This is a genomic window from Gordonia westfalica, assembly GCF_900105725.1.
GTDB classification, from domain to species: Bacteria; Actinomycetota; Actinomycetes; order Mycobacteriales; family Mycobacteriaceae; genus Gordonia; species Gordonia westfalica.
The window spans coordinates 862,961-1,093,646 of sequence record NZ_FNLM01000036.1; the positions used below are offsets into that span (position 1 = coordinate 862,961).

The window sequence follows — 230,686 nt, forward strand, 5'->3', positions numbered from 1 at the left end:
CATCGAACTCGGCGAGATCGAGTCGGTGATCGCGTCCGCGCCAGGTGTCCGCGAGGTCGTCGTCACGGTCCTCGAGACCCCTACCGGCGCGCAGAGTCTCGTCGCCTACGTCACCGCCGACACCGACGTCGCGGTGACCGCACTGCGCGGCCACGCCGCCGAACATCTGCTCCCGTTCATGCGTCCCGCGGTGTGGACGCTGCTCGACGACATGCCGGTCAATGCGGCGGGCAAGGTCGACCGGGAGCGTTTGCCCGCACCGGATCTCGGCGGTGTCGAGTACGTCGCTCCGGTCGGACCGGAGGAGGAAGCGGTCGCGGCGGTCTTCGCCGACATCCTCGGCGCCGAGAAGGTCAGCGTCACCGAGTCCTTCTTCGACCTCGGCGGTACGTCGCTCAACGCGGCCCGGCTGGCCGCACGTGTCTCGGCCGCACTGGATGCCGAGGTCCGCGTCCGCGACGTGTTCGACGCGCCCTCGGTCCGTGAACTCGTCGAGGCGGTCGCGGGACGGAGTCCGGCGCTACCGCCGATCACCGCCGTCGCGCCGCGCCCCGATCGTGTTCCGCTGTCGTTCGCGCAGCAGCGGATGTGGTTCATCAACCGGTTCGAACCGGACAGCGCCACCTACAACCTGCCGAACGTGCTGCGACTCTCCGGACCCCTGGACGTCGCCGCGCTGCGTGCCGCCTTCGTCGACCTCGCGATGCGACATGAGGTGCTGCGCACCACGTTCCCCGCGGTGGACGGCGTGCCGTACCAGGAGGTGTTCGACGCGGCGGAGGTGGCGGGCCGGCTGGACTGGGATGTCGCCGAGTCGATGGCCGACATCCAGGCCGCGGTCACCACCGAGTTCGACCTGGCCGTCGACTGGCCCATCCGGGTTCGGTTGTGGCCGGTGGGCACCGACGAACACGTCCTCGCAATCGTTATCCATCACATCGCCGCCGACGGTGAGTCGCTGCGTCCGCTGATTGCCGATCTGGTGACCGCCTACAGTGCACGGCACGAGGGCTTCGCGCCCGAATTCGCGCCCCTCGAGGTGCAATTCGCCGACTTCGCGATCTGGCAGCACGAGGTCCTCGGTTCACCCGACGACGCCGGCTCCGTCATCGGCAAGCAGCTCGGATACTGGCGCGAGGCCCTCGCGGGGATGCCCGATCTGCTCGAACTGCCCTACGACCGGCCGCGACCCCGGGTCGCCTCCGGTCGCGGCGGGGTCACCGAGTTCACCATCCCGGAGCACCTGGCCCGACGCATCGGCGACGTCGCCACCCGGACCGGCGCGACGCCGTTCATGGTGCTCGACGCCGCGCTGGCGACGCTGCTCGCACGGATGTCGGCGACCGACGACATCGCCATCGCCACCCCGGTCGCCGGCCGCGGCCGACCCGAGCTCGACCCGCTGATCGGCATGTTCGTCAACACTCTGGTATTACGGTCGAAGATCGATCTCGGTGAGTCCTTCGTCGATGTGGTCTCCCGAACCCGCACCACCGCTTTGGGTGCCTTCGAGAACGCCGACGTGCCGTTCGAGACCGTGGTGGACGCGGTCAACCCGGTGCGCAGCGAGGCGTTCGCGCCGCTGGCCCAGGTGATGCTGACCCTCGACCCGGGCGGCGCGGCACGTTCGGCCGGGTTCCCGGTCGGCGACCTGGTGTTCTCCGGAGTCGAGATCGACGAACCGCCGGCCCAGGTGGATCTGACCTTCATGGTGAACTCGGCCCCCGCCGGCGACTGGCAGGGCGCAGTCACGTTCGCCGCCGATCTGTTCGACGAGTCAACGGTGCACACGCTGGCCACACGGTTCGTCACACTGCTCGATGCCCTGACCGACGACGTGCACATGGCGATCGGCGACGTCTCGATCCTCGGCGCCGACGAAGCGTCGCTGATCACCGAAGCGCAGCAGGGTCTCGTCCGGCCGCTGCCGACCGAAGACCTGGCCTCCGCACTTGCGGCCAGTGTCGACGCGTACCCCGATCGCGAAGCGCTCGTGTTCGGCGACCGGAGCGTCACCTACAGCGAACTCGGCGCGCGGGTCAATACCCTGGCCCGGCGACTGATCGCTGTCGGCGTCGGACCGGATGTCGCGGTGGCCGTGTGCATCCCGCGGTCGGTGGAGCTCCTGGTCGCGATCCATGCGATCGTGGCCGCCGGTGGGCAGTACGTGCCCGTCGACACCGCCGCGCCGGTCGATCGCGCCGAGTACATGGTCGAGACCTCGGGTGCGACCGTGGCCCTCGTGCACGCCGGACTTCCGACCCCGGGGCCGATCGCCGGGCTCGGCGACACGGTCGAGGTGATCGCGGTCGACACGTCGAACTCGATCGAGGGCGCCGTCGCGCCCATCACCGACGACGAGCGCCGTGGCCGACTGCGTCCCCAGCATGCCGCGTACACGATCTTCACCTCCGGTTCGACGGGCCGGCCGAAGGGCGTGACCCTCCCGCACGATGCCGTCGTCAACCGGTTGCGCTGGGGTCTGGACGAACTGCCGATCGGCGCCGACGACATGGTGGTCCTCAAGACGCCCTACACCTTCGACTGTTCGGTCGCGGAGTTGTTCGGTCCGCTCGTGCAGGGTTCGCGGTTGCTCATCGCCGAGCCCGACGGCCACCTCGACCCGCCGTACCTGGCCGACCTGATCGCGGACACCGGCGCGACGATGGTGCACTTCGTGCCGTCGATGCTGTCGGTGTTCCTCGAACTCGCGGGCCCCGAACGGCTCGCCCGACTCGATCGTCTGCGGATCCTCTCCACGACAGGCGAGGCGCTGCCACCCGCGGTGGCCGCCGAGGCCCGCGCGGCCATGCCCGACGCGGTGCTGTACAACCTGTACGGGCCGACCGAGGCCGCCGTCGAGATCACGTATCAGCAGCTCGACGAGATCGGTGACACCGTGCCGATCGGTGTGCCGGTGTGGAATTCGACGGCGTACGTCCTCGACGGGCGTCTGAACCAGGTGCCGTCCGGGGTGCCTGGCGAGTTGTACGTCGGCGGCGTCCAGTTGGCGCGCGGCTACGCGGCCCGGCCCGACCTGACCGCGGACCGGTTCCTCGCGGATCCGTTCGGCGAGCCCGGGTCACGGATGTACCGCACCGGCGACCTGGTGCGGCGCAATGCTTCCGGCGAGCTCGAGTACCTGGGCCGGACGGACTTCCAGGTGAAACTCCGGGGCCAGCGGATCGAGCTCGGTGAGATCGAGGCCGCGATCGCGCAGGCGCCCGGCGTCGTGCACACCGCGGTGACCGTTGCCCAGGCCCCCGACGGCGGCGAACACCTCGTCGCCTACGTGTCCGGAGCACCCGGCGAGACGGTCGACCTGGACGCGATCAAGGCGGCCATCGCGACGCCGCTGCCCGAGTACATGCGGCCCACCGTGTGGATGCCGCTCGACGAGTTCCCGCTCAACACCGCGGGCAAGCTCGACCGAAAGTCGTTGCCCGCGCCCGAATTCACCTCCGGCGAGTACGTCGCACCGGCCACCGACGAGGAGGCCCGGGTCGCCGAGGTCTTCGCCGAGGTACTCGGCGTCGACCGGATCGGTGTCACCGACAGCTTCTTCGACATGGGTGGCAACTCGCTGTCCGCGATGCGTCTGGCCTCCCGCGCGGGTGCCGCTCTGGGCGTCGACGTCTCCGTGCGGGATGTGTTCGGCGCGCCCAGTGTTCGTGAACTGGTCGCGGCGGCCGCGGCGGGAACCCGCGGTCTGCCGCCGATCGTCGCGGTCGAGCCGCGGCCGGATGCCGTTCCGGTGTCGTTCGCGCAGCAGCGGATGTGGTTCATCAACCAGTTCGACTGGGAGTCGCCCACATACAACATCCCGGCGGTCCTGCGACTGACCGGACCGATCGACCTGACGGCGTTGCGTGCCGCCCTGGCCGACGTCGTCGTGCGCCACGAGTCGTTGCGCACCACCTTCCCGGCGGTCGACGGCCTGCCACTCCAACGCATCCACCCGGCCTCAGAGGTCGCGGATCGCCTGGACTGGACGCAGGTCACCGATCGGGCCGCTCTGGAGCGGGACGTGATGACCGGCTTCGACGTCAGCCGGCAGTGGCCGATCCGTGCGCGGGTGCTGCGGATCTCCGACGACGAGCATGTTTTCGCGCTGGTCGTGCACCACATCGCCGCCGACGGTGAGTCGGTTGCCCCGCTGGTCGCCGACCTGGTGGCCGCCTACGTCGCCCGGACCACGGGTGCGGTACCCGAATTCGCGCCGTTGCCGGTGCAATACGCCGACTACGCGCTCTGGCAGCACGAGGTGCTGGGTGCACCCGATGACCCGACCACCGTTCTCGGATCGCAGCTGGCCTACTGGCGGGAAAAGCTCGCCGGTCTGCCGGATGTCATCGACCTGCCCACCGATCGGCCCCGGCCCACGGCGGCGTCGGGCGCAGGCGCGAGGGTCGACGTGCAGATCCCGGCCGGTGTCGCGGACCGGATCGCCGCGGTGGCCCACGACCATGGGGTCACGAACTTCATGGTGGTCCACGCCGCCCTCGCGACGTTGCTCTCGCGGCTGTCCGGAACCGACGACATCGCGATCGGCACGCCGATCGCCGGTCGCGGTCAGGAAGAGCTGGATCGGGTCGTCGGCATGTTCGTCAACACGCTCGTCCTCCGGACGCCGATCTCGCCGGCCGAGTCGTTCGGCGAGGTGCTCTCCCGGGTGAAGTCCGTCGACGTGGAGGCGTTCGCGCACGCCGACGTCCCGTTCGAGACCGTGGTCGACGCGCTCAAGCCGGCGCGGTCGGGAGCCTTCGCGCCCCTCAGCCAGGTCTGGCTCACGTTCGACCAGGCTGCCGGCGGTCTACCCGGCGCCGATGACCTGCCGTCCGGATCGGTCGGCGATCTCGCGATCGCACCGTTGCCGCTCGCGGCCACGCCGGCCAAAGTCGACCTCCTGGTGAGCGTCGCGGCGGCACCGGAACCGGGCGCGCCGTGGCGGACCACGCTGACCTACGCCACCGACCTGTTCGACGAGTCGTCGGCCCGGCGGATCGGTGACTGGCTGGTGGAGTTGCTGGACACGCTGACGTCCCGGGCCGACGCGGCGGTCGGCGACGCACTGTTCCTCGACGACGCGACCAGCGGTCGACTCACCCCGGTCTCGGGCGGACGAGGCGCACAGCCGGAACTGCTCGCGGAGACCTTCGAGCGGGCCGCTCGCTCCTGGCCGCAGGCGGTGGCCGTCGTCGATGCCACCGGCAAGTCCCTCACCTACGAAGAGCTCGACGCCCGGTCGAATCGGTTGGCGCGCTGGCTCATCGGACGCGGTATCGGGCCGGAGTCCCTGGTGGCCCTGGCGATCGGGCGATCGGTGGAATTGCTCACCGCGATCTGGGCCGTCGCCAAGACCGGCGGCGGCTACGTGCCGATCGATCCCGACTATCCGGCCGAGCGGGTCGCGAACATGGTCGAGGATTCCGGTGCCGTGCTGGGGCTCACGACGGACGCCGCCGGACCGCTGCCCGACGAGGGATTCGAGTGGCATCGTCTGGACGGCCTCGATCTCGCGGCCTTCACCACGGCACCGTTGTCGGACTCCGAACGGCTTGCCACGGCTCGCATCGACAACACGGCGTACGTCATCTACACCTCGGGTTCGACCGGCCGGCCGAAGGGCGTGTCCGTCAGCCACTCCGGCCTCGCCAATTTCGCGCGCGAGGAGATGCGGCGCGGGTCGGTGTCCGGTCCGGCTCGTGTGCTGGGCTTCGCATCGCCGAGCTTCGACGCCTCGGTCCTCGAGTACCTGCTCGCCACCGCCAGCGGGGGACTGATCGCCTACCGGCCCGGCGACGCGGTCGGTGGGGAAGCACTGCAGCAGTTCATGGTCGAGCACCGTGTCACGCACACGTTCCTCACGCCGACCGTCCTGTCGACGCTCGATCCGGCAGCACTCGAGTCCCTCGAGCTCGTCTACGTCGGTGGTGAAGCGGTTCCGCAGGCGCTGAAGGACGAGTGGTCGGCGGTCCGCCGGATCCAGAACCTGTACGGGCCGACCGAGACCACGATCGGCATCACCATCAGCGAGCCGATGAAGCCAGGCGAACCGGTCCTGCTCGGTGGGCCTCTCGCGGGCCTCGGGCTGCAGGTCCTCGACAGTCGTCTGCACCCGGTTCCGGTCGGTGTACCCGGCGAGCTCTACGTCACCGGGCTACCGCTGTCGCGCGGATATCTGAACCGGCCCGGCCTGACGGCCGAGCGGTTCGTCGCCGACCCGTTCGGACACAATGGTTCCCGGATGTACCGGACCGGCGACGTGGTGCGCTGGCAACGATCCGCCGACGGTGCACTCGCGCTCGCCTATTCGGGCCGCATCGACGATCAGGTCAAGCTCCGCGGTCTCCGGATCGAACTGGGGGAGATCGAATCGGCGCTCGCGGCGCATCCCGCGGTCGATTCCGCGGTCGTCGTGGGCGTCGGCGGCGCGGTCGCCACGTCGCTCGCGGCCTATCTGGTGACCACCGGCGACGTGACCGACGAGGAGCTCCGCGAGTTCATCGGCCGGCGACTCCCGTCCTTCATGGTCCCGGCGACACTGACGCGTCTCGACGCGTTGCCGATGACACCTGTCGGCAAACTCGACAAGGCGGCGTTGCCCGAACCGGTCGTGGTGGCGGCCGACCATGTCGAACCCGAGACGGACAACGAGCGCGCCATCGCCGAGGTCTTCGCCGAAGTGCTCGGCGTCGAGCGTGTCTCGGTCACCGAGTCGTTCTTCGACCTCGGCGGCAACTCGTTGTCGGCGACGCAGGTCGTCTCGCGGGTCCACGACCGTGGGCTTCCGCTCGAACTGCGTTGGCTCTTCAGCGATCCCACCGTCCGCGAGCTGGCCCGTCGCATCGACGACGAGGGCAGTGCCCGCGGAAACGACGTGCTGATCACCCTGCGCGGCGACGGCACGCGGCCGCCGCTGTTCTGCGTGCACCCGGCCGGTGGTCTCGCCTGGTTCTACGGTGGTTTCGCGCCGTACATCGCCGATCGGCCGATCTACGGGCTACAGGATCCCCATGTCGTCAACGGCGAGGACAGCGCGACCGATGCGCACGATCTCGCCGCACGCTACGTCGAGGAGATCCGTCGGGTGCAGCCGGAGGGGCCGTACCACCTGCTCGGGTGGTCGATCGGCGGAATCATCGCCCATGCGATGGCGACGCGACTACAGGCCGCGGGAGAACAGGTCGCCTATCTCGGCATCATGGACACCGCTCCGCCGGTGGACGGCGAGATCCCGGCCCCGGAGGTGGTCGCCGAGGGAGAGCCGGAGACGGAGCAGGACCACGCCGCCGACATCCTGGGCGGCTGGCGCGATCTGTTCGATCTCGACGACGCCGTGGAAGCGGAGACGCCGGAGGAGGTCGCGGCCATCGTGCGGACACAGATCGCGGGGATGGGGCTTCTCGCCGACGACGTCGTCGACCGGATCATGGACAGTTTCGCCGTGTCCGGCGACATGCTGACGGGCTATCGCCCACAGCGGTTCGCCGGTGCGGTCCAGGTCTTCACCGCGACGAACGACAAGGAGAACCCGGCCGCGATCCCCGAGGGATGGCGGGCGCATGTGTCCGGGACCATCGACAACACCGATGTCCCGACCCACCACCTCGGCATGACCGACGCCGCGTCTCTCGCGGTGATCGGTCCGCGAGTCGACCAGGCACTTTCCGGATCACGCGAGCGGGAAACCGATTCACTCGATCCCTCGTAAAGGGTTGCCGTCACGGTGATCCGGCCCGAGGACAACAACAGGAGGAGACAGGAATGACCAACCCATTCGACGACGAGAACGGCCGCTTCTTCGTGCTGGTCAACGACGAGAACCAGCACTCGCTGTGGCCGACCTTCGCCGACATCCCCGCCGGCTGGACCAAGGTCTTCGGCGAGGACAGTCGGGAGGCATGCCTGAAGTACGTCGAGGAGAACTGGACCGACCTGCGGCCCAAGAGCCTGATCGACGCCATGAACGCCGATACGGCAGGTTCGGACGCGTGATCGTCGCGGCCGACGGCCGTTCCGCCGAGCAGCTTTCGTCGAGCCGAGGAGTGACAGTACGGTGCGGTTGAGTCTGGTAATCCCCGTCTACAACGAAGAGGACACCATCGCGGTGTGCCTGGAGCACGTCGCCGCGCAGATCAGGCCGTTCGATGAGGTCGTCGTCGTCGACAACAACTGCACCGACGCGACCATGGAGATCGTCCGGTCGTTCGCCGGCCGGCTTCCGCTGAAGACACTGACCGAACCGACCCCCGGGGTCGGACCGGCCCGTAGAGCCGGATTCGATGCCGCGACCGGCGACATCCTGGGCCGGATCGATGCGGATACCTGGCTCGATCCGCAGTGGGCCGGACGGTTGGTCCGGTTCTTCGAGGCCGAGCCGACGGCGGATGCCGTGTCCGGCAGTCTCTACTGGTACGACACCCCGGTCGACGACCGTCTTCGCCGCCTCATCCGCAAGGATGCGTGTCGTTCGCTCCGTACCGGAAGCGTCCCCAGCACCGTCCTACAGGGTTCGAACATGGCGATCCGTCGGGAGATGTGGCACAAGGCGAAGGAGCATCTGCTCGACGAACCGGGCACCCACGAGGACCTCGACCTCTACGGCGCGGTGGTCAAGGCGGAGGGCAACGTGCGGAGTTTCGTCGCGCTGACCGCCGCCCAGTCGGCACGGCGGTTCGCCGGACCGATCGGACCCAACATCGCCTACGCGCGTGGTGGGATTCGTACCTACAAGTTGCACGGTGACGCCGCGGTGGCACGTAATCTGCGACTGGCTTTCCCGATGAACGTGACCTTCTGCGTGATCATGCGAATGCTGGTCGGGCCATTCGACCCCACCACCCGGAAGTGGCGTCCGTTCCGCGGGAACCATGTGGTCCGGGTGTCGCCGATGGAGGGGACCCGGACTCACTAGCGGCAATGCGATCCGACGTCCGGGTCGCTCGGTAGAGGCCGCCGCCTGTCGGTCGACCGTGCGCACCTTGGACGTTCGTGGTGGACTCGGCGGCGAAATGCCTACGATGAGGACGACCATGTTCCGGGCCGGCCGCCGGCCGGCTCCCAACGATAGGTACGACGATGACGAATCCATTCGATGACGAGGACGGCCGTTTCTTCGTGCTGGTCAACGACGAGAATCAGCACTCGCTGTGGCCGACGTTCGCCGACATCCCGGCGGGCTGGACCAAGGTGTTCGGTGAGGACAGCCGTGCCGCGTGCCTCGAGTACGTCGAGCAGAACTGGACCGACCTCCGGCCGAAGAGCCTCATCGAGGCCATGGAAGCCGACAAGTCCGCCGGCGCCTGACCCGGTTTGTCCGGTATCGACCTACCGGAATATCGGGACGATCCCGCGCAAATAACAACTTAAAAAAACCAGAGTGGCGCACTGCCGTAACTGGCGTCTCAGCAGTAACATTAAGTCACATTTCGTTCGCAGAACAGCTTGTGGAATGTGCCACAGATGCTGAAGCAAGAGTCCCCATATTCCGTGGGGTAGGGCACACTGTGTTGAAGGGCCGCAACGTACCAACGTCTGGGGAGGCGGGGACGCCGCGGTCACGCCATTCTGGGCGGGGGGGAAGGTAGTCACTCATGGACGATCTATTGCACGACATTCAGGATCGTGGCGCGATCACGCCGAAGCTGACCGCAGTTCGGTTGGGCGACAAGGCACTCACCTATGGTGAGCTCGCACGGCGCATCGACGAATACGATCATGTGTGTTCCGCGCATGGCATGTCTCAGGCTGCTGCCTTCTACGCCGCCCTGATGAACTGCCTGCCGACGCTGGCCGACAGCCAGCCGCTGGAATCGCGGATGCAGGTCATCGGCGAGGTCGAAGCATGGTTGGGCCGCGGCCGCGGAGTCGCCGCGCCGGCGCGTACCCATCTTCGCGCGGTCAGCTAGACCCACACACATCACAACGAGACCCACCTGGTGCATCCGGGTGGGTCTCGTTGTTTGTTTGGGGCTTCACTTCTTGCCGATTCGGCGCGTCGTGGACATTCTGTGCCAACGGTTCTCGGCACGGGTGACGCCGAAGCGTCTGACCTGTACCGGTATTGAGTGAGGCGTCAGAGGCCGAAGATCAATGCCAGGAACAACAGGATCGGACCGCCGACGACGACACTTCCGGTACCGCACACGATCCCGGTGACCGCGCGTCCAGTCCCCTTGCGCGACGCAGGTGTCCGGCTGACCTGCTTGATCGCCACGATGCCGGAGATGATCGCGATCATCCCGAGAATCGCTCCGAGTCCGAGGACCAGGGTCATCGGAATCGCGATCACACCGGTTGTCAGTGCCAGCGATGCAGCGGGCGCAACCGTGCGATGCACCACCGGAGGTGAATACGGCAGTGGTCGGACAACGGGGTCCGGCCGAGGATTCGTGAACGTCACCGGCGGGGGAGCGGAGTTCTCCAGATCCCAGAAGTCGCCCACCGGCGGGAGGGCGGCATGCTCCTCCGGCGCCGGGCGGACTCGCGTCTCGACGCGCGTGACGGGCCGAGCCGGGGAGACCGGCGCCGATTGTTCCGATCGTGGCGCGGACGGGGCGGGAGCGTCTGCCGGATCGGTGGGCAGCGAGTTGTCGTCGAGATCGTTGACCGCAGGCCATCGCTCATGACGCTCGGTGATCGCCGGTGAGAACGGCTGGGTGGGAATGTCGACGCGCACGGCACCTCCTCGCTCGCCGGCTCGCTGTACGGGCCGTACCCGGGCGAGTCTACCGGCGAGGAGGAGGTGGCGGCCGGTGTCAGTGGCTGGTCGCCATTCCGGCGAGCTGGGTGACGGCGTCGGCGCTGAGCTTCCACCCGCCGTCGGCGTCGACGTAGGTGAGCTTGATGTCGACCGGGGCCGGGGCGTGCGGGCTGGCGACCGCGACCGTGGCGACGGCCTTGTTGTCGCCGTCCTTCGCGACGTCCTTCACGGTGTAGATCTCGGGCGTGTATCCGGCGGCAGACGAACCCTTCGCGAAGGCGATGATCGCGGCCTTGGTGGCGGGATCCGTGGTGTCGACGACCGAGTCGATCTCGTCGGCCGGGGTCGCCGGGTCGACGGCCTTGCGCAGGATGTCCTGGGCCTTCGAGTTGCTCAGGCCGGTGACCTCGTCGATTGCGTCGCCGGCGGCGGTGGAGACCTCGGACGCGGCCGACTCGACTGCGGTCGAGACCTTGCTGGTGGCCTCGTCGACGTCCTCGGACGAGCAGGCGGTCGCGACGAACAGCGCGGACCCGGCCAGGGCGATGGCGGCGACGGACTTCCGGATCTTCATGGATTCCCCTTCATGCGACGCCTCCGCGGATCTGTACCCGCAGAGTAGTAAGCCCACACTAACCCAGCCCCCACACGGAATTAATCGGACCGCGGTCCGGTTATGGTGGTCGAGGCTGCCACGGCAGCGAGATCGGGCAACGGAAGGCGCGACATGCAGTTCGGAATCTTCAGCGTCAGCGACATCACGACGGACCCCACCACGGGTAGGACGCCCACCGAGAACGAGCGGATCAAGGCGAGCATCGAGATCGCCAAGAAGGCCGAGGACATCGGCCTCGACGTGTACGCCATCGGTGAGCACCACAACGAACCGTTCTTCTCGTCCTCGCCGACGACGACCCTCGCCTACATCGCGGCGCAGACGGAACGGCTGCAGCTCAGTACTGCGACGACCCTCATCACCACGAACGATCCGGTGAAGATCGCCGAGGACTTCGCGATGCTGCAGCACCTCGCCGACGGGCGCGTCGACCTGATGCTCGGCCGCGGAAACACCGGACCGGTCTATCCGTGGTTCGGTCAGGACATCCGCCAGGGCATCCCGCTCGCAATCGAGAACTACCATCTGCTGCACCGTCTCTGGACCGAGCACGTGGTCGACTGGGAGGGGCAGTTCCGCACGCCGCTCACGTCGTTCACCTCGACCCCGCGTCCGCTCGACGGTGTGGCGCCGTTCGTGTGGCACGGATCGATCCGCAGTCCCGAGATCGCCGAGCAGGCCGCGTACTACGGCGACGGTTTCTTCGCCAACAACATCTTCTGGCCCAAGGAGCACTTCCAGCGGCTCATCGCCTTCTACCGCGAACGGTACGAACACCACGGCCACGGCAAGGCCCACCAGGCCATCGTCGGCCTCGGCGGCCAGTTCTTCATCCGGCCGCGGTCGCAGGACGCGGTGCGCGAGTTCCGGCCGTACTTCGACAACGCGCCGGTGTACGGGCACGGCCCGTCGCTGGAGGACTTCACGTCGCAGACGCCGCTGACGGTCGGCAGTCCGGCCGAATTCGTCGACAAGACACTGTCGTTCCGGGAGAGCTTCGGCGACTACCAGCGTCAGCTGTTCCTCGTCGACCACGCCGGCCTGCCGCTGAAGGTCGTGCTCGAGCAGCTCGACCTGCTCGGCGAGGTCCTGCCGGAGCTGCGCGAGGGGTTTGCTGCGGGCAGGCCCGCCGACGTTCCCGACGCGCCGACCCACGCGTCGCTGGTGGCCGCCGGTCGAGAGGCCGAGAAGATCGAGGTGCGGTCATGAGCGAGGGCGCCGTGCGGTTGGTCGTGGTGAATGCCGGACTGTCGGAACCGTCGTCGACGCGCATGCTGATCGACCGGATGGCGGCGGCGGTGACCGGCGTGCTCGGCGATCGCGGGGTGACCGTGGACGTCGAGGTGATCGACCTGCGGGATCTCGCCGTGGACCTCGGTCGGTCGATGGCGGTCGGCTTCGCGTCGGGCGATGCCCGCGCCGCGCTCGACGCGGTCGAGGCCGCCGACGCGCTGGTCGTCGCCTCACCGGTGTTCAACGCGTCCTACAGCGGCCTGTTCAAGATGTTCTTCGACCTGGTCGACGTGGATTCGATGGCCGGTAAACTGGTGCTCATCGGCGCCACCGGCGGTAGCCCGCGGCACTCGATGGTGCTCGATCATGCGCTGCGCCCGCTGTTCTCGTACCTGCGGACCGTCGTCGTGCCGACCGGGGTGTACGCGGCGGCGGAGGACTGGGCGGGGACCGAGACGGGTTTGAACGGCCGGATCGGCCGTGCCGCAACCGAACTCGCGGACCTGATCCAGCCGCGTGCGTCGAGTTCACACCCGGTGGCCGAGTCCGCGCCCGCCGGCGCACCGATCTCGGCGCCCGGCGTGCGGCAGCAGGCGATCGAAGCGGCGGGGATCGCCAACTTCGCCCGGTTGCTCAGCCCTTCGTGACGGCCCTCCGCAGGCTCCGGGCCTCCTCAGGGGGCGGTGGCGCAGTCAGGCGCGGCCCGGGGTGTTCTTCCGCGGTCGCAGGCGGGAGTGCGGAAGTGCGGGCGCGGGCAGGTGCTGGATGTCTCCTTCGTATCCCTGCACCTGTCCGAACCGTTCGCTGTGGGCCGTCCACTCCTCGCGGAACCGGACGATCTCCTCGTGCGTGCGTCCGATGAAGTTCCACCACATCACGATGTCCTCGCCGAACGGTGTGCCGCCGAGCAGGATCACGCGCGCGGCGTCGTCGGAGACGTTGGTCAACGTCAGTCGTGGCGCGCCCCCCCCGATGTAACCCAGCTCTGTTCGCTCGAGAGGTGCCGCGTCGGTGTCGCCGACCTCGACGGTCCCGGCGTCGACGAGGATGCCGTGCTCGAAGGCGGGATCGACGTCGATGTCCACCGACGCGCCGGGTGCGAAGTCGAGCTGGGCACCGAGCAGCGGGGTGAATGTGTGAACCGGTGAGCGGGTGCCGAGCAGTTCGCCGAGGAACACCTTGGCCGTGACTCCTTCGAGCGCGATGTCAGCCGGCCGATGATGGGCGAAATCCCTTGGCGTGTCGACGGCGTCGGCGGGGAGTGCGGTCCACAGCTGGACGCCGTGGAGGATGGTGGTCGCGGGGGTCGAGACCTCGGTGTGCGCGATGCCGTGCCCCGCGGTCATCAGGTTGATCTCACCGGGCCGGACCATCGCGTGGTTGCCCATCGTGTCCCGATGCTCGACCTCGCCGGTGAACAGCCAGCTTACGGTCTGCAGGCCGGTGTGCGGATGCGGTGGCACATCCATTCCGCCGGTGCTCGCCACGTCGTCGGGTCCGTAGTGGTCGACGAAGCACCACGCGCCGATGAGGGACCTCGAGCGTTGCGGGAGCGTCCGGTGGACGGTCATCGCCCGCGGCCCCCGAGGGGTACGTCGCGTGCGGTGAGAACCTCCATGTGGAGGTGTCCGGCGCGCGTCGCATTCTCGGCGTCGGTACGGCATTCGACCTCGGCCGGATGGGCCTCCAGATTGCTCATGGCGACCATTGTCCTCCCGTCGGCGGCGGGCCGGGTGTGCCCGTCACGAGTGTCCTCAGACGACTGTCGGGTTCTCGAACAGCATGGTGATCTTCTCCACCGAGCTGGTCATCAGCGCGTGCCGGCCGAGGCGGAGCGAGCGGAGTTCGGCGGCGATGGGGTGGTCGCCGAGCGCGAGGCTCGCCCCGCCGATACGGGTGCGGGTACCGCTCACCGATGTCAGCCGCCACGGGGTCATCCTGGTGATGCCGTCGAGCTGGGAGTAGGCGTGCAGGACGGTGTCGGCGGTCGTGTCGGGGACTTTGATGCCGGGCTTGATCCGCAGGTCCGCGATCAGGGCGCCGTCGGCCTCCAGCCGGCCGTGCCGGACCGACGAGGTGTGGTCGACGTCGAACTCGGCCAGAGTCTTCGGGAAACCCCAGATGCCGCGCCCGGCCGCCAGGGTGAAGTCGCCGTCGACCGGCAGCCGGTGGACGAGGGCCCGCGCGTCACCCTTGGCCAGGGAGCGGAGGGCGCGTATCGGCGACGCCGGGGGCCGGGAGGGGTCCTCGACGAGGAAACAGACCCCGAATTCGTTGTACGGGCCGAGGTCGCCGTCGACGTAGTCGACGAACACGAGCATGCACATCGCGCGACCCGGACGGACGCGCAGTGGACGCAGTGTGCCGGGACGTCCGGACTCGCTGTCGATCGCGCGCTGGACCGCGGCCGCGTCGGCGGTGAAGCCGGCGACGAAGCACTGCGCGTGTCGGATCTCGACGGGCATGGTCACCGTGGTGCCGAGGATGTCGTGGGACGAGGGTGCGGTCACCGGTACTCCTTTGTCGGGGCGGGCGCGGGTCTGACGTGAGGAATCATGCAAGACTAGAACGTGTTCTAGTCTTGCATGATCGGTGGCCGCAGCGGCCGTGGAAGCCCGATGTCCCCAAACCCGAGGACACTGGTGGTGACAAAACGGGACGGGTTGTCGCAGGTCGAGGCCGTGTGACGGCCGATGTCCGACTTGTCGTATACGGTTCGCCGGGTGTGTGGTCGCACCGCGCTGTGTAATTGCTGTGAGACGCGGGAAGGCTTCACGGTGAGCCGACGAAAGGGGGCGTCGTCGATGCCCGACGGGAACGTCGCGTCGACACTCCGCAGACGGGCGGCACCGACCCAGGTGCCGACGGCGAGGTGTGCGCGGTGACGGCAGACGAGATTGTGATGGCGGATCGCGCCATCCGGGTCGGGATGGTCGATGACCACCGATCGCCGATCTGGGGGATCGAGCGGGTTCTCGACCCGGTCGACGACATCTCGCTGGTGTGTTCGGCATCCACGGTCGCGGGGGTGCTCGCGGGCATGCCCCTCGACGTCGTCCTGCTGGATCTGCGCCTCGACGACGGCACCACGCCCCGCGAGAACGTCAACTCGCTGTCCGCGGCCGGTGTGGCCACGGTCGTGTACACGTCCGGAGAGCATCCGGCGCTGCTGCGTTCGGCGGCTCGAGCGGGCGCGCTCGGCGTCGTGCTGAAGTCGGCGGAGGAATCGGTCATCATCGACGCGATCCGGGCGGCGGCCGAGGGTCGGGCGGTTCTCACCACCGAGTGGGCCGCGGCGATCGACGGCGATCCCGAACTGGCGGCCGTCGATCTGTCGCCGCAATTGCAGAAGGTTCTGGCCCTGTACGCGTCGGGGGAGACGTCGGGTCGCGTGGGGGCCGCCCTCGGCGTGTCCGCGGAGACCGTGAACGAGTACCTGAAGCGGATTCGGCAGAAGTACGCCGATGCCGGCAGACCGACCCGGACGAAGGTCGACCTGTTCAAGCGTGCGGTCGAGGACGGGTGGCTCCCGGTGCCCCAGCGGCACCGGAGTCGCGGGATATCAGATCGTCGACAATGAGTCGATCCGCCTCGGGTCGCGGGACCGGCCGGGTGCGGAATCAGTAGGCAGAAAAGGGGAACGAGGGGGAATCAGTAGTCGATCGGCGCCCCAGCGGTGGAAGTCCCCAATTCTGGGTCTACCGGGTGATCGACCACAGCACTACTTTCGAAACCATAGGGAATGACGCGTGGAGCGTTCGGCGTCGGGGGACGTGAGCAATGCGCCGAGAACAAGGGGATGGACCAGTGACGGCCACTTCAGAGATCTATCGAACCGCACAGTCCCGGGGGGCCGTGGACCAGCGTCGCGTCGGCTTGCCGGAAGCGATGGTGCACAACGGAATCGCCAGGCTTTCCGACTACCGCCCGGCCGGCGAACGCCCGCCGGTGGCACTGCCGAAACCGAGCCTGTCCGACCGCGAGGTCGAGGTTCTGCTCGCGTGGCTCGCCGCCGAGTCGAAGGAAGAGGCGGCCGCCCGGCTCTTCATCTCGGCGTCGACCGTGAGCACCCACCTCGCACGCATCCGTGCCAAGTACACGGCGGTGGGCCGCCCCGCCCCGACGAAGACGCATCTCTTCGCCCGCGCACTCCAGGACGGGTACACCAGCCTCGATCGCTGGTGATCATCTCCACGCGCGATCTGCGGTGACCCCTCAATCTCAACGGGGTCAGCGCAGGTCGCGCGCCAGCTCGGGCCAGGTCGCGTACAGGTCGTCCTGCCAGTAGCCCCATGAGTGGGTGCCGGCCGGCCGGAGATTCACCTGCACGGGCAGTCCGAGTGACCGCATCCGCTGAACCATCTGGCGGGTGCAGATGTCGATCGCGACCTCGATCCCGCCGCCCACGATCGCCTGGTTGGCCAGGTCGAACGCGTTGCCCTTGATGCTCGGGTCCCCGAGTTGCTCATGTGTACCCGGGGCGCCGGTCCCGCTGGTCATGTACACCTTGGTGCCGCGCAGCTTCTCGGCGTTCAGGTAGGGGTCGTTCGCGCGCCATCCGGGTCCGTCGAGCGGACCCCACATGTTCACCATGTTGCCGCCGCCACGATCCTCGACGACCGTCCGGATGTACGCCTGGCCGACCGGATCGCTCGTCCTGGCGCATCCGCTGAACGCCGCGACGGACCGGTACAGGCCGGGGGCGGCAATGGCCAGGTTGAGCACCGAGGTGCCCGCCATCGAGATTCCCGCGATCGCATTCGCGCCGGTCGTCGAGAACTCGTCGTCGATGATGGGCGGGAGTTCCCGGGTCAGGAACGTCTGCCACTTGTTGCGACCGAGTACAGGGTCGTCGCGCTGCCAGTCGGTGTAGTAGGAGAAGGCGCCGCCGATCGGCGTGACGACATAGGCGTCCTTGTCGGCGAAGTAACGCTTGTAGGTGGTCCGGGCATCCCAGGTCGCCGAGTCCTCGCCGCCGCCCGCGCCGTTGAGCAGGTACAGGACCGGGGCCGGTCGCGAACGGTCGCGCGGGGTCAGCACGGTCACCGCGACCGTACGATCCATCGCCGCCGAGTAGACGAGCAGCGTCGTCTGCTGCGGATCGTCGACGTACCTGTCGACCACCCGCGACTTCGGCGCCGCGTCGGCGGGCGATGCGGGTACGACGCCGAGCGCGGCCAGCAGTGCCGTGGCCGCCACCAGGACCGTCCAGAACCGTCTACCGTTCATGCTCACCGCGCCCCACCTGTCATGTCTTTTCCTCCTGTTCCGGCACAGAACGTGCCGGACCCGCGGAGTGTCCCCGGCCGCCAGTGTAGGCATCGCCAAGGGGCGTGCTCCTGCCACAGGTTCTCAACTCAGAGAGGAACCTGCGCCAGGATCGGCGTCGTCGGCTGCGCGGAGCCGCCCGCGGGTTCGACGGTCACCGCCAGCACCTGCGCGTCGCCGAGTTCGTCGACGACGACCGGTTCGGTGTCGCCGCCGGGGATCAGGCCGGCCGGAACGGGATTCTCGGCTCCGCCCACGAGCCAGAGCTGGAAGGTGCTGTCGGGAGATATCGGGCGGCGCTGGTTGCGCAGCAGCGTCACGGCGCGATCGGCCGTCTTCGACGTGATGACCGTGATCGTGCCGTGGGCGTCGGCCAGTGGTTGGGCTCTGACGGTCGCATCACCGGCCGTGAGGACGTCGAGGACCTCCTGTTGCGTCTCCTCGGCCGCGGTCGAGGAGGGCGAGGGTTCTCCGGCCGTGGTGCGGCCGATCAGCACGCCGGCGCCGAGAGCGACGACGAGGGTCACCGCGGCGGCGGCGAGCACGACGACGGCGCGCCGCGGCCCCTGTCGAATTCGGGTCTGGCGGGTTCGGGTCTGCCGGCCCAGCATCGCGCGATCGCGCCGGATGTCGGCCTCGGGCGTGCCGGACGGGGGAGTCGGTGAGCCGAGCCCTGCGGCCCCGTCGAAGACATGGGACAGCACGCGCCCCTTGAGATCATCGGGCGCCTCGGCCGCGTAGGTGCTGGCGAATCCGGCCATGGCGGCCTGGATCTCGACGATGCGCCTCTCGTAGGCCGACCGCTCCCTCGGAGAGAGTGCGGCGAGCTCGCGCTCCGCGCGGCTGATCTCGTCCTCGGTCAGAGCGGAGACCGCATAGAGTTCGACGTGCTCGTCGAGCCAGGCGGACATGCCGTCGCCGGGGTCCGCATCGGGTTTTGTCATGGTCAGTTCAGGAATCCTCCTGCGTACTCAAGCATGACCTCAGGCGGCGCAGGCCGTCTCTGATGCGGGACTTGATGGTGGGCAAGGGAGTTTCGGTTCGCAGTGCCACCTCCGGATATGTCAGCCCCCCGAAGTACGACATCTCGATGCAGCTCCGTTGCAAGTCCGTGAGCTCGCCGAGACATGCTCGTAGGGTACGCGCCTGGTCGTCGCGGACAACGACCTCGAGTGGAATGTTGCGCGGAATTTCCACGGACGCGGCGCCGTAGGCGGACATCCGGTCCTGCTGAAGCTGTTCGGAGCGCACCCGGTCGACGGCGCGACGGTGGGCGATCGTCATCATCCAGGTGATCACCGAGCCGCGGGCGGGGTGGTACTCGCCGGCCTTCTGCCAATACTGCAGGTAGGCCTCCTGCACGACCTCCTCGGCGTACTCGCGGTCGCGGACCACCCGGACCGCGAGTCCGTAGATCCGCGAGCTGGTCAGGTCGTACAAACGCGTGAATGCAGCCCGGTCTCCGGTGGAAGCCGAGGTGAGCAGATCGCGCAACAGTCGAGATTCGTTTCCACGTCCGTGGTCCGCATCGGGGGTCGCGCCGCCGTCGTCCGATGTCACCGGTCCACGGTAACCAAACTACCGGGAGTTCTCCGGCGATCGCGAATCACCGATTTGCCGAACGCCGGTAAAGGACAAGGGACGCAGGGATACACACGGCCAGGATGACCAGAGAGGAGCCGACCGCATACCCCACGGCATGGTCGGCCACCCAGCCGGTCGCGGCCGGGAAGTTCGGTGGCGCTTCGTTGGCGAAGAGCTGCCGGCATGCGGTCGCGACCGCGGTGACCGGGTTCCACTCCGCGATGGCACGCAACGGCCCGGGGAGGCTCTGCGCGGAGATGAAAGCACTCGACAGGAACGTCACCGGGAACATCCAGAGAAACCCGATGCTCTGTGCCGCTTCGACATTCGGGGCCGCCAGGCCGGTCACCGCGCCCACCCAGGCCATGGCCAGGGCGAAGAGAGCGATGATGCCGAAGGCGATTGCGGCATCTCCCGCGCTGCCCTGGACACGCCAGCCGATCGCGAGACCGCAGGCGACCATCACCGCGAGGCCGATTGCGCCGAGGAGCATGTCGGAGGTGACCCGGCCGCTGATGACACCCAGCCGCGACATCGGCAGCGACCGGAGCCGGTCGACGATTCCGTCGGAGGTGTCGTTCGCCAGACCGACAGTGGTGAAGGCGGCGTTGAACACGACCGTCTGCGTGAAGATCCCGGCCATCAGGAACTCGCGGTACGAGCCACCACCGAAAGTCGCTCCGAAGACGTAGGCGAAGAGGAAGACGAACATCAGCGGCTGGATCGTGGCGCTGATGAGGAGCGTGGGTATGCGCTTGACGGTCAGCAGGTTTCGCTCGACCAGGACGGCGGTGTCAGTGAACATGCTCTCGCTCCGATCGGTTGGTCGGTTTGTCTGATACGTCCGCGTCGTTGTCGTCTGTTCCGACGACCGAGTGGTCGTCCGGCCCGGCAAAAGCGTTGATCGCCTTGCCGTTGCGGCCCGGTCCGGTGTCCGTCATGTCCGAATCTGTTGGCGCGTCGCGGGTCTCGCCGGTGCCCCGGGTGTCCGCGCCGGGGTGTGTCGCGCGCTCGGTGAGGGTGAGGAAGACATCGTCGAGGGTCGGCGTCGACACCACGGCGTCGACGACCTCGACCCCGACCGCGGCGAGCGCCCGGACCGCGGTGACGGCACTACGTGTGCCGTCCTCGACGGGCACCGACCAGCGTCCCGGGGCGGAGCCGTCACCGGGGTCGAGACGTTCGGCGCGTCCGGCACCGATCCCGGTGAGGGTGGCGGCGACCTGTTCGTCCCCGGTGTCGTCCTCGTGTGCGACAGGTGAGGGGCGCGCGAGTTCGACGGTGAGGATCGATCCGCCCGTGGCGGCCTTCAGGTCGGCCGCGCTTCCCTGTGCCCGGATCGTGCCGTGGTCGATGACGGTGATCTCGTCGGCCAGCGCGTCGGCCTCCTCCAGATACTGGGTGGTGAGGAGGACCGTAGCGCCGGAGGCGACCTGCTCGGCGATGACCTCCCACATCTGTCGGCGTCCGCGTGGGTCGAGGCCGGTCGTCGGTTCGTCGAGGATGACGAGCGAGGGTCGGTTGATGAGCGCGCCCGCCAGGTCCAGCCGGCGTCGCATCCCGCCCGAGTAGGTGCGCATCGGCCGGTCGGCGGCGTCTTCGAGGTTGAGATCCGCGATCAGTTCGCGCGCGCGTTCCGAGGCCACCGCGCGGGACTGACCGTAGAGCTGGCCGACCATCCGCAGGTTCTCGAAACCGGTGAGATTTCCGTCGACGGCGGCGTATTGACCGGAGACCCCGATGATCTCGCGGACCGCACCCGGGTCGGCGACGGCGTCGACGCCGTCCACGAGCACCGAACCCTCGTCGGGCGTCATCAGCGTGGCGACGGCGCGCACCGCGGTCGTCTTGCCCGCACCATTGGGTCCGAGCAGTGCGTGCACTGTTCCGGTCGGGACCGTCAGGTCGAGTCCGTCGAGTGCGCGGACGCGGGGTCCGCGTCCGAAGAGTCCGGTCCGGAAGGTCTTGCGCAGCCCGCGGAGTTCCAGTGCGTACGGGGTGGTCGTCTCGGACGGCGTCGTGCCGGTCACCGCAGTCTCGGTCACCGCAGTCTCGGTCACCGCCGTTCCGTTCACCGCGGTGTCAGTCATGCTGTGCCGCCCCATGGGTGACCTCTCTTCCGGCGTCGTCCTGCGAACCCTCCATCGTCCGGATCAGGCTGGCGGGCCGCATGTCCCGCCAGTTCTGTTCGACGTAGTCCAGGCATTCGTCGTGTCCGGACGGGCCGAACACGGTGCGCCAACCGTCGGGCACCGGAGCGAAGTCCGGCCACAGCGAGTGTTGGTTCTCGTGGTTGACGAGTACCCGGAAGGTCCCGTCGGTGTCGTCGAACGGATTGGTCATCGGTTCTCCTCTCGTGTGGCTGCCGGTGGTGTTCCTGCAGGTGCACCGATCGCGTGAATCCATTCGGATACGTGCTCCGGCAGTAGCATTCGGGCATGGCTGCTGGGTGATCCGACCTCGACGACCCGGCCGGTGACCTTCGAGCGCCAGCCGTCGACGGCAGGTGCGCCGGGTTGCGGATCGACGGTCGCGGTCACGAAGACGAGATCGCCGTCGTAGAGGCGGGGCCGCCATCCCCGGGCCAGCGGCGATGCGTGCCGGAAGACATCGTGGACGGTCGCCAGGGTGTCCTCGGTCAGCGCGCCGAGTGCACCGCCGGCCGAGGAGATGATCCGGTGCGCATCGGCAACGGTGAGCTCGTCGGGGTCGGTGGGTTCGCCGGCTCCGGGCGCGCCGCTGTCGGCAGGGTCGAGGCCGAACTCGCGCATCAGTTCCGCGATCGAGGCCTCGGCGTCCAGGTCCGGCCGCTCGGCGATGACATAGGAGTCGAGCAGGACCAGTCGGGCCACGTCGTCACCGGCTTCGCGGAGTTGCACGGCCATCTCCTGGGCGATCAGGCCGCCGAGTGACCAGCCGAGGAGGTGATACGGGCCCTCGGGTGCCACCGTCCGGATCTGCGCGACGTACAGCGCGGCGAGGTCCCCGATGGTGCGCGGACAGGTCCCTCCCGACAGCGCCGGATGCTGTAGTCCGTACAGCCCGCGGCCGTCGGGGAGGTGGGGGAGCAGTGACGTGAAGCTCCACGACAACCCGATCGCGGGATGGACGACGAACAGCGGTGGTTCCTCGGGGTTCTCGTCGGGTCCGGCGGGACGTCGACGACGCAGGGGCAGGAGTGTGTCCAGGCCCGGTGTGCGCGTGACCCCGTCCGGATCTTCCGAACCGGCCGATCCGGAGAGATCCAGGGAAACAGCGAGTTCCGCCGGACTCGGTGCGCCGAAGAGCACCTGGGCGGGTACCTGGTGCCCGGTCAGCTCATGCAGTCTCCTGGTGACGGTGGTGGCCAGGAGCGAGTTGCCGCCGAGGTCGAAGAAGCCGTCGTCGGCGCCGATCGTGTCCGGCGGGACGTCGAGGAGCTCGGCGAAGACCCGGGCGATCGTCGCCTCCAGGCCGGCCGCGGGCGCGCGCCGGGGCGCATCGTCGGCGGGTGCTGGCAGCGCCTTGCGGTCGAGTTTGCCGGTCGGGGTCAGCGGGATCGCGTCGAGCACCGTCACGGAGGTCGGCACCATGTGCCGCGGCAGGCGCTGCTTCACCCGCCTCCGGAGATCCGCGGGCTCGGGTGCTGTGCCCGCCGCCGCGGTGACGTAGCTTCGGAGCGTCGCTCTCGCTCCCGCACCGTCGACCAGGGTGACCGCGAAATCGACATCCGGTTGGTCGGTGAGGGCGTCGTCGATCTCGCCGAGTTCGACCCGGAAGCCGCGCACCTGGACCTGGGTGTCGCCGCGACCGACGTAGGCCAACCGTCCGTCCTCGGTCCACCGGACGAGGTCACCGGTGCGGTACATGCGACGGCCGGCGAAGCGGGGGCCGGTGACCATGGGTGCCGGGACGAATCGGGTCGACGTGAGACCGGGGCGATGATGGTAGCCGCGGGTGACCTGTGGACCGATCAGGTAGAGCTCGCCCACGACGCCGGCCGGCACCGGGTGCAGGCGTTCGTCGAGCACGAGGGCGCCCACGCCGTTGTTCGGACCGCCGATGGTCAATCGACTTGCGGCGGTGAGAGGTTCACTCCCTGTGATGATGATCGTGGTCTCGGTGGGGCCGTACACGTTGATCAGCGTGCGTCCGGGCGCCCAGCGCCGGACCAGATCCGCGCCGTAGTCCTCGCCGCCGACGGCGAGGGCCCGCAGCGAGGGGACCGCGGACGGCGACATGCTGGCGACCGCCGCCGGCGTGATGAACGCGTGGGTGACCCCGGCGTCGTCGATGACGTCGCTGAGTGCCTCGCCGCCGTAGACCCGGGGGCCGACGATCATCAGGGTCGACGACCCCGACAGCGCCATGAGCATCTCCAGTACCGAGGCGTCGAAGCTCGGTGAAGCGAAGTGCAGCACCCGGGACGTGGGTCCCGGTGCCATCCGGTGGGCCAGTTCGTCGTGAACCGGGCGCAGTCCGGAATGCGGCACCAGCACGCCCTTCGGCCGACCGGTCGATCCGGACGTATAGATGATGTACGCGAGTTGTTCCGGGCGGATCGTCGAACCGCGTTCGTCGTCGGTGATCGGTGCGGGCGACGAGTGTTGCATACGGGTGGTCGTCGCCGCGTCGTCGAGGACGAGCATCGGCACCGGGCTCGCGGTCATGCCCGCGGTGATCGATTCGATTGCCGCAGAGGTGGTCACGACGAGTCGAGCGCCGCTGTCGCCGAGCATGTGCGCGATCCGGTCGGCCGGATAGGTCGGGTCCACGGGCAGGTAGGCGGCACCGGTCTTCACGATGGCCCAGATCGCCACCAGGGAGTCGATCGACCGCTCCACCGCCATCGCGACCACGTGCTCGGTATCCGGATTCCCGACGCCTCGGCCGAACAGGACCCGGGCGAGACGGTTGGAGCGGGCGTCGAGTTCGGCGTACGTGATGGTCTCGGGATCCGTGGCGGGGCCCGAGATCGCGGCGAGGCCGTCGGGATTCCGTGTCACGGCCTGCGCGAACAACCTGTCCATCGTGGTGGGCGCCTGGGCGCGTCGCCCGAGTGCCGGTGTGCGTTCGGCGATCTCGAGGGGATCGGTGATCCGGATGTCGCCGACCGGGCGTCCCGGGTCACCCAGCATCGCGCGGACCACCCGCATCAGGCGGATGGCCAGGAGTTCGGCATCCCGATGGCGATAGCGGGCCGTGTCGTAGGTGACCTGGAGGCCCGCCTGGCCGTCGTGCAATCCGGTGACGGTGAACTGCAGGTCGAATTTCGCCGCGGGGGAGTCGAACTCGACGACCGAGGCGGACAGTCCGCGATCCATCTGCAGAGTGGTCGAGGACAGTCCGCCGACCGCCTGATCGGCTGCTCCGGCCGCGTAGTCGTGGACGGACAGCGCCACCTGGAAGAACGGATGCCGCCCGCTGGTGCGGGGCGGGTTCAGCGCGCTGACGACGTCGTCGAACGGCAGCCCGCGGTGGTCGAGTGCGTCGATGTCGGCGTCGCGCACCCGGCGCACGAGCGAGGCGACCGTGTCGGCCGCCCGCAACCTCGTCCGCAGCGGCAGGACGTTGACGAACATGCCGACCACGCCGCTGTAGTCGTTGCCGGCGGCGTCGCCGGTGCGATTCGCGACGGGGCTGCCGATGACCAGATCATCGCCGACGCCCATCCGGTGCAACAGGATTGCGAGCGCGGTGTGCAGAACCGAGAACGGGGTCGACGAGTGCTCGCGGGCGAAGGCGACGAGCCCCGCCCTGGTGTGTGCGGGGAACTCGAGACCCACCGAACGTGCGCCGGTCGCCGGCGTCCGGAGGGCGCCCGACGCCGGGGCGACGGTCGTCTCAGCGGGCGCGTCGTCGAGGGTCTCCTCCCAGTGGCGGAGGTCGTCGGCGAGACGGTCGGCGTCGGCGGCCTCGAGGGCGTGATCGCGGTGGTCGACGGCGGCCGGGGCCCAGTTCTCCGTCCGGCCGCGCCGTCGTTCGCCGTAGGCACATGCGAGGTCGGCGACCAGGATCGGCAGCGACGCGCCGTCGGCGGCGATGTGATGCAACACCAGAACCAGGTGGTGCTCGTGGTCCGCGGCCGGATCGTCGTCGGCGACGAGAGTCGCGGCGATCGGCGCCTGGCGGGCCGGATCGATGGGGCGGGTTGCGTGCCGGGCGATCTCGGCGGAGACGTCCGCGGTCCGGTGGATGGACAGCTCTCCGATCACGGCATCCGGATCGTCGAGGACGCGGCCCACCGGCCCGTCCTCGCCGGGTTCGAACACCGTTCGCAGACTCGTGTGGCGGGACACCACGTCGACGAGCGCGCCCCCAAGCGCCGGCACATCGAGATCGCCCCGGAGTCGCAGCACGAAGGGCATCAGGTACTCGATGGACCCCGGGTCGGCGGTGGCCAGCGAGTGGAGGCGACGCTGAATCGGTGCAATGGGGAAACGCTCCGGTCGACCCGGGACATGTTCGGCCCCCGAGGGTTCGGCTGCACCGCCGGGCTCCCATCCCTCGGGCAGCGTGAGGAGCGGCGCGAGGGACTCGGGGGTCGGATGGTCGAAGACGTCGCGGACCCGGAGTCGTTCCCCGACCTGGATCCGATTGATCCGGCTGATGAGCGTGGTGGCCTGCAGAGACGTGCCCCCGAGGAGGAAGAAGTCGTCGGTGGCGCCGACATCTCCGGGCCGGAGGTCGAGCACGTCGGCGAGGACATGTGTAAGCGCGGTCTCGGCGTCGGTACGGGGCGTGCGTCCTGTCGACGGCCGGGCCGTCGTCGCGGGCTCGGGAAGGGCGCGCCGATCGAGTTTGCCGTTGCGGGTCAACGGAATCGCATCGAGGACGACGACCGCGGACGGGACCATGTGGCGTGGAAGCCGGTGGCGGGCCTCGTCGAGGATGTGTGCGGGGTCCGGTGCGTCCTCGGCGTGTGTCGCCCCGGTGAGCGTGACATATCCGACGAGCACCGCGGTGGGGCCCTCGCCGCGGACGACGGTCGTCGCGAAGTCGACCCCGTCGACGGCGGTCAGGGCGGCGGTCACCTCGTCGAGTTCGATGCGGAAACCGCGGACCTTGACCTGGTTGTCGCTGCGGCCGTGGTAGATCAGCGCGCCGTCGGCGTCGCGACGGACGATGTCGCCGGTGCGGTACATGACGTCGCCGGAGCCACCGGGTCGAGCGACGAACCTGGTGGCGGTCGGTCCGCGGCGGTCGAGGTAGCCGCGCGCGACACCCGGGCCGCTGATGTACAGCTCCCCGGGGACGTGGTCGGGGACGGGGCGGAGTCGATGGTCGAGGACCAGGGCGGTGCAGTCGGTGACCGGCGTGCCGATCGTGATCGGCGCGCCCGGCCGGAGCGGCTCCGACATCACGGCGACGATCGTGGTCTCGGTGGGGCCGTAGCTGTTGATGTAGCGACGTCCGGTTCCCCAGCGCGCCACCAGTTCCGGCGTGGATGCCTCGCCGCCGACGCCGAGGGTCCGCAGGCGGTTCAGCGGATGCGGTGCCGCCGCGGCCAGCGCGGCGGGGGTGATGAACGCGTGGGTGACTGCGTGCTCGTCGAGGAAGTCGACGAGTTCGTCACCGCCGTAGATCGTCGGTGGTACGACCACCATGGTCGCGCCCACCTCGACCGCCAGCAGGAACTCGAGCATCGCGGCGTCGAATGCCGGGGAGGCGAAGTGCAGGGTGCGGTCACCGGGGGACACCAGGTACCGATCGCGCTGCGTCGTGCTGAAAGCCGCGAGCCCGCGATGGGTCACGCTGACGCCCTTGGGCTTTCCGGTCGAACCCGACGTGTACACGACATAGGCGAGCGAATCGGTGTGGCGCCCGACCCTGCTGATCTCGTCATGTGGGTCGACGTCGGGCCGTGGGACGCCCAGGGTCTCCGGGGTGGCCCAGGTGATCTCGCCGGGGATCTCGGAGTCCCGAGGTGTGGTCGTGATGCCCAGTGATGCACCGGAATCGGAGATCATGTGCGCGACACGGTCAGCGGGATAGCGAGTGTCGACGGGCAGGATCGCGGCGCCGCTCTTCGTGATCGCCCACGTCGCGATGACCGACTCGAGACCGCGGTCGAGTGCGACGGCGACGACATCGTCGGTGCCCACGCCGTGCGCCCGCAGGTTCTGCGCCCAGACGGTCGAGAGATCGTCGAGTTCGGCGTAGGTGAGGCTGCGATCGCCGTCCTCCACGGCCACCCGCGTGCCGTGCAGCCTCGCTGTCGTATCGATGATGTCGGCGAGGTGGCGCGGTGTGACCGAGGGATCGGCCGGCGCCGGGTCGGCCGGCATCTCACCGGCCAGCGGGAGGTCGTCGACCGGGGTGTCGGGGTGGAGGGTCACCGTGTGTGCGAGGTCGGCGAACATCCGGGCAAGGGCCTCGACCCGGCCGCGGGTGTACACGTCGGTCGCGTAGGTGAATCGGGCCCGCCCGTCCCGGATACGGAGCTCGAGATCGAAACGGGCGGTGCCGGTGTCGACCTCGCCGGCCTCGATGTGCAGACCCGGCAGATCCACCCGCTCGTCGAGCGGACCGGTCCCGGCGCCGGGCGCCCGGGTGTCGCTCGTCTGGGCATCGAAGGCGAGGGCGATCTGGAACAGCGGATGCCGGCCCGTGCGTGGCGGGTTGATCATCGAGACGATCTGCTCGAACGGCATCTCGGACCGGGAGAGCGCTTCGAGATCGCGATGGCGGACGGAGTCCAGCAGGGCGGCGAAGCTCGCGCCGCCGTCGACCGGGGTCCTCAGGACCACCGAGTTCACGAACATCCCGACCACGTCGGCGAGCCGCGGGTCGTTGCGTCCGGCGACCGGGGTGCCGACGACGATGTCCGAGTTCGCGCCGGCGACATGGGTCTCGGGGTCGGCGTGCAGGCGGTGGAGAAGCGCGGCGAAGAGCGCGTGCACGCTCATGAACTCCGTGGCCCGCCCGTGGGCGAGGCCCATCAGTCGGCGTCGGGTGTCGGCGCCGAAGTCCACCTCGACGGAATCCGCGCGTCGCGGCTGCTCGGCAGGTGCGTCCGGCAGCAGGACGGGACCGGCGTCGACACCGTCGAGTTCGTGTCGCCACCACTGCGCGAGTTCGCCGTGCCCGCCGAGGTTCTCGGCCTGCCACCGGAGATAGTCGAGGTAGTCGATCGCGGTGACGGACCCGGACGCGACGACTTCGCCGCCGCGGAGCTGTTCGTAGGCGGTGGTGATGTCGCGGTGCAGCGGGATCATCGACCATCCGTCGGCGGCGATGTGATGGATGATCACCGTGAGCTTGTGATGCGTCGGGTCGCCGTCGATCCGGTGCACGGCGACTCGCAGCGGGAGGTCGGTGGTGAGATCGAAGGCGCGGCGGGCGAGGCCCCGGGCCGCCACCGGCCACTGGGCCTCCGTGACATCGGTGATCTCGAGGTCGAGGTAGATCTCGTCAGCGGGCCGGACATCGAGCACGGGCTTTCCGTCCCGGTCCGGATAGACCGTTCGCAGCATCACGTGGCGGTCGGCGGCGCGCCGGATCGCGGTGCCGAGTGCGTCGATGTCGAGGTCGCCGCGGAGGTCGAGGGCGAAGGCGATCGCGTAACCGGCGGTCGCCGAGTCATCGTCCCCGCTGTCCGTCGCGGCGTCGTCGCCGATGGCGAGCTGATTGAGGAACCAGAGCTGCTGCTGCGCGGGCCCGGGTTCGACCGGTGACTCGGGATGGTGTTCGAGCCGGGGAATCCCGGGTGCGGCACCGTCCCGGTCGGCGGAAGCCGAACCGTCTGCGAGCCGGGCGATCTCGGCCACGGTCGAATGGTCGAAGACCTCGCGCACCGGTATGCGAAGCCCGGTGAGGTGTTCGAGGGCACCGACGATCTGGGTGGCCAGCAGGGAGTTCCCGCCGAGATCGAAGAAGTCGTGGTGGCGGCCGACGGTACCGGGTGCCCGGTCGAGGCGATCGGCGATGAGATCGGCCACCGCCTGTTCGGTCGGGGTGATCGGTGCGACGTACACGGGACCGGTGTCGGCCGGCAGGGCCTCGGGGGCCGGAAGCGCGCGCAGATCGACCTTGCCGATGGGTGTCGTCGGGATCTCGTCCAGTTCGATGATCGTCGTCGGGACCATGTGTCGCGGAAGACGATCCGACAACCGATCCCGGAGATCGGCCACCGGCACGGAACCCCCGGGCCGCATCGTCACGTACGAGATGAGATGGGCGCGATCGCCCTCGCCGTGGGTGGTCGTGACCGCGGCACGAACCGCGTCATCGGCGACCAGCGCGGCGTCGATCTCGCCCAGTTCGATGCGGTGACCACGGATCTTGGTCTGGTTGTCGGCGCGTCCGCGGAACTCGAGCTCGTGGCCGGTGGTCCAGCGCACCAGGTCGCCGGTGCGGTACATCCGTTCGCCCGGGTCGCCGAAGGGGTTGGCGACGAACCGTTTCGACGTCAGCGGACGTACCCCGTGATAGCCACGCGCGAGATGTTCACCGGCGATGTACAGTTCGCCGACCGCGCCGGGGGCGACCGGCTGCAGGCGTTCGTCGAGGACGACCGCGGAGACACCGCGGATCGGTCGGCCGATGGTCAGGGTCGTGTACCCGGGGTCGATCGGCGCCGACACGGCCGCGACGACCGTGGTCTCGGTGGGGCCGTAGGCGTTGAACAACCGCGGTCCACTCGACCACGTACGAACGACTTCCGCGTTCGGGTGTTCGCCGCCGATGACGAGGGCCTCGAGTTCCGGGACGTCGTCGGGAGACATGGTGGTCAGCACCGACGGGGTGAGGAAGGCGTGGGTGATGTGGCCGTCCCGCATCAGTTCGGCCAGCTCGGCGCCGCCGACGATGCCGGGCGGCACGATGTGCATGGTCGAACCCGACGCCACTGCCATCAGGATCTCGAGCACGGTGGCGTCGAAGCTGGGCGACGCCATGTGCATGGTCTGGCTCTCGGGGGTGATCCCGTACTGGGTGACCTGCTGCGCACCGAAGTCCGCGAGTCCGCGGTGGCCGACCACCACACCCTTGGGTGTGCCGGTGGTTCCAGAGGTGTAGATCACGTAGGCGGGCTGATCGACGTCGAGCGGAGCGCGGCGCTCGGAATCCGACACCGGCGCAGCGGACTTCGGGTCGACCAGGTCGACGACGGCGGGATCGTCGAGCGCGAGGGTCTGCGGGAACGGCGTCGGGGAGTCATCGGCCGACGCGCCGCGCGGATCGGAGGACCGGTCGGTGAGGAGCAGGCACGCCTGGGAGTCGGTCAGCATGTGTGCGATGCGCGCAGCCGGATAGGCCGGGTCGACGGGCACCCACGCGGCACCTGTCCGGGCGACCGCCCACATGGTGACCATCCAGTCCACCCCGCGTGGAAGGCACACCGCCACATGGCGTTCGGGTCCGGCGCCATGATCGATCAGTACCCGGGCGAGACGATTGGACGCGGTGTCGAGTTCGCGATACGTCATCGACCGGACACCGTCGGTGATCGCGACCCGGTGTGGGGAGGACTCGGTCGCGGTCGACAGCAGAGCCGTCAGGTGTTCGACCGGGCGGCGGCCCTCGCCGACCGCCGGTACGAGATCGATTCGTTCGTGCAGATCGAGGACCGGCAGATCTCCGACGGCCGAGCCCGGCCGGGCGGTGGCCGCCCCGAGGAGGCGGTCGAGCCGGGAGGCCAGGGAGGTCACCGTCGGCCGGTCGAAGAGAGCTGTGGCATAACCGATCTCGAGTCCGAGTCCGGCGGGCCGTCCCTCGGTGTCGTGGGCCTCGGTGAAAGTGAACTGGAGGTCGAAGGTGGTGTGTCCGGTGTCGATGCGCGACGCGGTGGCGGCCAGGCCGGCGAAGTCGAGTCGGATGGCCGAGCGATCCTCGAGTGCCAGCGAGACCTGGAAGAACGGGTGGACATCCGACGAACGATTCGGGCTGAGTTCGGTGACGAGCCGGTCGAACGGCAGGTCGGCGTTGTCGAAGGCGTCGAGGTCGCCCTCGCGAACCTGTGCGAGCAGGGCGTCGAACGCGGTGTCCTTGTCGACGGTGGTGCGCAGCACCAGCGTGTTGACGAACATGCCCACGAGGCCGTCGAGGTCGGCATCGCCGCGGCCGGAGACCGGTGTCCCGACGAGTACGTCGGAGGACCGGGACAGGGAGCGCAACAGGACCGCGACGGCGGCGTGCAGCACCATGAAGACGGTGGAGTCGTTGGCGCCGGCCAGTTCTCGGACAGCCCGATGGGTGTCTGCGGAGAGGGTGACGGCGACCGACGATCCCGACGCCGCGCCGCGGCCGGTACGCGGCCGGTCCAGCGGCAGCTCGGTCTCGCCGGGAGCTCCCGCGAGTGTCTCGCGCCAGAAGTCGAGTTCGGCACGCGCGTCGGCGCTCTCGGACAACCAGGCATGACGCCGGAAGCTCATCTGCGAGTAGGTCACGGGGAGCCCCGGCCACTCGGGTTCGGCGCCTCGGCGTCGAGCACGATACGCGGTGGCGAGGTCGTCGGCGAGCGGTGCCAGCGACCATCCGTCGGCGGCGATGTGGTGGACCACCACGGTGAGTCGGTGATCGTCGTCCGCGGTGCGGACGAGTCGCGCACGAATCGGCAGCTCGGTGCCCAGATCAAAGGTCTGAGAGGCGTACCGGCGGTCGGGGACATCGCGCACATCGTCTGCGCCTAGGACCGGCAGGTCGATGGTGACGGTGTCCGCGGGCCGCGGCGACATGCACGCGACGCCGTCCTGCTCGACGACGACACTGCGCAGCGGTTCGTGCCGCCCGATGACATCGGTGAGGGCACGCTTCAGGGCGTCGGTGTCGAGTTCGCCGACCAGCCTGACCGTGAACGGCATGTTGTAGGTGGCCGCGGCGGCCGGATCGAGCCGGGTGGCGAGCCACAGCCGATGCTGCGCCGGTGAGAGGGGCACCGGTGAGTCGGGGAGGGCGGGTGCCCCGGCGACGTCGGACGTGTTCTCGATGGAGTCGTCGGGTTCGATGCCGAGTTCGGCCAGCGCATCAGCGATCCCGCCGATGTCCTCGGCGTCGAAGATGGGGCGGATCCCGATTCGCCTGCCGGTCGCCTTCGACAGTCGTGATGCGACACGCGTCGCCGACAGCGACGTGCCACCGAGCTCGAAGAAATTGTCGCGCAGCGAGATCGGGGAGTCATCGGCCTGCGCGGTGTCGAGGCCCAGGACCTCGGCGACGGTTCGCACGACGAATCGCTCCGCTGCGGTGACCGGTGCGACGAGGTCACGGTCGGTCCGGAACTCGGGCCGGGGGAGTGCGCGGCGGTCGAGTTTGCCGTTCGGGGTGGTGGGCAACTCGTCGAGCGCCATGATCACTGCCGGGATCATGTGCTCCGGCAGGGCCGAGCGCAGTTCGGCGCGCAGGTCGCGGGTGTGCAGGTCGCCGGTTCCGCTGACGTAGCCCACGAGGGCGGGGCCGTCGGCGACGAGGTCGTCCCGGACCACGATGCCCGCGACGGCGACACCTCCGACGGCGCCCAGTGCCGATTCGATCTCCCCGATCTCGACGCGCTGGCCGCGGATCTTGACCTGGGAGTCGGTGCGCCCCAGGTATTCCAGTTCGCCGCCGTCGTTCATCCGGACCAGATCGCCGGTGCGGTAGAGACGTTCACCGGTGCCGTCGGTGGCGGCGACGAAACGTGCTGCGGTGAGGTCGGGGCGTGCGCGGTAACCGCGGGCGAGCTGGACGCCGCCGAGATAGAGCTCGCCGACCGCGCCCGGTGGCTGCGGCCGCAGCCGGTGGTCGAGGACGTGCACACTGGTGTTCCACACGGGTCTGCCGATGGGCACGACCGAGGCGTCGGCGCGGCAGGCGTCGTGGTGGGTCACGTCGATGGCCGCCTCGGTGGGGCCGTACAGATTGTGGATCGGTGCGGGGGTGAGTGCGGCCGTCGCACCGACCGTGGCCGGTGTCAGTGCCTCGCCGCTGGTGAAGATCTGACGCAGCGAATCCAGGGCCCCGGGTTCCGCGGGGCGGCGCCGTCGGGTCCGGTCGTGTCGTCCGACAGGGCCGCGCTGAACGCGGTGAGCATCGACGGCACGAAATGGACTGTGGTGATGCGCTGTTCGTCGATCACGTCCCGCAGATACCAGGGGTCGCGATGGCCGTCGACCGACGGCACGACGAGAGTGGCGCCGGCGACGAGAGGCCAGAAGAACTCCCAGACCGACACGTCGAAGGTGGCCGGCGTCTTCTGCAGAACGCGGTCCGACGCCGAGAGGGGATATCGGTCCTGCATCCAGGCCAGCCGGTTCACGATGGCGCGGTGGGTGATCTCCACGCCCTTCGGCGTTCCGGTCGATCCCGACGTGAACAGGAGGTAGGCGGTGTTGTCCGGGCCGACGACCGGTTCCGGGTCCCGCCGGCCGGTGTGCCCGCGCAGCTCGGCCAGGCTCTCCCCGGTGATGATCAGGTCCGGTGTCGCCACCGCCAGGATGTGGTCGAGACGATCGGCCGGCTCGTCGGGATCGACCGGGAGGAACGCCGCCCCGGCGCGGATGACCGCATGCAGGGCGAGCACCTGATCGACGCTGCGGGGGAGTTTCACGGCGACGACGCTCTCGGTGCCGATGCCGTGATCCTGCAGCGCGGCGGCCAGCGATCGGGCCTGCCGGGTGAACTCGGCGTGGGACAACTCCCGGGACCCGTGGGGATGCGCGGGGACGACGGCGGGCATGTCGGAGTGCGACGCGGACGCCGCGTCGAGCAGGTCCACGAGCGTGAGGTCGCCGATCTCCACCCGGTCGCCGGTCGTCCGCTGTTGCAGCTCGGCGCGCTCGCTCGACCGCAGGACGCTGAGGCGGGACATCGGGGTCTCGGCGGGGGCGGTCACGAGTGCCTCGAGGAACTCGACGAGCCGCCGGTGATGGGTGGTGATCTCGTCGTCGGAGTAGATGGTCGGGTTGGCCTCGAGGTCGAGACTCATGCCGCCGTCGAGGCCGTCGTAGACGTTGACCGACACATCCTCGATCGGGCCGGTCGACAGCACGTTGAACTCGCCGCGCAACGGGCCGAAGTCGATGTGTTCGAAGAACAGCATGACGTTGACCAGGGGGCCGAAGAAGCCGCGGCGGGCGCCCGCGGAGCCGAGGATGTCGGCGACGATGTCCTCGTGCCGGAACTTCTGATGCTTCACGGCGCCCTTGATCTCGGCGTTCACCGTCGCGAGCAGATCCGCCACCGTGGCGTCGTCGTCGAGCCCGATCCGCAGCGGGACGACGTTGGAGATCAGCCCCGCCGACGTGCGCAGGATGTCGCGGTCGCGTGCGGCGACCGGGAGACTGAGGACGGCCTCGTCGCGGTCGGTGAACCGGGCGACGTAGGCGGCGACGGCGGCGGTGATGACCGACGCCGGCCGTACCCGATGTGCACGCGCCAGCTCGCGGACACGCGCGACCAGGTCATCGTCGAGAACTGTCGAGCGGACGGTCGACAAGGGCGCGGCCGGGCCGGAGCGGCGGGTCAGCGATGCGATCTCGGGCATGCCGGCCAGCCGTTGCGCCCAGTACTCGCGGTCGGCGGCGAACTTGTCCGACGACCGGTAGGCGACGTCCATGGCCGCGATCTCGGCCATCGTCGCGGTGTCGGCAACCGGGGGAGGAGTGTCGTCGACGATTGCCGTGTAGTGGGACGAGACACGGAGCATCAGGTACATCGCGGCATAGCCGTCATAGGCGATGTGGTGCCCGCGGCAATACCAGATCGAGTGCCCCGGGCCGACTCTGAGCAGGTGCGTCTCGAGCAGTGGGTCGGAGAACATGTCGGTACCGTGCGAGCGGTGCTCGTCGATCCAGGCGAGCGCGGCCGCACGCGGGTCCGCGGCGTCGCTGAAATCCTTGATACCGAGCACCAATCCGCGTCTCCGGTCGATCGCCAGCGCCGGTTCGGCATCATCCGACGGGATCAGCCGGAGCAGCGAGCCTTCGGTCTCCAGCTCGGTCAGCGTGGTGGCTCGCTGCAGGATGTCGGGATCGATGTCGATGGGCGCCCCGCCGGAATCGTCGGCGGAAGGCGATGAGTCGCCGCGGAATTCGATGAACGCGTCGATCGTCAGCGGTACGTCGGGTTCGAGTTGCTGGGCGTAGAAGATGCCGCGTTGCGCGGCCGTCATCGGGATGACCGGGTCGTGATCGGAAGTGGTGTCGATGTGACTGGTGTGCCGGATCGCGTCGTCTGTGGTCACGCATGCCTCCCCTGCGGACGGGCGCCTGGCAGCGCAGAGCATCGAGCTCATGGAAGGCGCCAGGTCGCGCGTGTCGGACTGGACGTCGGAACCCAAACGCGCGTGAACAGGCTCGCGCTCGGTCGAAGAAAGATCCCCCGGGCACTGGTCACGCTTGTCGGGTGCATTCCGCCTGCGGGCCGCGCGTGGCTGCACGGTCACCGGCCGGCGGGTGTCGTAGTCGCCGGTCTTGGCTGGCCGGTCTCGTACGAGCTGATCTCGTCCCGGGGGTGCTTCGTCCGGGACACCGTGTCAGATGGGTCTGAGTCGAGAGAACTTTTCCCGCGTGGGAAGAGGGCCAAACCATCCCCGGGCGTACGGAGGGTCGGATTTGGCTCCCACCTGGGCGTTCCCCTACACTTGTGGGGTTGCCTGCGGCACTGCTGTGTCGCGAATCGGCTCACGAACCCACTGGGCGATCCGTCCAGGTGTCACAGCCTGGTGGAAAACTCCAGGCAGGCGTGTGTTCGGTGGCAACGGACCGTGTGCGTCGGGTCGGAAATCGGGCGTACATAAGAAGCCAGGTCAAGGAGACTAACGAGTGATTCAGCAGGAATCTCGCCTGCGGGTCGCCGACAACACCGGTGCCAAGGAAATCTTGTGCATCCGCGTGCTCGGCGGTTCCTCGCGGCGCTACGCCGGCATTGGTGACGTGATCGTCGCCACTGTCAAGGACGCCATTCCCGGCGGCAACGTCAAGAAGGGTGAGGTCGTCAAGGCCGTCATCGTGCGCACCACCAAGGAGCGCCGTCGTGCGGACGGAAGCTACATCCGCTTCGACGAGAACGCCGCCGTCATCCTCAAGGGTGAGAGCGATCCCCGCGGTACCCGCATCTTCGGCCCGGTCGGCCGCGAGCTGCGTGAGAAGAAGTTCATGAAGATCGTGTCGCTGGCACCGGAGGTGATCTGACATGAAGGTTCACAAGGGTGACACCGTCATCGTCGTCTCGGGCAAGGACAAGGGCGCCAAGGGCAAGGTCATCCAGGCCTTCCCGAAGACCCAGCGTGTCCTCGTCGAGGGCGTCAACCGAATCAAGAAGCACACCGCCGCGTCGGCCAACGAGCGCGGTGCCTCCTCCGGCGGCATCGTGACCCAGGAAGCCTCGATCCACGTCTCGAACGTGATGGTCGTCGATTCCGATGGCAACCCGACCCGCGTCGGCTACCGCGTCGACGAAGAGACCGGCAAGAAGGTCCGGATCTCGCGCAAGAGCGGGAAGGACATCTGACATGACTTCTACCGAGACCAAGATCCAGCCGCGCCTGAAGACTCGCTACCGCGAGGAGATCAAGGGCCAGCTGAACGAGCAGTTCGAATACCCCAACGTGATGCTGATCCCCGGCGTCGTGAAGGTTGTCGTGAACATGGGCGTCGGCGACGCCGCCCGTGACGCGAAGCTGATCAACGGCGCTGTCGAGGACCTGGCCAAGATCACCGGTCAGCGTCCGGAGATCCGCCGCGCTCGCAAGTCCATCGCGCAGTTCAAGCTGCGTGAGGGTATGCCGATCGGTGCCCGCGCCACCCTGCGCGGCGACCGCATGTGGGAGTTCCTGGACCGCCTCGTGTCCATCGCCCTTCCGCGTATCCGCGACTTCCGCGGTCTGTCGGACCAGCAGTTCGACGGCAACGGAAACTACACGTTCGGTCTGAACGAGCAGTCGATGTTCCACGAGATCAACATCGACAACATCGACCGCCCGCGGGGTATGGACATCACCGTCGTGACGTCTGCCCGTACGGACGAGGAAGGCCGTGCGCTGCTGCGTGCCCTGGGCTTCCCGTTCAAGGACAACAACGTTAAGGACAACTGACATGGCAAAGAAGGCTCTGGTCAACAAGGCCAACAAGAAGCCCAAGTTCGCCGTGCGGGGCTACACCCGGTGCAACAAGTGCGGCCGTCCGCACTCGGTGTTCCGCAAGTTCGGCCTGTGCCGAATCTGCCTGCGCGACATGGCGCATGCGGGCGAGCTCCCGGGCGTGCAGAAGTCCAGCTGGTGACTTTCGCCCAAGGCTGACGCTTTGACGAACGGCCCCATCTCCGTCAGGCGGATTCTAGGGGTCCTCGCAACACCGGTTGGTTAGACGGGTACAAGTAAATCACGCAGACGCTCGGCTGGGGTTGTCCAGTCGAGCGTTTTGCGTGGTCGACTGTTGAGTCGTTGGGCGACGAGTTCGAGGTCTGCGGCAGTGTGCACCGACAGGTCGGTGCCCTTCGGAAAGTATTGGCGCAGTAGCCCATTGGTGTTCTCATTCGAGCCTCGCTGCCAGGGTGAATGCGGGTCGCAGAAGTAGACGGGCACATTGGTAGCGATGCTGAACTGCTTGTGGGCGGCCATCTCGCAGCCCTGGTCCCAGGTCAACGATCCCCGCAGGTGCTCGGGCAGAGAACCGATCAGCGGGATCAGTACGTCACGGACTGCTTCGGCCGTGTGCTCGCCGGGTAGATGACCGAGGAGCACATAGCGAGTCGAGCGTTCGACCAACGTCACGATGGCTGATTCCGACCGGCTGCCGACGATGAGGTCACCCTCCCAGTGACCGGGCACAGCCCGATCCTCGACCTCGGCCGGTCGATCGGAAATCATCACCATCTCGTCGACGAACCGGGTGGTGCGTCGATCTGGGGACCGGTGAGGTTTGCGGTGGGTGCGGCCGGTGCGTAACGCGTCGGCGAGTTCGCGGCGCAACCCCCCCGGGCTTGGACGTAGATCGCCTGATAGATCGTTTCGGTACTCACTCGCATCGCCTCGTCATCGGGGAATTCGATGATCAAAGTGTGACTGATCTGTTCGGGAGACCATTGCTCGGCGAGTTTGTTCGAAACGTAATCCCGCAACGGTCCACCGACCGCCAGCTTGGAGTCTTTTGGTCGTAAACGCGAACTTGCCCAGTCTCTTTGGGCTCGATGAGGGCGATACACCCCAGAAACGGAGTAGGCATCGATTTCTCGTTTGATCGTCGATGCCGGCCGACCCAGCTGGCGCCCGATCTCCCGCAGCGAGTCGCCGGCGCGACGCATGTCGGCGATCTGTTCCCGCTCGGACAAGGTGAGAAACCGAGGATGCAGTGGGGCTTCGATCCGGGCCAGTGACGGTCGCGTGTCAACAGTGGTCACACCGGTCTTGTAGTCGATCCGACGGCCATCGGGGTGGAGGCGCGCGTTGCCGATCTTGCGGATCCCTTTATCCCAGTCCCGGGCGGTGCGGATGTGCACTCCGACTTGCTTGGCAGCCTCACGGCGGCCGACACCGGCAGCGCGCAGCGCGTCATAGCGAGCGCGTCCTGGATGCCCGGAAGTGCCCCGTTTGCCGCGACCACGTAAGCCGGCTCGACGAACCCACCCATATGCCGTGGCACGGTTGACTCCCACACTGCGCGCCGCTGCTGTCACGTTGCCGTATTCACGGTCCAACGCCTCGAAAAACAGCTCCTTCAACTCCGCAGAAACCATGATCCCCGCAACTCCCTGATAGCCAGGGTGTTGCGGGGATCACTAGAACCCAAGTCACGGAGGTGGGGCCGTTCTCGTCGGTCGGTCAACCTTTCCGGGCCAGCCACTCCTCGATCAGATCGGGGATGCTCTCGATCGATGCGGTGAGTGAGCGCTGATAGATGCGCATGACGATCGGGTCGGCCATCTTGCCGAAGACGCCGCCGAAACCGTTGGCGGACTCGACGTGATAGGTCATACGGACGCCATCGGAGGTCTCCTCCAGATTCGAGTGCGTCTTGAACGGGAAGGCTGCCTCGATCGTCTGGAACTCCGTGTCCTTGTGGGTGTCGACGCGGGTGAACTCGCCCCGCCATTCGAAGGTGCGGCCGAGAATGCTGTTCTTGCCCTTCCATTGGGCGCCGACGGACACTGCGTTGTCGGACAGGGGAGTCATCTCGACGACCCCGGCCAGATAGGCGGGGATGTTCTCGGGAGTGGTGGTGTAATCCCAGACGATCTCGATGGGTTGCTTGATGAGGACGGATGCGCTGGCTTCGAGCATGATTGATCCTGAAGTGGATGTGGGGATGACGGGTGACGCCTACGCCGCACAGAAGGGCGGGTAGGTGTGACGTGCTGTACCTGGTTGCATGCATCGACGAGAATACGCCGGTGGATGGCCGTTGACCACCGGATAAAACGGTCAATTGCTTTGTCTAACAAAGGCGTTCGCCGGAACTGTCGAAGTCCTCATCGGGAGTTGTGTTCACCCGTCTGGTGGGCCGAAACTTCTGGCGCGCAACCTATTCGAGTGTCTCGAGAGCATTCTCGGGTACGAGCGGGACGCTCACCGAGATCACCGTGGACGAACCCGACGCGTCGGAAACCAGGACCGCGAAGTCGTGGAGAGCGGATCCGGTGGCCGCGTGGCGCTGAGCCGCTGTCGGCGTGAAAACAAATGTGCCGCTGGCGGAATCGAGTTCCACCTGGGAGTCCGTGGTCAGGTGGCTCAGGGCGTGGGCATTGTCGGACGCAGTTGCCACCGACCCCGACACGGCGCCGGTTTCCGGGTTGATGTCCGAAATGGTCGGGGTGACGTCGAAAACCATAGCTGGAGCGGGGTTCCCGGGTTGCCGTTCGCTGTCGACCGTCATCCGGATCGGACGGATCGTCGTGGAGTCGGCGTCATGGGTGAGCAGGATGACGTCGTTGTCGGGCGTGATGACGGGGCCATGCGTCGAATGGCCGTCGAACTCGGCGGCTTCGACAGCCGAACCGTCCGGGCCGAACACGATGAGAGTCGTTTTCGGCCAGCGGGTTTCGGGGCAGAAACGGGTCAGCGGGAGGTATGTCCTACCGTCGTGGGCGATCGCCGGGGCCCCGGCCGGCTCTCCGGCGACGGGAGCCGACACCACGGTCGAGGCGTCGGGACGGACCATCGCGAGGGAGATGAGCGGGTCCCCGGTTTCCGGGTCGGTGGTCAGCATCGGGAGATGGGCGGCGCCGGTTCGGTCGAAGTGGACAGAGATCGGAGTCCCGTCGACGCGCGCGCCGTCCACCGTGCTGTTGCCGTGGATGGCCGTGATCGTCGTGGTGTCCTCGCCGTCCGGCGTGGTGTTCGTCGTCGTGAGGAGAACCGCACCGCTCTCGTGTGCCCGGACGAACACCTGACCGATGCCCGCGGCGACCACCCGCTGGATGCCGTCCGGTGAGATCTCGATGATGGTGTTTACCCCGGTGGCGGGGTCCATCAGCGCGAGGTAGAGGTGGCCGTCGGGTCCGGCGACCGCCGCAGCGTCGCTGGTGCCGGCGAGGTGCGCTGTCGAGATGCTCCCGTCCGAGCGGACTGCGGAGACGTGGACCGAATCGGGCGATTGCGAGACCACGTGGACGGCGGTGTCGGTGGGCACCACCGACGACACCCGGCCAGGGATCTCCTCGACGCCGGTGATCGAGCCGTCGGGATGCCGGATCGCGAGTGTGGCGACCGGTGTGCCGCTGGGATCGGTGTGGTGACGCACGAAGTACAGCGAGTCTCCGCGTCGGGCCCAGAGGTCGCCGCCGTCGCCGTCGAACACCTGCCCGGCGGGCTCGAGGCCACTGGTGCCGGCCTCGTAGAGAAGGGTTCCGTCGGCATCCGACGTCGAGACGAACACCTTTCCCGAAGCGGACAGGACGAGGCGACCGCCGGCGCCGGGGATGCGCGGGAACGTCGATGCGGTGCCGTCGTGATCCACGGCGGTCAGATACGTGTACGTCCGACCGTCCTCGTCGGGCCACGTTGTCAGCAGGTAGCCCACGCCGGCCTCGTCGAACCGGAGGTGATCTGCGGGAAGGCCGATGATCGGTCCGGTGGTCGACGCGACCCCGGACGAATCGACCCGGGTGATGCGCACCGAGGTCCGGATGGTCTCGCCGGAGATCTCCGAGTGCTCCGTGAGCTGATGGGCGCGGCCGTCGGGACCGAGGACGGCGCCACGCTTCGGTTCGGTCGGCGACCCCGCGATGGGAACCGACGCCACCGTCGTGGTCTTCGGCCAGACCACCGAGAGCTGGGTGCACCCGTCACCGCGCCGGGTGGTCACGAACGCGGCGCCGTCATGGCCGATGACGACCTCGTCGACCTGGCATCCGGGGACGGTCACCTGCCCGAGTGCGTACGGAGTCGTGATCGGCAGGGAGACGGTGACCGGCGTCGTACCGCCCCGTCCGTCGTCCGCGGTGATGACGACGGAGTCGAATCGTGCCGATTCCGGGGCTCCCGGTGCGGCCGCGGCGACACGTGCGGGCAGGGAAGGCGTGTAGGTGTACATGCCGGTCGGCGCGTCGTAGGTGAGCACGCTGCCGCTCGCGGTGAGGAAGGTCTGGTCGCTGGTGGGGGTGACGCCGAGCAGGGTCGTCGGGATCGGGTTTCCGTCCGGCTCGGTGAACGTCATCGAGCCGAGCAGGACGCCGGAGGATTCCGGTGCGGAGGCCGGCTCCGTGTGGGTGGGGCGCGGTGCCGGGATCGTCGCGGGCGGGCCGCCCGCGAGTGTCACCGCCTCCGCCATGTGCCTCCGGGTGAGGAGTGCGGACCCGAGGACAAGACCGCCGACGAAGGCATACTGCGGGACCGGGCTGTCGGTGTTGCTCGTGTCTGGGCCGTCGGCCGCTTCGAGGAACCGGTCCGGCGTGGCCGCATCGACCGTCACCAGGCCGGTTGTGAACGGGTTGACGTGGGGTTCGGCGGTGGCCGCGGGGCCAGTGGTCCCGAATCGTCGGATCCACCACAGGAGCGTCCACGGCGCCGGGCTCACCGCACCGGTGCTTCCGCCCCCCAGGATGTTGATGCCGAGGAACGCCAGGAGTCCGAACGCTCCGGTCTTGTACGGCTGCGGCGCCACGGCGACCGGCGGGGTCGAGGTCTTGAGCATCGGTGACCAGGGCGGTGGGTCTCCGGCCGGCGAGGCGCCAGGGTCGAACTGTGCTCCGATCGCGCCGCCTGCCCGCGCGGCGAGGCGCGCGTCCCCGGGCGGGCCTTCGACGGCAGATGGCAGCGTGGTGTCGGCATCGGCATCGGCACCGGCATCGGCGCCGTGGTGAGCGTCGGGTTTGCCGCGGACCGGGTTCTCGTGAACGTCGACGTCGATGGCCGAGGATTGCGAGGTGGAGTCGGCGTCGGGTTCGGGGGCGGGTTCGGTCGTCTCGGTCGCCGGCGGGGCGGCCGGCTCGCCGGCGGAGGAACCGTCCGTCTGGCTGGGTGGGTCGGGGTTCACCGGGAGGACGTCGTTCTCCGTGATGGCGCCGGAGGGTTGGCCGGCGTCGGAATCCGGGGTCGTCCCGGTATCCGTGCCGGGGTCGGTAGACCCGCTGTCGCCGGAGTCGCTGTCGCCCGAGTCGCCGCCACCGGACCTGGTGCCGCCTCCCGAGTCGCTGCCGCCGGAGTCGCCGCTTCCCGAGCCGCCGGAGTCGCTGCCGCCGGAGTCGTCGCTTCCCGAGCCGCCGGAGTCGCTGCCGCCGGAGTCGCCTCCGGAACTCGGGGCGTCCACGCTGTGCGAGCCGCTTCCGGAGTCGCTCGGCTCGGCCGTCGCGGGCGTCTGCCCGCCGAACCAGAGGGCCAGACCCACCGCGGCCGCAACCGCGAGCGCCCGGACTCGGCGGGGTCGCGCAGTGGTCATGGTCATCTTCGGAGGACCTTCGATACGGATCAGTTCATGTCACCGTGCCCGGCGATGGGTGGAACACATCACCACCGCGAACGCAGTCGATGCCTCCGACGGTAGCCGCTTGCGGCGCAGCTCACGAACACTTCGCCGAAGGGTTCATCCGGTCGGGGTCCCACGTGTTGGGGACACCCCGAAGCGCCCGAGACGGTCCCTGACCGGGCCTCTTCCGGGATGTTCTGTCACGCAGCGTTTCCGGCGCGCGGACGGCTCGAAGGCCGCCGAGACGGCACGTGCGGAGCCGTCTGACGTGCGTTCGGATCGCTCATACGGGCGAGGAGAAAACCGTCCGACCGGACGACAGCCGATCCCCCGGGACTTCGTGGCGAAAGTTGGGATCTGGCGCGCATTGTCGCTACCGATCGCGGGGTTCAGCGCCCGAGGATGCCCCCGAGCATCCCGCCGGCTCCGGAGCCCGCGGCCCCGCCGCCGCCGGTGCCGCCGATGAATCCGCCCGGCGGCAGCTCCGACGGCTGTACGACGACGAAGCCCTGGCCGGAGAAGGCGAGGGTGAAGCGTTCGCCGGTGCTGCGGCCCATCAGGGTGCCGAGGTTGAACGAGTCGTTGGACTTCACCGAGGTGCGCAGGCTCGACGACCACGCGACCGCGGCCTGCGGGTCGGCGTAGGTCGCGGCGTCGACGTCGAGCACGACGGGGGTGCCGTCGGTGGTGATCGCGATGCGGCCACGGCCGGTGAAGACGCAGTTGTAGAGGCCGGCGTTGCTCATCGCGCCCGCACCCTGGACACGCTGGATGTCGTAGCTCAGCGTCGAGTCGAAGGCGAGGACGTTCGCGCCGTTGATGGTCAGGCCGTCGGTGCCGTCGAGGTCGATGAGGTGGACGTCCGACGCGGCGTTGGCGAGGAACAGGTCGCCACGGCCGGTGACCTTCATCAGTGGGACGCCCTCGCCGGTCATCGCCTGGCGCATCATCCGGCCGAGGCCGCCGGAGCCGAGGGCCTCGAAGTTGAGGTCGCCCTGGTAGGCGACCATTGAACCGGTGCGGGCCATCACCTCACCCGAGAGCCCGATTCGGCACATCTTGCTGCCCTGCTTCTGGATGCCCTGGCCGCTGACCTCGGCGTGGGACGGGGCGAACAGATCGCTGTGCATGGGGACTCCCGAGGGTTGGGTCGAAACCGGAGGCTGGGGTGTGGCGAGCGGTGGGGCAGGCGCGGTCGTCGGTGGTGATGGCTGTTGCGGGACAGGCTGATTCGCGGGCGGCCACGGCTGCGGATCGGTCACCCGCGGCGGCTGTCCGGGAGGCGGTGGCGGGGCCGGATCCTCCTCGACGTCGATGCCGAATGCGGCGACGAGACCGGCGAGTCCGGCGTCGTAACCCTGTCCGACGGCTCGGACCTTCCAGGTGTCGTTGCGGCGGTAGATCTCGAGGCAGACGACAGCCGCCTCGCTGGTGAGGCCGGTCGGGGTGAAGGCGAGCTCCTCGCCGCCGCCGCTCAGCGTCGCGGTGAGCGCGCCGGCGGTCGCGAAGGTGGTCGGTCCGGTGCCGTCCAGGCTCGCCGCCACGACGACCGTCGTGATGTCGCGGGGGAGCGCGGCGGTGTCGACGGTGACGATGTCGGCCGCGCCGGACGATCGGTAACCGACTCCCGGGCCGGTGGGCTGGTTGTAGAAGATCAGGTCGGCGTCCGAACGAACGCGACCGGCATCGGTGAGCAGGATCGCCGAGGTGTTGACCGGCGACGCCGAACGCACCGAGACCGTCACGGCCGACGACGGCAGCGGGCGGTTCTCTCCGGCAGACAGCATGAGCACGTGGTCCATTGTGCCAAGGGGTACGAGCGAGGGAGTTGGTCGTATACCGACTGAACTGTTGTCACGACGTCGCGCGGGCCAGCTCGACCACCTCGTCCTCGGTCGGAGGGCTCGACGGGTGGTAGGTCAGGCACAGCGGCGTGGCCGTCTTGACGAACCGGCCGCCCTCGCTGGCGACGTAGAACGTGCCGGTCGGGAGCCTGCCGATGTCGGGGATGGCGCTGCCCTTGTTGGCGGCGAGTTCTTTCGCCCGCTCGATCTGCGTCGGATGGTTGAGCAAGCCGAAGATCTGGGTGGAGGAGTTGGCCGAGATCTTGTTGTCGATGCCGGTCGGCGACTGGGTGGCGAAGATGAGCCCGAGGCCGTACTTGCGCGCCTGCGAAGCCAAGGCGCTCGTGCTCTGCTTGGCTGCCGTCATGCCGACAGCGGGAGCGAAGTTCTGCGCTTCGTCCATGACCAGAAGGCCACCCAGCGGCCGGTCGGTCGCGGGATGCTTCTTGATCCACGCGAAGAGTGCCATCTGCAGTTGGTTGACGAAGTTGGCGCGACGATCATCACTGCCGAGCCCGGCAAGGTTGATGACCGACACCCGCGCGCGATAGCCGGGCGAGGGCGTCAGGAGGTAGCCCGGATCAGCCGGCGAGCCGTCGCCCCCGAAGGCCGAGTCGAGAGCCATCGACGCCTTGAGGTTCTCGGCGAGTTCGATGCCGAGCTTCGCCGCGTCGGCGAGATTGCTGGCGTCGTCGGGCAGCTCGGAGAGCATCCCGATGTAGGACTCCAGCGAGCCGCCGCCCCGGCGACCGAACGCGGCCATCGACTGCTGCAGAACCGCTTGCTGGCGATAGGCTTTGGCGCTGGTGCCGGTGGCTCGTGCGCGCGGGACCAGGGCGCCCACTGCGGAGTCGACCGCGGCGCGGAACTCGTCGGGATTGTCGATGATCTCGGCGAAGTCGGGGAGGGGCTGAAAGCTCAGCGGGCGTCCCGCGGCGCGACCGGGAGTGAAGATCGCGACCTCGGTGTCCTTCAGGTAGCGCTTCGCGAGATCACGATCCTCGGTGGTCCATCCGCGCGAGTCGGTGTCCGGCCACGGTGTACCGAGGCGGGCGAGGTCGTTGTTGACGTCGAGAACTATCGACGAGACACCTTGCAGGGCAGCTTCTTCGACGATTCGTCGGATGAGGACGGTCTTCCCGGAACCCGACCCGGCGAAAAGCGCCACGTGTTTGCGCATGGCCGCCAGTGAGACGCCGATCGGTTCGCCGCGGGCGACGCCGATTCCCAGTGGAATCGATCCCAGGCCAACGGGTTCCGGTTCGGAGTCGACAGTTCGTGGTGTCGGCGCCGGGGTCGGCGCGGTGACGCGCGGTATTGCCGCGGGCGCGGCCGGCACGGGGTCGTCGGTGCGCGAGGGCGTCGGCGGTTCCGCGGGTGTGGCAGGGGTATCGGCCAGTGCGGGTCCGAGGATCTCGGAGAGGAACGCGACCTCGCGCGCCGGGTTGCGTGCGGAGATCCATTCGCGCAGATGGGGAGAGCGCTCCGCGCGTAGCGCGGCGAGGGCTACGAGTCGTTTGACGTCGTGCTCGGTCCAGGCCACCACCTTGCCGCCCCGATCGTGGAACTCCTGGACCATCTGTGCGGTCCTCGGTCCGCTCGGCCACGTGTCCCGGCGCAAGATCACGAGTGTGCGTTCGACGTCGCCGAGTGTGAATCCGGACATCGTCGTGGCATTGGACAGTCGAGTCTGTACCGACCGCGCATGCGTGGCGGAGATCGCGCGGAAGCTCCACGATTGCTCGACGTCGCGCTCGGGGTCCACCAACTGGCGAATCCGGCCGTGAAGAGGGCTCTTCGGTCCTGGCTTTGCGTCGATCTGCCAGCGGTCGGCGTCAGTGGTGAGCGCCTGAATCCAGGTCAACAGTCCCGCGTGCAGCAGCGAGGGAACCACCTTGTCCTCGGTGGCGGGAACCAGTGCGGGCAGCGGATCTGCGCGATGGATGAGCTCCGCATACCGCTGATCGAGTTTCTCGAAGGCGGCCGATTCGGCCGCGGGAGTGGGCCGCTCGGGAGTCGGGGGCTGCGACGGCGGGGGAGGACTGTGATGCGCGGGGGCGGGCGGCGGAGGGGAGGGGGCTGCCGGCCGGGGTGCGGGCGAGGGTGCCGGTACGCCGGTCAGGCTGGTGATCTCGGCGAACTCGTCGCGTCGCAGCATCGAGGCGATCTGCCGGTCGACGGTCACCATGAGCTCGCGGGGCGTGTAGTCGACAGCGGCGGTCAGCGCGCCCTCGGTGACCGGCCAGGTCGGGTACGGCGGTACGAATCCCACGCCGGCGAAACACGGGTCGAAACGCAGGGCCAACAGCATCCGCCCGAACTCGGCGTTCGTGGGTCGAGCCAGTACGGGCGGCAGTCGGAAGCGGTCGACGGCTGACCGCATGACGTGACCGGACAGGTACTCCCATGCGGCGGTGATGGACGAGACGACGCATGCGGTGCGACTCATGGTGTCGCGCACCGACATCAATCCGTGGGCGAGCTTCTCCACCTGGGAGTCCTCGCCCTCCTCGGCGGACTTGCCCGCTTCGATGAGGGTGTCGATCTGATCGAACGCGAGGACTGCGGCATCATCGAAAGCGATGATGCGCGACATGTTCTCGACGATCTCCTGGTAACCGAGGCGAGCGTCGCGAATGCCCCACGCGGCGAGTTCGTCGGCATCGTCGATGTCGAGATGGAGGAACGCCTCACCGAGGTCCTTGGCAGCGAAGTCGTCCGACTCGAGCAGCACGAGCGCCCGCAGGATGTGCTGGGATCGACGGCGGTGGCGGGAGTGGCGGGTGTACACGCCTCGGATGAACTCGTCGAGATCAGACGGGGTGAGCGGTGCGCCACCGGTGACGGCTGCTCGGGTCGCGTCGGACACGCCGGCGTCGATGGCGAGCCGATCCAGCAGCTGGTTCAGCTGGGATCGGTGTCGCGGGGTGGGTCGGCTCAGGTCGTCGAGCATGGCGACGAGGACCGAGCGCCAGAAGTCGGTGCTGTCGAGCAGCTTCACCAGGAAGAAGTAGCCGCCTGCGTCATGGACTCGTCGGCGTACCTGACCCAGGAGGTGGGTCTTGCCCGACCCCGCCGGGCCGCGCACGGTGACCCCGATGGGGCTGCCCGAAGACGAACGCCGTGCGTCGTCGAACGAGCGGAGGATCTCCACGATCGTCCCCTCGTGCAGGCCGCGGACGTGGAACGGGTCGGCAGTGCCCCACACATCGTCGGGAGTGTCGGCCCAGTTGAGCCGGATGGACTCCAGAGCCGAACGGGCAGCGGCGTCCATCAGATCTCCTCGATCGCGAACAGATGACACGGTTGGGTGCCGACCACGACCGCGGCAGCCCGATCGGCCGGGGTCAGCAGGGCCTGGTCTTCCTGCGGGATGAGGCTGACTCCTGGTTCGCGCTGGAACGCGACCATCGTGGCGTCGAACACTTCCGGGCTCAGCGCGGGCAGGTCGGTGCGGAGGTGGGTCACGAGGACGAAACCGCCGGGCGACGGAACCCGGGAGTGATAGGCCGCCGCGACCTGCGCGCGGGGGTCGGCGTCGGGTGTGGTCGCCGGAGTCGGAGAGTCGACCGCGGGGGAGTCTCCGGCAGACTCGTCCGATTCCGTCGAGGGGAGTCGGGGGCGGCCGAACACCTCGTGCAACCGCAGGTCTTCGGCGTCGATGTAGCGTCCGATCCCCTCGAGGACGGTGTACATGGCTCGCAGGAACGAGTTCGCCCGCGCAGGTGGCCCGGCGTGGAGCTCCGCGGCGCACCACGCCCACCCCCTGTCGGTGAGGACGTGGAAGTAGGCGCGGCGCGCGCCCCGGCGGGACTCGATGAGGCCGAGTGAGTTGAGACGGTCGCGGCCGGCCTTGTCGAGTGCCGGACCGAGTTCTCTGATCTCGGAAGTGCTCAGTTCGCGGGACTCGGCCAGCAGGATGAACAACACCGAACTCTGGGTCGGTGTCAGCCGGGGATGATCCACGAACTCTCCTCAGGTGTGGGCGGGGGTGGGGCGGGCCTCGCGGCGCGCGCCCTGGTCGGACGTGAGCGTTCGGCGAGCACGGCGGCCAGTTCCGCGGCGACGAGCGCTGCATCATCCAGAACCTGCTCGTTCGTATAGCGGAGAACGAGGTAGCCGGCGCGCTGAAGCATGTTGTCGCGACGTCGATCTCGCGCGTACTTTACCGGGCCGCGGTGGTCGGCGCCGTCGACCTCGACAACGACCTTCGCCCGGGTCCAGAGGAGGTCGACGACAACTGCGGGGCTCAGCGGATCGAGATCGCGGGGACTGCGGTTCCACTGACGGTCCCTGGCCCAGTGTTGGTGGGTGAGGGCGCGTTCGAGCGCCTGCTCGGCGGCACTGTGCGGTGCCGGCGACCCCGCCGGACGGGACACCATGAGCAGCGGAGGGTCGACTGCACCGACCGCGGTCTCACCGGCGGCCGCGGAGTCCGGGGCGGGAAGACCCGGACGATCTGTACCTTCCACCCCGATCCGTAACTCCGGGACCCACGAAACCGTGGACAGTGCGTCGCATGTCAGCCACACGGTCAGGCGGGCGTGATCGGCGATCCAGCGGCAAGCGGCGGCCGCGGCCTGCTGGGCGCGGGCGGGAAGGTCGGGGTCCGCTCGAACGGCCAGGACGACGGTGTCGCGGTGGTAGGCACGGCGTAGCAGAAAGGTCAGCGCCGCGGCTCTGGCCTCGTTCCCTGGGCCCGATCCGGTCCGGGGAGCCCCGGCTGCCACTCGCGCCACGTGCACGACCGCGATCGAGGTGAACGCGGCGTCGCGGCAGAGTCGGCGGGCGGCGTCCTCGGCCTCGTCGGCGTCGAGCAACTCGCCCGCATGGCGTCCGGGGAGCCAGGTCGGGAACAAGGCGAGGACGATCGATTCCAGTGCATCGAGGACCTCGGTGACGACGTCGCGGGCGCCCCGGTCGGCGGGACCGCGGTAGTCGAGGAACACCGGTAGATCCGCGGCGACCGAATCCACCAGATCGTCCAGTGCGGGCCCGTCGATGTCTGAGATCCGCAGCACGTGGCCCGGACGAAGAGCTGCCGCGAGAGCGGGCGAGGTGGCCGGGTGATCCATCGAGGTGACCATAACCCGGGCCGCCGACATCGGCGCGGGAGCTGTCCGTGGAGAGGCCGAGCGGATGACACCGCCCTGCGCGTATCCGCCGGCGAAGCCGGTCCGCAGTCTTTGTCAGACCCCCGAGGTAGAACTGAAGACACAGAAATTTGATGACTGAGCAGTAGTCCAACGACGGCCCCACCCAACCGCAAGTACACCTCCATGAGAGGGACGGCTGCCGTCATGATCAACACCCATCCGACTCCACTCGACGCGATCCTCGACCAACTCGTCGAGATCACCCCACCCACCGACGACCCCACCGACGACCCCACCGGCGCCACGACGTACTCACAGCTAAGCCGATGGATACTGCTGCGCAACCTCGCCGACCACAAGATCGGCACGCACACAGCCGACCTCGACCGCCCGGGAGTGGCCGAGAGAGCGGGCTCGACCATCAAGAAGCTGTTGATCGAGATGGGACTCCCGCCGGCGGCGGCCGTTCGCGCCGCCCGCATCGCCGACAGCGTCGGGACGTTGGGCAAGGTCGAGGACTGCGCCGCGGACGGACGTCTGTCCGGTGAGGTCGTCGACGCCATCGTGCGGGGAATGGCGGTCATCGAGAAACGCTCGCCCACTGCGCTTTCCGACGACGACCACCGGGTCTACGAGACCGGACTACTCGCCCAGGCGCTCTCCGGTGCTACTCCGACCGAAATCCAGAAACACGCCCAGACCATCGGCAACACCATCGCCGACGACGAGGGCGGCATCCCGGCGAGTGACGACCGATCCCTGGACACGTTGTCACACAATGTAACCGACGACAACCGCGTCGAGATCCGCGGCAACCTCACCCAAACCGTGGGCGAGAAGTTCATCGCCATGATCGACGAACGCTCAGTACCACGCCCCGAACCCGATGGCTCCCCTGATCAACGCTCCGCCACCCAGATCCGCGCCGACGCCCTCGAAGTACTGCTCGACCAAGCCGCCGTCGGTGCCGCGATGGACACCATCGGCGCCCCGCGCACCCAGACCCTGCTGACGATCCCCGCCGACGGGGGCGATCCCGCGTTGCTGCCCTGGACCGGATCGATCACCCAAGCCACCGCGAGACGATTGTCGTGCGATGGGACCTTCACCGAGGTCATCATCGACGGTGAAACGGTGCCCCTGGAGATGGGGCGGGAGCGGCGTCTTTTCCCACCGCACCTACGACGAGCGATCATCATCCGAGACCAGTACTGCATCAAATGTGGTGCGCCACCGTCTCATACGCAGTGCCACCACATTGAGCACTGGTCCGACGACGGTGACACCGAACTCGACAACGGTTGCATGCTTTGCCAACGCTGCCACACCCAGGTCCACCACAACGGGTGGGACATCGTGATGGGCTTCGACCGCCATCCGTGGCTGATCCCGCCGGCCGACATCGACCCCCGCCGCCGACCCCTGCCCGCCTATAACCGCCGCACAATGCGACTCGACGACGCCGCCTGACACGACCGTCGCCTTACAGACTCACGCGCAGCACCTTCCGCACCCGGCACAGCCGGGACCGCATCTGTTCCTTGATAACTCCATAGTGTGAAGCGCCGGGATGGCTTCGATACGGCTCGTCGCAAGCTCCTCACCTACTCAACCAGCAGGTGCTGGCCGCCTGCTGGCCGCGTTCCTTCTGCTGGCCGAGTAGCGACGACCGAGCGCAGCGAGGACGCCGCGTATCGAGGTCACTCCACCGGCACGCCCTCCTCGTCGCAGGCTCCTCCCCCACCCAACGCGCGGTGGGCCGAGCGGTTCGGTCATCTCGGCGCCACGGAAATTCAGTGGCGCCGAGGAGCGGTGACGACGCACCATGTTCAGCAACAGCACGTCCACGGCCGAGTTGCGGCGATTCGATGGTGCCGCAGCGCTATTCGCGATTGTGGCGAACGACGGTGAGGAGGCCGGCATGGCCACGGTACTTCTGGCGATCGTGTGCGGCCTCGTCCTGCTCGCGATCATCGTCCGCACGGTTCTCGTCGTCGCCGGCGACGGCCGACGGCGGGTGCGGGACCGCGAGGCCTACGACACCCGGCGGCCGACGCTCTGACGGTCGGCGATCACTCCGCGCGCTTGAGCACGGCCAGCACCGTCAGCAGCAGGATCTTCACGTCGAGCCATAGGGACCAGTTCTCGATGTAGTAGTTGTCCCATTCGGCGCGGTCGGCGATCGAGGTCTGACCACGGAGGCCGTGGACCTGGGCCCAGCCGGTCACGCCTGCCTTGACACGGTGCCGTTCACCGTAGCGGCGGATCTGGACTTCGAACAGTGACACGTATTCGGGGCGCTCGGGTCGGGGACCGACGAGACTCATCTCGCCGCGGAACACGTTGAGCAGCTGGGGCAGTTCGTCCATCGATGTCGACCGCATTATCTTGCCGATCCAGGTGCGGCGGTCGACCCCTTCGACGCCGCCGGGGGCGCTTCCGGCCACGGGCCGGAACTTCTCCGCGTCGGGGTCCTCGGGGCGCATCGACCGGAACTTGAGGCAGTCGAACACGCGGCCGTCGCGTCCGACGCGGGGCTGGGCGAAGAAGATGGGTCCCGGCGAACTCAACCGGACCAGCAGCATGAGGGTCAGGAACAACGGTGCGATCGCGGTCAGGATGAGTGCGGCGGTCACCCGGTCGCCGATGTGCTTCGCCCGGAACTGCCAACCGCGCGGATTGGTGTGGGGGACGGACATCAGAGGTAGACCGCCGATATGGTCGACACGGCTGCGGCGGCCGACGACGTCGAACATGCGCGGGACGATCCACACCTTGACGCCGTGCCGGTGAGCGATGCGTACCGACGCGGTCAGACGTTCCACGTTGGTGACCGCGAAGGCGACGACGAGGATCTCGGCGTCGGTCGCACGGATCGCGTCGTCGAGGTCGTCGACACCACCGAGATGCGGGATCTCGGACACCCGCTCGTCACGATCGCGTGCGGGTGCGCCGGCGGCGAGGACCCCGACCGGCTTCAGCCCGTGTTCGGGGTTCACGACCATCCGTCCCACCACCTGCTCGGTGACCGGGCCGTCGCCGATGATCAGCGTGGGAGCCATGAGATGACCGTGCCGGCGCAGGCGGCGCTGGGTGAGGTCCCGGATGAGGCGTCCCAGGGGAACCCAGAATATTGCGGATACCCAGAGTTTGGTGACCGCGGCTCCCGGACGGTCGTCGAGTCCCGACAACAGCATCGAACACAGCAGGATCATCGCGGCGACGGTGCAACCGGTCATCACCTTGCCGACCTCGTCGAGGAACCGACGGTTGAGTCCGCGGCGGTAGGTCTTCCGGAGTCCGAAGATCCCCACGAGGATCAACGGATAGAGGCCGATGGTCCACAGCGGAGGATACTCGGGCTGACGATTGACGATCCAGAAGATCGCCACACCGGTTGCCACGATGGCGGACACGAGGTCGATGGAGACGGTGACAATCGTGCTCAGTGGGTCGTCACGGATGAGGTCACCCAGGGAGCGCCGGGATTGCGGGCTGTTCGCCGATCGCGCCCGCACGGGCGCGATCTCGACCTCGGGGGTGCGGGTCGCCAAGTTCACTCCATCCCAATGAACGGCCCCCCGGTCTCGAGAATTGTAAAGGTGGCTAAGGATTACTCGCGAGTCGGCTCGCCGGACGGACTGCGTGCTCGGACGGCGTCAGCCGCGGAACACGGCTTCCTGCACCACGACCGACAGGTCGGTGAGCAGGGCGATGTCGCTGGACGACCAGTGATGCGGTTCGGCGTTCCAGACGCAGAAGGTCCCGATCACGTGTCCGTCGTCGGCGTGCAGCGGAATGCCGAGGTACGAGGAGACCTCGCCGTTGCGCGCGGTGGAGTGCTCGGACAGGACCGGATGGTCGGCGATGTCGTCGACCACGAGCATCGAGTCACTCACGACGGGATAGACACACAGCGAGTCGAGCAGCGGCCTCGTGCCCTTGTGGCCCGGCTTCCCGGCTTGCCAGGCGATCGAGGCGTTGGTCTGCCCATCGGCGGTGATCACGTTGAGCGCCGCGTAGGAGACGCCGAGCGCGTCGATCGTCAGGCCGATCGCGTCGTCGACGGCCGGATGAGGCTCGTCGTCGAGGAGTCTCGATGTTTCGATGGCTCGGACGCGGGCCGGGTCGGACAACAGTTCGCGCAGTGCCGTCGCGGCGCGTGGGTCCGCGCCGCGGATGGCCTCGAGAAGGGCCATGAGCGCCGCGTCGCCGGGTGTGCTCAGGACCGCCGACAACCGTTGCGCTGACATCTCCTCGGCGGGTTCGTTCGGTGCGGGGGCGTCGTGCCCGGTCTCCGGGCCGTCGCTGCCCTCGAACTCGCCGTCAGGGGTAGAACTCATGACACTTCTCCACTTCGCTGTCCGCGCCGTAACTCCCCGACGGCGCGTGGAGGTCATCGACAACTGTCACGGACCGAACGTCCTTCCGACACGGCCTCGACCCAGTCCGCTGTCGAGGACCCGACGTCGAGGATGCCGTGCGACTGTCCGTCGACGACCACGGTCGTGATTAGATCACCTTCCCCGCAGGCCTGCTCGACCGCGCGCTCGGTCCAGGACGGCAGGATCACGGTGTCTGCGGAGCTGTAGACGACCATCATGGGCGCGCTCGCCCGACCCTGCGGCAGACTCGCCTCGCCCAGCCACCCGCGGAGACGATCGGTCGCGGCGTCGTCGACGGGGCGGTAGTCGGCCGGTGTCGTGCGCTTGACGACGTCCTGTTTCTGCATGATCGCGGTGTCGCTGCACTCGAGGAAGGTTCCGAGCGTGTCCCGGATGGGGCCGCGGAGATAGTCGTCGATATGGAGTTCCGGATGCACGGTCCGGAGGCCGGTCAGGATGAGCGGCAGGAAGGCGATCTGGTCCGGGGTGAGCGTTCCGGCCGCCATCGCATCCGCGATCGGACGGATGTCGAGTGCGGGACTCATGCTGATGGTTCCCTGCAGGTCCAGGCCGTCGCCGTAGCCGGCGGCGATCTCGTTGGCCCGGAACACCGCGTGACCGCCTTGGGAGACACCGAAACCCCACCACTCGCCGGCGGCGTCGGGAACCAGCGACCGCACGGCCCGCACCGAATCGATGATGTTGCGGGCGGCGACGGTCGGTTCGAGATACGCATGCGAACCGGGGGTACCAAGACCCTGATAGTCGGTCTGTACCACCACGAATCCCAGCTCGAGGAGGTTGGCGACGAGGTCGACGGTGCCGAGGAGGTTGCCGTAGAACGACGGCGCGCATTCGGTGGAGATACCGGTGGTCGGGTGGCCGACCGCGATGACCGGCCATCCACCGGCCGGGGCGGTTCCACGCGGCACGAAGGCGGCCGCCGACACCGGCACGACTTCGTCTGTCGCGCGATCTTCGGAGAGATAGCGGAACCGCAGCGACCGCTCGGCGAGCTTGTCCAGGGCCAGGTATTCGCCGGTCTCGGTGGCGGTGCCGACCACCTCACCGGGGGCCGGGGCCTGGGCCGAGTCGGCGGGATCCGGTGACGAGCATGCTGCCGCGGTCGCGACGATCACCGCGGTGAGGAGGAGCCGGGTCGAGGTGACCGCGGGGTGTCGGGGGCGTTCCGCCCGCGGTCGCCGGCTCGGGCACCTCATGACGGGGTTCCCGTGGTCGGGTTCATCACCTGCCGGAACAAGGCCACCGGGTCGTCGCAGAGGGCCCGATGGGCGGCCTCGATGACGGCCCGGTCGACGAACGCCTCGTAGAAGGTGGTGGTGAAGGACCGGGTGCCGTCGACTTCGCTGACGAAAGTCGTTGCCGCGTTCGGGCCGTCGGGTTCGAGGGAGGCGTAGAGGTGATGGGACGGCGCCTGCGGGTCCCACTCGACGTCGCCGAACACGCCGATCCGCCCCATGTCGCTGACCGACAGGCGGAGACGATCAGGCACGGTCGCGGTATCGGACGCCGTGGACTCCGGCCCGACTCGACGTGGACGGAGGAGACCGCGGAGTTCACCTGCGCCGAGGACCGCGACCGGCCACCCCGACCGGGTCACCTCCCGGATACGGTCGCCGACCTCGACCGGTGTCGCCCACTCCGGGAAGCGAAGGGGGATACCGACGGCGAGGTTGCCGTGATCGTTCGCGTGCGTGGGTTCGAGGTAGCGGCGGCAGTCGAACAGCACCTGGGTGCGCGGATCCACACGGACCTCCTGGGCGGCAACCGCAGCACGCCACAGGGCGACGGTGACCGCCGCCGCGGATGTCTTCATCCCGTGAGCTGCGACCGCATCACGCAGCGCGGCGACGCGGTCGGCGGACATCGGCGTGGCGACGACGCGCCGCGTCGAACGCCATCCGGCGAGTTCGCGGCTCGGGCCGTCGGACGCGTCGGGGGCGTTGGCCGTCCGCAGGCGTGCGACCTCGCGCAGGCGTGCCGGGTGACGCAACAGCTGACGGTATGCCGCGTGCCAGGCGGAATCCGCGGGCAGAGACCGTTCCAGGTTCGGCGCCATCGCGGAGCCGTCGCGACCGGCCAGGCCGGCGATCTGTTCGAGACTCGACCGGCCGTCGCCGATCCCGTGGCTCTGGTCGAGGACCAGCCAGCGGCCGCCCAGCAGGTACTCGACGGTGCCGGCCGGTTCCGTTCGCGCGCGCAGACCCGTCAGGATCTCGCCGGGGGAGAGGTCGGCGAGATCGGGGCGTTCGACGACGGGTCGTGGCGTCACGTCGTGGACCCAGCGTGCCGACGTCGGGTCGGGGACGACGCTGAGGCGCGAGGTCGGGGTCATGGCGAGAGCCAGACGGGCGCGGACACGATCGGCGTCGAGCGGTGTCAGCGGCCCGGTCACCGAGATCGACCGGGACGTGGCGAGGGCGCGGTCGAGGACGGTCGCGCGAGTTGCGTCAGATCGCCGCACCGACGACCTCCCGCATCTGCTCGCGGAACCGCTCGCGACGGAAACGCTCGGCCCACGCACGGATCTCGGTGCGGTCGTAGTCGTCGACCGTGAAGTCGCGCAGCGCGCCGGCGAGCCGCTCGACGACCTCGTCATCGGTCCCGGGTTCGATGAGCTGTCCGGTCGACCCGGGCACGACGGTGTCGAGAGCACCACCCTCGCCGAGCGCGATGACCGGGGTCCCGGTGGCCATGGCCTCGACCGGCACGATCCCGAAGTCCTCGATCCCCGGCATCAACACGGCGCGTGCACTCCGGTGCAGGTTCAGCAGGGTGTCGTGCGAGACGCGACCGAGGAAGGTGGTCTTGGGTCCGGCCAGTTCGCGGCACTGCTGCATGGCCCGGCCGTCGCCGGCCACCACCAGCCTGGCGTCGGCCCGAGCCGCGGCCGCGATGGCGAGGTCGGGTCGCTTGTACGGCACGAGACGTCCGGCGAGCAGGTAGAAGTCCTCACGCGGCACGGCGGGGTCGGGGGTGAACCCGTCGAGATCGACGGGCGGGTGTACGACGATGGCGTCGCGGTCCCAGTGTTCGCGGATGCGTGCCGCGACGGCCGACGAGTTGGCCAGCACGGTGTGGAGTCGTGGTGCGGCGTCGACCTCGCAACGGCGCGCCACCACCGACAGGGCCGACAGGATCGCGGCGCCGGACGCACCACCTCCCTCTCCTGCGCGGAGAGACGGGTCCCACGCCCATCGGGCGGGGCTGTGCACGTACGCGATGACCGGGGCGTCGGTGGCGAGGACCGCCTGCGTCGCGAACGCGTGATGGCTCACCACCACCGCTGCGGCGTCGCGGAGCGGCATGCGACGAAACGCCCACGGCATCAGCGGTAGGAGCGGTGCGTAGCTGCGTTCGCCCAGGAGGCGGTAGGCCCGGTTGAGCGGTGTCGTGATCGGCGGGTCGGTGAGGCCTGCGGGGATGCCCTCGGCGCGCGCGATCGGTGCGTGCACCTCGACCTTCGGCCAGGTTGCCGCCAGTTGCTCGACGACGTGCTCGGAACCGGCGATCTCGGTGAGTCGCTCGTGCACCACGGCGATGCGGTCACCGGGCATGATGGCGCGCATTTCGTGGAGAGGCGTCGAGCGGCGAGACCCGGAAACGCTCGGGGTCGAACGGCGTCCGGTCGGCGCGATGGTGTGCGGGCGTGCGGTTCAGGTGCGAGGGCCCCTCGGTGGTCGGGACGTCGCCACTCGGGAACGGATCGCGGAGGCCGTCGACCGGGCCGCGGTCACCGATGACACCGAATCGCCCGTCCGGCACGTTGTTCGTCGGGATCCGGGTCGCCGCATGCTGCGTCGCCGGCGCCCGGACGACGAGGTGCCGGGGGACGCCGACCTCGGCGAGCTGCGCCAGTGTCTGCTCGGTGAGGGCGCGGTCGGTGCTGCCGGTGGAGATGGCCACGACGGCGAGGGCGAGGTCGGCGGTGTCGACGCGGTTCCACCAGGCCTCGGTGAGGGGCAGACGCTCGATCTGTGTCGGCCGGCCCGAGCCGTTGTCGGTGGGTGGGGCCAGGCCGTGGAGGAGACGGTCCGGATCGATCTGGTCACCGGTCAGGATCAGTGCGACCTGGGTTCGACGGTGCCGCTCGGCGAGTGCCGGCAGGAGTGTCGCGGGCAGACCCGGCTCGGGCCCCTCGTCGTACGAGAGACGTGCGCCGTACTTGTGGGCGATGCGTCGGGCCCAGATGGGATTCGGTCCGCGACCGAGGCGTCCCCGGACGAGGACGAGGATCTCCGCGGCCAGGATGGCGGCCACGATCGCGGCGACCGCACCCTCCTGCGTCGGGTTCGGGGCCACCGGCGTCTCACCGGCCGACGGCGCGGCCAGGATCGTGAGGTTGTCGGTCGACGAGTTCTGGAGGCGGGTCAGCTGGGAGTTGAGATCCGCGAGCATGGCGTTGGACTCGGCCTTGGAGTCTCCGCGGTCGGGCAGGGCCTGGTTGCGAGCTCGCTCGGCGGTGATCTGGGCGCGCATCTCGTCGACCGCCCGGCTGATGTCGCGGGCGTGGTTGGACACCGCGGCGGACGAGATCGCGGACACCATCGCCCGGGCGACCTCCTCGGCCTGTTCCGACGACGGCGCGGTCGCGGTGAACAGCAACAGCGACGGCGTCGTACCGGGCCCGGTCGTGACGTGCTCGCGGAGTTCGGCGGTGTCCCAATCGGTCTCCACCTGGGTCAGGACCTGCCGGAGGACGTTCTCGTCGGTCGACAGCGCGATGAACGGCGCCCGCATCTGCTCGATGTAGGCGTCGCCGGGGATGATGTCGCTCGCCGGGGTGATCTCGGCGACGACGGTCGCCGAGTACTCCTTCGAGACCAGGACGGTACGCAGGCCGAAGACGCACACCCCGACGAACAGCCCGATGAGGATCGCGGGGACGGCGACACGGGCGAGATCGCGGAAGTGGCCGAAAAGGTCGACCGACGGGGGCGTGTCGCGACGTCTGGAATCCAGACTGGAGGTCACACATCTCTCCTGTGGTGTTGGTGCCCCCCGGCTGTTCGTTCCCCCGGATACTGCTGTGCCCGGTGAAAGTCAGTTCACCTTAGCTAACGATCGGCGGGATCGTGAGATGCCGCCCTACCGGGATTCCAGAAACGTGTACGCCTGCTTCGGAGACCAGTCGCGGCGGACGAGTCCGAAGTTGTGTTCCAGGTTGTTCGGATCGGTACCCGCGTCGCGCAACGAGTACACGAACAGCGGTCCCAGCCATGGCGCGTCGTTCTGGGCGCCGATCGCGATCTGGATGCTCTGCGCCTGAACCGCCTCGGACACCGAGTTCGTCCCGGCCCCGGTGGGTGCGCCGAACTCGGTCATCCAGATCTTCTTGTGGCCGTCGCCCGCCGCGACCATCACGTCGCGCATGTCCCACATCCGTGCCGCGGTGCTCCACGCCGCCGCGGCCGGGTCGTTGGGAAGTACGGGGTAGGTGTACGGGTGCACGCTCAACGCATCCAGCGACCTGTTGAACCCGCCCTGGTAGAGGCTGCGGACGAACGTCAGCGGAGCGATGTCGCGTCCGTTGTCGGTGCCGGGGGCGAGCCCGGCGGAGATCACCGCCGCACCGGGCACCGCACGCTTGATGGCCGTGTACGACGCCGCGAGGAGTCTGCCGTACTCGGTCGCGTTGGCGCGCGGCAGCCAGTAGTGGGCGAGGTTGGGCTCGTTCCAGATCTCCCACACCGAGATCGATTGCGAGTACCGCTGGGCGGCGGCCGCGGCGAACGACGCGAAGACGTTGGGGTCGGCGGGCCGGTAGTGGCTGTTGCGAGGGAAGTCGAGGGGGCGCGCGGCCCAGATGGGCGTGTAGGTGGCCAGCCCCACCGGGCACATGCCGTGGGCGACGATCGCGTTCACGACCCGGTCGATGGGGGCCCAATTGCGCTGACCCCGCACCGGTTCGACGACCGACCAGTCGACGTCGAGGCGCACCGCCCACATGTTCAGGTCCCTGGCGACCGACAGTTCGCGGTTCAGGTCGGCGTCGGAGAGGGCGAGCAGCGATGCCCCGGGTGACGTCGCGACCTTGTGGTCGCCGTTCGACAGCGCGCACGACGCCGGTGCGGAATGCGCGTCACTGCGGACCCAGACGAGGCTCGCGAGGGCGGCGAAGATGATGCACGCGCACGCCAGCAGCGAGCGGGTGGTGTTGCGGCGTCGGGCGAGGGATCGGTTCATGGGCAGCCTATCTAGGGAAGAGCGCAGAGCTCGCCATCGGTGTCCTGCCCCCATCAGAACGACAACTCGTCGAGCATAAGTGGCAATGTGACGGATTTGTCGTGTTCGGCATCTATTCGGCGCCGGGCTTCTCGGGCAAGGGATTCGCGGAGATCCGCGTCGTCGAGCACTCGGGTGATCGCCTCGGCCAGTGCGGCCGGGTCGGACGGCGGGACGAGGACTCCCGCACCGCCGCGCAGGAACTCGGTGGTGCCGCCGTGATCGGTGCCGATCACCGGTTTGCCGTACGCCATCGCCTCGAGCACCGACAGGGGCCCGGCCTCCGGTGTGATGCTCGCCGAGACGACGACGTCCCAGCGGGTGAGTGCGGTCTGCGGATCGGTGTGACCGAGGAACCGTACGCGCCCGGTCAGGTCGGGTTGTGCGGCCCGCTCGTGGAGGGAGGCGACGTGGTCGGCGTCGCCGGGGAAGGAGCCACCGGCGAACTCGAGTTCGACGCCGGACAGTGCGGCGACGGCCTCGAGGAGCACGGCATGGCCTTTCCACGGGGTGAGCAGCGCGAGGATTCCGACGACGGGTGGATCGTGCAGCTCCGTCACCAGTGCGGGCACCGGCCAGACGACCCCGTTGTGGGCGACGACCGTCGGCAGACCGAGATCGCTCAGCGGTCGCGCCGTCGCCTCCGAGACCGCCACCGCACGACGGATCACCGGAGCGCTGATGCGCACGACGGCGCGTTGGCGTCCGGAGGACAGGGTGTCGTGGACCAGCCACGAGACCCCGCCCGGTGCCCGCGCGAATCGTGCTGCGGGAAGCGCGAACAGCGAGTTGACGATGGTCGTGGCATCGCGACGGGTGTGGCGTCGCAGGACACGGCCCGCTCGGAGCCAGTCGAGGACGAGGCGAGCTGCTCCCATCAGGCGGTGGAGGCCGCGTTCACCGCTGAGCCCGAGAGGCGGGATCGACACGTGCTCGACGCCGGCCGGTAGGCGGCCGACCAGCGGGCCGCCGGGACAGACGACCGTCACGCGGCGTCCGCGGTCGAGGGCGACCCCGATCAGGTCGAGCATGACCCGCTCGGCCCCGGACACCTGGCCGGTGTGGGCGACGAACACGAGAATGTCGGTGGTCGAACGTGCCTCGGTCATCGGACCACCTTCGCGTGACGGCCGGGCGGCGATGCGACCCGTTTGAGCAGGGCGACGCCGGGCGCACCGACGATCAGGGCAGCCACCACGGACACCACGGGCCAGGGCGCGTGATCGGCGGCCCACACGCCGACGGCACACACCGCGGCCGTCAGGATCGCCAGGGCGAGGACCGAACCGACCGGGAGCAGTTCGGTGACCGGCAGTGTCCGGGCGACCACCACCCACAGCGCCACGGCGCACACACCGAAGGTGATCACGGTCGCCATCGCCGCACCGGTGTAGGAGTACCGCGGGATCAGCAGCACATTGAGGACCACGTTCAGCGCGAGCCCGGCGACCGCGATCCACGGATACCGCTTCGCGAATCCGGTGGCGGCGAGGAGGAAGATCCCCAGCACGACGAAGGACATGATCGCCGCGCCCAACACCAGGAACCGCGCGGCGTCGGCGCCCTCGACGAAGCGGCGGCCGTAGAGCAGTTCGATGATCGCCTCGGCGCTCGGCCAGAACGCGGCCACCGCGACGGCGCCGGCCGCACCGAAGGCGACCGCGGCGGTTCGGCAGCGCTGGCGGAGTTCGCCGGGGCGATGCGGCCACGCCGCCACCAGCAGGGTGCTGATCGGGCCGACGGCGGCGAGGATCAGCGTGTCCATGATGTCGGAGAACTTGTAGCCGATGCTGTAGATGCCCACCGCGTCGAGTGAATCGAGCAGGCTCAGCAGCAGCACGTCGATCTTCTGCAGCGCGATGGTCAGCGCGAAGCCGATCGCGAGCGGCAGGGCATCGGTGAGCATCGGTTTCCACCGCGACCACTCGACGACCCGGGACGGCCGCAGGCCCGACGATCGGCGTGCGATTCCGACGATCTTGACGATCAGCGCGAAGATCTCGTTGGCGACGGGCGCGAGCACGAACACCAGCAGCCAGGGCGCGGCCAACGCGGCCGCGATGGTGATCGCGAGTTGCAGGACCTGGCCGAGACTTTCGGCGATCGCGGTGAGGAGTAGGCGATGCCGACTCTGGAAGATGACCGTCAATGCCTGTCCGGGCGTGGCGAACACGACGACGAGTCCGGCGATCGCCGTCGCCCGGATGACCTCGCCCGGATATTGCAGCACCACCACGTAGAGGACGGCGAGCGCGTACCCGACGAGTCCGAGGAGTATCCGCAACGCGATGAAGGCGGACGAGGTCCGGGCGACGTCCTCGGCGTCGTCTGAGATGAGCCGGGCCATCACCGCCCGGCCCACGCCGAGGTCGGTGAAGATCGCGGTCAGGCCGAGGAGCGCGAACACGAACGAGTAGCTGCCCCAGTCCTCCGGGGACAGCGTGCGCGCGATGACGACGCTGCCCGCCCAGCCGAGGGCGGCGATCACGATGCGGCTCAGCAGCATCGCGGCGGTGGCACGCGTCGCCGCCCGCGTGTCCGACGCCGGATGGGCGGCGGGTTCGGATGGGGCCAGCGCCAACCGCTCGATCTCGAGATCGGAGGGCAGTGGCCCGGTGACGTCCGGGCTCACGGTGACGCCCCCGGTGGCGGGGTCGGGGCGGGCAGCTCGATGCCGGCCGCGCGATACGCCTCGACCGTGCGACGAGCGGTGGTGTCCCAGCTCAGCGATGCCCCGACCCGGGTGCCTGCCTCCACCAGCCCGCGGCGGGCCTCGGGGTCCCGGACGAGGGGTTCGAGGGCCCGGACCCAGTCGTCCTCATCGTGTCGTTCCACGAGTACGGCCCCGTCGCCGACGACCTGGGGAAGTGCGCCGACGGCGCTCGCGACCACGGCGCCGCCGCATGCCATCGCCTCCACCGGCGGTAGCCCGTAGCCCTCGTAGAACGACGCGTAGGCGGTCACGGTGGCTGCGGCATAGAGGCCGGGGAGGTCTTCGACGTCCACGTATCCGAGACCGATCGCTGACGACGGTGCGTCGGGACCGGTGGACCCGGCACCACCGAGGACACATGCGATGTCGAGCCGGCGGGCGGCGGCCGCGACCAGCGCCACGTTCTTCCGCGGCTCGACGGTGCCGATCTGCAGCACGAAACGGTCGGGCAGTTCGTATTTCGTACGGACCCGCTCGACGTCCGCGGCGACGGGCGGGCGCGCCCAGTCCGCGGGCGCGAGTTCGGTGACATGGGCGTCGCGTCCGCAGACGTCGTGGATGCGTTCGGCGGTGAACTCGGAGACCGCGATCAGAACGTCTGCCCGCCGCAAGGTGGTGCGGACCAGTACGGATTCGCCTGCGGCGCGGAACCTGCTCGACGCCGACGGCATGTCCAGCACTGACAGGTCGTGCACGGTCGCCACGGTCGTCGTCGGCCCCGCGACGGGGAGGTCGACGTCCAATCCGTGGAACACCCCACCGCGTCGGGTGGGCAGCACACCGTGGATCGCGCGCCGGACGCCGTCGGCCACCGGCCGGCGCAACGGCACGATCGACGCGGGCAACTCGCCGGTGGCGTCCTCCTGGACGAGCGCCGCCAGCGGCATGTCACCGAGATGCGCCGGCAGCGCGCTCAGTAATTCGCGGATGTAGGTCTGGACGCCGCTTCCCCCGGGTCGAAGTGCAAGCGCACCGTACGTGATTCGTGTTGTGCAGTCGCGCATCCCACAGCTCCCAACAGCATCCAGAAGTAGAAGTCGAGCGGAAAGATCTCGAAATAGGTGGCCACCAGACTGGCCGCCATCGCCGCGATGATCGAGGCGCTGACACCCAGGACGAATGCCCCGTCCGGGTCGGGGAGTCGGCGTGCGGACTGCACGCACCAGATCACCGCCGTCACGATCATCGCAAGAAAGAGCCACAGCCCGATCGGTCCGAGTTCCAGCAGGACCTTCACGTAGTAGTTGTCGGGCTGGTAGTTCGACGACATCCCCTGGACCGTTCCCCCCGCCCCGGCGGTCACCGTCTGGGTGTCCTCGCCACGGGCCGCCGACATCGCATCCGCCGCAGACCCGCTGGAGCCGAGACCGCGGCCGAGCGGGTGCACGCCGATGCTGGCGAAGATCTCACTCCATCCCGACCCGCGCTGGCTCAGGCTGCTCGACGAGAAGAACACCTTCGTGATCGACGACGGCAGGAACGGCAGGGACACCACAGCGAGCGCGGCGATCGCGAGCATCGGCGCGACGAGACGCCGGAATCGCAACACCGCCAGCCAGATCACACCTATGACGAGACCGAGGATGGCCGCGCGGACCACCGAGGTGGCCATCGTGATCGCCATGACCGGCCAGAGAGCGAGGAACAGCTGATTGCGGCGGCGGCTCGTGTCGGACAACGCCACCGCGCCGCCCACCAGCAGCGCCATCGTGACGAACAGGCCGAACCCGAAGGGCTGGTTGAACGTCGAGAACGTCCGGAACAGCGGTCCGCTCGAGCGGACCTGCTCGCCGTAGGTGTAGCCGAGTTCGACGAGCTTAGCCGGACCGATGATCTGCTGTCCGATGCCCACGATGGTGGTGATCACGCCGAGCGCCATGATGATCGACACGAGCCGATCGCGGTCCTGCGCGTCGAAAGGCGTGAGCCACAGCGCCAGTACGGCGAACAGATAGAAGAAGGTCACCTTGATGCCGTAGACCCCGATGGGCCCGTAGACCCATGCCGCCGAGATCAGTCCGAAGCCCACCAGACCGGCCGCCGCCGGCCACCAGGGCATGTGGAGAGGCGGACCCGTCCGCGCGGACGGGCGGATACGACGGTTCGCCGCGCAGATCAGCGTGACCGCGAGGATGCCCTCCTTCCACGCTCCCGCGATGCCCGGCACGGGCGCGATGTCGAGCAGGCCGTCGAGCGGGGTCAACGCCGCGAGCAGCAGGAGACCACGCTGCGGGCGCTGGTAGATGGCGGTGATGACGACTCCGCCGAAGACGGCGGCGCAAAGAACGGCGAGGACGACGGGCAGGTGCTGCACGCGCTATCCGCCTTCCTCGTGCCCCCGCCGGTCGTTACCCCCGGTGAACAATGTTGACACCTCGGCGCCCGCTTGTCCGTGGCAACCCCGCGTAGAGCGTGTCACCACGGACGAGCGGCGCGCCTCAGTGACCCGAGATCCGGCGGCCCCGACGGGGGCGGGTGCGGTCGGGACCGGACTCGACGGTGACGACGTGTGCGGCGTTCCGTGCGTGGGCCGAGAGATCCGGGATGCCCTTCACCGGCTGATGCATCGGCAGCAGGATGTAACCCTCCTCCCAGGGGAACCGGCCGTATTCGTCGGGCCAGACCACCTGCAGCGTCGGGGTGTCGGGGAACAGCAGGTTGGCGAGGATCAGTTCGTCCTTGTCGACCTGTTCGATCAGCCGTACCGAGACCGCGACCGTCTGCAGACGGATGTCGGCCTGTGTCGCGACCAGATCGCGCCAGTCCTCCCGGTGGAGCAGGTCGCCGAGTTCGTTCAGGACGTGATGAGCGGTGACCGGATCGACGCCGTAGACGGCGAGCTCGGGGATCGAGTGCAGCGCGAGCCCTGCGGTGTAGGAGAACCCGCAGTCGGTCCCGCGGCTGCTCGTCTCCGGAGACCCTTCACCGATGGAGGTCACCTGCCAGCCGCATCGGCGAATGGTCTCGATGGTCGAGCGGATGACGGGATTGGGATGCCACCGGGGCAGACCTCGGATCGCGGCAGCGTGGTCTGACATGGATCGCTCCTTTGTTCGAAGGGTGCGACCATGACACCACGGGGGTCCGACAACGACTACTCCCGCAACGGACCGCCCGCTCCCGGCGGGTCCGGGGGTCGTCGCCGGATCCCGAACAGCGTGAACACCAGGGCGACCCCGGCGGTGATGACGAGCAGCGTCAGTCCCAGCGTGTAGCTGTGGGTCTCCGCGTCGTAGGTGGCGCCCAGCACCAGCGGCGGGAAGAACCCGCCCAGACCACCCGCGGCGCCGACGATGCCGGTGACCGATCCGACCCGCTCGCGCGGTGCCTCCAACGCGACCCAGCTGAACACCGCCCCGGAGCCGAGTCCCATGCAGACGGCCATCAGGACGAAGTCGATGCCGGCGGGGATCTCGACCGGGGGCTTGGTGATCATCCAGAGCGCGAGCACCGCGGCACCGGCGGTCGACACCGCGATGATCAGCCGCGGACCGAAGCGATCGGACAGGACGCCACCGACCGGCCGGGCGATGACCGCGGCGACGGCGAACCCCGCGGTCCGGGTGCCGGCCCCTTCGAGGCCGAAATCGTAGACGTCCTTGAGGTAGGTGGGCAGATAGGTGGAGAACGCGACGAATCCGCCGAAGGTCGCGGCGTACAGGAAGCCCATCTGCCAGGTGATCGGCAATCGGGCCGCGGCGACGAGCTTCGGGACCACCGCGTCGTGGTTCGGCCGCCACACCGGTGAGTCACGCATGAACGTCCAGGTGACGGCGGCGACCACCACGAGGGTCACCGCGATGATCACGTGGGTGGTGACGTAGCCGAACCAGTTGACGAAGCGAGGGGTGAAGAAGGCGGAGAACGCCGTTCCGCCCATCCCCACCCCGAAGACGCCGGTGGCGAAACCGCGGCGCTCGGGCGGGTACCAGGCATTCGCGAACGGGATACCGACGGCGAAGGTGGTGCCCGCGATCCCGAGGAAGAACCCGAAGATCAGCATCAGCGGATACGAACCGAGGTCCCCGGCCACCGCGACGAGGATCACGATGGGGGCCGACGCGAGGAGAAGGACCGGGAACATGATCCGGCCGCCGTAGCGGTCGGTCAGAGCGCCGGTGATGATCCGGCCCAGGGACCCCACGACGATGGGGATCGCCACGACGATCGATTTCTCGGTGGACGAGAGATGGAGGAGTTCGGAGTAGCGCACACCCAACGGAGCGATGATGTTCCAGGCCCAGAAGCTGACCCCGAAGGCCAACGTCGCCAGGAAGAGGTTCCGGCCCTGGCCGACCCGCAGATCGGGTGTGCTCGACGTCTCCGCGCTGGTCATCGTCGCGTCACCGCTGCCGGTCGGCGGTACCGACGGGGGCCCAGCCTCGCCGGGGTGGCCGATTGCCGGGAGCCGTCGCGTCGTCGCGACTCCGATAGACGATGTAGGGCCGGAAAAGATAGTGGACCGGCGCGGTGAAGATGTGCACGAGCCGGGTGAAGGGGACCAGGCAGAACAGCAACATGCCGATCAGGACGTGAACGTGAAACCGCAGGGGAGCGGCGGCCATCGCGTCGATGTCCGGTTGCAGGAAGAAGATCGAGCGGAACCAGGGGGACACGGTCTCGCGGTAGTTCACACCGGGACCGTCGGGGTCGATCGCGCCGACGACGGTGATGTAGCTGCCGGCGACGATGGCCGAGAGCAGCACCAGGTACATCAACTTGTCGTTGCGGGTGGTGGCCATGAACACCGGACCGGTGGTGCGGCGGCGGTAGACGAGCAGACCGATGCCGACCAGCGTGGCCAGCGCGGCGATGAGCCCGAAGACCGCGGCGAACAGGTGATAGTCCTTGTCCGACAAGCCGATCGCATCGGTCCAGGATTCGGGGATCACCAGTCCGACGGCATGACCCACGATGACGACGAGGATGCCGTAGTGGAACATCGGTGAGGCGATGCGCAGCACCCGGGATTCATAGAGTTCCGACGATCGCGTCGTCCAGCCGAACTTGTCGTAGCGGTAGCGCCAGATGGTGCCACCGATCACGAGAGCGAGTGTGAGATAGGGGATCACGCCCCAGAGCACCACATCCACTGGTCATCCTCCGTTGCTTGTGGCCGACAGTGGGAGCAGCCGTGGATCGTAGGGCTCGAGACCTACTGTCTCGACCGGGATCTGGCTGCCGAGGGCCGCCGCCGGATCGCTGGGCGCGTCACCGGGGATCGTCGAGCAGACCGCTTCGAGAGCCGAGGCGTAGTCGCTGTCGACCTTCACCAGCGACCGCCGCAGGAGTTCGAGCGCCGGGCGATACTGCTGCAGCAGCTGTATTCCTCGCTCCGGATCGGCGCATGCGCAGAACTCGAGGACGATCGGGAGGTGGTCGGGTAGTTCCCCGCGCAGGTTCACCAGGAATCCGCTGTCGCGGTACGCCTGCTTGAACGCGCCCAGCGAGGCGCCCCGCCGCCGGGTGTCCCCGTCCGTCCAGTAGGTCAGGTAGAGCGTGTGCCGCCGTGACAGGTCGAACAGGTCGATGTACTCGCGCCGCAGTTCGTCGGCTCCGGTGGTGTCGAGGTGGTCGAGGAGTGGTTGCAGCAGCCGGCTCGCCGGATCGTCGGCCAGGGCGGCACGCAGGATCGGCAGGCGGCCGAGGAGCTCGTCGTCGGGATAGCTCAGGCACCACGACGCGACCTGATGGACGACGCGGTGGTCGGGGCTCCGTGGGCTGCGGCGGGGGAACCTCATGACCGTCGCTCCGGGAACAGTCCGGGAGGCGCCCCGTTGCCGTCCCAGTTGAGCAGATTCGTCCGCCCCGCCATCGCTTCCGGATCGGCCGCACGATCACCGGTCTGGCGGTGTCGCAACGCGTGGAAGGTCTCGACCGACACCGGTGCGGGTCGACCGCTGGCCTCGCCGAAGGCCGACGAGTCGAACATCCCCGGACCGTCTTCGTAGTCGAGGGAGCAGGCCGTCTCCTCGAGCTTCTCGGCCTGCTCGAGGTGTGCCGTCGGGATCACGTAGCGCTCATCGTATTTCGCGATCGCCATCAGCCGGTACATCCGGTAGATCTCTTCCTCGCTCAACCCGACCGACGCCGGGATGTCGGGGTCCGTCTCGCGACCGAGGTTGACATCGCGCATGTAGGCACGCATCGCCGCGAGCCGGCGGAGCACATCTTCGACGACGACTGTGTCACCCGCGGTGAACAATTCGGCCAGATATTCCAGCGGGATCCGGAGCGCATCGATGGCGCCGAAGAGCGTGCTCCGGCTCTCCGCGTCGTGGCCCTGTTCGGTGAGCAGGTCGACGATCGGGGAGAGCGGCGGCACATACCAGACCATGGGCATCGTGCGGTATTCCGGATGCAGCGGCAGCGCCACCCGGTAGGTCTTGGCGAGCGCATAGACCGGTGAACGCCGGGCCGCCTCGAGCCAGTCGTCCGGGATGCCGTTCTCGGCGGCCGCACGCACCACCTCCGGGTCGTGCGGGTCGAGGATCAGATCGAGTTGCGACTGATACAGGTCCTTGTCGTCGGGGACCGAGGCGGCCGCGGTCACGGCGTCGGCGTCGTAGAGGAAGAGTCCGAGATAGCGCAGGCGGCCGACGCAGGTCTCCGAACACACCGTCGGCTGTCCGACCTCGAGTCGCGGATAGCAGAGTGTGCACTTCTCGGCCTTGCCGGACTTGTGGTTGAAATAGATCTTCTTGTACGGGCATCCGGTGATGCACTGGCGCCATCCGCGGCACTTGTCCTGATCGACGAGCACGATCCCGTCCTCGCTGCGCTTGTAGATCGCGCCCGAGGGGCACGACGCCATGCACGACGGGTTGAGGCAGTGCTCGCAGATCCGCGGCAGGTAGAACATGAACGTCTGCTCGTAGTTGAACTTGATCGCGTCTTCGCTCTCGCGGCGCAGCTTCTTGACCACCGGGTCGAGATGCCCGTGTTCGGTTGCGCCGCCGAGGTTGTCGTCCCAGTTCGACGACCACGTGACCTTGGTGTCCTCGCCGGTGAGCAGCGATTTGGGTCGCGCGACCGGGAAGTCGTCCCCCAGAGGCGCGTCGATGAGATTCTGGTAGTCGTAGGTCCACGGCTCGTAGTAGTCGTCGATGGTCGGCTGCACCGGGCTGGCGAAGATCGTCGCCAGGCGCCGTAGCCGGCTGCCCGTGCGCAGACGGAGTTTGCCCCGTCGGTTCAGGTGCCAGCCGCCGCGCCACTTCTCCTGATCCTCGTATCGACGCGGATATCCCTGTCCCGGACGGGTTTCGACGTTGTTGAACCAGACGTACTCGGTGCCGGCGCGATTGGTCCACGCCTGCTTGCACGTCACCGAACACGTGTGGCATCCGATGCATTTGTCGAGATTCATCACCATGCCGACCTGTGCCATGACACGCATCAGTAGGTCACCTCCTGGTTGCGCTTGCGGATGGTCGAGACGTTGTCGCGCTGATTGCCGACCGGGCCGAGATAGTTGAAGGCATAGGACAACTGGGCGTAGCCGCCGATGAGGTGACTGGGTTTGACCAGCAGGCGCGTACCCGAATTGTGGATTCCGCCGCGACGCCCGGTGGCCTCGGATTTCGGGACGTCGATGGTGCGTTCCTGGGCGTGATGGACGTAGACGACGCCCTCGGGCATGCGGTGACTGACGATCGCGCGCCCGACGAAGACCCCGTTGGCGTTGACGCATTCGATCCAGTCGTTGTCGTGGACATCGATGGCCGCCGCATCCTGCGGACTCATCCACACCGTCGGGCCTCCCCGGGACAGCGACAACATGAACAGGTTGTCCTGGTACTCCGAGTGGATCGACCACTTGTTATGCGGCGTCAGGTATCTCACGGTCACCTGGGCGGAGCCGTCCGGTCCCAGCCGGGGTTCGTTGAACAGCCGATGCATGTCCAGCGGCGGACGGAAGATCGGCAACGACTCACCGATGTCGATGATCCAGTCGTGGTCGAGGTAGAAGTGCATCCTCCCGGTGAGGGTGTGGAACGGCTTGAGCCGCTCGATGTTGATGGTGAACGGTGCATACCGGCGATCCTCGGACTCGATACCCGACCACTCCGGTGAGGTCTTCACCGGCACGGGCGCTCGCTGCGTGTCGGCGAAGGTGATGCGGTACTCGGCGTTGCCCTCGGCGAGGTCGGCCAGGCGCTTGCCCACCCGTCGCTCCAGCTTCTCGAACCCGTTGAGTGAGAGCTGCCCGTTGGTCGTGGCCGAAAAGGTGAGGATCGCCTCGCAGAGCTTGGAGTCGGTGTCGATGGCCGGGCGCCCGTCGGCGGCGCCCCCGAGCATGACGTGGTTGGTGGATGCGAGGCGGGCGACCGCCTCGGTCATGTCGAAGTCGACGTTCTTCGTCGTGAAACCCGGCGAGTCGGCGAGTGGCCCGATGGCGCCGAGCTTGTCCGCGATGGCGGTGTAGTCGCGTTCGACCACGGAGAACTGGGGCATGTTGATCCCGGGGAGGGCCGCGACGCCGGGTTCACGCCAGTCGGCGACCCGGCCGTGCGGCGAGGCCACCTCACCCGGGGTGTCGTGTTGCAGGGCGACGCTGACCAGATCCTTGCGGGTGCCCAGATGGGTCTTGGCCTGTTCGGAGAACTCCCGCGCGAGAAGGTGGAACAGGTCGAAGTCGGACTTCGCCTCCCACGGGGGATCGATGGCCGGGGAGAAGGCGTGGACGAACGGGTGCAGGTCGGTCGCCGAGAGGTCGTGCTTCTCGTACCAGGTTGCGGCGGGCAGGACGATGTCGGAGAGCAGCGTCGTCGACGTCATCCGGAAGTCGGCGCAGAGCAGTAGGTCGAGTTTCCCCTCCGGGGCGTTCTCGTGCCACGTCACCTCGGTGGGGCGCGGGGTGTCGGGCGACTCCGTGCCCATGACGTTGTGGTGGGTCCCGAGGAGATGCCTGGAGAAGTACTCGGCTCCCTTGGCCGAGGACCCGAGGAAGTTGGAGCGCCAGAAGATCAAGGTGCGCGGCCAGTTCTGCGGGGCGTCGATGTCCTCGATCGCGGGTCTGAGTTCACCGTCGGCGAGTTTCCGCGCGACGTACGCGGCCGCGTCGGCGGTCTCGCCGCGCGCCACCGCCGCGCTCGCCTCCTCGCCCACATCGAGCGGGTTGCGGTCGAACTGCGGATAGAAGGGCATCCACCCCAGGCGCGCCGACTGCGCGATCGCGTCGGCGGTGTGTTCGTGGGTGAGGTTGCCGCGCGAGAGCGGTGACGCCAGTGATTCCGTCGAGTACCCGTCGTTACGCCACTGGTCGGTGTGCATGTACCAGTACGACGTCCCGGGGGTGGTCCGCGGCGGCCGGTGCCAGTCCAGGGCGCTCGACAGCGACACCCATCCGGTCAGCGGCCGGCACTTCTCCTGGCCGACGTAATGCGCCCATCCGCCGCCGTTGCGGCCCATACAGCCGGTCAGCAGCAACAACGAGAGCATCGCCCGGTAGGTCACGTCGCCGTGGAACCACTGGCACACCCCGGCACCCATGATGATCATCGAGCGGCCGCCGGAGTCGATGGCGTTCTGCGCGAACTCCCGCGCCACCCGGATCGCCGCCTCGGCCGGGACGCTGGTGATCCGGGCCTGCCAGGCGGGCGTGTACGGGGACTCGGCGTCGTCGTATCCGGCGGGCCATTCGCCCGGCAGCCCACTGCGCCCGACGCCGTACTGCGCGAGCATGAGGTCGAAGACGGTCGTCACCAGATGCCCGTCGACGCGGATGGCGGGGACTCCGCGACGGAGCACGGTGCCGCTGCCGTCGGGGGTGTCGAATGCCGGGAACGACACCTCCACGGCTTCCGCGCCGGGACGCCCGTGGACCGTCAGCGCCGGTGTGACCCCTTCCAGGTCGAGGTTCCAGCGGCCCTCTCCGGAACTGGAGTAGCGAAAACCCATGCTGCCGTTGGGAACCACCGGTGATCCGGTCGCGTCGTCGAGCAAGACCTGCTTCCAGGCGTCGTCGGGTTCGTCCGCCGGCCGGCCGGCGAGATCGCTCGCGGTGACGAATTTGCCTGCGACGTGGCCGGTCTCGTGCTCGTCGAGGTGTACGAGGAAGGGCAGATCGGTGTATGTGCGGACGAAGTCGTCGAAGAACGGCGTGTTCCGGTCGACGAAGAACTCCTTCAGGATGACGTGTCCCATCCCCATGGCCAGGGCGCCGTCGGTACCGGCCTGGGCGGGCAGCCACTCGTCGGCGAACTTGCTGTTGTCGGCGTAGTCGGGGCTGACGCTGACCACCTTGGTGCCGCGGTAGCGGACCTCGGTCATCCAGTGCGCGTCGGGAGTCCGGGTCACCGGGACGTTGGAGCCCCACATCATCAGGTAGCCGGCGTTCCACCAGTCGCCGGACTCGGGGACGTCGGTCTGGTCGCCGAAGATCTGCGGACTGGCGACCGGCAGATCGGCGTACCAGTCGTAGAAGGAGGTCATCACGCCACCGATGAGCTCGATGAACCGGGACCCGATGGTGTGCGAGGCGATCGACATCGCCGGGATGGGGGAGAAGCCGGCGCATCGGTCGGGTCCGTAGGTCTTGATGGTGTGGACGTGCGCGGCCGCGGCCATCTCGATGGCCTCCGCCCACCGGATCCGGACCAACCCGCCCTTGCCCCGCGCCTGCTGATAGGAGCGTCGACGCAGCGGGTCACCGACGACGTCGGCCCATGCCAGGACCGGGTCTCCGAGACGTGCGCGCGCCTCCCGGTACATCTCGACCAGGACGCCGCGCGCATACGGATGCCGGACCCGGGTGGGGGAGTAGGTGTACCAGGAGAATGCCGCGCCGCGGGGGCATCCGCGCGGCTCGTATCCCGGGTTGTCGTCGCCGACCGAGGGATAGTCGGTCTCCTGGGTCTCCCAGGTGATGATCCCGTCCTTCACGTACACCTTCCACGAACAGGACCCCGTGCAGTTGACGCCGTGTGTGGACCGGACGATCTTGTCGTGGCTCCAGCGGTCGCGATAGAAGACATCGCCCGCGCGTCCGCCGGACCGGAACACCGCTCTGGCATCGTCGCTCTCGTCCCAGCGGGTGAAGAATCGGCCGACGTTCAGCAGGGCGGTCGCGGCGTCGCCCTGTACTCCGGTGGATGGGGGCATGACGTCACGGTACGAGCGTCAGGCCGGTGTCGGAGCATTATCGAGACGTCGCCAACCATATATTTCCGGGATTCCGTCCAAATGCGACATATGCCCGATTGTGTGCCATTGGCAGTGTCGTCGAAATGTCTGTCGAGAGCCGTTCCCGCTCGCGCCGCACCTCGGACGACGAAGCGGTCAAATACGTGTTGATCAGGCAATATGTGGAACACATTCCAGGTGCCGCGCATCGGTTCGGCGGCGGTGCGGACGCTTCGCGGTGACAAAGCGCGAACAATTTCGACATATATTGAAATCATGCCCGAAACCTCATCCTCCGCTGGAGTCGCACCGGTTCCGGGAAATGTCACAAATCGGCGACGACACTCCCGATTCGCGCTCCCTCACGCGAAACTCTCGCAATTCAATTTCGTTCTCGGTACCGGGATAACCTCCACCGCTCTGCACAATGTCGGGGCCTACGTGCTCTCGGATGTCCTCTTCGTGCTCGCCATCGGGGGCTACTGCGCGCTGACGGCCTGCGTCGCCGTGCGATGGGCCCGCGATCCGCGGGTGGTCCTCCCCGATGTGCGCGAGAGCTGGTTCGGTGGTTTCGCGTTCCCGGCCGGCGCCGGTGTGATCGCGGCCCGGTCCACTCTCCTCGGCGTGGAGTGGCCTGCACTGACCTTCACCGCCGTCGCGGCGGTGACCTGGGTGCTACTGGTGTACTGCGCCATCGCGGCCGGGGTCGGCGACGACGCACGCCGGCACTCCGCGATGACCGACGCCGATGCCGAAACCGGTCCGGCCGACCGTCCGTGGCGACCCGACGGACTGATGCGGGTCGACGGCAGCTGGTTCGTGCTGGTGGTGTCCAGCCAGTCGGTGGCGGTGGCCGCCGGCGCGACGGCGGCCGCCTTTCACCACCCGCGCCTGGCGGAGTTGGCCGCCATCTGTTGGTCGGTCGGCGTGGTTCAACTCGCGGCGATGATCGCGCTGGGCGCGGCCCGGCTGCTCCTCGCCCCGCTCCGGTCGGTCGACGACGTCGCGCCCTTCTGGGTGTTCATGGGGGCGTGCATGATCTCGGTGCTCGGGGGATCGGAGGTGCTGGCCGCCGCGGGGCAGCAGTCCTTCGTCGACGACGCGGTGCTGACGTCGGTCTGCGCGGTGCTGTGGTCGTTCGGGTCCTGGCTCGTGCCACTGCTGATCGTGATGATGCTCTGGGACTGGCGGAGGGAGGACACGTACTCGGGGTTCCGTACGTCGTTGTGGTCGATGGTCTTCCCCCTCGGTATGTGGGGTGAGGCGAGCCGCGAACTCGGCGAGGTCCGGCGGATCGACTGGCTGATCGACCTGGGCACCGCCGAGGCCTGGGTGGTGTTCACCGTGTGGTGTGCGGTGTTCGCCGGGATGCTCGCCTGGTGGTGGCGCTGGTGGACCGGACGCGAGTTGCGTCCGTCACCGGCCGACGTCGACGCACACCGTCAGTAGGACCGCGGAGTCCTGCTGCGCCGACAACTCGTGTCGGGCATTCGGGATGACGAGCACGTCGCCCTCGCGTCCGACGGTCCCGGTACCGTTCTCGACCAGTGTCACGTGACCGCGGAGGACCTGCAGGGTCGCCTCCCCGGGACCCTGGTGTTCGGCGAGTACTCGCCCGGCGACGAGCGCGATCACCGTCTGCCGCAGTGCGTGGTGGGAGTCGCCGTCGATGGTGTGCGCGGCGCGTCCGCTGCCGGCTGCGTGCGCGCTGGTGAGCAGATCGTCGACGAGGCGGGGGAGCGAGACCGGGTCCATACACCCAGTCTCGTGCACACGGTCGGAGCGTGCACCGGAGTTCGCGACAGCGGTGGTTTCCGGGCCGACGAGACCCGATTTGGGTCTGGCCAGCAGATTCTCTACACTAGACCGGTTGCCTGTGCACCTCAGGTGCCCGGGACACAACTGAATAGTCTCCGGTGCCGGCGAAAAGCCAAGGGCACCGGCGGCGAGAACCTTCAGAAAACTATCCACTTCGTGGAAGGCCCACCGCAGGTCAGAGGAGATTTCCTCGGATCGGCGCTGCATGGGAACCGCCACGAGAAAGGTTGACGGTCAACCATGACCATGACTGACCCGATCGCAGACTTCTTGACGCGTCTGCGCAACGCCAATTCGGCGTACCACGACGAGGTGAAACTCCCGTCGTCGAAGATCAAGGTGAACATCGCCGAGATCCTCAAGCGTGAGGGCTACATCACCGACTACCGCATCGAGGATGCGGAGGTCGGCAAGAGCCTCATCGTCTCCCTGAAGTACGGCCCGAGCCGTGAGCGCTCCATCGCAGGACTGCGCCGCGTGTCGAAGCCGGGCCTCCGGATCTATGCAAAGTCCACCAACCTGCCCAAGGTGCTGGGCGGCCTCGGCGTGGCCATCATCTCCACGTCGTCGGGTCTGCTCACCGATCGCCAGGCAGCCAACCAGGGCGTGGGCGGCGAAGTCCTCGCCTACGTCTGGTAGGGGAGGGAACGACATGTCGCGTATCGGAAAGAACCCCATCGAGATCCCCGCGGGCGTCGACGTCACCGTCGACGGACAGCGCGTGGCCGTGAAGGGCCCGAAGGGCGAGCTCTCGCTCACCGTCTCGGAGCCCATCGAGGTCGCCAAGGAAGACAACTCCATCGTTGTCACCCGCCCCAACGACGAGCGTCGCAGCCGCGCGCTGCACGGCCTGAGCCGTTCGCTGATCAACAACCTGGTCATCGGAGTCACGCAGGGCTACACCACGAAGATGGAGATCTTCGGTGTCGGCTACCGCGTCCAGGCGAAGGGCAAGGACCTCGAGTTCGCCCTCGGTTACAGCCATCCCGTGCCGATCGAGGCCCCCGAAGGCATCACCTTCGCAGTGGAGTCCCCGACCAAGTTCTCGGTCACGGGTATCGACAAGCAGCAAGTCGGCCAGATCTCGGCGAACATCCGCCGCCTGCGTCGTCCGGACCCCTACAAGGGCAAGGGCATTCGCTACGAGGGTGAGCAGATCCGTCGCAAGGTCGGAAAGACGGGTAAGTAAGCCATGAGTGACACAGCTACCAAGACCAGCCGTAAGCCCCTCGGCAAGGACGTGTCGACGCGTCGTCGCAAGGCGACCGTCAACCGGCACTTCCGTCTCCGCAAGAAGGTCAGCGGAACCCCCGCTCGCCCGCGTCTCGCGGTCAAGCGCAGCTCGCGCCACATCCACGTGCAGCTCATCGACGACCTGGCCGGCAAGACGCTGGCCGCCGCGTCGTCGATCGAGGCCGACGTGCGTGCGGCCGGCGGCGACAAGTCGGCCCAGGCCCGCAAGGTCGGCGAGCTCATCGCCGCCCGTGCCAAGGCCGCCGGCGTCGAGGCCGTCGTGTTCGACCGCGGTGGCAAGGACTACCACGGCCGTATCGCCGCGCTCGCGGATGCCGCCCGTGAGGGAGGCCTGAGCTTCTGATGACCATCTTCACCAGCTACACCCACAACACCGGAGGGAACCTCTGATGCCCGGACGTCAGCGTGACGGCGGAAACGGACCCGCCGGTAACGACCAGAACCAGAACAACGCAGGTGGCGGCAACGACCGTCGCGGCGGTGGCCGTGGAGACCGTCGCGATCGCGGCGGTCGCGACCAGGACCGCAACCAGCTCGAGCGCGTGGTGACCATCAACCGCGTCTCGAAGGTGGTCAAGGGTGGACGTCGTTTCTCGTTCACCGCTCTCGTGGTCGTCGGCGACGGCCAGGGCATGGTCGGCGTCGGCTACGGCAAGGCCAAGGAAGTTCCGGCCGCGATCCAGAAGGGCGTCGAAGAGGCTCGCAAGAACTTCTTCCGCGTGCCGCTGATCGGTGGCACCGTGACCCACCCGGTTCAGGGTGAGGCCGCTGCCGGTGTCGTCATGCTGCGCCCGGCCAGCCCCGGTACCGGTGTGATCGCCGGTGGCGCGGTGCGTGCCGTGCTCGAGTGCGCGGGCGTCCACGACGTCCTCGCCAAGAGCCTCGGATCGGACAACGCCATCAACGTCGTCCACGCCACCGTCGCCGCTCTCAAGATGCTGCAGCGTCCCGAAGAGGTCGCGGCCCGCCGCGGTCTGCCGATCGAGGACGTCGCTCCGGCCGGTATGCTGCGCGCTCGCGCAGGACAGGGAGTCTGATCATGGCAGAGCTGAAGATCACTCAGGTCAAGGGCACCATCGGTACCAAGAAGAACCAGCGTGACAGCCTGCGGACCCTCGGACTGAAGGGCATCCGCCAGACCGTCACCCGCGAGGACACGCCGATCAACCGCGGCCTCATCAACGCGGTTCGTCACCTCGTGACAGTCGAAGAGGTTTAAGCAATGACCATCAAACTCCATCACCTTCGCCCCGCACCGGGGTCGAAGACCGACAAGACCCGCGTGGGTCGCGGTGAGGGGTCCAAGGGTAAGACCGCCGGTCGCGGCACCAAGGGCACCAAGGCACGCAAGAATGTGCCGGCCGGCTTCGAGGGTGGCCAGATGCCGATCCACATGCGGCTGCCGAAGCTCAAGGGCTTCACCAACCGCAACCGGATCGAGTACCAGGTCGTCAACGTCGGCGACATCGCGCGCCTGTTCCCGCAGGGCGGCACCATCGGCGTCGACGAGCTCGTCGCCGCGGGCGCTGTGCGCAAGAACAAGCTGGTGAAGGTGCTCGGCGACGGAGACCTCTCCGTCAAGGTAGACATCACCGCCGACAAGTTCACCGCCTCCGCCAAGGACAAGATCGCCGCTGCCGGAGGCAGCGTCACCGAGCTCTGACGGACCAAACCCGCGGTCGGGCGGCAGCTACGCTGCCGCCCGACCGGGGCGTTTCGGCGTCACTGTTAGAGTTTCAGACGTTGTCTGCCGCATCCGCACAAGATCAGCCGCATCCCGAACATCGTCGATTGCCGAGCACACGGGGATCGGGTCGTGACCGACCCGGAACACAGCCCTCGCGTGGTCGTTCCTAGGAGGAGTTAGTGCTTTCCCCCCTCTTCGCGGCCATACGGACGCCGGACCTGAGGAAGAAGATCCTCTTCGTTCTCGGCATCATCATCCTGTATCGCCTCGGCGCGACCGTGCCGTCGCCCGGTGTGGACTACCAGGCCGTGCAGGCGTGTCTCGACGAGGTCTCGGCCGGTGAGTCGAGCTCGGTCTACTCCCTGATCAACCTGTTCTCCGGCGGTGCGCTCCTGCAGCTGTCGGTGTTCGCGATCGGCATCATGCCGTACATCACGGCATCGATCATCGTCCAGCTGCTCACCGTGGTCATCCCGCGCTTCGAGCAGTTGCGCAAGGAAGGCCAGGCCGGCCAGGCGAAGATGACGCAGTACACGCGGTATCTGTCCGTGGCCCTGGCGCTCCTGCAGGCCACCGGCATCGTGGCCCTCGCCGACCGCGGCCAGCTCCTCCCACAGTCCTGTGCGACCAGCGGTGAGGTCCTCAACGACTCGAGCATCTTTGGTCTGATGATCATCGTGCTCGTCATGACCGCCGGCGCCTGTGTGGTCATGTGGTTCGGCGAGCTCATCACCGAGCGCGGCATCGGCAACGGCATGTCGCTGCTGATCTTCGCCGGTATCGCCGCCCGTATCCCGGCCGAGGGTCGGACCATCCTGAACACCCGCGGCGGGCTCGTCTTCGCCCTGGTGTGTGTCGCCGCGCTGATCATCGTCGCCGGCGTCGTCTTCATCGAGCAGGGCCAGCGCCGCATCCCGGTGCAGTACGCCAAGCGGATGGTGGGCCGGAAGATGTACGGCGGATCGTCGACGTACCTGCCGCTGAAGGTCAACCAGGCCGGCGTCATCCCGGTGATCTTCGCCTCGTCGCTGCTGTACCTGCCGCAGCTGATCGTCGAACTGACGCGCAGCACCGACGGCACACAGTCGACGTGGCAGGAGTACGTCACCAAGTACCTGACCGATCCCAGCAACGGGGTCTACATCGCGGTCTACTTCCTGATGATCATCTTCTTCACGTACTTCTACGTGGCGGTGACGTTCAATCCGGAGGAGCGCGCCGACGAGATGAAGAAGTACGGTGGCTTCATCCCGGGCATCAGGCCGGGCGCCCCGACTGCGGAGTATCTGGGTTATGTGCTCAGCCGCATCACCCTGCCGGGCTCGATCTACCTCGGTATCATCGCGGTTCTGCCGAACCTGTTCCTCGAGATCGGTAACAGCGGCAACGTCCAGAACCTGCCGTTCGGCGGCACGGCCGTGTTGATCATGGTCGGTGTGGGCCTGGACACGATGAAACAGATCAACAGTCAGTTGATGCAACGCAAGTACGAAGGATTCCTCAAGTGAGACTCGTTATTCTCGGCCCGCCCGGAGCAGGCAAGGGCACCCAGGCGGAACTGTTGAGCGAAGCCCTCGGCATCCCGCACATCTCCACCGGTGACCTGTTCCGCGCCAACATCTCCCAGGGCACCCCGGTCGGTATCGAAGCCAAGAAGTACCTCGACGCCGGAAACCTGGTCCCGTCCGAGATCACCGTCGACATGGTCCGTGCACGCGTCGGCGAGCCGGACGCGGCGAAGGGTTTCATCCTCGACGGTTTCCCGCGTTCGACCGAGCAGGCCGACGCCCTCAAGGAGATCCTCGCGAATCTCGACGCCTCGCTGGACGGCGTGCTGTCCTTCGTCGTCGACACCGACGTCGTCGTGGAGCGCATGTTGGCCCGTGGCCGCGCCGATGACACCGAAGAGGTCATCCGCAACCGGATGGACGTCTACATCAAGGAGACCTCGCCGCTGCTCGCCTACTACGGCGACCAGGTCAAGACGATCGACGCGGTGGGCGACATCCAGGATGTCCACCAGCGGGTGCTCAGCGCCCTCGGCGCCGGCGTCGCCTGACTTCCCCGACGACTGCGTCTGCTGATGGGTTTTCGTAAACGCAAGCGTGTCCCGTTCCGCTCTGCGGGTGAACTGGATGCGATGGCGGCAGCGGGCGCGGTCGTCGGTGCGGCCCTGGTGGCCGTCCGCGCCGCGTCGAAGCCGGGGGTCAGCACCCTCGACCTCGACGAGGTCGCCGAGACCGTGATCCGCGAAGCCGGAGCGGTTCCGTCGTTCAAGGGCTACCACGGCTTCCCGGGCTCGATCTGTAGCTCGGTCAACGAGGTCGTCGTCCACGGCATCCCGTCCGCCGATGTCGTTCTCGCCGAGGGTGATCTGGTGTCGATCGACTGCGGTGCGGTCCTCGACGGCTGGCACGGTGACTCGGCCTGGACCTTCGGCGTCGGTGAGCTGTCGCAGGCGGACGCCGAACTGTCCGAGGCGACCCGACTGTCGATGGAGGCGGGCATCGCCGCCATGGTCGACGGCGCGCGTCTCACCGACATCTCCCATGCGATCGAACTAGGCACCCGCGCCGCCGAGAAGAAGTTCGACCGGCCCTTCGGCATCGTCGACGGCTACGGCGGTCACGGCATCGGTCGCGAGATGCACATGGACCCGTTCCTCGCGAACGAGGGCGAGCCGGGCAAGGGCCCGCTGCTGGTGATCGGGTCGACGCTCGCCATCGAGCCGATGCTGACCCTGGGCACCGTGGACACCACCGTCCTCGGCGACGACTGGACCGTCGTCACCGACGACGGTTCGCGCGCCGCGCACTGGGAACACACCGTCGCGGTCACCGCCGACGGTCCCAGAATTCTCACCCCGCGACCCCACTAGTCGTCGCTCGGCTCGATTCTGCGACAGCCCGGCGTCCGCCGGGTAGTGAAGTTCCGCTTTATGGTGCACATAGCGCACAACGATTGATCCCCGATCCGCTCACCCGTTGAATGGTCGTGATCGTGTAGGTGTGACCTGGCGCGGTGGATGACGAGCGACGAGCAGAGAAGAGTGGGACGAGATGACGACTGTGGAACTCGGCGACGGACTGAAGGTTTCAGCCCTCGGATTCGGTGGCATGTCGCTGACCGACGTCTACGGCGCGGTGTCGGATGACGACGCCCTGCGCACCCTCACGCATGCGGTCGACAGCGGCGTGACGTTCATCGACACCGCCAACGTCTACGGTGACGGGCGCAGCGAGACCACGATCGGGAAGCTGCTCAAGACTCGCCGCGACGACGTCCAGCTCGCCACCAAGTTCGGCATCGTCCGTCAGGGCGGCGTCGGGCAGCGCGGGGTCCGCGGTGACCGAGAGTACGTCCGCGAGCAGGTCGAACTCAGCCTGGCACGACTCGGCACCGATCGCATCGACCTGTACTACCAGCACCGCGTCGACCCGGTGGTCCCGATCGAGGAGACCGTCGGCGCGGTCAAGGAACTGGTCGAGGAGGGCAAGGTCCTGCACATCGGTCTGTCCGAGGCGACCGGTGACGAGATCCGCCGCGCGGTCAGCGTGCACCCGATCGCCGCCATCCAGTCCGAGTGGAGCGTCGTCTCCCGCGACGTCGAGCGATTCGTCGTGCCCGCCGCCCGCGAGCACGAGGTCGGCTTCGTTTCCTACTCGACGCTGGGCCGCAAGTGGCTGGCCGGGCTCCTCGACTACAACGATCTGGTCGAAGGCGATGTGCGCCTAAACATCTCGCGCTACACACCCACCAACCTCGCGTACAATCAGCCGGTCCTCGAGGAGTTCTTGAAGATCGCCGACGAGATCGGTGTCACCGGTGCACAGCTGGCGCTGGCCTGGTTCTACGCCAAGGGTCGCGAGTTCGCTCTCCCCGTGGTCTCGATCCCGGGTTCGCGGTTCGCCGAGCGCGTCTCGGAGAACCTCGCCGGCGTCGACATCGAACTGACCGCGCAGCAGGTCGAGCGACTGGACACGTTGGCCGCCAAGGTTCGCGGTCATCGTTCCGCTCAACCGCAGTTGGTGTCCTCGGCACGCGAGTGACCCGCGACCGCGCCTCGGTGGGGTGAGTATCGGCCGCTCTATTCGTGCCGGGTCCTCACGTTGGGCGTGTGTCGGCTCACCTCTCGTCGTACCGTTGACCATGCACTTCGACGTGTCCTGGTCCACTGCCGTCCGCCGGCTGCCGTTCACTGCCGCGCTCACCGTCGCGTTGGCGATCGTGGGCGTGGCGACCGGGTCGCTGTGGGGCCGGGCGAACGACAAGTCCTGGTATAGAGAGGTCGCATTCGGCCTGCCCGCGCTGCGTGAGGGCAAGTGGTGGACGCCGATCAGTTCGGCCTTCGTCGAACCCGGGCCGTGGTTGTACGTGATCGCGTTCGTGGCGGTGATCGTCGGAATGGGTTGGGCCGAATGGCAACTCGGTACCGTGAAAGCGGTACTGGTCGGGGTCGGCGGGCACCTCGTCTCCGTTCTGCTCACCGTCGGGCTGCTCTGGCTGCTGTCGACCGAGGTCACGTCGTGGAAGTGGGCGGAGGATCTGTCCGAATCCCGGGGTACCGGTGTCGGTGCGCTCGTGGTCTCCGCGGTCGCGGTCGCCTCGGCGACGGTTCGGTCGCCGTGGCGTCTGCGGGTGCGTGTGCTGATGGGGGCGGTCGTCGCCATCGCGTTCCTGTTCCAGGGCACCCTCGCCTCCGTCGAATACGTTCTCGCAGCGGTGATCATGCTCGTGGTCGGGGAGAAGTTCTTCGCCACCAACGAACGCGGCTACATGCCGCGCACCCGGCGTGAGGTCCGCATGCTGGGTTGCGCCGCGCTACTGGTGATCGCGGCGGCGAACCTGATGGTGTTCCTGTTCCCCGGAGACGGACCCCTGGGCCCGACCGATGCCGGTGACGACTCGGCGTACACCATGCTCATCGGGCTGGTGATCAACGTGCTCATCGCGGATCAGCTGCGCCGTGGCAAGCGGTGGGCCTGGTGGGTCGCGGTGGTCATCGGTGCGTTGAACGTCGTCGGCACCGTGCTGACAGTGGTTCTCGTCATCTTCACCGACGTCTCGACCGAGGGCGCGGTGACCCTGGGCACCACGCTGCTGTGGGCGTTGTTGCTCGCCATCCTGATCCCCGGACGATTCGCGTTCGCCGTCCCGTGGCGGGTGCGGCATGTGGGTGCGCCGGGGGATGACCCCGACGCCGATCCGGTGGACCGGGTGAAGGCACTCCTCCGTGAACACGGCGGCGGCACGATGTCGTGGATGACGACGTGGCCCGGCAACTCCTATCAGTTCACCGGTGAGGCCGGATCGGTGGTGACCTACCAGAACCACGTCGGAACCCTGCTGGCACTGGCCGACCCCGTGTGTGTGCCCGAGCGTCGCCGGGAGGCGGTGGATGCCTTCATCGAGCTCGCGGAGCGGTCCGGAGCGACGCCGTGCTGGTTCTCCATCGGGTCGTCGACGTCGGAGATCGTGACCGAACGCGGCTGGCTCAGTGTGCAGATCGCCGAGGACACGATCGTCGACCTGCCGGGCCTCGAGTTCAAGGGCAAGCCGTGGCAGCATGTGCGGTCGGCGATGAACAAGGCTGTCAAACAGGACATCTCGATGCGGATGGTAACGCTCGCCGACGAATCCTTCGCGGTGCGCACACAGGTCCGGGCCATCTCGGAGGAATGGGTGGGGGACAAGGGCCTACCCGAGATGGGCTTCACGCTCGGCAGCGTGGAGGAGGCGATGGACCCGGCGGTGCGGGTCGCGCTCGCCGTCGATCCGGACGGCAACGTCCACGGTGTGCTGTCGTGGCTCCCCGTGTACGGGCCCGGCGGCGGGGTTGCCGGTTGGACCCTCGACATCATGCGGCGCCGGACCGACGGTTTCGGTCCCGTGGTGGAGTATCTCATCGCATCGTCGGCGGTGGCCTTCAAGGACGAGGGTGCGCAGTTCATGTCGCTGTCGGGTGCGCCGCTGGCCCGCACGGAGGACTTCGATCCCGAACCGCTCGACAAACTGCTCGACGCTCTCGGCGCAGCTCTCGAGCCCTACTACGGCTTCCGGTCGTTGCACACGTTCAAGAAGAAGTTCAACCCGCGGTATGAACCGGTCTACCTTGCCTTCCGCGACGAATCCGACCTTCCCCGAATCGGTTTGGCCATCTCGCGGGCCTACCTGCCCGATGCGACGACGGGGCAGTTGCTGCGCCTCGCGGCCAGCCGCTCCGAGTAGGTCGTAGCCTGCTGTGAGGCCAGCGTTCACCGGAGTCGTTGCCTGAGTTCACCATCTCGTCGTCTGATACGGACACACTTCGCCCGTGTCATCGGTCGACGAACACGTCCTACCCGCCACCGGTAGGCGCCCCTGGCGGAGCTACTGGTTGTTCCTGTTGCTCGTGGGGCCCAATCTCGTCCTGCTGGCGGTCTTCACCTATCGGCCGCTCGTCGAGAACATCCGGATGTCCTTCTTCGACTGGAACATCGCGGAGTCGGGCGCGACGTTCATCGGTGTCGACAACTACGTCGAGTGGTTCACCCGTGCCGATTCCTGGGAGATCGTCACCAACACGGTGGTGTTCACGGTGGCCGCGGTCGTCGGCAGCATGGTCATCGGACTGGCGCTGGCGTTGCTGCTCGACCGTCGACTCCGCGGCCGCAACGTCGTCCGGTCGGTGACTTTCGCGCCCTTCGTGCTGTCCGGCGCGGCGGTCGGCATCGCGTTCCAGTTCGTGTTCGACCCGAGCTTCGGCCTGATCAACGACCTCATGGGGCGATTCGGGCTGGGGTCCGCGCCGGACTTCTACCAGCAGCCCGGCTGGGCGCTGTTCATGATCACGGTGACCTATATCTGGAAGAACCTCGGGTACACCTTCGTGATCTACCTGGCCGCTCTGCAGGGCAAGCGCGCCGACCTCGACGAGGCCGCCGCGATCGACGGTGCCGGGTGGTGGACCTACTTTCGCAAGGTGCTCCTCCCACAGCTGCGGCCGACGACGTTCTTCCTGTCGATCACCGTGCTGCTCAACTCTCTTCAGGTCTTCGACATCATCAACGTGATGACCCGCGGCGGGCCGCTCGGCAACGGCACCACGACGATGGTGTACCAGGTCTACGAGGAGAGCTTCCGCAACTTCCGTGCCGGATACGGTGCGACGGTCGCGACCATCATGTTCGTCGTCCTGCTCGTGATCACCCTGTTCCAGGTGCGGGTGATGGATCGGGGCGCGCGATGAGTCCCGCGGGCCGCAAACGGATCGCCGACGGGCTGGGGTATGCGGCGATGGTCATCGTGCTGGTGATCATCGCGCTGCCGCTGGTGTGGATTCTGCTGGCATCGCTCAAGGACCGCTCCGAGATCTACGTGCAACCCGCGGTGTGGTGGCCGTCGACGTGGCGTCCGGAGAACTACGGCGAGGCCACCACGTCGGTCCCGTTCTGGACCTTCCTGCGCAACTCGGTCATCGTCACCGGGGTGCTGGGCGTGTCGAAGTTCGTGCTGGGCGTACTGAGTGCGTACGGCCTCGTCTTCCTGAGGTTCCCGGGGAAGAACGCCGTGTTCGTGGTGATCATCGCCGCGCTGATGGTGCCCAACCAGATCACGGTCATCACCAACTACTCGCTGGTTGCGCAACTGGGCTTCCGGAACACCTTCATCGGCATCATCCTGCCGCTGGCCGGGGTGGCGTTCGGGACCTTCCTGATGCGCAACCATTTCCTGTCTCTACCACCGGAGATCATCGAGGCGGCACGCATGGACGGCGCCGGGCACTTCCGCCTGCTGACCAGAGTGGTTCTGCCGCTGTCGATACCCACGATGGTCGCCTTCGCCACGATCACCCTGGTCAACGAGTGGAACGAGTACCTGTGGCCGTTCCTCATGGCCGACGACCACACCGTCGCGACACTGCCGGTCGGCCTGACCCAGCTACAGAACAGTGACGGGCTCACCAACTGGGGGCCGGTGATGGCGGCCACGATCCTCGCGATGCTCCCGATGCTGATCATCTTCCTGGCCCTGCAACGTCACATGATCAAGGGTCTCACCTCCGGGGCGGTCAAGGGCTGACCGCCCGCTCGAAGCATGCTCGCGCACAACCGATTATCGACAGGAGACAACAATGATCAACATGTCCCGCCGCGGTTTCATGGCCGCCTCGGCGACCGCCGCCGCAAGCGCCTTCCTGGCCGCCTGCGCCGGTTCGTCGGGGGACGGTGGCTCGTCGTCCGGTGATGCCTCGAAGCTCACCTTCTGGTCCAATCACCCGGGCAAGTCGACCGAGGTGGAGAAGGAACTGATCAAACGCTTCGAAGCAGCCAATCCGGGGATCACGGTGCAGCTCGTCGACGCCGGGAAGAACTACGAGGAGGCGGCGCAGAAGTTCAACGCCGCGTTGTCGGGAGGTTCGCTGCCCGACATCATGATCCTGTCGGACGTGTGGTGGTTCAACTTCGCGTTGATCGGTGCGATCTCGCCGCTCGATGACCTGTTCGGGAAGGCCGGCGTGGACACGTCGGACTACGTCGATTCACTCATCGGGGACTACAACTGGAACGACAAGACCTGGGCGTTGCCGTATGCGCGCTCGACTCCGCTGTTCTACTACAACAAGGACGTGTGGACGAAGGCCGGTCTGCCCGATCGTGGTCCGCAGAGCTGGGACGAGTTCGACGAGTGGGGACCCCGGATCCAGACCGTGGTCGGCGGGGACAAGCGCGCCCACGGCTGGGGGAACGCCACCGACTACCTCGGTTGGACCTTCCAGGGGCCCACATGGACCTTCGGCGGGGCCTACTCCAAGGACTGGGATCTGACGTTCACCGACCCGAAGACCGTAGCGGCCGCTCAGTATCTGAGCGACTCGATCAACCAGAAGCGGTACGCGAAGATCTCCAACGACATCGCCGGTGACTTCAGTGCGGGGATCATCGCCTCGACCATCGCCTCCACGGGTGACCTGTCAGGCATCACCGAGAACTCGACCTTCGACTTCGGTACGGCCTTCCTGCCGGCACCCGCCGGTGTCTCCGGATGCCCGACCGGTGGTGCCGGTCTTGCGATCCCGGCGAGGATCTCCGAGGACCGCAAGGTCAACGCGCTGAAGTTCATCGCGTTCATCACCGACGCCGCGAACACCGCGTACTTCTCGCAGAACGTCGGCTACATGCCGGTCCGCAAGTCCGCTCAGTCCGATCCGTCGATGGTCGCGTTCCTCGAGAAGAACCCCAACTTCGCGACGGCCATCGAGCAGCTGCCGCGAACGCAGCCGCAGAACTTCGCGCGGGTGTTCGTGCCCGGCGGCGACGAGATCATCGGCACCGGTTACGAACGGATCGGCCTGCAGAACGCCGATGTCGCATCGACTCTCGCCGACACGCAGCGTCAGATCGCGCAGGTCTACGAGTCGCAGATCAAGCCGAAGCTCCCGCAGTGATCGGAGCGGTCGCAATCGGTGCGCGCGGTGGGGGTGTCACGTGGCGTCGGTGACCTTCGCCGGGGCCACGCGGCGCTTCGCCGACGGGCAGAAGCCGGCGGTGGACTCCCTCGATCTCACGGTCGCCGACGGCGAGTTCATGGTTCTGGTGGGGCCGTCGGGGTGTGGTAAGTCGACAAGTCTGCGGATGGTCGCAGGTCTGGAGTCGGTGGAGTCCGGAGCCGTCCTCATCGACGACGTCGACGTGATCGGGATGGCGCCCAAGGCGCGTGATGTGGCCATGGTGTTCCAGAACTACGCGCTCTACCCGAACATGACGGTCGCCGACAACATGGGTTTCGCGCTGCGCAACGCCGGGATGAGCAAGGCGGACACCGGAACCCGTGTGCTCGACGTGGCGCGGATGCTCGAACTCGAGAATCTCCTGGACCGCAAACCGGCGAAACTGTCCGGTGGGCAGCGGCAGCGGGTCGCGATGGGCCGCGCGATCGTCCGCCGGCCCAAGGTCTTTTGCATGGACGAGCCGCTGTCCAACCTCGATGCCAAGCTCCGGGTCAGTACACGTGCGCAGATCGCGGCGATGCAGCGGGAACTGGGCGTGACGACGCTGTACGTCACGCATGACCAGGTCGAGGCGATGACGATGGGCCATCGGGTGGCGGTATTGGATTCCGGTGTGCTGCAACAGGTCGGCACGCCGCGGGAGATCTACTCGCGGCCCGCCAATCTGTTCGTCGCGTCGTTCATGGGGTCGCCGCAGATGTGCTTGATCGACGGTCGGATCGAGGACGGGATCGTGCATCTCGGTGGCACCCGGGTCCACGTACCGGCCCCGGTGTCGGCGTCGCTGTCGTCGTCCGAGGTGGTGGTGGGATTGCGGGCGGAGTCGTGGTCTGTCTCGTCGTCGCATCAGTCCGGGGTGCTCGCCGCGACAGTCGATCTCGTGGAGGAGCTCGGTGCCGAGCAGTTCGTCTACTGCAGCGCGGACCTCTCGCTGCGCAACAGCCGCATCGTGGTTCGGGTCGATCATCGGCGCACCGTCGAGGTGGGTGACGTGATCGGGCTGACCCCCGTCGTCGACGAGACGTACTGGTTCGATCCGGTGAGCGGTGACGCGCTCGACGACCCGCTCCGTCGCGAACTCAGTTCGTGACGGCGGCGGGGAGATCGGCACCGTCGGTCGTGATCCGGTCGGGCCGCGTGTAGACGACCATCGACTCGCCACGGGAGAAGCCGATCAGGGTGATGCCGAGTTCGTCGGCGAGGTCGGCGGCCAGGGAAGAGGGTGCGGACACCGCGCTCAGCATCGGGACACCCGCCATCGCCGCCTTCTGTACCAGCTCGAAGCTGGCGCGACCCGAGACCTGAAGGACGGTGCCGGACAGGGGAAGTCGATCGGCGAGCACCGCCCAGCCGATGACCTTGTCGACAGCGTTGTGCCGGCCCACGTCCTCGCGGACGACGAGCAGTTCGCCGTCGGCGTCGAACAGGGCCGCCGCGTGCAGCCCGCCGGTCTTGTCGAAGACGTCCTGTTCGGCGCGGAGACGGTCGGGGAGATCCAGCAACGTGTCGACGTCGACGGTCAGGGTGTCGGCGGCCGGATCGTGGGCCGAGCGGGTGTGGACGGACTCGATGCTGTCCTTGCCGCAGACACCGCAGGCGCTCGTCATGGTGTTGCGGCGGACGATGCCGGGGGCGGGTGGCGGAACGTGGCCGGCAAGGGAGACGTCGACGACGTTGTAGGTGTTGGCGCCGGTGGAGTCGGTGCCCGCGCAGTAACGGGCGGTCGAGTAGTCGCTGCCTGCGGTGATGACGCCCTCGGAGACGAGGTATCCGGCCACGAGCTCGAAATCGTTGCCCGGGGTGCGCATGGTGACGCTCAGCTGTCGACCGCCGACGCGGATCTCGAGGGGCTCCTCGACGGCCAGGGTGTCGGCGCGTTGCGTCGGGGCCGCATCGCGTCGGATGCGGGTGACACGGCGGCGTGCGGTTATTCGTCCCACGGTGTCGACCCTAGTCCTCAGACATCCAGGATCAGCGTCACAGGTCCGTCGTTGACCAGGCTCACCTGCATGTTCGCCCCGAACCGTCCGGTGGCGACGGTGGCACCGGCAGCGCGCAGGGCGTCGACGAGCGCCTCGACGAGCGGCTCCGCCACCGGGCCCGGGGCGGCGGCGTTCCACGACGGCCGGCGTCCCTTGGCGGTGTTGGCGTACAGGGTGAACTGGCTGATGACCAGGATCGGCGCATCGATGTCGGCGGCCGCCCTCTCGGGACCCTCCTCGCCGTTGAAGATCCGCAGGCGCCAGATCTTGTCGGCGAGTCTCGCGGCGTGGTCGGGGGTGTCGTCGTGGGTGGCGCCGACGAGAGCGACGAGACCGGACCCGCCGTCCGGGATGTCGAGCTCGCCGACGACCTCGCCGTCGACGCTCACGCGGGCTTGACTGACTCGCTGGATGACGGCTCGCACCGATCCAGGATGCCAGTCGCGGGTGGTTCCTCCGCGCTGAGGTGGGACGGCGGCCGCGCATCGGGGGAGAACCGGCCGGGGGCGAGGTTTCGGCCGAAGAACCCGGCGCCGACGAGCCCCACGACACCCATCGCGACCGCGGCCGGCGGGAGCCCGGCGACACCAGCGATCACACCGACTGCGCCCGGAGCGCCGGCGACGCCGCCGTCGTGGAGTAGCCGCCACAGCGACAGGAACTGCGGTCGCGCGTCGGCGGGGGAGATGTCGGCGCCCACGGTCATCACCAGTCCGTTGGTGAGTCCGTTGCCGACACCCATGCCGAGCGCGACGAACCACAGGGCGGTGGGCGTGTGGACCAATGGCATCGCCAGCAGGGACGCCCCGAACAGTGCGGTGGAGAGTATCGCCATCCCACGTCGACCCCAGCGGTCGAGGGCGACACCCGATGGGTACGACAACACCACGTCGGCGGCCCCGGCCACACCGAACAGCAGGGCGGTCGTCGACGCATCCATCCCGACCCGTTCGGCCCACAGCGGCAACAGCACCATCCGCGTGGCCCGCAGTGATCCGAGCGCGAAAGCGCCCGGCCCCAACCGCATCAGCGGAGCCCGATGACGGCGGGCGGTCGCCCAGATCGGTGCCGGCGGCGTTCCCCGGGTGCGGATCTCGGCGTCGGCCATCGTCGACATCAGCACCCCGGCGACACCGACCGCGACCAACTGGATGACGAACACCCCGACCATGCCGGACGCGGTGGTGAGCACCGCGGCGCCGGCGAACGGACCGACGAAGAAGCCCAGCCGATGCATGCCGGCCATCGCCGAGATCGCGCGGGCGCGGCGGGCCGGGTCGACCGCCGCGGTGAGGTAGGACTGTCGCGCCAGACCCCAGACCGCCTGTGCGAGACCGAGTGACGTCACCCCGGCGGTGAGTGTCAGCAGGGATGCGTCGACGACGCACAGTGCGGCGCCGACGAGTCCGACGACCGCGCCGATCACCATCGAACGCTGTTCACCTACCTGCGACACGAGACGGCCGGCGGGCAGGTCGGCGATCAGTACACCGAGCCCGCCGGCCGCGACCACGAGCGCGGCGAGGGTGAGCGACGCGCCGTGCGCGAGGGCGGCGAGGGGCACGACCGGTGCGGTCGCCCCCGTCGCCAGGCCCAGCAGCGACGTCGGGGTGTGGACGTGGAAGACGAGTTGGCGTGTGGTGGCGCTCAACTCGCGAATTGTGTGGCGTCGGCCTCCGCTGTGAACCGGCTCGCCGGGCGCGGCAGACCGAAGTGGTCACGCAATGTGGTGCCCGAGTACTCGGTGCGGAACAGGCCGCGGCGCTGCAGGATCGGAACGACGGTCTCCACGAAGTCGGTCAGGCCGCCCGGGTAGTAGGGCGGCATGATGTTGAATCCGTCTGCTGCGCCGGTGGTGAACCAGTGTTCGATGGTGTCGGCGACCTGCTCGGGGGTGCCGGCGAACACCCGGTGACCGCGCGCGCCGGCGAGCCGGTCGAGCAGAGTGCGCAGCGTCGGCTTCTCCCGCTCCACGATGCCCGCGACCACCTGCTTGCGGCTGCGCTTGTTGCTGGTGACGTCCCCGGCGTCGCCGAAGAGTTCCGGCGCAACAGGGGCGTCGAGGTCATGGCCGGACAGGTCGACGCCGATGATGCCGCGCAACTGCTTGATGCCGTAGGCGGGGACGGTGAGTTCGTTGAACTCCTGCTCCAGTGCGCGCGCCTCCGCCTCGGTGCCGCCGATGAACGGGCTGAGGCCCGGAAGGATGACCACGTGGTCGGGGTTGCGGCCGAGCTTCGCCGCGCCGGCCTTGATGTCGGAGTAGAACGCGCGCGCGTGTTCGACGAGCTGGTGGGCGGTGAAGATCGCCTCGGCGTGGCGGGCGGCGAAGGCCCGGCCGTCGTCGGAGGCGCCGGCCTGCACCAGCACCGGATGGCCCTGAGGGGAACGCGGAGCACTGAAAGCACCTCGGACGCTGAGGTGTTCGCCCACGAACTCGGCGCGGTGGATCTTGTCGGTGTCGGCGTAGATGCCCGCCTCCCGGTCTAGGACGACGGCATCGTCCTCCCAGGAATCCCAGAGCCGCGTGGTGGCGTCGACGAACTCCGCGGCGCGGCGGTAACGATCGGCCGGATCGGGATGGGCGGGGAGGCCGAAGTTCTCGGCGGCGATCTCGGTGGAGGTGGTGACGATGTTCCACCCCGCGCGACCCTTCGACAGGAAGTCCAGACTCGAGAACAGCCGTGCGAGGTTGTAGGGCTCGTAATAGGTCGTCGACGCCGTCGCGATGAGGCCGATGCGTTCCGTGGCCGCGGCGATCGCGGTCAGCAGCGTGATGGGTTCGAGGCGCCCGGCAGCGCTGTACGCGGCCTCGGTGCGCAGGGCGGGACCGTCGGCGAAGAACACCGCGTCGAACTTCGCGGCCTCCGCCTCCCTGGCGATCTGCTGGTAGTAGTCCGCGTCGAACAGACGCTCCGGCTGCGTCCGGGGATGACGCCACGCGGCCTCGTGATGCCCCACGGGGTAGCTGAAGGCATTGAGGTGGAGCTGACGATCGGTGGTCACAACTGATCCTCTTCGTGTCGGTGTGTGTGAGATGCGTTGTCGTGCAGGGGTCTCAGGTCGCGTCGGCGTCGACGCCGAGCGCGCGCAGGAGGGCCTCGCGGTGGCTGACGAAGTCGGGATCGCGCAGTGAGCGCTGCGGTCCGAGGCCGGTCAGGTCACGATCGGCGACGAACCGTCCCTCGTCGAGGACGAGGACGCGATCGGCCAGCGTGATGGCCTCGTCCACGTCGTGTGTGACCAGCAGGACGCCGGGCCGGTACTTCGCGCACAGGTCGCGCAGCAGGCCGTGCATCCGGATGCGGGTCAGCGCGTCCAGGGCTCCGAACGGTTCGTCCGCGAGGAGCAGCTGCGGTTGGCGCACCAGCGATCGGGCGAGCGCCACGCGCTGTTGTTCACCGCCGGACAGTTCGGTGGGCCAGGCGTTCTCGCGGCCGGCGAGCCCGACGTCGGACAGTGTCCGCCGGCCGGCCGCGGTTGCCCCGCGTCCGCCGAGCCCCAGGGTGACATTGGGGAGCACGCGTGCCCACGGGAGAAGCCGGGAGTCCTGGAAGACCACCGAGGTCGAGGGCGCGACATAGAGGTCGCCGTCGCCCGCGACGCCGTTGTCGAGACCTGCGATGGCCCGCAGAAGTGTGGACTTTCCGCTGCCGCTGCGACCCAGGAGGGCGACGAATTCGCCTGCCCGGATCGTCAGGTCGATGTTCGCGAGTACGGTCCGTTCGCCGAAGCCGCGTGAGAGTCCCCGGACGACCAGGACTTCGGGTGCGGATTCAGGTGCAGCGGCGGAGGTCTCCGCTCGATCGATCAGCTGCCCAGTGACTTTCGCCATGACAGTGCCCTCCTCTCGATGGTGCGGACGACGGTGTCGCCGACGAGACCGAAGACGGCGTAGACCACGAGCCCCACGACGACGATCTCCAGCTGTCCGTAGAGGCGTGCCTGGTTCATCAGGTAGCCGATGCCCTCGGTTGCGTTGACCTGTTCGACGACGACGAGCGCGAGCCACGAGATCGTCACGTCCAGGCGCATCCCGTGAAGAACCCGGGTACCGCACCCGGCAGGGCGACGCGTCGGATGAACGCGGTCCGGGACAGGCCGACGGTCTGTGCGAGTTCGACGTGGCGCATGTCCACGCCGCGCAGCTGGGCGTGGGTGTTGATGTAGACGGGGATCATCACGCTGGTCGAGATGATGATGATCTTCATCGCATCGCCGATGCCGAACCACATGATGGCGAGCGGGATGATCGCGAGTGTCGGGATGGCCCGTTTGATCTGGATCGGGCCGTCGACGATCGATTCGCCGATGCGGCTCAGCCCGGAGATCAGGGCGAGGACGACGCCGACCCCGACGCCGATGACCAGCGAGATGGCGGCGAGCCGAAGGGAGGCGAGGATGTTGGTCGGCAGGCGGCCGTCCGACCAGCTTCACCCATTCCGCGGGGTGCGTGTTGATCCAGTGGAAGGAGTTGACGAGGACACCGACGAAGTGGCGTAGCGCGGCGGCCTTGGCCGGGTCGGTGAGCGACTCTCCCCGGGCATAGAAGAAGGAGAGTCCCTCCGATGTCCGTCCGACGGCTGCCGGGTCGAGGAACGACGCCCCGTCGCGTGAGTAGTCGCGGAGGTAGCGGGTGAGACGTGGCTCGTTGAGCGGTGCGACGTCGACCTCGCCGGCCCCGAGTGCCTCGGAGAACTCGACGAGCTGCAGGCGCACGAGGTTCACGTCATCGGTGGTCAGGCCGGAGTTCTGCAGAGCCCGGAGAACGGCCACCTGCTGGGCGGTGCCCTCGGCGTAGGCGATTCGCTTGCCCCGCAGGTCGGCTCCGGTGCGCAGCGTCGGGGCAGCCTCGGGACTGGTTGCGAAACGATACGAGTCCGGCTGGACCTTCCGCGCCAGGATGATCGGAACCTGTTGCCCGGTGAGATATGCGTGGATCGGCGGGACGTCACCGACCGGTGCGACGTCGGCGGTGCCTGCGCGGAAGGCCTCCAGCACCGCGGGTCCGCCGGTGAAGTTGGCGAATTCGACCTTGTAGGGGAGGTGCTCGCCGTTGCCGCCGGCGGCGAGGAGGTTCTGGACCAGGTTCTGCTGGTCGGCCACCACCAGGGTGGTGCCCGCCGGGATGTCGGTGGGGAGCGTCTTGCTCAGGTCGACCTCGGTGTCCGACGGACCGCACGCCGACGCGAAGACGACGGCGGCGAGAGTCGCGGCCGTGGCAACGACCTTGGTGCGCAGAAACCGTCGTCGGCGCCTTCCGTGCGTACGGGCCGGAGGTGAGATGTCGTGGGAGGACAGCGATGAGGACACGAATTGGCTCGATTCGTCGATGATGTGCGCGATGTCCTCACGCTGTCATCGACGACCGATCAACCCAATGTTTATGCGCGCGTTGGAGATTAGTTCCGCGGGCGTTGAATGACTTTCGATCTACACGATCGGAAGAGCAAAACTACTTGATCTCGATGTCCCCGTCGAAGTCGAACGGGGTGGCCGCGGGCTTACAGCCGTTGAAGGAGGCGGTGGGTGCCGGGCCGTTCACCCCGACCTTGTTGTCGTCCTCGCCTGCGCCTTTCCGGACGGTGATCTGCACGGCGAGGGCCTCGCTGAGTCCCGCGGGGATGAGATTGGGATCGGTCGCGGCGATCGGGTAGACCAGCGACGCGGTGTTCCCGTCGGTGTGGATGCACGTGATCGGCCCCTTGACCTTGAAGGGCAGGGGATTGTCGTCGTCGCCGGCCAGGAGGGTCGCGACGTAGGTGCCGGTGGTCTTGCCCTTGTCGTCGGTGACGCCGTCGGCCTTGATCTCGAGGACCTCGAGGTCCGGGGCGATCTCGAGTTCGCCGGAGATCTTCAGCGACTTGGTTCCCCGCCGCATCGGCCGGCGCGGCGACGCCGACGGACGCGAGTACTGCGGCGGCCGCCAGCCCCGAGGCGGCGAGAGTGCGTGTTCGGAATGCGGTCATGACAAGCTCCTTCGATCGGCCCCCGTACTGATCACCCCAACCGACTCACCGTAAGAGCGTGTTTCGGCGACGATGGGGAGTTGTCACCCAGTCGTTGCCGTTCTGTGCCGAAAATTCTCCGCGCACCGGGCAATTCGGGCGTTCGGCGGTCCCGGTGCGAGCGGGGTGAGCCCCGGCTCAGTCGAGCGCGAACGTCACCGAGACCGTGAAGGTCAGCTCCTGTTCGCCGGGCTCGATGGGGACGGGCGCGGCGGCGACGTCGCGCTCGAAGGTGCCGGGGGAGGCGGGCTGCTCCTGGCCGCTCGTCGTCTCCTTGATGGTCAGCACCTTGCCGAGTGAGTCGTCGGCGAGCGAGGCGTACTGCTCGGCGCGGCCGCGGGCGTCGTCGAACGCCGCCTTGCGGGCCTGCTCGAGAAGTTCCGAATCGTCGTCGATGGCGAATGCGACGTTGCTGATCCGGGTGTTGTCGCCACCGGCGGTCGCCGCGGCGCTCAGGACCGTGGAGGCCTTGGAGAGGTCGCGGATGGTGACCCGGATCGAGTTGGTCGCCACATAGCCGCTGATCTGGCTGGAACCGCCGGGGACCGCACTGGCGTACTGCGGACTCACCGACACCTGCTGGGTGGCGACGTCCTTGCGATCCACGCCGGCGTCGACCATCGCGTCGGTGACCGCGCTGATCTTCTCGCTCGTCTCGTTCAGTGCGGTGGTCACGTCGCCGGCCGTCGACTCGACGCCGATGTCGGCTCGCAGGGTGTCCGGGGCGCCGCTCACCTGACCGGACCCGACGACGGTGACCGAGCGTTGCTGGTCGACGGCACCGTCGCTGCCGCACGCGGTCAGTGCCAGTGCGGCCGCGAGGGCCGCCAGGAATCCGACTCGACGGATGCCCGTGCTCATCGTCCTCATCTCTCGATCGGGTCCCGCATCAGAAGCGCAAGCAGCCAGCCGACGATCGACACGACGATCGCGCCGAAGATCGCCGACCAGAAGAAGTCGTCGACCTCGAGGCCCCAGTGGGTGGTGTTCCGGGTGATCCACGCGGTGATCTCCAGCATCAGCGCATTGATCACGATGTGGATGAGCCCCAGCGTCAGGATGTAGAAGGGGATCGAGATGAACTGCACGATGGGTTTGACGAAGGCGTTGAGCACGCCGAAGATCACGGCCACGACCAGTGCGATCCCGACCTTCTCGGCGGTCGTCGAACCGCCCACGAACTCGATTCCCGGGACGATCAGCGTCGCCACCCACAATGCCACCGCGGTGCACACGGTGCGGACGAGAAATGCCAGCATGCGGAACAGTGTGCCAGTACGGGCGTGCCGGATACGGCGGTCTGATGTCCGAGTCGGGCGGAATGCGGTGGCCGATCGGCACGCATTTGGACTGTTCTCGCTGTTCGCGTAAGATGGATCGTCGGTGCGTCTCGCGTGCCGGCATCCGCGTGTCCCCACGCAGGTCCGGCGCGTTGCACCGGGCGCAGGTCCTCGCGGACCGGTGCCCACACCCTAACGGACAAACACTGATTCAACCGGGCCGACGACGCAGCACCATCCGGGTGTCGCGAGAAGGCCAGGATCGCGGAGGACATGGCGAAGAAAGACGGGGCCATCGAGGTCGAGGGTCGAGTGATCGAACCCCTGCCCAATGCGATGTTTCGCATTGAGCTGGAGAACGGACACAAGGTTCTCGCCCACATCAGCGGCAAGATGCGGCAGCACTACATCCGCATCCTGCCCGAGGATCGGGTCGTCGTGGAACTCTCGCCCTACGACCTCGGTCGCGGGCGGATCGTGTACCGCTACAAGTAAGACTTTCCCGGCACCGCCGGGAGAAGACTTCCCGGACATCCGTCTGGGAGGAGACCGACACCCACGTGTACGGCCGCGTATCGGCGTGCGCGCGGGCGAGCCGAGCAGGAGAGACTGACGTGAAGGTTCAGCCGAGCGTCAAGCCGATCTGCGAGAAGTGCAAGGTGATCCGCCGCAACGGCCGGGTCATGGTGATCTGCGAGAACCTGCGTCACAAGCAGCGTCAGGGCTGATCACGCGCACCCCTCCGGGTCGCTTGAGTCAGAACAACTGAAGAACGACAACTGAACATCAGAAGACCTCCCAGCACCAGCGGCGACAGACGAGTCACCGCCTACCTCCGGATCAGAGGCCGGAGCCCGCGAGGCCGAACACACGGTTCGGCACCAGCTCACGGGGCGGACCGGGAGAAGACCTCTGGAAATCGAAAAGGAAATCCGCCACATGGCACGTGTTGCTGGTGTGGACCTCCCCCGCGAAAAGCGGCTGGAGATCGCACTGACCTACATCTACGGAGTTGGGCGTACCACCTCCAAGGAGATCCTCGCGGGAACGGGCCTCAGCCCCGACCTCCGCGCGAAGGACCTCACTGACGCAGACGTCTCCAAGCTGCGTGAGTACATCGAATCCTCGGTGAAGGTCGAGGGTGACCTGCGTCGCGAGGTGCAGGCCGATATCCGTCGCAAGATCGAGATCGGTTGCTACCAGGGTCTGCGCCACCGTCGTGGCCTGCCCGTCCGTGGACAGCGCACCAAGACCAATGCCCGCACTCGTAAGGGCCCGAAGAAGACCATCGCCGGGAAGAAGAAGTAATGCCTCCGAAGTCACGTAGCGCAGGCCCCAAGAAGGGCACCCGCCGTCGCGATAAGAAGAACGTCCCGCACGGCCACGCGCACATCAAGTCGACGTTCAACAACACCATCGTGTCGATCAGCGATCCCAGCGGAAACATCATCAGCTGGGCGTCGTCGGGCCACGTCGGTTTCAAGGGCTCGCGCAAGAGCACCCCGTTCGCGGCTCAGCTCGCGGCCGAGAACGCAGCGCGCAAGGCCCAGGAGCACGGCGTCAAGAAGGTCGACGTTTTCGTCAAGGGGCCGGGCTCGGGTCGCGAGACCGCGATCCGCTCCCTGCAGGCAGCCGGCCTCGAGGTCGGCACCATTTCCGATGTCACCCCGCAGCCGCACAACGGTTGCCGTCCGCCCAAGCGGCGTCGGGTCTAACGGGAAAGGGAGGAACAGAGAAACATGGCTCGTTATACCGGCCCCGCAACAAAGAAGTCTCGTCGTCTTCGCGTCGATCTGATCGGTGGAGACGTCGCATTCGAGCGTCGCCCCTACCCACCCGGCCAGCACGGCCGCTCGCGGATCAAGGAGAGCGAGTACCTGCTCCAGCTGCAGGAGAAGCAGAAGGCACGCTTCACCTACGGAGTGATGGAGAAGCAGTTCCGTCGCTACTTCGAAGAAGCGAACCGTCGTACCGGCAAGACCGGTGACGAACTGCTGAAGCTCCTCGAGACCCGTCTCGACAACGTCGTGTACCGCTCGGGCATCGCCCGGACGCGTCGTCAGGCTCGCCAGCTGGTCAGCCACGGCCACTTCACCGTCAACGGTGTGAAGGTCGACGTCCCCAGCTACCGCGTCAGCCAGTACGACATCATCGATGTCCGTCCGAAGTCGCTGCAGACCGTCCCGTTCCAGATCGCCAAGGAGCTCGTCGGCGATCGTCCGGTCCCGGGTTGGCTCCAGGTCGTGCCCTCGACCCTGCGCATCCTCGTGCACTCGGTGCCCGAGCGCGCTCAGATCGAGGTTCCGCTCACCGAGCAGCTCATCGTCGAGTTCTACTCCAAGTAGACGCACGGGGCTCCGCCCCCGTGTACCCCCGAAAAGCCCGCATGGTTACGGGGATTCGGAGAGAACAGACAACACCAGACAGCAACTGCTGTTCGGTTCACTTTCTAGGCCGTCATATAGCGGGCGGCCAAAGGAGAAAACGAAATGCTCATCTCACAGCGACCCACCCTCACCGAGGAAGTCATCGCCGAGGACCGGTCGAAGTTCGTCATCGAACCGCTCGAGCCGGGTTTCGGTTACACACTCGGTAACTCGCTGCGTCGTACCCTGCTCAGCTCGATCCCGGGTGCAGCCATCACCAGCATCCGGATCGACGGTGTCCTCCACGAGTTCACCACCGTCCCCGGGGTCAAGGAAGACGTCACCGACATCATCCTGAACCTCAAGGGCCTCGTGGTCTCCTCCGACGAGGACGAGCCGGTCACCATGTACGTGCGCAAGCAGGGTCCGGGCACCGTCACCGGCGCCGACATCGTGCCCCCGGCCGGTGTCACCGTGCACAACCCCGATCTGCACATCGCCACCCTGAACGACAAGGGCAAGCTCGAGATCGAGCTCGTCGTCGAGCGGGGCCGCGGCTACGTGCCGGCCGTGCAGAACAAGGCGTCGGGTGCCGAGATCGGCCGTATCCCGGTCGACTCGATCTACTCGCCGGTGCTCAAGGTGACCTACAAGGTCGAGGCCACCCGTGTCGAGCAGCGCACCGACTTCGATCGGCTCGTGCTCGACGTGGAGACCAAGAACTCGATCAGCGCGCGTGACGCGCTGGCGTCGGCGGGCAAGACCCTGGTGGAGCTCTTCGGGCTCGCCCGGGAGCTCAACGTCGAGGCCGAGGGCATCGAGATCGGGCCGTCTCCGGCGGAGGCCGACCACATCGCGTCGTTCAGCCTGCCGATCGAGGATCTGGAGCTGACCGTCCGTTCGTACAACTGCCTCAAGCGCGAGGGTGTTCACACCGTCGGCGAGCTGGTTGCCCGGACCGAGTCGGATCTGCTCGACATCCGCAACTTCGGCCAGAAGTCGATCGACGAGGTCAAGGTCAAGCTGCACGCGCTCGGCCTGTCCCTCAAGGACAGCCCGGCCAGCTTCGATCCGTCGCAGGTCGCCGGTTACGACCCCGCCACCGGTACGTGGTCGGAAGACGCGTCCTTCGACGCCGATTCCGGTGAGGATTTCGCCGAAACCGAACAGCTGTAGTCGCTTCCCGGCGGCAGCTGTCACGCTCGCCCAAACCCTGACTTCCGCTCGAGTGATCGGGAGTCCTCCTAGGAGAAGACAATGCCCAAGCCCACCAAGGGTGCCCGCCTCGGCGGGTCGGCCAGCCACCAGAAAGCGATGCTGGCGAACCTCGCCACCTCGCTTTTCGAGCACGGCCGCATCACCACCACCGAGGCCAAGGCCAAGCGCCTGCGCCCGTACGCGGAGAAGATCATCACCCACGCCAAGGCCGGCAAGCTGGCCAACCGTCGTGAGGTGCTGAAGGACATCCGCAACAAGGACGTCGTGCACACGCTGTTCGACGAGATCGGCCCGTTCTTCGCCGATCGCAACGGTGGCTACACCCGCATCATCAAGACGCTGCCGCGCAAGGGCGACAACGCCCCCATGGCCGTGATCGAGCTGGTGCGCGAGACCACCGCGTCGAGCGAGGCGTCGCGCGCGACCCGCGTCGCCGCCTCGAAGAAGGCTGCTGAGGAGAACGTGGTGGAGGCTGTCGAGGCCGACGCCACCGACGCCGAGGTCGCCAACGCCGAGGCTGTCGCCGAGGCCGTTGACGACGAGTCGACCGCCGCTACCGCCGTCGAGGCGGAAGAGGTAACCGACGCAGACGACGACAAGAAGTAGTCGACTGAGTCGAGAACTGCTGACCGAACCCGTCGGCCCGGATTCCGGTGCCGGCGGGTTCTGTCGTCTGCGATTCGACGTCGGTTACGACGGCACCGATTTCGCCGGTTGGGCACGGCAGATCGGGCAGCGCAGTGTGTGCGAGGAACTCGAGAACCGGTTGGCGACGATCCTGCGGGTACCGGTCCGGCTGACGGTGGCGGGGCGGACCGATGCCGGTGTGCACGCGACGGGGCAGGTCGCGCATGCTGTCATCCCGGCCTCGGCGCTGGAGACCCGGTCGATCGCCGGGAACCCGTCGACGCTCGTCGGGCGGCTGGCCAAGATGTGCCCGGACGACATCCGGGTGAAAGACGTCCGGGTGGTGCCCGACGCATTCGACGCCCGCTTCTCCGCGCTACGACGCCACTACCGTTATCGGCTGGACGATTCGCGATGGGGGCCGGAACCCGTGGTGGCGCGGACCACGGCGACCTGGCGCCGCGCGCTCGACGTGGAGGCGATGAACGCTGCGTCGTCGGAGTTGGTGGGTCTGAACGATTTCGCTGCCTTCTGCCGTCGACGCGAAGGCGCGACGACGATCCGGGACCTCCAGCGCTTCACCTGGACCCGCGACGCGGACGGTGTTCTCGTCGGCGAGGTCAGCGCCGATGCGTTCTGCTGGTCGATGGTGCGGTCGCTGGTGGGCGCGGTGGCCAGCGTCGGCGACGGACGGCGTGACCTCGACTGGTGTCGTGCGCTTCTCGCGGAGAAGGTGCGCAGCGCACAGGTGCCGGTGGCCGAGGCTCGCGGCCTGTGTCTGGTCGGCGTCGACTATCCCGCCGACGACGAACTCGCCGCCCGCAACACGGTGACCCGCGACGTGCGCGGGTCCACCGGTTGCTGCGGAGGCTAGTTCCCGAGCTTGAGGCCGTTCTTGTCGCGGACACTGCCGGTCAGCATCATGATGCCGTCGACGAGGGCCCAGATGGCGACGCCGAAGATCAGCACGAATCCGATGAGGAAGATCGCGGTGATGTAGCCGATGATCGTCAGGCCGAGCTGGATGCCGCCGATGGTGTTGTCACCGATGTAGAAGCGGCCGACACCCAGGCTGCCCAGGAAGATCTGCAGCAGACCGGCGACGAGCTTCGACTTGTCCGACAGCGGTTCGCCCGTCGCGGGGTCGCGCCCGTACGGGGCGGTCGGGTCCGGTGCTCCCGGGTATCCGTATCCGGCCGGTGCGCCGTACTGGGGGGCTCCGTACTGAGGAGCTCCGTACTGGGGCGGTGCACCGTATTGCTGCTGCTGAGCGTCATGGCCCTGCGGTGCCTGGTAACCCTCGGGTGCGCCGTAGGACGGCGGTGCCGCGTATCCCGCGTTGGGGTCGGTGCCGTAGGCGGGAGTGCCCGGCTGCGCGGGATCCGCGGGCGGGGCTGCTTCACGAACGGGTCGTACGGCTTGTCGCCGGGGTTCTCCGGATTGGTCATCGGGGTCGTCCTCCTCGGTGTGGTCTTGCGTCGTGTCGTCGTGTCGTCGTGTCGTCGTGTCGTGGTGCTCGGTGGTCGTGCTGTCAGGCCATCGCAGCCAGGGTGCGGGCGTAGTTGACGCGACCCGAGACGTCACCCATGGTGACCGGCGTATATGCCGGGATGTTGGTGACGTGCATGAAGCCGCCCGCGCCGCGCACGGTCACCTGGATGTATCCGGTGGTTCTGCGTTCCTTCATCAGCAGGAACAACAGGCTGAGAAAGCACACCATGAAGAACCCCACGATGGCCAGTACCAGACCGGTCTGTGACATCCGTTCGGTCGACACGGACATGTCGGTGACGACCCACTGGGTGCCTGCGATGGGGCACGTACCCGACGGCGTGATGACGAGGTTCTGGGTACAGGTGATGTCGCCGATGACGACGAGCGGCTGCTCGGGGACCGGGGCGGCTCGGCCGTACTGGTGGGGGATCGGGTTCGGTTGTGGCGCACCGTACCCGGGCACGGCGAAGCCAGGGCTCGAGTCGTACTCGGAAGGTTGGTGCGGGAACGGCGTGGTGCCGTCCGGGCCGCCACCCGGGTAGGTCATGGACCCATGGTGGCACAGACCACCGACGCCCGGCGGCGGTGTACGGGCTCAGGTCGCGTTGCGTTCGTCCTCGAAGGCCTCCATGACGATCTCGAGGGTGTCCTCGTCGTCGATGAAGTCCTGCGGGTGAGCGCCCTCGGACAGCAGATGCCGCCAGTTCAGCGGATCGAACACGATGGCCTCGTGCCGGGAGATGAAGTCGATGATGACTCGGCAGAATCGTTCCGGGTCGTCGCGGAACGGGAAATGTCCTGCACCCTCGAAGGTTTCGAGTTCCGAGTGGGGGATCGCGGAGTGCGCGAGTTCGGCGTGGTGATAGGGGATGACGATGTCCTCGTCGCCCCAGATCAGCAGGACGGGGAGCCGCTCGGTGAGATAACAGCGGTCGAGCATGGTGACCGACTGTCCGCGCCAGTCCACGACGGCGCGCAGGGTTCGCAGGAACGCCGCGTACGCGGTCGGATCGGCGAGGTCGCCGAGGACGCGCATCAGGTCTTCGTGATCGGCGAGAAGGCGTTTGGGGGTTGCGGACACCGGTGCGAACGGGAGCGTCGGTGCGGCGGCGACGGCCTTGGCGGCGACCCTGAGACCCGGGATGACGCCCGGGATCCGGAGTGCCGACAGTGCCTGGTGGACCACGGGTAGCGAGATGAGTCGGAGGGCAGGGTTGACCTCCCTCGTCACACCGCCGGCGGCGACGAGGACGAGACGTTCGACGAAGCGCGGGAACTGGTAGCAGAACTGCATCGCCACGCCACCGCCGAGGGAGTGACCGACGACGGTGACCTTGTTGAACCCCAGCACGACGAGGAGATCCCGCATGCCGTTGGCGAAGGCGGGCACCGAGTAATCTGCGCGCGGTTTGTCTGACAGGCCGTGTCCGAGCAGGTCGGGCGCGATGACCGTGTAGTGCTGCGCCAGGATCGGGATGACCTCGTCCCAGGTCGACGAGTTGTCACCGATGCCGTGGATGAGCAGCAGCGCGGGACCGCTGCCCGCGATCCGGTAGGCGCGGCGATAGCCGTGGATCGTGTGATATTCGAGGCGGACGTCCGTGTCGGAGACGGGCCGTAATGCCGGGCCCGGCGTCTTCGCCGGACCGGGGGGCGTCGACGGCATCGTGGGTTCCCCCTTTACTCGAGGTGTATGCGTCTTACCGTCGAGTAAACCCCACATCGGTGGACTTCGCGCATCGGCGTGGGTGGAACGGACGACCGGGGTCACCGTCGCCGGGACCTCGCCCGGAATTCATCCGTTCGTCCGATCGGAACACCGTTCTCACCTGCACGAGCCGTTACTGTGGGCGCTGATGAATCCGTTCGACGTCGAGTCCTTCGTGGCAACCGGTGGTCTGATCGGTCTGTGCGTACTCGTCTTCGTCGAGACCGGGCTGCTGGTCGGCGTGATCTTCCCCGGCGACTCGCTCCTGTTCACCGCCGGAGTGTTCGCCGCGCAGCCCGACCCGTTCGCACCGCTCTGGTTGGTGGTTCCGCTCGTGGCGCTGGCCGCGATCGCGGGGGACCAGTGCGGCTATTTCATCGGTCGGCGGTTGGGGCGCGGCGTCGTGGAGGGCCGGATGATGCGGAGCATCGGCCCCGACTATGTGGCCAGGACCAACGCCTTCTTCGACCGGTTCGGGCCGCTGACCGTGTTCTTCGGCCGGTTCATCGGCATCGTCCGGACGCTGGTACCACTGACCGCGGGCTTCAGCGGGATGTCGCACCGCGTGTTCACCCTGTTCAGCGTCCTGGGCAGCCTCGCGTGGGCGGGCGGGATCATCGTGGCGGGTTACCTGCTCGGCAATGTGCCGATTGTCCGCGACAACATCGAGATCCTCATCATCGCTTCGGTTCTCACGGTCGTGGTACCGATGTTCGTCCACGTCGCGCGGCGGTGGCGGGCGACGCGACGCCGGCAGCGCGGTGTCGTGCGGGTGGAGACTCCGCGGGACGATCAGGCTCCGCCCGAAACGGGCTGATACCGGGCGGGTTACCCGAGATACGGTTCTTCGCGCGGCAGGGTGGTGCCCGAGAAGTCGTCGGCGATGGTCGCGGCGAGTTCGACGAACGAGCGCTTCGCGGGCTTGGACATCAGTTCGAGATCGACATCGGCGCCCTCGGCGAGATGGTCGTCGAACGGGATCTTGTGGACCGCACGGCACCGGGTCAGGAAGTGCTGACCGAGTTGATCGGTGTCGATGGTCGACGACCCCGGACGCGAAGAGCTCAGCACGACGACGGCCCGCGACACGAGGTGCCCGAAACCGTGGGCCTCGAGCCAGTCCAGGGTGGCGCCGGCGCTGCGTGCACCGTCGAGAGCCGGTGAGCTGACCAGGATGATCGTGTTGGCGAGGTCGAGGACACCGTTCATCGCCGAGTGGCTCAGGCCGGTGCCGCAGTCGGTGATGATGATGTTGTAGAACCGCTGGAGGATGGTGACGACCCCGCGGTACTCCTCCTCGTTGAACGCCTCGGCCATCGCCGGATCACGTTCGGAGGCAAGCACCTCCAACCGGCTCGGGGCCTGCGACGTGTGGGCCCGGACGTCGGAGTAGCGGTACACGTTCTGATCGGCGAGCAGGTCGCGGACCGTCGAACGCGTCTGCTGGGGGATGCGCTGCGCGAGCGTGCCGAGGTCGGGATTGGCGTCGACGGCGATCACCCGGTCGCCGCGTAGCGAGGCGAAGGTCGAGCCGAGCCCGACGGTGGTCGTCGTCTTGCCGACGCCGCCCTTCAGCGACAGCACCGCGATCCGGTAGTCGCCCCGGACGGGCCGGTTGACCCGCTCGAGGAGTTGCTGAAAGGCGATGTCGCCCTGTGATTCGCCGGGATTGATGGCACCCGCGGACAGGGTGTGGACGGCTCGTCGCCACCCGCGACTCGGTGCTCGTCGGGCCTTGCGGATCAGCGCGACCTCGTCCAGCGACGGAGCGCCCTGCGGTCCGTAACCCGGCGGCATCTGCTGAGCCGGATATGTGGGTGCGGGTCCGGTGCCCGGACCGAACTGTCCCGGCGGCATCAGTTGGTTCGCCGGGACAGAGCCGGCGGGGTGGCCCGGGCCGGGAGGTCCGGGCTGAGGGAACGGCGGAGGCTGGTGCGCGGGCGGGGGTGCCTGGTCGAACGGCGGTGTGGGACCTGGTTCGAACGTCGGTCCGGGCGGCGGCGCGTAGGCGTCGGGTGCCTGATGCGTGCCGGGGAAACGGCCCGGCTCCGGGGCGGGCGGGACCGGCGGTGGCGTGTGACGGCCGATGGCGTCGACGGGCCCGGCGGGCGGAGCTCCGGTCTCCGGTGCCACGGGGTCGGCGGGCGCCGTTTCCGGCGGACGCAGTGCATCGGGACCCGGCGTCGGAACGGAATTCGACGGGGCACGGTCGGGGGCCGGCGGAAGACCCGTCGCCCGGCCGTCATTCGCAGGTGGCTGTGGCGCCGGCTGCGGGGCCGGCGCGGCCTCGGTGGGAGGCGGTGCGAATTGCAGCCACGGGGGTGGTGCCGGCGCGTCGGCGCCGTTCGGCGTCGTCGAGTTCTCGTACGTCATCGGGGAATCCTCTGGTCTTGCGGCCGGGCCGACCTGGCGAGTCGCGGTTCGTGCGTGAGCGGGATCCCCGGCAGCATGCGAGGATCGATGAGGCATCGATCCTCGGTGCGACGATCTGCTTGCACTCTGACCGACTCCGGCAGCGTCGACGCGAGTCTACCCAAGGGTATGAGAGGATTTTGGACGAGATCCACAGTTCATCTCACACTCTCGCGTTCGACATACCGTATCCGGCGTGTGGTGGCGTTGATCGAGTTGTGGCAGGATCAGGCACTTGGCCCCAGGTGCGAGGCGGGGCGGCACCGTGGTCATGACCAGTTTCATGACCTGGTGAACCGGCACCTGGGAAGCAGGTTGCATCGAACGGGAATTCGATGGAACCGGGAGGGACCCCGTCTGCGTCTAATTCGGCGTGAAGGGGGGTTCGGCTTGAGCTACACCGACGAGACGGCAACGCATGCCGACGATGCGCGCGACGGCGACGATCCGTGGGCGCCGGTACATCAGTTCTCACAAGCACGTTCGCGGTCGGGTGCCCTTGCCGTCCGGACGACGGCTCAAGGTCTGCCGGTTGCGGTCCACATCGCGTCCACCGAGCTCGACAAACACCCGGAACTGCTGGCCGCCGACATCCTGCGTCTCTGCAAGCAGGCTGCGATGTCGGCCGGAATCCGGTTGCGCGAGAACCTGCTCGCCGCCGGGATCGATCGCGATCTCGTCAACGAGATGAAGCTGCCCAAGCCGGCGGATCTCTCCGCGGCCGAGGAACGTGACGACGAGGAAGCCGACGCCATGACGTCGTGGTTGCGCCGATGAGCTGGGCCATGGACGAACTCGAGGCGCGCGCCGCCCGCCAGTTGGACGGTCTGCGCGGGTTCGACGAGAAACTGCAGGCGATCTCGGCCCGCGTCACCTCGGTCGACGGTCTGGTGACCGTCGAGGTCGATGCCAAGGGGGCGCTGGTCGATCTCCGACTCGAGCACGGCGCGAACGAACTCGGCGCGGCACGGCTCGGCGAGGCGATCGTGACGACTTCGGCTCTCGCCGCACAAAAGGTCTACGCCCGGGTGGCGGCCGTGACCGAGGAGTTCAACGAAACATTCGGCGACATGCTCTCCGCTCGTCCTTCGGGTGAATGACAGTGCATGTGCCGGTGGCTGATCGCTCGAGTAAGACTCGCACTCATGAGGGGGTTGTGATGACGGATGTGAAGGTGACGCCCGAAGCGCTCGAAGGCTTCGTCGCGACGAATGCGGCGATGGCGACCGCCATCGGGACGGCCGGGTCGATCGATGCGGCGGCCAACACCGCTGTGATGGTCCCGGTGTTCGGCCTCATCGGCCAGGAGTTCCTCGCGTCGTTCATCGTCGCGCAGGCGAACCACCTCATGTCGGTCGGGCAGTTGGCTGCCGTCCATGCCGCGACCGCGGCCACGACGGCCCAGGGGCTCGCCGAGTACGAGGGCGTCGACGCCTCGAGTGCGGCCGCCATCCGTTCGGTGCTGTGACCCCGATGCCCCCGACGCCAGGCCCGTTCCTGCCCGGCGTTCCTGATGTGCCTGCACTCACCCACATGACGGTGCAGGAGATGATCGAGGCGACGCCACTCGGTCCGGTCCTCGACCGCACCGTGGCCGATGTCCTCGGCGGACTGGGACTCCCGGCGCTACCGGTGCTGCCCGCGTTGCCGCCGATGCCCGGACTGCCGCCCATCCAGCCGCCGAATCTCGACATGTTCATCAAGCCGATCACCGACCTGCTCGGAGGCTTCGGTACCGGCGACCTCAGCGGCGCGGGCTTCGACCCGACGATCATCTTCGAAAGCCTGACCAAGGTTCTCGAGACGTCGATGTCGATGGGCCAGGGTGCGCTCAAGCTGGCCGATCAGCTGTGGGCCGGGCAGGGTGCCGCCGGCGCGGCCGCCAAGACCACCGAAGCGGGTGCGAACAGTACCGCCCTCGCCGCTCAGGGGTCGGGGATCTCGATCGACACGAAGATGGCATCCGCGATAGTTGCGAAGGGGCTGGCGCTGGTCCAGGCCATCATCGCGACGACCGTCGCCAAGATCACCACGGTCGCCGTGCCGATGATGACCAGTCCGCTGATCGCGGCCGGGATCACCACGGCGATCGGGTTCGCGTCGTTCGGGTTGAGTCAGGCCACGGCTGTCGTCGCCGCGACGCGGACCGAGCTACTCGCCCCGACGACGGCCATGACCGCCAACGGTGCTCCGGTCGCCGTGACCGGCGCTCCGACCGGTGCCGCCGGACAGTCTCCGTTCACCCTGGCCGGCACCGTTCTCGACACCGTCTCTCCGGCGGTCTCCACCGCCATGGAACTTCCGAGCTCGCTGATGCAGCCGATCAGCAAGATGCTCAACGTCGGCAACCCGGATTCGCCCGTCATCGCACCTGCCGGTACGCCGCTGTCGAAGGTCAAGGGCGGTGGCGGTTCCGGTGGCGGAGGAGGCGGTGGTGGAGGCGGGGGAGGCGGCATCGGAGGCATGATGTCGCCGCTGAGCGCGTCCCGGCCGACGGTCCCGACGAACTTCTCGATCGGCGAGCCTGCCCTCGGTTCCGGCGCGGCGTCGAGGCCGGCCACCATGGCTCCGGCGGCGATGCCGATGGGCGGCGCCCCGATGGGTGCGGCCGGCGCCGGTGCACGCGGAGCAGGCGCTGCCGAGGGTCAGCACAGCGTGCCCGACTACCTGGTGACCGAGGACAACGGGCGTGCGGTGGTCGGTGACGATCCCGAGGTCGCACCGGCGGTCATCGGCCACGATGAGTCGGCCGACGCCGATTCGAGTCCTGATATCGAACTACGGCTGGGCGTACCCGGTCTGAAACGAAACGAGGAAGTATGAGCAACGCACAGCTTCGCGTCGAACCGGCCGAATTGATCTCGGCTGCAGGCGATCTCGACAAGATCGCGGATCGGCTCGAGCTCGCGCTGGCCGGGGCGCAGGGTGCCCTGTCGGTGCCGGCCCAGGGGCGCGACGAGGTGTCGGTCGCATCCGCCGCAAGTTTCACCACGGTCGCCGAGAAGTTCGAAAAGGACACGGCGACCGGTGTTCTCGAGTTGCGGAAGATCGCCGCAACGCTGCGTGCGCAGGCCTCCGGACTCATCGACAGCGATTCCGCTGCTGCGGCGGCCTTCAGGATCCAGGCCTGAACCGAGCCTGCGAGAGACACGAGACCTACACCCACGGCCGCCGAAGGGAGGGACCATGACGAACACGACAGGACTCGGCTTCACCGGGGTGAACTGGGATCTGCGTACCAGTGAGCAACTGGCCACGGACCTCGGAGCCGGACCCGGTCCGGCCCCGTTGGCCGAAGCGGGACTCGCATGGACCGCGCTCGCCGCCGAGGTCGGCGAGGCCGGCATCGGGTATGCGGCTGTGCTGACGCGTCTGGGCCTGAGCTGGCAGTCCGCCCAGACCAGTGCGGTGTTCGAGCGTCTCACCCAGTTCGCGCCGTGGTTCGCCGATACCGCGACCGAGGCGATCGAGAATGCGGCACGGGCGGAGGCCCAGGCCGCGGCCACAACCGTCGCGCGTCTGAACATGCCCAATCTCGCGGAGGTCGAGGTCGTGGAGAAGCTCCACGAGATCGCCACCACCGCAACCGCGGTGGCGCCGATCATCGCCGGCGCGGCGGCCGAGGCCGAACGTGCTGTGGTGCAACAGCGCATGCGCGCCTCTCGTGTCATGCAGGCCTACGAGAATGCGGCGGAACCCGTGGGCAAACCGTGGGCGTCGTCGCGCCGGGCTCCGGAACTGGTGACGAGCCAGGCGCTTGCCGCGGAGAAGGCCGCAGCGGCACGGGCGGCGGCACCCAAGCCCGTCGCACCTCCGGCCACGCCGGTCGTGCCGCCGATGTTCGGCGGGCTGGGCGGTGCGTATGCGCCGCCCGCCGAGAAACTCCGCTATGCCCCGACGGTCGTGGCGAGTGCGGTATCCCCGTCCGCGACACCCGTTGCGGCGCCCGCTGGTTCAGCTGCCGCTCCGGGGCCCGGTGTGCCGCCGCCGCTGGCACCCGGGATGTCGGCGGCCGGAGATCGTGGCGCCACCATCCGCGGCGTTTCCGTCGACGCCGGTGCGTCCGACCCCGACGAGGGTCTCGCCCGAGCGTCGGACAGCCTGGACGCACCGCTCACCTGGGCCGACATCGAGACTTCGGATCGTCCTGCGGCTCACTATGTCTCGGCGCCGGATGCCGAATCGGCGAAGGTCGATCCGCGGTATCTGTCGGAGACGTTGTTGCTCGGGAATCCGGGGGACCGCGCATGATGCCGACGACCCGCGACGCCGTCACCCTCGACGCGGCCGTGCTCCGCCGTCTCGGAGATCGCTACGGTGTGCAGACGTGGCCGGTGGTCCTCGACATGCCTGTCGACGCGGAAGACGAGTCCGCGCCTTCGCCGGCCGACCGGGAGCGGGATGCGGACATCGCGACCTTCGACCTGGTGGACCACGACGAGCCCGGGCCGTGGCTGGCCACGGTCCTCCGTGTCCTGTCCCAGCCGCAGCGCGAGATCGAGATGCGTTCCTTCGCCGAATCCGGCGTGCGCCGGATATGTCTGGCGCGCAGGGGATATGAGCACGTCCTGGCCGAACGTGTCGGCGATCGGCTCGATCTCTCCGTCGTCGAGGTCACCGAAGTCGACGACCTGGGTGACCTCGTCCGTTCGCGGTTCGACGACTCGGCACAGTGCGAATTCACCGCGTTCAGTGCGCCGACCGATGAACTCGTCGAAAGACTCGGGGAATGTTCGACGAACACCGAGATCACCGACGCGCTGTACACGCTCGGCGCGCCGTTGTCCGACGCCGTCGTCATATCCGCGGCGCTCGGCTCGTGTCGAGTGCGCACCGAGATCGTCGCCTCCTCGAACGAGGACGGACGATTCTCTCGATCTTCTGGCGCTCTGGCCGTTTTCGACACCGCAAGGGGTCGACTCGTCTCGAGTCCCAGCAAGTCTCCGGACGGTCGGGTGTGGACCACCCTCTCGCCGGGTTCGGGTCATCGGATCGCGCAGGCCGTGCGCCTGCTGATCGAGACCCTCCCCGACGGGACGTGGTCGGCATGATCCGCATCGGGGGGTTCCGCGGTCCAGACCGCCGCGGAGAACAACTGTCAGGGGTATCTGTGTCACGGATACCAACGGGGGCATCGCCGATCGGTGCCGTTACACAGGAGGAAAACTCATGTTGAATCTGCCCGGAGCAGGCGGCGCCGGAGTGAAGATCGATGTCGCGGAGGGCCAGGCCACCGCGGCGGCGGTCGGCGGGATCGTCGCGGACATGAAGGAGACGATCGGGGTGATCGCCAGGCACGCGTCGAACGCGACCCCGACGTGGCAGGGCAAGGCGGGCGTGGCCTTCGACGGCACCCACACCGACTGGAACAAGGCCGCGACCACGATGAATCAGCTCCTCGATCAGATCAAGGCACAGCTGACCAACGGCTTCGCCGGCTACGAAGACCAGGACGCCGCCGCCGCCGGTGGCCTCAACATCACCGTCTGACCTGCTCTGCCTCTTCGAAAGGGACCTCAATGACCATCAACTACGATTTCGCGGCACTCGGTGACCTCAGCGGCGGACTGCAGCGGGCGTTCGCCGAGCTCGACGCCCTCAACACGCAGCTCAAGAACCAGATCGCTGCGCTCGACGGCAACTGGAGCTCGGCCGAAGCGAAGGCGGCCTACCTCGACGCACAGCTGAACTTCGACCGCATCTTCACGCAGTCGCGGGAGTCGTTGCAGTCGCTGCAGTCCGGTGTCAGCAACGCCAGCCGCACCATGTCGGACGCCGACTCCTCGCTCGCAAGCGGATTCCGCTCGCTCGGCTGAGTGAGTCGACCCGACGGGGACTCCGCGAACACGCGGGGTCCCCGTCGTCGTCGCTCGCGGCTCGGTGTGCAACTCCTCGACGGCATTCCGACAGGCCGACCGCAACACCCGCAGAGGAACGGCTCGTTGCTATAGCGTCGGAATCCGACAGTCCTCGGGCACCGGTGTCTCGAGCATCCAGCGCTCGACGAGGAGGAAGCAGTGACTTCTGCGAACGCCGCCGGAGGACAACGGGAGACCTTCACCCGGAACTCCGGTTTCATCTTCGCCGCGATCGGATCGGCGGTGGGACTCGGAAACATCTGGCGGTTCCCGGGCGTCGCCTACGAGAGCGGCGGTGGGGCATTCCTCATCCCGTATCTGGTCGCTCTTCTCACCGCGGGCATCCCAGTGCTCTTCCTCGACTACGCCGTGGGCCATCGTTTCCGCGGGACCGCGCCGCTGTCGTTTCGGCGGATCAAGAAGCCGGTCGAGGCGCTCGGCTGGTTCCAGACCGGTCTGCTGTTCGTCATCGGCGTCTACTACGCGGCGGTCATCGCCTGGGCGCTGAGCTATTTCTTCTTCTCGTTCAACCAGAGCTGGGGCGACGATCCGGCCGGCTTCTTCACCGGCGAGTACCTGAAGGTCGGCGATCCCGGTGTATCCACCACGATCGTGGGTGGCGTCGCGTTGCCGCTGATCGTCGTGTGGCTCGCCGTTCTCGCGGTGCTGCTGCTCGGTGTCGCGAACGGCATCGAGAAGGTCAACATCGTCTTCATCCCGTTGTTGTTCGTCGGCTTCGCGGGGCTGGTGATCCGCGCGATCACGCTGCCCGGTGCCGTCGACGGCCTGAACGCCCTGTTCACCCCGAAGTGGGAGGCGCTCAAAGACCTCGACGTGTGGATCGCGGCCTACAGTCAGATCTTCTTCTCGCTCTCGATCGCATTCGGCATCATGATCGCCTACGCGTCCTTCCAGCGGCGTAAGGCCAACATGACCAGCTCCGGTCTCGTCGTGGCCTTCGCCAACTCCTCGTTCGAGATCCTCGCCGGCATCGGCGTCTTCTCCGCACTGGGATTCCTCGCCTACCAGCAGCAGGTCGCGGTGTCCGACCTGGAAGGCCTCACCGGACCGATCCTGTCGTTCGTGACGTTCCCGGCGGTGATCTCGGAGATGCCGGGCGCGGCATTCTTCGGGATGCTGTTCTTCGGCTCGCTGGTGATCGCCGGCTTCACCTCGCTGATCTCGCTGATGATCGGTGTCTCCGCGGGTATCCAAGAGAAATGGGGTCTGTCCCGGACCAAGGCCGCGGTCGGCGTGTCGGTGGTGTGCGGCCTCATCTCGGTCGGATTGTTCTCGACCACCTCGGGTCTCATCGCCCTCGACACCGTCGACATGTTCGCCAACAACGTGGGCGTGGTCTCCTCGGCCATCCTGATGGCGATCATCCTGATCTGGGTGCTGCGGCGCGGAGACATGTTGCGCCACCACCTCAATGCGGTGTCGACGTTCAAGGTGGGCAAGGTCTGGCTGGGGCTGGTCGGCGTGGTCGCACCGGTATTCCTGACGATCATGCTCGTGCAGAAGGTGTGGTCGGTGATCGACGAGGGATACGAGGGGTATCCCACCTGGTACATCAACGTCTTCGGTTGGGGAACCATCGCCCTCGTCGTCGTCGCCGCAGTCGGCCTCTCCCTGCCCTCGTGGAAGGGCCGCGACGACCCCGACTTCCTGCCGTGGCCACCACTGCCCGACGGGGTTCGCGGAGCCGATCTCAAGACCAGTAAGGAGACCGTCTGATGAGTGGGATCGCCATCGTCATGCTCCTCATCTCCATCGGAATCGTGTGGGGAGGGCTCGTCGCGAGCATCATCTTCCTGAATCGCCACCCCGAGGTCGAAGGCCTGCTCGAGGACCCCGACCTCGTCCGTGACGACGAGGAACGGGCGGCGCAACCGCACCCGACGCGCGACACCTGATCTGCATCACCCGAACCTCGGTCGCTCCTGTGACCCGCGATGCGGGTTCGGCATGTGTCGACCCCCGGGTTCGATAGCCTGAAACGATCGCGGGGTGTGCGCCACCTCGGCCCGAGGAGGCAGCGATGAGCAATCCGTTCAAGCGCGTGAAGTCGGTCGAGCAGTCGATCAGCGACACCGACGAACCGGATACCAAACTCCGCAGAGATCTGACCGCGTGGGATCTCACCGTCTTCGGTGTGGCGGTCGTCGTCGGCGCCGGCATCTTCACGCTCACCGCGCGCACCGCCGGCAATCTCGCCGGCCCCTCGGTGTCGCTGGCGTTCGTGCTGGCCGCGATCGCGTGCGCACTCGCCGCGCTCTGCTACGCGGAGTTCGCGTCGACGGTTCCCGTCGCCGGCAGCGCGTACACGTTCTCGTTCGCGACTTTCGGCGAGTTCATCGCCTGGGTCATCGGCTGGGACCTCATCCTCGAATTCGCCCTGGCCGCGTCGGTGGTCGCCAAGGGGTGGTCGCTCTACCTGGGCAACATCATCGGCTCGTCGGCGTCGGTACAGCTGACCGATTCGATCGGCTTCGACTGGGGGGCGGTGCTGCTGATCGCCGTGCTGACGGTCCTGCTCGCGTTCGGCACCAAGCTGTCGTCCCGGGTGTCCCTGGTCATCACGGCCATCAAGGTCTTCGTCGTCCTGCTGGTCATCGTGGTCGGCGCCTTCTACATCAAGGTGAAGAACTACGACCCCTATGTGCCGCCGCCCGCGGGCCCCAGCGAGGGGGACACCGGTCTGCACCAGACGCTCTTCTCGGCGATCACCGGAGCCGAGGGCAGCACCTTCGGCTGGTACGGCCTCCTGGCCGCCGCGTCGCTGGTGTTCTTCGCGTTCATCGGTTTCGACGTCGTGGCAACGACCGCGGAGGAGACCAGGAATCCGCAGAAGGCGATGCCGCGCGGCATCCTGGCGTCGCTCGCGATCGTGACCGTTCTCTACGTCGCCGTCAGCCTCGTCGTGTCCGGGATGGTCCCGTACCCGGAGCTCGCCGACAAGACCGACCCGGTGACCGGGGAGGTGACGGGATCCACGCTCACCACGGCGTTCGAGGCGAACGGGGTGACCTGGGCCGGCTGGGTGATCGACCTGGGGGCACTCGCCGGCCTGACGACGGTCGTGATGGTGCTGCTACTCGGTCAGACCCGCGTCGGGTTCGCCATGGCGCGCGACGGTCTGTTGCCCCGCGCGTTGGCGCACACCGGACGACGCGGCACACCGGTGCGCTTCACCGTTGTCGTCGGCGTCATCTCGGCGGTGCTGGCCGCGTTCTTCCCGATGGGCACCCTGGAGGAGATGGTCAACATCGGGACCCTGTTCGCGTTCGTGCTGGTGAGTGTCGGGGTCATCGTCCTCCGCCGCACCCGGCCCGATCTCGAGCGCGGCTTCCGGGTGCCGTTCGTCCCGCTCGTCCCGATCCTCTCGATTCTGGCCTGCCTGTGGCTGATGCTGAACCTGTCCGTCGAGACCTGGATCCGATTCGTGGTGTGGATGGCGGTGGGCGTCGCCGTCTACTTCGCCTACGGATACCGCCATTCGGTCTTCGCCCGGCGTGAGCGTGGTGAGGACGTCGGAACGGCGGGCGTCGCGGCCGAAGACGCCGGGCCCGGCACCTGACCATGGGCTCGGCGGGCGCGGTCCGATAGCCTGGATCGAACGCATATCGCGCTGCGCACGCGGCGTCCGACGCGAACGACAAGGGGATCAGATGACGACTGCTCAGGACGAGCTGAAGGCCGACACCCGTAACGGGATCGACTACAAGGTGGCCGATTTGTCCCTGGCGGACTTCGGCCGCAAGGAGATCGAGCTCGCCGAGCACGAGATGCCCGGACTGATGGAGCTGCGTCGCGAGAACGCAGATGTCCTGCCGCTCAAGGGTGCTCGTATCTCCGGATCGCTGCACATGACCGTCCAGACCGCCGTGCTGATCGAGACGCTCGTCGCGCTCGGCGCCGAGGTTCGCTGGGCGTCGTGCAACATCTTCTCGACCCAGGATCACGCGGCCGCGGCGATCGTCGTGGGGCCGCACGGCACCCCGGACGAGCCGAAGGGCGTCCCGGTGTTCGCATGGAAGGGCGAGACCCTCGAGGAGTACTGGTGGGCCGCCGAGCAGATGCTGACCTGGCCCGAGGCCGACAAGCCGGCCAACATGATCCTCGACGACGGCGGCGACGCCACCATGCTGGTGCTGCGCGGTGCCGAGTTCGAGAAGGCCGGCGTGGTGCCGCCCGCCGAGGACGATCACCCGGCCGAGTACCAGGTCTTCCTCGAGCTGCTCCGCAAGCGCTTCGAGTCCGACAAGAACAAGTGGACCACGATCGCCGAGTCGGTCCAGGGCGTGACCGAGGAGACCACCACCGGCGTGCTGCGGCTCTACCAGTTCGCCGCAGCCGGTGAGCTGGCGTTCCCCGCCATCAACGTCAACGACTCGGTCACCAAGTCGAAGTTCGACAACAAGTACGGCACCCGCCACTCCCTGATCGACGGGATCAACCGCGGCACCGATGTTCTCATCGGCGGCAAAAAGGTCCTGATCTGCGGTTACGGCGACGTCGGCAAGGGCTGCGCGGAATCGCTGGCCGGCCAGGGCGCCCGCGTCCAGGTCACCGAGATCGACCCGATCAACGCGCTGCAGGCCCTGATGGACGGCTACGACGTCGTCACCGTCGAAGAGGCCATCGGCAACGCCGACATCGTCATCACCTCGACCGGCAACCTCGGGATCATCACACTCGACCACATGCGCCAGATGAAGCACCAGGCCATCCTGGGCAACATCGGACACTTCGACAACGAGATCGACATGGCCGGCCTCGAGCGTTCGGGCGCCAAGCGGATCACCGTCAAGCCGCAGGTCGACCAGTGGATCTTCGAGAACGGCAAGTCGATCATCGTGCTGAGCGAGGGTCGTCTGCTCAACCTCGGCAACGCGACCGGCCACCCGTCGTTCGTGATGAGCAACAGCTTCTCCAACCAGGTCATCGCGCAGATCGAGCTGTGGACCAAGAACGACGAATACGACAACGAGGTCTACCGTCTGCCCAAGCACCTCGATGAGAAGGTCGCGCGCATCCACGTGGAGGCGCTCGGTGGAAAGCTGACGAAGCTCACCAAGGAGCAGGCCGAGTACATCGGCGTCGACGTCGAGGGTCCGTACAAGCCGGAGCACTACCGCTACTGAGCTGAACCCCCTCCGCAAACCCACCCTTTTTCGGCAGATCCACCACCCTCAGCGGGGGTGGAAATGCCGAAAAAGGGTGGGTTTGCGGCGTTTTCGGAATCAGGTGCCGATGTCGGGTTCGGCGTCGGGGCAGTAGATCCACGAGCCGCGTTCCTTCAGGAACCGCTCCTTGGACTTCTCGGATTCGGTGCGCCTGCTGCCCTTCTCGAGATGCGACACGACCTCGGACTGTGCGACGTTGCCGTCGAACACGGTCCCGAGGAACCCGTCGAGCACGATGATGCCGTCGTCGGTGGGCGGCGGGCCGGTGATGCGGTCGCGCGACTGCGTGCAGACCGCCGCCTTCATGCGCACGACGTGACGGGCATTGCGTGCCGCCACGTAGTTCTGCAGAGCCGCTCGGATCTGGGCGATCGACGCGTAGTCGGCGGATTCGGGGGCAGAGGTGTCCTCGGCGCTCGTGGAACCACCGGGCGAGGTGCTCGGTGAACTGCTGGACGAGGTGCTCGCGCCGGTCGCCACCGACGATTCGTCCGGTCCGGAGGTCGTCACCACGAGGGTGGCGACGAGGGCGACCAGGGCGATCGCTGCGACCCCGCCGGTGATCCACGCGACGATCGCGCCGGTGTTGCGTCGGGGTGGTGGGGGACCGTAGGGACCCTGGGGTCCGGCCGGGCCTCCGTAACCGCCACCCGGTGCGTGCGGGCCCGGTCCCGGGACGCCGTAGGGGGGAGGAGTTCCGTACGGGCCGTAGGGTGGTCGCGGCCCAGACGCGGGAGGATACTGCCCGGGATACGGTCCACCCGGCTGTTGCCCGCCGGGACGGGGACCCTGCGGGCCGTATCCGGGCCGGCCGGGCCCGAACGGCGGCGGTGCACCACCGGGCGGTGGTGGCTGAAAGGTCATGCGTCCCCCTCCGCAGTCATTGATTCAGGCTAGCGAAGTGTCGTGACGACGGCAGCGACCGGTCGTCCGGGCGGCGTTCGTCCGAATGACGCCTGCGGGGGTGCCCTGCGGTCGGGGAATACGGTCTGGTCAGCGACTCAGGAGATCGGCCAGCGCGGTGACGTCCTCGCCGTCGTACTGATGCCACGGCGACGTCCAGTTGTCCTCGGCGAGCCGGCGGTACACCGCGTCGACGCGGCGCTGCAGGTCGCTGTCGCGTTCGTAGGCGTCGCGGGTCCGGCTCGCGTCACCGGCGGCCCGGCTCCGGGCCCGCTGCATCGCCACCTCGGCGGGCACCCCCAGCAGGACGTGCCGGTCGGGTACGGGCATGGCGAACCGACCGTACTCGAGATCGGCGACCCAGCGCACGACCTCGCCGTCGGCTCCCTGGTCCAGACGTCCGGCGTTGTAGGCGGCGTTGGACGCGACGTAGCGGTCGAGGATGACGATGTCGTTGGCCTCGGTTGCCGCGGTGATGTCCGCGGCGGCCCCGGCCCGGTCGAGCGCGAAGAGCAGCGCCATCGCGTACACGCTGTCACGTAGGTCGCCGTGTGCACCGTGCAGCGCCTCGGAGGCGATGTCGGCGGTCGCCGACTGCCCGTAGCGCGGGAAGGTGAACGTCGCGACGCGCAGACCCGACGACGTCCAGCGCTCGACGAGACCGGTGACCAACGTGTTCTTACCGGCGCCGTCGAGGCCCTCCACCGCAATCAACTGACCCACGCGGAGGAGTCTATGAGGTGGGACCAATCAGGCCGGAACGTCCTCCTCCGGCGCGTCATTCACCACGCTTTCATCACGATGGTGTCACCATTGAACACATGAAGCCTCGCATCCTGGTCGTCGACGACGACGCCGCTCTCGCCGAGATGCTGACGATCGTGTTGCGCGGTGAGGGTTTCGAACCCTTCGTGGTCGGTGACGGAACGCAGGCACTCACCGCGGTGCGGGAGATCCGTCCGGATCTCGTGCTCCTCGACCTCATGCTCCCGGGCATGAACGGCATCGACGTGTGCCGTGTGCTGCGCGCCGACTCGGGTGTCCCGATCGTCATGCTGACGGCGAAGTCCGACACCGTCGACGTCGTGCTGGGTCTCGAATCCGGCGCCGACGACTACATGGTCAAGCCGTTCAAGCCGAAGGAACTCGTCGCACGGGTGCGCGCCCGCCTGCGCCGCACCGACGAGGAACCGGCCGAACTGCTCTCGATCGGCCCGGTGGAGATCGACGTGCCCGCGCACAAGGTCACCCGCGACGGCGTGCCGATCTCGCTCACCCCGCTCGAGTTCGATCTGCTGGTCGCCCTCGCACGCAAGCCGCGCCAGGTCTTCACCCGCGACGTCCTGCTGGAACAGGTGTGGGGCTACCGCCACCCGGCGGACACTAGACTCGTCAACGTGCATGTCCAGCGTCTACGCGCGAAGGTCGAAACCGACCCGGAGAACCCTGAGGTCGTTCTGACTGTGAGGGGGGTCGGCTACAAGGCCGGCCCGCCGTGATCGGTCGATCCAGACGACGGGTCAACAGCACCTTCGGACGCCTCACCCGCGCTGCCGGCGCTGTCGGACGTGCCTTCGGGCACATCTGGCGGCGCTCGTTGCAGTTACGGGTCGTGGCGTCGACGTTGCTGCTGTCGGTCGTCGTGCTCCTCATCCTCGGTTTCGTGCTCGTCTCCCAGATCACCGATCGTCTCCTCGATGTGAAGCTGGCCGCGGCGACCGAAGAGATCGACCGCGCCCGCATCTCGGTGGAACGCGACCTGTCCAGCGGCGCGGGCAACATGTCCGTCCAGAACCGGTTGCGGCAGACGCGCTCGTTGCTGACCGATCGTGATGCCGACTCCGGACAGCCCTCCGGCACCGTCGGAGCGTTCGACACCGTGCTGCTCGTTCCCGGCTCCTCGGAGGGCAGCGCGTCCGGCGGCGTCGGCCCGACCGCCGAGGTGCCGTCGAACCTCCGCGACATGGTCCGTGGCGGACAGGTGGCCTACCAGTACACGCAGGTTCCCGACGGTTCCGGCGGACATGCGCCGGCGTTGATCGTGGGCACGCCCACCAACTCGTCGGTCCCCGGTCTCGAGTTGTATCTGGTGTTCCCGCTGACCGCCGAACAGAACACCGTCGACCTCGTCCGCGGCACCCTGCTGACCGGCAGCATCGTGCTGCTGGGTCTGCTCGCGGCGATCGCCTGGCTCGTCTCGCGGCAGGTCGTCATCCCGGTGCGGTCGGCGTCCCGGATCGCCGTCCGCTTCGCCGACGGCCGCCTCAAGGAACGCATGCCGGTGCGCGGTGAGGACGACATGGCCCGGCTCGCGATGTCGTTCAACGACATGGCCGAGAGCCTGTCGAAACAGATCACCCACCTCGAGGAGTTCGGCGGCCTGCAGCGCCAGTTCACCTCCGACGTCAGTCATGAGCTGCGGACGCCGCTCACGACCGTGCGGATGGCCTCGGATGTTCTCTACGAGGGTCGCGACGATCTCGATCCGGTCCGGAAGCGTTCGGTCGAGCTGCTGGACAAGGAACTCGACCGCTTCGAGACCCTGCTCAACGAACTGCTGGAGATCTCGCGGCACGACGCCGGTATGGCCGAGCTGGCCGCCGAGCGGATGGACATGGCGATCCCGATTGACGGCGCGCTCGCCACCGTGCGACATCTCGCGGAGGAGACCGGGACCGAGCTCGTCCTCGATCTGCCGGCCGAACCGGTCCTGGCCGAGATCGATCCCCGTCGCGTCGAACGGATTCTGCGGAACCTGCTCGCCAACGCGATCGACCACGGTGAGCGGAAGCCGGTGACCCTCACGATGCGGTCCGATGGCGACGCGGTGGCGATCACCGTGCGTGATCAGGGCATCGGGCTCCGGCCGGGGGAGGAGAAGCTGGTGTTCAACCGGTTCTGGCGCTCGGACCCGTCGCGGTTCCGGCGTTCCGGCGGCACCGGTCTCGGACTGGCCATCAGCATCGAGGACGCCCGCCTCCACCAGGGCCGGCTCGAGGCGTGGGGCGAACCAGGCAAGGGCGCGTGCTTCCGGTTGACCGTGCCCCTGGTGCGCGGCCACAAGGTGCTCGGTTCGCCGCTGCCGCTGAAATCCGTCGGCTCGGTGCCCCGGGCCGCCGCCAAGACGAGTAGCCGAACACCAGGCGCGGAGGCTGGTACCGAATGAGCTTGGTACGACGTCCGGAACATCCCCGGCGGGGTGTTCTCGGGTTGGTGATCGCCGTCGCGATGGCGATCGTCGCGATGGTCGTGGTGTCCGCGTGCGGGTCGATCCCGAACGACTCGTCACCACAACCCATCAAGTCCTTCCAGCGGGAGGGCGCGACCAACGCCGCTCCGGTGCCGCAGCCGGACATGGACCCGGAGGCCCTCGTGCGGGCGTTCCTGAAGTCCACGGTGGACCCCGATTCCGGCCACGACGCCGCGCGCGCCTTCCTCACCCCGGTGGCCTCTCAGCAATGGGACGACCGCGGTGACGCGCTGATCCTCGACGAGATCAGCATCTTCGTCGATCAGCGCAACGAGGATGCCGTGCGCATGAGGCTGACCGGCGACAACGTCGGCACCCTGAAATCCGACGGACAGCTGCTCCCGGCGTCGGGCCGGGTCGAGACCAGCATCAGCCTGACCCGTCAGGGCGACCAGTGGCGCATCGACGGGCCGCTGCCGAACGGGACGATGATCGACCGCGACCAGTTCGACAACACCTACCGTCCGGTCTCGCTGTACTACTCCGACCGCACCGGCCGACGACTCGTCCCGGACCCGCGCTGGTTCTACGCGGGTCAGGCGACCGATCCCACCGTTCTGGTCAACCGGCTCATCGCCGGGCCGGCGGCCGATCTGTCCGCGGCCGTCGACAGCGGATTCCCGAGCGGGGCCACGCTGCGCGGACCGGTCGTGGGCCTGGCCGGTGGCGGGGTTCGCATCGATCTCAACGGCATCGGCAACGCGTCGAGCAGGGACCGTACGGTCCTGGCGGCACAGATCGTCTGGACCCTCGACGGCGCCGACATCTCGGGGCCGTACGTGATCGACGCCGACGGTGCGCCGCTGGCCGCCGAACGTGCGTCGGGGTGGCAGCCCGCCGACGTCCGCTCCTTCGACCCGAACGCGGTGCCGTCCACCGACGTGGGACTCAACATCGTCACCGGTGGTGCGTTGCGCGCGGTGACCGACACCGCGACGGTGCCCGTGCGGGGTCCGCTCGGATCGTCGCGTGACGTGCGGACGGCGGCGATCTCCGACAACGGCGCGCGGGTGGCCGCGGTCCGCGCGGTGGGCGCCGACCGCCGGCTCGAATGCGTGATCGGCGACTACGGCGGCGATGTCGGACCTATCGTCAGCGGCGTGTCGATCACCCGGCCGTCCTTCGGTGCGGACGAGAACTCGGTGTGGGTCGTCGTCGACGGCAAGCCCATCCAGTGGCAGCGCGAGGACGACGGCACCCAGACCGTCCCGGTCGAGGCGTCGTCGATCCCGACCGTGGCCCGCGGGGCCATCACGGAGATGCAGGTGGCCCCGGACGGCGTCCGGGCCGCGCTCGTCGTCGGCGGGCAGATCGTGTTCGCGGTGCTGTCGACGAACGCCGAGGGGCAGGTGTCGCTCACCAGCCCCCGGATCGCGGCCTACAACATCGGCAATCGTGCGGTGTCGCTGGACTGGGCGTCGCCGACGACCCTCGTCATCGCGCGCGAGGCCCCTGAATCGCCGGTCGTGCAGCTGTCGATCAACGGCACTCCGGCGGTCGGCCTGCTCAGCGGCAACGTGTCCCCGCCGGTGCGGGCGGTGGTGGCGAATGCGTCGACCATCTATGTCGGGGACCAGCGCGGCGTGCTGCGCCTCGGCAGCAACAACGGGCAGCCCGATCAGTACTGGACCGAGGTCGAGCCGGCCATGATCGCCGGGGCGATCCCGGTCCTGCCCTGATCTCCCGGGCGGCCGTGTCGTCCTAGGCGGCGGCCAGGACGACGACCGCCGCGACCCCGATCCCGGCCGCGCGCAGTACGCGCACCGACTCGGCTGCGGTGGCACCGGTGGTCATCACGTCGTCGATCAGCAGCGCCGGGGCGCCGGGCGGTGGACGGGGGCCGGCGCGCAGGCGGACCGCGCCCGCGAGGTTGCGGGCCCGCGAGCGGGCGTCGAGTCCGGCGGAGTCGCGGGCGGTTGCCGCCGTCACCAGCAGCGGCGCCACGACGACCCGCGACCCGAGTAGGGGAGCCGCGTGTCCGGCGATCGCGGTGACCCGGTCGCCGCCCCGACGCCGGGCGCTCATCCGCCGCGTCGGCGCTGGGATCAGCGCCAGGTGATCCGCGTCGGGCATCTCGCCCCAGCCCGCGAGGACCCGCACGGCGTGGGCGAGTGCGACGCCCAGCGGCGGGATCAGATCACGCCGATCGTGTTCCTTGACCGCGATGATCCCCTGTCGGTGAGGACCGCGGTAGCGGCCGAGTGCCCACACCGGAACACCCGGCGGAATGCGCGGACGGACGGCAACGGGGGCGTCGTGCCACGCGGTCTCGCAGCGCCGGCACCATGGCGTCCCCGGGCGCCCGCAGCCGCCGCAGACAACGGGAAAGACCAGATCTGCCGCCGCGGCCGGCACCTGCCGCCAGGTCATGTCCCGACCCTAGGCCCGGCTCCGGGCCGAACCCGGCGACGGCGTGCCGGCTGTGGACAGATCCGGCCGGGGCGGCCCATGTGTCGAGACCTTGGGATCACCCCCTGATGGGTCCTCGTGCCCCACTTGTCCCGACATGTCCGACTCGGCCGTGCAAAACGTGGCCGATACCCGAACTTGCGACTACGGTCGTGGGTACATCAGGTTGCCGGGAGGACAATAGGTCCCCGCACCGCAGACGACGCTCAGTCGGGAGGTGATGCCCCTGTCGATGAGTGCCAGCTGTCAGCTGGCATGGACGCATCCTCGGTGTCGATCAAATCATCGGTGCGACAACAGATCACGATGACCCAACCGCTCCGGGAACAATTCAGGAGGTAGTTGAATGTCCACAGTCATCCACCGCAAAGGCCAGCGCGAACCCAAGATCGCGGACGCAAGGCCGACAGTGGAAGAGGGCCTCGAGCCCGATCACCAACCCGCCCAGACCGACTCCTTCGACCCGGAGTTCGCGTTCGTCCGTCCGCCCGGAACCGAGGACTCGGACGAACCTGCCGAGCCCACAGCGAAGCTCGTGTTCAGCGGCCGCAACGTCGAGATACCCGACCACTACCGCATCTACGTCGGCGACAAACTCGCTCGTCTCGAGCGCTTCGATCCGACGATCTACCAATTCGACGTCGAGCTGAACCACGAACGTAACCGGAGACAGTCCAAGGTCTGTCAGCAAGTCGAGATCACCGCGAAGGGCAAGGGCCCGATCGTGCGTTCGCAGGCCTGCGGTGAGAACTTCTACGCCGCCCTCGAACGCTCGCTGGACAAGCTCGAGTCCCGCCTGCGCCGGGTGAAGGACCGCCGCCGCGTGCACCACGGAAACCGTCGCCCGATCTCGGTGGCGGAGGCCACCGAGATAGGTGCGCCGCTGCTTCGCGACAACCAGTTGACGGTGGATGGGCACGTCGGTGATCCCGGCATGCTCGAGTCCACCAGACGCGGGAAATGGGACGAGGACGCCGACGATCACACACCAGGTCAGATCGTGCGTGTGAAGGAGCACACGGCGGTCCCGATGACCGTCGACGACGCGCTCTACGAGATGGAACTCGTCGGGCACGACTTCTTCCTGTTCCACGACAAGGAGTCCGACAAACCGTCGGTGGTGTACCGCAGGCATGCGTTCGACTACGGCCTCATACGGCTGACCTGAACGCGGGCTGAGCCGCTCCCGCCGGTGGCCGGGACGAATCCGAAGAGATGAAGTCCGCGGTTTCGTGCCGGTCGATCAGGGTCTGCTCAGCTCACCTCGCTAACATGGGATCCGGTCTGTGCGTTCGCACGGGCCGGATTCCGTGTGTTTTCTACAGGTGAGGGACTCGATCCACGGTGCTGAACAAGCTGTTGCGTGTCGGCGAAGGCCGCATGGTCAAGCGACTCGACGCGATCGCGTCGCACGTCGAGGCGCTCTCCGACGAGTTCGAAGCGCTCTCCGACGCCGAACTGCGAGCCAAGACAGACGAGTTCAAGAAACGTATCGCCGACGGCGCGACGCTCGACGAACTGCTGCCCGAGGCCTACGCGACGGCCCGCGAGGCGGCGTGGCGCGTGCTCGACCAGAAGCACTTCCACGTGCAGATCATGGGCGGCGCGGCGCTGCACTACGGCAACATCGCCGAGATGAAGACCGGCGAGGGCAAGACCCTCACCTGTGTGCTGCCCGCCTACCTCAACGCGTTGTCGGGCGACGGCGTCCATGTCGTCACCGTCAACGACTACCTCGCCAAGCGCGACTCGGAGTGGATGGGACGCGTGCACCGCTTCCTCGGCCTCGAGACCGCGGTGATCCTCACCGGCATGTCCTCGGCCGCGCGCCGGGAGGCCTACGCCGCCGACATCACCTACGGCACCAACAACGAATTCGGCTTCGACTACCTGCGCGACAACATGGCGCATTCGCTCGCTGATCTCGTCCAGCGCGGCCACTCCTACGCGATCGTCGACGAGGTCGACTCGATCCTCATCGACGAGGCCCGCACCCCGCTGATCATCTCGGGTCCCGCCGAGGGCTCGAGCAAGTGGTACACGGAGTTCGCGCGGATCGCGCCGCTGCTCGAGAAGGATGTCCACTACGAGGTCGACATCAAGAAGAAGACGATCGGCGTGCACGAGGCGGGTGTCGAGTTCGTCGAGGACCGCCTCGGCATCGACAACCTGTACGAGGCCGCCAACTCGCCGCTGGTCAGCTACCTGAACAACGCCATCAAGGTCAAGGAGCTGTTCCAGCGCGACAAGGACTACATCGTCCGCAACGGCGACGTGATGATCGTCGACGAGTTCACCGGACGTGTGCTGGACGGCCGCCGCTTCAACGAGGGTCTGCACCAGGCGATCGAGGCCAAGGAAGGCGTCGAGATCAAGGCCGAGAACCAGACTCTCGCCACGATCACCCTCCAGAACTACTTCCGTCTCTACGACAAGCTGTCGGGGATGACCGGTACCGCCGAGACCGAGGCCGCCGAGTTCGACCAGATCTACAAGCTCGGTGTGCTGCCGATCCCGACCAACCGTCCGATGATCCGCAAGGACCAGGGCGACCTGATCTACAAGACCGAAGAGGCCAAGTTCGCCGCGGTCGTCGACGACATCGTCGAGCGTCACGAGATCGGCCAGCCGGTGCTCATCGGTACCACCAGCGTCGAGCGGTCGGAGTACCTGTCGCGGCAGCTGAAGAAGCGCGAGGTCCCGCACAGCGTCCTCAACGCGAAGTTCCACGAGCAGGAAGCCCAGATCATCGCCGAGGCCGGTCGCCTCGGTGCGGTCACGGTGGCCACCAACATGGCCGGCCGCGGCACCGACGTCGTGCTCGGCGGCAACCCGGACATCATCGCCGACACCCGACTGCGGAAGGCCGGGCTCGACCCGGTTCACACGCCCGACGAGTACGAGGCGGCCTGGGACGAGGCCATCGAGGTCGCTCGCACCGAGGCGGCCGACGAGGCCGAGGCCGTGCGCGAGGCCGGCGGTCTCTACGTGCTCGGCACCGAACGGCACGAGTCCCGTCGTATCGACAACCAGTTGCGCGGCCGCTCGGGCCGCCAGGGCGACCCGGGCGAGTCGCGGTTCTACCTGTCGGTCGCCGACGAGCTGATGCGCCGCTTCAACGGCGGTGCGCTCGAGGCGATCATGAGCCGTCTGCCCGACGACGTGCCGATCGAGGCCAAGATGGTCACCAAGGCCATCCGCAGCGCTCAGACGCAGGTCGAGCAGCAGAACTTCGAGATGCGCAAGAACGTCCTCAAGTACGACGAGGTCATGAACGAGCAGCGCAAGATCATCTACGCCGAGCGCCGCCAGATCCTCGAGGGCGAGGATCACCACGAGCAGGTCAAGCAGATGATCGACGACGTGGTCAGCGCCTACGTCGAGGGCGCCACGGCCGAGGGCTACGCCGAGGACTGGGATCTCGACGAGCTGTGGACCGCCCTGCGCACCCTGTACCCGATCGACCTCGATCCCAAGGCGGTCGTCGGGGAGACGGAATACGGTGAGCGCGACGACATCTCGGCCGACGAACTGCGTGAGACCCTCGTGGCCGACGCGAAGGCCGCCTACGACAAGCGTGAGAAGGCCATCGACGAGATCGCCGGCGAGGGTGCGATGCGCCAGCTCGAGCGCAGCGTCCTGCTGAGCGTCCTCGACCGCAAGTGGCGCGACCACCTGTACGAGATGGATTACCTCCGCGAGGGCATCCACCTGCGTTCGATGGCACAGCGCGACCCGGTGGTCGAGTACCAGCGCGAGGGCTTCGACATGTTCAACGGCATGCTCGAAGGCCTCAAGGAGGAAGCGCTCGGCATCCTGTTCAACGCCCAGGTGCAGACCGAACAGCCCGCTCCTGCGGCGCCCCTGCCCACCGCTGCCGACCTGCGTGCAGCGGTCGGCGCCGGTGCACCCGCGCCGGTACCGGCCGACTCCGGTTCGCAGGTGCCCGCGGCACTCCGCGGTTCCGGGGCCTCGAACGGCGATGTGCCGATGACGTTCTCCGGACCGGACGAGGGTGGCGGCACGGTAGTCCACTCCGAGGAGGAGGAACTGTCCGGTGCCTCCGAGTCGGCGAGCCGTCGCGAGCGTCGTGCGGCCGAGCGGGCGAACACCAAGGGCAGCCGTCCGAAGCCGCCGAAGGCCAAGAAGCAGCGCCGCTGAAAAAATCTCGGGTGTGAATGGAACCTGACAGGGGAGTGGCTGCGTCCAATCCCCATGCAGACACTCATCTCCGCTCCGCCCGCCGGCGTACAGACGACGCGGGTTCGGGTACGGCCCGCGCCGACCTATGAACCGGCCGGGACCGGCGCCGTGGGCGCCGGGCCTGCGAGTGCCGGGACCGTCCGGGTGCGCACCGTGTTCCCGCGGCCCCGCCCCGGCGCAGGGCCTTCGCGCAAGACCGTGGCCGCCGCGGGGGAGGCCCGGCGGTTCACCATCGCCACGTCGCGACTGCTCTTCGAGGTCATCGACCGCCGTCGTGGGATCGCACATCTCGGTGACTCCGTGTCGCCGGCGATCGCCGATCAAGTGGCAGCACTGGTCCGCCACGACGCCTTTCGCGTCGCCGAAACCGCGGGTGCACCAGGGGTGACACCCATGCGCGGTACGCTCCTCCATCGCGTCCACGTCCAGCTGTGCGACATCAGCGCCGCCGAGGTCTTCGGCTCCTTCACCAGCGGCGGGCGCATCCGGGCGTTCGCCGGGCGCGTCGAGCGCAAGCCGTGTCGTGTGCGCGGGGCCGATCCGCGTGCCGGTGTCCGGACGGGCCTCGGTCAGGTCGAATACCGCTGGCAGCTCGTCGCGCTCGAGTTCGGCTGACCGCTGTAGAGTCCGGCCTCCACCGGGCCGGGCGGCTAGGATCGGCGGCGTGGTGAACCGTTTGTCGCCGCGCGACGCGATGTACTACTTCCTCGACGACTCCCGGTCGACAACGCATCTCGGGGCGTTGCTGGTCGTCGACCCCTGCGCGGGTGAGGCGACGAAGGCCGGGGACACGGCGGCGGGGAGAAGACGGCGGGGGAGAAGACGGCGGAGGACGGGACCACTCCCGCGTCCCGCAGGCCCGCGCTCGACTATCAGTCGCTGGTGTCGCTGGTCGAGAACCGCCTTCAGCGCGCACCCCGGTACCGGCAGGTCGTCCGCGAGGTCACGCTCGGACTCGCCCGCCCGGTGTGGGTCGACGACCGGGATTTCGACATCAACTTCCACATCCGACGTTCGGGGCTGCCGCGGCCGGGTGGCCCGGCAGACCTCGCCGAGCTCGTCTCCCGGGTGATGTCCCGACCGTTGGATCGCACCCGGCCGCTGTGGGAGATGTATCTGATCGAGGGTTTGGCCGACGGCCGGTTGGCCATCCTGACCAAGTCGCACCGCTGTCTGATCGACGGCCCGGAAAACCCCGAGATCAGCGAGGTCATCTGCGACGCGACCGATGAGCCGGAGTTGCTGCCCGAGGAGCTGTGGATGCCGGGGTCCCCGCCGGGTTCGACGAGCCTGGTCGTCGGGGCGCTCGCCGAGGCGATGGCACGTCCCGGCGATCTCGTCGAGACCATGGTGCACGGCAACGGCCTGGTGTCCGAGGTGCGCTCGGTGGTCGGCAACACGGTCCGTCGGATCGGGGACGTCGTCGGCCAGCTCACCGATTCCGCGCCACACAGTCCGCTCAACAACTCGGGTACGACCACGCGTACTTTCACCACCGCGTACGTGTCCCGCCGCGACTGCGCGAAGATCGCCGAACGCCACGACTGCACCGTCAACGACGTCGAGCTCGCCATCATCTCTGGTGTCATGCGCAAGTGGATGTTGTCGGTCGACCCGGCAGCGGTGCCGGCCGACACCGTCCGGGTGGTGGTCCCGCTGTCGCCCCGGGACCCCGGCGTCGAGGTCGACGCGGCGGCCGAACCGGGCTGGATCGGCGTCGGCAAACCGAGCTTCGTGACGGATCTGCCTGTCGGCGAGTCGAATCCGACCGTGCGACTCGCCCAGGTCGCGGGTCTCGCCGAACGGTATGCCCAGTCGTCGCGACGGATGACCACGGGCCCGAGCCCGCTGTTCCCCGAGCTGGGGATGGTGCCGTTCGCCGACATCAGTTCCCGCGCGTTCCGGTCACTCGACAGCCGCTCCTACAACGTCCCGGTCGCGATGAGCACCGCTCCGATCGCCCACCGTTTCGTGCTCGGCGTGCCGGTGCGCGAGGTCTTCTACATCCCTGTCCTCGTGTCGCAGCGGGCACTCGCGGTGAGCGTCGTCGAGTACGGCGACCGGCTGCAGTTCGCATTCATCGCCGACCGCGGCGTCATCTCGGACCTGCCCGACATGGCGGAATACGTCACCGAGTCCTTCGAGGAGCTGCTGGTCACCGACTGAGATGAGGTTCGCGGCTAAGGTGAGCGGGTACCGCAACCGAACCGCGAGGAGCGGTGGTCGTATGAGAGCGAAGGTCGAATGAGGGTCTACCTGCCGGCGACGTTGGCAATGCTGATGCAGCTCAACTCCGACGGAGAATTCCGTCCGATCGGCGGTACCGGATTCGCGCTGACCCCGGCGCTGCGCGAGGCGTTCGTCTCCGGGGACGACGAAGAACTGTCCGAGGTGGCGATGCGCGAGGCCGCGCGTGCGTCGCTGCGCCTCCTGGCCGGGGAGGCGCCGGAAGCCGACGACGCCGCCGCCGAGCGCGATCTCGCAGCCGACGAGGCGGTCACGAAGCCGGGGGACACCCCCAGGCTGCCGCCGCGCCGCGTCGTCGTGGCCGCCGACGTCGAGGACGTGAAACTGCGGCCGGACCTCGACGACGCCGTGGTCAAGGTCGCCCGGCCGATCCCGCTGTCGGCCGTCGCCTCGGTCCACGTCGACGTCAAGGAGGCGGAGGACAAGGTCCGTGCCGCCGTTGTCGTCATCGACGCGGCCGACCTGGGCGATCTGGACGCCGAACTCGCCGTCGGCGACGTCGAGGACTTCGATCTCGCGTGGTACGCCACGCAAGAGCTGCCGTTCCTGCTCGAACTGCTCTGACCCCCGACGCCGTCTCCTGACGGCACTAACCTACGGTTGCGTAGGTTAGAGTGTCAGCGCAGTGTTCCTGGCGTCGAAGGCGGTGTGTGAGTTGGGTCTGCTCGAGCGATTCGAAGAACCGGTGGCCGGGGTCGCGGCACGTAGCCGCGGTGCCCGGTGGGTTCGTGCGGCGGTCACCCGCATCACCACGCCACTCCTGCCCGACGACTACCTGCATCTCGCCAACCCGCTGTGGTCGGCCCGTGAGCTGCGCGGAAAGGTCATCTCGGTCCAGCGCGAGACCGAGGACACCGCGACCATCCGGATCCGTCCGGGCTGGGGGTTCTCCTTCGACTACGCGCCCGGGCAGTACGTCGGGATCGGCGTGCTCATGGACGGACGCTGGGCGTGGCGTTCGTACTCGCTCACCTCGACCCCCGACGCGTCGGCGGACGACAAGACCATCGCGATCACCGTGAAGGCGATGCCCGAGGGCTTCCTGTCGACGCACCTGGTGAACGGCCTGACACCGGGCACCGTGGTGCGCCTCGCGGCGCCCCGCGGTGAGTTCGTCCTTCCCGATCCGCTGCCCGAGAAGATTCTCTTCACGACGGCCGGAAGCGGTCTCACGCCGATCATCTCGATGCTCCGCACCGTTCGGCATCGCAAGCAGGACAGCGACATCCGCCTGATCCACTCGACGCCCACCGAGGCCGACCTGCTCTTCGCCGACGAACTCGCGGAAATGGCGTCCTCCGGCCTCGTCGACCTGCACGTGCAGTACACGCGCACCGCCGGCAAGGTCACGCCGGAGGTGCTGCCGACGCTGTGTCCGGACTGGCGTGAACGTCAGACCTGGGCGTGTGGACCGGCGGGCTTCCTCGACGGCCTGCATCATCTCTACACCGACGCCGACCTGGCCGACCGGCTGCACATCGAGCGGTTCGCCCTCGAACGCGGAGTGGTCGGTGCGCAGGGCGGCACGGTGACGTTCAAGCGGTCGGGCAAGACCGCCGAGGTCGACGGCGCCACCACCCTCCTCGAGGCCGGTGAGGCCGCCGGGACGATCATGCCGTTCGGCTGCCGGATGGGTATCTGCCAGAGCTGCGTGGTGATGCTCGACAAGGGATGCGTGCGTGATCTGCGTTCCGGCGTCGAGCATGTCGAGGGCGAACGCATCCAGACGTGTGTGAGCGCTGCCGCCGGGGATTGCACGCTGGACGTCTGACCTGCTTCTTCGTTCGTGGCCCGGCGGGCTCGCGGCGAGTGCCGGTACGCTCGAAATCGTGCGTGGTCACAGTGATGGGTCCCGTCCGTTTCGGCTCGAAGGCTGAGTCGTTGAGAGCCGCGGTCCCGATTTCCGAAAACGTCCCCGTTCTCACCGACGGCGGGGTGACCCTGCGGCCACATGAGCCCCGAGACCTCGATCGAATGGTCGAACTCGCGGCCGATCCGGCCATGATGCGGTGGACACCCGTTCCGGCGCCCTACAGCCGCGCCGCCGCGGAGAGATTCGCCCTCGACTATGCGCCCAGATCCTGGGCGGAGGGTTCGCGCCTGCTGTGGGCCGTCGAGTTCGACGGTCGGTTCGTGGGCACCGTCGATCTCGCGGGGAGGGGTCCGCTCTCCCGGCTGAGCTACGACCTCCATCCCGACGCCCGCGGCTGGGGTGTGATGAAACGCGCGGTCCTGCTGGCGGTCGACTATGCCTTCGCCGAAGCGGGCAAAGAGGTCGTCCGCTGGACGACGGTCGCGGGCAACATCGATGCGCTGCGCGTCGCGCACAGCTGCGGATTCCGCCTCGACGCCGCGGTTCCCGACGGGATCGAGGTCCGCGGACACATCCGCGACGCCTGGGTCGGGTCGTTGCGCGCCGACGACGTGCGCGAACCGAAGACCCGGTGGCGCACCGACGTCTTCGAGACCGAGCGGTTTCGTCTGCGGCCGCTCGCCGAGCACGACGACCCGCGCATCCGGGAGACCCTCGACGACCCGATCTCGCGCAGATACCTGTTCGCACGACCCGATCCATTGGAACTGGAGCACGCCGCGGCCGAGCGCCTCCGCAAATGGTGGACGGCCGCGCAGGGCGTCACCTGTACGTGGGCGGTCGCCGACAAGGAGACCGACGACTACCTCGGCGACATCACCCTGCTCCACATCGACGAGGTCACCGGTGCCGAGGCGGGCTTCTACACCCACCCGGAGGCTCGCGGTAAAGGCGTTCTGGGAGAAGCGTTTCCGGCCTCCGTGCGCTATGCGTTCGAGAAGCTGGGCTTCCGCCGGCTGACGCTGTTCGCCGCCGACAGCAACGAGGGCAGCAAGAAACTCGCCCGGGCGGCCGGTTTCCGCGAGGTCAGCCGACAGAAACTCGCCGCCCGCTCCGACGGTGTCTTCGAGGACCTCATCGGCTTCGAGTTGTTCGTCGACGACTACCGCGCCGCAGTCTGACCCGTCTTGCCTGCTGGTTGAGCTTGTCGAAACCCTCTCCGCACAAATCCGTGCCCTTGCTTCGTCACGCCGCTGGACACACCCGCGAGAAGTAACCTACGCTTGCGTAAGTTACGGAAACGTAGGGTTTGGAACCCAGGCATGAGCCGCACCGGTAGTCGTTGCCGACACCTGCGCAGCCAACCACCCGGCGAAGGGACCACACGTATGGCGATCACCGACATTCCCGAGTACGCACATCTGTCCGAGGCGGACGTCGAGGCACTCGGTGCCGAACTCGACGCGATCCGCGCGGACATCGAGGCCAGCCGCGGCGAGCGGGATGCCCGCTATCTGCGCAACACCATCCGCTTCCAGCGCGGGCTCGAACTCGCGGGACGCGCGCTGCTGTTCGGCTCCACCAGGAAGTCGGCCTGGTGGGCCGGAGCGGGTGCGCTGGGCGTCGCGAAGATCGTCGAGAACATGGAGCTCGGGCACAACGTGATGCACGGGCAGTGGGACTGGATGAACGATCCCGAGGTGCACAGCTCGACGTGGGAATGGGACAACACCGACCCGTCGGCGCACTGGAAGCACACCCACAACTACATCCATCACAAGTACACGAACGTGCTGGGCATGGATGACGATGTGGGCTACGGGCTCCTGCGCGTCACCCGGGATCAGCGCTGGCGGCCGTTCAACTACGGCAACCTCGTCTACAACACGATCCTGGCGCTCGCGTTCCAGTACGGCGTGGCCGTGCAGCACCTCGAACTCGGCAAGAAGCGCCGGACCACCGAGGAGAAGGAACAGCACAGACGCGACGTCGCCGACGTGCTGACGAAGATCGGCAAGCAGGTCGCCAAGGACTACCTCGCCTACCCGGCGCTGGTCAGTGCCACGACCGGACACAAAGTCGGTTACGTCAACGCCTACCGCAAGGCCGCCACCGCGACCGCACTCGGCAACGTCATCCGCAATGTGTGGAGCAACGCCGTCATCTTCTGCGGGCATTTCCCCGACGGCGCGGAGAAGTTCACCAAGCAGGACATCGACAGCGAGACGCAGGCCGAGTGGTACCTGCGCCAGATGCTGGGCAGCGCCAACTTCGACTCGGGCTTCGTCCTCGCGTTCATGAGCGGCAACCTGTCGTACCAGATCGAGCACCACATCTTCCCGGACCTGCCGAGCAACCGGTACGCCGAGATCGCCGTGCGGGTTCGTGCGCTGTGCGACAAGTACGACCTGCCCTACACCTCGGGTCCGTTCCCGGTGCAGTACGCCAAGACGTGGCGGACCATCGCCAAGCTGTCGCTGCCGGACAAGTACCTCAAGGCCACCGCCGACGATGCCCCGGAAACGGCGTCGGAGCGTCGCTTCAAGCAGGGGCTGCCGGAAGGTACGCGCCTGCAGGCGACCGTCGACGAGCGGACCGGCACCCGTCGTGGCCTGCGGTCGGCCATCGCGGGTCTGCGGGATCGTCGTCGTGGCGGCCGCGCCGAGGTCACCGAGCTTCGCGCGTCCCGCGACGCCGAGGCTGCCGCCTGATCTGCGGATCGTGGTCGGCGGGTACCTCGAGTGCCCGCCCGACCACGCCCGCGCATCGATTCGACCCGCGCACGCGCTTCGATTCAACAAGGTCGGCATAATGGGGCTCAATGGCCATCACTGACATCAACGAGTACGCGCACCTCACCGACGCCGATGTGGAGGCGCTGGGTGCCGAACTCGATGCCCTCCGCCGCGAGATCGAGGCGGATCGGGGCTTGCGCGACGTCAAATACCTCCGTCGCACGATTCAGGCGCACCGCGCCCTCGAGGTCGCCGGCCGCGTGGCGCTGCTCGGCAGCCGGTCCCGGCCGCTCTGGCTCCTCGGCACCGGCGCGCTCGCGCTGTCGAAGATCATCGAGAACATGGAGCTCGGGCACAATGTGATGCACGGGCAGTGGGACTGGATGAACGACCCGGAGGTCCACTCGACCACCTGGGAATGGGACATGGTGTGCGCCTCGCCGCACTGGAAGCACTCCCACAACTACATCCATCACAAGTACACGAACGTCGTCGGCATGGACCACGACGTGGGTTACAAGATCCTGCGCGTCACCCGCGACGAGCCGTGGGAGCCGCGGCGGCTCTTCCAGCCCTTCTTCAACGTGATGCTGGCGGCGACCTTCGAGTGGGGTATCGGCCTGCACGACCTCGGTCTCAAAGAGGTCATCCAGGGGGAGAAGCCCAAAGAAGTCGCGATCCCGCAGATCAAGGAGTTCGGCCGCAAGATCGCCAAGCAGGTCGCGAAGGACTACGTCCTGTTCCCGGCGCTCACCGGACCCAATTTCAAGCACACGCTGACGGCCAACCTCACCGCCAACCTGATCCGCAACCTCTGGGCCTATGTGGTGATCTTCTGCGGCCATTTCCCGGACGGCGCAGAGAAATTCACGGTCGAGTCCCTCGAGAACGAGACGCAGGGGCAGTGGTACCTGCGGCAGATGCTCGGCACCGCGAACTTCGACGCGGGTCCCGCGATGGCGTTCCTCAGCGGCAATCTCTGCTACCAGATCGAGCACCACATCTACCCCGATCTGCCGAGCAACCGCTATGCCGACATCGCCGAGCGGGTGCGGGCGCTCTGCGACAAGTACGACCTGCCCTACACCACCGGTTCGCTCGCGAAGCAGTACTCCCAGACGCTGCGCACGATCAACAAGCTGGCGCTGCCCGATCAGCTCCTGCGGGCGACCTCGGACGATGCGCCGGAAACGGCGTCGGAGAAGCGGTTCGCCGGGATGCCCCGCGCGACCGGCCTCAAGACAGCGATTCGGGAGCTTCGGGCGCGGCGTCGTCGGCGCTGAGTCCGCCGCCGACGGCGACGAGTAGGTGCCGCACGGCCATCGCGCGGCGGTAGGAGTGTCCCTCGAGTTCGTCGAGTTTGCACTCCGGGTCCGCCGGCGGGCCGAGATGTGTACAGCCCCTGGGGCATTCCTCGATGGCATCGTGCAGATCGTCGAAGGCGGCGACGATGTCGTCGGCTCCGACGTGGGCGAGTCCGAACGACCGGATACCCGGGGTGTCGACGACCCAACCGCGCGGGATGCTGTCGCCGGGTAGTGGCAGCGCTACCGACTGGGTCGAGGTGTGCCGCCCCTTGCCCACCCCGGACACCACTCCGGTTGCTCGATAGGCGTCGGGCACAAGACGATTCACGAGCGTCGACTTGCCGACGCCGGAATGCCCGATGAACGCGGAGATGCGTCCGCGGAGCGTCGCGAGGATCTCGTCGAGCGGATCGTCGCGCCCGGCGCGGATGACCGGAAGGTCGAGATCGGCGAAGGCGGCGGTGAATTCGGTCGGGTCGGCGAGGTCGGATTTGGTCAGGCACAGGATGGGGGAGAGCCCGCCGACGTAGGCTGCCGCCAGAGCCCGCTCGACGAATCCCGTGCGCGGCGGCGGATCGGCCATCGCGGTCACGATCAACAGCTGGTCGGCGTTGGCGACCACGATCCGCTCGTACGGGTCGGAGTCGTCTGCGGTGCGGCGCAACACACTTCGACGCTCGGCCACCCGCACGATCCGAGCCAGGGTGTCGGGCTTCCCGGAGAGATCACCGACCACCGACACGTCGTCACCGACGACGATGGGGGTCCGGCCCAGCTCACGCGCCCGCATCGTCACGACGCGGCGGTCCGGATCGCCGTCGAGGACGACGCCCCACCGGCCGCGGTCCACCGAGACCACCATGCCCTGCTCGGCGTCGTCGTGCGTCGGCCGGGTCTTGGTGCGCGGACGGGTGCCCTTGCCGGGACGAACCCGGACGTCGGATTCGTCGTAGCTGGCCGCCCGGCGGCTCAAGGGCGCCCGATCATCCGCTGCCACATACCGGGGAAGTCGGGCAGGGTCTTGCTCGTCGTCTCGATGTCGTCGACCACGACGTCGGGGGTCACGAGTCCGACGATCGCGCCGGCGGTGGCCATCCGGTGATCGGCGTAGGACTCCCAGGTCCCGCCGTGCAGGGCGGTGCCGGTGATCCGGAGTCCGTCCTCGGTCTCGCTGCAGATCCCGCCGAGTCGGGTGATCTCGGTGGTGAGAGCGGCCAGGCGGTTGGTCTCGTGGCCGCGCAGGTGAGCGATGCCGCTCAGTTCGGATTCGCCGTCGGCGAGTGCGCACAGGGCGGCGATCGTCGGGGTCAGTTCACCGATGTCGCGCAGGTCGAGGTTCACGCCCTTCAGTACCTCGGGCCCGCGGACGGTCAGCGTGCCGTCCAGATGCTCGACGGTGCATCCCATCGCGGCGAGGACGTCGGCGATGCGCGCGCCGGGCTGCGTGGTGACGGCGGGCCAGTACGGCACGCGCACCGTGCCGCCGGTGACCGCGGCGGCCGCCAGGAATGCCGCGGCGTTCGACAGGTCGGGTTCGACGGTCCAGTCGACGGCGAGGATCGGGCCGGGGGAGACACGCCAGACGTCGGGTTCGGAGGTGTCGACCTCGACGCCTGCGGTCGCCAGCATCTCGACGGTCATGTCGATGTGCGGTGTCGACGGGACGGGCGGCCCGACGTGGCGGATGACCAGGCCCTCGTCGAACCGGGCCGCCGACAGCAGCAGACCCGACACGAACTGCGACGACCCGGACGCGTCGATCGTGACCTCGCCGCCACGCACCCGGCCGGTGCCGTCGATGGTGAAGGGCAAGCGGTCGCCCTCGATCGCGACCCCGAGTCCCCGCAGGGCGTCGAGGATCGTGGTCTGCGGGCGCACGCGGGCCTGCGGATCACCGTCGAACCGCACCCGGCCGGACGCCAGTGCGCCCAGTGGCGGGAGGAACCGCATGACCGTTCCCGCGAGGCCGCAGTCGATGTCGGCGGCGTGCAGGGGCCCGGGTGCCAGGGAGACGGTGGTCTCCGCCGCCGGGTCCACGCGGACCTGGACACCGAGCGCCTCCAGCGCGCCCAGCATGAGGTTGGTGTCTCGGCTGCGGAGGGTTCCGCGGAGGGTCGACGGGCCGTCGGCGAGCGCGGCGAGGACCAGCGCACGATTGGTGATGGACTTGGAACCGGGCAGCTCGACGGTGGCATCCAGACCGCTTGCGCTGGTGGGCGCGTTCCAGGAACTCATGCGGTCCAGTTTGTCATGCCCGCTCCCACGGTCTTCACGACTGCCGAGGTCGTCCGGCTACCGGGTGTCCTTGCGCAGCGGGTGATCGTCGGGGATCTGCACGACGATGATCGCCCGTCCGTCGGGGTCCTGGGCATGCATCTCGATCAGACCCCACGGTTCGGTCCGCGGCTCGCGCGTGACCGTCACACCGCGGTCGCGGAACTGCTTCTCGGTGGCCTCGGCGTCGCGGACCTGCAACCAGAGCACCGCATTGCTCGACGAGTCGGCGTCGGACTTCATGTGCGACGAGATCTCGATGAGTCCGTTGCCGGCGAAGAACACGATGCCGCCGGGGTATTCGCGATGGATGGGGAGACCCAACCGGTCACGGTAGAAGGCCTGTAGACGTTCCGGATCTGCCGAGAGCAGGAGCACCCGGCTGGACAAGACCTCCATCTACTGCCCCTCGGTGCTTCCGTCGGAACCGCCCACCGCGTGGCCCCGGTTGTAGTCGGCGTGGCCGGCGGCCTCGTATGCGGCGCGTTCACGGACCAGGCGATCGGTCTCGCCGATCGGCGTCGAATCGCCGAAGGCGAAGGCCGACGCGTGCGGCCATTCGTGCGGCACGTCGGGGTCGACGATGCGGTCGTCGGGAACCGATTCCTCGGGGTCGGGTCTGGAGGCCATGACCACAACGATATGCCCATTCGGTGGTCGGCGAGGCTCGGTGCGAGCGAGTCGTCGGCAGATGTCGCCGATCGTGACGACCGCCGACACGTTCGGCGACACCTCTGGCGTCCGCCCGGGTCACGAACCGCGCCGCGAGAACCCGCCGTCGGTGTAGCCGTCCCAGGTCTCGAAGACCCGCATCACCTTCGGGTCGCCGAGGCTCTTGATGTGGTCGCACAGGTCCTTCGGCGTCGACGGATTGGTGACGATGAACTGATGCAGTGACGGGTCGTGGTCGGCCAGGTACCGCAGGGTCTCCGGCGGGGTGTCGGGGTCCGCGGCCGCGAGGGCGTCCCGCGGGTCGAACGCGGGTGCGCGCACGCCGTCGGAGGCGGACACCGTGGGTTCGCCGACGACCGTGATGTCGCCGGTGTTGTGGTAGTCGACCGGGTCGGCGGACACGCTGCGCGTGTTGAGCAGCAGGTTCAGCAGGATCGCGGTGATGGCACCGGCCGAGATGCCCGAGTGGAAGATGGTCTGGAACCAGTCGGGGAACTGCGAGTACATGTCGAGCACGACGTTGACCGGGGCGTCGCCCAATGAGCGATCGGTGTAGTAGATCTTCGCCTCGGTCAGCATCGCGACGCCCACCGAGATGGCGACGACGAGCACGTTGACGTTGTTGAACCTCACCTTGGTGAGCGTCCGGATGCCGCTGGCCGCGACCATGCCGAACAGCGCCACCCCGGCGCCGCCGAGCACCGGGAGCGGGATGCCCTCGACGACCGCCGCCATCTTCGGCAGCAGGCCGAGGACCACCAGGATCACGCCGGCACACGTGGCGACGTGGCGCGTGCGAACACCGGTGATCGCGACGAGCCCGACGTTCTGGGCGAAGGCCGTGTACGGGAAGGTGTTGAAGACGCCGCCGAGTACGGTGCCGAGGCCGTCGGCGCGCATACCGTCGGCGAGCCGACGCGGGGTGATCTTCTCGTCGACGATCTCACCGACCGCGACGATGTCGCCGGTCGTCTCGGTCATGATCACCACGCCGACGATGATCAGCGAGATGATCGCGCTGACCTCGAAGGTCGGTGCGCCGAACTGGAACGGCTGGGGGACCCCGACCCACGGGTACTCGCCGACGTTGTCCCAGTGGGTCATCCCGAACGGGATGGAGACCAGCGTGCCGATGGCCAGGCCGAGAAGGATCGAGACCCGGCGGACGGCGTCGGGCGCGAAACGTTCGATCGCCACGATGATCGCCAGCGTGAGGAAGCCGAAGCCGATGTTCTTCGGGTCGCCGAAGTCGGGCCCGGACGCGGTTCCGCCGCCGAACCAGCCGGCCGCCACGCGCATCAGTGAGACGCCGATGATGAGGATGATCGTGCCGGTGACCAGCGGCGGGAAGAATCGGATCAGTCGGCCGACGATCGGTGCGGCCGCGATCATGAACAGGCCGCAGGCGATCACCGAGCCGTAGATCGCGGTGATGCCGTAGCTGGTGCCGATGGTGATCATCGGGCCCACGGCCGCGAAGGTGACGCCCTGCATCAGCGGGAGTCGGACACCGAACCGCCAGAACCCGACGGCCTGCAGGATCGTGGCGATGCCGGCGACGAACAGGTCGGCCATGATCAGGTGGACGATGTCGCCCTGCTCGAGCTGCCCGGCGCCCACCATGGCGCCGCCGACGATCAGCGGGACCGCGACCGCACCCGCGTACATCGCGAGCACGTGCTGCAAGCCCAGCGGGAAGAGTTTGACGAAGGGCGGGATCTCGTCGACCGGACGCGCGCCGGACTTACCGTTCTTGAGGACATCGAGGACCGACATGTCTGGCTTTCTACGGACCCGGTATTTCCGGTAGTGCGCGTCCGTGTATCGGCGAAGTTTCCGCGAAGATATATCGGTGACCGTTTCCAAGACTCGACGCAGCGCGGGGATTCTGCTGTTCCGACGCGCCGGCCCGGTCGGCGTCGAAGTGCTCATCGCCCACCCCGGCGGCCCGATCTGGGCGCGCAAGCCCGACGAGGGGTCGTGGTCGATTCCGAAGGGCCTGCTCGATCCCGACGAGTCGGAGTGGGATGCAGCGCGGCGGGAGTACGCCGAGGAGATCGGCAGCCCGGTGCCCGACGGTCCGCCGATCGAGCTCGGCGAGGTGAAACTCAAGAGCGGCAAGGTGGTGATCGGGTTCGGCGTCGAGGGCGATCTCGACGTGACGACCGTCGTCAGCAACACCTTCGAGATGGCGTGGCCGCCGCGGTCCGGGCGAATGCAGTCGTTCCCGGAGATCGATCGTGCCGAGTGGTTCGACCCGGAAACCGCGAAGAAGAAGCTCAATCCGGCGCAGGCGGCGTTCGTCGACCGGTTGCTCGAGGCGCTGTCCAGCAACGACTTTCGGTAGTAGATACTCCCTCGACACGGTCCGCGGCCGGCGGTGGCCTCACTTCTCCAGCAGGTACTCCCGGATCATGTCCTTCCACAGCGGGAGGTGCGGATCGGTGGCGGGGTCGCGGCGGTCGATGAGGTAGGTGGTCGCCGCACCGCGCATGCTGGTGAACAGGATCGGGTAGAGGTCTGCGTACCGCGGCGACGACGTCAGCTCCGGCCCGAGGAAACCGGCGACCGCCTCGCGCACCGTCTTGCCGATCTCGCGTTCGGTGGGCAACAGCGCGGTGCGCAGGTTCTCATTGGTGCGGGCGGCGACCCACAGTTCCATCGACGCCACGAAGTACGGCTGGTGGAACGTCGACCACCCGACGTCGGTGGCGAGGGAGATGCGGGCGATAGGGTCGTCGGGCCAGTCGACGCGGCTGGGGAGTTCCTTGATCCTGGTGCGGGCGAGGTGTCCGACGGCGGCCATCAGCAGAGCATCCCGGGACGGGTAGTGGTGCAGCAGTCGGCCGCGGCTCACCCCGGCCTCGTTCTGGATGGCGACCGTGCTGGCACCGGAGTAGCCGCGGTCGACGAGCACGCGGATCGCCGCGTCGAGAATGCGGGTGCGGGTCACGCCACTGCGTTGTTGGACGGCGGGACGCGCGGCACCGGGCGGGGTGGTCACGTCCGGATCCTAGATCGAATCCTCACACGTCGAGGATGTGCGGGAGGCCGGCGCGGTAGCGGTCGCGGTCGATCTGCTTGAGGGGGTCGAGCATCGGCAGTTCCCACAGGGGGAACAGCGCCGCATTCCTCGCGGGGCTGTCGGCGGCGGCGATGATCGCATTGGTCACCCGCCGGCCGGACTCGTTGGCGCCCTCCATCGTTGCGAGGTCGATGTTGCTGCGGACGTGGTCGCCGCCGATGAACAGGTTCGGGATCTTGGTGTGGGCATTGGGGCGGTTCGCATATGACCCGGCGGTGTTGACCATCAGCGGCGTCGCGTTGGCGATGGTCGGCGACCACGTGATCCCCGGATCGAGAGACCACGTCACGATGTCCGCGGAACGCAGGACCTTTCGACCGCCGGCGTTCATCGCGCGGCTCATCTGTGCCCACACCTCGCGGGCGATCTCCTGTTTGGTGCATTGCTTCGCCGGCTTGCCGTACAGGATCCCGGGCTTCTCCCATTCCGAGATGTCAATGGACAAGCAGTCTTTCACCCGTCCGTCGCCGTACTTGCGGGAGAAGTCGACCTTCCACGGGGGTGCTTGGTACAGGCCGGTCAGCGCCCACGGCGTCCCGAGCGCAGCGATGTGGCCGGGTGGCAGCTCCGATCGCCTCGACAGGAAGTACTGGATGCCCACCATCCAGTCGTCCTGGAGCTGGTGAATCCCCGCGAGCGACGGATCCGCGGAGACCAGCTCGGGGGAGAGCAGCGGCTTGAGCCGATCTATCGGCATCGCCGCGACGTACCAGTCGGATTCGACCGTGGTTCCGGTGGTCAGGCGGGCGCCGGTGATCCGCCGCCGGGCGACGTCGAGCTGCGCCAGACCCGCGCCCATCACGAAGCGGACGCCTCGGCTCCGGAGGTGTGCCACCCATGGATCGATCCACGCATGATTGGTGGGCCGGTTCAGGATTCGGTCGACGTCGCCGTGGAACAGACCCGATTCGTACTGCGGGATCAGGCCGCTCGCGGCGGTCGTGAGGGCCAGGCCGATCTGGCCGATGGTGCGGGCCGACGCGGACTCGGGCTTCGCAGCCACCAGGGCGCGGGTGAGGGCGCCGACGAGGTAGCGCTGGTAGGCGCGGGACTTGCCCTTGGCCTTCACGAACTGCATCCAGGACTGGTTCTCCCACTGGCCGATCCGGCGTTCGTTGCAACTGGTGGCCATCACCAGTTCGCGCGACACGAAGAAGGCGAGTTCGGTCAGCGGGACGTCGACGACGAACTTCAGCCCGGTCATCATCGCGTTGCGCAGATTCTCCAGGGTGACGATCTCGGGTGCGTGGTCGACGAAACCCAGGATCGATGCAGGTGCTGTGGTCGGTGCATAACCGGATTCGTCGAACGCGATCATCGCGGATTCGACGCTGATCAGGTGCCGCTCACGAACATTGCTGCGGCCTACCGGGATTCGTTCCATCATCTCCGGAACGTGCTGGTAGCAGCTGGGGAAGAAGCGGAATCCGTGCTCGCCGGGCAGCGCGAGACGACCGCCGCTCGCGGTACCGGGGACGTCGTGGCTGCGGGCCTTGCCGCCGAGGTAGGCGGGTTCGTAGACGGTGACGGCGAAGCCGCGCTCGACGAGCTCGTGGGCCGCGGACAGTCCGGCCATCCCGCCGCCGAAGATCGCCACATCACGCCCGCGGCCGGAGCCGGTGCGCGGCACCGCCTGCGCCGACGGAACGTATGTGTGCGGGAGTGCCGTCGCCGTCCCGGCGAGCACGGCCGCGGCTGCCGATCCCCGCAGGACCGTGCGGCGGGAGAAGCCCTCCCGGGCGGTCCCGTCACCGGACGTGCTCACCGAAGATTGCTGGTCATCCGACATTGTCCGACCCTCCATAGACCCCAGAACAGTCAGTGCTGACTCATCTGATGTGATGTCTACCACAGCACGATGCGGCGACGGACGGATTTGGGAGAACGTCTCAGTCGGCCGTCCGACTCGCGATCGGCGGCGCTGCGGACTCAGGAGCGGAGGAAAGGCGCCACCCAGTCGGGCGTCACGTCGGCGGTGATCGCCGCGGCGGTCGCATCGTCGACGTCGACCAGCGAGTAGTGCTCGGAACCGGCGGCCGTCGCGAGGATCAGCGTGCTGACCCCGGCGCGGCGCTGGAAGAACGACGACCTGCTCGCCCAGCCGATGACGCCGTCGCGGTCGACGACGATCCGCTGCCGGGCGACGCTCGGGGGTGCGATGACCACCGACCGGGCGGTGACACGGTGCCCGAGGTGACGTGCGCGGACGACACCGAGGCCGATTGATCCGGCGAGCGCGAGCACGCCCGCCGCGATCCAGCCGAGCGGGATGGCACCCGCGACGGCTGGGATCGTGATCCCGACGAGAATGGCCAGGCCGGTGAGGAATCCCCGGTTGAGGCGCCGGATGTAGGCCACACGGCCGTGCCCGGTCAGCGACGCGGTGAGTTCGGAGCGCTCATGGGTGACCAGGTCGGCGACCCGCATGGCCTCGTCGATCGGCGCCGGGGGGAGCAGCAGCGGATGTTTGGTCGCGCCGGTGGCGATCGCTTGCAAGCGAGCGCCTTTCAGCGGTCGCATCAGGACGGGTTCGGTGAGATGGCTGCCGCGGATGCGCTTCTCGTCGAAGCTGATCGCGCTGGTGGTGAGGAGTCCGCGTTCGGTGCGCAGCGTGCCGTCGCCGTGCCGGGTGAGCTGGAAATCCCAGTAGCTGAGCACATATCCCAGCACGGACAGGACGGCGCCGACGAGAACCACCACGACCACGACCACCGCGATGACCAGCGCGAGGGGGATGGACCGCAGGCTGTGGAAGGCGTCGCGTGCCAGCCCGACGCCCTCGTCGAACATGCCTGCGTCGTTGGCGATCTGGAGGCCGATGCCGCAGATCGCCGCGGCGATCGCGAGACCGCCCATCGAGAACGGGGAGAAACGCAGCCAGGCGTTCTGGAAACGTGTCAGCACCTCGGGTGCCGCGGTGGGTGTTTCGGAGGCCGGGTCCGACACCGCTGCGGAGGGTCGCGCGCCCGCGGTCGGCATCAGATTGTCGTGCAGTGCCCGCGCTTCGGGGAGGGTGACGGCGCGGAGTTTGACCTGTGACGCCTGTTCGTCGCCGCCGGTGCCGATGGTGACCCTCTGCAGGTTCAGCACCCGGTGGACGAGGGACGCGGTGAGGTCGACGCTGCGGATGCGGTCGCGGCGGGCGGTGGCCACCTTCTTGGTGACGAGTCCGCTACGGACCCGGACGTGTTCGGCGGTGACCTGGTAGAAGGTCGTCAGCCAGGGAATCACCGTCACCAGCGGCACGAGCACGACGGTGGCCAGGAGAGTGATCAGAGGTGCGCTCTGACCGGCGAACACGAGCGCGATCAGGACCGGTACCAGCGAGGGGAGTGATTCGACGACGGTCACCGCCATCATCCACGGCGACAGGCGGTGCCACTCGTCGGGCGCGTCGATGCGCAGCCCCGGCGCACTACTGGTCGGCGGCACGGGAGCGGATTGCGGCTCAGGTTGCGTCATCGGTGAACGCCTGGGTGCGGATGGTCAGGTCCGACGCGGTCGCTCGGGCCAGTTCGGCGTCGAGACCTTCGATGTGGATCGTGCCCGCCGACGACGCGGTGGTCACGGTGAGTTTCGCCAGCTTCAGCATCTGTTCGAGGGGGCCGGCCTCGGTGTCGACGACCTGGATGCGCGCGATCGGGATGATCACCCGGTGCCGGACGAACCAACCCGACTGCGCGTACACGGCATCCTCGCTGACCTCCCAGCGGTGAAAGCGATACCGCCACAACGGGACGACGGTCGTGAAGAAAACGGTCAGCGCCGCGAGGGCGACCGCGGCGAGCGCTGCGGCCCACCGTGCGTCGGCGACGACGACCGCGACCACGATCGCCGCGATGGTGGCCGGCACGCCCAGGATCAGCGGTCCGATGCGCCACAGCGTCTTGGCGCGCGGATCGACCTGGTTGACCGGCTCACGCAGGGTGGGGTGCAGCGGATTGTCAGGGGCGGGTGCGGATTCCATTGCGACCAGTCTAGGGCCGCGTGGCCCCCGTTCGCCGCAATCGCGTGCCGCTTCTAGGTGATTGTCACGCCACCGTCGACTGCGAGGGTCTGGCCGGTGACGTAGCCGGCGGCCGCCGAGGACAGCCAGATCGCGGTGGCGGCGATCTCCTCGCCGTGGCCGGTGCGGCCGAGGACGACGCGCGGCATCAGCGAGTCGAGGTAGCCCGGCTTGTAGGTGTCGGTCATCTCGCTCTCGAAGAATCCGGGCGCGATGGCGTTGACGCGAATGCCTTTACGGGTGCCCCACTGCTGTGCGAGGTCGCGGGTGAGGCCGATGACGCCGGCCTTGCTCGCGGCATAGGCGGCCTGCGGCAGTCCGGCGGTGGTGATGCCGAGGATCGACGAGATGTTGATGATCGCGCTGCCGGGCTGCATGACGCGGCCACACGCCTGCGCCATCCAGTAGGAGCCGTTGAGGTTGATGTCGATGACATCGCGGAACTGGTCCGGGGTCTCACGGGTCGCGGGGTAGGCGGTGCCGACACCGGCGTTGTTGATCAGCACGTCGACCTTGCCGAAGGTCTCCATCGCGGCATCGACGACGCGCTGGCACTGCTCGGGATCGGAGACGTCGGTGGGGACCACGAGCGCCTTGCGGCCCAGCGCTTCCACGGCGGCGGCGGTGTCGGCGAGCTTCTCGGCCCGACGCGCCGCGAGCACCACGTCGGCGCCCGCCTCGGCGAACCCGCGGGCGAAGGACACGCCGAGTCCCGACGAAGCGCCGGTCACGATGACCACCTTGCCGGTGGTGTCGAACAGATCCATCACGGACATCGTTGTCTCCCTTGCGTGTTCATACCTGGCGCGGCGCATTCGGCGCCGCGTCGACTATCGGGTGCGAGGTCAGAACCAGGACGGTTCGACGTCGAGGGTGGTGCGGTCCAGAGCGGTCAGGAGGTCGAGCTGCGGACCGGTTTTCGGTAGTTCATACCGGAAGAAGTACTGCGCCGCAGCGCGTTTGCCGTCATAGAAGTCGCCGGTCCGGCCGTCCGCCGCGAGGAGCTGCTCGAGCCACATCCAGGCGATGACGATGTGACCGGTCGCCTCGAGATAGAGAGTCGCGTTGGCCAGCGCGAGCTTGGGATCGCCCGACGACCAGATGTGCGCGGTCACCTTGACCAGCCGGTCCACGGTCGACTGCAACACCTCGGCATACCCGGCGGCATCGGGTGTCTCGCGTGCGCGTGCGACGGTCGCGCCGATGGTCTCGGCCAGCAGTGCCAACCCGGCCCCGCCCTGCATGATCACCTTGCGGCCCAGCAGGTCGAGGCCGTGGATGCCGTGCGCCCCTTCGTGGATGGGGTTGAGGCGGTTGTCGCGGTAGTACTGCTCGACGTCGAACTCGCGGGTGTAACCGTAGCCGCCGTGCACCTGGATGGCGAGGCTGTTGGCCTCCAGGCACCACTGCGACGGCCAGCTCTTCGCGATCGGGGTCAGGACCTCGAGCAGCAGCTCGAGCCGGGCCTTCTCGTCGGCATCCGTCGCGGTGGCGGCCTGGTCGACGAGGACGCTGCAGTACAACTCGAAGCCGAGTGCGCCTTCCACGTAGGACTTCTGGGCCAGCAGCATGCGGCGGACGTCGGCGTGTTCGATGATCGGCACCGGCTTGGACGACGGGTCCTTCAGGTCGACCGGACGGCCTTGGGCGCGCACCTTCGCGTACTCCAGCGAGGCCTGATAGCCGGCGTAACCCAGTGCGGTGGCGAGGAACCCGACGCCGATCCGCGCCTCGTTCATCATGTGGAACATGTAGGACAGGCCGCGGTGCTCCTCGCCGACCAAGTAGCCCACAGCGCCGGGAGCGGAGCGAGCGGGCTGAGTGTCCACAGCGCCGGGAGCGGAGCGAGCGGGCTGAGTGTCCACAGCGCCCGGCGTCGAGCCGTCGGAGAAGGTGCCGTCGCCGAAGTTGAGCAGCGTGTTGGTGGTCGCGCGGTTGCCCATCTTGTGGTTGAGGCCGACCAGGGCGACGTCGTTGCGGGTGCCGTCGGGCAGGAACTTCGGCACGATGAACAGCGAGATCCCCTTGACCCCGGGGCCGCCGCCGGGTGCCTTGGCGAGCACGAGATGCACGATGTTCTCGGTCAGTTCGTGGTCGCCGGCCGAGATCCACATCTTGGTCCCGGTGATCCGGTAGGTGCCGTCGCCCGCCGGTTCGGCCTTGGTGGTGATGTCGGCGAGCGACGAACCCGCCTGCGGCTCGGACAGGCACATCGTGCCGGAGAAGCGGCCCTCGACCAAGGGGCGGACCCAGGTGTCGCGCTGTTCGGGGGTTGCGTACTCGGCCAGCAGGTTCGCGTTCCCGACGGTGAGGAAGTTGTACGACGACATGGCCGCGTTCGCGGCCTGGAACCACACCGCCGACGCCTGCCGGATGACGGTCGGCAACTGCATGCCGCCGAGCTCCTCGTCGAAGGATGCGGCGATGAGACCGGCCTTGCGGAACTCGGCCAGTCCCGCCACCACCTCGTCGGGGAGGACGACCTTGCCGTCGTCGCCGATGTACGGCTCGTTCGCGTCGCCGATCTTGTTGGCCGGGGCGAAGCACTTCATCGCGATGTCGGCGCTGAGTTCGAGCACGGCGTCGAAGGTGTCGCGCGAATGCGCGGCGAAGCGGTCTCGTGAGGTCAGTGCCTCGACATCGAGCCATTCGTACAGCAGGAACTCGAGATCCCGCCGGGACATGGGTGTGGCCATCGCACTTCCTCGTGATCGGACCGCCGCTTGTGGTGCCTGTCACGGGCACCTGTTCATCATGCCTCCGCCGATCGTCCGCGCGGTATCGGGCCCTCCGCCGAGGGGTTCACACGTCCGAATTTAGCCATCATTAGCCGAATGTTACGAGTGTCACACCTTGTCACATTTGCTTGTCAAGGTGAACGCCAGATGATGAACTACTGAAGATTCGCGATCGTGAATAACTTCGGTTATGGCGTGAAGATGCAGGTCGCGGGGACGGTGCCATTCGGCGGGGGTGGCATCGTCCCGATCTGCGGCCCTGCCGATCCACCGCTCGGGCGGCTACACGTCGATGCCGAATTCCTTGATCTTGCGATAGATCGTCGCGCGGGAGATGCCGAGCGCGTTGGCTGCCGCGACCTTGTTCTGGCCGTTCTCCTCCAGGCTCCGCACGATGGCGTCCCGTTCCAGTGCTTCGATGCGGGTGAGGGTGTGCCGGCTCTGCGCGCGGTAGGTGGGCGGAAGATGCTGTGCCGCGATCGTTCCCGACCGGTGGTGCGTCACCACGTCGCGCAACGCCTGACGAAGCTCGGCGACGTTCCCCGGCCAGGTGTACTTGCTCAGCTGCCGCATGGCGTCGGGTGCGACATCGAGTTCCCGACCCCGGGTCAACTGCCGGAGGATGGTCGGTACCAGCACCTGGAGATCCTCGATACGGTGGCGCAGCGGTGGAACCTCGATGGTGTGCGAGAAGAACGGTAGAAGCGTCGCGCCCAGCGTGGGTGTCGCATCGCTGGTGCTGACGGTTATCCCGAGCCAGCCGGCATGTTCACGTCCCTGCAGCACCTCGGCGACGTCGAAGAGCATGTCGTCGTCGAACTCGTCGACGTCGCGCAGGATGATCGCGAATCCGTCCGTGTCGATCTCGGCGGCGAAGCTGTCGATCGTGTCGGTGTCCTGGAAATCCTCGGCGGCGAACACGCGGATCGTCCCGCGGCGGTACTGGCCTGCCGCCGCGCGCAGGACCGCCGAGCGGCCGGAACCCCGCTCGCCCGACACCGCGATCCACTGACCTGCCCCGACGTGGTGGGCGATGCGCTCGCACGCCTGCCGCCACGACGAGCTGCGCCCGACGATCCCGGGCAGCACCGAGGCCTTCGACGGCCGGCGTTGCGGTGGTGCGGCGGTGGCCGAATCCATCAGGTGCACATGGAAAACCGCGATCCCCGCCTCGGCGTCGGAGAACTCGGCGACCGGTGCGAGCCGTACCGAGCGTCCGCTGGGCAGCGTGTTGACCCGACGCCCGGCGGCGACATCGAGGGTCTGGTCGACGGCGTGTTCGAGCATCGACACCTGATCCTGCGGGTCGATGCTCTGCCGCAGACGCCGGTTCATCAGCACGACGTCGGCGGCGATCGCGAGCACCATCATCTGCGGTGCGCGCCGGCAGGTCGCGAGATAGGCGGAGAGAAGCCGTGATTCGCGTTCACTGGCGTTGGCGAGCATCTGCTGTTCGATCTGCACGGTCGCCGACTTGGCCAGGGACAGCAGGAGGGAGCCGCCCTCCTCGACCCACCCCGTGAGGTCGAGCGCGCCGACGATGCCGCCGGAGAACGGATTCCGGATCGGTACGCCCGCGCAGCTGAGCAGATTGAGGCAGCCCGCATAGTGTTCGGCGCCCGTGACGAGGGTGGCCTGACGGGTCTCGAGCGCGGTTCCGATCCCGTTGGTGCCGGCGTGCTCCTCGCTGTAGCTGTAACCCGGCGCGAGCGATACCGCGTCGAGCTGGCCGAGGAGTTCGCCGCTGCCGGCGGCGCGGGAGAGCACCACACCGTCCGGGGAGGTGAGGATGATGCCCACCGGTTCGGACGACAGGTCGGCGGCGAGCTGATCGAGAACGGGCCGGGCGGCACTCATCAGGGGACTGTCGGTGTTCGGCTCGCGTACGAACGGCAGCTCCAGCCGGTCGGCCTGGACCTTGAACGACCGCGAACGACGCCACGACGTGGAGATCGCGTCGCGGACGGCGCCATCGAGCCGGTCGTCGCCGAGATCGTCGTCACTCAGGAACTTCTCGCGCGCCCGCGCCACGTGCGTGATGGGAACGCGAGCCTGGGCTGCTGGCTGATGCTTCACCTGAACTGCCACTCTCCCTACTGTGATGTAGGTCTCATCGCTCGGCAGTCTATCGAAAGAAGCAGTGCCCACGTGCCCGAACGACCAGGCGTTTCATCCGAATCCGTACTGGTCGCAGGGCACGCGGACAGCTTTGAGTGGGCCGGTCGCGATCCACGCCGAGAACGAATCCGATCGCGACCGGCCCCCGTCGCCGCTGCAGCGGCGACGTCCCCGCCGGGGTCTTGGGGGGAGGGCTGACTAGTAGATGTTGGAGGGCCGCACCATCCCCTCGGCGAGATCACCGAAGCCGGGGGCCTCGATCGCACCCGGGTGCGTCAACACCTCCTCGACGACCGCGGTCTCGGTGGTGATCAGCAGCGCCGCGATCGACGCGGCGCTCTCCAGCGCGGCCTTGGTGACCTTGGCCGGGTCGATCACGCCCTCGTCGAACATGTCGCCGTAATCGCCCGTCATCGCGTTGAATCCGTGTCCGAGGGGCAGCCCGCTGACGACCTTGACCACCTCCTCGCCGTCGAAGCCGGCATTGGTGGCGATCCAGAACAGCGGTTCGGCCATCGACCTGCGGACGACGTCGATACCGGCCCCTTCGTCACCACCCACGTCGCCGAGCCCGTCGAGGGCCCGGTGCGCCTGGGCCAGCGCGGTGCCACCGCCGGAGACGATGCCGTCCTCGACCGCGGCGCGCGTTGCGGCGAGCGCATCCTCGACGCGGAGCATGCGCTCCTTGAGTTCGACGCTGGTCACGCCGCCCACGCGGATGACGGCCACCCGTCCCGTGAGCCGGGCGATCCGGAGTTCGAGACTGTCCCGGTCGGCGTCGATCCGTGCCCGCGCGTGCTGCGCCTCCAGTTGCGCGACCCGCGCATCGACGAGGGTCTGATCGCCGCGCGCACCGACGATCGTGGTGGAGTCCTCGGTGACGGTCACCCGGTCGCACTGACCGAGGTGTTCGAGCGAGACCTCGGACAGTTCGAGACCGGTGTCCTTGGCGATCACGTGACCGCCGAGGGCGACGGCGAGATCCTCGAGTTCGGCGACGCGGCGATGACCGAATCCCGGGGCGCGGACCACCACCGACTGCATCGTCTTGTGCATGTTGCCGCCGACGAGCAGCTGCAGGGCAGGACCGTCGACGTCCTCGGCGAGCACGACGAGCGGACGGTCGGCCCGTTTGGCCGCTTCGATACTCGGCATGATCTCCTGCACCGAGGTGATCTTCTTGTTGGTCAGCAACACCACCGGATTGTCCAGAACCGCTTCCATCCGTTCGGGATTGGTGACCATGTACCCGGAGATGTAGCCGTGGTCGAACTCGATCCCGTCGACGACGTCGACCGACAGGCCGAGGGTGTCGCTCTCCTCGGTGGTGATGACGCCGTTGCGGCCGACGTACTCGACCGCAGCGGCGATCGCCGAGCCGATGACCTCGTCGTCGCTCGCGGCCAGGGTGGCGATCCGTTCGAGATCGCTGCGGCCGCCGAGCGAGACGGACTGATCCGACAGCGCGTCGACGACCGTGCTGATCGCACGCTCGATGCCGCGGCGCACCCGCATCGGGTTGGCGCCCTGCTCGACGGCGCGCAGACCTTCGCGAACCATGGCCTGCGCCAACACGGTTGCGGTGGTGGTGCCGTCACCGACGACCCCGTTGGTCTTCATCGCGACTTCCTTGACCAGCTGCGCGCCCATGTTCGCGAACGGGTCCCGCAGCTGGATCTCCCGGGCGATGGTCACCCCGTCGTTGGTGATGGTCGGTGGGCCGGTGAGCTTCTCGAGGACCGCGTTGCGGCCCTTCGGTCCCAATGTCACCTTGACCGCGTCGGCGAGTGCGTTCACTCCTCGCTCGAGCCGCAGTCGCGCTTCGGCGTTGTAGCGCAACTCCTTGGCCATGGTCGTCCTGCCTTTCGTTGGTGTTCTCGGCTGGGTACTGCGGGGAATCTGTTTGTGTGTTTCTGTTCTCTGAGGCTCGCGTGGGGGCTTCGACGCGGTGCCTCGCTTCGCTCGGTACCGGCTCAGCCGGCGGGGGTGGTGCCTCGCTGCGCTCGGTACCGGCTCAGCCGGCGGGGGTGGTGCCTCGCTTCGCTCGGTACCGGCTCAGCCGGCGGGGGTGGTGCCTCGCTTCGCTCGGTACCGGCTCAGCCGGCGGGGCGTGCGTCCCTCCGCTCCCTGAGGTGCGAGGAGCGAAGCGACGAGCCTCGAAGGGTCAGGGCACAAGAATCGCGCGACCGCGCACGCGGCCGGCGTCGAGATCGTCGAGTGCCTGCTGGAAATCGGCGAGGGCGTAGGTGCTGGTGTGCAGCTTCACCTTTCCCCGGGCGGCGAGGTCCATCAGCTCACCGAGGTCGTTGTAGGAACCGACCAGATTGCCGATGAAGTTGATCTCGGTGGAGATCACGTCGATGGTGGGGACGTCGATGTTCTCGCCGTAGCCGACCACGAAGAAGCTGCCGGCGCGGCGCAGCATCGCGGTCCCTTCGGCGGTCGCCCCGCCCTCGCCGACGAAGTCGAGCACGGCCTCGGCGCCGTGTCCGCCCGTCAGGTCGAGGACCTGTTGCACATGTGTTCCGTCGGCGACGATGCCGATGTCGGCGCCCACCTCCTTGGCGAGTTCCACCGCATCCGGATTCCGGTCGACGACGACGATCCGCAGCGCGGAGATCGCGGACAGCACCTGGATTCCGATGTGTCCCAGACCTCCTGCGCCGATGACCACGCAGGTGTCGCCGGGACGCGTCATCCGCGCGACCTTGGCGGCCGCGTGATAGGCGGTCAGGCCGGCGTCGGCGAGTGCGGCCACGTCGGCGGGTTCGAGGGAATCGTCGATCTTCACGACGCTGCGGGCGGTGGTCTTGAGGAACTCCGCATAGCCGCCGTCGGTGTCGATACCCGGGAACTTGCTGTTCTCGCAGTGGACGTCGTCACCGAACCGGCAGGCCCGGCAGAGTCCGCAGGTGATCAAGGGGTGCAGGATCACCTTGTCGCCGACGGCGACGTTGGTGACGGCGTCACCGACGGCCTCGACCCAGCCGGCGTTCTCGTGGCCGATCGTGTAGGGAAGGGCGACACCGCTCTTCGCCTCCCACTGGCCCTCGAGGATGTGCAGGTCGGTGCGGCACACGCCGGCACCGCCGATCCGCACGATGACGTCGTGGGGTCCGGTGATCTCGGGAGCCGGGACGTCGTTGAGTTGCAGTTTGTCGTGATAGCCGACGACCTGGACTGCGCGCATGGCTTACTCCTGTTCGCTTCGGGGGTGTGCGCGAGGGGTTTCGCGGAGGTTGGTGATGACCGGGCCGCTGGCCCCGTCGCATTCGCCGTCGTCGGCGTAGCGGGTGGCGAGCAGACCCCGACAGAAGTGGCTGTTGCCCTCCATCGAGATACGCACGGAGCGGGCGAATCTCAGCCGCATCGGGACCTGCTCGGCCGGCAGCACATGCCCCTCCTCGTCGACGACGACGAGACTGTTGGGACAGATGCTGAGGCCCAACTCCATTCGCCGCCGGAGGAGCGCTGCCTTGTGATGTCCGCGTGGCAGATCGCGCAGCGCCAGGCGATCCACCTCGGCCACCGTGATCCGACCCGCGGCGATCTCGGCGGCCACGCAGCGTTCCATCGCAGCCGTGTGCGCCTTGCGCCGGAACGTCAGGCGCAGTTCGTCGAGGCTGTCGAGGGCTTCGACGCCGAAGGTGCCGATGTACCCGGCCCGGGCGTCGAGGCCGCCGTTGATCTTGTCGCTGTCGTGGTGATCGTCGAGCAGCACCCGGACCTGGCCGATGCCGTTGATGTCCTCGAGCGCGTCGAGGGCATCCGACCCCATCAGGTAGGCGAAGTTGGGCGAGCAGAACGACGTCGGGAGCCGGAGGTGCACCGTCACGCCCGTCTGGTCGATCATGATCGACCGCACGAACTTCAGCTCGGTGATCGGCTGGTCGAGTTCGGGATCGAGGACGGTGCCGAGTGCGGTGAGGACGTCGTGCTCGAGGTCGGTTGCCGCCCCGGTGGCGTATCCGGGGTGGGGTGCGACGGCGGTCATGCCGTCACCGCATCCTTCGCGCCGGCGGCCACCTCGGCTTCCGGGTCGGCCGCGCTGGTCGGGAGCTTCAGTTCCTCGGGCACCTCGATGTGCGGGTACAGGGCGGCCGCGTTGAGGCCGAGGATCTTCTTCTTCTGTTCGACGGTGATCGGGGCGTATTCGGTCATGTCCTCCGGGATCTGGAAGTCGACGAAGCGCTCCACGAGCCACTGCGGCGTCCACAGCGCGTAGTCGCTGGCGAAGAGGATCTTGTCCTCGCCGATCCAGTAGAGGAGTTCGCCGATGATCTGCGCGAAGTAGCGGGGTCGCGTGTGGATGAACGGGATGGCCACGGCCAGACCGCCGAACACGTTGGACTCCTGCGTGGCGATCCAGCAGAAATCCTCGAGCCGCGGCAGGCCGACGTGCTCGATGATGAAGTTCAGGTCGGTGTAGTCGGTGGCCACCGTGTCGACGTCGGCCACGTCGAAGGCATCCCGGTCGAGGGGCCGGATGGTGGGCCCCTTGTGGACATGGATGTTCTTGATGCCGAGCTTGATGCACTCCTCGAGATAGCGGCGGGACCAGGCATCGTCGAGCTTGTATCCCCGTGAGTCGCCGAACCATTCGGCGGTGTAGAGCTTCACGCCCTTGAGGTTCATGTTGTCGGCGTCCTTGCGGAGCTGCTCCAGGCCGGATTCGCCGTGACGCGGATCGTAGGCGTGGTTGTAGGTGAGCAGCTTCGGGTTGTCCTCGCACAGCTTCAGCGAGTCGTCGACCTGGGCGAAGCCGTTGACATAGAAGTCCTTCAGGATCGTCGCCTGGAAGATCGCGTGGTCGGCCGGTCCCTGCTCGAACAGGTCGCGCATGAGCCGGTCGGGGCCGTAGTAGGTGTACGTGTCGTAGTCCCAGACCTCTTCTTCCGGGCTGAGATTGCGGTGATAGTCGTAGAAACAATCGATGAACTGCTTGCCGTGGATGTTGCGCTGGTTGGATTCACGGCCGTCCCAGAGGTGGACGTGCGCGTCGACGATGAAGTACTTGTCGCCATTCTTCTCGTACATCGATGACTCCCTTGGTCTGATGGGCTGGTTGGCGGGGAAGAGATGAAAACCGTGGCGGGGATGGATGGTTGATGGTGGTTACGTCGTGACCGCCGGGTTCGGCTCACCGGCGGTCACGACGTCGTCGTGTGGGGCGCTCGATTCAGCCCGGTCGCCTCAGCTCTCGGCGGTGAGATCGAACCCGATGAACTCGGCGGCGTCCTCGGGGCTCGCGAACAGGTAGGTCCGGTCGTCGAGATGCACCATCCGCCCGTAGTGGGTGGAGCTGATCTCCTCGAAGACCGAGCCGTCGAACTCCTGGCCCAGGGCGTCGGTGAGTTCGTCGTAGTCGAACTCGAGCCGGTTGACGCCGTCGACGCGGATCATCGACGGGTACTCGGTGAGTTCGACGCCCTCCTTGGCGCCCATGACGTCGGCGACCACGCGGCCGACGGGGGTGTTCATCAGGGTGACGCCGCACATGTTGGAGAACTCGGTCTGTGCGCCGAATTGCATGGTGCTCACTGGTTCAGCTCCTCGGGGATGTCGACTTCGATGGCTTGGAGGACGTCGCGGAACTTCTCGGTCGCCGCCTCGAGACTCGTGGCGAAGGTGACCGACTTGTCCGCCGGCTGCGACCAGATCGGCTGCAGTCCACGCGCCGCGTCGAGGCAGCGCGGCACCCACTCCGAGAGCCACTCGCCGAACAGTGCGCGATTCTGTGCGCCGTACTGTTCGTCGCGGGAGAGCATCAGGAACAGGGCCCGGGTGTAGTTCAGGTCGCGGTCGTAGTCGTACTCACCGGTGCCGACGATCGTCGGGGTGATGTAATCGCCGTTGCGCGCCGCGACCTGCATGATCAGCTCGGTCCGGAACAGCGACCCGACGAGCTGCTCGAAGACGATGTTGGTGCAGAACAGCAACTTCGCCCAGTCGCCGATCGCGGTCAACCGCTCGACGGCCTCGCGGGTCGGCTGCCATTCCGGCGCCGACTGCCAGACCTCCTTGTGCGCCGATCCGTCGAAGGCTTCCTCTGCCTCGGCGAGATCGAGGTTGAACAACGCGAGGTCCTGGGCGAACCGCAGCTTGTGCGCGGCACTGACCGCGACCGCGTTGTTGATCATGTTGGTCGGAGCCGACCGCTGGATCGAGGTGAACACGTGCAGGCCCATGCCGCTCTCGGCATGCATCCAGGCGCCGAGGTTGCGCTCGATGAATTTGAGCCACGAGGGATTCCAGCCGTCGTACACGCGGGCCCGCTTGGCATTCTGCAGACACAGATCGACCTGGTGGACCACCGCCGAGTTGTTGCGGAAGATGGTCTGTTCCCACTCCTCGTTGGGATCGAGGAAGGCGTGCCAGTTGCCGGACTTCGCCGCCGTCCACTCCTGCGGATAACCGCCGGGACCGCTGCCGAAGCCGTAGATCCAGCCCTGGGTCAGGTAACGTTCCGGGTCGGGCTGCACGTCGACGGTGACGTCCTCGTAGACCGTCGCCCGCTTTTTGGCCGGCTGATAGTAGTTGTACTTGCGGCTCTTGCTGCTCGGGAATTCCTTGGCGCCGGCCTCGGCGTCGGTGAATTCGATGCTCGGGAAACTGCGTTCGCGCTGTGGTGATTTCGGCGCGGTGGGTGCGGACATACCTGTCGTTCCTCCTCGTTCGGCGACGTCTAGTCGAAAGCCGGGCTGGTGAACTTGTCGTAGAAGGTCTGGTCCCGGGGGACCGAATGCTGGTCGGCGAGAGCGAGAGCCGCATCGACCATGGGCGGGGGGCCGCAGAAATACACCTCCGTTCGGGCGAGGTCGAATTCGCGAGAGTTGACGATGTCGGTGACGTTTCCCTCGGCGACCTCGACGCCGTCCGGGGCGCCGTCGGCCGACTCCGACAGGCAGGCGACGAATCTGAAGTCGGCGATCTTCTCGCCGAGTGCGGCGATCTCTTCGAGGTAGAACAGATCCGCCGCGGTCCGGGCGCCGTAGTAGAAGCGCACCGGCCTGTTCAGACCGGTCTCGCTGATGTGGCGCAGCAGAGAGAGGAGCGGGGCCATACCGGCCCCGCCGCCGATGCAGACGACCGGCAGCACATGGCCGTTGCGCAGGGTGCACGACCCGTACGGCCCGTTGATCATGATCTCGTCGCCGGGGGAGAGGCCCTCCTCCAGGAGGCCGGCGAAGAGGCCGTTCGGATACTTCTTGATCAGGAACTCCAGCTTGTCCGGAGTGGCCTGGGTGGTCGCGATGGAGAAGGAACGCTTCTCGTCGGTACCGGGGACCGAGAGGTCCACGTACTGACCGGGTTTGAACTCGAAGGTCTCCGGCTCGACCACGTCGAGACGCAGTGACACGATGTCCTTGGTCACCGGCTCGATCGCGCTGATCCTGGTGCGGACATCCTGAATCGGTGCGCCGCCGAGCAATTGGTCCTCGTCGAAGTTGAGGAGTTCGATCTCGCAGTCGCTGTAGGCGTAGGACCGGCACAGCAGCACATAGCCCTCGGCCTCCTCCGCCTCGTTGCAGGCGAAGGTGGAGTAGTCGTCCATCTGGACGTCCCCGTCGAGCATGTACGACTTGCAGGCCGAACACCGGCCCTCGCGACACCCGTGCATGAGGTGGATGCCCTGCCGGAACGCGGCGTCGAGGATCGACTCGTCCTCGGTGACCTCCATCTCGATGTCGACGGGGGCGAAGTTGATGCGATGTGTGTCGGCCACGGAAACTCCTTCGGACGGGTGCGGAGGGGAGGCGGGAAGGCGGGGGCGCCAGGGGGGGTGCGCCCCCGCCTGTCTGCTCCCTGAGGAGCGAGCGTCAGGCCGGCACGGCCCCATTGGGATTGGCGCGATACGCCGCGATGTGCGCATCCCGCTCCTCGTCGGACATCTCGTTGAGCAGCACGTTGGGACTGTTGAAGACGTTGCCGCGGACATCGTCGAGCGTCCACATCTTCTTCGGGTCCAGGTTGAGGTGCGGCTGCGGGATGAGGGTCTTGCCGTCGTCGCGGACGTAGCCCAGATCCTTGATGATGTCGGCGAGATCCTTGCCGTGATGCAGGGTCTCCCATTCGCGGAACCCGGTGAGCCGTCCCATGTTCGGGGTCTCCCGGCCGTCGTAGTGATCGCGGAAGGCGACCGCGTCGGTCCAGTGACAGGTCTCCGAGCAGTAGGTGCGCCACTGATCGTCGACCTTGTCCACGACCATGTCCTCACGGACGAGGCACGGCACCATACAGGTCCAGCAGCGGTGCGGGTACTCGTAGTCGACGTCCTCGAAGGCGATCGGCTTGTTGCGTCCCGGGTAGGCGAGCCGGTTGTAGTTCTCCCACCACTTGCCGAACTTGTTGTACCAGCCGGGGTACTTCTCCTCGAACCACTCGAAGTCCTTGTCGGTCATGGCATCGATGCGCCAGTAGTTGACCGGCCAGCCGGTGGCGAAGAACCGCGCGACCTCGTGGACGTAGTGCTTGTTGGTGATCCGGTTCCAGGCTTCCTCGACCAGGTCGTGCGGGATGGTGAGCCCGTACTTCTCCAGCGGCAGAAGGTAACTGCGGTAGTAGTCGTCGTAGATCCACCGGCGCCACATCTCCGCGTAGCTCTCCCGGTCCTTGCGCCGGTCCTTGGTGCCGTACTCGATGAAGGTGCCGATCGCCGCATCGACGACGCAGTGGTTGTTCCACCAGGCGTACCGCAGATCTCGTTCCAGCAGAGGACGATTGCGCTCGTCGGCGAGGGCCATCAGCAGGATGGAGTAGCCGTTGGAGATGTGGCGCGACTCGTCGGACTGCACAGAGTGGAAGACGGTGGGGAGCAGGTAGTCGCCGTTGGCGGCCGCTTCGTCGGGCATGGCGACGAACAGGGTGTTGGTGAAGGCGGTCTCGGCGACCACGGTGAGGTAGATGTTGGCCGCGGTGATGGCGTCACCGGTGATGAACCCCTCACCGAACTGGCGGCCGATGGTGCCGGCGTAGTTGTTGGCGAAGGCCTTCTCGGTGATGTCGAAGCCGGCCGGATCGATGTAGTTGTTCATGTACAGCTTCTTGAGGTTCATCTGGATCGTCGAATGACGAACCTCGTCGATCATCTGTACCGCCAGCCCGTTGTGGATCTCGGGGTTGGGCACCGCGTCGATGGCCATCGGCATCGCGCGGGCCGCCGAGATCTCGGGGAACGGGATGATCGACAGGAACAGCTTCTGCCATTCCAGCCAGCGTTCCTGGACCTGGCGGAACATGTTGCCGCGGATGGCGCCGTCCATGGCGCCGTACACGCGGTTGTCCTTCTCCTCCTCCATCGGGAAGTACGACCGCATGATCTGCTTCAGCGGGTCCTTCTTGGGGGCTTTCTCGAAGGTGTAGTCGGTTCCGAATCGAGTGGCCGGGGTGGCGAAGGTGGGCTCCCAGGACAACTCGGTGATCTTCGCATGGGCTTTCGTCAAGCTCTGCCTGCTCAAAGTGCGCCTCCTCTTAGAGGGAGCCGACGGGTGTGCCGGCCCGCATGGACTGGAGCGACTTCGATACAACCCTGTGATCCAGGTAACAAACGTCTCACTGTGAGACGGGTGACCAATTTGTCCGGTTGTGGGCGACGAAAAAGAGGGCCCGCCGCGCGGACCCTCAGGAGAATGTGCTGGTGACGGGTTGTTATCCGGCCGGTGAGTAGGTCCCGGACGGTGTCAGCGGCTCGTTGAGACGCTGCGCGTACTGGTCGAAGTACACCCGGGCGATGAGCTCCCGGCGGCTGCGGACGCCGGCCTTGTCGAAGATCGACTTCAGGTGATCCTGCACCGTGTATGCCGACACGTGCAGGGCGGCGGCGATGTCCTTGGTCGCGACGTTCTGCAACACCATCTGGGTCACGTCACGCTCGCGGACGGTGAGCCCGAAGGCCTCGACGACCAAGGGGATGATCTCCGGTGGACGCGCCTCCTCGATCGTGATGACCACCTCGCCCGGGCGGCCGTCGGCGGACGAGAGCGGAGATGCGTTGATGACCAGCCACATTCCGGACCTGCCGCGCACCCGCAGACGCGGGGGCACCTGTGTCTCGCCGGCGCCGTAGCGTCGGGCGGCGCCGATGAGGCCGTAGATGGGGTTCGCCGCCGCCGCGCTGTTCGGTCCGGCCGCGAGGTCGTCGATGCGTTCCTGGCTGCCGGCGCTCATCTGCACGATGTCGTTGTTGCGGTCGATGATCAGGACGGCCGGTCCGCAGTTGATGGAGGGGCGCTTCTCGGCGACGACAGTGCTGAGCAGTCCGATGCGCACCCCGTGGGCCAGCGTCTGGGACAGCGAACCGAGGAACTCGATCTCGTCCTCGGTGAACGGGCGGCATCCCGCTCCGCTGCGGAACATCGCGATCCCGGCCCACACCCGGTCGCCGTCGCGGAGCACGAGTCGCGCCTCATCGTGGAAGCAGTACTCCGGAATCATCAACTGTGTCATGCGTTCCGAGTGCTGTGCTCGTCCGCGGGTCAGCAGGTTGAGTCCGACGGCGTCGCATCTGCGCGCCACCAGCTCCCGGTAGCTGGACGGTTCGACCCGGCCGTACTCGAGGAGGCCCCATTCGGGGTCCTTGTGATCCTGGCCGAGCAGATCTCCGTACTTGCGGGCGGAGGTCAGCATCACCGTGTTGGGATCGAAGGTGCCGATACAGGCGGCGTCGAGGGGTACCGCACGCCGCAGCGACTCCACTGTCTCGGCGAAGAAGTCGTCGAGACCGAGACCCGCGTGCGCCACGACGTCGATGTCGCGGCGCACGCGCTCGGTCGTCAGGCTCGAGATCATTCGCCAATCATGTGCCTGAGCTGCTTCGATGTCTATCCCACAAACTTGGGATCATCCGCTCGGAGGACGCCGGAGGGATCATGGCGGCGTCGGATCGTGTCCAGGCGCATCCGCTGCTCGGGAGTCCAGAGCTCCGCGCGCCCGGCGGCGTCGAGTCCGCAGAAGTTCAGCAGCGCACCGGTCGACCACGGTGCAACCGAGCGGGTGACGGCGGCCAGATGCGCTCCGACCTGGTCACCGAGAGGGCCTGCGGGCACGCCGATCGCGATGAGGTTGTAGGCGCCGTGGCGGCCGGCGACGGCGTTGGGTACGCGCTGCGGCTGGGAGAGCGCGCCACCCATCAGACGGACCTCCACGATGGCCAGGGGGCTGGTGACCTGCGGTCCGGCCACCTCGAGGAGGGCGTCGACGGCCGACGCCGGGAACTCGCCGAGGAGAGCGCCGCGCTCGGCACTCGGCATCGGGCCGGGCGGGTCCATGTGCACGGCGTCGAGCGCGGCGGTCGGCAGCACGTCGATGTTCTCGAGCAGGACCGGGCCTGCCGAACGCATCGGGGCGAGAAGTGCTGCGGCGGTTGCCGGGTCGCCGGTGTGGGTGTAGCGGACGTGCACGGCGAGCCGGCCCTGCAGCGGGGCGGGCAGGTTGGGGTCCGGAGGAAGACGCAGGATCGCGACCGAGGTGCCCGCCTCCTCCGGCAGGGTCGGCGCCCATTCGCGCCATGCGTGGAGGACGTCGGCCGCGGCCGAGCCGGCGAAGAAGATACCGCCGCCGTAGACGGTGGGGAGTTCGAAGAGGTCGAACTCGATGGCGGTGACGATGCCGAAGCCGTCGCGTCCGCCGAGAATCGCCCAGTACAGGTCCGAACCGGCGGAGGGGTCGACCGTGCGGATGATCCCGTCCGCCGTCACCAGTTCGATCGACCTGACATGGTCTGCGGCCCAACCGAATCGGCGTCCGAGCGGGCTGAGTCCGCCGCCGAGATGATAGCCGACCACACCCACCGACGACGAGGACCCGACGATGCCGGTCAGACCGTGCGGCGCGGTCACCGCGGCGAGGTCGCGCCAGCGGACGCCGGCACCGACGCGGGCGGTCTTGGCGACCGGGTCGACGGCGATGCCGGTCATGCGCGAGGTGGTCACCACGACCGTGCCGCGCCCTTCGATCGGTGCTCCGTGCCCGGTGGCCCGGGCGCCGACGCGCAGTCCGTTGGAACGTGCGTATCGCACTGCGGCGGCGACGTCTTCGGCACAGGTCGCACCGACGACGACCTGTGCGGCCGGCGCGGCCACCAGATTGAAGCCGGTGAGCTCGGCGGTGTAACCGTCGTCGGCCGGGGTCAGGACGGGGCCGGCGACCGTCGTCGTGAGGGTGTCGAAGTCGGTGAAGTCGATGGGTTCGGAGGTGATGGACACGGTGGTTTCCTTCGGTGGGTCGGGATTTCGAACAACCGGACGTATCGGTGTGTTCATGGCACTCAGATTCGCTGAGCGCCTCTTGTTCCCGCCATCCCTCGAACACCGGAAATCCCGTGACCAGCATTCTGGACGGGTCGTATCCCAGAAAACTGGGGAGTGAATCCGGAAGTCGTTGCGTGCGGCGTTCGCCGGACCGATCAGGAGCTGTGCCTACGATCCTTCTTCGTCTGCCGCCGCGCACCGGCCGCGATTGTCGACGCCTCGTACTTCTTGCGTCCCGGTGATTCTCGCGTCGTGTCGATCCGCGGTCGTCCGGCAGACGAGACCTTCCCCTCGGCGTCGGGGTCGATTTCCGTTGCCGGAGAGGAGGTCCGGGCGCGATCCAGTCGTTCCGCCCTCAGCTCCCGGGCGGCTTCCCGGGACACGGTGGCCAGGCGCGCGCTGACCCGGCTCAGCGACTTCTCGAAGACTTCCGCCCGGGCCGCGTTGTGGACGTTCGCCGCTTTCGCGGCACCGCGACCGCCTTTGGCCTTGACCTTCTTCGCGCCGGCGCGCCGGTACTGCGTCACCGACTTGTTCCGGGCGCGCCGGATACGGGAATGGAGGTCGATCAGATGGTCCTCGTCGAGTCCCGCCATCGCGGACTTCTTCGTCTTCCGCACAAGCTTGTACTCGTCTTCGGACAGGGACTTCAGAACCTTCTTCACCACGAATCCGATCCACGACGAGCCATGGGCTGCGGATCATCCTAGTCGCCGGTGGCCGTTCCCGACGGCGATTCCGCCCACCCGCGGACCGTGATCGCCGGTGCCGGCTCAGGGACGCACGCCTACGAACGTGCCGAGACGATCGACGGCCAGGGCGAGGTCCTCGGTCGAGGCCGCGTAGGAGAGCCGGACGAACCGGTCGGCCCCGGCCGGCCCGAAGTCCTTACCCGGTGTCAGGGCGACGTGCGCCTCGCGCAGGGCACGGTCGCAGAACTCGGCCGCGCTCATCCCGGTGGAACTCACGTCGATGTAGACGTAGAACGCGCCGTCGGGGACCACCGGCACCTCGAGTCCGATGCGGGCGAGGCCCTCGATGACGAGGTGCCGGCGCCGTGCGAACTCCCGCCGGTTGTCCTCGGCGACGGCCAGGGACTCGGGGGTGAAGCAGGCCAGTGCGGCGTACTGGGACGGGGTGGGTGGGCAGACGTAGAAGTTCTGCGCGAGCCGTTCGATGACGCCGACCAGCTCGTCGGGCACGATGCACCAGCCCAGGCGCCAGCCGGTCATGCCGAAGTACTTGGAGAAGCTGTTGATCACGACGGTCTCGGCCGTCCCCGGGGTGTCGGTCGCCAGGATGCTGCGCGGCGCACGCCCATCCGGCCCCGGGTCGGAGAGCCCGAGGTAGATCTCGTCGACGATCGACCAGCCGCCCCGGGCGGCGACGAGATCGGTCATCGCGAGCAGCTCGTCGTAGGGCATCGAGGTGCCGGTGGGATTCGACGGGGTGGCGACGATGACGCCGCGCGTGGTGTCGGTCCACGCCCGCTCGACATCGTCGGTGGTCAGCTGGAACCGCGACGCCGCGGTGGTCTCGATCAGACCGACCTGCGCGCCGAAGGCATGCGCGAACTGGCGGTTGCACGGGTAGGAGGGATCTCCGATGAGGACCTCGTCGCCCGGATCGATGAGCGCGGCGCACGACATGAGCAGTGCGGCGGACGCGCCGGAGGTGACCGCGACCCGTCGAGGGTCGACGTCCGCGCCGAAGTGGCGACCGTAGAAGTCCGCGATCGCGATCCGCAGCTCGGGCAGCCCGAGGGCGCCGGTGTACGCGAGCGGCCTACCGTCGCTGACCTCACGAGCCGCCGCGAGAACCGCCGGCGGCGGTCCGAAGTCGGGTTCGCCGATGTTGAGCTTGACCACGTGGTGGCCCTGCGCTTCCAGCTCGGCCGCGTTCCGCGCGAACTCCATCGCGTAGAACGGGGCGATCCCTTCGGCTCGTCGAGAGATCTTCATGAGTCACATTGTGCGCGCCGCCGAGACGCGCGCCGATGCGTGGGCGGGCAGGATGTGGGGATGCCCATCCCCGACTTCATTCGTGACCTGCGCGCGCAGGTCGGTCATCGCGAACTCTGGCTGTCCGGCGTCAGTGTGGTCGTCCTCGACGCCGACGGCCGGTTGCTGCTCACCCGCCGCGTCGACAACGGACAGTGGGCGGTGGTGTCCGGGGTTCTGGAACCCGGTGAGGAACCGGCGCGTGCGGCGTTGCGGGAGGTGGCCGAGGAGACCGCGGTGACCGCCGAGATCATCCGCCTGACCAGCATCGACGTGACGCCGCTGATCACCTACCCGAATGGCGACCAGTCGCGTTATCTCGACGTCTGCTTCCTCGCACGCCATCTCGACGGCGAACCGCGGGCCGCCGACGACGAGAACTCCGACGTCGCATGGTTCGCGCCCGACGCGCTGCCCGACGATCTCACCGACACCTCGCGCCTGCGGATCTCCAAGGCGCTGAGCGGTGACCCGGAGGCCTGGTTCCAGCGCTAGGCTCCGACCTCAGGGATGTCCCTGAACTTCGCCCCATATACCGGCTGACCTGTCGATTTTCGCGTTCCGGCGGCGGAGACTCGGGGCATGAGCACATCAACGAATTCAGGAATGACGTTCTGGAAGGTCCTCGGGGTCATCGCGGTCGTCCTCATCGCGCTCGCGGTGATCGGCCCGCTCCTCAAGGGGTTGTTCTGGATCGCACTCATCGGACTGGCCCTCTACGGCGGGTACATGCTGTTCCGCTCGAAGTCGAAGGACAATCACCCGACGCCGCTGTGACCCGGCCTCGGTGAAGGCTCAGGGAAGCGGCACCGGGTAGCAGGCCCACGGGGCGCAGATCTGCTCGGGGATCTCGATGTCCGGGAAGCCCGGGACGGTCGGCCTCGCCGGTGTCTCGGGCTCGGGTTCCGGCGCGGTTGGCCCAGCGCCCGGCACGCTCACGCGGATCGGCGCACCCGCCGTCGGGGTCATGTTCGTCAGCGGCGGGTTGGTGCCCCAGAACTGCTCCCGGGCGGTGCCCGGCGGCAGGGTGATGGTGGCGCACCCCCAGTAGATGTCGTAGGTCCCGTCGGGGATCGTCGTGGATCCCGTGGGCTTCGGCGGGGTGCCCGCGGTGACCCGCATCGGCACATTCTTCGACGTGCCGGGCGAGATCAGGGCGCCGAGTTGTTCCGGGGTCTGATAACCGAAAACCACGCCCGATGCGGTGGGGGAGGTATCGGCCTTCACGCCGAAGATCTCGCAGCCGATGCGCTTTCCCGCATTGTTGGAGACCTTGAGGGTGATCGCGTTGCCGGCCACCGAGGGCGAGACGATGACATCGGCCGGGGCTGCCGACGCGGTCGGTGCGAGTGCGGTGGCGAGCGTTGCTACCGCGGCGAATCCCATTCCGGCGGAGAGCTTTCGGAGACGAGTGGTCATGGGTCGAGTGGTCATGACGGTCCTTCCCTCGCGGAAGTCGTGTGGCCGCGGTCGGTGAGATGTGGGTACTACGTGAAACGACGGGAACGTGAATCGACGGGTATTTCCTCGTTTTTCCCGAAATGTGCCGATGGTGTCCGCGCGGTCTCGGCGTGGATGTTCGGCGACGTCATTCTTACAGATTTCGACAATGTCGGCAGATCGGGGTCGATGCGAATCCGCGAGAATCGCCGCTTCCGGACACCAAGCGCGGGTCGCGGCCGCCGATCCCGTCCGAAAGTTGCTCTTCTGGTGGGTGTCGGGTCGTCGGCTCACCTCGAGTTGCCGGTTTGTATATGAAACCGCTGCGGCAGTCGGTGAGTTGGGTAACCAAGATAACTATGTTGCCCGACCTCGGACCGTCAGATGTTCCGCAGGCTGCCGCCGCGAACCGGCCGGCAGATGTTCGAGAACGCCCTCGACAACGGTCTGGACGCCATCGACAATCCGCCGGATGAACTCGTCGCGCTCTTCGAGCACATCGACAATCCGCCGGCCTGGATCACCAGGGAGCGCGTCGACCGTGGCGCGATCGTCGCCAACGAGGTGAGCCCGGCAGGCAAGGCGTCGCTGATCTTCCTCAACACCCTGGCCACCGTGCAGGGCGGTTCGGTGGGGGATGCGGTCGGGACCATGGGGCGCATGCAGCGCAACATGATCAACCGGTCGCTGGAGTCCGCCGAGTTCTGGTTGCACCTGCCGGCTCCCGGCGCGCTGGATCGTTTCGGTACGGCGTTCAAGAACGCCGTCCGGGTGCGGCTGATGCACGCACAGGCTCGTGTCATGCTGCGTAGGAAATGGGGCGAGGAGTGGGTCGCCCAGCACGGCGGGCCGATCTCGAACGCCGAGATGTCCGGCGGCATACCGTCGTTCGGGGTCGCCAACCTGATGTACGACATCAACTACGGTCGCCACTACGACTACCGGGACCTCGAGGATCTCAACATCTTCTGGTCGTACATCGGTCACATCATGGGCATCCGTGAGGCGATGATCCCGCGCACGTTCGGCGAGGCGGTGGAGCTACTGGACTACGGCTATGCGGTGATGGAGCCGCCGTCGGAGTTCTCCGAGGCACTCAACGAGGTCTCCGAGATGATGCTCAACACCCTCATGGACAAGGTGCGGGTTCCGCTGATCGACGCACAGGTGAAGTCGGCGATCCATCAGACGCTGCACGGCCTGTATTTCTTCATCGGCGGCACGTTCCTCGGGAAGCGCATCACGGGCACCCCGAGCCGACCCGGATCGGACGCATCGCACCGAAACTCATCACCGCGCAGGCGAAGCTCGCGAATCTGGACCGGCGCATCCCCGGCTATTGGAAGCGGGCGGACAAGCGTCGCGCCAACGGCGACACCTGCTGGGCCGTCATGCACGACGCCTTCACCAAGCCGGCCGCCGAGCAGGACGGCGGGCGCGGTCCCACCTTCGCCCACCACGACAAGCGGGTCGAGGCCCTCGGCAAGGCCGGCTGAGAGGAGCGGGCGAGGCCGGCAGAGAGTCGCTGCGGCGGGAGTGCGACCCGGTTAGTCTGATTCGCGACGCAGGCCGCCGACCAGACCGGGGATCCCATGCCGACGGTGATCGCGACCATCAGCCTCAAGGGCGGGGTCGGGAAGACCACGCTCGCGGCCGGTCTCGCCGATTTCCTCGCCGGCGTCTTCGGCAAGAAGGTGCTCCTCGTCGACCTCGACGCCCAGACCAATCTCACGACGATGATGATCGGGGAGAAGGGCTGGGAGGCCTGCAATGTCCGCGGACACACCGTCGCGACCCTGTTCGCCGACGTCCTCGACGGCACCCGGCGCTTCGATCTCGAGAGCACAGTTCAACGCGATGTCTCCTCGGTCGACGGGCTTACCGGGATCGATCTCCTCCCGTCGTCGCTCGACCTGATCGACCTGCAGGAGGAGATGAGTGCGCGTCGTGTGGCCGCCGACGACCATCTCGCGGCGGTCGAGGTGCTGCGGGGAGCGTTGGCCCCGATCATGTCCCGGTACGACTATGTGTTGATCGACTGTCCGCCGAACGTCGGTCCGTTCAGCCTCAACGGATTGTTCCTGGCGGGCGGCTATCTCATTCCGACGATCCCGGATGTGTTGTCCACCTATGCGATTCCGCACATTCAGCGGCAGGTCGTGGAATTCGGTGCCGAGATCGGCCGCACCATAGTCGAATTGGGTGTCGTCATCACGAAGTACCGTGCGTCGTCGTCGCTGCACCGGGACACCGTCCATCGCCTCCGTCGCGATCCGACGATCCAGAATATCCTGCCGGCCTACCTCCATGAGGCCAACGCGATCGGCGCGGCCGCCGACCACACCCGGTGGTCGAGCCTGCACGCGAAATACGGATATCACGGGCACTACGAACAGTTTCGCGATCTGACTCGCGCGGTCATGGTCGAGGCCGAGGCGAAACTGATGCCGATCGGCTGAGGTGGTCTCGCCGTGTGCCAAAGGACCCGAGAATACGGACATTTGCGTGCCAACCCCCAGCTCAAGGGCTAGATTCTTCTCAGTCCGCCACCCGGCGGCGTTCACGACTGCCCAGGAGTTCCCATGATGAACAAGGCGCACATCGCTTCAATCCTCGGCGCGGCGGCGCTGGCCGTGGCCGTCACCGCGTGCGGATCGGACGACTCGGGATCCGGGAGTGCCGACGGTGAGGCATCGGTGACCGTCGACGGCAAGGAGGTGGACCTGGCGGACAATTCGGTCGGCTGCACCGACGCCGGCGGCAAGGTGACCATCGGTATCGGTTCCGGCTCGGGGACATCCGGCGTCGGTGTGGTGCTGACATCGGGCGATTCGCCGGAGGTGGAATCGGTCGGCCTCGGGTCCGTGGATGGTGTCACGCTGGGATTCCAGATGGGAGGGGGCGACGGCAAGGCCGAGGTCACCAAGGACGGTAAGACCTACACGATCACCGGGGAGGCCACCGGTATCGATCTCGCCAACCCGACCCAGAGGGTCACCAAGCCGTATGAGATCAAGGTGACCTGCCCCTGACCTCGCGGCTCTCCCGGGACCGGGCCCTTCGCTGCCGACGAAGGTCTCGGCATGAGGTGTCCGAGGGTCTCGATGTGCATACGGATCAACCGGTCAGGTTTGAAACGTGTGCGCCCTGGGTACGTTCCGTGTTGTAGCAATCGAACGATCTGGACGATTCGGACGATTTACACACGCAGGATCAACAAAGACCTAGGAGGAAGACATGCTGGGAATTGGCATCATTGCGTGGATCATCATCGGTGGCCTGGCCGGCTGGATCGCCAGCAAGATCATGAAGACCGATGCGCAGCAGGGCATCATCCTCAACATCGTGGTCGGAGTCATCGGCGGCCTCCTCGGAGGCTTCATCCTGAAACTGTTCGGCGTCGATGTCGAAGGCGCCGGATGGATCTTCAGCTTCATCACCTGCCTGGCCGGCGCGTGCATCCTGCTGTTCCTGGTCAAGCTCGTGACCGGGCGCGGCCGGACTCGCGTCTGATCGCAGCACCCCCGAACCCCGCCCCGGAACCCGACGCACCCCGCGTCGGACCGGGGCGGTGCCGTTCGCCGGTGCGTACGTTGGGAGTTGTACGTGCGTTCCTCGACTTCGAAAGTGAGCAACCAGTGACCCGAGTGGCCATCATCGGTGGACACGGCAAGATCGCGCTGCGCCTGGCGAAGATCTTGACCGACCGAGGCGATCAGGTGACCTCGATCATCCGCAATCCCGAACACGCACAAGACGTCGCCGACACCGGTGCGGTCCCCGTCGTGGCCGACGTGGAGACCCTCGACACCACCGGGATCGCCACGGCGATCTCCGAGCACGACGCCGTCGTCTGGTCGGCGGGTGCCGGCGGTGGCGACCCGGCGCGGACGTATGCCGTCGATCGCGACGCCGCGATCCGTTCAATGGATGCCGCGGCGAAGGTCGGGATCAACCGGTACGTGATGGTCTCCTACTTCGGTGCCGGTCCGGATCACGGGGTTCCCGAGGACAATTCGTTCCACGCGTACGCCGAGGCCAAGGCGGCCGCCGACACCTACCTGAAGTCCGGAGACCTCGACTGGACGATCCTGGGCCCCAGCCGGCTCACCGACGAGCCCGGAACGGGGAGAATCGACGTCGGCGGGACCCGCGGCGGTGGTGACGAGGTAAGCCGCGACAACGTCGCCGCGGTCGCCGCAGCCGTTCTCGCCGAACCCGCGACCGTGCGCAAGGTCATCGAGTTCAACGACGGGGACACCCCGATCACCGACGCGGTCGCACAGGTCTGACGCCATGCCCGCGCGTGCGGACGCCCTGCTGACGCAACTGCGGGACGCGGTCGGCGAGGGCAACGTCCTCACCGACCCCGACACCATCGAGGGTTTCCTCGTGGACTGGACCGGCCGATACCGGGGTGAGGCGGATGCGGTGGTGCGGCCGCGCACCACCGAGGAGGTCTCCCGGGTGGTCGGCGAATGCGCCTCCGTCGGCGCCCGAATCTGCGTGCAGGGCGGGAACACCGGGCTGGTGGGCGGGTCGGTGCCACCGGCGCGCGACGACACCGGAGCGCCGGTGATCGTGCTGTCGACGGCCAGGATGACCGACATCGACGAGGTCGACACGGTCGGCCGCTGCGTCGGCGCGCAGGCCGGTGCGACCGTCGACGCCATCGACACGCACGCCGGCAAGGTGGGGCTCGCGTTTCCCGTCGACCTCGCCTCGCGGGAGTCGGCCACCGCCGGGGGAGTCGTCTCGACAAATGCCGGTGGCATCCGGATGATCCGCCGCGGCAACGCACGTTCGCAGGTACTCGGGATCGAGGCGGTCCTCGCCGACGGTCGCATACTGCGGCGGTGGACCTCCCTGGTCAAAGACAATGTGGGATACGACCTTCCGGCACTCCTGGCCGGCAGCGAGGGCACCCTGGCGGTCATCACCCGCGTGTTGTTCGAACTCGTCGTACCGCCGTCGGCCGCGACCGTCGCGGTCGCCGCTGTCCAGCACGTCGAGAACGCCATCGGACTGATCGGGGCGGCGTCCTCACGCGGTCTCACCGTCGAGGCCGCCGAGCTGATGACCGAGGCCGGCATCGAACTCGTCCACGAACACGGACAGCGTCGGCCGACCGCGACGCCGGGGCCCTTCTACGTCCTCATCGAGGTGTCCGGGGTCGGTGACATCGAGTCGACGATGGCCGAACTGCTCGGCGTCACCGACGGACTCGTCGACGCCGTGCTCGAGCCCGCGCCCGCCCGCGCGCTCTGGGGCGCGCGCGAGAGCCACACCGAGACCATCGCACGGTCGAGTCGGACGCCGGTGGTCAAACTCGACATCTCGGTGCCCATCCGCGCGCTGCCGGAGGCATTCGCCGAACTGGCCGAAGTCGGCGAGTTGAGTGACTTCCCCTGTCGCCCGATTCTTTTCGGACACGTGGGCGACGGCAACGTCCATGTGAACCTGCTGGATGTCCCCGAGGAGCACGCCGGTGCGGTCACCGACCGGGTGTACGGGATCGTCGCGGCCAACGGCGGGTCGATCAGCGCCGAACACGGCATCGGCCGTGCCAAGACGGCCTGGACGCACCTCGGCCGGTCCGACGTCGACCTCGACACGATGCGCGCGGTCAAGGCGGCCTTCGACCCGCAGGGGTTGCTGAATCCGGGTGTTCTCTTCGGTCCTCCCGCACAGGGAGCAGACCCGGCTGAATCCTGAGACGATGACTCCGTGGCTGACGTGAACCCCGAGAGGTTGACCGAACTGGCGCATCGTCACGGTGTGGCCACCAGCTATGTGGGCTGGGACGAGGAGACGCACGACGTGAGCCCGGAGACGCTGATCGCCGTGCTCGCCGCGCTCGACGTCGCCGCGGATTCACCCGAGACGGTCGAGGAGTCGATTCGCGAGGTCGACGAGCGGCCGTGGCGCGAGTTCGTTCCCGCGGTCACCGTCGTGACCGAGGGGACCGGCAGCACCTTCTGCATCCATGTCCCGCACGGGAATCTGGTGAAGGTGTGGATCGCCACCGAGGACGGCCGCGACGTCGCCCCCGAACAACTCGATGTGTGGGTGGATCCGCGCGAGATCGACGGCGCGCTCGTCGGTCGCGCCACCTTCGCGATCCCGGACGGCCTCGAACCCGGGTACCACAAGATCAAGGCTCTGAACCTCGACGACTCGACGGCGTCGAGCGGATCGCTGATCGTCACCCCGCGCCGGTTGCACACCGCGGATCGCCTGCTCGGGCGGCAGCGCTGGGGGCTGGCCGTGCAGTTGTACTCGATCCGTTCGGCGGATTCGTGGGGCGTCGGCGACTTCGCCGACCTGACCGGGGTCTGCGAGGTGGCGGGCAGCTCCTACGGTGCCGATTTCGTGCAGGTCAACCCGTTGCACGCGGCGCAGCCGCACCCCCCGATCGAGGCGTCGCCGTATCTGCCGGTCACCCGCCGGTTCCTCAACCCGATCTACATCCGCGTCACCGACATCCCCGAACTCGACGGACTGTCGAAGGCCCAACGCAAGTGGGTGGGCAAACTCGCCCGCGGGTTCATGGGCGAGAACACCGCCACCGACAAGATCCGGCGCAACAAGTCCTACCGGGCCAAGCTCGAAGCCCTCGAACTGATCTACGACGTGCCGTTGAGTCCCGCGCGCAAGACGGCCCTGCGGGAGTTCCGGCAACGGGAGGGCAAGGGCCTCAAACGTTTCGCCACCTGGTGCGCGCTGGCCGAACGCTACGACGCCGGCGACCCCCGCTGGCAGGACAAATTCCTCGATCCCACCTACGTGAAGAAGAAGCGGCGAAAGCTGGCCCGGCGCGTCGACTTCCACATGTGGCTGCAATGGATCTGCGACGAACAGCTCGCCACCGCGGCGCACGCGGCGAAGTCCGCCGGGATGTCGATCGGGGTCATGGCCGACCTCGCCGTGGGTGTGGGCAGGCACAGTGCCGACGCCTGGGCGCTCGGCCACGTGCTCGCGTCGGGGGCGACGGTGGGCGCGCCGCCGGACGGCTTCAATCAGCAGGGGCAGGGCTGGGATCAGCCGCCCTGGCATCCGCGTCGTCTCGCCGAGGCCGGTTACGAGCCCTACCGCGACATGCTCCGCACCGTGCTGCGGCATGCCGGTGGGGTCCGCGTCGACCACATCCTGGGCCTGTTCCGGCTCTGGTGGATTCCCGACGGCATGGGTCCGGCCGGCGGCACCTACGTGCGCTATGACAGCGAGGCCCTCATCGGCATCCTGGCGCTCGAAGCGCTGCGGGCCGATGCGGTGGTCGTCGGTGAGGACCTCGGAGTATTCGAACCGACGGTGCAGGAGACGTTGCGCGAGCGCGGAATCCTGGGCACCTCGATCCTGTGGTTCGAGCAGGACCGCAATGCCGCGATCGCGCCGGAACGCTACCGCGAACTGTGCCTGACGTCGGTGACGACGCACGACCTGCCGCCGACGTCGGGGTACCTGGCCGGCGACCACATCGAACTGCGAGCGCGGTTGGGTCTGCTCGAGACGGGCGAGGCGGCCGAACGGGAGCGCAACGAACGCGAACGTGACGCCGTCCTCGAACTCGCCTACGAGCGTGGCCTGCTGTCGCGGGACACCCCGCTGTCGGATCCGAAGGTCGTCGACGCCCTGTATGCCGTCATCGCGCAGACGCCGTCGGTGCTGCTGAGCGTGGCGCTGGTGGATGCGGTGGGGGAGCGACGGATTCAGAACCAGCCCGGTACCAACGCCCGGCAGTACCCGAACTGGTGCATCCCGCTGGCCAACGCCGACGGCGAGGTGGTGCTCGTCGAGGACCTCGTCAGCAGCACGCGGTTCCGACGGTTGGTGAACGTGCTCAACGAGTCGGGCGTTCCAGGCGCCTGACGGCGATGATGGTCAGGATCAGCGCGATCAGGGACAGTGCGGCGACACCACAGTTCAGCGCGATGCCTGCGGGACGCAGTCCCCATCTGTCGGCGGCCATGCCCTGCGCGATGATCGGGATCGAGATCGCGACGTAGGCGACGACGAAGAAGGTCGAGGTGACCTCGGCGCGACGCGCCGGCGGGCTCGCGGCGACCACCGACGCCAGCCCCTTGCTGAACGACATCCCCTGGCCGATTCCGCAGACGATGGCGCCGAGGAACAGCGCCGCCAGCGAATTGATGACCATGCCCAGGATCGACAGTCCCGAGCCGGCGATGAGGACCGCGCATCCCGCGATCAGAGCGGGTTCGGTGGTCATGCGGCGCACGATGATCTGGGTCGCGGCCGACGCCGAGAACAGGGCGAAGACCAGCACCCCGATCAGTGCGTCGTTGTCGATGCCGAGTTCGTGGGTGACGAATGTCGGCATCACCCCGGTGAAGGTCCCGAGGACGGCGAAGCCGGCGAACGCGGCGATGGCCGCGCGGGTGAAGACCCCGCGCATGGCGGTGGGGACGGACAGGCGCTGCACGCGCAGCCGGGCCCCGGGTTGCACGTCGACCGTCTCCCGCAGGCGCCAGATGCCGATGAAGACGAGTGCCAGCAGGGCGAGATCGATGATGAAGACGGTTCGCAGTGGCGCGCCGACGTACTGGGCGAGAAGGCCTGCGAGCAACGGTCCCAACCCCAGGCCGCCGATGTTTGCGGCCGTCGCGACCGCTGGGGCACGGTCCTTCCACGACGGCGGGGCCAGCTCGATGACGGCGTTGGTCGCCGCGCCGGCGTAGATACCCGCCGAGAGTCCGGAGAGGACGCGCCCGACCATGAGCTGCCACACCGGCCCCGCCGTCAGGAACACGACGGCGCTGATCGCCGAGAGTGCGGCTCCGGCGATGAGCAGTTTGCGACGCCCGACGACGTCGGACCACTGGCCGAAGGTGACGAGCGCGGCGATCACCCCGGCGGCGTACACCGCGAAGATGAGTGTCGTGGTCATGACGCCGAAATCGAGTTCCGCACCGTAGGTCGAGTACAGCGGGGTCGGCAGGGTGGTGCCCAGCATGACCACTGCGAACGCATAGACGGCCGCGAGGAACGACGCGCCGGACGCGGTGCGGGCACTGGCACTGGCACTGCTCGGCTTGGTCACCCCTAGACGGTACGCCCAGTCCATCGATGATCTCCGGGGACCGGCTGCGCCGGAAACGGCGCAATCCCGACGCGGGGAGAATCGCGTCGCTACCGTCGTTGGCATGACCGCTTCCTCGCCCCGCATCCTGGTCACCACGTCCCGCATGCCCTTCGCCGTCGACGAGATCCACAAGCTCGGTGAGGCCGGCCGGGACGTGACCGCGGCGGACACGTTCGGGGCGGCGCCGGGCAGCCACTCGCGCGGCGCGCGGCGGCATCTGGTGCTCCCCGCACCCACCCAGCAGACCACGGCCTTCGTCGACGCGGTGATCGACGCGATCGGTGAGTACGACATCACCTGGCTCCTCCCGATGTTCGAGGAGGTCTTCTACCTCGCCAGGCATCGCGACCGCATCTCCGCGGCGCATCCGGACGTCGAACTGTTCTTCCCCGACTTCGAGACCCTGGCCCGCGTCCACGACAAGGTCGGATTCACCGCCCTGTGCCGCGAATTCGGACTGCCGGCCGCGGCGTCGGTGACGACGACGAGCCGCGACGAACTGCGCGAGGCCACCCGGCAGTGGCCGCACTGGTTCGCCCGGGCCGCCTTCGGGCGAGGCGGACTCGACGTCCTCACCAACACCGGGCCGCTGGCCGGGGAGTCCTCGATCGACGACATCACCCCGACGCCCGACTATCCGTGGCTCGTCCAGGAGTACCTCGCGGGCGTCGACCGGTGTAGCTGGAGCATCGCCCATCACGGCGAGATCGTGCTCCACTCCTGCTACGAGCATCCGCTCGCGATCGACGACCGCGGCGGCATCGTCTTCGCTTCCGTCGACTCGCCGGAATCGCTCGCCGCGGCGCAGACCATCGCACGAGAACTCAACTGGCATGGGCAGATCAGCTTCGACTACCTCGTCACCGACGACGGCGTCCATCACATGGTCGAGTGCAATCCGCGACCGACCGCGGGGTGCACCGTCGCGACCTCCGCGGAGTTCGACACCGCCCTGTTCGATCCCGGCGAACTCGTCATCGTCCCGGCGGGGCGCAAGAAGATGATCAAGGCGGCGGTGCTGCGTGATGCGCTGCAGCATCCGTCGCATCTGCGCCGGGACCTGGCCGCCGCCAAGGGGGCGGGCGGCGTATACGACCAACCGCACGACCACCTGCCGCTGCTCTACTCGGCCCTGTCGCTGCAGCACATCGCGGCATATCGGAAAGAGCTCGGCATGGACCGCAACAAGAGCGAGGAGCTGATGGCGACGCAGTTCTTCGACGTGCTGTGGGACGGAACTGCGATCGCCTGACCGGTTGCCGCGGGCCGCGAATCTTGTCGGTGGTCGGGTCCACATTGGTGGTCAGTAGGTGATCCAGTCGAACGGGCTGGCGCTGCAACACTTCTGGGGGCAGGGTGTCGGGCGATCGGGCTGATCGACCGGGCGGGTGTTTCGCCGGGGTCGATCCTGCCCACCCGTACGAGGCCGACATGTACGAGTTGATGGAGGAGCTGGCGCAGTCGCAACGCCGCGATTCTCACGAGGACTGGTCACGGTAGCAAGTGGGCACCAGTCCCGAACGTGCTAAGACCACCCCTGTGGGACGCATAGAGGTCGGCGACCTAACCGTTGTGGTCGACGGCAAGTGGGTACTCACCGTCTACAAGACGGTCGACCGCAGTGGCAACCCCATTCGTGGCTTCGCCCGGACGGAGCGTGAGTCATGAGGCGCACCTCCACCCTCGCCGTTCGCGACCCTTCGCTGCACGTCGACGACCCGCGCCGCAAAGGCGTTGAGCCCCAACGACTGTGTTTGCCCCAACATGGGAGACAGTGTCGTCGAGGACCACCACTCCCGAACGCGGTGACGCCGATCAGGTTGGTGATCTGTGGATGGACTTCGAGTTGTCCACCGCCGATGGTTGATCGGTCACCTGAAACGAAGTCGCGCGCGATGTCGATCCGGCGGGGCGACTTCCACCGAGGTCGCAGATCCGGATCGATGTCGCGTGCGACTTCAGTTCGGCGAATCCGGTTGCTGCGCAACCGCGTAGCGATCCGATCCGGCGGAAGGGGATCCGGTCTTGTCGGTGGTCGGGTCTACATTGGTAGTCAGTAAGTGATCCAGTCGAAGGGGCCGGCGCTGCAACACTTCTGGGGGCAGGGTGTCGGGGGATCGGGCTGATCGATCGGGCGGGTCTTTCGCCGGGGTTGATCCTGCCCACCCCTATGAAGCCGACATGTACTCGTTGATGGAAGAGTTGGCGCAGTCGCAACGCCGGCAGTCTCGCGAGGACTGGCGGCGGTACGGAATGGTCACCGCGATCGCCGAGCGCTGTATCGCGGTGCGCAGCACCATCGATGGCGGGATCGTCGTCAGCGGCGACACGGATTGTGTGATCCGGGTGGCCCGCCAACTGTCCCTCACCCGACGCCAGGCCGAGATCCTGGTCGACGAGGCGATCGGCCTGCGGGAATCGCTGCCCGAGGTCCTCGACACGCTCCGCGACGGGATCACCACCCGCTGGCAGCTGCAGGTGATCCTGTCGCGCACCGCGCTCGTACCGTACGAGTCGTCGATCACCCCGACCCTCGACGCCGAGATCGCCGCCACCCTGCGGTCGAAGAAAGGCTCCTGGACGCGCGCCCGGTTGCGGGACGAGGTCGACCGCCTCGTTTTCCGGCACGACCCCGACCTCGTCCGGGAACGCCGCAAAGAAGCGCTCGACAACCGTGGCATGTGGACGCACACCCTCGACGACGGGACCGCCGAGCTCACCGGGGTGATGGCTGCGGGAATGTGCGGATTGCGGCGAAAGCCGTTCGTGTACTGGACGATTCGGTGTGCAAGCACGGTTGGTCAGCGTAATTCGGATGCGATGTTCGCGTTGTTGACCGGCACCGTGTTCGAGTGCCTGTGTGATCGCGAGGACTGCACCGCGGAGGTTCTCGAACCGGATGCGGTGGTCGCTGCGGTGCGCAGCGAGGTCGTCATTCACGTCGTCACTGATCAGGCGACTCTCAACGGGGTTCCGGGGATCGGCTGGGTCGATGGGCATGGCGTCATCTCCGATGAGCATGTCCGCGACCTCGCCACCCGGCCTGATGCAACGATCACACCGGTCACCCCGACACGTACAGCGCCCATAGGTGTTGCCGCCGAAGCACCGTCGTCGGATGTCGTCGTCATCTTCCCCGGCTCGCAACCTTCTGATCCCTATCGCCCGACGACGGCGTGCGCGGACTTCGTGCGCATCCGTGACGGGTACTGCACCGAACCCGGCTGCGAAAAGTCAGCATTCGGCTGCGACCTCGACCACGTCACCGAATGCGACCGCCAGCGCCCCACCCGCGGCGGTCTCACCTCGAGTGAGAACCTCAACGCCAAGTGCCGGTTCGGGCATCTGCACAAGACGTTCGGCGACTGGGTCGATGTGCAGTACCGCGACGAGGACGGTCGCCTGGTCACCGAGTACGTCACCCCGAGCGTTACCGCATCCGCGGTGACGCCGAAACCCTGGAAGACCTGTTCCCCAACCTGCGTCGCATCCGCTTCGAACAACCCGCCCAAGCCCCACCCACACCGCGAGTCATCACCGGTGACGACACCCCGCCACCGAACAACCGAACCGCCGCGAAACACGCCCGGCGGCGAGCCGAACGCGCCCGCAACCAGCGCGAACGCGAACGACGCGAGCAAGCAGACGGACCCGCACCGTTCTGATCGTTCCGGAGCAATTCCAGGCCGGGCGATCTGTGTGCTACGTTACAGTAACTGTCGGTAACAGTTATCGGGGAATCTCCATGCAACCTGCACACGACGCCTCTGCTCACGAGGCTCCGGCTCACGACGTCCTGATCGTCGGCGCCGGCTTCGGTGGGATGGGTGCGGCCATCGCATTCAAACGACTGGGCATCGACGACATCGCGATCCTCGAGCGGGAGGACGATCTCGGCGGGACCTGGCATGTCAACCACTATCCCGGTCTCGCCGTCGACATCGCGTCGGTCACCTACTCGTACTCCTTCGAGCCCAATCCGTACTGGTCGCGACTGTTCGCCCCCGGTCCCGAACTCAAGCGCTACGCGCACCATGTCGCCGACAAGTACGACCTCAAGCGGCACATGGAGTTCGGGACGAGCGTCGACTCCGCCGAGTGGGACGACGCCGGGCGGCTGTGGCGGGTGCGCACCGGGGACGGAACCGAGCGCACGGCCCGATATCTGGTGACCGCGACCGGCTTCCTCTCCCAGCCGCACGTCCCGGACTTCCCGGGGATCAAGAACTTCCAGGGTTCGATCCTGCACACGGCGGCGTGGCAGGACGGCTTCGATTTCGCCGGCAAGAAGGTCGCGGTCATCGGCACCGGGGCGACGGCGGTGCAGTTGATACCCGAGATCGCCGAACGCGCCGACGCGCTCACCGTCTTCCAGCGAACGCCGATCTGGGTGGTGCCCAAGGTCGACTTCGCGATCCCGGCGCTCGTGCAGCAGCTCTTCCGGCGAATCCCGTTGACACAGCGGGCGGCGCGGCTCGTCAACACCTCACTGCTGGAGCTGCTGATGGTCGCCGGCGTCCTGCATTTCAAGCAGCTCAAGCCCGGAAACAAGCTGGCCGCACGCCTCGCCAAGGCGCACCTGCGGTCCCAGGTCGCCGATCCGGAGCTGCGACGGAAACTGACCCCCGACTACGACTTCGGCTGCAAGCGGCCGACATTCTCCAACACCTACTTCGCCAGTTTCACCAAACCGAACGTGACGTTGGAGACCAGCGGGATCGCCCGTCTCGAGGCGGACGGCATCCTCGCCGGTGACGGCGCGAAGACCGAGATCGACACCCTCGTGCTGGCAACCGGATTCAACCTCTGGGACGTGAACTTCCCGGCCTTCGAGATCATCGGCCGAGACGGGCGGAACCTCGGAAAGTTCTGGCGCGAAGGCCGTTTTCAGGCCTACGAAGGTGTGGCGGTGCCGAAGTTCCCCAACTTCATCTCGCTCAACAGCCCGTACTCGTACAGCGGCCTGTCGTACTTCACCACGATCGAGGGCAGATGAAGCACATCACCCGCCTCTTCGGTGAGCTCCGACGCCGCGGGCAGGACACCTTCGAGGTCACCGAGACCGCCAACGACGCCTTCCTCGACAAGGCGACCGACCGCCTGCAGTCGTCGGTGTTCTACAACGGCAACTGCGCCGGCTCGCGCAGCTACTACTTCAACCAGCACGGCGAGGCGACGCTCCTCCGGCCGGCCTCGACGCTGCGGACGCTCCACGAGATGGACTCGTTCCCGTTGTCCGACTACGCCTTCCGCTGAACCGATCCGGGCCGGTCGTCGGGAAGCCCGAGGTAGCCGCCGATCAGCCGGCGGATCATCTCGGTGATCTCCGACCCGTTGGCCGTCGAAGGTGTCCTGGGTGGGTTCTCGGAATGTTCGGCTCCCAGTGACCTGCACGCCTGGACGATCATCGAGTCGATCAGCTGGGCGACCTCGAGCGGACGCGGCTCGCCGTGGGCCGTGAGGGCTTCGACGAGCGGCTCCTGGAGTTCCCGGTGGAACCGTTGCATCGGCTCCTGCAGGACGCTCGGATCGACGATTCGGACGAGCGCGTTGGCCACTGCCTGTTCCGACCCGACGAACAGCTCGACGTTCGCACAGATGTATCCCCAGATCTGCTGTCCCGGTTCGGTCTGTGCGCCGACACGATCGCGGACGAACCGATCCCAACTGGGGAGGAGATCGGCCAGGACCGCAGCCACGAGTTGCTCGCTGGACGGGTAGTACTGGTAGACGCTGGAGCGGGCGAGGCCCACGCGCTTACCGACCGCGGCCAGGGTCGGTGCCTCGCCGGTCTCCGCGAGGATGGCCTTCGCGCCATCGAGGATCGCCTGCTCCTGCTGGCCTCGGTGTTCGGCGACGGTGGGCGCCTGGATGCGTGGCAAACGCCCACCTCCTCAGCTCATGCGGACGCCGCAGACCCCGGGTTCAGATGTCCGTCGACCATCTCGTACACCTTGTCACGGTGTAGGAGAACGTCCTGGTCATGGGTCATCATGACCGTCGCGACGCCGTGTTCGTGGGCCTCTCGTGCGAGCAGTTCGACGATCTCGTGACTGCGCCGCCGGTCGAGGGCCGCGGTGGGCTCGTCGACGAGGAGGACGTCCGGTCGGGTCATCAGCGCCCGCGCGATACCGACGCGCTGTCGTTCCCCGCCCGACAACTGATGGGGGCGGCGCTTCGCCTTGTGCGACATACCGACGCCGGCGAGGAGTTCGGCAGGTGAGCGGGACTCGGTGGCGCGACCGAAGGTCAGCGGCAATCTCAGCTGGTCCTCGACGGTCAGCGCGTCGAGCAGGTTGCCGCTCTGGAAGACGAACCCGATGTGTTCGCGACGAATCCGGGTCAGCTCGCGCTTCGACGCGGTCCCCAGGTCGGCGTCGCCGACGGTGACCTTCCCCGACGTGGGGGTGATGAGACCGCCTGCGACGGCCAGGAGGCTGGACTTGCCCGATCCGGAGGGGCCCACGACGGCGACGAACTCGCCGGCGGCGACCTCGAGGTTCACTGCGTCGAGCGCGGTGACCAGGTCCTCCCCGTCGCCGTGGACAAGGCTGACGTCGGTGAGTACGAGCGCGGTCATCGGTTGCCTCCCAAGGCGGTCAGGGGGTCGACCCGGGTGATGCGGAGCACCGCGACGGCGGCGCCGATCATGCCGAACAGGATCAGCAGACCGCCCGCTGCGGCGATTGCACCGGTTTCCAGGGCGAAGGGCATCGGGGTGGAACCGATGGCGGCACCGAGGCCGACGCCGATCCCGATGCCGATTCCGGCGGAGACGAGCAGCAGGATGAACGACTGCATGAGCGAATCGCGCAGGAGGTAACCGGTCGAGGCGCCCATCGCCCGCATCACGGCGATCTCCTGCCTGCGCTGGATCGTCCAGACGGTGAAGAACGCCCCGACGACCAGCGCCGAGATCGCGTACAGGAACGCCTGGATCAACATGAGGGTCGAGGTCTCGGCGGTGTATCCCGGTGAAGCGCCGAAAGATTCGTCGAGAGTGAGCGAGGTGGTGTCCGCGGCGGCGTCGCCGGCGGCCAGGTCCACGGATTTGTCGGCCTTCACCGCGACGGCGGTGATGTCCTCGTAGACGCGCGGCGGCACCGGCTCGCCGGGACGAGCCCCGGCGCGGATCTCCGGCCACGTCTTCAGCGGAACGAACGCGACGTCGACGTGCCCGAAGGTGCTCTGACCGTCGAGGATTCCGACGACCCGCAGCTGTGTGCCGAGCGGCTCGACGGTGACCGTGTCGCCGATCGACAGTCCGTCCTCGGCGGCGGTCTCGCTGATGACGAGCTCACCGGGAGCGTTCGACAGCGACTCGCCCTCGGAGGCGGTGGGACTGACGAAGCTGCCCGGTTCGACACCGAACAGGGCGAGGTCGATGTCCACGCCGGTGTTGGTCCGGCCGTTGATCAGGGTGTTGCCGAACGGTGCGGCATCCTCGAACGCCCGGCTGCTCGGCCCATTTCCCGACCGCCGACGTCGTCACCAGGGAGCGGGAGAACGCGGAGTCGGTCGCGATGTCCTTCTGGAAGGCGAAGGAGGTCACCGGCAGTTTCTTCAACCCGGAGACACCGTCGTTGACCAGACCCACCGACAGGCCGCTCAGCAGCACCATCAGGATGGCGATGAGCGCGACCAGCGACCCCATCAGGGCGAATCGTCCGCGTGCGAATGAGAGTTCACGTAGGGCTAGGAACACGTCACTGCCCTCGCATGTTTACCGACACCATGTCGGCAACGGTGCCGACACTGTGTCGGGATGTTTACTCCGTCTGGTGTGAGACCGGTTATGGACAACACCACCCCGTGTGGTGCGGCCGGGTTTAGCCTGGAGAACGTGCGTGCTTGGGCAGTGACCGAGCCGGGTCCGATCGACACCCGACCGCTACGACTCGTCGACAAGCCGGAACCGGTGCCCGGTGCGGGCGAGTTGCTGGTCCGGGTCCGCGCCTGCGGGGTCTGTCGCACCGATCTGCACGTCGCCGAGGAGGATCTTCCGGTCCGTCGTCCCGATGTGACGCCTGGACACGAGGTGGTCGGCGAGGTCGTCGACCTCGGCCCGGACGCCGCCGGCTTCACGCTCGGAGACCGCGTCGGTGTCGCGTGGCTGCACAGCACCGACGGAACCTGTGATCGTTGTGCCCGCGGCGCCGAGAACCTCTGCGCGGCATCGGTCTACACCGGATGGGATGTCGACGGCGGATATGCAGAGTTCGTCACCGTGCCCGCCGCGTTCGCGTATCCGCTGCCGGCCGGGATCGACGACGTCTCGCTCGCCCCGCTGCTGTGCGCCGGGATCATCGGCTATCGCGCGCTGCGGCGGACCGGCCTGCTCGAGGACCTCGGGACGGGCGTCGGACATCCGAAGAGGTTGGGGCTCTACGGTTTCGGTGGCAGCGCGCATCTGTGCGCCCAGCTGGCGATCTCGCTCGGCATCGAGGTGCACGTCCTCACGCGCGGGGAGCAGTCGAGGCGGCTCGCCGCCGACCTCGGTGCGGCGTCCGTCGGCGGTGCCACCGACGCGCCGCCGGTGCCTCTCGATGCCGCCATCACCTTCGCCCCGGTCGGTGAGCTGGTTCCGGTCGCGATGCGCGCGCTCGACCGCGGCGGCGTCCTGTCGATCGCGGGCATCCATCTCAGCGACATCCCGCCTCTCGACTACGAGCGGGAGCTGTTCTATGAGAAGGAGATCCGTTCGGTGACCGCCAACACGCGCGCCGACGGCACCGAGTTCCTGACGCTGGCCGCCCAGCACGGCGTGCGGGCGACCACCCACGAGTACCCGATGTCGCAGGCCGATCGCGCGCTCGCCGACCTGGCGGCCGGTCGGTTCGACGGCGCCGCGGTGCTCGTCACAGAGGGTTGAGCAGCTCCGGCCCGTTGTTGGCGACCCGGTTGACCAGCGGCGCGACCTCGCGGATGTCGATCGCCTCCGCGAGACGCTCCGCGGGCGCCGCGAACAGGTCGTCCGGTGCCCGGTGGTCGGGATCGAGCCAGGCATCCCAGTTGTCGAAGGGCATGATCAGCGGCATCCGGTCGTGCACATCGCGCAGTTTGCCCACGGCATCGGTGGTGAGGATCGAGCAGCTCAGCAACGGCGGCGCGTCGTCGGAATTCTTGTCGTGCCAGACCGACCACAGCCCGGCCATGAACAACCGTGTGCCGTCCTGCGGGGACATGTAGAACGGGATCTTGGTGGGCTTGCCCTTGCTGTCGAGCGGGCCCTTCTTCCACTCGTACCAACCGTCCATCGGCACCAGACACCGCTTCGACTTCACCGACGCGCGGAACGAACTCTTCTCCGCGGCGCTCTCGGCCCGGGCGTTGAACAGCAGCGGACCCTTGCCGAGCTCCTTGGTCCACGGCGGAACGAGACCCCACCGCATCGCGCGGATGCGCAGCAGTGGGTCGTCGTCGGGGTCTTCCGGTGAATGCCTCTTGACCACGGTCATCACCGTGGTGGTGGGCGCCACGTTGTAGTTCGGGCCGAGCGCGCGGGGTTTGGGGGTGTCCAGGTCGAGGGAGTCGGGATCGGCGGGTTCCTCCGCCGGCTCGGGAACCTCGTTGACCGCGTCGATCTCCGCCGCCAGCTTCGCCGGATCGGTGGTCACCGCATAACGTCCGCACATGGTGACCATGCTGCCCTACACCTGCGACATCGGGGACCTCACACGGCGATGTCGGCGACCACTGCCGTCGTCATCGCGACGAGGTCTGCAGGTGCCAGCGCGATCTCCAGGCCGCGCTTGCCGGCACTGCAGAGGATCCGGTCGAACTCGAGCGCCGAGGCGTCGATGACCGTGGGCAGAGCGGTGCGCTGACCGACGGGGGAGACGCCACCGAGGACGTAGCCGGTGGTCCGGGTGACGGCCTTGGCCTCGGCCATCTGGACCTTCGACGCGCCGAGCGCGGCGGCCGCCGCCTTCAGCGACAGCTTGCGGGGGACCGGGACCACGGCGACGGCGAGACCGGGACGGTCGGCGCCCGACAGTTCGACGACGAGCGTCTTGAAGATCTGCTCGCCGACCACCCCGAGCGATTCGGCGAGCGCCTCGACGGCCTCGGCCCCGTAGGCCTCCGACCGCGGATCGTGGTCGTAGCGGTGCACGGTGTGCGCGATCTGCGCGCGTTCGAGGGCAGCGATCGCCGGTGTTGCCGCCATGGTCGGGTGCCTCCTGGTGGGGACAGGTCGGGGTGACCGGGTCGGATTGTGACGTGGAGAGCGTATGCGACCCAGCGGGAACAAACTGCCCGTCGCGCCCTGTTGTCACTGGTTGCGACGTGATGACCGGGAGCGCATGCGAGGAGGGAGAACCGGAATGAGCACAACGGCGGTACTCGAGCCACCGGCACTCGTGGAGGTGATGCCTCTCCTGCCCGGGCCGGGGTCGGTAAGCTTGACCGGCAACGTCCCAGTGACGCCTCTCATCGAAGGGATCGTAGTGGCCGAAGCCGAGTCAGCCGACACCGAGAAGGGGTCTGCCGAGAAGAGCGCGCCTCGTCGGGCCGATCCGAGCGAGTCCCCCGAGCAGCTCACCGAACGGTTCGAGCGCGACGCCCTGCCGTTGCTCGACCAGATGTACGGTGCGGCGCTGCGGATGACCCGCAATCCCGCCGATGCCGAGGACCTGGTCCAGGAGACCTACATCAAGGCGTTCACCGCATTCGCGTCGTTCCGGGAGGGCACCAACCTCAAGGCGTGGCTCTACCGGATCCTGACCAACACCTACATCAACGGCTACCGCAAGAAACAGCGCCAACCCGCGCAGTACCCGACCGACGAGATCACCGACTGGCAGCTCGCCGCCACCGCCGAACACACCTCCCAGGGATTGCGCTCGGCGGAGATCGAGGCCCTCGACGCACTTCCGGACGACGAGATCAAGGCCGCGCTGCAGGAGCTTCCGGAGGACTTCCGGATGGCGGTGTACTACGCCGACGTGGAAGGCCTGCCGTACAAGGAGATCGCCGAGATCATGGACACCCCCATCGGCACCGTCATGTCCCGACTCCACCGAGGACGCCGCCAGCTGCGTGAACTGCTGGCCGACGTCGCCCGGGAGCGTGGATTCAACCGATCCGCCGGCGCCAAGGGTGCGGAGGTGGCGCGATGAGCGACATCGATCCGGAACTGACCCAGCTCGACTGCTCCGCGGTCATCGCCGACGTCTGGCTGCTGCTGGACAACGAGTGCGACGAGAACGCCCGCCGGCGACTCCAGGGCCATCTCGACACCTGCCCGTCCTGCCTGGCCCACTACGGCATCGAGCAGCAGCTGAAGGCCCTCGTCAACCGCAAGTGCGGTGGCGACCAGGCACCTCAGGGATTGCGCGACCGTCTCCGTGTGGAGATCCGCAAGACTGTCATCATCCAGGAGATCACCGAGACCGAACGCTGAAAAACCCCACCTCACCTCCGGAAACCGGAGGTGAGGGCACGAAAAAGCCCGGGCGGCCAGATGGCCGGACCCGGGCGTTTTTCTTGGTGCTCGCTCGCCGAACCCCGCCGTGAGGCGAAGATCAGGCGTTGGGACGCTTGCCGTGGTTGGCAGCGTTCTTCTTACGAGCGCGCTTCTTGCGTCCGCGCTTTCCCATGACGCATCTCCTTTTTCCGACGGATGGGGACATCACAGTGTCTCAGGCATTCTCCCACGTGCCAAAACCCGCCCGGCCCCGACCCTGCCCCGACCGATCGTCGGCCGTCACCTCGTGGGCTAACTTGTGTGCATGGCAGAAGACGTGGTGGCAGAGATCGTCGCGAGTGTCCTCGAGGTCCTGGTTGCCCCCGGGCAGCAGCTCGAGGTCGGTGACACCCTGGTGCTACTCGAGTCGATGAAGATGGAGATCCCCGTTCTCGCAGAGGAACCGGGCACCGTCGCCGACATCAAGGTGAAGGTGGGTGACGTCATCCAGGCCGGCGACGTCATCGCCACCTTCGAGTAGCCACACCACACCCCTCCGCGAACCCGGGGCCTTCTCGATGTCGACACTTGCCGACCTGCTCGCCGAGCACACCACCCTCTCCGACGCCGCTGCCGCGCATCTGCAGCGCCTGGTCGCCGAGTGGCAGTTGCTCGCCGACCTGTCCTTCGCGGATCTCCTCCTGTCGGTGCGCACCGACGAGGGCGCCGTGGTCACCGTCGCACAGTGCCGGCCCAACACGGCGTCGACGGTGTTCCCCACCGACGAGGTGGGCCGCGTCATCGACACCGCGGTACATCCGCAGGTGCTCCGCGCCTTCGACTCCGACAAGGTCCTCCGCGACGAGGATCCGACCTGGTTCGGCGCGACGGCCATGCGGCAGGAGGCGGTCCCGGTCGGCTTCGAGGGGGAGGTGATCGGCGTCCTGACCCGTGCCGTCGACCTCACCCACCCGCGGTTGCCGTCGCCTCTGGAGCTCGCCTATCAGGACTCGGCGGACGACCTGTGCCAGATGGTCGCCGACGGCACGTTCCCGCACGAGGAGGGCAATCCGCGGGGTCTGTCGACGCCTCGCGCGGGTGACGGGTTCATCCGCCTCGACCGGACCGGCACGGTCACCTACACCAGCCCCAACGCCCTCTCCGCGTTCCACCGCATGGGATGGACTGCCGAGCTCAACCACACCCGGCTCTCCGACGTCGTCAAACAACTGGTCACCGAGCCGTTCGAGGCCGACGACGTCGCGATGATGCTCGACATCGCGGCCGGGGTGGCACAGGTGCCCACCGGCCCGTACCGCGACATCGGCATGCGGGTGGAGGCCGACGCCCGACGCGCGACGGTGCTCATCCGGGCGGTGCCGCTCCGCCCGAAAGGCCAGGAATCCGGGACAGTTGTGCTGATCCGCGACGTCACCGAGGTCAAGCGGCGCGATCGTGCACTGATCAGCAAGGACGCGACCATCCGGGAGATCCACCACCGGGTGAAGAACAATCTGCAGTCTGTCTCAGCGCTCCTGCGCCTGCAGGCCCGGCGCACCTCCAACACCGACGCGCGCGAGGCCCTCAACGAGGCCGTGCGCCGCGTCGCCTCGATCGCCCTCGTGCACGAGCTGTTGTCCGGCAGCGTCGACGAGGAGGTCGATCTCGACGAGGTCGTCGACCGTCTCGTCCCGATCCTGGTCGACGTGGCGTCCAACGAGTCTCGGGTGACGGTGCGTCATCGCGACCGTCTCGGGGTGCTCACCGCCGAGCTCGCGATGCCGTTGGTGATGGTGCTCACCGAGCTCATCCAGAACGCGATCGAGCACGGCTTCGACGGCTCGCCCCGATCGGACGCCGAGATCGCCGTCATCGCCGAGCGTGATGTGCGAAACCTGCGGATCGCCGTGCGCGACAACGGCTCCGGGCTTCCGGAGAGCTTCGACCTGGCAACCTCGGACCACCTCGGACTGCAGATCGTCAAGACGCTCGTGTCGATCGAGCTCAGCGGCGAGCTGGACGTCCGACCCAATCCGGAGGGCGCGGGAACCGAAGTCGGGGTGAACATTCCGCTGCGGTCCTGATCGTCGGCCGGGAAAACCGTTGCCGGACACGAAAAAACCCGGCCGTGGCCGGGTTTCTTCGAATCCGGGCGAACGCCGGCTCGGGTGAGCCTAGACGCTGCTGCGGGTGCGGGTGCGTGCGGTACGACGCTTCAGCGCGCGACGCTCGTCCTCGCTCATGCCGCCCCAGACGCCTGCATCCTGGCCCGACTCGAGGGCCCACGAGAGGCAGTCGGCGGTGACGGGGCACCGTGCACAGACGAGCTTCGCGTCGGCGACCTGTGCGATGGCCGGACCGCTGGTTCCCACGGGGAAGAACAGCTCCGGATCCTCGTCGCGACAGATGGCCTTGTGACGCCAGTCCATTCCACTACTCCTTCAGGCGCGTTTCCGCGCACCATCGATTGGCTGATTGCCTGCTGATTGTTTGGCTGGTAACTCTCAGTTCACGCGGGCGCACCGAATGTTTCCGCGTTGTTGCTTGTGAATACTTTCACGAATCCAGCCGAAGTCAATGGTTCTTGGTTAACACGTGGGCAACATCACGTCCCGCGCCTACCACTCCGGCCGAAGCCGCCCCCATGGGGGGTATGGACAGCGGGTTCGCCGTCCGTGTAGTAGTCTACGCGCACCCCGCGGGCGCTGTCGATGAGTTTCCGCAGGTGGCGACCCTGAGAAGGGGCAAAATTCCTCGTGACGTGGAGAGACGCAGCAGGTACTCTTGCTCACATGCGTCGACGATGTTGATCCACACCACGCCGGCCGGGCGGTCGTGGCCCGGGTTCGCAGCGCCGTCTGGCCGTCTGCGCCGTGGGTGCCGCCCTCCTCGAGGACCTGATCCCGCTCTACCCGGTCTACGCGATCCTGTTCGCCGACACGACGATCCCGGGAGCCGGGCTGTCGGCCGCCGAGATCAGCGCACTGTTCGCGCTGTGGTCGGTCTCGACGGTGATCGTCGAAGTGCCCACCGGCATCCTCGCCGACCGGTACTCACGCCGCCGCCTCCTCGTCGCCGGACCCCTGGTCACCGGTGCAGGCTTCGCGCTCTGGACGTTCGCTCCGTCGTTCCTGTCCTTCGCCGCCGGCTTCGTCCTGTGGGCGATCGGCGGCTCGCTGCGCTCCGGCACGAACCAGGCGCTCGTCTACGACGAACTCGCACATCTGGGCAGGTCGCAGGACTATGCGCGGCTCGCGGGCGCCATGCGCGCGGCGGCCGCGGTCGGGGTCATCGGCGGGACGGCCCTGGCGGTGCCGCTCCTCGGGTGGGGCGGATACACGGCGGTGGGTGCCGCGAGCGTCGGGGCCTGCGTGCTCTGCGCGATCGCATCCGCGGGGCTGCCCGAGACCGGCGCCCGAACCGCTGATCTCGACGATGCCGATCTCGACGACGCCGATCTCGGCGACGAGCCGACCGGCTGGATCGCGATCCTCCGCAGCGGACTGCACGACCTTCGCGACCAGCCGGTTGCACGCCGATTGCTGATGCTCGTCATCGCCCTGACCTGGGTCGCGGCCCTCGACGAGTACCTGCCGCTGTTGGTCGAGTCCTTCCTGGCCGGCCCGGGGTCGGGCACCACCCCGCAGGCGGTCGCGCTGCTCATGATCGTGGTCGCGGTCGGCGACATCTGCGGTTCACTCGCGGCCCGGCGCATCCGCCGACCGTCTGCGATCGGTCCGGCGGTGGGCATCGGTGCCGTCGCGCTCGTCCTCGCCTCGCTCTGGGGTCATCCGGCCGGGGTCGTCGGAATCGCCGTGGCCTTCGGGATCTTCGGCTGGGCGCTCGTCGTCGCCGACGCGGCCCTGCAGGACCGGCTGAGCTCGGGGTCGCGGGCGACGGTCACCTCGATCGCCGGCATGGGGGAGGAGGTGGTCGCGATCCTCGCGTTCGCCGGCTGGGCGGCGGGTTCGACGCACCTCGGGCCGGCGACCATGTTCGCGATCGCCGCGCTGCCCTACGCGGTGGTGGCCGGTGCGATGACGGTGAGGGCGTCGCGCCGATGGCGAAAACGTATGTCGCGGAACGCGCCTATGTAGTCGCCGTCCATCTGCACGTCGATCGGCGCCTCGGCGATGAACCGGACCTCGTCGACGTCGTCGTCGCGAAACAGGTGGCGCGCCTTGGGATCTGCCTGCGACAGCAGCCGGGTGGCGAGTGGCAGGTTACGCAGGACGCCGGTCGAGGTGGCCACGAAGATGCCGAGACCGGTGTCGAATCCGGTGTTCGGGTTCGTGCGGATCTCACGAGGGCCGAGATAGGTCCACGGACTCGTGTTGGAGACGAAACCGAAACGGGCGCCGACGATCCGGTCGCGGCCGGGGATCTCGACGTCGAAGGTCGCCGAGCTGCCCGCCTGCTTGAGGAAGCTGCTGACGGTGGTCCACAGGTAGCGCGCGGGGGTGGCCGCCTTGCCCGCGTGCCGCTTGTCCTCCATCGCGTGCACCACGACGGCGTCCATGCCCATGCCCGTGTTGAACAGGAACCATCGGTCGTCGGTGTGACCGAGGCCGATGCGTCGACTCTCCCCGGCGTCGAGGAGCGTGATGATCTGCTGGGTCGCGAGCAGCGGGTCGGGATCGATGCCGAGGGTGCGCGCGAAGACGTTCGCGCTGCCGCCCGGGATGACGGCGAGGCCGGGCCGGCGACGCGAGGGATCGCTCTTCCCCGGCGGATCGAGGAGGCCGTTCGTCGCCTCGTTCACCGAGCCGTCACCGCCGTGGACGATGACCGTATCGAAATTCTCGGCGGCCGCGCGTGCGGCGAGTTCGAAGGCGTGCCCGCGGTGGGTGGTGAGCTCGACGTCGAGGTCGAAGTGCGCGCTGAGGGTGTGCACGAGAGCATCGCGCCCGGCCGGACTGGTCGCGGTGGCGAAGGGGTTGACGATGAGCATGACGCGCACGACACCCGAGGATATGGGGTAGGGGGCGTCCCCGCGCAATCCGCCCGGCCGGTAGTGGCGTGGGATACGTCGCCGTGGGGTGGACAGCGGCCTCGCGACCCGCACCAAATACCCTGGACGGGTGAGCACCGAGAAGGACCGCCCGGAGCAGGACCGGCAGGAGATCGACGTCGATCCGTCGGTGACGCCCACCCAGATCAAGGTGGCCGGCGCGGTGACCACCGTCGAGGGCCTGCTCGGCGTCGCGGTGGCGGTGATCCTGGTGATCCGCGCACTCGCCGGGCACGAGGAGACGGCCATCAGCGGCTACGGCACCGCCATCTGGTTCGGGATCATCGGCGGCGGCGTCCTCGTCGGCGGCGTGGCCCTGTTGGCGGGTCGGCGCTGGGGTCGATCGATCGCGATGGTCGCCCAGATCCTGCTGCTCCCGGTCGCGTACTACCTGTACACCAGCGGCTGGCCGGTGTTCAGCGTGCCGTTGGCGCTCGCGGCGATCGCGGGGCTGGTGATGCTGTTCAGCCCGGCCGCCGTCCGGTGGCTCGCGAGCGACGTCGGGCCCGATCACTGACCTGATCGCGGCCGCGACATCGGGCTTCCCGATCAGTTGACCCAGTTGTTACCACGACGCTGACTCTTATCCGTCGACGCCACGGCAGGCGCCCGTACAGTAGGGCCCATGACGCGCATCCTCGCGATTGCCAATCAGAAGGGTGGGGTCGCCAAGACCACCACGGTCGAGTCCCTCGGAGCAGCTCTCGCCGATCTCGACGTGTCGGTGCTCGTCGTCGATCTCGATCCGCAGGGCTGTCTCACGTTCTCGCTGGGTCATGATCCCGACCAGCTCCAGAGCTCGGTACACGACGTGCTCCTCGGCGACGAGGAGATCGCCGATGTGCTCCTCGACACCGAGGACAAGGTGACCCTGCTTCCCGCCACCATCGACCTGGCCGGCGCCGAGGCGCTGCTGCTGATGCGGCCGGGCCGCGAATACGCGCTCAAGCGGGCGCTGGCCGAGGTGGGGCAGGACTTCGACGTCATCATCGTCGACTGCCCGCCGTCGCTGGGTGTGCTCACGCTCAACGGCCTCACCGCCGCCGACGAGGTGATCGTCCCCCTCCAGTGCGAGACCCTCGCGCATCGCGGTGTCGGGCAGCTGCTGCGCACCGTTGGTGAGGTCCAGCAGATCACCAACCCCGACCTCACGATGCTCGGTGCGGTCGCCACGCTGTTCGACGCGCGGACCACGCACAGCCGGGACGTCCTCTCCGACGTCGCCGATCGTTATGACCTACCGGTCCTGAACCCGCCCATTCCGCGTACCGTCCGGTTCGCGGAGGCCTCCGCCTCCGGAACCTCGGTGATGCGTGGCCGAAAGAACAAGGGCGCCAGCGCATATCGCGAACTCGCGGAGAACCTGTGGAAGCACTGGGACGCGGGAGAGGGCGTGCGGACCCTCGAGTTCTGAGGTCGCCGCACCGGGTGGGGGTCAGGCGGGGCCGAATGCCTCGATCGTCGTCCCGCGCTGCTCGACGACGACGTCGCCGAGCACCCGCAGACTCACCACACCGTCCGGCGCGCTGCTCCGCGTGAGCGGGATGGAGCGGATCTCACGGCCGGTGGCGACGTCGCGCACGCTGATCCCAGCGGTGCTCGGCAGCAGGAGTTGGCCGGCCATCACCTGGCCGGGACCCAGCGTGCCGGGCACCTGGTAGATCGGTTTGAGGCTCTGCGCGTCCAGCACGACCGTGGACTTGCCGGTCCAGTAGGTGACGACGCCGCTCCCGTCGATCGGCACGCTGCCCGACGGCGGTGCCGCGTCCCCGGACACGGTGTTCGAGCCGGTCGCCACCCCCTCGGTGTCGAAGCGGCGGATGGACGGCCCGCTCTCGCCGCCGAGCGCCGGGGGTTCGGCGGGACTCGCCCCACCGTCGTAGACGGCGATACCCGACGACGACATCGCGATCACCACCGGAGGCGGACCGCTCACGTCGCCGGTGATCAGCGTCGAGCCGTGTTGCTCGACTCTCTCGTCGTCGTCGAGGAGGGCTCCGAGCACGGTCAGCCGGTACCCCGGGTCGTCGGCACAGCGTTCGACGACGGACATGCGGTCGCCGGTGATGGCCGAGGAGAAGATCTCACAGTCCCGGCGCTTCGCCTCGTCCTCCGGACGGACGGGCGCCTCCACGCGTCCGTACTCGATACCGCGCACCAGATTGGAGCCCCACGTCTCGAGTCGGCGAGGACCCTGGGCGACGACATACCCGTAGTCGCTGACGAGCCGCAGCTGATCGTCGGCATCGCTGGTCCGGGTACCCTTGCGCGCGCCGGTCTTCGCGTCGAGCGCGGTGACCTCGGAACAGCCTCGGGAGTTCCGGTAGACGGCCAGTGCCAGGTCGGTGCTGGCGGTCCACGCGGTGTCGACCACGCACAGATCCAGATCCCGGCGGTAGGACCACACCTGGGCGCCGGATGCCGGATCGTGTCCGATGACGGTGCCGCCGTTGCCGGTCACCACCACCGAGTCGGCGATGGCCGGGGTGACGGTGGCGTCGGAAGCAGCCTGCCAGCGGGGCGCGAAGGCCGCGGGGACCGCCGCGGGTTGTTCGACCTCGGGTGGTGCGGACCGCGCCTGGACGCTGGTCGTTCCGCGCACCGGGCTGATCAGCCAGGCGATCAGCCCGACAGCGGCGACGACCACGACGATGATCGCGCTGATCGCGAGATCTATCGGCCGGCGCCGCTCCGGTTTGACGCGTGCCACGCGTGGACTCGTGGTGGGTTACTCGGCTGCTGCCGGTGCGGTCTGGGCGGCGACCGGCGTCGACTCGCCTGCGCCCGAACCCTCGCCCTCGGGCTTCCGGTTGGCGCCACCACGACGACGGCGACGACGACGCGGCTTCGAGGTGCCGTCGGCATCGGCGTCGTCGGTGGCCTTGGTATCGGTGGCCTTGGTATCGGTCGCCTTGGTGTCGGCGGTCTCGGTGGCAGTGTTCTCGGTGCCCGCGTCATCGCCGCCCTGGCCGCCGCGGGTACGGCGACGGGTGCGGGTCGAGCGCTTGCGCGGTTCCCGGTCCTCACGCGTCTCGCGGGTCTCGTTCGGGTCGCGGGCGGGCTTGGCGGCCACGATCCGGCCGGTGGCCGAGTCCGGGATCGACATCTCCTCATGCAGGTGCTCTGAGGTGGAGTAGGTCTCCGCGGGCTCGGGGATACCGAGTCCGAGGGCCTTGTCGATGAGCTCCCAGCGGTGCAGCTCGTCCCAGTCCACGAGCGTCACCGCGATACCGGTGCGGCCCGCGCGGCCGGTACGGCCGATGCGGTGCACGTAGGTCTTGTCGTCCTCGGGGCACTGGTAGTTGATCACGTGGGTCACGTCGTCGATGTCGATACCCCGGGCGGCGACGTCGGTCGCGACGAGGACGTCGATCGAGCCGTTCCGGAACCGTCCGAGGGCCTTCTCGCGGGCGACCTGGCCGAGGTCGCCGTGCACGGCGCCCACCTTGAAACCGCGCTCGGCGAGGTCGTCGGCGACCTTCTGGGCCGTGCGCTTGGTACGCGTGAAGATCATCGTCGCGCCGCGGCCCTCGGCCTGCAGGATGCGGGCGACGAGCTCGGCCTTGTCCAGCGCGTGCGCGCGGTAGGCGTACTGCTTCGTGCGGTCGTGCACCGCCGAGTCGTTGGCGTTCTCGGCCCGGATGTGGGTCGGACGGTGCAGGAAGGTGCGGGCCAGGGTGACGATCGGGCCGGGCATGGTCGCCGAGAACAGCATCGTCTGGCGCGGGGTCGGCAGTGCCGACATGATCCGCTCGATGTCCGGGAGGAAGCCGAGGTCGAGCATCTCGTCGGCCTCGTCGAGGACGAGGATCGAGACCTTGCCGAGCACGAGGTGGCCCTGCTGGGCGAGATCGAGGAGGCGGCCCGGGGTGCCGACGACGACGTCGACGCCGGACTGCAGTTCGGCGATCTGTGCCTCGTAGGGACGGCCGCCGTAGATCGAGGTGATCTTCAGCATGCGGTTGGTGCCGTCGGCGAGGGTGACGTCGGTCTTCTTCGCGGCGATCTCGAGGTCGCTGGTGACCTGCACGCAGAGCTCACGGGTGGGCACGATGATCAGCGCGCGCGGGGTGTTGTCGAGCGGGCGGACCCCGGTGGCCTCGGCGTTGGCGAGGCGATGGAGCAGCGGGATGCCGAATCCGTAGGTCTTGCCCATGCCGGTGCGGGCCTGACCGATCAGGTCGTCGCCGCCGAGGGCGAGCGGAAGGGTCAGTTCCTGGATCGCGAACGTCTGGGTCTTGCCGTCGTCGGCGAGGGCCGAGACGATACGCTCGTCCACGCCGAGTTCGGCGAAGGTGGGGGCGGTGTGGGTTTCGTCGACGATGGTCGTCTGCACGGCCGTATCGGTCATGTGCGGTTGTTGCCTTTCTGGCCAGTCTCTTGCGCGCGTGTGATTCCTGCGCGCACGAGGAAAGCTCGAAAGTGCGCGCGCAAATGTCGTAGTGGCACCGGGGATCCGACCGGGGTGTCAGGACACGAACTCTTTCGATCCCGCGAGAGACTCGCGAGGGGTCGTCGTCTCATCCACACGGTCGCATCCACACGCTCGCGCCGGCGAGCACGCGATGATCACGCAGCTCAGCGGGCAAGCGACGGGGGTCCCGTCGGAGTGCACCGCCATCGAGTGTACTTGGTGCTTCCTGAGGGGCCGCTACCATCACCTCATGGCGCCTGCATCCGACCCTTCCGAGTACAGCCCCGCGTCCACGCCGGTGGCTGCGATCGAGACCCAGGACCGAGTGGTCGGGAAGCTGTTCGCAGTGCTGCTCGCCGGCGAGTTCGCCGCTTTCCACCGGCTCATCGAGGAGTCGGCGATGGCTCCCGACGTGCCCAGCAAGATCGCCATCGCGCGCATGGCCGCCTCCGAGGTCGCCCACTTCGACCGGCTCGCCGAGCGGGTCGAGACGATGACCACGCTGACCGCCGCCGAAGCCGTCGAACGCTACCGATCGGTCTTCGACCAGTACCACCGGGCCACCACCCCGAAGACCTGGTACGAGGCCCTGGTGAAGGCGTACGTCGGTGACGGTCTGGCCTCCGACTTCTACGTCGAACTGTCCGACATGCTCCCGCCCGACTCCCGCACCGCCATGGCCGAGGTGATGGCCGAGACCGCGAACTCGGCGTTCGCCCGCGACCAGGTCCGGGCCGCCGTCGAGGCGGACCCGTCGATCAAGTCGGCGCTGGTCCTGTGGGGCCGTCGTCTCCTCGGCGAGGCGATCACGCACGCGCAGTGGGTGCTCGCGGCCGAGGAGGAGGTCACCGACCTGCTCTTCGCCGAGGCTTCGTCGCTGTCCGGCGTCGCGCATTTCTTCGACGCGGTCGCGGCGAAACACGCCGAGCGTATGGCCGATCTCGGACTCGACTGACCAGGCCTCGCGGTCCCCGGCTTTTCGCTGTCAGCGGAGCGGCTGTCCGGTCCGGCGGCCGCTGGACTAGCCTTGTGCGGCAAGCGTTGTTGACACCGGAGGAGGGCGGCACATGGCCGTGGAAGTGAAGATCGGCATCACCGACAGCCCGCGTGAGCTGACCATCGCGACGTCGCTGACCAGCGACAAGGCCTACGCCGAGGTCGAGGCGGCACTCGGCGGCAAGCAGCAGTTGCTGGCCCTGGTCGACGAGAAGGGTGCCCGCTACCTCATCCCGGTCACCAAGATCGCCTACGTCGAGGTCGGGGCGTCGGAGAACCGTCGCGTCGGATTCGGTTCCTGAGGCGGGTCCACACCACGAACAAGGGTCCTTCTGCGACGTCCGCGAGTGAACGCGGGGCGTCGCAGAAGGACCCTTGTCGTCTGCTGGTGTGACTCAGGCGGAGTCGTCTCGAGCCGGAGCGTTGTCCGTCTCGTCCGCGGCGGCGGCGTCGTTCTGCGGGACGGCCTGACGCGGGAAGTGGGACAGACCGCCCCAGAGCAGGGCGACGGTGGTGTCGACGGCGGTCTGCTTGTCGACCGGACGCTTGGCCTCGAGCCAGTAGCGCGCGTTGACCTGGCTGGCACCGACGAGCCCGGAGGCGAGCATGCGGGACCGGTACGGATCGAGCCCGGAATCGTGCATGACCAGGCCGTACACCGCGTCGACGCAGGCCTCGGTGGCGCCCTCGACGCGTCGGATGACGGCGGGATCGGAGGCGTCGGAGGAGAAGATCAGCCGGTAACCGGAGTTGTCCTGGTCGATGAAATCGAAGAACGCCTCGACGGCCGCACGCACACGCTTGCGGTTGTCGGTGGAGGTGCGCAGGGCCGTGTTCACGTCGCTGACGAGCTTCTCTGCATGCGAGTCGACGACCGCGATGTAGAGGTCGAGCTTGGACGGGAAGTGCTGATAGAGGACGGGTTTGCTCACGCCCGCGTGCACGGCGATCTCATCCATGCCGGCGGCGTGGTAGCCGCGTTCGACGAAGATCTCACTGGCCGCGTCGAGCAACTGCATCCGCCGTGCACTGCGCGGCAGGCGCGTACTGCGCCCGGGTACTGCGGACGCGTTGGTTGCGGTCGACATGGCCAAGATCGTACTCGGCAGACCTTCCTGCGCAGTATCGGCGGTCCGCTGTGAGAAAGTTAGTCCGTGAGCCGCACAGAGGATGGTGGCCCCGGCCTTGATCATGGACCGGTGCGCACCAAGGACGTCGGCCCGAGATCGTCGGGACGTCCCAACCCGGACCAGCCGCTGCGTGCGCGCTGGGATCCGACCGATGACAGCGGCCGGCCCCGCGTCGACCGCGATGCGCAGCCCGAGTACAAGAAGCAGTCGGCCCTCGGCCGTTTCGTCTCGACCTACGGGTGGCGCGCCTACGCCATCCCGGTTCTGACCATCCTCACGATCGCGCTGATCGTGGTGACCATCCAGGACGGCCGGAGCGCCGATCTGGCCCCGACCGCGGCGGTCAACCCCGACTCGGCCGCCCGCAACACCGACATCAGTACCGAGACGCGGCCGATCGGCGCCCCGACCGGCGACATCCAGGCCGCGGCACTGCCCGCGGGCACCCTGCCCCAGGGCGGCCCGTTCACCGTGCAGGGCCGGCAGACCTTCCGGGTGCTGCGCGGCGCCGGTGAGAAGGTCGGAACCGGCGGGCAGGAGTACACCTACACCGTCGAGGTGGAGAACGGTCTCAACCCGCAGGACTACGGCGGCGACCCGACCTTCGCGAAGATGGTCGACACGACGCTCGCCAATCCGCGCAGCTGGATCGGCGACGGTCGCGTGAGCTTCCGGCGCATCGACCGCGGCGAGCCGGACCTGCGTATCACGCTGGTCTCCACCGGCACCACGCGCGAGCTCTGCGGATACCAGATCAAGCTGGAGACCTCCTGTTACTACCCGCCTCAGCAGCGCGTGACCCTGAACGAGGCGCGCTGGGTCCGCGGCGCGCTGTCATATCAGGGTGACGACGTCGCCTACCGCCAGTACCTCGTCAACCACGAGGTCGGGCACGGGCTCGGTTACGCATCGCATGAGCCGTGCCGCGAGGACGGCGCGCTCGCGCCGGTGATGATGCAGCAGTCCTTCGGTACCGCCAACTCCGAGATCATGGCTCTCGATCCGGACATGAAGGCCGATCGCACGTTCGTCTGCCGACCGAATCCCTGGCCGTTCCCCAAGCGTTAGTTCTGCTGGTCGAGCGGGCCTCTCTGCTGGTTGAGCTTGTCGAAACCCCCCGGGAATGACACGGCCATCGCGGTGGTTGTCCCAAGAGTCCGTGTTTCTCGCCGAATTCTGGAGGCGTTCGTGTCGTCGCAAGGGTCGCTCACCGGGTCACTGCCACCGCTGGTGGAACCGGCAGCCGAGCTGAGCAATGAAGAGGTGGCCCGATACAGCCGCCACCTGATCATCCCGGACGTCGGGATGGACGGTCAGAAGCGTCTGAAGAACGCGAAGGTGCTGGTGATCGGTGCCGGCGGACTCGGCTCGCCGACGCTCCTGTACCTCGCCGCCGCGGGTGTCGGCACGATCGGCATCGTCGAATTCGACATCGTCGACGAGTCCAATCTGCAGCGCCAGGTCATCCACGGACAGTCCGACATCGGGCGTCCCAAGGCCGAGAGCGCGCGGGACTCGATCCTCGAGATCAATCCCTACGTCACGGTGAACCTGCACGACCAGCGTCTCGAACCCGAGGGTGCGATCGAGCTGTTCTCGCAGTACGACCTCATCCTGGACGGCACCGACAACTTCGCGACCCGCTACCTGGTCAACGACGCCGCAGTCCTCGCGCACAAGCCCTACGTGTGGGGCTCGATCTACCGCTTCGAGGGTCAGGCGTCGGTGTTCTGGGAGGACGCCCCCGACGGCCGCGGCCTCAACTACCGCGACCTCTATCCGCAGGCCCCGCCGCCCGGCATGGTGCCGTCGTGCGCCGAGGGCGGTGTGCTCGGCATCCTGTGCGCCTCGATCGGTTCGATCATGGGCACCGAGGCCATCAAACTCATCTGCGGTATCGGCGAGCCGCTGCTCGGCCGGCTGATGGTGTACGACGCCCTCGACATGACCTACCGCACCATCCGGATTCGCAAGGACCCGGAGGGCGAGCGCGTCGCGGGCCTCATCGACTACGACGACTTCTGCGGTGTGGTCTCCAGTGAGGCCTCCGACGCCGCGGCCGGGTCCACGCTCACCGCGGTCGAGCTAAAGCAGAAGATCGACGCGGGGGAGAAGGTCGCGATCATCGACGTGCGCGAGCCGGTCGAGTGGGACATCGTCCGGATCGAGGGCGCGACCCTCATCCCCAAGGGAGACATCCTCTCCGGGGAGGGGCTGGCGAAGGTGCCGCAGGACCGGCCGACGGTCCTCTACTGCAAGACCGGTATCCGGTCGGCGGAGGCGCTCGCCGCACTCAAGCGGGCCGGGTTCGCCGACGCCACGCATCTGCAGGGCGGGGTGACCGCCTGGGCCAACCAGGTCGACAAGACACTGCCGGTCTACTGAGCCCCATCCGCGCAGGTGCCGCGTGCCTCATCTCGGGCGCGGCACCGCGTGCCTCATCGAATAGGTCAACCACGCTCGGTAATCTGGCCTGGTGAATACCGTCGAGCCCCCCGAACATGTGCTGAACACGTTCGGGCTCACCGCGCATCCGCCCGTCGCCATGGGCGACTCCTGGATCGGTGGCTGGCGCGTCGGTGAGGTCGTGCTGTCGCTGGTGCCCGATCATGCGCGCGCCGCCTGGTCGGCCTCGGTCCGCGAGACGCTGTTCGTCGAGGGCATGCGGATCGCCCGCCCGTTCCGTGCCACCGACGGCCGCTACGTCGTCTCGGGATGGCGCGCCGACACCTACATCGCCGGCACACCCGAGCCGCGCCACGACGAGGTGGTCCTCGTCGCCGACCGGCTGCACGAGGCCACCGCGGCCCTGGAACGTCCGCGTTTCCTGCTGCAGCCGCCCGCCCCGCCGCACACCGACGTCGACGTCTTCACCGCCGCCGACCGTGCGGCGTGGGAGGAGGTCCCGCTGCGTTCGGCGCGTGCGGCGGGCATGGCCGAGCCGACCGCACCCGACGGTGTGCAGAGCGTCGAGATGCTGAGAACCCTTGCGAAGCTTCGTAAGCCGGTCGATCTGCCGTCCCAGGTCGTGCACGGTGACCTCTTCGGCACCGTGCTCTTCGCCGGTGCCGCGGCACCCGGCATCACCGACATCGTCCCGTACTGGCGGCCGGCCCCGTGGGCCGCTGCGGTGGCGGTGGTCGACGCCCTCGCCTGGGGTGGCGCCGACACCGAGCTCATCCAGCGATGGTCCGATCAGCCGGAGTGGCCGCAGATGATGCTGCGGGCGACGATGTTCCGACTGGCGGTGCATGCGCTGCACCCGCGGTCCACCTCCGGCGCACTGCCCGGGTTGCAGCGGGTCGTCGAACTGGTACGTTTGCTCGTATAACCGCAGCTCACAGCCGCGTTCGGCGATTGTCGGAGTTCTCACACGCCTGGTGTGACGAAGTGAGAACAACGTGACGGTCCGGTCACCTCGCGGAAAATCCGCGCAACACGCCCCCTGGATGCTTGGTCTCAAGTCGCACGACATCGGTGTCGGAATGACAGACCGCACTGCTCGTGCAGTGACCACCAAGCATCGGAAGACGGGGACGCATGGCCTTCGCAGACCTCAGAGCACAGCTCACTCGTGACCACACCATCACCGGCTGGGACCCGGAAGATCGCGTCGCCTGGGACAACGGCAACGCCGCGATCGCCAAGCGCAATCTCGTCTGGTCGGTGATCTGCGAACACGTCGGCTTCTCCATCTGGTCGCTGTTCTCGGTGATGGCCCTGTTCATGGGTCCCGAGTACGGCATCAGCATGGACCAGAAGTTCGTCATCGCCGCGACCGCGACCCTCGTCGGGTCGTGCCTGCGCATTCCCTACACCCAGGCGACCGCGAGGTTCGGCGGGCGTAACTGGGCCATCTTCTCCGCCATCGTGCTCCTCATCCCGACGGGGCTGACGATGATGCTGATGATGAACCCGGGTGAGTTCGGATTCGGCTGGTTCCTGGCGGTCGCGGCCATCACCGGTTTCGGCGGCGGCAACTTCGCCTCCTCGATGACCAACATCAACGCCTTCTACCCGCAGCGGCTCAAGGGTTGGGCGCTCGGACTCAACGCCGGCGGCGGCAACATCGGTGTCCCCGTCGTGCAGGTCATCGGCCTGCTGGTCATCTGGCTGTTCGCCGACCAGCCCGAGATCGTGTGTTCGATCTACCTTGTCGCACTTGCCGTCGCGGGTGTGGGCGCCGCCATCTACATGGACAACCTCGACCATCAGACCGCCAGCGGCAAGGCGATGATCGACTGCCTGAAGTACCGCGACACGTGGCTCATCTGCCTGCTCTACATCGGCACCTTCGGCTCGTTCATCGGTTTCGGTTTCGCGTTCAGCCAGGTGCTCAACATCAGCTTCACCTCCGCCGGTGCGTCCAAGCCCGCCCTCGCCGCGGCTCAGATCGCCTGGATCGGACCGCTTCTCGGCTCGATCGCGCGTCCCTACGGCGGCAAGCTCGCCGACCGCATCGGCGGCGGCAAGGTGACGCTGTACTGCTTCATCGCGATGGCCGCATCGGCATCGATCCTCGTGGTCGCCGGTATGTCCGCCGACGCGAACGGCAAGGTGATCACCGGCGGCGTCCTCGCCGCCTTCATCACCGGCTTCATCCTGCTGTTCCTGATCTCCGGGATCGCCAACGGCTCGGTGTACAAGATCATCCCGACGATCTGGGAGCACAAGTCGCAGTCGCTGTCGGGCCTGAACGCCTTCGGCAAGACCACCTGGTCGCGCAGCATGTCCGGCGCGCTGATCGGTATCGCCGGTGCGGCCGGTGGCCTCGGGGGCGTCGGTATCAACCTGGTCCTCCGGTCCAGCTACAAGTCCAATCAGTCGGCCACACAGGCTTTCTGGGTGTTCCTCACCTTCTATGTGGTGGCCGCGGTGGTCACCTGGTGGTTCTACGCACGACGCCCGATCGTCGTCGGCGAGACGACCGACCTGCCGGTCGCGGACACCGCAGGCACCGCCACCACCACCGGGGCGCCGGCCGGCAAGGAAGCGCTGGCCTGAGTTCGCCCGCGGCAACTCGACCACCACCGCATGGCAGTAGGGAGTAGACATGAGCAGCGAGACCAACACGGGTCAGAACACCGTCGTCGTCGTCGGACACGGCATGGTCGGACACCGCTTCGTGCAGGAGATGCGGCAGCGGGACACCGACAACCGGTGGCGCGTCGAGATCGTGTGCGAGGAGACCGATCCGGCCTACGACCGCGTGGGACTGTCCTCCTACGTCGGTGCGTGGCAGCGGGATTCGCTGGCGCTCGACGGCAACACGTACGCGGGTGACGATCTCGTGGTCACCCACCTGGGCGAGGCGGTCACCGGGATCGACCGGGCACAGCGTCGTGTCGTGACCTCCTCGGGGCGCGAGATCGCCTACGACGCACTGGTGCTCGCGACCGGTTCGTACGCCTTCGTGCCGCCGGTCCCGGGTCACGACAACTCCAAGTGCTTCGTCTACCGCACCCTCGACGACCTCGACGACATCCGGGCGGCCGCCGACGCGGCCGGCCCCGGTGCGACGGGCGTCGTGGTCGGCGGTGGCCTGCTCGGGCTCGAGGCGGCCAACGCGCTCAAACTGATGGGCCTCAAGCCGCACGTGGTCGAGTTCGCGCCGCGTCTGATGCCGATGCAGGTCGACGCCGGCGGCGGGGCGATCCTGAAGAACCTCGTCACCGACCTCGGTCTCGAGGTCCACACCGGGGCCGGCACCTCGGAGATCGCCGACGGCGAGAACGGCGGCCTGCAGGTCACCCTCTCCGACGAGTCGCTGATCGACGCCTCGCTGGTCGTCTTCTCGGCCGGCGTCCGGCCGCGCGATCAGCTCGCCCGTGACGCGGGCCTGGCGGTCGCGGAACGCGGCGGTGTCCTCGTCGACACGAACTGTGTCACCGACGACGAGAGCATCTACGCGATCGGTGAGGTCGCCGCGGTCGAGGGTCGGTGCTACGGACTCGTCGCACCCGGCTACTCGACCGCCGAGGTCGTCGCCGACCGCCTGCTCGGCGGTTCGTCGACCTTCCCGGGCGCCGACATGTCGACCAAGCTGAAGCTCCTCGGCGTCGACGTCGCCAGCTTCGGCGATGCGTTCGCGACCACCGAGAACGCCCTCGAGATCACCTACCACGACGCCGTCGCCGGCAAGTACGCGAAGATCGTCGTCAGCGACGACGCGAAGACCCTGCTCGGCGGCATCCTGGTCGGCGACGCATCGGCGTACGCGTTGCTCAAGCCGATGGTCGGGCGCGAGATCCCCGGCGATCCGGCGGCGCTCATCGCACCCGAGGGCGGCGCGGCGGTCGGTATGGACGCGCTGCCCGACGACGCGGAGATCTGCTCCTGCAACGGGGTGTCGAAGGGTTCGATCTGCTCGGCGATCGCCGACGGGGCCTGCGACATCGCCTCGATCAAGGGCTGCACCTCGGCCGGCACGACCTGCGGCGGTTGCGTGCCGAGCATCAAGCAGTTGCTCGAGGCATCGGGAGTGGAACTCAGCAAGTCGCTGTGTGATCACTTCACCCAGTCCCGTGCCGAATTGTTCGAGATCGTCGCCGTCACCGGTATCCGGACCTTCTCCGAGCTCATCGAGCGTCACGGCACGGGTCAGGGGTGTGAGATCTGCAAGCCGACCGTGGCCTCGATCCTCGCCTCGACGTCGAGCGATCACATCCTCGACGGGGAGCAGGCGGGACTGCAGGACACCAACGACCACTTCCTGGCGAATATGCAGAAGAACGGGTCGTATTCGGTGGTGCCGCGCATGCCCGGCGGTGAGGTCACCCCCGAGCAGCTCATCGTGATCGGCGAGATCGCCCGCGACTACGGCCTGTACACCAAGATCACCGGCGGTCAGCGTATCGACCTGTTCGGCGCCCGCGTCGACCAGTTGCCCGAGATCTGGCGCCGCCTCGTCGACGCCGGGATGGAGTCCGGGCACGCGTACGGCAAGAGCCTGCGCACGGTGAAGAGCTGCGTCGGCTCCACCTGGTGCCGGTTCGGCGTGCAGGACTCGGTCGGCATGGCGGTCCTCCTGGAGAAGCGGTACCGGGGTCTCCGATCGCCGCACAAGCTCAAGATCGGGGTCTCGGGATGTGCCCGCGAATGCGCGGAGGCGCGCGGCAAGGACGTCGGCGTGATCGCCACCGAGAACGGCTGGAACCTGTACGTCGGCGGCAACGGCGGACAGAGCCCCAAGCATGCGCAGCTGCTGGCGGGCGGAGTGGATGACGACACGCTGGTCGCCTACATTGATCGGTACCTCATGTTCTACGTCCGGACTGCCGACCGACTGCAGCGCACAGCCCCGTGGCTGGAGTCACTCGAAGGCGGTCTGGACCATCTCAAGGCCGTGGTCTGCGAGGACAGCCTGGGACTCGCCGCCGAACTCGAGGACGCGATGGCCCGGCACGTGGCCGGATACACCGACGAATGGGCGGCGGTGCTCGATGACGAGGACAAGTTGAAGCGGTTCGTGTCGTTCGTGAACGCGCCCGACGTGGTCGACCCGACCATCCGGTTCGCCGAAAACGAACGTAAGGTGCCGGTGCTGCTCGACTTGCCGCGGGTGCGGCCGGGAGCGGACGTGGACACCGGGCCGATTGTGGACGCAGCGCCGGTGAAGGAAGGAGTGCCGACATGACCATCGCACCAGACGAGACCGGGCAGATGCCCGGGACGGTCGAGGGGACCTGGGTGCGGGCCTGCCCGATCGACGACCTGATCGTCGGCCGCGGCGTCGCGGTGCTCGGTCCCGACGGGGTGCAGGCGGCGCTGTTCCGGCTGCCCGCCGCCGAGACCGATCGTGAGGCGGCGCCGGGCCGCTCCCGCCTGTACGCGATCGGCAACATCGATCCGTTCGGTCGGGCCGCGGTGCTCTCGCGCGGACTCACCGGTGACCGCGCCGGCGAGCCGACGGTCGCCTCTCCGCTGGGTAAGCAGGTGTTCGCGCTGCGGACCGGTATCTGCCTGGACGACGAGTCCGTTTCCGTGCCGAGCTACGGCGTGCGCGTCGTCGAGCGGATCGTCGAGGTGTTCTTTCCCGCGTGAACGCCATCAATCTTCCCGGGGACGCGGCCGACACCGAATCGCTGCCCGCCGACCAATTGCCACTGACCGGATTCACCATCGGGATCACCGCCGCCCGCCGCGCCGAGGAGTTCGCCGCGCTGCTCGAACGACGCGGTGCGCGGGTCGTGCAGGCGCCGACCATCCGCATCCTGCCGCTGGTCGACGACACCGAGCTCGAGCGGGTGACCGAGGAGATCATCGCCTCGCCGCCGCAGATCATGGTCGCGACCACCGGAATCGGTTTCCGCGGCTGGATCGAGGCGGCCGACGGCTGGGGCAACGCCGAGGACGTGCTGCGCTCGCTGTCGCAGAGCAGGCTGATCGCGCGCGGTCCCAAGGCGAAGGGCGCCATCCGGGCCGCGGGACTGCGCGAGGAGTGGTCGCCGGAGAGCGAATCCTCCTCGGAGGTGCTCGACCATCTGCTCGCCGACGGCGTCGAGGGCGTGCGGATCGCCGTCCAGCTGCACGGCGCGACGAGCGAGTGGGAGCCGCTGCCGGACTTCTGCACCGTCCTGCGGGCCGCGGGCGCCGTGGTCGTGCCGATCCCGGTCTACCGCTGGAACATGCATCCCGACGTGGCGCGCATCGACAAGATGATCGCGCAGGTGCTGCGCGGTGATCTCGACGCGATCACCTTCACCAGTGCGCCGGCGGCGGCGTCGATCCTCACCCGCGCCAAGGAACTCGGCAAGCTGCAGCCGTTCGTCCACGCGCTGCGCACCGCGGTTCCGGTGATGTGCGTGGGATCGGTCACCGCCAGCCCGCTGGAGGCGCTGCAGATCCCGACGACATATCCGCGCCGGTTCCGGCTCGGTGCGCTCGCGCGCCTGATCACCGACGAACTCCCGCGCCGCACCCACGTGCTGCGCGTCGCCGGACACGACACCGCGATCCGCGGGCAGGCCGTCGTCGTCGACGGGGAGCTGAAGGACCTGTCGGCGACGGGGCTCCTGCTGCTGAAACTGCTGGCCCGCAATCCCGGTCGGGTGGTGTCGCGGCAGGAGATGCTCGCGGTGCTGCCCGGCGACAGCTCCGACACCCATGCCGTGGAGGTCGCGGTCGCGCGACTCCGTGCGGCACTGGGGGATTCGAAGATGGTGCAGACCGTCGTGAAACGCGGTTACCGCCTGGCCGTCGACCTCGAGTACGACGCCGAAGACGAATGACCACATCCAGGGGAGGACACATGCGAGAGAACCACGTACGGCTCCCGCACGGCGATCGCCTGCGCGGCGTCAGCCCGGTGCTGGTGGCTCACGGCACCCGGAACCCGCACGGCGTCAACGTTATCGCCGAGATCGCCGAGGCGGTCGGTGCGCGGATCGGGCTCACCCGCACCGCCTTCGTCGACGTTCTCGGACCGACTCCGAGCGAGGTGATCGCCGACCTCGACCGTCCGGCCGTGCTGGTGCCGGCCTTCCTGGCATCGGGTTACCACGTCCGCAAGGACCTCCCGGAGCACGTCGCGCTGGCGGGCCGCTCCGACACCGTCGTGACCCGGGCGCTCGGGCCGGACCCGGCGATCGCCGCGGTGGCCCGCCTGCGACTAGCCGAGGCCGGTTGGGAACCCGGCGACGCGGTCGTCCTCGCCGCCGCCGGATCGTCGGACGAAAGTGCCTGCGCCCAGGTGTATCTGGCTGCGCGGCAACTGGAATCGCTGATCGGTGGACGTGTGGAGGTCGGGTTCATCACCACCGCGCAGCCGTCCGTGCCCGAGGCGATCGAACGGGCGCGCCGCAGCGGCCGTCGCGTCGTGGTCGCCAGTTACCTGCTCGCGCCGGGACTGTTCCACCAGCGGCTCGAGACCTACGGCGCCGACGCGGTGGCCGCACCCCTCGGACCCGACCCGCGCATCGTCGACCTCATCGTCACGCGCATGCGTGCCGCGATCAGCCCGTACCGTCGTACATCGGTGCCGCGGCTCGTCTGAGCTGTCCTGCAAACCCACCCTTTTTCGGCATATCCACCACCCTCCGAGGGGGTGGAAACGCCGAAAAAGGGTGGGTTTGCGGAGCGGTCACTCGATCGCCCACCGGCACTCGCGCAACCGGATTCGTCCATCGCTGATCGGAACTCCCTCGGCGGCAAGCCGTTCGAGCTGGCGGGTCGCGAGATGCGGTGCGGGACGGCCACTCGCGGGCACCACGCGGTGCCAGGGCAGGTCGGCGGTGTCGGTTCGCATGATCCAGCCGACGATCCGGGGACTGGACAACCCGGCCGCGCCGGCGAGGTCGCCGTAGGTGCTCACCTGCCCGGCCGGGATGGCGGCGACCAGCGCGCGGACGGCCTCGACCTGTTCCTCGGTGATCGCAGCCATCTCGGAGCCGTCCTCAGAGCAGCGAGCGGATCAGCGACGCGGACAGTTCGGGTTCGAGGAACGGCACCATGTGGGCGCAGTCGACGTGGTGCACGGTCACGTCGTCACCGCGTTCGCTCGCGCACGCCTCCAGGAACGCGGGCCGCACGAACGGCGGCTGCACCTGGTCGGCGACGACGATGTGCGTCGGCACGCCCGGCGGCGGAAGCACTGCGGGCCTGGCCATCTCGCTCCACGACGCGGCGGCCGCGGGCGCGCTGACCCGCCAGCCGACCCGGCCGTGCGGGCGGGGGATGAGGTGCTCGGCGAGCTCGGCCTCCAGGATGTCGTCGGGAACGTCCGCCCAGCCCTCGGCGCGCTTCGCGGCGCGGGCCGCGTCGGCATTCGCGTAGTCCCAGTTGTCGAGACTGTCGGTGGCGACCTGGAGTGCGAACTCGGGGTCGAGGCCCTGCGCGGGGTCCAGCAGGACCAGACCCTTGACCGCGTCGGGCCGATGCGTCGCCAGATGCAGGGCGAGTGCGCCGCCGAACGAGTGACCCACGACGACGGGCCGGCCGTCGGGAACATGGGCGTCGAGAACCGCCGACAGCGCACGCACATGGTGCTCGATGCTCCACGGCGGTCGCCACGGCGAGCTCCCGTGGCCGATGAGGTCCGGTGCGACGATGCGGACGCCGCTCAGATGCCGTGCCAGCGGCTCCCACCGGCGGCCGTGGCCCGTCAGGCCGTGGATGGCGAGGACCGTCGGGGTGCTCTCCGCCGAGCCGCCGCCGAAGACATACGTGTTGAGAGCTGTCACCCGTTCATCCTGCCGTATGCGCGCGTCCGGACCCCGACCCACCCGTTGGACACCTCGGGCCCGCCGGACTCGTCGGTGGTACATGATTCGATGGAGCCCATGAGTCGGAAACCGGGCACCCAGGCGTCGCGCAGCGCCCTGCGCGCACGGCTCGTCGCGGCACCCGAGGCCGCGGACCGGCCCCGCGAGTGGCCGCCGGTGATCACGCAGGTCATCGACCCGGCCGGGAGCACGCCGGCCGGCGAGGAACAGCAGGCCTGGCGCCCGGTTCGCGTCCACGGCGGCCCGGGCAGCGGCAAGACGGCGCTGATCGTCGACGCCGCGGTAGCGCGCCTGCTCGACCCGGCCACCGACCCGGACTCGGTCCTCGTCCTCGCATCGAGCCGTCGTGCGGCGGTGGCGCTGCGCGAGGAGATCACCCGCCGCGTGCTCTCGGCGAATGCGGCCGGACGCCGCGTGCTGGGCGGCGCGCTCCGCGAACCGCTCGTCCGCACCGTGCACTCCTACGCCTTCGCGATCCTGCGCCTGCAGGCCAGTGCCCACGGCAATCCGCCCCCGCGGCTCATCACCGGGTCGGAGCAGGACGTCGTGCTCCGCGAGCTGCTCGCCGGCGACATCGAGGACGGGGCGGAGTACTGGCCGGCGCATCTGCGGCCCGCCCTGGGAACGGACGGCTTCGCGCAGGCCCTGCGCGACCTGATGATGCGTGCCGCCGAGCGCGGCGTCGGACCCGAGGAACTCGCGGCACTCGGCCGTGAACACAAACACCCGGAGTGGACGGCAGCCGCGCGCGCCTACGCGCAGTACGAGCAGAACATGCTCCTGCGCGGTGCGGTCGGCCTCGAGACACCCGGTGCGTCGGCGCCGGCCGTCGACGCCGCCGAGTTGATCGGCTCGGCTCTGTCGGCCTTTGCCACCGACCCGGAACTGCTGAGCGGTGAACGACGCCGCATCCGCCACCTGCTCGTCGACGACGCCCAGCACCTGGATCCCCAGGCCGCGCAACTCATCCGACTGGTCGGCACCGGCACCACGTCGACGATCATCGCGGCCGACACCGACCAGTCGGTCTTCGGTTTCCGCGGCGCCAGTCCGCGGTTCGCCGACGAACTCGCCGAACCGGGATCCGAGCGCGACATCGTCCTCGAACACGACTTCCGCTCCCATCCCGACCTCGCACGCCTGGGGCGGGCGATCGCCGCGCGTCTTCCCGGCGCCCGGCCGCACCGGTATCCGCAACCGGTGCAGGCGGAGTCCGATGCCGACGCGCCGCGCGACGCCGCAGCCGTTCGCGTCTACGGCTCGGCGGCCAAGGAGGCCACCGCGATCGCCGATCTGCTCCGCCGGGCGCACCTGTTCGACGGTGTCCCGTGGTCGCAGATGGCGGTGATCGTGCGGTCGGTGTCCCTGGCCCTGCCGCCGCTTCGCCGCGCGTTCCGCTCCGTCGGCGTCCCGGTGACCACGCCTGCGAGTGATCTGCCGCTGCACCGCCAGCGCGCGGTGATCGCCCTGATGCTGGTGCTGCGCGTGGTCGCCGCCCGCCGTGACGACCCGGCAACCCGTGGCCCGGCGACCCCGGAGGCCGAGCTGTTCACCACCGAGGACACGCTCACGCTGCTGTCGGGTCCGGTCGGCGCGGCCGACCCCGGGGCGATGCGACGACTGCGGCGTGGCATCCGGCGCCTCGACGAGAAGAAGGACCCGACCGCACAACCGGATTCGCTGACCTCGCTGACCCGCGCCATCCTGGACCCCGAGCTGGGCGGACGGTACCGGCGCGCCCTGACCGAGACCGAGGCGGCGCCGCTGGCCCGCGTGCTCGACGTCGTGGCTGCCGGGCAGCGGGCGCACGACGCCGGTCGCGGCGTCGAGGAGACGCTGTGGGCGTCCTGGCAGGCGACCGGTCTGGAACGTCGCTGGGCGGCGTCGGCGGTCCGGGGTGGTCCGGCCGGGGAGCAGGCCGATCGCGACCTCGACGCCGTGATGGCGATGTTCGAGTCGGCGGCCAACTTCGCCGACACCCTGCCCGCTGCCGGGCCGGCCGGATTCGTCCACTACCTCTCCCAGCTGCAGATCCCGCGTGACAGCCGAACCGCAACGGCGGCAATCGAATCGGTGACCGTGCTGTCCGCGCACGCCGCGGTGGGCCGCGAATGGGAGGTCGTCGCGGTGGCCGGTGTCCAGGATGGCCTGTGGCCGTCGCTGCGCAGCCGCGGCGGCGTGCTGTCCACCGGGGCGCTGGTCGACATCCTCGACGGCATGGACGCCGGCGCGGTCGACACCGTCGCCCGCGGTGCGACGGCACTCGCCGACGAGCGCCGGCTGTTCCTGGTCGCGTGCACGCGTGCGCGCAGCCGGCTGCTGGTCACCGCGGTGGAGGATGGCAGCGGTGACGCCTCGCCCTCCCGGTTCCTCACCGAACTCGCCGATCTCGTCGACGATCCCGACGACGAGGCGCCCCAGGCCGAACTCCGGCTCGACCCGGGTGTGGACCGCGTGCTGTCGCTGCCCTCGCTGGTCGCCACGCTGCGCTCGGTGGTGATGGCCGGCTCGACCGAACCCGATGACCGGACCCGGGCCGCGGCCCGCCTGCTCGCCGAACTCGCCGACTCCGACATCCCGGGTGCCCACCCGCGCGACTGGTTCGGGCTGGCCGCCCCCAGCACCGACGCGCCGCTGTGGACGGCGGACAACGGGCCCGTCGTGCTCTCGCCGTCGAATGTCGAGGCGCTGAACCGGTGCTCGCTGCGCTGGGTACTCGAACGCAACGGCGGCCGCGACGGGGACGGAACACCTGCGCTCACCGGAAGCCTGGTGCACACACTCGTGCAGGCCGTTGCGGGACAGCTGGATCCGGCCGAGGTGACCGCGGCGCTGCGGGGGATCTGGGACCGGGTCGACACCGGCGCCGGGTGGTATTCGGCCCGGGAACTCGAACGCGCAGAGAACATGCTCGGCCACTTCCGCGACTGGCTGCGCATCTCGCGTGCCGACCTCGACGAGGTGGGCGTCGAATTGCCGGTCGACGCAACCATTCCCGGTGGTCCCACCGGCGAACCCGACTCCGAGGATGCACCCGACGTGCGTCTGCGCGGCCGGGTCGACCGTCTCGAGACGGATTCGGCGGGCCGGCCGGTGGTGGTTGACGTCAAGACGTCGAAGACCCCCATCACCAAGGCCGACGCCGACGAACACGCCCAGATGGCGGCCTACCAGGTCGCGCTGGCACATGGGGGAGTCCCGCAGTTCGGCGATGTCCCGCCGGGTGGCGCCCGACTGGTGTACGTGTCCACCGCGAACCGCAATTCCGGTGCGGCCGAACGTGTCCAGTCACCGCTGACGCCGGAGATGCTCGACGAGTGGATCGGTGTGGTGCGCCGGGCGGCCCGGGCCAGCATCGGCCCGGTCTTCTCCGCGACACCGAACGCTGGATGCGTGCACTGCAATCTCACCACCAGTTGTCCCGCCAAGATCCCCGGAAAGGCGGTGACCGATGACTAGCGGAACCCAGACCGATGGACTCGCGACCGGCCGGGCGATGATCGGCGCGAAGTCGCTGGCCGCGGCGCTCGGCCTGCCCGATCCGACACCGGAACAGGTTGCGGTGATCGAGGCGCCGGTCGAACCGATGCTCGTCGTCGCCGGTGCCGGGGCGGGCAAGACCGAGACGATGGCGTCGCGCGTGGTGTGGCTCGTCGCCAACCAGATCGTGGCGCCCGACGAGATCCTGGGCCTCACCTTCACCCGCAAGGCCGCCAGCGAACTCGGTGCACGCATCCGCCGTCGCCTGTCGATGCTGTCCGGTGCACCGGCACTGCGGACGTGGGATCCCGACGGCTCGCTGGCCGCACGCCTGCGCGGCGCCGACCCGGAGGTCAGCACCTATCACGCCTACGCGGGTCGGCTCATCGCCGACTACGGCCTGCTGCTGCCCGTCGAACCGTCGTCGATGCTGCTCACCGAGACCGAACTCTGGCAGCTGGCGTTCTCGCTCGTGTCGTCGTGGCCGGGGGAGCTCAACACCAGGAAGGTTCCCGCCAGCGTCACCGAATCCGTCCTCAAGCTGTACGGGGAGCTGTCGGAGCACCTCGTCGACGTCGAGGACCTCGCGAAGGCCGGTTCGCGGTTGTACGAGCTCATCGACACCCTGCCGAAGGGTCCGAAGCAACGCGACAAGCCGACACAGGCGCTGCTGAAGGTCCAGGAGGTCATCGACGAGCGTCGCGAACTGATCCCGATGGTCATCGCGCTCGGCGAGACGATGCGGGCGCAGTCCGCGTTGGACTTCGGCAGCCAGATGTCGCTCGCCGCACGGCTCGTCGTGTCGAATCCCGAGGTCGTGGCGGCCGAGCGCAAGGCGTTCCGCGCGGTCCTCCTCGACGAATACCAGGACACCGGGCACTCGCAGCGCGTGTTGCTCTCGACGCTGTTCGGCGGCCACGATCCGTCCGGCGGGTCCGTGGCGGTCACCGCGGTCGGCGACCCGATCCAGTCCATCTACGGGTGGCGAGGTGCGTCCGCGGCGAACCTGCCGCGTTTCGCCCGGGACTTCCCGCGCCCGGACGGCACTCCCGCCGAACGCCGCGAACTCCTCACCAGCTGGCGCAATGCGGCGCAGGGCCTCCGCCTGGCCAACCAGATCTCCGAAGAGCTACGGCGGCGCGGTATCCCGGTCAGCATCCTGCGGCCGCGGCCCGACGCCCCGCACGGCACCGCGACCATCGCCCTCACCGAAACCGTGATCGACGAACGGAACTGGATAGCCGACGAGATCGAGACGCGCTACCGTGCGGCCGAGTCCGCCGGCGAGACGCCCCCGACCACCGCGATCCTGGTGCGGCGCAACGAGGATTCGGCGCCGCTGGCCGCCGAACTGGAGAGCCGCGGCATCCCCACCGAGGTCGTCGGCATCGGCGGACTGCTGCACGTCCCGGAGATCGAGGACATCGTCGCGACCCTGCGCGTGATGGCCGACCCGATGGCGGGCACCGCGGTCATGCGGCTCCTCACCGGTGCCCGCTGGCGACTCGGGGCCAAAGATCTTGCCGCGCTGTGGCGTCGGGCCACGACCCTCGCCGCGGAGAGCTTCGCCGAGGCGGGCGGCGTCGTCACCAGCCGGGAGGAACTCGACGCGGCGCTCGACGCGGTGCTGCCCACCGAGATCGTCGACCGCGCCGGAATCGCGGATGCCGTCGTCGATCCGGGCGATCCGGGCGACTACAGCCTCGAGGGATACGCCCGGATCCGGGCGTTCGGCGCGCAACTGGAATCCCTCCGGCGCCGCATCGGACAGCCACTGCCCGAGCTCGTCGCCGACGTGGAGAACACCATCGGCGTGGGTGTGGAGGCCCAGATCCGTGCCCGGCGCATGCGCGGCGCGATCACCGGCCGCGAGCATCTCGACGCGTTCGCCGACTACGTGAGTCACTATGCGGATCGTCCCGGCGCGAATCTGCCCGGGCTGCTGGCATTCCTCGACGCCGCCGAATCCATCGAGAAGGGGCTCGAGCCCGGCAAGATCGAGGTCGCCGAACAGCGTGTGCAGATCCTCACCGTGCATGCGGCGAAGGGCTTGGAATGGGATGTCGTCGCCATCCCGCACCTGGCCAAGGGCATCTTCCCGAGCGCCAAGGCCGACACCACCTGGCTCGGCAGCGCGCGTGAACTGCCCGCCGACCTGCGTGGCGACCTCGCGATCCCGGCCGAGTCGGCCGACGGTGCGGCCGAGGGCTTCCCGCTGCTGAAGATCGACACCGTCGGGGACCGCAAACAGCTCGAGGACGCCCTGTCCGACCACAAGGCGGCGATCGGCGAACGCCGTCTCGAGGAAGACCGCCGACTCCTGTACGTCGCCCTCACCCGCGCCCGGCACGACCTGCTGATCTCGGCCCACCACTGGTCGGAGACCGGCGACAAGCCGCGCGGCGGTTCGGATTTCTTCGACGAGCTGATGGTCGCCGTCGACGAGGCCATCACCGACCCCGCCGTCGACTCGACCGGCCTGTCCATCGCGGTGCGCACCCCGCCGCCCGCCGAGGAGACGACCAATCCGCTGGCCGAACGTGTTGTCGCACAGCCGTGGCCGCGCGACCCGCTCGCCGGTCGACGCGACTCGGTGCAGGCGGCCGCCGACCTGGTTCTCGAGGCCATCGCGGACCGCGAGGCGCCCGCACTGTTCGAGGCCCCGGCCGCCTCGGCCGATCCGAAGACCCTTCCGGTGCCGCCGGATCCCGAGGACGAGGTCGCGGCCTGGGAGGCAGAGGTCTCGGCGCTCCTCGCCGAACACCATCAGGCGAACCAGGCGCTCGTCGAGGTGACGCTGCCGACGCACCTGTCGGTCAGCCAACTCGTCGAACTCGACGCCGACGAGGCCGAGTTCGCTCGCCGGCTGCGGCGTCCGACGCCGTTCCGGCCGAACCCGATGGCCCGGCGCGGCACCGCATTCCACGCCTGGGTGGAGCGTTGGTTCGGCGCCACCCGGCTCCTCGACATCGACGAACTGCCCGGTGCCGCCGATGCCACGGCCAGCCCCGACGCCGACCTCGACGCGTTGCGCGACGCCTTCCTGGCCTCACGGTGGGCCAATCGCAGTCCGACCGAGGTGGAGGTGCCTTTCGAGACCGTCATCGGCGGCATCGTCGTGCGCGGCCGGATCGACGCGGTGTTCGCCGAGAAGGACGGCGCGTGGACCGTCGTGGACTGGAAGACCGGCGTCGTACCCGAACCGGCGAAACGGGAGTCGCTGTTCATCCAGCTCGCCGCCTACCGGATCGCCTGGGCGCAGCTCGCCGGTGTCCCGGTCGAGAAGGTGCGCGCGGCATTCCACTATGTGCGTGACGGACACACCCTCGAGGCCGACGACCTGCCCGACGAGGCGACCCTGGCCGCCAAGCTCGCCAAATGAGCTATCGGCTCGCTGCGTGGGTTACATTTCAGCGTGTGAGCGAACTCCAGGAGCGCAAACGTGCCAGTGCGTAGCCGCTTCCGCGGCCGCTTCGGCTCCACCGAGCTGGCCAACCGGCCCGACCATGCCCTGGTCGGTGTCGTCCGGATCCCCGAGATGCAGCAGAGTCCCAGTCGGGCGATCGGCAGGCGTGTCCTGTGGGCGACCCTGGCGCTCCTGTTCACCTCGGTCGTCGTCTGGCTCGACCGCGACGGCTATCGCGACGCGCAGAACAGTGAACTGTCCTACCTCGACGCCCTGTACTACTCGGCGGTGACGTTGTCCACCACGGGATACGGCGACATCACCCCGATCAGCCCGTTCGCCCGTTTCATCAACCTCGTACTCATCACGCCGCTACGTGTGCTGTTCCTGATCGTCCTGATCGGCACCACGCTCGAGGTGCTCACCGAGCGGTCCCGGCAGGCGCTCAAGATCCAGCGTTGGAGGAATACCGTGCGCAATCACACCGTGGTCATCGGTTACGGCACCAAGGGCCGCACCGCGGTCGACGCCATGCGCGGCGACGGCATCAAGCCCTCCGAGATCGTGGTCGTCGACTCCGACCCGACCGTCCTCGAGGCCGCCGCCTCCAACGGCCTGGTCACCGTCCGCGGCGACGCGACCAAGTCCGACGTCCTGCGCCTGGCCGGCGTGGCGCACGCGACGAGCATCGTCGTGGCAACCAGTCGCGACGACACCGCGGTCCTCGCGACGCTCACCGCACGCGAGATCAACCCCCGGGCGAAGATCGTGGCGTCGATCCGGGAATCGGAGAACACCCACCTGATGCGTCAGTCGGGCGCGAACTCGGTGGTCGTCTCGTCGGAGACGGCCGGCCGCCTGCTCGGCATCGCGACGATGACCCCGTCGGTCGTCGAGGTCATCGAGGATCTCCTCACGCCCGACGCCGGTTACGCCATCGCCGAACGCGAGGTCGATCCGACGGAGACCGGCGGCTCGCCCGCCCACACCCGCGACATCGTGCTCGGTGTCGTCCGCAACGGGGTCCTGCACCGCGTCGACGACAGCGAGGTCGAGCAGATCGAGGTCGGCGACCGGCTGCTCTACGTCCGCAAGAGCCCCGGCGACGACTAGATCCGTCGACCCACCGAGCATCCAGCACCGACCACCGCAAAGGGACACACCGACGTGCACTTCGAACTGGTCCAGCAGCCGCTGCTGTCACGCGCGACCTTCCACCGCGCCGACGAGATCCGCGACGACGCCGAGCGGATGCTGGCCGGATGGCCGGAGGCGATGGTGCTGCTGATCGACTCCAGCGGCCGCTATCCGGTCGGGGATTCCGGTGCGCTGCACTGGGTCCCGGCGGTGGCCGTCGCCGAGGCGCCGCCGGCCGACGCGGTGATCCTGGGGATAGTGGACGGCATCGATCGGTGGGCGCGCCGGGTCGATCACATCGACGGACCCATCGACGACGCGCGGCGCGGTGCGATACATCTGACGCCGGACGAGGCGGGCCTTCTGGTCACGGCCCTGGGAATCCTGAATTGGCATGAGACGGCGCGGCATTCGCCGGTCGACGGGACCGCGACGCAGCCGGCGCGCGGCGGGTGGGTGCGCCGCAGCGTCGAGTCCGGCCGCGATGAGTTCCCGCGCACCGACCCCGCGATCATCACCGTCGTACACGACGGTGCCGACCGGATTCTGCTGGGGCGCCAGGCCGTCTGGCCCGACGGCTGGTACTCGACCCTCGCCGGTTTCGTCGAACCGGGGGAATCCCTCGAACAGTGCGTGCTGCGCGAAGTCCACGAAGAAGTCGGCATCGTGGTGCGTGAGCCGCGCTATCTGGGCAGTCAGCCGTGGCCGTTCCCGCGGTCGCTGATGCTCGGCTTCGCCGCGATCGGTGACCCTGCCGACGAACTGGCTTTCCTCGACGGCGAGATCGGCGACGCCCAGTGGTTCCACCGTGACGAGGTGCGCGAAGCGTTGTCGCGGGACGGGTGGACACGCGCCGATGCCGGTCCGGCCGGGGACGCGCCCCGCCTGCAACTGCCCGGCTCGATCTCGATCGCACGCACCCTGATCGAGTCGTGGGCGGCAGGATAGACCCGTCAGAGTAGAAGAACCCGGGCCGGCGAGAGCCGGGCCCGGGTCTTCAGAGATCACGAGTTCAGACGCCCAGCTTCTTCTTGACGTCGGCGATCGAGGGATTGGTCGCGGTCGTGCCGTCGGCGTAGAGCACGGTGGGGACGACGTGATTGCCCCCGTTGACGCTGCCGACGAACTCGGCGGCGTCGGGGTTCAGCTCGATGTCGATCTCCTGCCACGGGATCCCGCTGGCCTTCAGGCCCGTCTTCAGGCGGGCGCAGTAGCCGCACCACGAGGTGGTGTACATGGTCAGTTCGCCGGTGTCGGAGGTGCGGGCGCCGGCCTCGTCGTCGATCACGTTGCTCATGGAATCCATAACACCACGCCCCGGCGGGCTGTTCCCGGTGGTGTGGCGATCCACAGGGTGGGGCGCGTCACGCACACCGGCGATCGCCGGTGGGGCGGCGTCGGTGGGTGGTGACATAGTGGAGTCCGTGCGCCACCCGACCTCTCCCGCGAACCCCGATGCCCGCTCCCGCGATGCCGGTGCGGTCGAGGGGCTCGACCCGGAACAGTCCGCGGCGGTCCTCGCGCCCCGCGGGCCGGTGTGTGTGCTCGCGGGTGCGGGTACGGGCAAGACGCGCACCATCACGCGCCGGATCGCGCACCTCGTCGACACCGGCCAGGTGAATCCCGGCCAGGTCCTCGCGGTGACGTTCACCGCCCGCGCGGCGGGGGAGATGCGGACCCGGTTGCGCAGCCTCGGCGTCGGCGGCCCGAACGGCAATGTCGCCGCGCAGACCTTCCACGCCGCCGCGATGCGGCAGCTGCGCTACTTCTGGCCGCGCGCCTTCGGCGACGCCCGGTGGGAGCTGCTCGACAACAAGTTCCCGCTCATCTCGCGGGCCGCACGGCGGGCCGGGCTCGACACCGCTACCGACACACTGCGCGACCTGTCGTCGGAGATCGAGTGGGCCAAGGCCACGCTGATCTCGCCGGAGAACTACGTGGAGGCGGTGGGTCGCCTCGGCCGGGAATCGCCTGCACCCCCGCAGAAGGTCGCCGCGGTCTACGGGTATTACGAGGACTCCAAGGTCTCGCCCGACGGCGACCACCTCCTCGACTTCGACGACATGCTGATCTACATGACCCAGATCCTGACCATCGAACCCGGCGCGGCCGACGAATTCCGTTCGCGCTACCGGTGTTTCGTCGTCGACGAGTACCAGGACGTGACGCCGGTCCAGCAGGGTCTGCTCGACGCCTGGCTCGGCGAGCGCGACGACCTGACCGTGGTCGGCGACGCCAACCAGACGATCTACACGTTCACCGGCGCGTCCCCGAACTACCTGCTCGACTTCAGCCGCCGCTTCCCGGAGGCGACGGTCGTCCGGCTGGAACGCGACTACCGTTCCACGCCCGAGGTCGTCGACCTCGCCAATCGCGTGATCGGTGCCGCCAAGGGGCGGATCGCCGGCACCCGACTCCGGCTCATCGGCCAGCGCCCGCCCGGCCCGGCGCCGCAGTTCGCCGAGTACGACGACGAGCCTGCTGCCGCCACGTCGATCGCGATCGAGATCAAACACCTCATCAAGTCCGGTGTCTCGCCGGCCGAGATCGCGATCCTCTATCGCGTCAACGCGCAGTCGGAGAACTACGAGCAGGCGCTGACCGAGGCCGGAATCCCGTATCAGGTGCGCGGCGGTGAGGCGTTCTTCGCCCGCACCGAGGTCCGGCAGGCGATGCGACAGATCGCCACGGTCGCCGGGCGCGAGGTGAAGCCCGGTGTCGCGACGATCGACGTCGTGCGTGCGGTTCTCGGCGAACTCGGACTCAGCGAGGAGGAACCGTCGGGTGCGCAGGCGCGTGCGCGGTGGGAGTCGCTGAAGGCCTTGGTGCAACTGACCGAGGACATGGTCGCGGAGAATGCCGAGCTCACGCTGCCGCAGTTGTCCGCGGAACTCACGACCCGCTCCGAGGCGCGCCACCCACCGACCGTGCAGGGCGTCACGCTGTCGTCGCTGCACGCGGCGAAGGGACTCGAGTGGGACGCGGTCTACCTGGTGGGGCTGACCGACGGCTCGTTGCCGATCAGTCAGGCCATCAAGGGCTCCTGGGAGGACGTCGAAGAGGAGCGTCGCCTGTTCTACGTGGGCGTGACCCGTGCTCGCGAGCATCTGCACCTGTCGTGGGCGCTGGCCCGCAACGAGGGGGGCCGCGCACGCCGCCGTTCGCGGTTCCTGACCGATCTCATCCCCGACGATTCGCCGGCCTCGAAGATCGCCAAGGAACGCACACCCCGGAAGGGGCCGACCTGCCGTGTCTGCGGCTCGCGGCTCATGGATTCGACGGCGACTCTGCTCGGTCGCTGCGCCGGATGCCCATCCGACCTCGACGAGAACCTGCTGGTCGCCCTCAAGGACTGGCGTCGGGCACGCGCACAGGCGAAGAAGGTGCCGCCCTTCGTCGTGTTCTCCGACAAGACGCTCACCGCGATCGCCGAACAACGCCCCACCGATACCGCTGCGCTGGTGTCGATCTCGGGGATCGGCGCGCAGAAACTCGACGAGTACGGCGAGGATCTCCTCGAACTCGTCAAAACCGCAGGTCAAAAATAGGTTGTGCGCTTTCCGGCGCACCGTTTAGGCTGATCTCCGTCAGCACGGGTGGGAGAAATCCCTGTGCCCGGCGGACACCGGATATGTTGTATCCGTCAGGAGCCCATCGCCATGTGGGAGCCATCGAGAAGAGAAAGGAGCGGATCAGTGAACGGAAGCATCGTGAACCAGGCCGGCATCGCCGTGCCTGCGGCCAAGCCGAATCAGGCGCACGCCGTCGTTCTGCGCGCCCGTCGCAACCGCTCCTGGATTCCGGCCGTCTGTGCACGGCCGGCCGCCACTCGAGCGATGGCAGCGGCACTGCCCCCGGCGGCAGTGCATCCGGCAGCAGCGCACGTAGCGCTCGTCGCCCCGCCGGCGGCAGCAGCCGCAGCAGCCCCCGCGCCGCATGGGTTCCCCGTTCTGACACGAATTCCACGGAGTTAGACCTCCGAGATATTCGGGCCACGGGCGAATCGCAGAGGCGAAACCCGTGGCCCTCTTTTTTGTCACCGATCACCATCCCCGGCAGGGGGTTTCGGATCGACAGCCACATCGAGGACATGGGTCACCAAACCCAAACGAGCAGATGTGGAGAAACCAATGACCGTCGATTGCGTCCTCGAGTCCTGTCTCGAGGCGGACCGCGCAGCGACCGCCCGGCTCGACCTGCCCTGTCAGGTGTCCGACGCAGATCTGTGGTTCGCCGACAACCCCCGTGACCTCGAGCGTGCCAAGGCGATGTGCGCCGACTGCCCGCTGAAGACCCAGTGCCTGCAGGCGGCGCTGGATCGCGCCGAGCCCTGGGGCGTGTGGGGTGGCGAGATCTTCGAACGCGGTGCGGTGATCGCACGCAAGCGGCCACGTGGCCGGCCGCGCAAGAACGCCGCAGCCTGACATCCGAGAACCGGAAACAGCGACGCCGCGAGCATCTGCTCGCGGCGTCGCTGTTGGTGTTCCGGTGGGGGATCAGTCGCCCAGGCCGGGCACCCATTCCTCCATGATCGCGCGATACGGCGCGTGCGCCTCGAGCTGCGAGGCGATACCGACGCAGCCGCCGAGCACGCGGAAGACCATCACGAACCGCTTGGGCACGTTGAGGTTCCGCGAGGTCTTGTAGACGTCGCCGCGCACGTCGGTGGCCTTGCCGGCGGCGCGCTGCATCCACTTGCGGGTGAAGTGGAACGACTCGGAGTACAGCGGGTCGACGTACGGCCGCAGGTAAGCCTCGAGGTCGGCGCTGGTGACCTTCGACGCGTGCGACGGGCGGATGAACTCCGCCTCGACCATGAGCTCCTTGAGCTCGTCGTACTTCTTGTCGCGGGCCAGACGCAGGATCGGGCCGGTCTCCGGCGGCAGCCCGCCGGGGTAGTGGCCGACGGCGCCGAAGTCGAGGACGCCGAACCGGCCGTCGTCGGCGATGAAGAAGTTGCCCGGATGCGGATCGCCGTGGAGCAGCCCGACGCGGTACGGCGAACTGACCTCGAACTCGGCCATCTTCGCGGCCGCGTTGTCGCGGGTCTTCTGGTCGCCGGTCGTGATGATCTTCGACAGGGCCACACCGTCGACCCACTCCGACACCACGACCTTGGGTGCGCTGGCGACGACCTTGGGGATCAGGAAGTCCGGATGCCCGTCGTACGCCTTGGCGAAGGCCCGCTGGTTCTCGGCTTCACCGAGGTAGTCGAGTTCGGCCTCGGTGCGGTCGATGAGTTCGTCCATCATCGCCTTGACGTCGGTGCCCGGCGAGAGTCGCTGCAGGAGTCCGGACATGCGCGACAACGTCTTCAGGTCGGCCTTGAGGGCATGGTCGGCGCCCGGGTACTGCACCTTGACCGCGACCTCGCGGCCGTCGGACCACACGCCCTTGTGGACCTGACCGATCGACGCCGACGCCGCCGGCTCGTCGGAGAACTCCTTGAACCGCTCACGCCAGCGGGTGCCGAGCTGCTGGTCGAGCACCTTGTGGACCTTGTCGGCCGACATCGGCGGTGCGTCGGCCTGGAGCTTGGTGAGTGCCTCCCGGAACGGCTCGCCGAATTCGTCGGGGATCGCGGCCTCCATGATGGACAGCGCCTGACCCACCTTCATGGCGCCGCCCTTGAGCTCACCGAGGACCGCGAACAGTTGTTCCGCGGACTTCTCGAGGAGCTCCTGGTTCACCTCGTCCTTGTCTTTGCCGACCATGCGTTTTCCGAGCCCCGCCGCCGCACGTCCGGCCATACCGATGGGGAGGGACGCCAACTTCGCATTGCGACGACCCTGCCCCCGAGTGATGTCGGTCATAGCATCCTTTCCGCGTCACACAATAGACGACTTGAGCTGTTCGTCTCCCACCGGACGACAATCGCAGCTCGGGTGGGGTAACCATTCTCGGCGGTCCACCCGCGCCGGATCATCGCGAAACTCCAACACCTGATTCAACAGCTGCGGCGCGCGTCGTGCTGCGGCGGGGGTTGGCCGCTGCAGCCCGGTCACCAGACGTTCGATCTGACCATGCGCGATCGCGGCGGTGGGCCGCACGATCGCGGGGTCGGGATCGCCCGGCGCGCGAATGAGTTGTACCGCCATCATCGGCCATTCCGGGTCGGCGTCGGAGCGATGGTGGTCGGCGCACATCAGGCAACTGGAGAGGCCCGGCAGGACGAGGGGGCCGACGATCCCGACTCCGTCGCGCACCCGCACCAGCAGATGCGGGATACGGGCCCTCGTCAGTGCGAAGACGACCCGTGGGTCGTGGACGAGGAAGTCGCTGAGGATCACGAGCCGGGTGTCGACGGTGTCGAGCGACCCGTCGGCGCGCCGCCGCATCGTGCGGTGGACGTGCAGTCCCTGTGCGCGCAACGAGGTTCCCAGCAGATCCGACAGCGGTCCCTGGCCGTGGATCTGAATCCGGAAGTCGGTGAGATCCGGACTCTCCGAGGAGGATTCGGCCGGGGGCGCAGGGACGGTTCGTCCCGCGGCGGCCAGACCGTCGAGCAAGGTCCGGATCTCGTCGTCGGCCAGTCCGGCCGCCGTCGCCCGGCGGATGAGCAGTTCCGGCGTGCACGGGCGTTCCAGCGACCGCAGCATCGTGGCGACCGAATGCGCCGAGATCCCGGCGTCGAGCTCGATGATCACGCTGCCGGCCGGATCGATCCCCACATGTACCCGGTTGCCGGGCCGCACCAGGATCGGTGTTCCGGGCCGGATGCGCGGAACCGTGATGGACATGGCGCAACTCTGCCAGCGAAAGGACCTCCCCGGCGTCGTTCGGGCCGGTTATCCACAACATGGTCGGGTTCGGCGGCGACTGTGGAGTTATGAGCCGGTCTGCCCGGGGTTCGGGCCGTCGTCTCCGGAGTCGGCCTCTCCCTTTTCGACCCCGTCCTGCTCGGCGAGCGACTTCTCGAGCTGCGCGATCGCGTCGTCGAGGTCGGTGTCCTTGTGCAGCAGACGGTCGATGAACGCCGCCGGGTTGTCCAGGTCGTCGGAGTCGGGCAGCAGGTCCGGGTGAGCCCAGACACCGTCGCGAGTGGACAGATCGGTGGCCTCCAACACCCGGCGCCACAGCTCCGACGCCTCCCGCACCTTGCGCGGGCGCAGTTCGAGGCCGACGAGGGTCGCGAAGGTCTGCTCGGCAGGGCCGCCCGAGGCGCGTCGGCGCCGGATGGTCTCGGTCAGTGCGCCGGTGCTGGGGATGCGATCGCCCAGTGCCCGGGTCACCACCTGCTCCACCCAGCCCTCGATGAGCGCCAGGAGCGTCTCGAGGCGGCCGAGGGCCGCCTTCTGCTCGGGCGTGGTGGTCGGTTCGAAGGACGTCGACGAGCTGATGAGCTCCTCGATCTTCGACGGATCGGACAGCAGTTCGGTGGGGTCGATGTTCGACGTGGCGTCGGTGATCCCGCTGAAGTCGATGCTGATCCCGCGGGCGTATTCCTCGACCGTCGCCAGCAGACGCTGCCGCAGCCACCCGACGTGCGTGAAGAGGCGGACGTGGGCGGCCTCGCGTGCGGCGAGGAAGACGATGATCTCCTGGCCGGGCTGCTCGAGGCCCTCGGCGAACTTCGCGATCGCTTCGGGGAGGAGGACCGCGATCCCTTCGGGCGCCAGCGGCAGACCGATGTCGGTGGAGGTGAGCACCTCCTTGGCGAGCTGGCCGAGACCCTGGCCGAGCTGGGTTCCGAAGGCCATGCCGCTCATCTGGGTCAGCATGCCCAGCATCGGGCCGGCGAACTGGGCGGCCTCCGCGGGCAGGTTGTCCTGCCAGGTGCGGGCGAGCTGTTCGGCGACCGGGTTGCACAGACCCTTCCAGGTGTCCATGGACTCCTCGAGCCATTGCACCGGGGTCCACGCGACGGTCTGGGTGACGCCGCTGGGGAAGGTCGTCGCGTCGTCGAGCCAGACGTCGGCGAGGCGCACGGCGTCGGCCGACGCGGAGATCTCCTTGTCCAGAATCGGCGTGAACGAACCGATCTGCTGGCGGGCGAGGTTCATGGCGACCTGGTAGTTCACCGGACCGCCGCCGCCACCGGCCATGCCGGCGCCCATGCCGCTGAACATGCTGCCGAGTTGGGAGAACATCTGGCCGAGCATGTTCGGGTCGAGGTTCGACGGGTCGAAGTCGCCGAAGCCCTGTCCGCCGCCCAATCCCTGTCCGCCCACGTTGAATCCGAACGGGTTGGCCCCACCGCCGGGGTTGCCGCCGGGGTTGTCGCCCGGCTTGTTCTGGTCGCCGCTGTTCTTGTCGCGGTCGTCGTCGCCGTTGCCTGACGCCGAGAAGCCGAAGGGCAGATCACTCATATGTCCACCGTACCGCCCGGACAGGCGCGATCCCGGCGTCGGATGTTCGCCGTGCGCGTAGCGCCGCCGCAAGTGCGTGGCCGGCCGTCGGTGCCTGTGGCGGGCGCGACGTAGAGACCGTCCCCGGAGGTCGGGGCACTATCGTGTGCGGAATGAGTTCGAGCCCCCGCTTCCGCCGGATCGCCACCGCCGCGGTCAGCGCGCTGGTGTTGCTGGCGTTGCTCGTCGTCGGCACACAGGTGCAGGTGCCCTATGCAGCGCTCGGTCCCGGTCCGACGCTGAACACGCTGGGCACCACGAAGGTCGAGCAGGACGGCAAGGTCGTCGAACGCCGGGTAGTGCAGATCGACGGCGCGCCGCTCGACAAGACGACCGGCAACCTCAACCTGACCACGGTGTCGGTGAGCGACGGGCTGACACTGTTCGATGCCCTGGGCATGTGGATGTCCGGGAAGTACGCGCTCACCCCGCGCGACGAGGTGTATCCGCCGGATCGCACCACCGAGCAGGTCCAGGAGGAGAACGCCCAGCAGATGGCCGGGTCGGAGGAGAACGCGACCGTCGCCGCGCTGCGTTTCCTCGACCGTCCGACGGTCCTGCGCATCGCCGGCGTGGGCGCCGACGGCCCGTCGGCCGATGTCCTGAAGGCCGGTGACGTGGTCACCAGGGTCGGGGGAGTCGAGGTCGAGACGAGCAAGGAACTGCGCGACGTCGTGTCGAAGAACCCGCCGGGCACGGTGTTACCGCTGGAGATCGTGCGGCAGGGCACGCCGCAGACGGTGTCGGTCACGCTCGCCGCGCATCCCGACGACCCGAAGGCCGGATTCCTCGGGGTCGCGGCCGAGGTCGCCAACGCCGACCCGTCGCTGAAGGTGACCTACACCGTCGGCGACATCGGTGGACCGTCGGCCGGAATGATGCTGGCGCTGTCGGTCGTCGACCAGCTGAGCCCGGGCGAGTTGACCCACGGCAAGTTCATCGCGGGCACGGGCACGATCACCGATGACGGTCAGGTCGGACCGATCGGCGGCATCACCCACAAGACCCGCGCGGCCAAGGACGCCGGTGCAACGGTGTTTCTGGTGCCCGCCCGCAACTGCGCGGAGGCCGTCTCCGACCGCCCCGACGGCATCGAACTGGTCAAGGTCGAGACACTCGACGGCGCCGTCGACGCCCTGGACGCCATCGGCTCGGGACGTCCGGCCCCGACCTGCTGATCGACGAGCGGTAGCGGCTCTCAGGACTCCGGGGTGTCGGGAGAGAAGGTACCCGCGAGCGCGGCTCGCAACTCGGTCCCGAGCCGGGGATGGGTGAGCGTCTCGACGTCCTCGCCCGGTTGACGGCGCAGCCGCATGATGGCCAGATCCTTGCCGTTGCGCAGTACGCCGACGACCAGGCGCGCCGGGTTCGGCTCCGACGCACCGTCGTGTCCGCCTGCGGCTGCCGCACCGGATTCGCCGACGACATAACGAGGGGACCCGTCGTCCCCGGGAGCCGGGGGAGCGACCACGATCTCGATGGCCACCGCGGCGCCCGCGACGGCGTCGGGCCAGACCGCCGACGCCAGGAAGGCGTCGAGGTCGGGGCATTCCTGCACGATCGGGGTGAACACCGACTCGGCGGCGTCGCCGAGAACGTCCGGTGCCTGTTCGGCCAGGACCGAGGTCGGGACGAGGGCGAACACCGACGGTGACTGGCCCCAGCCGGCGGTGTCGACGTGGTCGATGATCTCGCTCAGGGCGCTTCCGAGGTCCTCGGTGGAGAAGCCGCGCGGGGTGATCGGGTTGTCGGGCATCCGCTCATCTTGCCCCGCCGGGAGGAGACCGGGAACCGCGGTAGGTCGACGATCGTTGGGCAGGCACCTGAGCGAGTTCGCTCACTCGGGCGGTGCCAGTACAGTGGGCACCACGCCAGGCTTGCTCGTCACGCAGGGCGTTGTCCGGATTGAGAGCTTTGGAGAGTGGGTCTGGTGGGCGTCCGAGGGCCGGCAGGAATGCCGACACTGTCACGCAGGAGCAAGATCGTCATCGGACTCGGCGTTGCCGTGCTGGTCCTCTTGCTGATCGGACCACGACTGATCGGTCTCGCGACCGACTGGCTGTGGTTCCGCGACGTCGGGTACTCGAGCGTGTTCAGCACGGTCATCTGGACCCGCGTCATCCTCTTCCTGATCACGACGCTCGTCGTCGGCCTGATCATCTTCGGTGCGGTCGCCCTGGCCTACCGGTCCCGGCCGGTGTTCGTGCCGACCGCGGGACCCAACGATCCGCTCGCGCGCTACCGGACCGCCATCATGACGAAGGTCCGCTGGTTCGCGGTGGTGCCGGCGCTGATCATCGGCGCCCTCGCCGGTCTGGTCGCGCAGGGTTCCTGGGGCACGGTCCAGATGTTCCTGCACGGGACCTCCTTCGGTGAGAAGGACCCGCAGTTCAACCTCGACATCGGCTTCTACGCCTTCGACCTGCCGTTCTACCGGTTCGTGCTGAACCTGCTGTTCGTCGTGGTCGTCGTGGCGTTCCTCGCCAACCTGGTGACCCACTACCTCTTCGGGGGCATCCGCCTCGGCCAGGGCGGTGGCTCGGTCACCATGGCGGCGCGCATCCAGCTCGCGGTACTGGCC

Annotated in this window: 196 protein-coding genes and 9 pseudogenes (2 of these 205 cut by a window edge); 107 read left to right on the plus strand and 98 right to left on the minus strand. The window is 68.0% G+C overall.

Features of this window, described 5'->3' with window-relative positions; all coding sequences use genetic code 11:
• From BLU62_RS30165 to BLU62_RS30185, 5 genes are all read left to right on the plus strand, one after another.
• Positions 1 to 7,714 carry the 3' portion of a non-ribosomal peptide synthetase gene (locus BLU62_RS30165; protein WP_074854108.1) on the plus strand. The gene continues 4,505 nt to the left of window position 1, outside the view, so the window shows 7,714 of its 12,219 coding nt (coding positions 4,506-12,219); its start codon lies off the left edge, out of view; its stop codon occupies positions 7,712 to 7,714.
• Positions 7,715 to 7,767: 53 nt separating this feature from the next.
• On the plus strand, positions 7,768 to 7,998 hold the full coding sequence (locus BLU62_RS30170) for an MbtH family protein (RefSeq protein WP_074854109.1): 231 nt from the start codon (positions 7,768 to 7,770) through the stop codon (positions 7,996 to 7,998).
• 61 nt (positions 7,999 to 8,059) lie between these two features.
• The gene (locus tag BLU62_RS30175; RefSeq protein ID WP_074854110.1) at positions 8,060 to 8,917 is read left to right on the plus strand and encodes a glycosyltransferase family 2 protein; all 858 of its coding nucleotides are present in this window, start codon (positions 8,060 to 8,062) and stop codon (positions 8,915 to 8,917) included.
• 164 nt (positions 8,918 to 9,081) lie between these two features.
• Positions 9,082 to 9,309, plus strand: a complete 228-nt coding sequence (locus BLU62_RS30180) for an MbtH family protein (protein ID WP_006434658.1) — start codon at positions 9,082 to 9,084, stop codon at positions 9,307 to 9,309.
• Positions 9,310 to 9,596: 287 nt separating this feature from the next.
• Positions 9,597 to 9,911, plus strand: coding sequence for a hypothetical protein (locus tag BLU62_RS30185; protein ID WP_074854111.1), 315 nt, complete (start codon positions 9,597 to 9,599; stop codon positions 9,909 to 9,911).
• Positions 9,912 to 10,078: 167 nt separating this feature from the next.
• On the opposite strand, the gene BLU62_RS30190 is transcribed toward BLU62_RS30185, so the two are convergent.
• Together BLU62_RS30190 and BLU62_RS30195 are read right to left on the minus strand one after the other, a co-directional pair.
• Positions 10,079 to 10,681, minus strand: a complete 603-nt coding sequence (locus BLU62_RS30190; RefSeq protein WP_074854112.1) for a DUF4190 domain-containing protein — start codon at positions 10,679 to 10,681, stop codon at positions 10,079 to 10,081.
• Positions 10,682 to 10,760: 79 nt separating this feature from the next.
• Positions 10,761 to 11,279 (minus strand): MTB12 C-terminal domain-containing protein, encoded by a 519-nt coding sequence (locus BLU62_RS30195; RefSeq protein ID WP_074854113.1) that lies wholly within the window; start codon positions 11,277 to 11,279, stop codon positions 10,761 to 10,763.
• 153 nt (positions 11,280 to 11,432) lie between these two features.
• Here BLU62_RS30195 and BLU62_RS30200 point away from each other — a divergent pair, with 153 nt between their 5' ends.
• Together BLU62_RS30200 and BLU62_RS30205 are read left to right on the plus strand one after the other, a co-directional pair.
• On the plus strand, positions 11,433 to 12,530 hold the full coding sequence (locus BLU62_RS30200; RefSeq protein WP_074854347.1) for an LLM class flavin-dependent oxidoreductase: 1,098 nt from the start codon (positions 11,433 to 11,435) through the stop codon (positions 12,528 to 12,530).
• Positions 12,527 to 13,201 (plus strand): FMN reductase, encoded by a 675-nt coding sequence (locus BLU62_RS30205; RefSeq protein ID WP_074854114.1) that lies wholly within the window; start codon positions 12,527 to 12,529, stop codon positions 13,199 to 13,201. The genes BLU62_RS30200 and BLU62_RS30205 overlap by 4 nt, the downstream gene beginning before the upstream one ends.
• Before the next feature lie 45 nt (positions 13,202 to 13,246).
• On the opposite strand, the pseudogene BLU62_RS30210 reads toward BLU62_RS30205, so the two are convergent.
• A pseudogene (locus BLU62_RS30210) lies at positions 13,247 to 14,253 on the minus strand (pirin family protein).
• A 55-nt stretch (positions 14,254 to 14,308) separates the two neighbouring features.
• Positions 14,309 to 15,064 carry an acetoacetate decarboxylase family protein gene (locus tag BLU62_RS30215; RefSeq protein WP_074854115.1) on the minus strand — a complete coding sequence of 252 codons (756 nt, stop codon included), beginning with the start codon at positions 15,062 to 15,064 and terminating at the stop codon, positions 14,309 to 14,311.
• A gap of 419 nt (positions 15,065 to 15,483) precedes the next feature.
• Between BLU62_RS30215 and BLU62_RS30225 the strand changes: the two genes are divergently transcribed.
• Together BLU62_RS30225 and BLU62_RS30230 are read left to right on the plus strand one after the other, a co-directional pair.
• Complete coding sequence (locus tag BLU62_RS30225) at positions 15,484 to 16,134, plus strand: DNA-binding response regulator (RefSeq protein ID WP_074854117.1); 651 nt, start codon at positions 15,484 to 15,486, stop codon at positions 16,132 to 16,134.
• A gap of 227 nt (positions 16,135 to 16,361) precedes the next feature.
• A complete protein-coding gene (locus BLU62_RS30230; protein WP_074854118.1) occupies positions 16,362 to 16,739 on the plus strand; it encodes a LuxR C-terminal-related transcriptional regulator in 378 nt (125 codons plus the stop codon).
• Positions 16,740 to 16,784: 45 nt separating this feature from the next.
• Here BLU62_RS30230 and BLU62_RS30235 read toward each other — a convergent pair whose 3' ends face one another.
• The 8 genes from BLU62_RS30235 to BLU62_RS35015 all read right to left on the minus strand — a co-directional run bounded on the left by BLU62_RS30235 (position 16,785) and on the right by BLU62_RS35015 (position 35,547).
• A complete protein-coding gene (locus BLU62_RS30235; protein ID WP_074854119.1) occupies positions 16,785 to 17,783 on the minus strand; it encodes an alpha/beta hydrolase in 999 nt (332 codons plus the stop codon).
• A gap of 128 nt (positions 17,784 to 17,911) precedes the next feature.
• Positions 17,912 to 18,766 (minus strand): anti-sigma factor, encoded by an 855-nt coding sequence (locus tag BLU62_RS30240; RefSeq protein ID WP_074854120.1) that lies wholly within the window; start codon positions 18,764 to 18,766, stop codon positions 17,912 to 17,914.
• 7 nt (positions 18,767 to 18,773) lie between these two features.
• Entirely contained in the window at positions 18,774 to 19,382 is a 609-nt protein-coding gene (gene sigK, locus BLU62_RS30245; RefSeq protein ID WP_074854121.1) for an ECF RNA polymerase sigma factor SigK, read from the minus strand.
• Between the two features lie 46 nt (positions 19,383 to 19,428).
• On the minus strand, positions 19,429 to 20,211 hold the full coding sequence (locus tag BLU62_RS30250) for an ABC transporter permease (protein ID WP_074854122.1): 783 nt from the start codon (positions 20,209 to 20,211) through the stop codon (positions 19,429 to 19,431).
• Positions 20,201 to 21,511, minus strand: coding sequence for an ABC transporter ATP-binding protein (locus tag BLU62_RS30255; RefSeq protein ID WP_425284628.1), 1,311 nt, complete (start codon positions 21,509 to 21,511; stop codon positions 20,201 to 20,203). Before BLU62_RS30255 ends, BLU62_RS30250 begins: the two co-directional genes overlap by 11 nt.
• A complete protein-coding gene (locus tag BLU62_RS30260) occupies positions 21,489 to 21,749 on the minus strand; it encodes an MbtH family protein (RefSeq protein ID WP_074854123.1) in 261 nt (86 codons plus the stop codon). Before BLU62_RS30260 ends, BLU62_RS30255 begins: the two co-directional genes overlap by 23 nt.
• Positions 21,746 to 33,319 (minus strand): non-ribosomal peptide synthetase, encoded by an 11,574-nt coding sequence (locus BLU62_RS30265; RefSeq protein ID WP_425284633.1) that lies wholly within the window; start codon positions 33,317 to 33,319, stop codon positions 21,746 to 21,748. Before BLU62_RS30265 ends, BLU62_RS30260 begins: the two co-directional genes overlap by 4 nt.
• Entirely contained in the window at positions 33,277 to 35,547 is a 2,271-nt protein-coding gene (locus BLU62_RS35015; protein ID WP_425284629.1) for an AMP-binding protein, read from the minus strand. The genes BLU62_RS30265 and BLU62_RS35015 overlap by 43 nt, the downstream gene beginning before the upstream one ends.
• Before the next feature lie 580 nt (positions 35,548 to 36,127).
• Between BLU62_RS35015 and rplN the strand changes: the two genes are divergently transcribed.
• From rplN to BLU62_RS30285, 4 genes are read left to right on the plus strand one after another with little or no spacing between them, the layout of a single operon-like run.
• On the plus strand, positions 36,128 to 36,496 hold the full coding sequence (gene rplN, locus BLU62_RS30270; RefSeq protein WP_004019493.1) for a 50S ribosomal protein L14: 369 nt from the start codon (positions 36,128 to 36,130) through the stop codon (positions 36,494 to 36,496).
• Between the two features lies 1 nt (position 36,497).
• Positions 36,498 to 36,815 carry a 50S ribosomal protein L24 gene (rplX, locus tag BLU62_RS30275; RefSeq protein WP_074854124.1) on the plus strand — a complete coding sequence of 106 codons (318 nt, stop codon included), beginning with the start codon at positions 36,498 to 36,500 and terminating at the stop codon, positions 36,813 to 36,815.
• 1 nt (position 36,816) lies between these two features.
• A complete protein-coding gene (rplE, locus tag BLU62_RS30280) occupies positions 36,817 to 37,398 on the plus strand; it encodes a 50S ribosomal protein L5 (RefSeq protein WP_074854125.1) in 582 nt (193 codons plus the stop codon).
• A 1-nt stretch (position 37,399) separates the two neighbouring features.
• On the plus strand, positions 37,400 to 37,585 hold the full coding sequence (locus BLU62_RS30285) for a type Z 30S ribosomal protein S14 (protein WP_074854126.1): 186 nt from the start codon (positions 37,400 to 37,402) through the stop codon (positions 37,583 to 37,585).
• Between the two features lie 80 nt (positions 37,586 to 37,665).
• Here the strand turns inward: BLU62_RS30285 and BLU62_RS30290 are convergent.
• From BLU62_RS30290 to BLU62_RS30320, 7 genes and pseudogenes are all read right to left on the minus strand, one after another.
• Positions 37,666 to 39,038: pseudogene (locus BLU62_RS30290) on the minus strand (IS30 family transposase).
• Positions 39,039 to 39,123: 85 nt separating this feature from the next.
• On the minus strand, positions 39,124 to 39,582 hold the full coding sequence (locus BLU62_RS30295; RefSeq protein ID WP_074854127.1) for an SRPBCC family protein: 459 nt from the start codon (positions 39,580 to 39,582) through the stop codon (positions 39,124 to 39,126).
• Between the two features lie 241 nt (positions 39,583 to 39,823).
• The gene (locus BLU62_RS30300) at positions 39,824 to 43,183 is read right to left on the minus strand and encodes a hypothetical protein (RefSeq protein WP_074854128.1); all 3,360 of its coding nucleotides are present in this window, start codon (positions 43,181 to 43,183) and stop codon (positions 39,824 to 39,826) included.
• 410 nt (positions 43,184 to 43,593) lie between these two features.
• Positions 43,594 to 45,006 (minus strand): AIM24 family protein, encoded by a 1,413-nt coding sequence (locus tag BLU62_RS30305; protein ID WP_074854129.1) that lies wholly within the window; start codon positions 45,004 to 45,006, stop codon positions 43,594 to 43,596.
• 52 nt (positions 45,007 to 45,058) lie between these two features.
• A complete protein-coding gene (locus BLU62_RS30310) occupies positions 45,059 to 48,322 on the minus strand; it encodes a helicase HerA domain-containing protein (protein WP_074854130.1) in 3,264 nt (1,087 codons plus the stop codon).
• Positions 48,322 to 49,014: a MarR family transcriptional regulator gene (locus BLU62_RS30315; protein ID WP_074854131.1), complete on the minus strand. Its 693-nt coding sequence runs from the start codon at positions 49,012 to 49,014 to the stop codon at positions 48,322 to 48,324. The genes BLU62_RS30310 and BLU62_RS30315 overlap by 1 nt, the downstream gene beginning before the upstream one ends.
• On the minus strand, positions 48,996 to 50,123 hold the full coding sequence (locus tag BLU62_RS30320) for an endonuclease domain-containing protein (protein ID WP_074854349.1): 1,128 nt from the start codon (positions 50,121 to 50,123) through the stop codon (positions 48,996 to 48,998). Before BLU62_RS30320 ends, BLU62_RS30315 begins: the two co-directional genes overlap by 19 nt.
• Before the next feature lie 225 nt (positions 50,124 to 50,348).
• On the opposite strand from BLU62_RS30320, the gene BLU62_RS30325 reads away from it, so the two are divergent.
• On the plus strand, positions 50,349 to 51,614 hold the full coding sequence (locus tag BLU62_RS30325; protein WP_074854132.1) for an HNH endonuclease: 1,266 nt from the start codon (positions 50,349 to 50,351) through the stop codon (positions 51,612 to 51,614).
• A gap of 451 nt (positions 51,615 to 52,065) precedes the next feature.
• Positions 52,066 to 52,206, plus strand: a complete 141-nt coding sequence (locus BLU62_RS33120; RefSeq protein WP_167544047.1) for a hypothetical protein — start codon at positions 52,066 to 52,068, stop codon at positions 52,204 to 52,206.
• Positions 52,207 to 52,216: 10 nt separating this feature from the next.
• On the opposite strand, the gene BLU62_RS30335 is transcribed toward BLU62_RS33120, so the two are convergent.
• The 17 genes from BLU62_RS30335 to BLU62_RS30415 form a co-directional block, all read right to left on the minus strand.
• On the minus strand, positions 52,217 to 53,698 hold the full coding sequence (locus BLU62_RS30335) for a sugar transferase (protein ID WP_084811987.1): 1,482 nt from the start codon (positions 53,696 to 53,698) through the stop codon (positions 52,217 to 52,219).
• 105 nt (positions 53,699 to 53,803) lie between these two features.
• The gene (locus BLU62_RS30340; protein WP_074854134.1) at positions 53,804 to 54,487 is read right to left on the minus strand and encodes a GAF domain-containing protein; all 684 of its coding nucleotides are present in this window, start codon (positions 54,485 to 54,487) and stop codon (positions 53,804 to 53,806) included.
• Between the two features lie 53 nt (positions 54,488 to 54,540).
• Positions 54,541 to 55,749: a lipase family protein gene (locus tag BLU62_RS30345; protein ID WP_084811976.1), complete on the minus strand. Its 1,209-nt coding sequence runs from the start codon at positions 55,747 to 55,749 to the stop codon at positions 54,541 to 54,543.
• Entirely contained in the window at positions 55,746 to 57,014 is a 1,269-nt protein-coding gene (locus BLU62_RS30350; RefSeq protein WP_074854135.1) for a hypothetical protein, read from the minus strand. The genes BLU62_RS30345 and BLU62_RS30350 overlap by 4 nt, the downstream gene beginning before the upstream one ends.
• Positions 57,001 to 58,107: a glycosyltransferase gene (locus BLU62_RS30355; RefSeq protein ID WP_074854352.1), complete on the minus strand. Its 1,107-nt coding sequence runs from the start codon at positions 58,105 to 58,107 to the stop codon at positions 57,001 to 57,003. Before BLU62_RS30355 ends, BLU62_RS30350 begins: the two co-directional genes overlap by 14 nt.
• Complete coding sequence (locus BLU62_RS30360) at positions 58,097 to 59,524, minus strand: YveK family protein (RefSeq protein ID WP_074854136.1); 1,428 nt, start codon at positions 59,522 to 59,524, stop codon at positions 58,097 to 58,099. Before BLU62_RS30360 ends, BLU62_RS30355 begins: the two co-directional genes overlap by 11 nt.
• Before the next feature lie 114 nt (positions 59,525 to 59,638).
• Positions 59,639 to 60,736, minus strand: a complete 1,098-nt coding sequence (locus tag BLU62_RS30365; RefSeq protein WP_074854137.1) for a glycoside hydrolase 5 family protein — start codon at positions 60,734 to 60,736, stop codon at positions 59,639 to 59,641.
• Between the two features lie 53 nt (positions 60,737 to 60,789).
• Positions 60,790 to 61,884, minus strand: a complete 1,095-nt coding sequence (locus BLU62_RS30370) for a glycosyltransferase family 4 protein (protein WP_074854138.1) — start codon at positions 61,882 to 61,884, stop codon at positions 60,790 to 60,792.
• Positions 61,881 to 63,407 (minus strand): flippase, encoded by a 1,527-nt coding sequence (locus tag BLU62_RS30375; protein ID WP_074854139.1) that lies wholly within the window; start codon positions 63,405 to 63,407, stop codon positions 61,881 to 61,883. Before BLU62_RS30375 ends, BLU62_RS30370 begins: the two co-directional genes overlap by 4 nt.
• The gene (locus BLU62_RS30380; RefSeq protein ID WP_084811988.1) at positions 63,404 to 64,369 is read right to left on the minus strand and encodes a glycosyltransferase; all 966 of its coding nucleotides are present in this window, start codon (positions 64,367 to 64,369) and stop codon (positions 63,404 to 63,406) included. The genes BLU62_RS30375 and BLU62_RS30380 overlap by 4 nt, the downstream gene beginning before the upstream one ends.
• Positions 64,370 to 64,401: 32 nt before the next feature.
• A complete protein-coding gene (locus BLU62_RS30385; protein ID WP_074854141.1) occupies positions 64,402 to 65,802 on the minus strand; it encodes an O-antigen ligase family protein in 1,401 nt (466 codons plus the stop codon).
• Positions 65,803 to 65,926: 124 nt separating this feature from the next.
• Entirely contained in the window at positions 65,927 to 66,526 is a 600-nt protein-coding gene (locus tag BLU62_RS30390) for a DUF4262 domain-containing protein (protein WP_074854142.1), read from the minus strand.
• Positions 66,527 to 66,582: 56 nt separating this feature from the next.
• The gene (locus BLU62_RS30395; protein WP_074854143.1) at positions 66,583 to 67,824 is read right to left on the minus strand and encodes an MFS transporter; all 1,242 of its coding nucleotides are present in this window, start codon (positions 67,822 to 67,824) and stop codon (positions 66,583 to 66,585) included.
• Positions 67,825 to 67,831: 7 nt separating this feature from the next.
• Complete coding sequence (narI, locus tag BLU62_RS30400; RefSeq protein ID WP_074854144.1) at positions 67,832 to 68,581, minus strand: respiratory nitrate reductase subunit gamma; 750 nt, start codon at positions 68,579 to 68,581, stop codon at positions 67,832 to 67,834.
• 3 nt (positions 68,582 to 68,584) lie between these two features.
• Positions 68,585 to 69,229: a nitrate reductase molybdenum cofactor assembly chaperone gene (gene narJ, locus BLU62_RS30405; protein WP_074854145.1), complete on the minus strand. Its 645-nt coding sequence runs from the start codon at positions 69,227 to 69,229 to the stop codon at positions 68,585 to 68,587.
• Positions 69,226 to 70,884, minus strand: coding sequence for a nitrate reductase subunit beta (narH, locus tag BLU62_RS30410; protein ID WP_074854146.1), 1,659 nt, complete (start codon positions 70,882 to 70,884; stop codon positions 69,226 to 69,228). The genes narJ and narH overlap by 4 nt, the downstream gene beginning before the upstream one ends.
• On the minus strand, positions 70,884 to 74,591 hold the full coding sequence (locus BLU62_RS30415; protein ID WP_074854147.1) for a nitrate reductase subunit alpha: 3,708 nt from the start codon (positions 74,589 to 74,591) through the stop codon (positions 70,884 to 70,886). The genes narH and BLU62_RS30415 overlap by 1 nt, the downstream gene beginning before the upstream one ends.
• A gap of 125 nt (positions 74,592 to 74,716) precedes the next feature.
• Here BLU62_RS30415 and BLU62_RS32995 point away from each other — a divergent pair, with 125 nt between their 5' ends.
• Entirely contained in the window at positions 74,717 to 74,854 is a 138-nt protein-coding gene (locus tag BLU62_RS32995) for a hypothetical protein (protein WP_159441591.1), read from the plus strand.
• 34 nt (positions 74,855 to 74,888) lie between these two features.
• Entirely contained in the window at positions 74,889 to 76,061 is a 1,173-nt protein-coding gene (locus BLU62_RS30420; RefSeq protein ID WP_074854148.1) for a tellurite resistance/C4-dicarboxylate transporter family protein, read from the plus strand.
• Here BLU62_RS30420 and BLU62_RS30425 read toward each other — a convergent pair.
• Positions 76,029 to 76,367, minus strand: a complete 339-nt coding sequence (locus BLU62_RS30425; protein ID WP_074854149.1) for a cupin domain-containing protein — start codon at positions 76,365 to 76,367, stop codon at positions 76,029 to 76,031. The two genes, BLU62_RS30420 and BLU62_RS30425, sit on opposite strands and share 33 nt — an antisense overlap.
• A gap of 303 nt (positions 76,368 to 76,670) precedes the next feature.
• On the opposite strand from BLU62_RS30425, the gene rpsH reads away from it, so the two are divergent.
• The 15 genes from rpsH (at position 76,671) to BLU62_RS30500 (ending at position 89,951) form a co-directional block, all read left to right on the plus strand.
• On the plus strand, positions 76,671 to 77,069 hold the full coding sequence (gene rpsH, locus BLU62_RS30430) for a 30S ribosomal protein S8 (protein ID WP_006360199.1): 399 nt from the start codon (positions 76,671 to 76,673) through the stop codon (positions 77,067 to 77,069).
• 13 nt (positions 77,070 to 77,082) lie between these two features.
• Positions 77,083 to 77,619 carry a 50S ribosomal protein L6 gene (gene rplF, locus BLU62_RS30435; protein ID WP_074854150.1) on the plus strand — a complete coding sequence of 179 codons (537 nt, stop codon included), beginning with the start codon at positions 77,083 to 77,085 and terminating at the stop codon, positions 77,617 to 77,619.
• Positions 77,620 to 77,622: 3 nt separating this feature from the next.
• On the plus strand, positions 77,623 to 78,027 hold the full coding sequence (gene rplR / locus BLU62_RS30440; protein WP_006360197.1) for a 50S ribosomal protein L18: 405 nt from the start codon (positions 77,623 to 77,625) through the stop codon (positions 78,025 to 78,027).
• Positions 78,028 to 78,073: 46 nt separating this feature from the next.
• Complete coding sequence (rpsE, locus tag BLU62_RS30445) at positions 78,074 to 78,721, plus strand: 30S ribosomal protein S5 (protein ID WP_074854151.1); 648 nt, start codon at positions 78,074 to 78,076, stop codon at positions 78,719 to 78,721.
• Between the two features lie 2 nt (positions 78,722 to 78,723).
• Positions 78,724 to 78,903, plus strand: a complete 180-nt coding sequence (gene rpmD / locus BLU62_RS30450) for a 50S ribosomal protein L30 (RefSeq protein ID WP_005197622.1) — start codon at positions 78,724 to 78,726, stop codon at positions 78,901 to 78,903.
• A 3-nt stretch (positions 78,904 to 78,906) separates the two neighbouring features.
• Positions 78,907 to 79,347 (plus strand): 50S ribosomal protein L15, encoded by a 441-nt coding sequence (gene rplO / locus BLU62_RS30455; protein ID WP_074854152.1) that lies wholly within the window; start codon positions 78,907 to 78,909, stop codon positions 79,345 to 79,347.
• 203 nt (positions 79,348 to 79,550) lie between these two features.
• Positions 79,551 to 80,879 (plus strand): preprotein translocase subunit SecY, encoded by a 1,329-nt coding sequence (secY, locus tag BLU62_RS30460; protein ID WP_074854153.1) that lies wholly within the window; start codon positions 79,551 to 79,553, stop codon positions 80,877 to 80,879.
• The gene (locus BLU62_RS30465; protein WP_074854154.1) at positions 80,876 to 81,430 is read left to right on the plus strand and encodes an adenylate kinase; all 555 of its coding nucleotides are present in this window, start codon (positions 80,876 to 80,878) and stop codon (positions 81,428 to 81,430) included. The genes secY and BLU62_RS30465 overlap by 4 nt, the downstream gene beginning before the upstream one ends.
• Before the next feature lie 24 nt (positions 81,431 to 81,454).
• A complete protein-coding gene (gene map, locus BLU62_RS30470) occupies positions 81,455 to 82,249 on the plus strand; it encodes a type I methionyl aminopeptidase (protein ID WP_074854155.1) in 795 nt (264 codons plus the stop codon).
• Between the two features lie 181 nt (positions 82,250 to 82,430).
• The gene (locus tag BLU62_RS30475) at positions 82,431 to 83,420 is read left to right on the plus strand and encodes an aldo/keto reductase (protein ID WP_074854156.1); all 990 of its coding nucleotides are present in this window, start codon (positions 82,431 to 82,433) and stop codon (positions 83,418 to 83,420) included.
• Between the two features lie 100 nt (positions 83,421 to 83,520).
• The gene (locus BLU62_RS30480) at positions 83,521 to 85,599 is read left to right on the plus strand and encodes a bifunctional lysylphosphatidylglycerol flippase/synthetase MprF (protein ID WP_074854157.1); all 2,079 of its coding nucleotides are present in this window, start codon (positions 83,521 to 83,523) and stop codon (positions 85,597 to 85,599) included.
• Positions 85,600 to 85,684: 85 nt separating this feature from the next.
• Positions 85,685 to 86,599, plus strand: a complete 915-nt coding sequence (locus BLU62_RS30485; RefSeq protein WP_074854158.1) for a carbohydrate ABC transporter permease — start codon at positions 85,685 to 85,687, stop codon at positions 86,597 to 86,599.
• On the plus strand, positions 86,596 to 87,432 hold the full coding sequence (locus BLU62_RS30490; protein ID WP_074854159.1) for a carbohydrate ABC transporter permease: 837 nt from the start codon (positions 86,596 to 86,598) through the stop codon (positions 87,430 to 87,432). The genes BLU62_RS30485 and BLU62_RS30490 overlap by 4 nt, the downstream gene beginning before the upstream one ends.
• A gap of 52 nt (positions 87,433 to 87,484) precedes the next feature.
• Positions 87,485 to 88,798: an ABC transporter substrate-binding protein gene (locus BLU62_RS30495; protein WP_074854160.1), complete on the plus strand. Its 1,314-nt coding sequence runs from the start codon at positions 87,485 to 87,487 to the stop codon at positions 88,796 to 88,798.
• A 40-nt stretch (positions 88,799 to 88,838) separates the two neighbouring features.
• A complete protein-coding gene (locus BLU62_RS30500; RefSeq protein ID WP_074854161.1) occupies positions 88,839 to 89,951 on the plus strand; it encodes an ABC transporter ATP-binding protein in 1,113 nt (370 codons plus the stop codon).
• Here the strand turns inward: BLU62_RS30500 and fdhD are convergent.
• The 10 genes and pseudogenes from fdhD to BLU62_RS30550 all read right to left on the minus strand — a co-directional run bounded on the left by fdhD (position 89,941) and on the right by BLU62_RS30550 (position 98,110).
• Positions 89,941 to 90,801 carry a formate dehydrogenase accessory sulfurtransferase FdhD gene (gene fdhD, locus BLU62_RS30505; RefSeq protein WP_074854162.1) on the minus strand — a complete coding sequence of 287 codons (861 nt, stop codon included), beginning with the start codon at positions 90,799 to 90,801 and terminating at the stop codon, positions 89,941 to 89,943. The genes BLU62_RS30500 and fdhD overlap by 11 nt on opposite strands.
• A 17-nt stretch (positions 90,802 to 90,818) precedes the next feature.
• The gene (gene dtd / locus BLU62_RS30510) at positions 90,819 to 91,268 is read right to left on the minus strand and encodes a D-aminoacyl-tRNA deacylase (RefSeq protein ID WP_074854163.1); all 450 of its coding nucleotides are present in this window, start codon (positions 91,266 to 91,268) and stop codon (positions 90,819 to 90,821) included.
• Positions 91,229 to 92,494 (minus strand): MFS transporter, encoded by a 1,266-nt coding sequence (locus tag BLU62_RS30515; RefSeq protein WP_074854164.1) that lies wholly within the window; start codon positions 92,492 to 92,494, stop codon positions 91,229 to 91,231. The genes dtd and BLU62_RS30515 overlap by 40 nt, the downstream gene beginning before the upstream one ends.
• Entirely contained in the window at positions 92,491 to 93,849 is a 1,359-nt protein-coding gene (locus tag BLU62_RS30520; protein WP_074854165.1) for an LLM class flavin-dependent oxidoreductase, read from the minus strand. Before BLU62_RS30520 ends, BLU62_RS30515 begins: the two co-directional genes overlap by 4 nt.
• Positions 93,850 to 93,901: 52 nt before the next feature.
• Positions 93,902 to 94,678 carry an ABC transporter ATP-binding protein gene (locus tag BLU62_RS30525; RefSeq protein WP_074854353.1) on the minus strand — a complete coding sequence of 259 codons (777 nt, stop codon included), beginning with the start codon at positions 94,676 to 94,678 and terminating at the stop codon, positions 93,902 to 93,904.
• A pseudogene (locus tag BLU62_RS34150) lies at positions 94,654 to 95,270 on the minus strand (ABC transporter permease); the annotation flags it as partial. The pseudogene BLU62_RS34150 and the gene BLU62_RS30525, both read right to left, overlap by 25 nt.
• Before the next feature lie 202 nt (positions 95,271 to 95,472).
• Positions 95,473 to 96,156 (minus strand): annotated as a pseudogene (locus tag BLU62_RS34590) (ABC transporter substrate-binding protein); the annotation flags it as partial.
• Between the two features lie 142 nt (positions 96,157 to 96,298).
• Positions 96,299 to 96,812, minus strand: a pseudogene (locus BLU62_RS30540) (hypothetical protein).
• 177 nt (positions 96,813 to 96,989) lie between these two features.
• Entirely contained in the window at positions 96,990 to 97,712 is a 723-nt protein-coding gene (locus BLU62_RS30545) for an SIMPL domain-containing protein (protein ID WP_074854166.1), read from the minus strand.
• A gap of 5 nt (positions 97,713 to 97,717) precedes the next feature.
• On the minus strand, positions 97,718 to 98,110 hold the full coding sequence (locus tag BLU62_RS30550; RefSeq protein WP_074854167.1) for a phage holin family protein: 393 nt from the start codon (positions 98,108 to 98,110) through the stop codon (positions 97,718 to 97,720).
• Positions 98,111 to 98,404: 294 nt separating this feature from the next.
• Here BLU62_RS30550 and infA point away from each other — a divergent pair, with 294 nt between their 5' ends.
• From infA to truA, 8 genes are all read left to right on the plus strand, one after another.
• On the plus strand, positions 98,405 to 98,626 hold the full coding sequence (infA, locus tag BLU62_RS30555; RefSeq protein WP_005170487.1) for a translation initiation factor IF-1: 222 nt from the start codon (positions 98,405 to 98,407) through the stop codon (positions 98,624 to 98,626).
• 119 nt (positions 98,627 to 98,745) lie between these two features.
• The gene (gene rpmJ, locus BLU62_RS30560) at positions 98,746 to 98,859 is read left to right on the plus strand and encodes a 50S ribosomal protein L36 (RefSeq protein ID WP_005207978.1); all 114 of its coding nucleotides are present in this window, start codon (positions 98,746 to 98,748) and stop codon (positions 98,857 to 98,859) included.
• A 211-nt stretch (positions 98,860 to 99,070) separates the two neighbouring features.
• Positions 99,071 to 99,439 carry a 30S ribosomal protein S13 gene (rpsM, locus tag BLU62_RS30565; protein WP_074854168.1) on the plus strand — a complete coding sequence of 123 codons (369 nt, stop codon included), beginning with the start codon at positions 99,071 to 99,073 and terminating at the stop codon, positions 99,437 to 99,439.
• Positions 99,439 to 99,846, plus strand: a complete 408-nt coding sequence (rpsK, locus tag BLU62_RS30570; RefSeq protein WP_004023536.1) for a 30S ribosomal protein S11 — start codon at positions 99,439 to 99,441, stop codon at positions 99,844 to 99,846. The genes rpsM and rpsK overlap by 1 nt, the downstream gene beginning before the upstream one ends.
• A 24-nt stretch (positions 99,847 to 99,870) precedes the next feature.
• Positions 99,871 to 100,476: a 30S ribosomal protein S4 gene (gene rpsD, locus BLU62_RS30575; protein WP_074854169.1), complete on the plus strand. Its 606-nt coding sequence runs from the start codon at positions 99,871 to 99,873 to the stop codon at positions 100,474 to 100,476.
• Positions 100,477 to 100,620: 144 nt separating this feature from the next.
• The gene (locus BLU62_RS30580; RefSeq protein WP_074854170.1) at positions 100,621 to 101,673 is read left to right on the plus strand and encodes a DNA-directed RNA polymerase subunit alpha; all 1,053 of its coding nucleotides are present in this window, start codon (positions 100,621 to 100,623) and stop codon (positions 101,671 to 101,673) included.
• An 81-nt stretch (positions 101,674 to 101,754) separates the two neighbouring features.
• The gene (gene rplQ, locus BLU62_RS30585) at positions 101,755 to 102,321 is read left to right on the plus strand and encodes a 50S ribosomal protein L17 (protein WP_074854171.1); all 567 of its coding nucleotides are present in this window, start codon (positions 101,755 to 101,757) and stop codon (positions 102,319 to 102,321) included.
• A gap of 19 nt (positions 102,322 to 102,340) precedes the next feature.
• Positions 102,341 to 103,216, plus strand: a complete 876-nt coding sequence (gene truA / locus BLU62_RS30590) for a tRNA pseudouridine(38-40) synthase TruA (RefSeq protein WP_208863722.1) — start codon at positions 102,341 to 102,343, stop codon at positions 103,214 to 103,216.
• Here the strand turns inward: truA and BLU62_RS34460 are convergent.
• The 3 genes and pseudogenes from BLU62_RS34460 to BLU62_RS30605 form a co-directional block, all read right to left on the minus strand.
• Positions 103,213 to 103,790 (minus strand): annotated as a pseudogene (locus BLU62_RS34460) (TM2 domain-containing protein). The gene truA and the pseudogene BLU62_RS34460 sit on opposite strands and share 4 nt — an antisense overlap.
• A gap of 83 nt (positions 103,791 to 103,873) precedes the next feature.
• Complete coding sequence (locus tag BLU62_RS30600; protein ID WP_074854173.1) at positions 103,874 to 104,383, minus strand: hypothetical protein; 510 nt, start codon at positions 104,381 to 104,383, stop codon at positions 103,874 to 103,876.
• 48 nt (positions 104,384 to 104,431) lie between these two features.
• A complete protein-coding gene (locus BLU62_RS30605; RefSeq protein WP_074854174.1) occupies positions 104,432 to 105,502 on the minus strand; it encodes an alpha/beta fold hydrolase in 1,071 nt (356 codons plus the stop codon).
• A 190-nt stretch (positions 105,503 to 105,692) separates the two neighbouring features.
• On the opposite strand from BLU62_RS30605, the gene BLU62_RS30610 reads away from it, so the two are divergent.
• Positions 105,693 to 106,361, plus strand: coding sequence for a DedA family protein (locus BLU62_RS30610; RefSeq protein ID WP_074854354.1), 669 nt, complete (start codon positions 105,693 to 105,695; stop codon positions 106,359 to 106,361).
• Positions 106,362 to 106,372: 11 nt separating this feature from the next.
• Here BLU62_RS30610 and BLU62_RS30615 read toward each other — a convergent pair whose 3' ends face one another.
• Positions 106,373 to 107,917: a MinD/ParA family ATP-binding protein gene (locus BLU62_RS30615; RefSeq protein WP_074854175.1), complete on the minus strand. Its 1,545-nt coding sequence runs from the start codon at positions 107,915 to 107,917 to the stop codon at positions 106,373 to 106,375.
• 429 nt (positions 107,918 to 108,346) lie between these two features.
• Here BLU62_RS30615 and BLU62_RS30620 point away from each other — a divergent pair, with 429 nt between their 5' ends.
• The 13 genes from BLU62_RS30620 to ahcY all read left to right on the plus strand — a co-directional run bounded on the left by BLU62_RS30620 (position 108,347) and on the right by ahcY (position 118,961).
• Positions 108,347 to 108,733: a hypothetical protein gene (locus BLU62_RS30620; protein WP_074854176.1), complete on the plus strand. Its 387-nt coding sequence runs from the start codon at positions 108,347 to 108,349 to the stop codon at positions 108,731 to 108,733.
• 8 nt (positions 108,734 to 108,741) lie between these two features.
• A complete protein-coding gene (locus tag BLU62_RS30625; RefSeq protein ID WP_074854177.1) occupies positions 108,742 to 109,056 on the plus strand; it encodes a YbaB/EbfC family nucleoid-associated protein in 315 nt (104 codons plus the stop codon).
• Positions 109,057 to 109,115: 59 nt separating this feature from the next.
• A complete protein-coding gene (locus tag BLU62_RS30630; RefSeq protein WP_074854178.1) occupies positions 109,116 to 109,424 on the plus strand; it encodes a type VII secretion target in 309 nt (102 codons plus the stop codon).
• Positions 109,421 to 110,779, plus strand: a complete 1,359-nt coding sequence (locus tag BLU62_RS30635) for a hypothetical protein (RefSeq protein ID WP_074854179.1) — start codon at positions 109,421 to 109,423, stop codon at positions 110,777 to 110,779. Before BLU62_RS30630 ends, BLU62_RS30635 begins: the two co-directional genes overlap by 4 nt.
• Entirely contained in the window at positions 110,776 to 111,087 is a 312-nt protein-coding gene (locus BLU62_RS30640; protein WP_074854180.1) for a PE family protein, read from the plus strand. Before BLU62_RS30635 ends, BLU62_RS30640 begins: the two co-directional genes overlap by 4 nt.
• A 55-nt stretch (positions 111,088 to 111,142) precedes the next feature.
• Positions 111,143 to 112,207 carry a PPE domain-containing protein gene (locus tag BLU62_RS30645; protein WP_074854181.1) on the plus strand — a complete coding sequence of 355 codons (1,065 nt, stop codon included), beginning with the start codon at positions 111,143 to 111,145 and terminating at the stop codon, positions 112,205 to 112,207.
• A complete protein-coding gene (locus tag BLU62_RS30650) occupies positions 112,204 to 113,007 on the plus strand; it encodes an ESX secretion-associated protein EspG (RefSeq protein ID WP_074854182.1) in 804 nt (267 codons plus the stop codon). The genes BLU62_RS30645 and BLU62_RS30650 overlap by 4 nt, the downstream gene beginning before the upstream one ends.
• Before the next feature lie 118 nt (positions 113,008 to 113,125).
• Positions 113,126 to 113,446 (plus strand): WXG100 family type VII secretion target, encoded by a 321-nt coding sequence (locus BLU62_RS30655; protein ID WP_074854183.1) that lies wholly within the window; start codon positions 113,126 to 113,128, stop codon positions 113,444 to 113,446.
• 29 nt (positions 113,447 to 113,475) lie between these two features.
• Positions 113,476 to 113,772, plus strand: a complete 297-nt coding sequence (locus BLU62_RS30660) for a WXG100 family type VII secretion target (protein WP_074854184.1) — start codon at positions 113,476 to 113,478, stop codon at positions 113,770 to 113,772.
• A 201-nt stretch (positions 113,773 to 113,973) separates the two neighbouring features.
• Positions 113,974 to 115,551 (plus strand): sodium-dependent transporter, encoded by a 1,578-nt coding sequence (locus tag BLU62_RS30665; protein ID WP_074854185.1) that lies wholly within the window; start codon positions 113,974 to 113,976, stop codon positions 115,549 to 115,551.
• On the plus strand, positions 115,551 to 115,730 hold the full coding sequence (locus tag BLU62_RS30670) for a methionine/alanine import family NSS transporter small subunit (RefSeq protein ID WP_074854186.1): 180 nt from the start codon (positions 115,551 to 115,553) through the stop codon (positions 115,728 to 115,730). The genes BLU62_RS30665 and BLU62_RS30670 overlap by 1 nt, the downstream gene beginning before the upstream one ends.
• 125 nt (positions 115,731 to 115,855) lie before the next feature.
• On the plus strand, positions 115,856 to 117,394 hold the full coding sequence (locus BLU62_RS30675; RefSeq protein ID WP_074854187.1) for an amino acid permease: 1,539 nt from the start codon (positions 115,856 to 115,858) through the stop codon (positions 117,392 to 117,394).
• 91 nt (positions 117,395 to 117,485) lie between these two features.
• Positions 117,486 to 118,961: an adenosylhomocysteinase gene (ahcY, locus tag BLU62_RS30680; protein ID WP_074854188.1), complete on the plus strand. Its 1,476-nt coding sequence runs from the start codon at positions 117,486 to 117,488 to the stop codon at positions 118,959 to 118,961.
• 99 nt (positions 118,962 to 119,060) lie between these two features.
• On the opposite strand, the gene BLU62_RS30685 is transcribed toward ahcY, so the two are convergent.
• Both BLU62_RS30685 and BLU62_RS30690 read right to left on the minus strand, forming a co-directional pair.
• The gene (locus tag BLU62_RS30685) at positions 119,061 to 119,867 is read right to left on the minus strand and encodes a hypothetical protein (RefSeq protein ID WP_074854189.1); all 807 of its coding nucleotides are present in this window, start codon (positions 119,865 to 119,867) and stop codon (positions 119,061 to 119,063) included.
• Between the two features lie 129 nt (positions 119,868 to 119,996).
• A complete protein-coding gene (locus BLU62_RS30690) occupies positions 119,997 to 120,629 on the minus strand; it encodes a dTMP kinase (RefSeq protein ID WP_074854190.1) in 633 nt (210 codons plus the stop codon).
• Between the two features lie 98 nt (positions 120,630 to 120,727).
• On the opposite strand from BLU62_RS30690, the gene mtrA reads away from it, so the two are divergent.
• From mtrA to lpqB, 3 genes are read left to right on the plus strand one after another with little or no spacing between them, the layout of a single operon-like run.
• Entirely contained in the window at positions 120,728 to 121,405 is a 678-nt protein-coding gene (gene mtrA, locus BLU62_RS30695) for an MtrAB system response regulator MtrA (protein WP_004023513.1), read from the plus strand.
• Positions 121,402 to 123,072, plus strand: a complete 1,671-nt coding sequence (gene mtrB, locus BLU62_RS30700; RefSeq protein WP_074854191.1) for an MtrAB system histidine kinase MtrB — start codon at positions 121,402 to 121,404, stop codon at positions 123,070 to 123,072. Before mtrA ends, mtrB begins: the two co-directional genes overlap by 4 nt.
• A complete protein-coding gene (gene lpqB, locus BLU62_RS30705; protein WP_074854192.1) occupies positions 123,069 to 124,835 on the plus strand; it encodes an MtrAB system accessory lipoprotein LpqB in 1,767 nt (588 codons plus the stop codon). Before mtrB ends, lpqB begins: the two co-directional genes overlap by 4 nt.
• Before the next feature lie 22 nt (positions 124,836 to 124,857).
• On the opposite strand, the gene BLU62_RS30710 is transcribed toward lpqB, so the two are convergent.
• Positions 124,858 to 125,526 (minus strand): ComF family protein, encoded by a 669-nt coding sequence (locus BLU62_RS30710; protein WP_074854193.1) that lies wholly within the window; start codon positions 125,524 to 125,526, stop codon positions 124,858 to 124,860.
• Positions 125,527 to 125,911: 385 nt separating this feature from the next.
• On the opposite strand from BLU62_RS30710, the gene hpf reads away from it, so the two are divergent.
• The 9 genes and pseudogenes from hpf (at position 125,912) to BLU62_RS30755 (ending at position 137,846) form a co-directional block, all read left to right on the plus strand.
• The gene (gene hpf, locus BLU62_RS30715; protein WP_074854194.1) at positions 125,912 to 126,733 is read left to right on the plus strand and encodes a ribosome hibernation-promoting factor, HPF/YfiA family; all 822 of its coding nucleotides are present in this window, start codon (positions 125,912 to 125,914) and stop codon (positions 126,731 to 126,733) included.
• A 176-nt stretch (positions 126,734 to 126,909) separates the two neighbouring features.
• Entirely contained in the window at positions 126,910 to 129,726 is a 2,817-nt protein-coding gene (gene secA, locus BLU62_RS30720; protein ID WP_074854195.1) for a preprotein translocase subunit SecA, read from the plus strand.
• A gap of 54 nt (positions 129,727 to 129,780) precedes the next feature.
• On the plus strand, positions 129,781 to 130,383 hold the full coding sequence (locus tag BLU62_RS30725; protein ID WP_074854196.1) for an Rv3235 family protein: 603 nt from the start codon (positions 129,781 to 129,783) through the stop codon (positions 130,381 to 130,383).
• Between the two features lie 49 nt (positions 130,384 to 130,432).
• A pseudogene (locus BLU62_RS30730) lies at positions 130,433 to 131,934 on the plus strand (wax ester/triacylglycerol synthase domain-containing protein).
• 78 nt (positions 131,935 to 132,012) lie between these two features.
• On the plus strand, positions 132,013 to 132,579 hold the full coding sequence (locus BLU62_RS30735; protein ID WP_074854197.1) for a DUF6912 family protein: 567 nt from the start codon (positions 132,013 to 132,015) through the stop codon (positions 132,577 to 132,579).
• 91 nt (positions 132,580 to 132,670) lie between these two features.
• Positions 132,671 to 133,786, plus strand: coding sequence for a ferredoxin reductase (locus BLU62_RS30740; protein WP_074854355.1), 1,116 nt, complete (start codon positions 132,671 to 132,673; stop codon positions 133,784 to 133,786).
• Positions 133,787 to 133,896: 110 nt separating this feature from the next.
• The gene (locus BLU62_RS30745) at positions 133,897 to 135,009 is read left to right on the plus strand and encodes a GNAT family N-acetyltransferase (RefSeq protein WP_084811990.1); all 1,113 of its coding nucleotides are present in this window, start codon (positions 133,897 to 133,899) and stop codon (positions 135,007 to 135,009) included.
• A gap of 207 nt (positions 135,010 to 135,216) precedes the next feature.
• Positions 135,217 to 136,539, plus strand: coding sequence for a fatty acid desaturase family protein (locus BLU62_RS30750; RefSeq protein ID WP_074854199.1), 1,323 nt, complete (start codon positions 135,217 to 135,219; stop codon positions 136,537 to 136,539).
• Between the two features lie 110 nt (positions 136,540 to 136,649).
• Positions 136,650 to 137,846 (plus strand): fatty acid desaturase family protein, encoded by a 1,197-nt coding sequence (locus BLU62_RS30755; protein WP_074854200.1) that lies wholly within the window; start codon positions 136,650 to 136,652, stop codon positions 137,844 to 137,846.
• Here the strand turns inward: BLU62_RS30755 and rsgA are convergent.
• From rsgA to BLU62_RS30780, 5 genes are all read right to left on the minus strand, one after another.
• Positions 137,800 to 138,843 carry a ribosome small subunit-dependent GTPase A gene (rsgA, locus tag BLU62_RS30760; protein WP_074854356.1) on the minus strand — a complete coding sequence of 348 codons (1,044 nt, stop codon included), beginning with the start codon at positions 138,841 to 138,843 and terminating at the stop codon, positions 137,800 to 137,802. The genes BLU62_RS30755 and rsgA overlap by 47 nt on opposite strands.
• On the minus strand, positions 138,840 to 140,105 hold the full coding sequence (aroA, locus tag BLU62_RS30765; protein ID WP_074854201.1) for a 3-phosphoshikimate 1-carboxyvinyltransferase: 1,266 nt from the start codon (positions 140,103 to 140,105) through the stop codon (positions 138,840 to 138,842). Before aroA ends, rsgA begins: the two co-directional genes overlap by 4 nt.
• Before the next feature lie 57 nt (positions 140,106 to 140,162).
• Positions 140,163 to 140,543, minus strand: coding sequence for a VOC family protein (locus BLU62_RS30770; protein ID WP_074854202.1), 381 nt, complete (start codon positions 140,541 to 140,543; stop codon positions 140,163 to 140,165).
• Positions 140,544 to 140,774, minus strand: coding sequence for a hypothetical protein (locus tag BLU62_RS30775; protein ID WP_074854357.1), 231 nt, complete (start codon positions 140,772 to 140,774; stop codon positions 140,544 to 140,546). It abuts the gene before it with no gap.
• 120 nt (positions 140,775 to 140,894) lie between these two features.
• Positions 140,895 to 142,592, minus strand: a complete 1,698-nt coding sequence (locus BLU62_RS30780) for a nucleobase:cation symporter-2 family protein (RefSeq protein WP_074854203.1) — start codon at positions 142,590 to 142,592, stop codon at positions 140,895 to 140,897.
• 76 nt (positions 142,593 to 142,668) lie between these two features.
• Between BLU62_RS30780 and BLU62_RS30785 the strand changes: the two genes are divergently transcribed.
• Positions 142,669 to 143,163, plus strand: a complete 495-nt coding sequence (locus tag BLU62_RS30785; RefSeq protein ID WP_074854204.1) for an NUDIX hydrolase — start codon at positions 142,669 to 142,671, stop codon at positions 143,161 to 143,163.
• A 39-nt stretch (positions 143,164 to 143,202) separates the two neighbouring features.
• On the opposite strand, the gene BLU62_RS30790 is transcribed toward BLU62_RS30785, so the two are convergent.
• From BLU62_RS30790 to BLU62_RS30880, 19 genes are all read right to left on the minus strand, one after another.
• Positions 143,203 to 143,820, minus strand: coding sequence for a TetR/AcrR family transcriptional regulator (locus tag BLU62_RS30790; protein ID WP_074854205.1), 618 nt, complete (start codon positions 143,818 to 143,820; stop codon positions 143,203 to 143,205).
• 22 nt (positions 143,821 to 143,842) lie between these two features.
• A complete protein-coding gene (locus BLU62_RS30795; RefSeq protein ID WP_074854206.1) occupies positions 143,843 to 145,690 on the minus strand; it encodes a hydroxysqualene dehydroxylase in 1,848 nt (615 codons plus the stop codon).
• 140 nt (positions 145,691 to 145,830) lie between these two features.
• Positions 145,831 to 147,363, minus strand: a complete 1,533-nt coding sequence (locus BLU62_RS30800) for a PH domain-containing protein (RefSeq protein ID WP_074854207.1) — start codon at positions 147,361 to 147,363, stop codon at positions 145,831 to 145,833.
• Complete coding sequence (locus BLU62_RS30805; protein ID WP_074854208.1) at positions 147,350 to 147,868, minus strand: PH domain-containing protein; 519 nt, start codon at positions 147,866 to 147,868, stop codon at positions 147,350 to 147,352. Before BLU62_RS30805 ends, BLU62_RS30800 begins: the two co-directional genes overlap by 14 nt.
• Before the next feature lie 53 nt (positions 147,869 to 147,921).
• Positions 147,922 to 148,683 carry an SDR family NAD(P)-dependent oxidoreductase gene (locus BLU62_RS30810; RefSeq protein WP_074854209.1) on the minus strand — a complete coding sequence of 254 codons (762 nt, stop codon included), beginning with the start codon at positions 148,681 to 148,683 and terminating at the stop codon, positions 147,922 to 147,924.
• A 69-nt stretch (positions 148,684 to 148,752) separates the two neighbouring features.
• Positions 148,753 to 150,603 carry an acyl-CoA dehydrogenase gene (locus BLU62_RS30815; protein WP_074854210.1) on the minus strand — a complete coding sequence of 617 codons (1,851 nt, stop codon included), beginning with the start codon at positions 150,601 to 150,603 and terminating at the stop codon, positions 148,753 to 148,755.
• 324 nt (positions 150,604 to 150,927) lie between these two features.
• Entirely contained in the window at positions 150,928 to 152,733 is a 1,806-nt protein-coding gene (locus BLU62_RS30820) for a sigma-54-dependent Fis family transcriptional regulator (protein WP_074854211.1), read from the minus strand.
• 228 nt (positions 152,734 to 152,961) lie between these two features.
• Positions 152,962 to 154,614, minus strand: a complete 1,653-nt coding sequence (gene groL, locus BLU62_RS30825) for a chaperonin GroEL (protein ID WP_074854212.1) — start codon at positions 154,612 to 154,614, stop codon at positions 152,962 to 152,964.
• 313 nt (positions 154,615 to 154,927) lie between these two features.
• A complete protein-coding gene (locus BLU62_RS30830) occupies positions 154,928 to 155,953 on the minus strand; it encodes an NAD(P)-dependent alcohol dehydrogenase (protein ID WP_074854213.1) in 1,026 nt (341 codons plus the stop codon).
• A gap of 3 nt (positions 155,954 to 155,956) precedes the next feature.
• A complete protein-coding gene (locus BLU62_RS30835; RefSeq protein WP_074854214.1) occupies positions 155,957 to 156,757 on the minus strand; it encodes an iron-sulfur cluster assembly protein in 801 nt (266 codons plus the stop codon).
• On the minus strand, positions 156,754 to 157,800 hold the full coding sequence (locus BLU62_RS30840; RefSeq protein WP_074854215.1) for an amidohydrolase family protein: 1,047 nt from the start codon (positions 157,798 to 157,800) through the stop codon (positions 156,754 to 156,756). The genes BLU62_RS30835 and BLU62_RS30840 overlap by 4 nt, the downstream gene beginning before the upstream one ends.
• 156 nt (positions 157,801 to 157,956) lie before the next feature.
• Positions 157,957 to 158,295, minus strand: a complete 339-nt coding sequence (gene mimD, locus BLU62_RS30845; RefSeq protein WP_208863724.1) for a propane 2-monooxygenase effector subunit MimD — start codon at positions 158,293 to 158,295, stop codon at positions 157,957 to 157,959.
• A gap of 5 nt (positions 158,296 to 158,300) precedes the next feature.
• Positions 158,301 to 159,419: an aromatic/alkene monooxygenase hydroxylase subunit beta gene (locus BLU62_RS30850; protein WP_074854217.1), complete on the minus strand. Its 1,119-nt coding sequence runs from the start codon at positions 159,417 to 159,419 to the stop codon at positions 158,301 to 158,303.
• 29 nt (positions 159,420 to 159,448) lie between these two features.
• Positions 159,449 to 160,489 carry a 2Fe-2S iron-sulfur cluster-binding protein gene (locus BLU62_RS30855; protein ID WP_074854218.1) on the minus strand — a complete coding sequence of 347 codons (1,041 nt, stop codon included), beginning with the start codon at positions 160,487 to 160,489 and terminating at the stop codon, positions 159,449 to 159,451.
• A 94-nt stretch (positions 160,490 to 160,583) separates the two neighbouring features.
• The gene (locus BLU62_RS30860) at positions 160,584 to 162,221 is read right to left on the minus strand and encodes an aromatic/alkene/methane monooxygenase hydroxylase/oxygenase subunit alpha (protein ID WP_074854219.1); all 1,638 of its coding nucleotides are present in this window, start codon (positions 162,219 to 162,221) and stop codon (positions 160,584 to 160,586) included.
• A 190-nt stretch (positions 162,222 to 162,411) separates the two neighbouring features.
• Positions 162,412 to 163,551, minus strand: a complete 1,140-nt coding sequence (locus BLU62_RS30865; protein WP_074854220.1) for a LuxR C-terminal-related transcriptional regulator — start codon at positions 163,549 to 163,551, stop codon at positions 162,412 to 162,414.
• Positions 163,552 to 163,583: 32 nt separating this feature from the next.
• Positions 163,584 to 164,966, minus strand: coding sequence for an FAD-binding oxidoreductase (locus tag BLU62_RS30870; RefSeq protein ID WP_074854221.1), 1,383 nt, complete (start codon positions 164,964 to 164,966; stop codon positions 163,584 to 163,586).
• Between the two features lie 200 nt (positions 164,967 to 165,166).
• Entirely contained in the window at positions 165,167 to 165,676 is a 510-nt protein-coding gene (locus BLU62_RS30875) for a hypothetical protein (RefSeq protein WP_074854358.1), read from the minus strand.
• A gap of 108 nt (positions 165,677 to 165,784) precedes the next feature.
• Positions 165,785 to 166,972, minus strand: coding sequence for an aminotransferase class I/II-fold pyridoxal phosphate-dependent enzyme (locus BLU62_RS30880; protein ID WP_074854222.1), 1,188 nt, complete (start codon positions 166,970 to 166,972; stop codon positions 165,785 to 165,787).
• Between the two features lie 60 nt (positions 166,973 to 167,032).
• On the opposite strand from BLU62_RS30880, the gene BLU62_RS30885 reads away from it, so the two are divergent.
• Both BLU62_RS30885 and BLU62_RS30890 read left to right on the plus strand, forming a co-directional pair.
• On the plus strand, positions 167,033 to 167,506 hold the full coding sequence (locus BLU62_RS30885; protein WP_074854223.1) for an NUDIX hydrolase: 474 nt from the start codon (positions 167,033 to 167,035) through the stop codon (positions 167,504 to 167,506).
• 87 nt (positions 167,507 to 167,593) lie between these two features.
• The gene (locus BLU62_RS30890) at positions 167,594 to 167,788 is read left to right on the plus strand and encodes a hypothetical protein (RefSeq protein ID WP_074854224.1); all 195 of its coding nucleotides are present in this window, start codon (positions 167,594 to 167,596) and stop codon (positions 167,786 to 167,788) included.
• An 18-nt stretch (positions 167,789 to 167,806) separates the two neighbouring features.
• On the opposite strand, the gene BLU62_RS30895 is transcribed toward BLU62_RS30890, so the two are convergent.
• Positions 167,807 to 168,445, minus strand: a complete 639-nt coding sequence (locus tag BLU62_RS30895) for a hypothetical protein (RefSeq protein WP_074854225.1) — start codon at positions 168,443 to 168,445, stop codon at positions 167,807 to 167,809.
• Positions 168,446 to 168,835: 390 nt separating this feature from the next.
• On the opposite strand from BLU62_RS30895, the gene BLU62_RS30900 reads away from it, so the two are divergent.
• The 7 genes from BLU62_RS30900 (at position 168,836) to malQ (ending at position 176,320) form a co-directional block, all read left to right on the plus strand.
• On the plus strand, positions 168,836 to 170,002 hold the full coding sequence (locus BLU62_RS30900; RefSeq protein WP_244278444.1) for an oxygenase MpaB family protein: 1,167 nt from the start codon (positions 168,836 to 168,838) through the stop codon (positions 170,000 to 170,002).
• A gap of 41 nt (positions 170,003 to 170,043) precedes the next feature.
• Positions 170,044 to 170,910 (plus strand): ParA family protein, encoded by an 867-nt coding sequence (locus tag BLU62_RS30905; protein WP_074854226.1) that lies wholly within the window; start codon positions 170,044 to 170,046, stop codon positions 170,908 to 170,910.
• 123 nt (positions 170,911 to 171,033) lie between these two features.
• Entirely contained in the window at positions 171,034 to 171,483 is a 450-nt protein-coding gene (locus BLU62_RS30910) for a lipoprotein LpqH (protein WP_084811978.1), read from the plus strand.
• Between the two features lie 205 nt (positions 171,484 to 171,688).
• A complete protein-coding gene (locus BLU62_RS30915; protein ID WP_074854227.1) occupies positions 171,689 to 171,964 on the plus strand; it encodes a GlsB/YeaQ/YmgE family stress response membrane protein in 276 nt (91 codons plus the stop codon).
• 125 nt (positions 171,965 to 172,089) lie between these two features.
• Positions 172,090 to 172,743, plus strand: coding sequence for an SDR family oxidoreductase (locus BLU62_RS30920; RefSeq protein ID WP_074854228.1), 654 nt, complete (start codon positions 172,090 to 172,092; stop codon positions 172,741 to 172,743).
• 4 nt (positions 172,744 to 172,747) lie between these two features.
• Entirely contained in the window at positions 172,748 to 174,166 is a 1,419-nt protein-coding gene (locus BLU62_RS30925) for an FAD-binding oxidoreductase (protein ID WP_074854229.1), read from the plus strand.
• A 21-nt stretch (positions 174,167 to 174,187) separates the two neighbouring features.
• On the plus strand, positions 174,188 to 176,320 hold the full coding sequence (gene malQ / locus BLU62_RS30930; protein ID WP_074854230.1) for a 4-alpha-glucanotransferase: 2,133 nt from the start codon (positions 174,188 to 174,190) through the stop codon (positions 176,318 to 176,320).
• Here malQ and BLU62_RS30935 read toward each other — a convergent pair.
• Positions 176,292 to 177,425, minus strand: a complete 1,134-nt coding sequence (locus tag BLU62_RS30935) for an MFS transporter (RefSeq protein ID WP_244278460.1) — start codon at positions 177,423 to 177,425, stop codon at positions 176,292 to 176,294. The two genes, malQ and BLU62_RS30935, sit on opposite strands and share 29 nt — an antisense overlap.
• 190 nt (positions 177,426 to 177,615) lie before the next feature.
• Here BLU62_RS30935 and BLU62_RS30940 point away from each other — a divergent pair, with 190 nt between their 5' ends.
• The 4 genes and pseudogenes from BLU62_RS30940 to BLU62_RS30950 all read left to right on the plus strand — a co-directional run bounded on the left by BLU62_RS30940 (position 177,616) and on the right by BLU62_RS30950 (position 182,810).
• On the plus strand, positions 177,616 to 178,806 hold the full coding sequence (locus BLU62_RS30940) for an ATP-grasp domain-containing protein (RefSeq protein ID WP_074854232.1): 1,191 nt from the start codon (positions 177,616 to 177,618) through the stop codon (positions 178,804 to 178,806).
• A gap of 287 nt (positions 178,807 to 179,093) precedes the next feature.
• Positions 179,094 to 179,222: a hypothetical protein gene (locus tag BLU62_RS34465; RefSeq protein WP_280141577.1), complete on the plus strand. Its 129-nt coding sequence runs from the start codon at positions 179,094 to 179,096 to the stop codon at positions 179,220 to 179,222.
• A gap of 513 nt (positions 179,223 to 179,735) precedes the next feature.
• On the plus strand, positions 179,736 to 181,280 hold the full coding sequence (locus BLU62_RS30945) for a DUF222 domain-containing protein (protein ID WP_074854233.1): 1,545 nt from the start codon (positions 179,736 to 179,738) through the stop codon (positions 181,278 to 181,280).
• Positions 181,281 to 181,299: 19 nt separating this feature from the next.
• Positions 181,300 to 182,810: pseudogene (locus tag BLU62_RS30950) on the plus strand (flavin-containing monooxygenase).
• Here BLU62_RS30950 and BLU62_RS30955 read toward each other — a convergent pair.
• The 3 genes and pseudogenes from BLU62_RS30955 to BLU62_RS30965 all read right to left on the minus strand — a co-directional run bounded on the left by BLU62_RS30955 (position 182,795) and on the right by BLU62_RS30965 (position 185,259).
• Positions 182,795 to 183,436 (minus strand): TetR/AcrR family transcriptional regulator, encoded by a 642-nt coding sequence (locus BLU62_RS30955; RefSeq protein ID WP_074854234.1) that lies wholly within the window; start codon positions 183,434 to 183,436, stop codon positions 182,795 to 182,797. The pseudogene BLU62_RS30950 and the gene BLU62_RS30955 overlap by 16 nt on opposite strands.
• A 17-nt stretch (positions 183,437 to 183,453) precedes the next feature.
• Positions 183,454 to 184,134 (minus strand): ABC transporter ATP-binding protein, encoded by a 681-nt coding sequence (locus BLU62_RS30960; protein ID WP_074854235.1) that lies wholly within the window; start codon positions 184,132 to 184,134, stop codon positions 183,454 to 183,456.
• Positions 184,131 to 185,259: pseudogene (locus BLU62_RS30965) on the minus strand (ABC transporter permease). The gene BLU62_RS30960 and the pseudogene BLU62_RS30965 overlap by 4 nt, the downstream one beginning before the upstream one ends.
• 138 nt (positions 185,260 to 185,397) lie before the next feature.
• Between BLU62_RS30965 and BLU62_RS30970 the strand changes: the two are divergent.
• A complete protein-coding gene (locus BLU62_RS30970) occupies positions 185,398 to 186,426 on the plus strand; it encodes a zinc-binding alcohol dehydrogenase family protein (RefSeq protein ID WP_074854360.1) in 1,029 nt (342 codons plus the stop codon).
• Here the strand turns inward: BLU62_RS30970 and BLU62_RS30975 are convergent.
• Both BLU62_RS30975 and ybaK read right to left on the minus strand, forming a co-directional pair.
• Positions 186,413 to 187,189: an SOS response-associated peptidase gene (locus BLU62_RS30975; RefSeq protein ID WP_074854361.1), complete on the minus strand. Its 777-nt coding sequence runs from the start codon at positions 187,187 to 187,189 to the stop codon at positions 186,413 to 186,415. The genes BLU62_RS30970 and BLU62_RS30975 overlap by 14 nt on opposite strands.
• Positions 187,190 to 187,227: 38 nt before the next feature.
• A complete protein-coding gene (gene ybaK / locus BLU62_RS30980; protein ID WP_074854236.1) occupies positions 187,228 to 187,722 on the minus strand; it encodes a Cys-tRNA(Pro) deacylase in 495 nt (164 codons plus the stop codon).
• A gap of 157 nt (positions 187,723 to 187,879) precedes the next feature.
• Here ybaK and BLU62_RS30985 point away from each other — a divergent pair, with 157 nt between their 5' ends.
• Both BLU62_RS30985 and rsrA read left to right on the plus strand, forming a co-directional pair.
• Entirely contained in the window at positions 187,880 to 188,674 is a 795-nt protein-coding gene (locus BLU62_RS30985) for a sigma-70 family RNA polymerase sigma factor (protein ID WP_074854237.1), read from the plus strand.
• Positions 188,671 to 188,958, plus strand: a complete 288-nt coding sequence (gene rsrA, locus BLU62_RS30990) for a mycothiol system anti-sigma-R factor (protein ID WP_074854238.1) — start codon at positions 188,671 to 188,673, stop codon at positions 188,956 to 188,958. Before BLU62_RS30985 ends, rsrA begins: the two co-directional genes overlap by 4 nt.
• A 121-nt stretch (positions 188,959 to 189,079) precedes the next feature.
• Here rsrA and BLU62_RS35020 read toward each other — a convergent pair whose 3' ends face one another.
• A complete protein-coding gene (locus BLU62_RS35020; RefSeq protein ID WP_369758845.1) occupies positions 189,080 to 189,154 on the minus strand; it encodes a 50S ribosomal protein bL37 in 75 nt (24 codons plus the stop codon).
• 132 nt (positions 189,155 to 189,286) lie between these two features.
• Between BLU62_RS35020 and BLU62_RS30995 the strand changes: the two genes are divergently transcribed.
• Both BLU62_RS30995 and BLU62_RS31000 read left to right on the plus strand, forming a co-directional pair.
• On the plus strand, positions 189,287 to 189,502 hold the full coding sequence (locus BLU62_RS30995) for a biotin/lipoyl-binding carrier protein (protein WP_074854239.1): 216 nt from the start codon (positions 189,287 to 189,289) through the stop codon (positions 189,500 to 189,502).
• Between the two features lie 37 nt (positions 189,503 to 189,539).
• A complete protein-coding gene (locus tag BLU62_RS31000) occupies positions 189,540 to 191,045 on the plus strand; it encodes a sensor histidine kinase (RefSeq protein WP_074854240.1) in 1,506 nt (501 codons plus the stop codon).
• A 90-nt stretch (positions 191,046 to 191,135) separates the two neighbouring features.
• Here BLU62_RS31000 and BLU62_RS31005 read toward each other — a convergent pair whose 3' ends face one another.
• A complete protein-coding gene (locus BLU62_RS31005; protein WP_004023450.1) occupies positions 191,136 to 191,390 on the minus strand; it encodes a WhiB family transcriptional regulator in 255 nt (84 codons plus the stop codon).
• Positions 191,391 to 191,834: 444 nt separating this feature from the next.
• Here BLU62_RS31005 and BLU62_RS31010 point away from each other — a divergent pair, with 444 nt between their 5' ends.
• Positions 191,835 to 193,058, plus strand: a complete 1,224-nt coding sequence (locus BLU62_RS31010) for an MFS transporter (RefSeq protein ID WP_074854241.1) — start codon at positions 191,835 to 191,837, stop codon at positions 193,056 to 193,058.
• On the opposite strand, the gene BLU62_RS31015 is transcribed toward BLU62_RS31010, so the two are convergent.
• Positions 192,977 to 193,912 (minus strand): diacylglycerol/lipid kinase family protein, encoded by a 936-nt coding sequence (locus tag BLU62_RS31015; RefSeq protein WP_208863725.1) that lies wholly within the window; start codon positions 193,910 to 193,912, stop codon positions 192,977 to 192,979. The two genes, BLU62_RS31010 and BLU62_RS31015, sit on opposite strands and share 82 nt — an antisense overlap.
• Positions 193,913 to 194,042: 130 nt before the next feature.
• Between BLU62_RS31015 and BLU62_RS31020 the strand changes: the two genes are divergently transcribed.
• Together BLU62_RS31020 and BLU62_RS31025 are read left to right on the plus strand one after the other, a co-directional pair.
• On the plus strand, positions 194,043 to 194,489 hold the full coding sequence (locus tag BLU62_RS31020; RefSeq protein ID WP_074854362.1) for a hypothetical protein: 447 nt from the start codon (positions 194,043 to 194,045) through the stop codon (positions 194,487 to 194,489).
• Positions 194,490 to 194,597: 108 nt separating this feature from the next.
• On the plus strand, positions 194,598 to 195,386 hold the full coding sequence (locus BLU62_RS31025) for a ParA family protein (RefSeq protein ID WP_074854243.1): 789 nt from the start codon (positions 194,598 to 194,600) through the stop codon (positions 195,384 to 195,386).
• Positions 195,387 to 195,407: 21 nt separating this feature from the next.
• Here the strand turns inward: BLU62_RS31025 and BLU62_RS31030 are convergent, their stop codons facing one another.
• Together BLU62_RS31030 and BLU62_RS31035 are read right to left on the minus strand one after the other, a co-directional pair.
• Positions 195,408 to 196,682 carry an Rv3212 family protein gene (locus BLU62_RS31030; RefSeq protein ID WP_074854244.1) on the minus strand — a complete coding sequence of 425 codons (1,275 nt, stop codon included), beginning with the start codon at positions 196,680 to 196,682 and terminating at the stop codon, positions 195,408 to 195,410.
• Between the two features lie 18 nt (positions 196,683 to 196,700).
• Positions 196,701 to 198,323 (minus strand): DEAD/DEAH box helicase, encoded by a 1,623-nt coding sequence (locus BLU62_RS31035; protein WP_074854245.1) that lies wholly within the window; start codon positions 198,321 to 198,323, stop codon positions 196,701 to 196,703.
• A 313-nt stretch (positions 198,324 to 198,636) separates the two neighbouring features.
• Here BLU62_RS31035 and BLU62_RS31040 point away from each other — a divergent pair, with 313 nt between their 5' ends.
• Together BLU62_RS31040 and BLU62_RS31045 are read left to right on the plus strand one after the other, a co-directional pair.
• Positions 198,637 to 199,341 (plus strand): ferritin-like fold-containing protein, encoded by a 705-nt coding sequence (locus tag BLU62_RS31040; RefSeq protein WP_074854246.1) that lies wholly within the window; start codon positions 198,637 to 198,639, stop codon positions 199,339 to 199,341.
• Positions 199,342 to 199,453: 112 nt separating this feature from the next.
• Positions 199,454 to 199,684 (plus strand): DUF3107 domain-containing protein, encoded by a 231-nt coding sequence (locus BLU62_RS31045; protein WP_005197051.1) that lies wholly within the window; start codon positions 199,454 to 199,456, stop codon positions 199,682 to 199,684.
• A 93-nt stretch (positions 199,685 to 199,777) separates the two neighbouring features.
• Here BLU62_RS31045 and fasR read toward each other — a convergent pair whose 3' ends face one another.
• On the minus strand, positions 199,778 to 200,470 hold the full coding sequence (fasR, locus tag BLU62_RS31050) for an HTH-type transcriptional activator FasR (protein WP_074854247.1): 693 nt from the start codon (positions 200,468 to 200,470) through the stop codon (positions 199,778 to 199,780).
• A gap of 66 nt (positions 200,471 to 200,536) precedes the next feature.
• Between fasR and BLU62_RS31055 the strand changes: the two genes are divergently transcribed.
• The 8 genes from BLU62_RS31055 (at position 200,537) to BLU62_RS31090 (ending at position 210,506) form a co-directional block, all read left to right on the plus strand.
• Positions 200,537 to 201,580, plus strand: coding sequence for a DUF3152 domain-containing protein (locus BLU62_RS31055; protein WP_074854248.1), 1,044 nt, complete (start codon positions 200,537 to 200,539; stop codon positions 201,578 to 201,580).
• Between the two features lie 120 nt (positions 201,581 to 201,700).
• Positions 201,701 to 202,897 (plus strand): adenylyltransferase/sulfurtransferase MoeZ, encoded by a 1,197-nt coding sequence (gene moeZ, locus BLU62_RS31060; RefSeq protein WP_208863713.1) that lies wholly within the window; start codon positions 201,701 to 201,703, stop codon positions 202,895 to 202,897.
• Between the two features lie 91 nt (positions 202,898 to 202,988).
• A complete protein-coding gene (locus tag BLU62_RS31065; RefSeq protein ID WP_074854249.1) occupies positions 202,989 to 203,843 on the plus strand; it encodes a TIGR02569 family protein in 855 nt (284 codons plus the stop codon).
• A 209-nt stretch (positions 203,844 to 204,052) separates the two neighbouring features.
• The gene (locus tag BLU62_RS31070) at positions 204,053 to 205,516 is read left to right on the plus strand and encodes an MFS transporter (RefSeq protein ID WP_074854250.1); all 1,464 of its coding nucleotides are present in this window, start codon (positions 204,053 to 204,055) and stop codon (positions 205,514 to 205,516) included.
• Positions 205,517 to 205,565: 49 nt separating this feature from the next.
• Positions 205,566 to 208,148, plus strand: a complete 2,583-nt coding sequence (gene nirB, locus BLU62_RS31075; RefSeq protein WP_074854251.1) for a nitrite reductase large subunit NirB — start codon at positions 205,566 to 205,568, stop codon at positions 208,146 to 208,148.
• On the plus strand, positions 208,145 to 208,555 hold the full coding sequence (gene nirD, locus BLU62_RS31080; RefSeq protein ID WP_074854252.1) for a nitrite reductase small subunit NirD: 411 nt from the start codon (positions 208,145 to 208,147) through the stop codon (positions 208,553 to 208,555). Before nirB ends, nirD begins: the two co-directional genes overlap by 4 nt.
• Complete coding sequence (locus tag BLU62_RS31085) at positions 208,552 to 209,742, plus strand: uroporphyrinogen-III synthase (protein WP_074854253.1); 1,191 nt, start codon at positions 208,552 to 208,554, stop codon at positions 209,740 to 209,742. Before nirD ends, BLU62_RS31085 begins: the two co-directional genes overlap by 4 nt.
• A 20-nt stretch (positions 209,743 to 209,762) precedes the next feature.
• On the plus strand, positions 209,763 to 210,506 hold the full coding sequence (locus BLU62_RS31090) for a sirohydrochlorin chelatase (RefSeq protein ID WP_074854254.1): 744 nt from the start codon (positions 209,763 to 209,765) through the stop codon (positions 210,504 to 210,506).
• An 87-nt stretch (positions 210,507 to 210,593) separates the two neighbouring features.
• On the opposite strand, the gene BLU62_RS31095 is transcribed toward BLU62_RS31090, so the two are convergent.
• The gene (locus tag BLU62_RS31095) at positions 210,594 to 210,893 is read right to left on the minus strand and encodes an MGMT family protein (RefSeq protein WP_074854255.1); all 300 of its coding nucleotides are present in this window, start codon (positions 210,891 to 210,893) and stop codon (positions 210,594 to 210,596) included.
• Positions 210,894 to 210,906: 13 nt separating this feature from the next.
• On the minus strand, positions 210,907 to 211,692 hold the full coding sequence (locus BLU62_RS31100; RefSeq protein ID WP_074854364.1) for an alpha/beta fold hydrolase: 786 nt from the start codon (positions 211,690 to 211,692) through the stop codon (positions 210,907 to 210,909).
• A 99-nt stretch (positions 211,693 to 211,791) separates the two neighbouring features.
• Between BLU62_RS31100 and BLU62_RS31105 the strand changes: the two genes are divergently transcribed.
• From BLU62_RS31105 to nudC, 4 genes are read left to right on the plus strand one after another with little or no spacing between them, the layout of a single operon-like run.
• Positions 211,792 to 215,193 (plus strand): ATP-dependent helicase, encoded by a 3,402-nt coding sequence (locus BLU62_RS31105; protein ID WP_074854256.1) that lies wholly within the window; start codon positions 211,792 to 211,794, stop codon positions 215,191 to 215,193.
• The gene (locus tag BLU62_RS31110) at positions 215,186 to 218,596 is read left to right on the plus strand and encodes an ATP-dependent helicase (protein WP_074854257.1); all 3,411 of its coding nucleotides are present in this window, start codon (positions 215,186 to 215,188) and stop codon (positions 218,594 to 218,596) included. Before BLU62_RS31105 ends, BLU62_RS31110 begins: the two co-directional genes overlap by 8 nt.
• A gap of 60 nt (positions 218,597 to 218,656) precedes the next feature.
• Positions 218,657 to 219,733: a potassium channel family protein gene (locus BLU62_RS31115; RefSeq protein ID WP_074854258.1), complete on the plus strand. Its 1,077-nt coding sequence runs from the start codon at positions 218,657 to 218,659 to the stop codon at positions 219,731 to 219,733.
• A 54-nt stretch (positions 219,734 to 219,787) separates the two neighbouring features.
• Complete coding sequence (gene nudC, locus BLU62_RS31120) at positions 219,788 to 220,705, plus strand: NAD(+) diphosphatase (protein ID WP_074854259.1); 918 nt, start codon at positions 219,788 to 219,790, stop codon at positions 220,703 to 220,705.
• A 64-nt stretch (positions 220,706 to 220,769) separates the two neighbouring features.
• Here nudC and BLU62_RS31125 read toward each other — a convergent pair whose 3' ends face one another.
• A complete protein-coding gene (locus BLU62_RS31125) occupies positions 220,770 to 221,054 on the minus strand; it encodes a mycoredoxin (protein ID WP_006437384.1) in 285 nt (94 codons plus the stop codon).
• Positions 221,055 to 221,172: 118 nt separating this feature from the next.
• Between BLU62_RS31125 and BLU62_RS31130 the strand changes: the two genes are divergently transcribed.
• From BLU62_RS31130 to BLU62_RS31140, 3 genes are all read left to right on the plus strand, one after another.
• Positions 221,173 to 223,305 (plus strand): ATP-dependent DNA helicase UvrD2, encoded by a 2,133-nt coding sequence (locus BLU62_RS31130; RefSeq protein WP_074854260.1) that lies wholly within the window; start codon positions 221,173 to 221,175, stop codon positions 223,303 to 223,305.
• 147 nt (positions 223,306 to 223,452) lie between these two features.
• Complete coding sequence (locus BLU62_RS31135) at positions 223,453 to 223,731, plus strand: hypothetical protein (RefSeq protein ID WP_074854261.1); 279 nt, start codon at positions 223,453 to 223,455, stop codon at positions 223,729 to 223,731.
• A gap of 156 nt (positions 223,732 to 223,887) precedes the next feature.
• Positions 223,888 to 224,181 carry a WhiB family transcriptional regulator gene (locus BLU62_RS31140; protein WP_074854262.1) on the plus strand — a complete coding sequence of 98 codons (294 nt, stop codon included), beginning with the start codon at positions 223,888 to 223,890 and terminating at the stop codon, positions 224,179 to 224,181.
• Positions 224,182 to 224,253: 72 nt separating this feature from the next.
• On the opposite strand, the gene BLU62_RS31145 is transcribed toward BLU62_RS31140, so the two are convergent.
• The 3 genes from BLU62_RS31145 to BLU62_RS31155 form a co-directional block, all read right to left on the minus strand.
• Entirely contained in the window at positions 224,254 to 225,570 is a 1,317-nt protein-coding gene (locus tag BLU62_RS31145) for an ABC1 kinase family protein (protein WP_074854263.1), read from the minus strand.
• 15 nt (positions 225,571 to 225,585) lie between these two features.
• The gene (locus BLU62_RS31150) at positions 225,586 to 226,497 is read right to left on the minus strand and encodes a hypothetical protein (protein ID WP_074854264.1); all 912 of its coding nucleotides are present in this window, start codon (positions 226,495 to 226,497) and stop codon (positions 225,586 to 225,588) included.
• 87 nt (positions 226,498 to 226,584) lie between these two features.
• Positions 226,585 to 228,066 (minus strand): zinc-dependent metalloprotease, encoded by a 1,482-nt coding sequence (locus tag BLU62_RS31155; protein WP_074854265.1) that lies wholly within the window; start codon positions 228,064 to 228,066, stop codon positions 226,585 to 226,587.
• Between the two features lie 152 nt (positions 228,067 to 228,218).
• On the opposite strand from BLU62_RS31155, the gene BLU62_RS31160 reads away from it, so the two are divergent.
• The gene (locus BLU62_RS31160; protein WP_074854266.1) at positions 228,219 to 229,283 is read left to right on the plus strand and encodes a YlbL family protein; all 1,065 of its coding nucleotides are present in this window, start codon (positions 228,219 to 228,221) and stop codon (positions 229,281 to 229,283) included.
• Between the two features lie 20 nt (positions 229,284 to 229,303).
• Here BLU62_RS31160 and BLU62_RS31165 read toward each other — a convergent pair whose 3' ends face one another.
• On the minus strand, positions 229,304 to 229,861 hold the full coding sequence (locus BLU62_RS31165) for a PPA1309 family protein (protein WP_074854267.1): 558 nt from the start codon (positions 229,859 to 229,861) through the stop codon (positions 229,304 to 229,306).
• A 165-nt stretch (positions 229,862 to 230,026) separates the two neighbouring features.
• Between BLU62_RS31165 and BLU62_RS31170 the strand changes: the two genes are divergently transcribed.
• Positions 230,027 to 230,686 carry the start of a UPF0182 family protein gene (locus tag BLU62_RS31170; RefSeq protein WP_074854268.1) on the plus strand. Its footprint extends 2,331 nt past the window's final position, so only the first 660 of its 2,991 coding nucleotides appear in the window; its start codon is at positions 230,027 to 230,029; its stop codon lies beyond the right edge, outside the window.

Coding starts and splice junctions, on each gene's coding strand:
- BLU62_RS30170 (WP_074854109.1), top strand. CDS start 7,768: ATGACCAACCCATTCGACGACGAGAACGGCCGCTTCTTCGTGCTGGTC.
- BLU62_RS30180 (WP_006434658.1), top strand. CDS start 9,082: ATGACGAATCCATTCGATGACGAGGACGGCCGTTTCTTCGTGCTGGTC.
- BLU62_RS30185 (WP_074854111.1), top strand. CDS start 9,597: ATGGACGATCTATTGCACGACATTCAGGATCGTGGCGCGATCACGCCG.
- BLU62_RS30195 (WP_074854113.1), bottom strand. CDS start 11,279: ATGAAGATCCGGAAGTCCGTCGCCGCCATCGCCCTGGCCGGGTCCGCG.
- BLU62_RS30200 (WP_074854347.1), top strand. CDS start 11,433: ATGCAGTTCGGAATCTTCAGCGTCAGCGACATCACGACGGACCCCACC.
- BLU62_RS30205 (WP_074854114.1), top strand. CDS start 12,527: ATGAGCGAGGGCGCCGTGCGGTTGGTCGTGGTGAATGCCGGACTGTCG.
- BLU62_RS30225 (WP_074854117.1), top strand. CDS start 15,484: ATGGTCGATGACCACCGATCGCCGATCTGGGGGATCGAGCGGGTTCTC.
- BLU62_RS30235 (WP_074854119.1), bottom strand. CDS start 17,783: ATGAACGGTAGACGGTTCTGGACGGTCCTGGTGGCGGCCACGGCACTG.
- BLU62_RS30240 (WP_074854120.1), bottom strand. CDS start 18,766: ATGACAAAACCCGATGCGGACCCCGGCGACGGCATGTCCGCCTGGCTC.
- BLU62_RS30250 (WP_074854122.1), bottom strand. CDS start 20,211: ATGTTCACTGACACCGCCGTCCTGGTCGAGCGAAACCTGCTGACCGTC.
- BLU62_RS30255 (WP_425284628.1), bottom strand. CDS start 21,511: ATGGGGCGGCACAGCATGACTGACACCGCGGTGAACGGAACGGCGGTG.
- BLU62_RS30260 (WP_074854123.1), bottom strand. CDS start 21,749: ATGACCAATCCGTTCGACGACACCGACGGGACCTTCCGGGTACTCGTC.
- rplX (WP_074854124.1), top strand. CDS start 36,498: ATGAAGGTTCACAAGGGTGACACCGTCATCGTCGTCTCGGGCAAGGAC.
- rplE (WP_074854125.1), top strand. CDS start 36,817: ATGACTTCTACCGAGACCAAGATCCAGCCGCGCCTGAAGACTCGCTAC.
- BLU62_RS30285 (WP_074854126.1), top strand. CDS start 37,400: ATGGCAAAGAAGGCTCTGGTCAACAAGGCCAACAAGAAGCCCAAGTTC.
- BLU62_RS30295 (WP_074854127.1), bottom strand. CDS start 39,582: ATGCTCGAAGCCAGCGCATCCGTCCTCATCAAGCAACCCATCGAGATC.
- BLU62_RS30300 (WP_074854128.1), bottom strand. CDS start 43,183: ATGACCATGACCACTGCGCGACCCCGCCGAGTCCGGGCGCTCGCGGTT.
- BLU62_RS30305 (WP_074854129.1), bottom strand. CDS start 45,006: ATGGACCACGTGCTCATGCTGTCTGCCGGAGAGAACCGCCCGCTGCCG.
- BLU62_RS30310 (WP_074854130.1), bottom strand. CDS start 48,322: ATGGACGCCGCTGCCCGTTCGGCTCTGGAGTCCATCCGGCTCAACTGG.
- BLU62_RS30320 (WP_074854349.1), bottom strand. CDS start 50,123: ATGGATCACCCGGCCACCTCGCCCGCTCTCGCGGCAGCTCTTCGTCCG.
- BLU62_RS30325 (WP_074854132.1), top strand. CDS start 50,349: ATGATCAACACCCATCCGACTCCACTCGACGCGATCCTCGACCAACTC.
- BLU62_RS33120 (WP_167544047.1), top strand. CDS start 52,066: ATGGCCACGGTACTTCTGGCGATCGTGTGCGGCCTCGTCCTGCTCGCG.
- BLU62_RS30340 (WP_074854134.1), bottom strand. CDS start 54,487: ATGAGTTCTACCCCTGACGGCGAGTTCGAGGGCAGCGACGGCCCGGAG.
- BLU62_RS30345 (WP_084811976.1), bottom strand. CDS start 55,749: ATGAGGTGCCCGAGCCGGCGACCGCGGGCGGAACGCCCCCGACACCCC.
- BLU62_RS30355 (WP_074854352.1), bottom strand. CDS start 58,107: ATGCCCGGTGACCGCATCGCCGTGGTGCACGAGCGACTCACCGAGATC.
- BLU62_RS30365 (WP_074854137.1), bottom strand. CDS start 60,736: ATGAACCGATCCCTCGCCCGACGCCGCAACACCACCCGCTCGCTGCTG.
- BLU62_RS30370 (WP_074854138.1), bottom strand. CDS start 61,884: ATGACCGAGGCACGTTCGACCACCGACATTCTCGTGTTCGTCGCCCAC.
- BLU62_RS30390 (WP_074854142.1), bottom strand. CDS start 66,526: ATGTCAGACCACGCTGCCGCGATCCGAGGTCTGCCCCGGTGGCATCCC.
- BLU62_RS30395 (WP_074854143.1), bottom strand. CDS start 67,824: ATGACCAGCGCGGAGACGTCGAGCACACCCGATCTGCGGGTCGGCCAG.
- narJ (WP_074854145.1), bottom strand. CDS start 69,229: ATGAGGTTCCCCCGCCGCAGCCCACGGAGCCCCGACCACCGCGTCGTC.
- narH (WP_074854146.1), bottom strand. CDS start 70,884: ATGCGTGTCATGGCACAGGTCGGCATGGTGATGAATCTCGACAAATGC.
- BLU62_RS30415 (WP_074854147.1), bottom strand. CDS start 74,591: ATGCCCCCATCCACCGGAGTACAGGGCGACGCCGCGACCGCCCTGCTG.
- BLU62_RS32995 (WP_159441591.1), top strand. CDS start 74,717: ATGTCTGTCGAGAGCCGTTCCCGCTCGCGCCGCACCTCGGACGACGAA.
- BLU62_RS30420 (WP_074854148.1), top strand. CDS start 74,889: ATGCCCGAAACCTCATCCTCCGCTGGAGTCGCACCGGTTCCGGGAAAT.
- BLU62_RS30425 (WP_074854149.1), bottom strand. CDS start 76,367: ATGGACCCGGTCTCGCTCCCCCGCCTCGTCGACGATCTGCTCACCAGC.
- rpsH (WP_006360199.1), top strand. CDS start 76,671: ATGACCATGACTGACCCGATCGCAGACTTCTTGACGCGTCTGCGCAAC.
- rplF (WP_074854150.1), top strand. CDS start 77,083: ATGTCGCGTATCGGAAAGAACCCCATCGAGATCCCCGCGGGCGTCGAC.
- rplR (WP_006360197.1), top strand. CDS start 77,623: ATGAGTGACACAGCTACCAAGACCAGCCGTAAGCCCCTCGGCAAGGAC.
- rpsE (WP_074854151.1), top strand. CDS start 78,074: ATGCCCGGACGTCAGCGTGACGGCGGAAACGGACCCGCCGGTAACGAC.
- rpmD (WP_005197622.1), top strand. CDS start 78,724: ATGGCAGAGCTGAAGATCACTCAGGTCAAGGGCACCATCGGTACCAAG.
- rplO (WP_074854152.1), top strand. CDS start 78,907: ATGACCATCAAACTCCATCACCTTCGCCCCGCACCGGGGTCGAAGACC.
- map (WP_074854155.1), top strand. CDS start 81,455: ATGGGTTTTCGTAAACGCAAGCGTGTCCCGTTCCGCTCTGCGGGTGAA.
- BLU62_RS30475 (WP_074854156.1), top strand. CDS start 82,431: ATGACGACTGTGGAACTCGGCGACGGACTGAAGGTTTCAGCCCTCGGA.
- BLU62_RS30480 (WP_074854157.1), top strand. CDS start 83,521: ATGCACTTCGACGTGTCCTGGTCCACTGCCGTCCGCCGGCTGCCGTTC.
- BLU62_RS30490 (WP_074854159.1), top strand. CDS start 86,596: ATGAGTCCCGCGGGCCGCAAACGGATCGCCGACGGGCTGGGGTATGCG.
- BLU62_RS30495 (WP_074854160.1), top strand. CDS start 87,485: ATGATCAACATGTCCCGCCGCGGTTTCATGGCCGCCTCGGCGACCGCC.
- BLU62_RS30525 (WP_074854353.1), bottom strand. CDS start 94,678: ATGGCGAAAGTCACTGGGCAGCTGATCGATCGAGCGGAGACCTCCGCC.
- BLU62_RS30545 (WP_074854166.1), bottom strand. CDS start 97,712: ATGAGCACGGGCATCCGTCGAGTCGGATTCCTGGCGGCCCTCGCGGCC.
- BLU62_RS30550 (WP_074854167.1), bottom strand. CDS start 98,110: ATGCTGGCATTTCTCGTCCGCACCGTGTGCACCGCGGTGGCATTGTGG.
- infA (WP_005170487.1), top strand. CDS start 98,405: ATGGCGAAGAAAGACGGGGCCATCGAGGTCGAGGGTCGAGTGATCGAA.
- rpsM (WP_074854168.1), top strand. CDS start 99,071: ATGGCACGTGTTGCTGGTGTGGACCTCCCCCGCGAAAAGCGGCTGGAG.
- rpsK (WP_004023536.1), top strand. CDS start 99,439: ATGCCTCCGAAGTCACGTAGCGCAGGCCCCAAGAAGGGCACCCGCCGT.
- rpsD (WP_074854169.1), top strand. CDS start 99,871: ATGGCTCGTTATACCGGCCCCGCAACAAAGAAGTCTCGTCGTCTTCGC.
- BLU62_RS30580 (WP_074854170.1), top strand. CDS start 100,621: ATGCTCATCTCACAGCGACCCACCCTCACCGAGGAAGTCATCGCCGAG.
- rplQ (WP_074854171.1), top strand. CDS start 101,755: ATGCCCAAGCCCACCAAGGGTGCCCGCCTCGGCGGGTCGGCCAGCCAC.
- BLU62_RS30600 (WP_074854173.1), bottom strand. CDS start 104,383: ATGACCTACCCGGGTGGCGGCCCGGACGGCACCACGCCGTTCCCGCAC.
- BLU62_RS30605 (WP_074854174.1), bottom strand. CDS start 105,502: ATGCCGTCGACGCCCCCCGGTCCGGCGAAGACGCCGGGCCCGGCATTA.
- BLU62_RS30610 (WP_074854354.1), top strand. CDS start 105,693: ATGAATCCGTTCGACGTCGAGTCCTTCGTGGCAACCGGTGGTCTGATC.
- BLU62_RS30615 (WP_074854175.1), bottom strand. CDS start 107,917: ATGACGTACGAGAACTCGACGACGCCGAACGGCGCCGACGCGCCGGCA.
- BLU62_RS30625 (WP_074854177.1), top strand. CDS start 108,742: ATGGACGAACTCGAGGCGCGCGCCGCCCGCCAGTTGGACGGTCTGCGC.
- BLU62_RS30630 (WP_074854178.1), top strand. CDS start 109,116: ATGACGGATGTGAAGGTGACGCCCGAAGCGCTCGAAGGCTTCGTCGCG.
- BLU62_RS30640 (WP_074854180.1), top strand. CDS start 110,776: ATGAGCAACGCACAGCTTCGCGTCGAACCGGCCGAATTGATCTCGGCT.
- BLU62_RS30645 (WP_074854181.1), top strand. CDS start 111,143: ATGACGAACACGACAGGACTCGGCTTCACCGGGGTGAACTGGGATCTG.
- BLU62_RS30650 (WP_074854182.1), top strand. CDS start 112,204: ATGATGCCGACGACCCGCGACGCCGTCACCCTCGACGCGGCCGTGCTC.
- BLU62_RS30655 (WP_074854183.1), top strand. CDS start 113,126: ATGTTGAATCTGCCCGGAGCAGGCGGCGCCGGAGTGAAGATCGATGTC.
- BLU62_RS30660 (WP_074854184.1), top strand. CDS start 113,476: ATGACCATCAACTACGATTTCGCGGCACTCGGTGACCTCAGCGGCGGA.
- BLU62_RS30670 (WP_074854186.1), top strand. CDS start 115,551: ATGAGTGGGATCGCCATCGTCATGCTCCTCATCTCCATCGGAATCGTG.
- BLU62_RS30675 (WP_074854187.1), top strand. CDS start 115,856: ATGAGCAATCCGTTCAAGCGCGTGAAGTCGGTCGAGCAGTCGATCAGC.
- ahcY (WP_074854188.1), top strand. CDS start 117,486: ATGACGACTGCTCAGGACGAGCTGAAGGCCGACACCCGTAACGGGATC.
- BLU62_RS30685 (WP_074854189.1), bottom strand. CDS start 119,867: ATGACCTTTCAGCCACCACCGCCCGGTGGTGCACCGCCGCCGTTCGGG.
- mtrA (WP_004023513.1), top strand. CDS start 120,728: ATGAAGCCTCGCATCCTGGTCGTCGACGACGACGCCGCTCTCGCCGAG.
- lpqB (WP_074854192.1), top strand. CDS start 123,069: ATGAGCTTGGTACGACGTCCGGAACATCCCCGGCGGGGTGTTCTCGGG.
- BLU62_RS30710 (WP_074854193.1), bottom strand. CDS start 125,526: ATGACCTGGCGGCAGGTGCCGGCCGCGGCGGCAGATCTGGTCTTTCCC.
- hpf (WP_074854194.1), top strand. CDS start 125,912: ATGTCCACAGTCATCCACCGCAAAGGCCAGCGCGAACCCAAGATCGCG.
- BLU62_RS30725 (WP_074854196.1), top strand. CDS start 129,781: ATGCAGACACTCATCTCCGCTCCGCCCGCCGGCGTACAGACGACGCGG.
- BLU62_RS30735 (WP_074854197.1), top strand. CDS start 132,013: ATGAGGGTCTACCTGCCGGCGACGTTGGCAATGCTGATGCAGCTCAAC.
- BLU62_RS30750 (WP_074854199.1), top strand. CDS start 135,217: ATGGCGATCACCGACATTCCCGAGTACGCACATCTGTCCGAGGCGGAC.
- BLU62_RS30755 (WP_074854200.1), top strand. CDS start 136,650: ATGGCCATCACTGACATCAACGAGTACGCGCACCTCACCGACGCCGAT.
- aroA (WP_074854201.1), bottom strand. CDS start 140,105: ATGAGTTCCTGGAACGCGCCCACCAGCGCAAGCGGTCTGGATGCCACC.
- BLU62_RS30770 (WP_074854202.1), bottom strand. CDS start 140,543: ATGGAGGTCTTGTCCAGCCGGGTGCTCCTGCTCTCGGCAGATCCGGAA.
- BLU62_RS30775 (WP_074854357.1), bottom strand. CDS start 140,774: ATGGCCTCCAGACCCGACCCCGAGGAATCGGTTCCCGACGACCGCATC.
- BLU62_RS30780 (WP_074854203.1), bottom strand. CDS start 142,592: ATGTCGGTCCTCGATGTCCTCAAGAACGGTAAGTCCGGCGCGCGTCCG.
- BLU62_RS30795 (WP_074854206.1), bottom strand. CDS start 145,690: ATGTCGGATGACCAGCAATCTTCGGTGAGCACGTCCGGTGACGGGACC.
- BLU62_RS30800 (WP_074854207.1), bottom strand. CDS start 147,363: ATGACGCAACCTGAGCCGCAATCCGCTCCCGTGCCGCCGACCAGTAGT.
- BLU62_RS30805 (WP_074854208.1), bottom strand. CDS start 147,868: ATGGAATCCGCACCCGCCCCTGACAATCCGCTGCACCCCACCCTGCGT.
- BLU62_RS30810 (WP_074854209.1), bottom strand. CDS start 148,683: ATGTCCGTGATGGATCTGTTCGACACCACCGGCAAGGTGGTCATCGTG.
- BLU62_RS30815 (WP_074854210.1), bottom strand. CDS start 150,603: ATGGCCACACCCATGTCCCGGCGGGATCTCGAGTTCCTGCTGTACGAA.
- groL (WP_074854212.1), bottom strand. CDS start 154,614: ATGGCCAAGGAGTTGCGCTACAACGCCGAAGCGCGACTGCGGCTCGAG.
- BLU62_RS30830 (WP_074854213.1), bottom strand. CDS start 155,953: ATGCGCGCAGTCCAGGTCGTCGGCTATCACGACAAACTGCAACTCAAC.
- BLU62_RS30835 (WP_074854214.1), bottom strand. CDS start 156,757: ATGACCGCCGTCGCACCCCACCCCGGATACGCCACCGGGGCGGCAACC.
- BLU62_RS30840 (WP_074854215.1), bottom strand. CDS start 157,800: ATGTACGAGAAGAATGGCGACAAGTACTTCATCGTCGACGCGCACGTC.
- mimD (WP_208863724.1), bottom strand. CDS start 158,295: ATGCAATTCGGCGCACAGACCGAGTTCTCCAACATGTGCGGCGTCACC.
- BLU62_RS30850 (WP_074854217.1), bottom strand. CDS start 159,419: ATGTCCGCACCCACCGCGCCGAAATCACCACAGCGCGAACGCAGTTTC.
- BLU62_RS30865 (WP_074854220.1), bottom strand. CDS start 163,551: ATGATCTCGAGCCTGACGACCGAGCGCGTGCGCCGCGACATCGACGTC.
- BLU62_RS30880 (WP_074854222.1), bottom strand. CDS start 166,972: ATGAAGATCTCTCGACGAGCCGAAGGGATCGCCCCGTTCTACGCGATG.
- BLU62_RS30885 (WP_074854223.1), top strand. CDS start 167,033: ATGCCCATCCCCGACTTCATTCGTGACCTGCGCGCGCAGGTCGGTCAT.
- BLU62_RS30890 (WP_074854224.1), top strand. CDS start 167,594: ATGAGCACATCAACGAATTCAGGAATGACGTTCTGGAAGGTCCTCGGG.
- BLU62_RS30895 (WP_074854225.1), bottom strand. CDS start 168,445: ATGACCACTCGACCCATGACCACTCGTCTCCGAAAGCTCTCCGCCGGA.
- BLU62_RS30900 (WP_244278444.1), top strand. CDS start 168,836: ATGTTCCGCAGGCTGCCGCCGCGAACCGGCCGGCAGATGTTCGAGAAC.
- BLU62_RS30905 (WP_074854226.1), top strand. CDS start 170,044: ATGCCGACGGTGATCGCGACCATCAGCCTCAAGGGCGGGGTCGGGAAG.
- BLU62_RS30910 (WP_084811978.1), top strand. CDS start 171,034: ATGATGAACAAGGCGCACATCGCTTCAATCCTCGGCGCGGCGGCGCTG.
- BLU62_RS30915 (WP_074854227.1), top strand. CDS start 171,689: ATGCTGGGAATTGGCATCATTGCGTGGATCATCATCGGTGGCCTGGCC.
- BLU62_RS30925 (WP_074854229.1), top strand. CDS start 172,748: ATGCCCGCGCGTGCGGACGCCCTGCTGACGCAACTGCGGGACGCGGTC.
- BLU62_RS30935 (WP_244278460.1), bottom strand. CDS start 177,425: ATGCTGGGCACCACCCTGCCGACCCCGCTGTACTCGACCTACGGTGCG.
- BLU62_RS30940 (WP_074854232.1), top strand. CDS start 177,616: ATGACCGCTTCCTCGCCCCGCATCCTGGTCACCACGTCCCGCATGCCC.
- BLU62_RS30945 (WP_074854233.1), top strand. CDS start 179,736: ATGTACTCGTTGATGGAAGAGTTGGCGCAGTCGCAACGCCGGCAGTCT.
- BLU62_RS30960 (WP_074854235.1), bottom strand. CDS start 184,134: ATGACCGCGCTCGTACTCACCGACGTCAGCCTTGTCCACGGCGACGGG.
- BLU62_RS30975 (WP_074854361.1), bottom strand. CDS start 187,189: ATGTGCGGACGTTATGCGGTGACCACCGATCCGGCGAAGCTGGCGGCG.
- ybaK (WP_074854236.1), bottom strand. CDS start 187,722: ATGGCGGCAACACCGGCGATCGCTGCCCTCGAACGCGCGCAGATCGCG.
- BLU62_RS30985 (WP_074854237.1), top strand. CDS start 187,880: ATGAGCACAACGGCGGTACTCGAGCCACCGGCACTCGTGGAGGTGATG.
- rsrA (WP_074854238.1), top strand. CDS start 188,671: ATGAGCGACATCGATCCGGAACTGACCCAGCTCGACTGCTCCGCGGTC.
- BLU62_RS30995 (WP_074854239.1), top strand. CDS start 189,287: ATGGCAGAAGACGTGGTGGCAGAGATCGTCGCGAGTGTCCTCGAGGTC.
- BLU62_RS31000 (WP_074854240.1), top strand. CDS start 189,540: ATGTCGACACTTGCCGACCTGCTCGCCGAGCACACCACCCTCTCCGAC.
- BLU62_RS31005 (WP_004023450.1), bottom strand. CDS start 191,390: ATGGACTGGCGTCACAAGGCCATCTGTCGCGACGAGGATCCGGAGCTG.
- BLU62_RS31015 (WP_208863725.1), bottom strand. CDS start 193,912: ATGCTCATCGTCAACCCCTTCGCCACCGCGACCAGTCCGGCCGGGCGC.
- BLU62_RS31025 (WP_074854243.1), top strand. CDS start 194,598: ATGACGCGCATCCTCGCGATTGCCAATCAGAAGGGTGGGGTCGCCAAG.
- BLU62_RS31035 (WP_074854245.1), bottom strand. CDS start 198,323: ATGACCGATACGGCCGTGCAGACGACCATCGTCGACGAAACCCACACC.
- BLU62_RS31040 (WP_074854246.1), top strand. CDS start 198,637: ATGGCGCCTGCATCCGACCCTTCCGAGTACAGCCCCGCGTCCACGCCG.
- BLU62_RS31045 (WP_005197051.1), top strand. CDS start 199,454: ATGGCCGTGGAAGTGAAGATCGGCATCACCGACAGCCCGCGTGAGCTG.
- fasR (WP_074854247.1), bottom strand. CDS start 200,470: ATGTCGACCGCAACCAACGCGTCCGCAGTACCCGGGCGCAGTACGCGC.
- BLU62_RS31070 (WP_074854250.1), top strand. CDS start 204,053: ATGGCCTTCGCAGACCTCAGAGCACAGCTCACTCGTGACCACACCATC.
- nirB (WP_074854251.1), top strand. CDS start 205,566: ATGAGCAGCGAGACCAACACGGGTCAGAACACCGTCGTCGTCGTCGGA.
- nirD (WP_074854252.1), top strand. CDS start 208,145: ATGACCATCGCACCAGACGAGACCGGGCAGATGCCCGGGACGGTCGAG.
- BLU62_RS31090 (WP_074854254.1), top strand. CDS start 209,763: ATGCGAGAGAACCACGTACGGCTCCCGCACGGCGATCGCCTGCGCGGC.
- BLU62_RS31095 (WP_074854255.1), bottom strand. CDS start 210,893: ATGGCTGCGATCACCGAGGAACAGGTCGAGGCCGTCCGCGCGCTGGTC.
- BLU62_RS31105 (WP_074854256.1), top strand. CDS start 211,792: ATGAGTCGGAAACCGGGCACCCAGGCGTCGCGCAGCGCCCTGCGCGCA.
- BLU62_RS31110 (WP_074854257.1), top strand. CDS start 215,186: ATGACTAGCGGAACCCAGACCGATGGACTCGCGACCGGCCGGGCGATG.
- BLU62_RS31125 (WP_006437384.1), bottom strand. CDS start 221,054: ATGAGCAACGTGATCGACGACGAGGCCGGCGCCCGCACCTCCGACACC.
- BLU62_RS31140 (WP_074854262.1), top strand. CDS start 223,888: ATGACCGTCGATTGCGTCCTCGAGTCCTGTCTCGAGGCGGACCGCGCA.
- BLU62_RS31145 (WP_074854263.1), bottom strand. CDS start 225,570: ATGACCGACATCACTCGGGGGCAGGGTCGTCGCAATGCGAAGTTGGCG.
- BLU62_RS31150 (WP_074854264.1), bottom strand. CDS start 226,497: ATGTCCATCACGGTTCCGCGCATCCGGCCCGGAACACCGATCCTGGTG.
- BLU62_RS31155 (WP_074854265.1), bottom strand. CDS start 228,066: ATGAGTGATCTGCCCTTCGGCTTCTCGGCGTCAGGCAACGGCGACGAC.
- BLU62_RS31160 (WP_074854266.1), top strand. CDS start 228,219: ATGAGTTCGAGCCCCCGCTTCCGCCGGATCGCCACCGCCGCGGTCAGC.
- BLU62_RS31165 (WP_074854267.1), bottom strand. CDS start 229,861: ATGCCCGACAACCCGATCACCCCGCGCGGCTTCTCCACCGAGGACCTC.